Source organism: Streptomyces sp. NPDC048461, assembly GCF_055587105.1.
This window is the reverse complement of the sequence record NZ_JBVJGW010000004.1, coordinates 109786-334400: the sequence shown is the minus strand read 5'-3', so window position 1 is coordinate 334400 and position 224615 is coordinate 109786. Positions and strand designations below refer to the sequence as shown.

Annotated in this window: 204 protein-coding genes, 3 tRNA genes and 1 pseudogene (2 of these 208 only partly in view); 112 read left to right on the top strand and 96 right to left on the bottom strand. The window is 72.5% G+C overall.

Going from position 1 to position 224615, the window contains the following annotated elements; translation table 11 throughout:
• A protein-coding gene (locus tag ACZ6S8_RS09705; protein WP_469454072.1) for a LysR family transcriptional regulator crosses the window boundary here: on the top strand, positions 1 to 823 show its 3' portion. Its footprint begins 83 nt before the window's first position; 823 of the gene's 906 nt are visible here — the last part of the coding sequence; its start codon lies beyond the left edge, outside the window; its stop codon occupies positions 821 to 823.
• A 60-nt stretch (positions 824 to 883) separates the two neighbouring features.
• A complete protein-coding gene (locus ACZ6S8_RS09700) occupies positions 884 to 1363 on the top strand; it encodes an NUDIX domain-containing protein (RefSeq protein WP_469454070.1) in 480 nt (159 codons plus the stop codon).
• A gap of 80 nt (positions 1364 to 1443) precedes the next feature.
• On the opposite strand, the gene ACZ6S8_RS09695 is transcribed toward ACZ6S8_RS09700, so the two are convergent.
• Together ACZ6S8_RS09695 and ACZ6S8_RS09690 are read right to left on the bottom strand one after the other, a co-directional pair.
• A complete protein-coding gene (locus tag ACZ6S8_RS09695; RefSeq protein WP_469454068.1) occupies positions 1444 to 2646 on the bottom strand; it encodes a globin domain-containing protein in 1203 nt (400 codons plus the stop codon).
• Between the two features lie 121 nt (positions 2647 to 2767).
• Positions 2768 to 3418 (bottom strand): HAD family hydrolase, encoded by a 651-nt coding sequence (locus ACZ6S8_RS09690; protein ID WP_469454066.1) that lies wholly within the window; start codon positions 3416 to 3418, stop codon positions 2768 to 2770.
• Between the two features lie 157 nt (positions 3419 to 3575).
• Here ACZ6S8_RS09690 and ACZ6S8_RS09685 point away from each other — a divergent pair, with 157 nt between their 5' ends.
• The 3 genes from ACZ6S8_RS09685 to ACZ6S8_RS09675 are packed head-to-tail and all read left to right on the top strand — an operon-like array spanning position 3576 to position 6175.
• Positions 3576 to 4463 (top strand): GNAT family N-acetyltransferase, encoded by an 888-nt coding sequence (locus tag ACZ6S8_RS09685; RefSeq protein ID WP_469454064.1) that lies wholly within the window; start codon positions 3576 to 3578, stop codon positions 4461 to 4463.
• A gap of 17 nt (positions 4464 to 4480) precedes the next feature.
• Positions 4481 to 4942, top strand: coding sequence for a GNAT family N-acetyltransferase (locus ACZ6S8_RS09680; RefSeq protein ID WP_469454062.1), 462 nt, complete (start codon positions 4481 to 4483; stop codon positions 4940 to 4942).
• Positions 4943 to 4999: 57 nt separating this feature from the next.
• The gene (locus ACZ6S8_RS09675) at positions 5000 to 6175 is read left to right on the top strand and encodes a winged helix DNA-binding domain-containing protein (protein ID WP_469454060.1); all 1176 of its coding nucleotides are present in this window, start codon (positions 5000 to 5002) and stop codon (positions 6173 to 6175) included.
• A 24-nt stretch (positions 6176 to 6199) separates the two neighbouring features.
• Here the strand turns inward: ACZ6S8_RS09675 and ACZ6S8_RS09670 are convergent, their stop codons facing one another.
• Both ACZ6S8_RS09670 and dnaB read right to left on the bottom strand, forming a co-directional pair.
• On the bottom strand, positions 6200 to 7585 hold the full coding sequence (locus tag ACZ6S8_RS09670; protein ID WP_469454058.1) for a serine hydrolase domain-containing protein: 1386 nt from the start codon (positions 7583 to 7585) through the stop codon (positions 6200 to 6202).
• Positions 7586 to 7594: 9 nt separating this feature from the next.
• Positions 7595 to 9091, bottom strand: coding sequence for a replicative DNA helicase (dnaB, locus tag ACZ6S8_RS09665; protein ID WP_469454056.1), 1497 nt, complete (start codon positions 9089 to 9091; stop codon positions 7595 to 7597).
• A 440-nt stretch (positions 9092 to 9531) separates the two neighbouring features.
• Between dnaB and ACZ6S8_RS09660 the strand changes: the two genes are divergently transcribed.
• A complete protein-coding gene (locus tag ACZ6S8_RS09660; RefSeq protein ID WP_469454054.1) occupies positions 9532 to 10869 on the top strand; it encodes an MATE family efflux transporter in 1338 nt (445 codons plus the stop codon).
• Between the two features lie 121 nt (positions 10870 to 10990).
• Here ACZ6S8_RS09660 and rplI read toward each other — a convergent pair whose 3' ends face one another.
• The 4 genes from rplI to rpsF all read right to left on the bottom strand — a co-directional run bounded on the left by rplI (position 10991) and on the right by rpsF (position 12707).
• Positions 10991 to 11437 (bottom strand): 50S ribosomal protein L9, encoded by a 447-nt coding sequence (rplI, locus tag ACZ6S8_RS09655; protein ID WP_383915913.1) that lies wholly within the window; start codon positions 11435 to 11437, stop codon positions 10991 to 10993.
• 18 nt (positions 11438 to 11455) lie between these two features.
• Positions 11456 to 11692 (bottom strand): 30S ribosomal protein S18, encoded by a 237-nt coding sequence (gene rpsR, locus ACZ6S8_RS09650; protein WP_005315025.1) that lies wholly within the window; start codon positions 11690 to 11692, stop codon positions 11456 to 11458.
• 43 nt (positions 11693 to 11735) lie between these two features.
• Positions 11736 to 12344, bottom strand: coding sequence for a single-stranded DNA-binding protein (locus tag ACZ6S8_RS09645; protein ID WP_469454052.1), 609 nt, complete (start codon positions 12342 to 12344; stop codon positions 11736 to 11738).
• 72 nt (positions 12345 to 12416) lie between these two features.
• Positions 12417 to 12707: a 30S ribosomal protein S6 gene (gene rpsF / locus ACZ6S8_RS09640; RefSeq protein WP_004950685.1), complete on the bottom strand. Its 291-nt coding sequence runs from the start codon at positions 12705 to 12707 to the stop codon at positions 12417 to 12419.
• A gap of 251 nt (positions 12708 to 12958) precedes the next feature.
• Between rpsF and ACZ6S8_RS09635 the strand changes: the two genes are divergently transcribed.
• From ACZ6S8_RS09635 to ACZ6S8_RS09625, 3 genes are all read left to right on the top strand, one after another.
• A complete protein-coding gene (locus ACZ6S8_RS09635; RefSeq protein WP_469454050.1) occupies positions 12959 to 13273 on the top strand; it encodes a hypothetical protein in 315 nt (104 codons plus the stop codon).
• Between the two features lie 132 nt (positions 13274 to 13405).
• A complete protein-coding gene (locus tag ACZ6S8_RS09630; RefSeq protein WP_351270862.1) occupies positions 13406 to 14524 on the top strand; it encodes a lipid II:glycine glycyltransferase FemX in 1119 nt (372 codons plus the stop codon).
• A gap of 70 nt (positions 14525 to 14594) precedes the next feature.
• Entirely contained in the window at positions 14595 to 15626 is a 1032-nt protein-coding gene (locus ACZ6S8_RS09625) for an alanine racemase (protein WP_469454047.1), read from the top strand.
• Between the two features lie 10 nt (positions 15627 to 15636).
• On the opposite strand, the gene ACZ6S8_RS09620 is transcribed toward ACZ6S8_RS09625, so the two are convergent.
• Both ACZ6S8_RS09620 and ACZ6S8_RS09615 read right to left on the bottom strand, forming a co-directional pair.
• Positions 15637 to 17097 (bottom strand): glycosyltransferase family 87 protein, encoded by a 1461-nt coding sequence (locus tag ACZ6S8_RS09620; RefSeq protein ID WP_469454045.1) that lies wholly within the window; start codon positions 17095 to 17097, stop codon positions 15637 to 15639.
• Positions 17098 to 17184: 87 nt separating this feature from the next.
• Complete coding sequence (locus ACZ6S8_RS09615) at positions 17185 to 19845, bottom strand: transglycosylase domain-containing protein (RefSeq protein WP_469454043.1); 2661 nt, start codon at positions 19843 to 19845, stop codon at positions 17185 to 17187.
• A gap of 275 nt (positions 19846 to 20120) precedes the next feature.
• Here ACZ6S8_RS09615 and ACZ6S8_RS09610 point away from each other — a divergent pair, with 275 nt between their 5' ends.
• The 3 genes from ACZ6S8_RS09610 (at position 20121) to ACZ6S8_RS09600 (ending at position 23228) form a co-directional block, all read left to right on the top strand.
• Entirely contained in the window at positions 20121 to 20723 is a 603-nt protein-coding gene (locus tag ACZ6S8_RS09610) for a PadR family transcriptional regulator (protein ID WP_469454042.1), read from the top strand.
• A 49-nt stretch (positions 20724 to 20772) separates the two neighbouring features.
• A complete protein-coding gene (locus ACZ6S8_RS09605) occupies positions 20773 to 21855 on the top strand; it encodes an inositol-3-phosphate synthase (RefSeq protein ID WP_469454040.1) in 1083 nt (360 codons plus the stop codon).
• A 104-nt stretch (positions 21856 to 21959) separates the two neighbouring features.
• The gene (locus tag ACZ6S8_RS09600; RefSeq protein ID WP_469454038.1) at positions 21960 to 23228 is read left to right on the top strand and encodes an MFS transporter; all 1269 of its coding nucleotides are present in this window, start codon (positions 21960 to 21962) and stop codon (positions 23226 to 23228) included.
• Positions 23229 to 23296: 68 nt separating this feature from the next.
• On the opposite strand, the gene ACZ6S8_RS09595 is transcribed toward ACZ6S8_RS09600, so the two are convergent.
• Positions 23297 to 24739, bottom strand: a complete 1443-nt coding sequence (locus ACZ6S8_RS09595; RefSeq protein ID WP_469454036.1) for a CCA tRNA nucleotidyltransferase — start codon at positions 24737 to 24739, stop codon at positions 23297 to 23299.
• Positions 24740 to 24925: 186 nt separating this feature from the next.
• On the opposite strand from ACZ6S8_RS09595, the gene ACZ6S8_RS09590 reads away from it, so the two are divergent.
• The 7 genes from ACZ6S8_RS09590 to trxA all read left to right on the top strand — a co-directional run bounded on the left by ACZ6S8_RS09590 (position 24926) and on the right by trxA (position 34761).
• Entirely contained in the window at positions 24926 to 27181 is a 2256-nt protein-coding gene (locus ACZ6S8_RS09590; RefSeq protein ID WP_469454034.1) for a DUF6049 family protein, read from the top strand.
• A gap of 46 nt (positions 27182 to 27227) precedes the next feature.
• Entirely contained in the window at positions 27228 to 29402 is a 2175-nt protein-coding gene (gene murJ, locus ACZ6S8_RS09585) for a murein biosynthesis integral membrane protein MurJ (RefSeq protein ID WP_469454032.1), read from the top strand.
• Between the two features lie 117 nt (positions 29403 to 29519).
• A complete protein-coding gene (locus ACZ6S8_RS09580; protein ID WP_469454030.1) occupies positions 29520 to 31253 on the top strand; it encodes a protein kinase family protein in 1734 nt (577 codons plus the stop codon).
• A gap of 395 nt (positions 31254 to 31648) precedes the next feature.
• The gene (gene sigM / locus ACZ6S8_RS09575; RefSeq protein ID WP_469454029.1) at positions 31649 to 32350 is read left to right on the top strand and encodes an RNA polymerase sigma factor SigM; all 702 of its coding nucleotides are present in this window, start codon (positions 31649 to 31651) and stop codon (positions 32348 to 32350) included.
• The gene (locus tag ACZ6S8_RS09570) at positions 32347 to 33285 is read left to right on the top strand and encodes an anti-sigma factor family protein (protein WP_469454027.1); all 939 of its coding nucleotides are present in this window, start codon (positions 32347 to 32349) and stop codon (positions 33283 to 33285) included. The genes sigM and ACZ6S8_RS09570 overlap by 4 nt, the downstream gene beginning before the upstream one ends.
• A 122-nt stretch (positions 33286 to 33407) precedes the next feature.
• Complete coding sequence (trxB, locus tag ACZ6S8_RS09565; RefSeq protein ID WP_469454025.1) at positions 33408 to 34367, top strand: thioredoxin-disulfide reductase; 960 nt, start codon at positions 33408 to 33410, stop codon at positions 34365 to 34367.
• Between the two features lie 52 nt (positions 34368 to 34419).
• Entirely contained in the window at positions 34420 to 34761 is a 342-nt protein-coding gene (gene trxA, locus ACZ6S8_RS09560) for a thioredoxin (RefSeq protein ID WP_383915942.1), read from the top strand.
• Between the two features lie 79 nt (positions 34762 to 34840).
• On the opposite strand, the gene ACZ6S8_RS09555 is transcribed toward trxA, so the two are convergent.
• From ACZ6S8_RS09555 to rpmH, 9 genes are all read right to left on the bottom strand, one after another.
• Positions 34841 to 35458, bottom strand: coding sequence for a GNAT family N-acetyltransferase (locus tag ACZ6S8_RS09555; RefSeq protein WP_469454023.1), 618 nt, complete (start codon positions 35456 to 35458; stop codon positions 34841 to 34843).
• A 118-nt stretch (positions 35459 to 35576) separates the two neighbouring features.
• Positions 35577 to 36665, bottom strand: coding sequence for a ParB/RepB/Spo0J family partition protein (locus ACZ6S8_RS09550; protein ID WP_469454021.1), 1089 nt, complete (start codon positions 36663 to 36665; stop codon positions 35577 to 35579).
• A complete protein-coding gene (locus ACZ6S8_RS09545; protein WP_469454019.1) occupies positions 36662 to 37750 on the bottom strand; it encodes a ParA family protein in 1089 nt (362 codons plus the stop codon). The genes ACZ6S8_RS09550 and ACZ6S8_RS09545 overlap by 4 nt, the downstream gene beginning before the upstream one ends.
• Before the next feature lie 267 nt (positions 37751 to 38017).
• Positions 38018 to 38758 carry a 16S rRNA (guanine(527)-N(7))-methyltransferase RsmG gene (rsmG, locus tag ACZ6S8_RS09540; RefSeq protein ID WP_267721668.1) on the bottom strand — a complete coding sequence of 247 codons (741 nt, stop codon included), beginning with the start codon at positions 38756 to 38758 and terminating at the stop codon, positions 38018 to 38020.
• A gap of 105 nt (positions 38759 to 38863) precedes the next feature.
• Entirely contained in the window at positions 38864 to 39376 is a 513-nt protein-coding gene (locus tag ACZ6S8_RS09535) for a Jag family protein (protein ID WP_469454017.1), read from the bottom strand.
• A 15-nt stretch (positions 39377 to 39391) separates the two neighbouring features.
• On the bottom strand, positions 39392 to 40495 hold the full coding sequence (gene yidC / locus ACZ6S8_RS09530; RefSeq protein ID WP_469454015.1) for a membrane protein insertase YidC: 1104 nt from the start codon (positions 40493 to 40495) through the stop codon (positions 39392 to 39394).
• A gap of 3 nt (positions 40496 to 40498) precedes the next feature.
• Positions 40499 to 40780 (bottom strand): membrane protein insertion efficiency factor YidD, encoded by a 282-nt coding sequence (gene yidD / locus ACZ6S8_RS09525; RefSeq protein WP_469454014.1) that lies wholly within the window; start codon positions 40778 to 40780, stop codon positions 40499 to 40501.
• The gene (gene rnpA, locus ACZ6S8_RS09520) at positions 40777 to 41151 is read right to left on the bottom strand and encodes a ribonuclease P protein component (RefSeq protein ID WP_469454011.1); all 375 of its coding nucleotides are present in this window, start codon (positions 41149 to 41151) and stop codon (positions 40777 to 40779) included. The genes yidD and rnpA overlap by 4 nt, the downstream gene beginning before the upstream one ends.
• Positions 41152 to 41175: 24 nt before the next feature.
• Complete coding sequence (rpmH, locus tag ACZ6S8_RS09515) at positions 41176 to 41313, bottom strand: 50S ribosomal protein L34 (protein ID WP_008741645.1); 138 nt, start codon at positions 41311 to 41313, stop codon at positions 41176 to 41178.
• Positions 41314 to 41670: 357 nt separating this feature from the next.
• Here rpmH and dnaA point away from each other — a divergent pair, with 357 nt between their 5' ends.
• The 11 genes from dnaA to ACZ6S8_RS09460 all read left to right on the top strand — a co-directional run bounded on the left by dnaA (position 41671) and on the right by ACZ6S8_RS09460 (position 55972).
• On the top strand, positions 41671 to 43434 hold the full coding sequence (gene dnaA / locus ACZ6S8_RS09510) for a chromosomal replication initiator protein DnaA (protein ID WP_469454009.1): 1764 nt from the start codon (positions 41671 to 41673) through the stop codon (positions 43432 to 43434).
• Between the two features lie 864 nt (positions 43435 to 44298).
• Positions 44299 to 45429: a DNA polymerase III subunit beta gene (dnaN, locus tag ACZ6S8_RS09505; protein WP_383915958.1), complete on the top strand. Its 1131-nt coding sequence runs from the start codon at positions 44299 to 44301 to the stop codon at positions 45427 to 45429.
• Between the two features lie 177 nt (positions 45430 to 45606).
• Positions 45607 to 46482 carry a phosphogluconate dehydrogenase (NAD(+)-dependent, decarboxylating) gene (gnd, locus tag ACZ6S8_RS09500; RefSeq protein ID WP_383915960.1) on the top strand — a complete coding sequence of 292 codons (876 nt, stop codon included), beginning with the start codon at positions 45607 to 45609 and terminating at the stop codon, positions 46480 to 46482.
• 67 nt (positions 46483 to 46549) lie between these two features.
• Positions 46550 to 47692 carry a DNA replication/repair protein RecF gene (recF, locus tag ACZ6S8_RS09495; RefSeq protein ID WP_469454007.1) on the top strand — a complete coding sequence of 381 codons (1143 nt, stop codon included), beginning with the start codon at positions 46550 to 46552 and terminating at the stop codon, positions 47690 to 47692.
• Complete coding sequence (locus ACZ6S8_RS09490) at positions 47689 to 48240, top strand: DciA family protein (RefSeq protein WP_469454005.1); 552 nt, start codon at positions 47689 to 47691, stop codon at positions 48238 to 48240. The genes recF and ACZ6S8_RS09490 overlap by 4 nt, the downstream gene beginning before the upstream one ends.
• A gap of 440 nt (positions 48241 to 48680) precedes the next feature.
• Positions 48681 to 50750, top strand: a complete 2070-nt coding sequence (gene gyrB, locus ACZ6S8_RS09485; protein ID WP_469454003.1) for a DNA topoisomerase (ATP-hydrolyzing) subunit B — start codon at positions 48681 to 48683, stop codon at positions 50748 to 50750.
• Positions 50751 to 50790: 40 nt separating this feature from the next.
• Complete coding sequence (gyrA, locus tag ACZ6S8_RS09480) at positions 50791 to 53400, top strand: DNA gyrase subunit A (protein ID WP_469454001.1); 2610 nt, start codon at positions 50791 to 50793, stop codon at positions 53398 to 53400.
• 87 nt (positions 53401 to 53487) lie between these two features.
• Complete coding sequence (locus ACZ6S8_RS09475; protein WP_469453999.1) at positions 53488 to 54057, top strand: DUF3566 domain-containing protein; 570 nt, start codon at positions 53488 to 53490, stop codon at positions 54055 to 54057.
• Between the two features lie 83 nt (positions 54058 to 54140).
• Positions 54141 to 54214: transfer RNA gene (locus ACZ6S8_RS09470), tRNA-Ile, on the top strand.
• 145 nt (positions 54215 to 54359) lie between these two features.
• Positions 54360 to 54494, top strand: a complete 135-nt coding sequence (locus ACZ6S8_RS09465) for a DLW-39 family protein (RefSeq protein ID WP_208809277.1) — start codon at positions 54360 to 54362, stop codon at positions 54492 to 54494.
• Positions 54495 to 54616: 122 nt separating this feature from the next.
• Complete coding sequence (locus tag ACZ6S8_RS09460) at positions 54617 to 55972, top strand: hypothetical protein (protein WP_469453996.1); 1356 nt, start codon at positions 54617 to 54619, stop codon at positions 55970 to 55972.
• Here ACZ6S8_RS09460 and ACZ6S8_RS09455 read toward each other — a convergent pair.
• Together ACZ6S8_RS09455 and ACZ6S8_RS09450 are read right to left on the bottom strand one after the other, a co-directional pair.
• Entirely contained in the window at positions 55959 to 57314 is a 1356-nt protein-coding gene (locus ACZ6S8_RS09455) for a serine/threonine-protein kinase (RefSeq protein WP_469453994.1), read from the bottom strand. The genes ACZ6S8_RS09460 and ACZ6S8_RS09455 overlap by 14 nt on opposite strands.
• Positions 57315 to 57357: 43 nt before the next feature.
• Entirely contained in the window at positions 57358 to 57906 is a 549-nt protein-coding gene (locus ACZ6S8_RS09450; protein WP_469453993.1) for a helix-turn-helix domain-containing protein, read from the bottom strand.
• Positions 57907 to 58068: 162 nt separating this feature from the next.
• Between ACZ6S8_RS09450 and ACZ6S8_RS09445 the strand changes: the two genes are divergently transcribed.
• A tRNA-Ala gene (locus ACZ6S8_RS09445) sits at positions 58069 to 58141 on the top strand.
• A 255-nt stretch (positions 58142 to 58396) separates the two neighbouring features.
• Positions 58397 to 58975, top strand: coding sequence for a LysM peptidoglycan-binding domain-containing protein (locus ACZ6S8_RS09440; protein WP_469453992.1), 579 nt, complete (start codon positions 58397 to 58399; stop codon positions 58973 to 58975).
• Positions 58976 to 59048: 73 nt separating this feature from the next.
• Here ACZ6S8_RS09440 and ACZ6S8_RS09435 read toward each other — a convergent pair whose 3' ends face one another.
• On the bottom strand, positions 59049 to 59747 hold the full coding sequence (locus tag ACZ6S8_RS09435; protein ID WP_469453991.1) for a DUF5324 family protein: 699 nt from the start codon (positions 59745 to 59747) through the stop codon (positions 59049 to 59051).
• A gap of 176 nt (positions 59748 to 59923) precedes the next feature.
• Between ACZ6S8_RS09435 and ACZ6S8_RS09430 the strand changes: the two genes are divergently transcribed.
• Together ACZ6S8_RS09430 and ACZ6S8_RS09425 are read left to right on the top strand one after the other, a co-directional pair.
• A complete protein-coding gene (locus ACZ6S8_RS09430) occupies positions 59924 to 60451 on the top strand; it encodes a peptidylprolyl isomerase (protein WP_469453989.1) in 528 nt (175 codons plus the stop codon).
• Positions 60452 to 60584: 133 nt separating this feature from the next.
• Complete coding sequence (locus ACZ6S8_RS09425; protein WP_469453988.1) at positions 60585 to 61457, top strand: rhomboid family intramembrane serine protease; 873 nt, start codon at positions 60585 to 60587, stop codon at positions 61455 to 61457.
• Positions 61458 to 61572: 115 nt separating this feature from the next.
• Here the strand turns inward: ACZ6S8_RS09425 and crgA are convergent, their stop codons facing one another.
• Positions 61573 to 61827: a cell division protein CrgA gene (gene crgA, locus ACZ6S8_RS09420; protein ID WP_469453986.1), complete on the bottom strand. Its 255-nt coding sequence runs from the start codon at positions 61825 to 61827 to the stop codon at positions 61573 to 61575.
• Positions 61828 to 61918: 91 nt separating this feature from the next.
• Here crgA and ACZ6S8_RS09415 point away from each other — a divergent pair, with 91 nt between their 5' ends.
• The 6 genes and pseudogenes from ACZ6S8_RS09415 to ACZ6S8_RS09390 all read left to right on the top strand — a co-directional run bounded on the left by ACZ6S8_RS09415 (position 61919) and on the right by ACZ6S8_RS09390 (position 66009).
• Positions 61919 to 62692 carry a DUF881 domain-containing protein gene (locus ACZ6S8_RS09415; RefSeq protein ID WP_469453985.1) on the top strand — a complete coding sequence of 258 codons (774 nt, stop codon included), beginning with the start codon at positions 61919 to 61921 and terminating at the stop codon, positions 62690 to 62692.
• Positions 62664 to 63446, top strand: a complete 783-nt coding sequence (locus ACZ6S8_RS09410; RefSeq protein WP_469453983.1) for a class E sortase — start codon at positions 62664 to 62666, stop codon at positions 63444 to 63446. The genes ACZ6S8_RS09415 and ACZ6S8_RS09410 overlap by 29 nt, the downstream gene beginning before the upstream one ends.
• A gap of 95 nt (positions 63447 to 63541) precedes the next feature.
• Complete coding sequence (locus tag ACZ6S8_RS09405; protein ID WP_469454360.1) at positions 63542 to 63742, top strand: hypothetical protein; 201 nt, start codon at positions 63542 to 63544, stop codon at positions 63740 to 63742.
• On the top strand, positions 63739 to 64377 hold the full coding sequence (locus ACZ6S8_RS09400; protein WP_383915993.1) for an aminodeoxychorismate/anthranilate synthase component II: 639 nt from the start codon (positions 63739 to 63741) through the stop codon (positions 64375 to 64377). Before ACZ6S8_RS09405 ends, ACZ6S8_RS09400 begins: the two co-directional genes overlap by 4 nt.
• A pseudogene (locus ACZ6S8_RS09395) lies at positions 64344 to 65198 on the top strand (class E sortase); the annotation flags it as partial. The gene ACZ6S8_RS09400 and the pseudogene ACZ6S8_RS09395, both read left to right, overlap by 34 nt.
• 22 nt (positions 65199 to 65220) lie before the next feature.
• The gene (locus ACZ6S8_RS09390) at positions 65221 to 66009 is read left to right on the top strand and encodes a class E sortase (RefSeq protein ID WP_469453982.1); all 789 of its coding nucleotides are present in this window, start codon (positions 65221 to 65223) and stop codon (positions 66007 to 66009) included.
• 267 nt (positions 66010 to 66276) lie between these two features.
• On the opposite strand, the gene pknB is transcribed toward ACZ6S8_RS09390, so the two are convergent.
• The 6 genes from pknB to ACZ6S8_RS09360 form a co-directional block, all read right to left on the bottom strand.
• The gene (gene pknB, locus ACZ6S8_RS09385; protein WP_469453981.1) at positions 66277 to 68322 is read right to left on the bottom strand and encodes a Stk1 family PASTA domain-containing Ser/Thr kinase; all 2046 of its coding nucleotides are present in this window, start codon (positions 68320 to 68322) and stop codon (positions 66277 to 66279) included.
• A 215-nt stretch (positions 68323 to 68537) separates the two neighbouring features.
• Positions 68538 to 70001 carry a peptidoglycan D,D-transpeptidase FtsI family protein gene (locus ACZ6S8_RS09380; protein WP_469453979.1) on the bottom strand — a complete coding sequence of 488 codons (1464 nt, stop codon included), beginning with the start codon at positions 69999 to 70001 and terminating at the stop codon, positions 68538 to 68540.
• Positions 69998 to 71422 (bottom strand): FtsW/RodA/SpoVE family cell cycle protein, encoded by a 1425-nt coding sequence (locus ACZ6S8_RS09375; protein ID WP_469453978.1) that lies wholly within the window; start codon positions 71420 to 71422, stop codon positions 69998 to 70000. Before ACZ6S8_RS09375 ends, ACZ6S8_RS09380 begins: the two co-directional genes overlap by 4 nt.
• A gap of 31 nt (positions 71423 to 71453) precedes the next feature.
• Complete coding sequence (locus ACZ6S8_RS09370) at positions 71454 to 72911, bottom strand: Stp1/IreP family PP2C-type Ser/Thr phosphatase (RefSeq protein WP_469453976.1); 1458 nt, start codon at positions 72909 to 72911, stop codon at positions 71454 to 71456.
• Positions 72912 to 73055: 144 nt separating this feature from the next.
• Positions 73056 to 73559, bottom strand: coding sequence for an FHA domain-containing protein FhaB/FipA (locus ACZ6S8_RS09365; protein WP_469453974.1), 504 nt, complete (start codon positions 73557 to 73559; stop codon positions 73056 to 73058).
• A 10-nt stretch (positions 73560 to 73569) separates the two neighbouring features.
• The gene (locus tag ACZ6S8_RS09360; protein WP_469453972.1) at positions 73570 to 74403 is read right to left on the bottom strand and encodes an FhaA domain-containing protein; all 834 of its coding nucleotides are present in this window, start codon (positions 74401 to 74403) and stop codon (positions 73570 to 73572) included.
• A gap of 293 nt (positions 74404 to 74696) precedes the next feature.
• On the opposite strand from ACZ6S8_RS09360, the gene ACZ6S8_RS09355 reads away from it, so the two are divergent.
• The 6 genes from ACZ6S8_RS09355 to ACZ6S8_RS09330 all read left to right on the top strand — a co-directional run bounded on the left by ACZ6S8_RS09355 (position 74697) and on the right by ACZ6S8_RS09330 (position 80351).
• Positions 74697 to 74779 (top strand) — tRNA-Leu (locus ACZ6S8_RS09355).
• Positions 74780 to 74943: 164 nt separating this feature from the next.
• Complete coding sequence (locus ACZ6S8_RS09350) at positions 74944 to 76617, top strand: sensor histidine kinase (protein WP_469453971.1); 1674 nt, start codon at positions 74944 to 74946, stop codon at positions 76615 to 76617.
• Positions 76618 to 76625: 8 nt separating this feature from the next.
• A complete protein-coding gene (locus ACZ6S8_RS09345) occupies positions 76626 to 77285 on the top strand; it encodes a response regulator (RefSeq protein WP_469453970.1) in 660 nt (219 codons plus the stop codon).
• Positions 77286 to 77402: 117 nt separating this feature from the next.
• Positions 77403 to 78803, top strand: coding sequence for a DUF2252 domain-containing protein (locus ACZ6S8_RS09340; protein WP_469453969.1), 1401 nt, complete (start codon positions 77403 to 77405; stop codon positions 78801 to 78803).
• Positions 78804 to 78980: 177 nt separating this feature from the next.
• Positions 78981 to 79865, top strand: a complete 885-nt coding sequence (locus ACZ6S8_RS09335) for a J domain-containing protein (protein ID WP_469453967.1) — start codon at positions 78981 to 78983, stop codon at positions 79863 to 79865.
• A gap of 141 nt (positions 79866 to 80006) precedes the next feature.
• A complete protein-coding gene (locus ACZ6S8_RS09330; protein WP_469453966.1) occupies positions 80007 to 80351 on the top strand; it encodes a rhodanese-like domain-containing protein in 345 nt (114 codons plus the stop codon).
• Positions 80352 to 80440: 89 nt separating this feature from the next.
• Here the strand turns inward: ACZ6S8_RS09330 and ACZ6S8_RS09325 are convergent, their stop codons facing one another.
• The 6 genes from ACZ6S8_RS09325 to paaA form a co-directional block, all read right to left on the bottom strand.
• Positions 80441 to 81583: an acyl-CoA dehydrogenase family protein gene (locus ACZ6S8_RS09325; RefSeq protein ID WP_469454340.1), complete on the bottom strand. Its 1143-nt coding sequence runs from the start codon at positions 81581 to 81583 to the stop codon at positions 80441 to 80443.
• Positions 81584 to 81718: 135 nt separating this feature from the next.
• Entirely contained in the window at positions 81719 to 82834 is a 1116-nt protein-coding gene (locus ACZ6S8_RS09320) for a 2Fe-2S iron-sulfur cluster-binding protein (protein WP_469453964.1), read from the bottom strand.
• Positions 82835 to 83347: a 1,2-phenylacetyl-CoA epoxidase subunit PaaD gene (gene paaD, locus ACZ6S8_RS09315; RefSeq protein ID WP_469453963.1), complete on the bottom strand. Its 513-nt coding sequence runs from the start codon at positions 83345 to 83347 to the stop codon at positions 82835 to 82837. It lies immediately after the preceding gene.
• Positions 83341 to 84033 carry a 1,2-phenylacetyl-CoA epoxidase subunit PaaC gene (gene paaC / locus ACZ6S8_RS09310; protein WP_469454339.1) on the bottom strand — a complete coding sequence of 231 codons (693 nt, stop codon included), beginning with the start codon at positions 84031 to 84033 and terminating at the stop codon, positions 83341 to 83343. The genes paaD and paaC overlap by 7 nt, the downstream gene beginning before the upstream one ends.
• 77 nt (positions 84034 to 84110) lie before the next feature.
• On the bottom strand, positions 84111 to 84395 hold the full coding sequence (gene paaB, locus ACZ6S8_RS09305; RefSeq protein WP_386525619.1) for a 1,2-phenylacetyl-CoA epoxidase subunit PaaB: 285 nt from the start codon (positions 84393 to 84395) through the stop codon (positions 84111 to 84113).
• Entirely contained in the window at positions 84392 to 85399 is a 1008-nt protein-coding gene (paaA, locus tag ACZ6S8_RS09300) for a 1,2-phenylacetyl-CoA epoxidase subunit PaaA (RefSeq protein ID WP_469453961.1), read from the bottom strand. Before paaA ends, paaB begins: the two co-directional genes overlap by 4 nt.
• Before the next feature lie 135 nt (positions 85400 to 85534).
• Between paaA and ACZ6S8_RS09295 the strand changes: the two genes are divergently transcribed.
• The 3 genes from ACZ6S8_RS09295 to ACZ6S8_RS09285 all read left to right on the top strand — a co-directional run bounded on the left by ACZ6S8_RS09295 (position 85535) and on the right by ACZ6S8_RS09285 (position 88456).
• Positions 85535 to 86221: a DUF5819 family protein gene (locus tag ACZ6S8_RS09295; RefSeq protein WP_469453960.1), complete on the top strand. Its 687-nt coding sequence runs from the start codon at positions 85535 to 85537 to the stop codon at positions 86219 to 86221.
• Between the two features lie 47 nt (positions 86222 to 86268).
• The gene (locus tag ACZ6S8_RS09290) at positions 86269 to 87519 is read left to right on the top strand and encodes an HTTM domain-containing protein (protein ID WP_469453959.1); all 1251 of its coding nucleotides are present in this window, start codon (positions 86269 to 86271) and stop codon (positions 87517 to 87519) included.
• 181 nt (positions 87520 to 87700) lie between these two features.
• The gene (locus tag ACZ6S8_RS09285) at positions 87701 to 88456 is read left to right on the top strand and encodes a TrmH family RNA methyltransferase (RefSeq protein WP_469453958.1); all 756 of its coding nucleotides are present in this window, start codon (positions 87701 to 87703) and stop codon (positions 88454 to 88456) included.
• 19 nt (positions 88457 to 88475) lie between these two features.
• Here ACZ6S8_RS09285 and paaN read toward each other — a convergent pair whose 3' ends face one another.
• Positions 88476 to 90158, bottom strand: a complete 1683-nt coding sequence (gene paaN / locus ACZ6S8_RS09280) for a phenylacetic acid degradation protein PaaN (protein ID WP_469453956.1) — start codon at positions 90156 to 90158, stop codon at positions 88476 to 88478.
• Positions 90159 to 90282: 124 nt separating this feature from the next.
• On the opposite strand from paaN, the gene ACZ6S8_RS09275 reads away from it, so the two are divergent.
• Together ACZ6S8_RS09275 and ACZ6S8_RS09270 are read left to right on the top strand one after the other, a co-directional pair.
• Positions 90283 to 91803, top strand: a complete 1521-nt coding sequence (locus tag ACZ6S8_RS09275; protein ID WP_469453955.1) for a 3-hydroxyacyl-CoA dehydrogenase — start codon at positions 90283 to 90285, stop codon at positions 91801 to 91803.
• On the top strand, positions 91800 to 92390 hold the full coding sequence (locus ACZ6S8_RS09270) for a TetR/AcrR family transcriptional regulator (protein WP_267725097.1): 591 nt from the start codon (positions 91800 to 91802) through the stop codon (positions 92388 to 92390). The genes ACZ6S8_RS09275 and ACZ6S8_RS09270 overlap by 4 nt, the downstream gene beginning before the upstream one ends.
• Before the next feature lie 56 nt (positions 92391 to 92446).
• Here the strand turns inward: ACZ6S8_RS09270 and ACZ6S8_RS09265 are convergent, their stop codons facing one another.
• The gene (locus tag ACZ6S8_RS09265) at positions 92447 to 93007 is read right to left on the bottom strand and encodes an Lrp/AsnC family transcriptional regulator (protein WP_469453953.1); all 561 of its coding nucleotides are present in this window, start codon (positions 93005 to 93007) and stop codon (positions 92447 to 92449) included.
• A 177-nt stretch (positions 93008 to 93184) separates the two neighbouring features.
• Between ACZ6S8_RS09265 and pdhA (ACZ6S8_RS09260) the strand changes: the two genes are divergently transcribed.
• From pdhA (ACZ6S8_RS09260) to ACZ6S8_RS09250, 3 genes are read left to right on the top strand one after another with little or no spacing between them, the layout of a single operon-like run.
• Positions 93185 to 94318 (top strand): pyruvate dehydrogenase (acetyl-transferring) E1 component subunit alpha, encoded by a 1134-nt coding sequence (gene pdhA / locus ACZ6S8_RS09260; protein WP_469454337.1) that lies wholly within the window; start codon positions 93185 to 93187, stop codon positions 94316 to 94318.
• Positions 94318 to 95334 carry an alpha-ketoacid dehydrogenase subunit beta gene (locus tag ACZ6S8_RS09255; RefSeq protein WP_383916037.1) on the top strand — a complete coding sequence of 339 codons (1017 nt, stop codon included), beginning with the start codon at positions 94318 to 94320 and terminating at the stop codon, positions 95332 to 95334. The genes pdhA (ACZ6S8_RS09260) and ACZ6S8_RS09255 overlap by 1 nt, the downstream gene beginning before the upstream one ends.
• Positions 95334 to 96668: a dihydrolipoamide acetyltransferase family protein gene (locus ACZ6S8_RS09250; RefSeq protein WP_469453950.1), complete on the top strand. Its 1335-nt coding sequence runs from the start codon at positions 95334 to 95336 to the stop codon at positions 96666 to 96668. The genes ACZ6S8_RS09255 and ACZ6S8_RS09250 overlap by 1 nt, the downstream gene beginning before the upstream one ends.
• Positions 96669 to 97063: 395 nt before the next feature.
• On the opposite strand, the gene ACZ6S8_RS09245 is transcribed toward ACZ6S8_RS09250, so the two are convergent.
• The 10 genes from ACZ6S8_RS09245 to ACZ6S8_RS09200 all read right to left on the bottom strand — a co-directional run bounded on the left by ACZ6S8_RS09245 (position 97064) and on the right by ACZ6S8_RS09200 (position 109146).
• Positions 97064 to 98041, bottom strand: a complete 978-nt coding sequence (locus tag ACZ6S8_RS09245; protein WP_469453948.1) for an NAD(P)H-quinone oxidoreductase — start codon at positions 98039 to 98041, stop codon at positions 97064 to 97066.
• Between the two features lie 66 nt (positions 98042 to 98107).
• On the bottom strand, positions 98108 to 99208 hold the full coding sequence (locus tag ACZ6S8_RS09240; protein ID WP_469453946.1) for a potassium channel family protein: 1101 nt from the start codon (positions 99206 to 99208) through the stop codon (positions 98108 to 98110).
• A complete protein-coding gene (locus ACZ6S8_RS09235; RefSeq protein ID WP_469453944.1) occupies positions 99196 to 100560 on the bottom strand; it encodes a molybdopterin molybdotransferase MoeA in 1365 nt (454 codons plus the stop codon). Before ACZ6S8_RS09235 ends, ACZ6S8_RS09240 begins: the two co-directional genes overlap by 13 nt.
• On the bottom strand, positions 100557 to 101513 hold the full coding sequence (locus ACZ6S8_RS09230; protein ID WP_469453942.1) for an NTP transferase domain-containing protein: 957 nt from the start codon (positions 101511 to 101513) through the stop codon (positions 100557 to 100559). The genes ACZ6S8_RS09235 and ACZ6S8_RS09230 overlap by 4 nt, the downstream gene beginning before the upstream one ends.
• Before the next feature lie 219 nt (positions 101514 to 101732).
• On the bottom strand, positions 101733 to 102272 hold the full coding sequence (locus ACZ6S8_RS09225) for a bacterial proteasome activator family protein (protein WP_383916049.1): 540 nt from the start codon (positions 102270 to 102272) through the stop codon (positions 101733 to 101735).
• Between the two features lie 95 nt (positions 102273 to 102367).
• Entirely contained in the window at positions 102368 to 105226 is a 2859-nt protein-coding gene (locus tag ACZ6S8_RS09220) for an FtsX-like permease family protein (protein WP_469453940.1), read from the bottom strand.
• The gene (locus ACZ6S8_RS09215) at positions 105223 to 105969 is read right to left on the bottom strand and encodes an ABC transporter ATP-binding protein (protein ID WP_469453938.1); all 747 of its coding nucleotides are present in this window, start codon (positions 105967 to 105969) and stop codon (positions 105223 to 105225) included. The genes ACZ6S8_RS09220 and ACZ6S8_RS09215 overlap by 4 nt, the downstream gene beginning before the upstream one ends.
• A 25-nt stretch (positions 105970 to 105994) precedes the next feature.
• Positions 105995 to 106687 (bottom strand): PadR family transcriptional regulator, encoded by a 693-nt coding sequence (locus tag ACZ6S8_RS09210; protein WP_469453936.1) that lies wholly within the window; start codon positions 106685 to 106687, stop codon positions 105995 to 105997.
• A 108-nt stretch (positions 106688 to 106795) separates the two neighbouring features.
• Complete coding sequence (locus tag ACZ6S8_RS09205) at positions 106796 to 107344, bottom strand: hypothetical protein (RefSeq protein ID WP_469453934.1); 549 nt, start codon at positions 107342 to 107344, stop codon at positions 106796 to 106798.
• Between the two features lie 152 nt (positions 107345 to 107496).
• Positions 107497 to 109146: a Stk1 family PASTA domain-containing Ser/Thr kinase gene (locus ACZ6S8_RS09200; RefSeq protein WP_469453932.1), complete on the bottom strand. Its 1650-nt coding sequence runs from the start codon at positions 109144 to 109146 to the stop codon at positions 107497 to 107499.
• A gap of 230 nt (positions 109147 to 109376) precedes the next feature.
• On the opposite strand from ACZ6S8_RS09200, the gene ACZ6S8_RS09195 reads away from it, so the two are divergent.
• Complete coding sequence (locus ACZ6S8_RS09195) at positions 109377 to 110966, top strand: protein kinase domain-containing protein (protein WP_469453930.1); 1590 nt, start codon at positions 109377 to 109379, stop codon at positions 110964 to 110966.
• Positions 110967 to 111065: 99 nt separating this feature from the next.
• Here ACZ6S8_RS09195 and ACZ6S8_RS09190 read toward each other — a convergent pair whose 3' ends face one another.
• Entirely contained in the window at positions 111066 to 111482 is a 417-nt protein-coding gene (locus tag ACZ6S8_RS09190; RefSeq protein ID WP_469453928.1) for a pyridoxamine 5'-phosphate oxidase family protein, read from the bottom strand.
• Between the two features lie 119 nt (positions 111483 to 111601).
• Positions 111602 to 112264, bottom strand: a complete 663-nt coding sequence (locus ACZ6S8_RS09185) for a response regulator (protein ID WP_469453926.1) — start codon at positions 112262 to 112264, stop codon at positions 111602 to 111604.
• Between the two features lie 325 nt (positions 112265 to 112589).
• Between ACZ6S8_RS09185 and pdhA (ACZ6S8_RS09180) the strand changes: the two genes are divergently transcribed.
• The 6 genes from pdhA (ACZ6S8_RS09180) (at position 112590) to ACZ6S8_RS09155 (ending at position 121088) form a co-directional block, all read left to right on the top strand.
• The gene (pdhA, locus tag ACZ6S8_RS09180) at positions 112590 to 113798 is read left to right on the top strand and encodes a pyruvate dehydrogenase (acetyl-transferring) E1 component subunit alpha (RefSeq protein ID WP_469453924.1); all 1209 of its coding nucleotides are present in this window, start codon (positions 112590 to 112592) and stop codon (positions 113796 to 113798) included.
• A gap of 5 nt (positions 113799 to 113803) precedes the next feature.
• Complete coding sequence (locus ACZ6S8_RS09175; protein ID WP_351274039.1) at positions 113804 to 114784, top strand: alpha-ketoacid dehydrogenase subunit beta; 981 nt, start codon at positions 113804 to 113806, stop codon at positions 114782 to 114784.
• Positions 114785 to 114815: 31 nt separating this feature from the next.
• The gene (locus ACZ6S8_RS09170; RefSeq protein ID WP_469454335.1) at positions 114816 to 116252 is read left to right on the top strand and encodes a dihydrolipoamide acetyltransferase family protein; all 1437 of its coding nucleotides are present in this window, start codon (positions 114816 to 114818) and stop codon (positions 116250 to 116252) included.
• A 167-nt stretch (positions 116253 to 116419) separates the two neighbouring features.
• On the top strand, positions 116420 to 117355 hold the full coding sequence (locus ACZ6S8_RS09165) for a GNAT family N-acetyltransferase (protein WP_469453922.1): 936 nt from the start codon (positions 116420 to 116422) through the stop codon (positions 117353 to 117355).
• A gap of 45 nt (positions 117356 to 117400) precedes the next feature.
• Positions 117401 to 118165 carry a hypothetical protein gene (locus ACZ6S8_RS09160; protein WP_469453920.1) on the top strand — a complete coding sequence of 255 codons (765 nt, stop codon included), beginning with the start codon at positions 117401 to 117403 and terminating at the stop codon, positions 118163 to 118165.
• A gap of 163 nt (positions 118166 to 118328) precedes the next feature.
• Positions 118329 to 121088 (top strand): PKD domain-containing protein, encoded by a 2760-nt coding sequence (locus tag ACZ6S8_RS09155; RefSeq protein WP_469453919.1) that lies wholly within the window; start codon positions 118329 to 118331, stop codon positions 121086 to 121088.
• A 131-nt stretch (positions 121089 to 121219) separates the two neighbouring features.
• Here the strand turns inward: ACZ6S8_RS09155 and ACZ6S8_RS09150 are convergent, their stop codons facing one another.
• The 3 genes from ACZ6S8_RS09150 to ACZ6S8_RS09140 all read right to left on the bottom strand — a co-directional run bounded on the left by ACZ6S8_RS09150 (position 121220) and on the right by ACZ6S8_RS09140 (position 125189).
• The gene (locus ACZ6S8_RS09150) at positions 121220 to 122185 is read right to left on the bottom strand and encodes a GNAT family N-acetyltransferase (protein WP_469453917.1); all 966 of its coding nucleotides are present in this window, start codon (positions 122183 to 122185) and stop codon (positions 121220 to 121222) included.
• The gene (locus ACZ6S8_RS09145) at positions 122182 to 124302 is read right to left on the bottom strand and encodes an ATP-binding protein (RefSeq protein WP_469453915.1); all 2121 of its coding nucleotides are present in this window, start codon (positions 124300 to 124302) and stop codon (positions 122182 to 122184) included. The genes ACZ6S8_RS09150 and ACZ6S8_RS09145 overlap by 4 nt, the downstream gene beginning before the upstream one ends.
• Positions 124303 to 124580: 278 nt before the next feature.
• Positions 124581 to 125189: a DUF6879 family protein gene (locus tag ACZ6S8_RS09140; protein WP_469453913.1), complete on the bottom strand. Its 609-nt coding sequence runs from the start codon at positions 125187 to 125189 to the stop codon at positions 124581 to 124583.
• Positions 125190 to 125621: 432 nt separating this feature from the next.
• Between ACZ6S8_RS09140 and ACZ6S8_RS09135 the strand changes: the two genes are divergently transcribed.
• The 5 genes from ACZ6S8_RS09135 to ACZ6S8_RS09115 all read left to right on the top strand — a co-directional run bounded on the left by ACZ6S8_RS09135 (position 125622) and on the right by ACZ6S8_RS09115 (position 129764).
• A complete protein-coding gene (locus tag ACZ6S8_RS09135; RefSeq protein ID WP_469453912.1) occupies positions 125622 to 126269 on the top strand; it encodes a hypothetical protein in 648 nt (215 codons plus the stop codon).
• A 123-nt stretch (positions 126270 to 126392) separates the two neighbouring features.
• On the top strand, positions 126393 to 126635 hold the full coding sequence (locus tag ACZ6S8_RS09130; RefSeq protein ID WP_469453911.1) for a mycoredoxin: 243 nt from the start codon (positions 126393 to 126395) through the stop codon (positions 126633 to 126635).
• Positions 126592 to 127293 (top strand): TIGR04222 domain-containing membrane protein, encoded by a 702-nt coding sequence (locus ACZ6S8_RS09125; RefSeq protein ID WP_469454333.1) that lies wholly within the window; start codon positions 126592 to 126594, stop codon positions 127291 to 127293. Before ACZ6S8_RS09130 ends, ACZ6S8_RS09125 begins: the two co-directional genes overlap by 44 nt.
• 181 nt (positions 127294 to 127474) lie before the next feature.
• A complete protein-coding gene (locus ACZ6S8_RS09120) occupies positions 127475 to 129358 on the top strand; it encodes a C1 family peptidase (RefSeq protein WP_469453909.1) in 1884 nt (627 codons plus the stop codon).
• A gap of 25 nt (positions 129359 to 129383) precedes the next feature.
• A complete protein-coding gene (locus ACZ6S8_RS09115) occupies positions 129384 to 129764 on the top strand; it encodes a hypothetical protein (protein ID WP_469453907.1) in 381 nt (126 codons plus the stop codon).
• Here ACZ6S8_RS09115 and ACZ6S8_RS09110 read toward each other — a convergent pair.
• Positions 129748 to 130941 (bottom strand): DUF418 domain-containing protein, encoded by a 1194-nt coding sequence (locus ACZ6S8_RS09110; protein WP_469453905.1) that lies wholly within the window; start codon positions 130939 to 130941, stop codon positions 129748 to 129750. The genes ACZ6S8_RS09115 and ACZ6S8_RS09110 overlap by 17 nt on opposite strands.
• 163 nt (positions 130942 to 131104) lie before the next feature.
• Here ACZ6S8_RS09110 and ACZ6S8_RS09105 point away from each other — a divergent pair, with 163 nt between their 5' ends.
• Both ACZ6S8_RS09105 and ACZ6S8_RS09100 read left to right on the top strand, forming a co-directional pair.
• On the top strand, positions 131105 to 131755 hold the full coding sequence (locus ACZ6S8_RS09105) for a GntR family transcriptional regulator (RefSeq protein WP_469453904.1): 651 nt from the start codon (positions 131105 to 131107) through the stop codon (positions 131753 to 131755).
• Complete coding sequence (locus ACZ6S8_RS09100; RefSeq protein ID WP_469453902.1) at positions 131752 to 133122, top strand: MFS transporter; 1371 nt, start codon at positions 131752 to 131754, stop codon at positions 133120 to 133122. The genes ACZ6S8_RS09105 and ACZ6S8_RS09100 overlap by 4 nt, the downstream gene beginning before the upstream one ends.
• Positions 133123 to 133184: 62 nt before the next feature.
• Here the strand turns inward: ACZ6S8_RS09100 and ACZ6S8_RS09095 are convergent, their stop codons facing one another.
• Positions 133185 to 134009, bottom strand: a complete 825-nt coding sequence (locus ACZ6S8_RS09095; protein ID WP_469453900.1) for a maleylpyruvate isomerase family mycothiol-dependent enzyme — start codon at positions 134007 to 134009, stop codon at positions 133185 to 133187.
• Between the two features lie 150 nt (positions 134010 to 134159).
• On the opposite strand from ACZ6S8_RS09095, the gene ACZ6S8_RS09090 reads away from it, so the two are divergent.
• Entirely contained in the window at positions 134160 to 134939 is a 780-nt protein-coding gene (locus ACZ6S8_RS09090; RefSeq protein ID WP_469453898.1) for a carbon-nitrogen family hydrolase, read from the top strand.
• A 111-nt stretch (positions 134940 to 135050) separates the two neighbouring features.
• Here ACZ6S8_RS09090 and ACZ6S8_RS09085 read toward each other — a convergent pair whose 3' ends face one another.
• Positions 135051 to 135548, bottom strand: coding sequence for an LURP-one-related/scramblase family protein (locus ACZ6S8_RS09085; RefSeq protein ID WP_469453896.1), 498 nt, complete (start codon positions 135546 to 135548; stop codon positions 135051 to 135053).
• Positions 135549 to 135580: 32 nt separating this feature from the next.
• Between ACZ6S8_RS09085 and ACZ6S8_RS09080 the strand changes: the two genes are divergently transcribed.
• From ACZ6S8_RS09080 to ACZ6S8_RS09070, 3 genes are all read left to right on the top strand, one after another.
• Positions 135581 to 136381, top strand: a complete 801-nt coding sequence (locus tag ACZ6S8_RS09080; RefSeq protein ID WP_469453894.1) for an ATP-grasp domain-containing protein — start codon at positions 135581 to 135583, stop codon at positions 136379 to 136381.
• A gap of 156 nt (positions 136382 to 136537) precedes the next feature.
• Positions 136538 to 137059, top strand: coding sequence for a DUF4240 domain-containing protein (locus ACZ6S8_RS09075; RefSeq protein WP_469453892.1), 522 nt, complete (start codon positions 136538 to 136540; stop codon positions 137057 to 137059).
• Between the two features lie 160 nt (positions 137060 to 137219).
• Positions 137220 to 138770, top strand: a complete 1551-nt coding sequence (locus ACZ6S8_RS09070) for a recombinase family protein (protein WP_469453889.1) — start codon at positions 137220 to 137222, stop codon at positions 138768 to 138770.
• A gap of 172 nt (positions 138771 to 138942) precedes the next feature.
• Here ACZ6S8_RS09070 and ACZ6S8_RS09065 read toward each other — a convergent pair whose 3' ends face one another.
• A complete protein-coding gene (locus ACZ6S8_RS09065) occupies positions 138943 to 139431 on the bottom strand; it encodes a hypothetical protein (RefSeq protein WP_469453888.1) in 489 nt (162 codons plus the stop codon).
• A gap of 293 nt (positions 139432 to 139724) precedes the next feature.
• Here ACZ6S8_RS09065 and ACZ6S8_RS09060 point away from each other — a divergent pair, with 293 nt between their 5' ends.
• Positions 139725 to 141584 (top strand): NHL domain-containing thioredoxin family protein, encoded by a 1860-nt coding sequence (locus ACZ6S8_RS09060; protein ID WP_469453886.1) that lies wholly within the window; start codon positions 139725 to 139727, stop codon positions 141582 to 141584.
• 108 nt (positions 141585 to 141692) lie between these two features.
• Here ACZ6S8_RS09060 and ACZ6S8_RS09055 read toward each other — a convergent pair whose 3' ends face one another.
• The 5 genes from ACZ6S8_RS09055 to ACZ6S8_RS09035 all read right to left on the bottom strand — a co-directional run bounded on the left by ACZ6S8_RS09055 (position 141693) and on the right by ACZ6S8_RS09035 (position 146698).
• Positions 141693 to 142985, bottom strand: coding sequence for a M18 family aminopeptidase (locus ACZ6S8_RS09055; RefSeq protein WP_469453885.1), 1293 nt, complete (start codon positions 142983 to 142985; stop codon positions 141693 to 141695).
• Between the two features lie 102 nt (positions 142986 to 143087).
• Positions 143088 to 143825, bottom strand: coding sequence for a hypothetical protein (locus tag ACZ6S8_RS09050; protein WP_469453883.1), 738 nt, complete (start codon positions 143823 to 143825; stop codon positions 143088 to 143090).
• A 170-nt stretch (positions 143826 to 143995) separates the two neighbouring features.
• Positions 143996 to 145822: an acyl-CoA dehydrogenase gene (locus ACZ6S8_RS09045; RefSeq protein ID WP_469453881.1), complete on the bottom strand. Its 1827-nt coding sequence runs from the start codon at positions 145820 to 145822 to the stop codon at positions 143996 to 143998.
• A gap of 295 nt (positions 145823 to 146117) precedes the next feature.
• Positions 146118 to 146486: an ATP-binding protein gene (locus ACZ6S8_RS09040; protein WP_469453879.1), complete on the bottom strand. Its 369-nt coding sequence runs from the start codon at positions 146484 to 146486 to the stop codon at positions 146118 to 146120.
• Positions 146483 to 146698 (bottom strand): hypothetical protein, encoded by a 216-nt coding sequence (locus ACZ6S8_RS09035; protein ID WP_469453877.1) that lies wholly within the window; start codon positions 146696 to 146698, stop codon positions 146483 to 146485. Before ACZ6S8_RS09035 ends, ACZ6S8_RS09040 begins: the two co-directional genes overlap by 4 nt.
• A 119-nt stretch (positions 146699 to 146817) precedes the next feature.
• Here ACZ6S8_RS09035 and ACZ6S8_RS09030 point away from each other — a divergent pair, with 119 nt between their 5' ends.
• From ACZ6S8_RS09030 to ACZ6S8_RS09010, 5 genes are all read left to right on the top strand, one after another.
• Entirely contained in the window at positions 146818 to 147669 is an 852-nt protein-coding gene (locus tag ACZ6S8_RS09030; protein WP_469453875.1) for a helix-turn-helix domain-containing protein, read from the top strand.
• Complete coding sequence (locus tag ACZ6S8_RS09025; RefSeq protein WP_469453873.1) at positions 147650 to 147943, top strand: DUF397 domain-containing protein; 294 nt, start codon at positions 147650 to 147652, stop codon at positions 147941 to 147943. The genes ACZ6S8_RS09030 and ACZ6S8_RS09025 overlap by 20 nt, the downstream gene beginning before the upstream one ends.
• Positions 147944 to 148010: 67 nt before the next feature.
• The gene (locus tag ACZ6S8_RS09020) at positions 148011 to 148472 is read left to right on the top strand and encodes an SseB family protein (RefSeq protein WP_351273972.1); all 462 of its coding nucleotides are present in this window, start codon (positions 148011 to 148013) and stop codon (positions 148470 to 148472) included.
• A gap of 53 nt (positions 148473 to 148525) precedes the next feature.
• On the top strand, positions 148526 to 149485 hold the full coding sequence (locus tag ACZ6S8_RS09015) for an ArsR/SmtB family transcription factor (protein WP_469453871.1): 960 nt from the start codon (positions 148526 to 148528) through the stop codon (positions 149483 to 149485).
• 131 nt (positions 149486 to 149616) lie between these two features.
• Positions 149617 to 149994, top strand: coding sequence for a hypothetical protein (locus tag ACZ6S8_RS09010; protein ID WP_469453869.1), 378 nt, complete (start codon positions 149617 to 149619; stop codon positions 149992 to 149994).
• Between the two features lie 61 nt (positions 149995 to 150055).
• Here ACZ6S8_RS09010 and ACZ6S8_RS09005 read toward each other — a convergent pair whose 3' ends face one another.
• Positions 150056 to 150547, bottom strand: coding sequence for a hypothetical protein (locus ACZ6S8_RS09005; protein WP_469453867.1), 492 nt, complete (start codon positions 150545 to 150547; stop codon positions 150056 to 150058).
• 155 nt (positions 150548 to 150702) lie between these two features.
• On the opposite strand from ACZ6S8_RS09005, the gene ACZ6S8_RS09000 reads away from it, so the two are divergent.
• Entirely contained in the window at positions 150703 to 151662 is a 960-nt protein-coding gene (locus ACZ6S8_RS09000; RefSeq protein ID WP_386525738.1) for a pirin family protein, read from the top strand.
• Between the two features lie 156 nt (positions 151663 to 151818).
• Here ACZ6S8_RS09000 and ACZ6S8_RS08995 read toward each other — a convergent pair whose 3' ends face one another.
• Complete coding sequence (locus tag ACZ6S8_RS08995) at positions 151819 to 154029, bottom strand: ATP-binding SpoIIE family protein phosphatase (RefSeq protein ID WP_469454331.1); 2211 nt, start codon at positions 154027 to 154029, stop codon at positions 151819 to 151821.
• 137 nt (positions 154030 to 154166) lie between these two features.
• Here ACZ6S8_RS08995 and aspS point away from each other — a divergent pair, with 137 nt between their 5' ends.
• Complete coding sequence (aspS, locus tag ACZ6S8_RS08990; RefSeq protein WP_469453866.1) at positions 154167 to 155993, top strand: aspartate--tRNA ligase; 1827 nt, start codon at positions 154167 to 154169, stop codon at positions 155991 to 155993.
• A 362-nt stretch (positions 155994 to 156355) separates the two neighbouring features.
• Here aspS and ACZ6S8_RS08985 read toward each other — a convergent pair whose 3' ends face one another.
• The 5 genes from ACZ6S8_RS08985 to ACZ6S8_RS08965 all read right to left on the bottom strand — a co-directional run bounded on the left by ACZ6S8_RS08985 (position 156356) and on the right by ACZ6S8_RS08965 (position 163839).
• The gene (locus ACZ6S8_RS08985) at positions 156356 to 157516 is read right to left on the bottom strand and encodes an acyl-CoA dehydrogenase family protein (protein WP_469453864.1); all 1161 of its coding nucleotides are present in this window, start codon (positions 157514 to 157516) and stop codon (positions 156356 to 156358) included.
• Positions 157513 to 159438, bottom strand: a complete 1926-nt coding sequence (locus ACZ6S8_RS08980; protein ID WP_469454329.1) for an ATP-binding protein — start codon at positions 159436 to 159438, stop codon at positions 157513 to 157515. The genes ACZ6S8_RS08985 and ACZ6S8_RS08980 overlap by 4 nt, the downstream gene beginning before the upstream one ends.
• A 23-nt stretch (positions 159439 to 159461) precedes the next feature.
• Positions 159462 to 161060, bottom strand: coding sequence for an acyl-CoA carboxylase subunit beta (locus tag ACZ6S8_RS08975; protein ID WP_469453863.1), 1599 nt, complete (start codon positions 161058 to 161060; stop codon positions 159462 to 159464).
• Positions 161057 to 162970: an acyclic terpene utilization AtuA family protein gene (locus ACZ6S8_RS08970; RefSeq protein WP_469454327.1), complete on the bottom strand. Its 1914-nt coding sequence runs from the start codon at positions 162968 to 162970 to the stop codon at positions 161057 to 161059. Before ACZ6S8_RS08970 ends, ACZ6S8_RS08975 begins: the two co-directional genes overlap by 4 nt.
• A gap of 68 nt (positions 162971 to 163038) precedes the next feature.
• Positions 163039 to 163839 (bottom strand): TIGR03084 family metal-binding protein, encoded by an 801-nt coding sequence (locus tag ACZ6S8_RS08965; protein WP_469453862.1) that lies wholly within the window; start codon positions 163837 to 163839, stop codon positions 163039 to 163041.
• Between the two features lie 334 nt (positions 163840 to 164173).
• Between ACZ6S8_RS08965 and ACZ6S8_RS08960 the strand changes: the two genes are divergently transcribed.
• Positions 164174 to 165823: a CocE/NonD family hydrolase gene (locus tag ACZ6S8_RS08960; protein ID WP_469453860.1), complete on the top strand. Its 1650-nt coding sequence runs from the start codon at positions 164174 to 164176 to the stop codon at positions 165821 to 165823.
• Between the two features lie 130 nt (positions 165824 to 165953).
• Here ACZ6S8_RS08960 and ACZ6S8_RS08955 read toward each other — a convergent pair whose 3' ends face one another.
• The gene (locus ACZ6S8_RS08955) at positions 165954 to 166409 is read right to left on the bottom strand and encodes a hypothetical protein (protein WP_469453858.1); all 456 of its coding nucleotides are present in this window, start codon (positions 166407 to 166409) and stop codon (positions 165954 to 165956) included.
• A gap of 90 nt (positions 166410 to 166499) precedes the next feature.
• Here ACZ6S8_RS08955 and ACZ6S8_RS08950 point away from each other — a divergent pair, with 90 nt between their 5' ends.
• Positions 166500 to 167540 carry a helix-turn-helix transcriptional regulator gene (locus ACZ6S8_RS08950; RefSeq protein WP_469453856.1) on the top strand — a complete coding sequence of 347 codons (1041 nt, stop codon included), beginning with the start codon at positions 166500 to 166502 and terminating at the stop codon, positions 167538 to 167540.
• Positions 167541 to 167597: 57 nt separating this feature from the next.
• Here the strand turns inward: ACZ6S8_RS08950 and ACZ6S8_RS08945 are convergent, their stop codons facing one another.
• The 3 genes from ACZ6S8_RS08945 to ACZ6S8_RS08935 all read right to left on the bottom strand — a co-directional run bounded on the left by ACZ6S8_RS08945 (position 167598) and on the right by ACZ6S8_RS08935 (position 171977).
• Positions 167598 to 167963, bottom strand: a complete 366-nt coding sequence (locus tag ACZ6S8_RS08945; RefSeq protein ID WP_469453854.1) for a DUF1801 domain-containing protein — start codon at positions 167961 to 167963, stop codon at positions 167598 to 167600.
• Positions 167963 to 168925 carry an EamA family transporter gene (locus ACZ6S8_RS08940; RefSeq protein WP_469453852.1) on the bottom strand — a complete coding sequence of 321 codons (963 nt, stop codon included), beginning with the start codon at positions 168923 to 168925 and terminating at the stop codon, positions 167963 to 167965. The genes ACZ6S8_RS08945 and ACZ6S8_RS08940 overlap by 1 nt, the downstream gene beginning before the upstream one ends.
• A gap of 85 nt (positions 168926 to 169010) precedes the next feature.
• On the bottom strand, positions 169011 to 171977 hold the full coding sequence (locus ACZ6S8_RS08935) for an FAD-binding and (Fe-S)-binding domain-containing protein (RefSeq protein WP_469453850.1): 2967 nt from the start codon (positions 171975 to 171977) through the stop codon (positions 169011 to 169013).
• Between ACZ6S8_RS08935 and serC the strand changes: the two genes are divergently transcribed.
• The 4 genes from serC to ACZ6S8_RS08915 all read left to right on the top strand — a co-directional run bounded on the left by serC (position 171949) and on the right by ACZ6S8_RS08915 (position 178042).
• Positions 171949 to 173067 (top strand): phosphoserine transaminase, encoded by a 1119-nt coding sequence (serC, locus tag ACZ6S8_RS08930; RefSeq protein WP_469453848.1) that lies wholly within the window; start codon positions 171949 to 171951, stop codon positions 173065 to 173067. The genes ACZ6S8_RS08935 and serC overlap by 29 nt on opposite strands.
• A 327-nt stretch (positions 173068 to 173394) precedes the next feature.
• Positions 173395 to 174195 (top strand): hypothetical protein, encoded by an 801-nt coding sequence (locus ACZ6S8_RS08925; protein ID WP_469453846.1) that lies wholly within the window; start codon positions 173395 to 173397, stop codon positions 174193 to 174195.
• Positions 174188 to 174829 (top strand): class F sortase, encoded by a 642-nt coding sequence (locus tag ACZ6S8_RS08920; RefSeq protein ID WP_469453845.1) that lies wholly within the window; start codon positions 174188 to 174190, stop codon positions 174827 to 174829. Before ACZ6S8_RS08925 ends, ACZ6S8_RS08920 begins: the two co-directional genes overlap by 8 nt.
• 69 nt (positions 174830 to 174898) lie before the next feature.
• Positions 174899 to 178042: a sacsin N-terminal ATP-binding-like domain-containing protein gene (locus ACZ6S8_RS08915; RefSeq protein WP_469454325.1), complete on the top strand. Its 3144-nt coding sequence runs from the start codon at positions 174899 to 174901 to the stop codon at positions 178040 to 178042.
• 52 nt (positions 178043 to 178094) lie between these two features.
• Here the strand turns inward: ACZ6S8_RS08915 and ACZ6S8_RS08910 are convergent, their stop codons facing one another.
• On the bottom strand, positions 178095 to 180560 hold the full coding sequence (locus ACZ6S8_RS08910; RefSeq protein WP_469453843.1) for a cation-translocating P-type ATPase: 2466 nt from the start codon (positions 180558 to 180560) through the stop codon (positions 178095 to 178097).
• A gap of 116 nt (positions 180561 to 180676) precedes the next feature.
• Complete coding sequence (locus tag ACZ6S8_RS08905; RefSeq protein WP_469453841.1) at positions 180677 to 180994, bottom strand: DUF2530 domain-containing protein; 318 nt, start codon at positions 180992 to 180994, stop codon at positions 180677 to 180679.
• Between the two features lie 128 nt (positions 180995 to 181122).
• Here ACZ6S8_RS08905 and ACZ6S8_RS08900 point away from each other — a divergent pair, with 128 nt between their 5' ends.
• On the top strand, positions 181123 to 182574 hold the full coding sequence (locus tag ACZ6S8_RS08900; RefSeq protein WP_469453839.1) for an NCS2 family permease: 1452 nt from the start codon (positions 181123 to 181125) through the stop codon (positions 182572 to 182574).
• A 33-nt stretch (positions 182575 to 182607) separates the two neighbouring features.
• Here ACZ6S8_RS08900 and ACZ6S8_RS08895 read toward each other — a convergent pair whose 3' ends face one another.
• Positions 182608 to 182790, bottom strand: a complete 183-nt coding sequence (locus ACZ6S8_RS08895) for a hypothetical protein (protein WP_030156886.1) — start codon at positions 182788 to 182790, stop codon at positions 182608 to 182610.
• A gap of 119 nt (positions 182791 to 182909) precedes the next feature.
• On the opposite strand from ACZ6S8_RS08895, the gene ACZ6S8_RS08890 reads away from it, so the two are divergent.
• From ACZ6S8_RS08890 to ACZ6S8_RS08875, 4 genes are all read left to right on the top strand, one after another.
• On the top strand, positions 182910 to 183347 hold the full coding sequence (locus ACZ6S8_RS08890) for a MarR family winged helix-turn-helix transcriptional regulator (RefSeq protein ID WP_351272818.1): 438 nt from the start codon (positions 182910 to 182912) through the stop codon (positions 183345 to 183347).
• A gap of 223 nt (positions 183348 to 183570) precedes the next feature.
• The gene (locus tag ACZ6S8_RS08885) at positions 183571 to 184833 is read left to right on the top strand and encodes an MFS transporter (protein WP_469454324.1); all 1263 of its coding nucleotides are present in this window, start codon (positions 183571 to 183573) and stop codon (positions 184831 to 184833) included.
• Between the two features lie 41 nt (positions 184834 to 184874).
• Complete coding sequence (thpR, locus tag ACZ6S8_RS08880; protein ID WP_469453836.1) at positions 184875 to 185432, top strand: RNA 2',3'-cyclic phosphodiesterase; 558 nt, start codon at positions 184875 to 184877, stop codon at positions 185430 to 185432.
• Between the two features lie 334 nt (positions 185433 to 185766).
• Positions 185767 to 186756: an aldo/keto reductase gene (locus ACZ6S8_RS08875; protein ID WP_469453834.1), complete on the top strand. Its 990-nt coding sequence runs from the start codon at positions 185767 to 185769 to the stop codon at positions 186754 to 186756.
• 94 nt (positions 186757 to 186850) lie between these two features.
• Here ACZ6S8_RS08875 and ACZ6S8_RS08870 read toward each other — a convergent pair whose 3' ends face one another.
• Complete coding sequence (locus ACZ6S8_RS08870; RefSeq protein WP_469453832.1) at positions 186851 to 187573, bottom strand: GDSL-type esterase/lipase family protein; 723 nt, start codon at positions 187571 to 187573, stop codon at positions 186851 to 186853.
• 76 nt (positions 187574 to 187649) lie between these two features.
• Between ACZ6S8_RS08870 and ACZ6S8_RS08865 the strand changes: the two genes are divergently transcribed.
• Entirely contained in the window at positions 187650 to 188690 is a 1041-nt protein-coding gene (locus ACZ6S8_RS08865) for a WD40 repeat domain-containing protein (protein ID WP_469453830.1), read from the top strand.
• A 92-nt stretch (positions 188691 to 188782) separates the two neighbouring features.
• On the opposite strand, the gene ACZ6S8_RS08860 is transcribed toward ACZ6S8_RS08865, so the two are convergent.
• Positions 188783 to 189700, bottom strand: a complete 918-nt coding sequence (locus tag ACZ6S8_RS08860) for a DUF3027 domain-containing protein (RefSeq protein ID WP_469453828.1) — start codon at positions 189698 to 189700, stop codon at positions 188783 to 188785.
• A gap of 334 nt (positions 189701 to 190034) precedes the next feature.
• Here ACZ6S8_RS08860 and ACZ6S8_RS08855 point away from each other — a divergent pair, with 334 nt between their 5' ends.
• The 4 genes from ACZ6S8_RS08855 to ACZ6S8_RS08840 all read left to right on the top strand — a co-directional run bounded on the left by ACZ6S8_RS08855 (position 190035) and on the right by ACZ6S8_RS08840 (position 193587).
• Positions 190035 to 191408, top strand: coding sequence for an MFS transporter (locus ACZ6S8_RS08855; RefSeq protein ID WP_469453826.1), 1374 nt, complete (start codon positions 190035 to 190037; stop codon positions 191406 to 191408).
• A gap of 113 nt (positions 191409 to 191521) precedes the next feature.
• Positions 191522 to 192007: a DUF2771 domain-containing protein gene (locus tag ACZ6S8_RS08850; RefSeq protein ID WP_469453823.1), complete on the top strand. Its 486-nt coding sequence runs from the start codon at positions 191522 to 191524 to the stop codon at positions 192005 to 192007.
• Positions 192008 to 192020: 13 nt separating this feature from the next.
• Entirely contained in the window at positions 192021 to 192746 is a 726-nt protein-coding gene (locus ACZ6S8_RS08845) for a futalosine hydrolase (protein ID WP_469453821.1), read from the top strand.
• Entirely contained in the window at positions 192733 to 193587 is an 855-nt protein-coding gene (locus ACZ6S8_RS08840; protein ID WP_469453819.1) for a 1,4-dihydroxy-6-naphthoate synthase, read from the top strand. The genes ACZ6S8_RS08845 and ACZ6S8_RS08840 overlap by 14 nt, the downstream gene beginning before the upstream one ends.
• 81 nt (positions 193588 to 193668) lie before the next feature.
• Here the strand turns inward: ACZ6S8_RS08840 and ACZ6S8_RS08835 are convergent, their stop codons facing one another.
• The gene (locus ACZ6S8_RS08835) at positions 193669 to 194052 is read right to left on the bottom strand and encodes a cold-shock protein (protein WP_351272846.1); all 384 of its coding nucleotides are present in this window, start codon (positions 194050 to 194052) and stop codon (positions 193669 to 193671) included.
• 178 nt (positions 194053 to 194230) lie between these two features.
• On the opposite strand from ACZ6S8_RS08835, the gene ACZ6S8_RS08830 reads away from it, so the two are divergent.
• Entirely contained in the window at positions 194231 to 194485 is a 255-nt protein-coding gene (locus ACZ6S8_RS08830) for a hypothetical protein (RefSeq protein ID WP_469453817.1), read from the top strand.
• 72 nt (positions 194486 to 194557) lie between these two features.
• Here the strand turns inward: ACZ6S8_RS08830 and ACZ6S8_RS08825 are convergent, their stop codons facing one another.
• Both ACZ6S8_RS08825 and ACZ6S8_RS08820 read right to left on the bottom strand, forming a co-directional pair.
• The gene (locus tag ACZ6S8_RS08825) at positions 194558 to 195175 is read right to left on the bottom strand and encodes an HAD family hydrolase (RefSeq protein ID WP_469453815.1); all 618 of its coding nucleotides are present in this window, start codon (positions 195173 to 195175) and stop codon (positions 194558 to 194560) included.
• Between the two features lie 106 nt (positions 195176 to 195281).
• The gene (locus ACZ6S8_RS08820) at positions 195282 to 196358 is read right to left on the bottom strand and encodes a hypothetical protein (RefSeq protein WP_469453814.1); all 1077 of its coding nucleotides are present in this window, start codon (positions 196356 to 196358) and stop codon (positions 195282 to 195284) included.
• An 86-nt stretch (positions 196359 to 196444) separates the two neighbouring features.
• On the opposite strand from ACZ6S8_RS08820, the gene ACZ6S8_RS08815 reads away from it, so the two are divergent.
• Together ACZ6S8_RS08815 and ACZ6S8_RS08810 are read left to right on the top strand one after the other, a co-directional pair.
• Positions 196445 to 198952: a helicase-associated domain-containing protein gene (locus ACZ6S8_RS08815; RefSeq protein WP_469453812.1), complete on the top strand. Its 2508-nt coding sequence runs from the start codon at positions 196445 to 196447 to the stop codon at positions 198950 to 198952.
• A gap of 124 nt (positions 198953 to 199076) precedes the next feature.
• The gene (locus ACZ6S8_RS08810; protein ID WP_469453810.1) at positions 199077 to 199676 is read left to right on the top strand and encodes a DUF4291 domain-containing protein; all 600 of its coding nucleotides are present in this window, start codon (positions 199077 to 199079) and stop codon (positions 199674 to 199676) included.
• Positions 199677 to 199747: 71 nt separating this feature from the next.
• On the opposite strand, the gene ACZ6S8_RS08805 is transcribed toward ACZ6S8_RS08810, so the two are convergent.
• Positions 199748 to 200290 (bottom strand): DoxX family membrane protein, encoded by a 543-nt coding sequence (locus ACZ6S8_RS08805; RefSeq protein WP_469453808.1) that lies wholly within the window; start codon positions 200288 to 200290, stop codon positions 199748 to 199750.
• A gap of 246 nt (positions 200291 to 200536) precedes the next feature.
• Between ACZ6S8_RS08805 and ACZ6S8_RS08800 the strand changes: the two genes are divergently transcribed.
• Positions 200537 to 202180: a DNA repair helicase XPB gene (locus ACZ6S8_RS08800; RefSeq protein ID WP_469453806.1), complete on the top strand. Its 1644-nt coding sequence runs from the start codon at positions 200537 to 200539 to the stop codon at positions 202178 to 202180.
• Here ACZ6S8_RS08800 and ACZ6S8_RS08795 read toward each other — a convergent pair.
• Positions 202146 to 202988, bottom strand: a complete 843-nt coding sequence (locus ACZ6S8_RS08795) for a glycosyltransferase family 87 protein (RefSeq protein WP_469453804.1) — start codon at positions 202986 to 202988, stop codon at positions 202146 to 202148. The genes ACZ6S8_RS08800 and ACZ6S8_RS08795 overlap by 35 nt on opposite strands.
• Positions 202989 to 203127: 139 nt before the next feature.
• Positions 203128 to 203313 carry a hypothetical protein gene (locus ACZ6S8_RS08790; protein ID WP_469453803.1) on the bottom strand — a complete coding sequence of 62 codons (186 nt, stop codon included), beginning with the start codon at positions 203311 to 203313 and terminating at the stop codon, positions 203128 to 203130.
• A gap of 456 nt (positions 203314 to 203769) precedes the next feature.
• On the opposite strand from ACZ6S8_RS08790, the gene ACZ6S8_RS08785 reads away from it, so the two are divergent.
• Positions 203770 to 205743, top strand: coding sequence for a HelD family protein (locus ACZ6S8_RS08785; protein WP_469454322.1), 1974 nt, complete (start codon positions 203770 to 203772; stop codon positions 205741 to 205743).
• Between the two features lie 305 nt (positions 205744 to 206048).
• Here the strand turns inward: ACZ6S8_RS08785 and ACZ6S8_RS08780 are convergent, their stop codons facing one another.
• Positions 206049 to 206741, bottom strand: coding sequence for a copper homeostasis protein CutC (locus ACZ6S8_RS08780; protein WP_469453801.1), 693 nt, complete (start codon positions 206739 to 206741; stop codon positions 206049 to 206051).
• Positions 206742 to 206891: 150 nt separating this feature from the next.
• On the opposite strand from ACZ6S8_RS08780, the gene ACZ6S8_RS08775 reads away from it, so the two are divergent.
• Positions 206892 to 207551 (top strand): HD domain-containing protein, encoded by a 660-nt coding sequence (locus tag ACZ6S8_RS08775; protein ID WP_469453799.1) that lies wholly within the window; start codon positions 206892 to 206894, stop codon positions 207549 to 207551.
• A gap of 140 nt (positions 207552 to 207691) precedes the next feature.
• Positions 207692 to 208906: a Cmx/CmrA family chloramphenicol efflux MFS transporter gene (locus ACZ6S8_RS08770; protein ID WP_469454320.1), complete on the top strand. Its 1215-nt coding sequence runs from the start codon at positions 207692 to 207694 to the stop codon at positions 208904 to 208906.
• A gap of 147 nt (positions 208907 to 209053) precedes the next feature.
• On the opposite strand, the gene ACZ6S8_RS08765 is transcribed toward ACZ6S8_RS08770, so the two are convergent.
• The gene (locus tag ACZ6S8_RS08765) at positions 209054 to 209935 is read right to left on the bottom strand and encodes a helix-turn-helix domain-containing protein (RefSeq protein ID WP_469453798.1); all 882 of its coding nucleotides are present in this window, start codon (positions 209933 to 209935) and stop codon (positions 209054 to 209056) included.
• A gap of 290 nt (positions 209936 to 210225) precedes the next feature.
• A complete protein-coding gene (locus tag ACZ6S8_RS08760; protein ID WP_469453796.1) occupies positions 210226 to 210564 on the bottom strand; it encodes an ATP-binding protein in 339 nt (112 codons plus the stop codon).
• A gap of 146 nt (positions 210565 to 210710) precedes the next feature.
• On the opposite strand from ACZ6S8_RS08760, the gene ACZ6S8_RS08755 reads away from it, so the two are divergent.
• Entirely contained in the window at positions 210711 to 211592 is an 882-nt protein-coding gene (locus tag ACZ6S8_RS08755) for a helix-turn-helix domain-containing protein (RefSeq protein WP_469453794.1), read from the top strand.
• A complete protein-coding gene (locus ACZ6S8_RS08750; protein ID WP_469453792.1) occupies positions 211589 to 211798 on the top strand; it encodes a DUF397 domain-containing protein in 210 nt (69 codons plus the stop codon). The genes ACZ6S8_RS08755 and ACZ6S8_RS08750 overlap by 4 nt, the downstream gene beginning before the upstream one ends.
• Positions 211799 to 211888: 90 nt before the next feature.
• Here the strand turns inward: ACZ6S8_RS08750 and ACZ6S8_RS08745 are convergent, their stop codons facing one another.
• Both ACZ6S8_RS08745 and ACZ6S8_RS08740 read right to left on the bottom strand, forming a co-directional pair.
• Positions 211889 to 212155 carry a DUF4031 domain-containing protein gene (locus ACZ6S8_RS08745; RefSeq protein WP_383916984.1) on the bottom strand — a complete coding sequence of 89 codons (267 nt, stop codon included), beginning with the start codon at positions 212153 to 212155 and terminating at the stop codon, positions 211889 to 211891.
• A gap of 7 nt (positions 212156 to 212162) precedes the next feature.
• The gene (locus ACZ6S8_RS08740; protein ID WP_469453790.1) at positions 212163 to 212540 is read right to left on the bottom strand and encodes a hypothetical protein; all 378 of its coding nucleotides are present in this window, start codon (positions 212538 to 212540) and stop codon (positions 212163 to 212165) included.
• Positions 212541 to 212642: 102 nt separating this feature from the next.
• On the opposite strand from ACZ6S8_RS08740, the gene ACZ6S8_RS08735 reads away from it, so the two are divergent.
• The 4 genes from ACZ6S8_RS08735 to ACZ6S8_RS08720 all read left to right on the top strand — a co-directional run bounded on the left by ACZ6S8_RS08735 (position 212643) and on the right by ACZ6S8_RS08720 (position 216930).
• Positions 212643 to 213683 carry a MurR/RpiR family transcriptional regulator gene (locus tag ACZ6S8_RS08735; protein ID WP_469453788.1) on the top strand — a complete coding sequence of 347 codons (1041 nt, stop codon included), beginning with the start codon at positions 212643 to 212645 and terminating at the stop codon, positions 213681 to 213683.
• Positions 213684 to 213693: 10 nt separating this feature from the next.
• The gene (murQ, locus tag ACZ6S8_RS08730) at positions 213694 to 214617 is read left to right on the top strand and encodes an N-acetylmuramic acid 6-phosphate etherase (RefSeq protein WP_469453786.1); all 924 of its coding nucleotides are present in this window, start codon (positions 213694 to 213696) and stop codon (positions 214615 to 214617) included.
• A gap of 59 nt (positions 214618 to 214676) precedes the next feature.
• Positions 214677 to 216200, top strand: coding sequence for a PTS transporter subunit EIIC (locus ACZ6S8_RS08725; RefSeq protein ID WP_469453784.1), 1524 nt, complete (start codon positions 214677 to 214679; stop codon positions 216198 to 216200).
• Positions 216201 to 216342: 142 nt separating this feature from the next.
• Positions 216343 to 216930: a GNAT family N-acetyltransferase gene (locus ACZ6S8_RS08720; protein WP_469453782.1), complete on the top strand. Its 588-nt coding sequence runs from the start codon at positions 216343 to 216345 to the stop codon at positions 216928 to 216930.
• A 3-nt stretch (positions 216931 to 216933) separates the two neighbouring features.
• On the opposite strand, the gene ACZ6S8_RS08715 is transcribed toward ACZ6S8_RS08720, so the two are convergent.
• Entirely contained in the window at positions 216934 to 218127 is a 1194-nt protein-coding gene (locus ACZ6S8_RS08715; RefSeq protein WP_469453779.1) for a S8 family peptidase, read from the bottom strand.
• Positions 218128 to 218492: 365 nt separating this feature from the next.
• Here ACZ6S8_RS08715 and ACZ6S8_RS08710 point away from each other — a divergent pair, with 365 nt between their 5' ends.
• The gene (locus ACZ6S8_RS08710; RefSeq protein WP_469453777.1) at positions 218493 to 218852 is read left to right on the top strand and encodes a protease inhibitor I9 family protein; all 360 of its coding nucleotides are present in this window, start codon (positions 218493 to 218495) and stop codon (positions 218850 to 218852) included.
• Positions 218853 to 218913: 61 nt separating this feature from the next.
• Here the strand turns inward: ACZ6S8_RS08710 and ACZ6S8_RS08705 are convergent, their stop codons facing one another.
• The 3 genes from ACZ6S8_RS08705 to ACZ6S8_RS08695 form a co-directional block, all read right to left on the bottom strand.
• The gene (locus tag ACZ6S8_RS08705) at positions 218914 to 219516 is read right to left on the bottom strand and encodes a Uma2 family endonuclease (RefSeq protein WP_469453775.1); all 603 of its coding nucleotides are present in this window, start codon (positions 219514 to 219516) and stop codon (positions 218914 to 218916) included.
• A 151-nt stretch (positions 219517 to 219667) separates the two neighbouring features.
• Positions 219668 to 220336 carry a LamG domain-containing protein gene (locus tag ACZ6S8_RS08700; protein ID WP_469453773.1) on the bottom strand — a complete coding sequence of 223 codons (669 nt, stop codon included), beginning with the start codon at positions 220334 to 220336 and terminating at the stop codon, positions 219668 to 219670.
• Between the two features lie 138 nt (positions 220337 to 220474).
• Positions 220475 to 221092, bottom strand: coding sequence for a phosphoribosylanthranilate isomerase (locus tag ACZ6S8_RS08695; RefSeq protein ID WP_469453772.1), 618 nt, complete (start codon positions 221090 to 221092; stop codon positions 220475 to 220477).
• Between the two features lie 106 nt (positions 221093 to 221198).
• On the opposite strand from ACZ6S8_RS08695, the gene ACZ6S8_RS08690 reads away from it, so the two are divergent.
• Positions 221199 to 221333 carry a hypothetical protein gene (locus ACZ6S8_RS08690; RefSeq protein WP_469453770.1) on the top strand — a complete coding sequence of 45 codons (135 nt, stop codon included), beginning with the start codon at positions 221199 to 221201 and terminating at the stop codon, positions 221331 to 221333.
• A 61-nt stretch (positions 221334 to 221394) separates the two neighbouring features.
• On the top strand, positions 221395 to 221820 hold the full coding sequence (locus ACZ6S8_RS08685) for a GNAT family N-acetyltransferase (protein WP_469453768.1): 426 nt from the start codon (positions 221395 to 221397) through the stop codon (positions 221818 to 221820).
• A gap of 103 nt (positions 221821 to 221923) precedes the next feature.
• Here ACZ6S8_RS08685 and groL read toward each other — a convergent pair whose 3' ends face one another.
• The 3 genes from groL to ACZ6S8_RS08670 all read right to left on the bottom strand — a co-directional run.
• A complete protein-coding gene (gene groL, locus ACZ6S8_RS08680; RefSeq protein WP_351272909.1) occupies positions 221924 to 223546 on the bottom strand; it encodes a chaperonin GroEL in 1623 nt (540 codons plus the stop codon).
• Positions 223547 to 223923: 377 nt separating this feature from the next.
• Positions 223924 to 224133 (bottom strand): cold-shock protein, encoded by a 210-nt coding sequence (locus ACZ6S8_RS08675; RefSeq protein WP_030232479.1) that lies wholly within the window; start codon positions 224131 to 224133, stop codon positions 223924 to 223926.
• 397 nt (positions 224134 to 224530) lie between these two features.
• A protein-coding gene (locus ACZ6S8_RS08670; RefSeq protein ID WP_469453765.1) for a MoaD/ThiS family protein crosses the window boundary here: on the bottom strand, positions 224531 to 224615 show its 3' portion. It continues 194 nt past the right edge of the window; 85 of the gene's 279 nt are visible here — the last part of the coding sequence; the start codon falls outside the window, past its right edge; it ends in the stop codon at positions 224531 to 224533.

Genomic DNA, 224615 nt, shown 5'->3' with positions numbered 1-224615 from the left:
GCAACCCGCCGTCACCTCCCAGATCCGCACCCTCGAACGGCAGCTCGGACGACCCCTGTTCCACCGTCGCGCACGCGGCGTCACGCCCACCGCGATCGGCGACGAGCTCGCCCACAAGGCCGCTCCCCACCTCGACGCCCTGCTGAGGATCACCGAGGCCGAACAGGACGCCGCGGGCGAGCTGCGCACCCTCCACCTCGCCGGACCGCCCGAGTTCCTGAGCCTGCGCGTACTCCCGGCCCTCGCGCCCCTCGTCGGCCGGGGCCACTCCCTGCGGACCACCTTCCGGACCGGGGCCGAGGAGACCCTCGACGGGCTGGCCGCCGGCCACCACGACCTCGTCGTCACCACCGCCCAGCCCCGCGGGGAGCTGTTCAGCGCCACCGCCCTGTGCGACGAGGAGCACGTCCTGGTCGCCGCCCCCTACTGGGCGGCCTTCGTCGATCCGGAACGGCTGCGCGCCGAAGGCCCGGCGGCGCTCGACGGCATCCCCCTGGTCGAGGTTCACGAGTCCCTGCCGCTCGTGACCCGCTACTGGGCCGCCGTGTTCGACACCGTGCCCGACGCCAGGCTCCCCGCCGCCACCGTGGTCGTGCCCGACCTGCGCGCCGTGCTCGAATGCGTCCGGGCCGGCGCGGGGCTCGCGGTCCTTCCGCGGTACCTGTGCCAGGAGGCCCTCGGCTCCGGAAGGATCGTGGCCCTGCCCGAGCCCGCGGTCCCTCCGTTGCGCACCTGGTTCCTGGTCGTACGGGCCGGCAGTCTCGCCCTCGCGCACCTCGCGAGGGCGCACGACAGCCTCCTGCACGCCGCCGTGCGCTGGTGAGCCCGCATTGATCCGGCCGTGGCGCGTTTCAGAAGCGGAGCCGTGGGCCACTCTTCTCCCATGACCGAACGTCCCGTGGTCAAACGCACCGCCCGCGCGATCCTGCTCGACGGTGACGACCTGATCCTCATCAAGCGCACCAAGCCAGGCGTCGATCCGTACTGGGTCACCCCCGGCGGGGGAGTCGAATCCTCGGACGCCACCGTCGTCGACGCCCTCCACCGAGAGGTCCACGAAGAACTCGGCGCGAAGATCACCGATGTGGTGCCCTGCTTCGTCGACACGGTCGAGCACATCGCCGAGCACGGCGTGACCGGCGTGAAGGTGCAGCACTTCTTCGTCTGCCACCTCGAATCGATGGACCCCGGTCAACGGCACGGACCCGAGATCGACGAGCCCGAGGGCGAGTACGAGATCGTCCGCGTGCCCTTCAGCCGGGTCGGCATCGCAGCCGTCCATCTCGTCCCGTTGTCCCTGCGGCACTACCTCGACGGCAACATCGAGGGTGTGCGCGCCATGCACGCCGCCGACCTGGGCTGACCCCGTCCCGCCGGCGGAGGCCTCGCGTCACCGCCGGCCCTTCACGTCACCGGCCGAGACCGGCGGACTTCCCGCCGCTCTCAGCCGGCGACACCGGCCAGCTCCTCCACCTCGTCGTGGCGGATCCGCTCGTCGGGGATCCCGATCCGCTTGAGCTCGTCGACACCGCTGCGGATCATCGCGGGCGGACCCGACACGAAGGCGTCGTACGAACTCCACGGCCCGTGGGGACCCACCGCCTGCGGCAGCTGCCCGGCCAGACCGTCGCCGACCACCGGGCGCACCGACAGCCACGGGTGGGAGCGCTGGAGCCCCAGCAGGGTGTCCTTGTCGTACAGGTCGTTGTCGCTGCGGGCGCCGAAGAACACCTCCATCGGCCGCCGCTCGCCGTGCTCGGCCACGTCCTCGATCAGCGCCTTGATCGGCGCGATGCCGGTCCCGCCGCCCAGGCAGAGCATCCCGTTGTCCGTGGTGTGGTCCACCACCATCGACCCGGTCGGCGGGCCGAGGCGCAGCACGTCTCCCGGGCGGGCGTGGCGCACCAGCGCGTTGGAGACCCAGCCCGCGGGAACGGCCTTGACGTGGAAGGAGAGCAACCCGTCGGAGCGCGGCGCCGAGGCGAAGGAGTAGTGCCGCCACACCCGGGGCCACCACGGGGTCTCCAGGCTCGTGTACTGGCCGGCCACGAAAGCGTACGGCTGGTCGGGGCGGACCGTCAGCACCGCGATGTCCGGGGTGCGCAGATCGTGGGAGACCACCTCCGCGTGCCACCAGGCCGGGGCCGCGTCCTCCGCCGCCGCGTCGATCATGATCTGGGAGATCGCGGTGTACGCCCGGACCCAGGCGGCCTCCGTCTCCGGTCCCCACGCGGCCTCGGCGTACCGGGCCAGCGCCCCGACGAGGGCCTCGCCCACGGCCGGGTAGTGGCCGGGCAGGGTGCCGTACTTGCGGTGGCCGGTACCCAGCCTGCGCAGGTACGGGACGAGCACGTCCGGGTTGTCGATGTGCTCGGCGGCCGTCAGCAGCGCCTTCAGCAGCCGGTCGCGCTGTACGTCCATGGCGGCCGGGAACAGGCTCCGCAGCTCCGGATGCCCGATGAACGCCAGGGCGTAGAAGTACGAGGTCACCTTGTCGGCGACGGGTCCGATCTCCGCGAGGGTCCGGCGGATGAGCACGGCATCCGGTGAGGGCTCGGCCGTACCGGCCCCGGAGGGTATCGGGGCCGTCTCCCGTCTTGCCGATCTGGTGGGCGGAGCGTCCATGCGGTGCCTCGCTTCGAGCATCTCGGTCGGTCTGCACACGCCACGGGCTGTGCATCCGTGGTTCCGGGTTCCACAGCGTGCCAGCCGACCTTGAGCCCTGCGGGGAAACGGGGAAAATCTGCGTTTCGAGCCCCCTATCCCCTTAAGATGCCTCAACTCCCGGGCGTGCCACCCCCACGAGCTGGTATGCCTCCCGCAGATCCCGGCCCTCGTAGACATGGGTCGCGCGTTCCGCCAGATAGGGGCGTGCATTGACCGCCACCGATACCGGCACCACCTCGAAGAGCACGGAATCGGTAATCGAGTCCCCGTACGCGACGCAGTCGCCCCGGGTCACTCCGAACTGCGTGCACAGCCGGTCCGCCACGGTGACCTTGGCCTCGGGTGTGAGGATGCCGGCCACCTCCACGGGCCGGGTGAACGGCACCTCGGGGAAGACCGAGCCGTGTGCGGCGTGCGCGCCCCACTCCAGCAGGAGCTCCACGAAGAAGGAGGGTGACAGCGAGATGACGGCGCAGTAGTCCCCGCGTTCGCGGATCTCGCGCCACACGTCCCGGATGCCGGCCAGCCAGGGGGATCCGTCGAAGGCCGCCCGGACGTGCGCGGGTGTCAGCCCGGCCCACAGCGCGTGGACGGCCACCGAGAACTCGTGGGGGGCCATCCGGCGCGCGCCGAAAGCCCGTTCCAGCTCCGCGATCTCGGCGCTCACGCCGAGCTGGCGGGAAATCTCGACCGGTGCCGCGGAGCCGTACATCAGGGTTCCGTCGAGGTCGAAGAGGTGCAGGGTGGTCATAACCGTCGAGATTAGTGCCTCTGTTTCTTGCGAAACAGCGTGTTTCACGTGAAACAAGCGATCGGTTTCACGTGAAACATTCGGGTCGTGTTTCACGTGAAACACCCGCCTCATCAACCCTCTGGACGGTCGGCGGCTGATGATCCAGTCTGAGTCGGTGACACCACCACATCTCACCGATCTACCGATCCGAGCACTGGCCGCGGACGACCTCCGCCGGTGCGCCGACCTGTCCGAGGATCGCGGCTGGCCCCGCGAGGACCACAAGTGGGGACTGCTGCTCGCCGCCGGGAACGGCTACGGCGTGGATGCCCCCGACGGGCAGGGGCTCGCGGCCGCCTGCGTCGTCACCGGGTACGGCCTGGCCAACGGCCAACCGGAGCTCGCCGCCGTCGGCATGGTCCTCGTCGCCGGCCGCTATGCCCGCCAGGGTCTGGGCCGTCGCCTGATGAGGCACGTGTGCGACGACGTACTCAAGGGCGTCCCCCTCACCCTGCACGCCACCCCCTTCGGCCGCCCCCTCTACGAGGAGCTCGGCTTCGACACCACGGGCCGCGCCGAGATGGTCCGAGGGACCTTCCGGCACGAGGACGCCCCCGGTCCGTCCGGTGCCCCCGCGGTACGGCCGGCGCACGCAGAGGACCTCTCACGCATCCTGCGTCTCGACGCCGAGGTGTTCGGCACCGACCGCACGCACATGATCGTCCGGCTGCCGGCCTTCGCGGACCGCCTGGTCGTCGCCGAGGACGCCGACGGTACGCTCACCGGCTACGCCGCGGCCTGGCCCAACATGGAGACCCAGGTGATCGGCCCGCTGATCGCGCGGGACACCGCGACCGCCAAGGCCCTGGTCACCGCGCTGGCCCTGGGGACCGACCGACCGTTGCGCACCGATGTCGACGTCCGCCACGAGGAGCTCCTCGGCTGGCTGAAGGAGCGCGGCCTGGATTCCGTGGCCTTCAACGCCGTCATGACCCGCGGCATCCCCGGCCTGCCCGGTGACTGGACCCGCCGCTGGGCCCCCCTCACCGTCGCCGCGGGCTGAGAGAGGAACACACCACGATGACCGATGCCTCCGAGTTGACCATCCGACCCGCCACCGAGGCGGATCTCCCCGCTGTCGTCGCCATGCTCGCCGACGACCCCCTGGGCGCCACACGCGAGTCACCCGAGGACCTCACCCCGTACCGGACGGCCCTCAAGCACCTTTCCGAGGACCCGAACCAGCACGTGGTCGTCGCGGTCCGCGCGGACCGCGTCGTGGGCACCCTCCAGCTGACGATCGTCCGGGGCCTCTCCCGCAAGGGAGCCACCCGCTCGATCATCGAAGGGGTCCGGGTGCACGCCGACGAACGCGGCAGCGGCCTCGGCACCCTGTTCATCGAATGGGCGGTCGAGCAGTCCCGGACCGAGGGGTGCAGCCTCGTGCAGCTGACCTCGGACGCGACGCGCACCGACGCGCACCGCTTCTACGAGCGGCTCGGCTTCACCGCTTCCCACGTCGGGTTCAAGCTGGCCCTCTGAGCCGCAACGCCAACGAGCCGGGCCACCGTGTCGGTGGCCCGGCCTAGGATCCGGAGGATGAGCGCACGCCTTCCCCTCATCAGCACCACCGAGCGGCGGCGCCGGCTCGGCCGGCGTCACCGGTTGGCTCCTTCGTTCCGGGGCGCGACGGTGGTCCAGGCGGCGGACGCGGTGGTGGCCCTGCACGCCACGGACGCGGCGACGGTCTTCCTCTCCGCACGCGCCCGCCTGGCCGACGGCGGCCCCGACGCCGTCGAGCAGGCGCTCTACGAGGACGTCGGCCTGGTGCGGCTGCTGAGCATGCGCAACACGCTGTTCGCGGTCTCCACCACCCTGGCGCCGTACGTCGACGCCTCCACCGCCCGCGGTATCGCGGCCAAGGAGCGGCGCTCCCTCCTCAAGCACCTCGCCGAGGACGGACAGGGTCTCGACGCCGAGTGGCTCGCCGGGGCGGAGGCAGCCGCCCTCGACGCCCTCGACGCCCGTGGCCCCTCCACGGGAAGCCAGCTGTCGGCTGCCGTGCCCCTCCTCCGCCAGAAGATCACCATCGAACGCGGCAAGAAGTACGAGGCGCAGACCGGGGTGGCCACCCGGGTCATCCGCCTGCTGGCCGCCGACGGCAGGATCCGGCGCGACCGGCCGCGCGGGTCGTGGACCTCCAGCCAGTTCCGGTGGGTCCACACGGAGCCCTGGCCCGCCCTGCCCGCGGCGGAGGCCCGCGCCGAGATCGCGCGGCGCTGGCTCCGGGCGTACGGTCCGGCCACCGAAGCCGACCTGAAGTGGTGGACGGGCTGGAGCCTCACCGACGTCCGTAGGGCCCTGGCCGCCACCGGCACGGAACAGGTCCGCCTCGACGACGGCACCACGGCGCTGGTGAGCCCCGGCGACACCGGCGCCGAGCCGGCCCCGGAGCCCTGGGCCGCCCTCCTGCCGGCCCTCGATCCCAGCAGCATGGGCTGGGCGGACCGGAGCTTCCACCTCGATCCGGCGCACCGGCCCGCCCTCTTCGACTACGCCGGCAACATCGGCCCCACCGTCTGGTGGAACGGCGAGATCGTCGGCGGCTGGGCTCAGCGGTCCGACGGCCGGATCGTCTGGCGCCTCCTGGGCAGTCCGGGCCGCGCCGCCGAGAACGCGATCACCGCGGAGGCCTCCCGCCTGGGCGCGTGGGTGGGCGACGCCCGCGTCACCCCGCGCATGCGCACGCCGCTGGAACGCGAACTCGCGTCCTGACGCGCGCCGCCCCGCGCGGGAACGTCAGCCGATGCCGCGCCAGCCCTGCGGGTCGACCCCGCCGGGCACCGGGGCCTGCGCGTCGTACGGCTCCCGCGTGAACACGAACGACGCGAGGTCGAGGTGGCCGACCGAGCCGTCCTCGCGCCGCACCGCCCGCAGCGTCTCCCCCGCGTAGTAGCCGGACAGCCCCGTCCAGGTGCCGTCCGGTTGCGCCCGGAAGCGCGCCGCCCGCCCGGTGGCGCCGACCGGTCCCAGCTCCAGGGACCCGTCCGCGGCCAACCGCACCACCTGCGCCGACGTACCCCAGTACCAGGGCCCGCACAGCTCCAACGCCACCGGATCGGCCTCGCGGAACGGCCGCCACGGCTCCGGGAACCGCGGTTCCGCGTCGGCCACGATCGCCACCAGGTCGGCGGCCACCGCCGCGGGCGGCAGGCCCGACGTGCAGTTCGCCAGGACCACCGCCGCCACGTCGTCCGCCTCGCTCACCCACAGCGCCGCGAGGAACCCCGGCAGCGAGCCGCTGTGCCCCGCGAGCCTGCGGCCGCCGTCGGACGTGAGCTGCAGGCCCAGCCCGTAACCGGCCTCTGCGATGCCCGCCTCCGGGGGCGAGGCCGGCGTACGCATCTCCCGTACGGTCCGTTCGCTCAGCACCCGATCGTCGCCGCGCACGAGGAATCCGGCGAACCGCGCCAAGTCTCCCGTGGTCGACCACAGTTGACCGGCCGAGGCCATCAGCCCCAGGTCCTCCAGGGGTTCCGGCATCATCACGTCCGCCCAGGGATGCACGGCCCAGCCCCCGGCGTGAGGAGCCTGGGGCGCCGCGCTCGTACGGTCCAGCCCGAGCGGCTCCAGCACCTCCGACCGCAGCGCCTCCTCCCACGGCCTTCCGCGCAGTGCCTCGATGACCGAACCAAGCAGCGTGTAGCCCGGGTTGGAGTAGTGGAACCTGCTCCCCGGCACATTCCGGAAGGGCTCCTCGCCCAGGACGTCGGCCAGCTCCGGCCGCGTCGATCCGGGGGTGCGCTCCCACCACTCACCGGGCGTCTCCGCGCCCAAACCCCCGGTGTGGGACAGCAGCTGGGCGATCGTCACCTCGCCGACGCGGGTGCCGGGCAGGTGCTTCTCCAGGGGGTCGGCGAGGTCCAGCAGCCCCTCGTCCCGCAGCCGCATCACGAGCACGGCCGTGAACGTCTTGCTGATGGAGCCGATCCGGTACTGGACGTTCCCGTCCGGGCCGTGCCCGGTGACGGACGTCCGCGAGCCCTCCCAGACGACCGCCCCGCCCCGCGCGACGGCGGCCACCACGGAGGGGGCGCGGCCCTCTCTCTGCGCCACGGCGATCCGATGGCTCAACGCGCGGCGGGTGGCGGGAAGCAGGGCCAGGTCCTCAGAGAGCTCGTCCATGATCGGATGCTACGTGTTGGCCATGTCCACGAACCTCGAATAGTGGCCCTGGAAAGCCACCGTGATCGTCGCCGTCGGGCCGTTTCGGTGCTTCGCCACGATCAGGTCCGCCTCTCCGGCGCGGGGAGACTCCTTCTCGTACGCGTCCTCACGGTGCAGCAGGATCACCATGTCTGCGTCCTGCTCGATCGAGCCGGATTCACGCAGGTCGGAGACCATCGGCTTCTTGTCGGTGCGCTGTTCCGGTCCACGGTTCAGCTGCGAGAGCGCGATCACGGGGACCTCGAGCTCCTTCGCCAGCAGCTTGAGGTTTCGGGACATGTCCGAGACCTCCTGCTGGCGGCTCTCGGGACGGCGCGAGCCGCCCGACTGCATCAGCTGGAGGTAGTCGATGACGACGAGCGAGAGGTCGCTGCGCTGCTTGAGCCGACGGCACTTCGCCCGGATCTCCATCATCGACAGGTTGGGGGAGTCGTCGATGTACAGCGGGGCGGCGGAGACGTCCGGCATCCGGCGGGCCAGCCGGGTCCAGTCGTCGTCCGTCATCGTTCCCGAGCGCATGTGGTGGAGCGCCACGCGGGCCTCCGCCGAGAGCAGGCGCATCGCGATCTCGTTGCGCCCCATTTCCAGGGAGAAGATCACGCTCGGCAGGTTGCTCTTGATCGAGCAGGCCCGCGCGAAGTCGAGGGCGAGCGTGGACTTGCCCATCGCGGGACGGGCGGCGATGACGATCATCTGACCCGGGTGCAGGCCGTTGGTCAGCGAGTCCAGGTCGGTGAAGCCGGTCGGGACGCCGGACATCTGACCGCTGCGGGACCCGATCGCCTCGATCTCGTCGAGAGCGCCCTCCATGATGTCGCCGAGCGGCATGTAGTCCTCGGACGTCCGCTGCTCGGTGACGGCGTAGATCTCGGCCTGGGCGCTGTTGACGATCTCGTCGACGTCGCCGTCGGCCGCGTACCCCATCTGCGTGATCTTCGTGCCGGCCGCCACCAGGCGGCGCAGGACCGCCCGCTCGTGGACGATCTCGGCGTAGTACTCGGCGTTGGCCGCCGTGGGAACGGACTGCACCAGCGTGTGCAGGTACGAGGCCCCGCCGACCTTGCTGATCTCGCCGCGCCTGGTCAGTTCGGCGCCGACGGTGATCGGGTCGGCCGGCTCGCCCTTGGCATACAGGTCGAGGATGGCCTGGTAGATCGTCTCGTGCGAGGGCCGGTAGAAGTCGTGGCCCTTGATGACCTCCACGACGTCGGCGATCGCGTCCTTGGAGAGCAGCATGCCGCCGAGTACCGACTGCTCGGCGTCGAGGTCCTGCGGAGGGACGCGCTCGAAGCCGCCACCGCCGCCTCCGCCACCCCCACCGTCGTCGTCCCAGGAGCCGTCCTCGCGGCCCCGGTCACGCCGACCGTCCTCGCGGCCGCGACCCTCGCTGTTGCGGCGCGAACGGGCGGGCAGACGGTCACCCGGACCGCTGTCGGCCCAAGGGTCGTCCGTGGGCTCGGGCATGCTCACCGGGCCACCTCCTCCCGTCCGCAACGCGGACCTCGCCGTGTCACTCTTTCTACGACACGGCTCTGACATTTGGGGCACCCGGATCGGCTCTCGGCGAGTCGGGCAACGCACCACGGTAGGGCCGGGAGCGGCATCAGCCAATCTTGTTATCCACAGGCTGTGTGGATGAGATGTGGACGACGGCGCCAATGCTGTGGGTAACTCCCCGGAAGCTGTGCACGGACCGGGGGACGACGCTGTGGACAAAATCACCCGCCCTCCCCCGTTACCCATGCTGACCTGGCATTTCTTCATCAAGAGCCTGAGCGCCGGAAAAAAATTCGCCACTGTCTCAAGATCGCCTCCAACGGGGTGGAAAGAACGCCCAAGTCAGCGCATTGGTAAGGATCCCAAGACCCTTGCATCCATTACCTGTGGAAGATTAGATTGACCGCATGACACAGGCCCCCGCCGCGCCGAAGGCTGCGCCGAGACGACACGACCGGGAGATCTTCGCTCTCGCCGTACCCGCCTTCGGCGCGCTCGTCGCCGAACCCCTCTTCCTGATGGCCGACAGCGCCATCGTGGGGCACCTCGGCACCCCCCAGCTGGCCGGCCTCGGCATCGCCGCCGCGCTGCTCACCACCGCCGTGAGCATCTTCGTCTTCCTCGCCTACGCCACCACGGCAGCCGTCTCCCGCCGGGTGGGGGCCGGAGACCTGAGGGCGGCGATCCGGCAGGGCATGGACGGCATCTGGCTCGCCCTCCTGCTCGGCGCAGCCGTCATCGTGGTCGTCCTGCCCGCCGCACCCTGGCTCGTGTCCGTCTTCGGCGCCTCGGACACCGTCGCCCCGTATGCCGTCACCTACCTGAGGATCTCCACGCTCGGCATCCCGGCCATGCTCATGGTCCTGGCCGCCACCGGTGTCCTCCGCGGCCTCCAGGACACCCGTACGCCGCTCTACGTGGCCATCGGGGGCTTCGCCCTCAACGGAGCCCTGAACGTCGCCCTCGTCTACGGTGCGGACCTCGGCATCGCCGGCTCGGCGTGGGGCACCGTCATCGCGCAGTGCGCCATGGCCGCGGCCTACCTCGTCGTCGTCGTGCGCGGAGCCCGGCGCCACGGCGCCTCGCTACGACCCGACACCGACGGGATCCGGGCCTGCGCCAAGGCCGGAGCGCCACTGCTGGTCCGCACCCTCTCCCTGCGGGCAGTCCTGCTGATCGCGACCGCCGTGGCCGCGCGCCTCGGCGACGCCGACATCGCGGCGCACCAGATCCTGCTCTCCTTGTGGAGCCTGCTCGCCTTCGCCCTGGACGCCATCGCCATCGCCGGGCAGGCCATCATCGGCCGCTACCTCGGTGCGGGCGACACCGCGGGCGCCAAGGCCGTTTGCCGCCGCATGGTCCAGTGGGGGGTCGTCTCGGGCATCGTCTTCGGCCTGCTCGTGGTCCTGGCCCGCCCGGTGTTCGTTCCCCTGTTCACGAGCGATCCGGCGGTGGAGGACGCCCTGCTGCCCGCCCTGCTGGTGGTGGCCGTCTCCCAGCCGGTCTCCGGCATCGTCTTCGTTCTCGACGGGGTACTGATGGGCGCAGGAGACGGCCGCTACCTGGCCTGGGCCATGTTGCTGACGCTGGCGGTCTTCACCCCCGCCGCACTGCTCGTCCCGGCCCTGGGGGGCGGCCTGACGACCCTCTGGTGGGCCATGACGCTGATGATGCTGGTCCGCATGGTCACCCTCCAGCTGCGAGCCCGCTCGGGCCGATGGCTGGTCGCGGGAGCCACCCGCTAGCGCTGTTTCACGTGAAACAGCGCTCGGCCATCGTGTTTCACGTGAAACAGCGCGGGCCCAACCGCTCCGGACATGACGAAGGGCCGCACCCCAGAGGGGTGCGGCCCTTCGTGTGCAGCCCTTAGGCGGCGACGACCTCGATGCCCACGTTCGCGGCCACGTCGGCGTGCAGACGCACGGAGACCTGGTACGAACCGAGGGTCTTGATCGGGGCGCCCAGCTCCACGCGGCGCTTGTCGACCTTCGGACCGCCCGAGGACTCGATCGCCGTGGCGATGTCGGCCGGGGTAACGGAACCGAAGAGACGACCGGCGTCACCCGCGCGGGTGGCCAGACGGACCTTCACGCCCTCGAGCTTGGCCTTGAACTCGTTGGCCTGCTCGATGGTCGCGATCTCGTGGATCTTGCGGGCGCGGCGGATCTGCGCCACGTCCTTCTCGCCACCCTTGGTCCAGCGGATCGCGAAACCACGCGGGACCAGGTAGTTGCGAGCGTAGCCGTCCTTGACGTCGACGACATCGCCGGCGGCACCGAGGCCAGAGACCTCGTGGGTAAGGATGATCTTCATTGGTCGGTCACCCTTTCCTTATCGCGCGGTGGACGTGTAGGGCAGCAGTGCCATCTCACGGCTGTTCTTCACAGCCGTGGCGACGTCACGCTGGTGCTGCGTGCAGTTGCCGGTGACGCGGCGGGCACGGATCTTGCCGCGGTCGGAAATGAACTTCCGCAGCATGTTCGTGTCCTTGTAGTCCACGTACGCGGTCTTGTCCTTGCAGAACGCGCAGACCTTCTTCTTAGGCTTGCGCACAGGCGGCTTCGCCATTGTGTCTCTCCTGTGTGATCAAGAAGTGGGGGTGAGAGCTGCCCTAGAAGGGCGGCTCTTCCGAGTAGCCACCGCCGGAGCCGCCGGAACCGCCGGAGCTTCCGCCCCAACCGCCCCCGCCGCCGCCCTGCGACTGCTGGCCGCCGGCCGGCGCGCTGGACGCCCACGGGTCGTCGGAGGAACCTCCGCCGCCCTGCGGGGCGCCGCCACCGGGGGCTCCGCCCCAGTTGCCGCCGCCGCCACCCTGCTGCTGACCGCCGCCGCCGTATCCACCCTGGCCACCGCGACCGGTGGTCTTGGTGACCTTGGCCGTGGCGCTCTTCAGAGCCGGGCCGACTTCCTCGACGTCCAGCTCGTAGACCGTGCGCTTGACACCCTCACGGTCCTCGTACGACCGCTGCTTCAGCCGGCCCTGCACGATGACGCGCATGCCCCGCTGAAGGGACTCGGCGACGTTCTCCGCCGCCTGACGCCAGACCGAGCAGGTGAGGAACAGGCCTTCGCCGTCCTTCCACTCATTGGTCTGCTTGTCGAAGATGCGGGGAGTGGACGCGACACGGAACTTCGCGACCGCCGCACCCGAGGGGGTGAAGCGCAGCTCGGGGTCGTCGACGAGATTGCCGACGACCGTGATGACGGTCTCGCCTGCCATGGATGAACCTCTCGGCGGGGATTGCTGCTGGGCTGCTGTGCTACTCGGTCCCGATTACCGCTGAACCGAAGTTCAGTGGGTCTCGGGGCGAAGGACCTTGGTCCGGAGAACCGACTCGTTCAGGTTCATCTGTCGGTCAAGCTCCTTGACGACCGCAGGCTCGGCCTGAAGGTCGATGACCGAGTAGATGCCCTCGGGCTTCTTCTTGATCTCGTAAGCGAGACGACGGCGACCCCAGGTGTCGACCTTCTCGACCTTTCCGTTGCCCTCACGGACGACGGAGAGGAAGTTCTCGATCAGCGGGGAGACAGCGCGCTCCTCGAGATCGGGGTCGAGGATGACCATCACTTCGTAGTGACGCATGTGGAACCCACCTCCTTTGGACTCAGCGGCCACGGTCGATCCGTGGCAGGAGGGTCGTGATGCGTGATGCACGGCGTCCGTGAACAGACACCGCGCAGACCGTACAGACTACCCCGTCGACTCCTTCCGGTTGAAATCCGGCAGGAGGAGGCCACAATCTGTATCCATCGGGTGTGCTCGGTGCTATGCCCCCGGCCGGTCCGGAGGCAGCCCCGCTGCACCGCTCTGCTTCAGCCAGGAGGTGCCTTCCGATGGCACAGGCAATGCGACGCCAGTCCTCCATCTCGCTCTTCGCGACCGACGGCAAGCCCCACCCGCTGCAGGACACCCTGATGGCGGTCACCCTGGTCCTCGGCACCGTGGCGTTCGTCACGGCCTTCTTCGACCAGCTGCACCTGATCAGCTCCTGGGCGGGCCTGATCGGCATCCTGACGGGTGCGTACGGACAGTTCATCTCCGTCACGACACGCGAGCGCTTCGCGCTGATCATCGGCCTTGGCGCGTCTGCCTTCGGCTTCTACATGGGGATGGCCCACGGCGGCCTCTTCGGCGGCTGGCTGGGCTGACGGGACGCCTCCGCGACAGGGCGCCGGCCGCGAGTCGGCCCGGGCCCCGGGCCCGTCCCCCAGATGGGTGGCGCCCCTGTCGCAGTAGGCTTCGCGCCATAGCCAGCGAAGCCGCCGGAGGAGACGCCCCGCATGAGCCTGTCCCTGAGGACCATCAGCCGAGAGCAGCATCTGGGTTACCTCCAGAGCCTGCCCTCGGCGAGCCACTGCCAGGTCCCGGCGTGGGCCGACGTGAAGAACGAGTGGCGTTCGGAGAACCTCGGTTGGTTCGACGGCTCCGGCGAACTCGTCGGCGCCGCGCTCGTCTTGTACCGGCAGCTGCCCAAGGTGAAGCGGTACCTCGCGTACCTTCCCGAGGGACCGGTCATCAACTGGTACGCCCCCAACCTGGAGGAGTGGCTCCAGCCGATGCTGGCGCACCTCAAGCAGCAGGGCGCCTTCACGGTGAAGATGGGCCCGCCCGTCGTCATCCGCCGGTGGAACTCGACCGCCATCAAGGCCGGCATCCAGGACCCCGACGTCAAGCGCCTGCGCGACGTGGAGGCCTCGGTCATCGAACCCCGCGCGTTCGAGGTCTCGGACAAGCTGCGCCGCATGGGCTGGCAGCAGGCCGAGGACGGCGGCGCCGGCTTCGGCGACGTCCAGCCGCGCTACGTCTTCCAGGTGCCCCTGGCCAACCGCTCGCTGGACGACGTCCTCAAGGGCTTCAACCAGCTGTGGCGCCGCAACATCAAGAAGGCCGAGAAGGCCGGTGTCGAGGTCGTCCAGGGCGGCTACGAGGACCTGCCGACCTGGCAGCACCTGTACGAGATCACGGCCGAGCGCGACAAGTTCCGCCCGCGCCCGCTCAGCTACTTCCAGCGTCAGTGGACGGCCCTCAACTCCGAGGACCCCAATCGGATGCGGCTCTACATCGCCACGCACGAGGGGGAGCCCCTCGCCGCCGCCACGATGCTCACCGTCGGCCAGCACGTCTGGTACTCGTACGGCGCGTCCGCGAACCACAAGCGCGAGGTGCGGCCGTCGAACGCGATGCAGTGGCGCATGCTGCGCGATTCCTACGCGCTCGGCGCCAGCGTCTACGACCTTCGCGGCATCTCTGACACGCTGGACGAGAACGACCACCTGTTCGGCCTCATCCAGTTCAAGGTCGGCACGGGCGGCGAGGCCGTCGAGTACGTCGGCGAGTGGGACTTCCCGCTCAACAAGGTGCTGCACAAGGCCCTCGACATCTACATGTCGCGGCGCTGACCGCACCTCATCCCACCCACACCCCACACCGCTGCACCACGCAGCTCCACAGGAGAGGTTCCGGACGGGCATGGCGCTCACGCTCTACGTCGACACCGCGCGCTGGCGTGCGCACCAGAAGCAGATCCAGGACCAGTTCCCCGGGATGATCCCGGTCTGCAAGGGCAACGGCTACGGCTTCGGCCACGAAAGGCTGTGCGAGGAGGCGACCCGCATGGGCGCCGACGTCCTGGCCGTCGGGACGACGTACGAGGCCGCCAGCATCAAGGACTGGTTCGGCGGCGACCTGCTCGTCCTCACCCCGTTCCGGCGGGGCGAGGACCCGGTTCCGCTGCCGGACCGGGTCATCCGCTCGGTGTCCTCGCTGGACGGGGTCCGCGGTCTCGTGGGCGCCCGGGTGGTCATCGAGTGCATGAGCTCGATGCGCCGGCACGGCATCTCCGAGCAGGACCTCGGCCAGCTGCACAGCGCGATCGAGGACGTCCGGCTGGAGGGCTTCGCCCTGCACCTGCCGCTGGACCGCCCGGACGGCTCCGACGCCGTCGAGGAGGTCATCGGCTGGATGGACCGGCTTCGCGCGGCCCGGCTGCCGCTGCACACCATGTTCGTCAGTCACCTGCGGGCCCAGGAGCTGGCGCGGCTCCAGCAGCAGTTCCCGCAGACCCGCTTCCGGGCCCGGATCGGCACCCGGCTGTGGCTGGGGGACCACGAGGCGACCGAGTACCGCGGCGCGGTCCTTGACGTCACGCGCGTCTCCAAGGGCGACCGGTTCGGCTACCGCCAGCAGAAGGCCGCGTCCGACGGCTGGCTGGTCGTGGTCGCCGGAGGCACCTCGCACGGGGTGGGCCTGGAGGCTCCCAAGGCCCTGCACGGCGTGATGCCGCGGGCCAAGGGCGTCGCCCGGGCGGGCCTGGCCACCGTCAACCGGAACCTGTCGCCGTTCGTGTGGGCCGGCAAGCAGCGCTGGTTCGCGGAGCCGCCGCACATGCAGGTGTCGATCCTCTTCGTGCCCTCGGACGCCACCGAGCCGAAGGTCGGCGACGAGCTGGTGGCGCACCTGCGCCACACCACCACGCAGTTCGACCGGGTGCTCGACGCCTGAGCCCTTACGGTCACTTCCCGGGGTGCACGCCCCAGTCGACCTGCTGTCCCTCCGAGGGCGCCGCGTACCGCGGCGCCCTCGCTGCGTCCGACAGCACGAACACGTCCGTGGCACCGTCCAGGACGCCGCCCGAGGGGTCGTCCGAGCCGTCCCGGCGCACGACGTCCCGCTCGGGCATCAGGATGTCCCGCACGACGACCCCGCACAGGTACAGCGTGGCCAGCAGGTGGGCCGCGATGGCCAGCTGGTACCCCTCCACGGGCAGGCCCTGGTGCTTGTCGCCGCTGCTCGTGTAGGCGAGGTAGAACCAGATCCCGAAGAAGTAGACGATCTCTCCGGCCTGCCAGATCAGGAAGTCCCGCCAGCGCGGCCGGGCCAGCGCGGCGAGCGGGATCAGCCACAGCACGTACTGCGGCGAGTAGACCTTGTTGGCCAGGATGAACGCGGCGACGACCAGGAAGGCCAGCTGGGCGAAACGGGGCCGCCGCGGGGCGTACAGCGTGAGCAGCCCGATGGCGGCGCACAGCAGGAGCGTCAGCGCGGTGGCGTACGTGTTGGCACCGTCGAGGGGGTTCCCCGAGCGCTGGGAGATCAGCAGCCACACGGAGCCGAAGTCGATGGGGCGTTCCTGGCTGAAGGTGTAGAACTTCGACCAGCCGTCCCGGGCGAACAGCATCACCGGCAGGTTCACCACGAGCCAGGCCACGGCCGCGCCCAGCGCCGCGCCGCCGAAGGCGCGCCACTTCCCGGCCCGCCAGCAGAGGACGAACAGCACCCCGAGCAGCAGGACGGGGTAGAGCTTGGCCGCGGTGGCGAGGCCGATGAGGACGCCGAAGAGCACCGACCGGCCGCGGGACCACGCGAGCATCCCGGCGGCGGTGAGGGCGATGGCCAACAGGTCCCAGTTGATCGTCGCCGTGAGCGCGAAGGCGGGCGCGAGGGCGAAGAGCAGGGCGTCCCAGGGGCGGCGGCGGTGGGTGCGGGCGACGCACACGGCGATCACCGCGGCGCAGGCCATCAGCATGCCCGCGTTGACCATCCAGTACATCTGCTCGCGGTGCTGCATGGAGCCGGTGCCCGGGGTCAGCCAGGAGGCGATCTCCATGAAGAGCCCGGTGAGGACCGGGTACTCCAGGTACTCCATGTCGCCGGGGAGCCGGTCGAAGTAGGGCGTCAGGTTGTCGGCGAAGCCCCGTACGGCGTACAGGTGCGGGATGTCCGAGTAGCAGGCGTGCGTGTACTGCGAGCCCGCCCCCCGGAACCACGCCCAGTTGTAACAGGGCAGCTTCTGCACCATGCCGAGCGCGAACACGCCGATGGCGAGGAGGGCCACGACGCGGACCGGCCCCAGCCAGTGCCCGCCCAGCCGGGCGTAGCGGCCGAGCGGGCCGCCGATGAGCTCGCTACCGGCCGCGGCGACCTCGTCCTGCTGGGTGGGCAGTACGGGGCGGTCCTCTTGCACCTTCGTCATGCGCTCATCCTGCCGTACGGGGCCGGACACGGGGGAAGGCCGTCGCACGGGGTGCGACGGCCTTCCCGTCCGGCTCGGGCGGCCGGCTCAGCCGTCCGGGTTGCCGGTGGTCCACCCTCCGGTGACGCCCCCCGGGCGGCCCGGCCGGCCGGTGTTCGTCGGGGACGGCCCGCCGGTGGCGCCACCGTCGGCGCCGCCGATGAGGCCTCCGCTGTCCGCGCCCCCGTTGGTGGCACCGCCGTTGGACGCGCCGCCGTTGTTCGCGCCTCCGTTGTTGGCACCGCCGTTGGACGCGCCGGCCGCCGTGTTCGGGTCGCAGTACAGCTCCCACGGCTTGCAGGAGGGCTTACCGCTCTTCGACGGTGTCGGGGACGGCGTCGGCGAGGGGCTGGAGGGGGTCGGCTTCGGCGACGCGGACGGGGTGGGCACCGGCGACGGCGTCGGGGACGGCGCACCGGAGGAGTCCGCCTTGACGCCGATGGGCTCGGCCTCGGGGAAGTCCTTCACCGGCGCGTCCTTGAGGGCTTCGCGCATGTACTCGGTCCAGATGACGGCGGGGATGTCACCACCGTGGATGGAGTCGGTACCGCCCACGCCGTTCATGGACATCAGCTTCTTGTCCGCGGAGTTCGGGTCCGTGCGGAAGAGCGCCACGGAGGTGGACAGCTCCGGGGTGTAGCCGACGAACCACGCCGACTTGTTCTGGTCGGTGGTGCCGGTCTTGCCCGCGGCGGGCCGGCCCAGCTTCTTGACCTTGGTGCCGGTGCCGTTCTTGACCACGTTCTCCAGAACCTCGGTGACGTTGTCGGCGACGGCGCTGTCCATGGCCCGCTGTTCCTTGGGGGCCTCGAATCCGGACAGCGGCTGCCCGTCCTTCGTGACCTCGCTCACCGAGTACGGCTCGCGGTGCTTGCCGGAGGCCGCGAAGGTGGCGTAGGAGTCGGCCATGCGGATGGCGCTCGGCGTGGAGGTGCCGAGTGCGAAGGACGCGTTGTTGTTCTTGTCCATCGAGTCCTCGAGGATGCCCGTGGACTTGGCCATCTCGCGGACCTTGGTGTGTCCGACGTCGAAGACGAGCTGGGCGAACGGCACGTTGATGGACTTCTCCATCGCCTCGTTGAGGGTGACGTAGCCGAAGGGGGTCGGGCTCTCGTTCTTCTGCCGGAACGGCTTGCCGTCCGCGGCGAGCAGCGGCTTGCCCTGGCGGTTGTTGATCACCGTCAGGTCGTCGGCCATGTACTTGCTGTCGACCGAGATGCCCTCGCCGTTCGAGTTCTGGGTGCCGTGCTCCATCGCCGCGGCCAGGACGTACGGCTTCCAGGTCGAGCCGACCGGGACGCCGATGGTGTTGGCGTTGTTGCTGAAGTACTTCTGGTCCCAGCCCGGACCGCCGTACAGGGCCACGATCGCGCCGGTCTTCACGTCGACGGAGGCCGCGCCGAACTGCACGAAGGTGTCCAGTTCGGGGCGCTTCTTCTCGTCGAGGAAGTCGTTGCGGGTGTCTTCCACGGCCTTGACCAGGGCGTCCACCTTCGGCTTCTGGAAGGTGGTCTTGATCCGGTATCCGCCCAGGGCCATCTTCTCGGCGCTGATGTCCTTGGTCTTCATCACGTACTGCTTGGCCGTCTCGACCAGGTAGCCGATCTGGCCGGACATGCCGCGCGCCTGCGCCGACTCGACGAGGGCGGGGAAGTTCTCGGGCTTGTACTTCGCCCGCTCCTCCTTGGACATCCTGCCGACCTGGACCTGGCGGTCGAGCACCCACGTCCAGCGCTGCTTCGCCCGCGCGGTGTTGGCCTCGGGCGTCGCCGCGGCGCCGATGCCGCCGTCCGGGTTGTACAGGTTCGGGCCCTTGAGGACCGAGGCCAGGAAGGCGGACTCGGAGGGGTTCAGGTCCTGGGAGTCCTTGCCGAAGTAGGCACGGGCCGCGGCCTGGATGCCGTAGGCGTCCCGGCCGTAGTACGCGGTGTTGAGGTAGCCCGCGAGGACCGTGTCCTTCTCCTCGGTGACGCCGAGCCGGATCGAGATGAAGAGCTCGGTGACCTTCCTCTTGAGCGTCTGCTCGGAGTCAAGGAAGTTGTTCTTCACGTACTGCTGGGTGATGGTCGAGCCGCCCTGGGTGGAACCGCCCTTGGCCATGTTCCACACGGCGCGGACGATGCCCATGGGGTCGACGCCCTTGTCCGTCTCGAAGGACTCGTTCTCCGCGGCGATCACGGCGTTCTGCATCGACAGGGGGATCTTGTCGATGCCGACGATCTGCCGGTTCATCGACCCGCCGGTGGCCACCATCTGGGTGTTGTCGGCCCAGAGGAAGACGTTGTTCTGGGCTTCGGCCGCCTTGTTGGGGTCGGGCGTGTTCACCATGGCGATGCCGATGCCGGCTCCGGCCACGATGACCGCGAAGAAGCCCAGCACGGTCCCGCTGACGAGCTTCCAGGACGGTACGAAGCGCTTCCAGCCCGCCCGGTCGGACCGCGGGTAGTTGACGAGGCGCTTGTCCGAGCGGCCGGCGCCGCGTCCCTGCTGCGCCGGCCGCCCGCGGCCCGCGGAGCCCCTCTGGGCGGCCCGGCGGGCCTCGGCACGGCTGCCCTGGGAGGGCCGTTCTGCGTACGGGCCGCTGGGCGACGCGGTGGGCACGCCACGTCCGGCCTCGGCGCCCCGGACGGGGCGTTGCGGGGCAGCCCGGCGGGACGAGGCGCGTCCACCGCCCTGGGGCTGCGGCGGTTTGCGGCGATGCTCGCTCATCGAACGACTACTCCTCGGGCAGGCGAGTGGCCTGGAAGCGGCGGGTGAATTCCGGTTCCCCCGGTGTCATGGCCCACAGACTACGCAGGCTCAAAACCCGAACAGTGCCGAAGTTCACCCCAAATCAGGCAACTTGCCTCGCACGAATTCGTGATGTGACGCCGGTCACCATGTCGCCCCTTGTCGTAAGAGGCTGCTCGATCTATCGTCTGGATGTATCGAGTCGATACATCAGCTCGACATAAAGACCTCAGAGTCGGAGGAGGGGCAGGCGGATGAGCAGGCGCTCAGGCATCCTGGAATTCGCCGTCCTCGGCCTGCTTCGCGAATCCCCCATGCACGGCTACGAGCTGCGCAAGCGGCTCAACACCTCACTGGGGGTGTTCCGGGCGTTCAGCTACGGAACGCTCTATCCCTGCCTCAAGACGCTGGTCACGAACGGCTGGTTGATCGAGGAACCGGGTCACGCTCCGGAAGACGCTCTCGCCGCTTCACTCGCAGGGCGCCGCGCCAAGATCGTCTACCGGTTGACGGCCGCGGGCAAGGAGCACTTCGAGGAGCTGCTCTCCCATACGGGGCCCGACACCTGGGAGGACGAGTCCTTCGCCGCCCGATTCGCCTTCTTCGGCCAGACCGAGCGAGAAGTGCGCATGCGGGTACTGGAGGGCCGCCGCAGTCGGCTTGAGGAGCGTCTGGAGAAGATGCGCGCCTCACTCGCCCGCACACGGGAGCGCCTCGACGACTACACGCTGGAGCTGCAGCGGCACGGCATGGAGTCGGTGGAGCGCGAAGTGCGCTGGCTGAACGAGCTCATCGAGAGCGAGCGGGCGGGACGGGATCGGAGACGACCCGGTCCGACCGACGAAACTGCAAAATGAGGCCTGCATCTCGCAGGCCTCGTCCGAGAACAAACAGGGAGCAACCGGAATGGGTTCGGTTCGCGTAGCCATCGTCGGCGTAGGCAACTGCGCCGCCTCGCTGGTGCAGGGCGTCGAGTACTACAAGGACGCCGACCCGGCGGCCAAGGTCCCCGGTCTGATGCACGTCCAGTTCGGCGACTACCACGTGCGTGACATCGAGTTCGTCGCCGCGTTCGATGTCGACGCGAAGAAGGTCGGCCTCGACCTTTCGGACGCCATCGGCGCCAGCGAGAACAACACCATCAAGATCTGCGACGTCCCGAACGCCGGTGTGACCGTTCAGCGCGGCCACACGCTGGACGGCCTGGGCAAGTACTACCGCCTGACGATCGAGGAGTCCGCCGAGGCTCCGGTCGACGTGGTCCAGATCCTCAAGGACCGCCAGGTCGACGTCCTGATCTGCTACCTGCCCGTCGGCTCCGAGAACGCGGCGAAGTTCTACGCGCAGTGCGCCATCGACGCCAAGGTCGCCTTCGTCAACGCCCTCCCGGTCTTCATCGCCGGCACCAAGGAGTGGGCTGACAAGTTCACCGAGGCCGGTGTCCCGATCGTCGGCGACGACATCAAGTCCCAGGTCGGCGCGACCATCACGCACCGCGTGATGGCGAAGCTGTTCGAGGACCGCGGTGTCCGTCTTGAGCGCACCATGCAGCTCAACGTCGGCGGCAACATGGACTTCAAGAACATGCTCGAGCGCGACCGCCTCGAGTCGAAGAAGATCTCCAAGACGCAGGCCGTCACCTCGCAGATCCCGGACCGAGACCTCGGCGAGAACAACGTCCACATCGGCCCGTCCGACTACGTCGCGTGGCTCGACGACCGCAAGTGGGCCTACGTCCGCCTCGAGGGTCGCGCCTTCGGCGACGTCCCGCTGAACCTCGAGTACAAGCTCGAGGTGTGGGACTCCCCGAACTCGGCCGGTGTCATCATCGACGCCCTGCGCGCCGCGAAGATCGCGAAGGACCGCGGTATCGGTGGCCCGATCCTGTCGGCCTCCAGCTACTTCATGAAGTCCCCGCCGGTGCAGTACTTCGACGACGAGGCCTACGCCAGCGTCGAGAAGTTCATCAAGGGCGAGGTCGAGCGCTAGTCGAGCCCAAGGGTCCTCCGGACACCTGGACTTAGGCTGTTCTTCCGCGGAGGGTCCCCGGGCAATGTGCCCGGGGACCCTCCGCGTGTGTGACCCTTGCCCTCATGCCTGTCGTACGTGATCTGCGCGTACTCCTGCGCCTGAGGGACTTCCGCAACCTGCTCGCCGTACGGCTGTTCTCCCAGTCGGCCGACGGCGTCTACCAGGTAGCTCTCGCGGCCTACGTGGTCTTCTCACCGGAGAAGCAGACCTCGCCGGCCGCCATCGCCTCGGCCATGGCGGTGCTGCTGCTTCCCTACTCGGTCATCGGCCCCTTCGCCGGAGTCCTCCTCGACCGCTGGCGCCGCCGACAGGTCTTCCTCTACGGCAACCTGCTGCGCGCCTTTCTGGCCTGCGTCACCGGCATGCTGATCGTCGCCCACGTGCCCGACTGGCTGTTCTACGCCTCGGCCCTGTCCGTGACGGCCGTCAACCGCTTCGTGCTGGCCGGTCTGGCGGCCTCCCTGCCCCACGTCGTCGGTTCCGAGCAGCTCGTCACGGCCAACGCCCTCTCGCCCACCGCCGGAACGCTGGCCGCGGTCGCGGGCGGAGGGCTGGCCTTCCTCGTCCGGGTGCTGGCGGCCGACTCCGACGCACTCGTCGTACTCCTCGGAGCCGGGCTCTACCTGTGTGCGGCCCTGGTCTCCCTGCGCCTCGCCGTCGGCCTCCTGGGGCCCGACCACCCTCCCGGCCGGCTCCGCCCTTCGGTCGCCGAGGGGGTCGCCCTCACCGTGCGGGGCATGGTCGAAGGGCTGCGGCACCTGGCCGCTCGCCGGGAAGCCGCCCAGGCGCTCACCGCCATGACCCTGATGCGGTTCTGCTACGGGGCCCTGTTCGTCATGCTGCTGATGCTGTGCCGCTATTCCTGGTCGGACAACGAGTCCGACGGCCTGGCCCTGCTGGGCGTCGCGATCGGCGTCTCGGGGGCCGGATTCTTCACAGCCGCCCTCATCACCCCCTGGCTGGTGGGCCGGCTCGGTACCCGCGGCGCCATCACCGTCTGCGCCGCGGGCGCCGCGGTGCTGGTCCCCGTCCTCGGGCTGTTCTTCGCCCCCGGCCCGATGCTGGCCGCCGCGTTCGTCCTTGGGCTCGCCACCCAGGGCGCCAAGATCTCGACCGACACGGTCGTGCAGTCCCAGGTGGACGACGCCTACCGAGGCCGCGTCTTCGCCGTCTACGACGTGCTGTTCAACATCGCGTTCGTCGGAGCGGCGGCGGTCGCCGCCCTGATGCTCCCCGTCGACGGACGCTCCGTGCCGCTGATCCTCGGCGTGGCCGCCCTGTACGCCGCGACCGCAGCTCTGCTGGCACGCAGGGGGCGTTGTTTCACGTGAAACAACACCCCCTCCGATCCGTCCCGTGTCGATGTTTCACGTGAAACATCGACACGGTCCCTCCTGCCTCAGGCCTGGGAGGCCCACCACTCCTTGAGCGCGGCGACGGCGGCCTCCCGCTCCATCGGGCCGTGCTCCAGGCGCAGCTCCAGCAGGAACGCGTACGCCTGGCCGATGACCGGGCCGGGCCCGACGTCCAGGACCCGCATGATCTCGTTGCCGTCCAGGTCCGGGCGGATCGAGTCCAGCTCTTCCTGCTCCTGAAGCTGCGCGATGCGCTCCTCCAGCCCGTCGTAGGTCCGGGAGAGGGCGTTGGCCTTGCGCTTGTTCCGCGTGGTGCAGTCGGACCGGGTCAGCTTGTGGAGGCGCTCCAGCAGCGGACCGGCGTCACGGACGTAGCGCCGCACCGCCGAGTCGGTCCACTCCCCGTCCCCGTAGCCGTGGAAGCGCAGGTGCAGCTCCACCAGCCGGGAGACGTCCTTGATCATGTCGTTGGAGTACTTCAGCGCGGTCAGGCGCTTCTTGGTCATCTTCGCGCCCACCACCTCGTGGTGGTGGAAGGAGACCCGGCCGTCGCTCTCGAAGCGGCGGGTGCGCGGCTTGCCGATGTCGTGCAGCAGGGCCGCGAGCCGCAGCACCAGGTCGGGGCCGTCCTCCTCCAGCGCGATCGCCTGCTCCAGCACGATCAGCGAGTGGTCGTAGACGTCCTTGTGCCGGTGGTGTTCGTCACTCTCCAGCCGCAGTGCGGGCAGCTCGGGAAGCACCCGGTCCGCCAGCCCGGTGTCCACGAGCAGGCCCAGACCCTTGCGCGGATGGGTGGAGAGGATGAGTTTGTTCAGCTCTCCCTGCACCCGTTCCGCCGAGACGATCTCGATCCGGTCGGACATGGCCTTCATCGCCGCCACGACCTCCGGGGCGACCTCGAAGTCCAGCTGCGCCGCGAACCGGGCCGCCCGCAGCATGCGCAGCGGGTCGTCGGAGAAGGAGTCCTCCGGCGTGCCGGGCGTGCGGAGAATTCCCGCGGCCAGGTCCTCCAGGCCGCCGTGCGGGTCGATGAACTCCTGTTCCGGCAGGGCCAGGGCCATGGCGTTGACCGTGAAGTCGCGCCTGACCAGGTCTTCCTCGATGGAGTCGCCGTAGGAGACCTCCGGCTTGCGGGACGTGCGGTCGTACGCCTCCGATCGGTAGGTGGTCACCTCGATCTGGAAACCGTCCTTCTGCGATCCGACGGTGCCGAAGGCGATGCCGACGTCCCACACGGAATCGGCCCAGGGCCGGACGATCTTGAGCACGTCCTCGGGGCGGGCGTCGGTGGTGAAGTCGAGATCGTTGCCGAGACGCTCCAGCAGCGCGTCGCGGACGGACCCGCCGACCAGGGCGAGGCGGAAGCCCGCCTGCTGGAAACGGCGGCCGAGCTCGTCGGCGACAGGGGCGATCCGCAGCAGTTCGCTCACTGCGCGGCGCTGCACCTGACTCAGGGCACTGGGGCTGTCTTCGTTGGCTTTCGGCACAACAGAAAAGGGTACGTGGCCTGCCCGGCCCGGGCTTCCCCGTTTTGTTGCCACCCCGGTACACAACCGCCCCGGGGTGGAGCCGATCATGTGGAGCAAGACGCGGCACTCGCGCACAGCGGGTCTCGTTACCATCAGTGGACGCACAGACGACGACCACAGACACTTCGAGGAACGGGCTAGCGCGTGGCCGAGGCGGCAGAGATCCAGGGGGCGTCCCCCGCCCCTGTCCGGCGCCGGTGGATGCGACGGGCGGTGGTCCTGCTCGCGGGAACGCCCGTGCTGGCCGCTCTGATCTACTCTCCCGCCCCCGAGGCCCAGGCAGCTCCCGGACCCTCGGTCGACGTCCAGCTGACGTCCATGGCTCCCGCGGCTCCGGTCAAGGGCGACACCCTCACCATCTCCGGCACCGTGGTCAACAACGGCTCCGACACGATCACCGACGCCCACGTCGGTCTGCGGGTCGGGCCCGCCCTGGCGGACCGGGCCTCCATCGACGACGTGGCGGACCGCACCGGTTTCCGGGCCGGCACGGACCCGGGCGAGATCGATCCGGCCTACGCCGTGAAGATCCCCTCGCTCCCCTCGAAGGCCGGCCAGGACTTCACCCTCTCGGTTCCGGTGAACAAACTGGAGCTGGACGAGGACGGCGTCTACCAGCTCGGCGTCTCGCTCTCCGGGGCGACCGACCGGCGACCCTCCGAACAGGTCCTCGGCATCAAGCGGACCTTCCTCCCCTGGCAGCCGGATGCCGCCGCCAAGCGCTCCAACCTCACCTTCGCGTGGCCGCTGATCGCCCACACCCGGGTGACCGCGGAGACCGGTTCCGACGAGCTGCAGACCCCGGTCTTCCTCGACGACTCGCTCGCCCAGGAGCTGGAGCCCAGCGGCCGTCTGGGCCAGATGGTCGCCCTCGGCAAGGACCTCCCCGTCACCTGGGTGATCGACCCCGACCTGCTCTTCACGGTCGACGCGATGACCAAGGGCTACCGGGTCCGCGGTCCCGACGGGAAGACCGTCCAGGGCAAGAAGAAGGCCGTCGCCGAGCAGTGGCTCAGCTCGCTGGAAGCCGCGGTCCAGGGAAAGAAGGTCGTCGCGCTTCCCTTCGCCGATCCCGACCTCGCCTCCCTCGCGCACCAGGGCAAGGACGTCTCGGGGACCCTGGGCCAGCTCCGGCCCGCCACCGACAAGGGGAGGGACGCGGTCGAGACCGTCCTGCACGTCCCGGCCTCCACCGATTTCTCCTGGCCCGTGAACGGCGCCATCGACCCCTCGATCGTCAACGTCGCCACCTCGGCCGGCGCCCACAACGTCCTCACCCGCAGCGACAGCCTCACGGAGACCGGGGCCCTCGGCTACACCCCCTCGGCCGCCCGCCCCATCGGCGCGGGCACCACGGCCGTCGTGGCGGACGAGGAACTCTCCACCGCCTTCGAGGGCGACATGCTGCGCGCCGAGAACTCCACGCTGGCCGTGCAGCGGTTCCTCGCCCAGAGCCTCGCCCTCAACCTGCAGAAGACCGACGAGCAGCGCAGCTTCGTCGTCGCACCGCAGCGCATGCCGTCCGCCAGCCAGGCCAACTCGATGGCCACCGCCCTGCGCAGCCTCCAGGCGGGTCGCTGGACCCAGCCCGGCGACCTCGAGTCCGCGGCCGCGGCCAAGCCCGACCCCGGCGCCGCCACCCAGGTCCCCGGCGCGGGGGAGTACCCCGAGGCGCTGCGCAAGCAGGAACTGCCGGTGGCGGCGTTCGAGAAGATCCGCACCACGCAGAACACCCTCGACCACTTCAAGGTCATCCTCGCCGCGCCCGACCGCGTGGAGATCCCGTTCGGCAACGCCACCAACCGGGAGATGTCCACCTCCTGGCGCGGACGCCCGGAGGAGGCCAAGCTCTACCGGGAACAGGTACAGGACTACCTGATCGGCCTGACGGAGAAGGTCAAGGTCATCCCCAAGTCCGACGCCACCCTGTCCGGCCACAGCGCCACCATCCCGGTCAGCGTCCAGAACAGCCTCGTCCAGGACGTCCACAACCTCGTCCTGCGGGTGAAGTCGGCGAACCCGACCCGCCTGATGTTCAGTGACAACGAGCAGGAGGTCACGGTCACGGGCGGGCACAGCCAGACCGTAAAGTTCACCGCAAACGCCACGGCGAGCGGCCCGGTCGAGGTCACCGCACAGCTCTTCACCGAAGACGGCGTCCCCTACGGCAAGGCACGCACCTTCACCGTCGAGGCCACCGAAATCACCCCCACCGTCATGCTCGTCATCGCCGGCGGTGTGCTCCTCCTCGTCCTGGCCGGCATCAAGATGTACGCCAGCCGCAAGCGCGTCGCGGCACGCGCCGCCGCCGAGGAGAGCACGCAGCCGAGTGACGAGTCCACGGACACCGGACCGCAAAGCACCGACGGGTCCGGCACGGGTGAGACAGTGGACCGTTGAGCGATGCCGTGGCCGGTCGGCCTGGGGACGATGAGGTGGGGTTTCGATGAACGCGCCGTACGACGGTGACCGCGCGCAGGGCACTGGTGGGCCCGCGCCCAGCCAGGGCACTGCCCCGGGCACCCCGGTGCCCGGGCAGGTTCCCGCGCCCGCGCCCGCACCGGACCACGACCCGTATGTCCAGGGCGCCTACGAGTACGACCCGTACCGGTCGCAGGACCTGTCGGCCCAGGACCCCGTCGCCGAGGTCCTCTACGACCGGGCCTCGCACCCTCCGCCGCCCCCCGGCACCTACCAGGAGCCCGGCCCGCTCTACGCGGCTCCCTCCGCACCCTCGTACTCTCCCGACCCGCGCGTCTGGGCCCAGACCCCGCCGCCCGAACCGGACGGCCCGTCGAGACACCTGCCGTACGGGGACCACGCCACCACCACCCAGTTCGTCGGCGTGGACTCGCTCGTGACCAAGGCCTCGGACGAGCAGCCCGAACCGGACGCCTTCGCGCACCTCTACCGGGACCAGGAGGCGGCGCCCCGCACACCCGCGGAGGACGCCCCGGTGGCGGCCCCGGCGCCGGCCAAGCCGGCCGGGCGGGCATCGAGCCTGCTCAAGTCCAGCGCGCTGATGGCCGCCGGCACGATCGTCTCCCGCATCACCGGCTTCCTGCGGACCCTGGTCATCGCCGGTGCCATCGGCGTCGGCACCTTCAACGACACGTACCAGATCGCCAACACGCTGCCCACGATGATCTACGTGCTGGTCGGCGGCGGCGCGCTCAACGCCGTGTTCATCCCCCAGCTCGTCCGGGCCATGAAGAACGACAGCGACGGCGGAGAGGCGTACGCCAACCGGCTGCTGACGCTCGTCGTGGTCCTGCTCGCCGCGATCACCACCGTCTGCGTGCTGGCCGCCCCGGTGTTCATCACGATGATGTCGCCGAAGATCGCCTCCGACCCCCAGCAGATGGACGTCGCGGTCGCCTTCGCCCGGTACTGCCTGCCGACCATGTTCTTCATGGGCGTCCACGTGGTCCTCGGTCAGATCCTGAACGCGCGGGGCCGGTTCGGCGCGATGATGTGGACCCCGGTCCTCAACAACATCGTCGTCATCGCCACCTTCGGTGCCTTCATCTGGGCGTTCGGCGGCTTCACCACCTCCGGCGTCAACGCCGCCACCGTCACCGCGGACGGCGTCCGCCTGCTGGGCCTGGGCACCCTGCTGGGCCTGACCGTCCAGGCCCTCGCGATGCTCCCCTACCTGCGCGACGCCGGCTTCACCCCGCGCCTGCGCTTCGACTGGAAGGGCCACGGCCTGGGCAAGGCCGCCCGCCTGGCCAAGTGGACGTTCTTCTTCGTCCTCGCCAACCAGGTCGGCCTCGTCGTCGTCACCCAGCTCGCCACCTGGGCCGGTTCGGTCGCCGAGAAGCAGGGCCACCCCGGCACCGGCATCACCGCCTACAACTACGCGCTGCTGCTCTGGCAGATGCCGCAGGCCATCATCACCGTCTCCGTCATGACGGCCGTCCTCCCCCGCATCTCCCGCTCGGCCCACGACGGGGACGCCGCGGCCGTCCGTGACGACATCTCGTACGGGCTGCGTACCTCCGCCGTCGCGATCGTGCCCTGCGCCTTCGCGTTCCTCGCGCTCGGCGTCCCGATGGCGACCCTGCTCTACGCCGGATCCGGCTCCGGCGCCCAGAACATCGGCTACGTCCTGATGGCCTTCGGTCTCGGACTGATCCCGTACTCCGTCCAGTACGTCGTCCTGCGCGGCTTCTACGCCTACGAGGACACCCGGACGCCCTTCTACAACACGGTCATCGTGGCCGCCGTCAACGCGGTGGGCTCCGCGGCCTCCTTCTTCCTCCTGCCCGCGCGCTGGGCCGTCGTCGGCATGGCCGCCGCCTACGGCCTCGGCTACGCCGTCGGCGTCGGCGTCGCCTGGCGCCGGCTGCGCAACCGGCTGGGCGGCGACCTCGACGGCGCCCACGTGATGCGCACCTACGCCCGCCTGACGGGCGCGTGCGTCCCCGCCGCCGCGGTGGCGGGAGCGGCCGCGTACGGGGTCACCCAGTGGCTCGGCAGCGGGGTGACCGGCTCGGCCGCCTCCCTCGTCGCCGGCGGGATCGCCCTGGCGGCCGTGTTCCTCATCGCTGCCAAGCGGATGAGGATCGAAGAACTCAACGCGATGGTCGGAATGGTCCGCGGACGTTTGGGGCGCTGATGCGCACAACCGTCGGGCCCCATCGCGTGTCGTGCATAGCGTCGGACTGTGGGCACAATTGGCATGGCTTCGCAGACTGGCCTACAGCGCGCAACGGATGGGGAGGCGGAACCGACGGTGGCGGAACGTAGCACGGCTGCCGTCGACGTGGCCGACAACAGCGGCGAAGAGCCGCTGGCCGCAGATGCGGCCAAGGCCACGGCCGACGGGGTGGACACCCAGAACGGACGAGCCGCGGACGGACCTGTGCCCGAAAAGGACGGCGAACGGATCGGCGCGGCCCCCGCGGCCGCCCCCGAACTCCACAGCGGCCACAAGCTCGCCAGACGCTACCGCCTCGAGGAATGCGTCACCCGTGTGGACGGATTCAGCAGCTGGCGTGCGATGGACGAGAAGCTGCGCCGGGCCGTGGGCGTCCACCTGCTGCCCGCCGACCACCCGCGGGCCCGCTCCGTGCTGGCGGCGGCCCGTTCCTCGGCCCTCCTCGGCGACCCACGGTTCGTCCAGGTCCTCGACGCCGTGGAGGAGAACGACCTCGTCTACGTCATCCACGAGTGGTTGCCCGACTCCACCGAGCTCACCGCGCTCCTGGCCGCCGGCCCGCTGGAGGCCCACGAGGCCTACCAGCTCGTCAGCCAGATCTCCCAGGCGATGACCGCCGCGCACCGCGAGGGCCTCGCCCACCTGCGGCTGACGCCCAGCGCGATACTGCGCACCTCCTCGGGCCAGTACCGCATCCGCGGCCTCGCCGTGAACGCCGCCCTGCGGGGCATCATCAGCGAAACCCCGCAGCGCGCCGACACCGAGGCCATCGGCGCCCTCCTGTACGCCGCCCTGACCCAGCGCTGGCCGTACGAGAACGACGCCTACGGCCTCACCGGCCTGCCCAAGGGCGTGGGCCTGATCGCGCCCGACCAGGTACGCGCCGGGGTGCACCGCAGCCTGGGCGAGCTCGCCATGCGCGCGCTCGCCAACGACGGGGCGACCGCCTCGCGTCAGGAGCCCGCCTTCACCACCCCGGAGGAGCTGGCCAAGGCCGTCGCCGCGATGCCGCGCATCAGGCCGCCTGAGCCCACCTTCACCGCCCCGCCCGAGTACCAGCACACGACCTATCAACAGGGCAGCTACGGTCGTCCCACGCCTCCCGGTGCCTCCTCGGCCCCGTCGGTCGTGGTCGTCCCGCCGCCCCCGCTGCAGAGCCGTACCGGACGGGCGCTCAAGTGGGGCGTCGCCGCCCTGCTGATCGCCGCACTGGGCCTGGGCAGCTGGCAGCTCGCCGACAAGCTCCTGGACTACAGGGGCCAGAGCGACGGCGGTACCACGCAGGACGAGCCCGCCAAGACCGGTGACGACCCGAAGCCGGAGCCGGTCAAGGTCCCCATCAAGGGCGCCGCCGAATACTTCCCGGACGGAACGGCGCAGAACCCCGAGGACGTCGCGAACAGCTACGACAACGATCCCGCGTCGTACTGGCGGACCAAGGTGTACAACGACGGTCCCGACATGGACCCCTCCTTCAAGGCGGGCGTCGGCATCGTCTACGACCTGGGCTCCGAGCAGCAGGTCAACGCCGCGTCGATAGCGTTCAAGTACGGCGGCGACCACACCACCGCCACCCTGTACGCGACCAACAGCCTGTCGTCGGGAACGCCGGTCGGCTCCATGCAGAAGATCGTCACGGGCAAGACCTCCGCCAAACAGCTCGACCTCGCCACGGAGAAGCCCGTCACCACGCGCTACGTGGTCCTGTGGATCACCGCCATGCCGATGTCCGACGCCTTTGAATTCAGCAGGGCCGGCCACAAGCAGGCCATCACGAACGTCTCGTTCTCGCACAATCCCCAGCGGTAGAAAGATCCGGAAACGAAAACCGGGGCTGTGGCAGCGCTCATTTCCACCACCCCGGAATGCGGCGAGTTCCCGGGAATACGCGCACGGTTCCTTGGCCGAGGAGACGCGCGGTCTCCACGGGGCGGGGCATGGCGGCAACGCGCCGGACCTGGCCGGACAGCGCGGTCGGTCGGGTGACGGGCTGCGGACACCGGGAGGCAGGGAGACGGCCCGGCAATTCACCGGAAGCACCGTGCGACGCGGCGGTGCCGCCACGGTGCACGGGAATGCATTTCCTCTCGGTCGGAGACCGCAGAAGCACCGGCCAGGGTGGCTGAAATGCCCGATTTTCGACGTTTACTTTCTGCGGCAAACCCGATTCAATACCTGCACGGATCCGACCAGGGAGGGGAATCATGAGGCCCGCGGCTGAAGACCCCCGCTCGGGCACCGATCAGGAGCTGCTCGCCCGGCACGTGGCCGGTGACCCCGAAGCCTTCGGCGAGCTCGTACGACGCCACCGCGACCGCCTGTGGGCCGTCGCCCTGCGCACCCTCGGCGACCGCGAGGAGGCCGCCGACGCGGTACAGGACGCCCTCGTCTCCGCCTACCGGGCCGCCCACACCTTCCGGGGGGAATCGGCCGTCACCACCTGGCTGCACCGCATCACCGTGAACGCCTGCCTCGACCGTGCGCGCAAGGCCGCCTCCCGCAAGACCGCGCCCCTGGACGACACGGACCGCCTGGAGCGGCTCCTGGAGCCCCACGAGTCCGCCGAGGCCCCCGCGGAGCGGCAGGACCTCCACCGGCAGCTCCTGGCCGCCCTGGGCACCCTGCCGGCCGAACAGCGGGCCGCGCTGGTCCTCGTCGACATGCAGGGATACCCCGTCGCCGAGGCCGCCGAAGTCCTCGACGTACCCACCGGGACGGTGAAGAGCCGGTGCGCGCGGGGGCGGGCCAAGCTGGCCCCGCTCCTCACTCATCTGCGCGCGAACGCCGCGGATAACACCGTCTCCGAGCGGGGAAGGAACCGGACGCCGGGCCCATCCGTCACACCGTCGGCAGAACCCAGGCATCCAGACCCAGACGCTGTGAAGGGCGGAGGTGGACGACCGTGAGCCCCACGAGCGGCACGATCAGGCACCCGGACGTCTCGGAGATCTCCGACCTGGCCGAAGGGCTCCTCTCGCCCGCCCGCACCACCGAGGTCCGCCGCCATCTCGGCGACTGCGCCCTGTGCGCGGACGTCCGGGCCTCCCTGGACGAGATCCGCGGCCTGCTGGGAACCCTCCCGGGGCCCGTCCGCATGCCCGCGGACATCGCCGGGCGGATCGACGCGGCCCTCGCCGCCGAGGCGCTCCTCGGCGCCGCGCAGCCCCCGGAGCCCTCGCCGGCCACGCCCCGGACCGACACGGCGCCGGTTGTTTCACGTGGAACACCGTCCGGCACCACCACCGGAACCGACGTCCGCCGGCCCGCCGGTCACCCGGTCGGCCCAAGCGGCCCCGGCCGCCGCCGCGCCCGTCGCAGGATCGCCGTCCTCACGGGTCTGGCCGGAGCCGCCGCCTGCGCCCTCGGGATCTTCTTCTTCACCGACCTCTCGGGCGCGCCCGCGCAGGACTCCACCGCCCGCGGCGACGCCGCGTCCTCCCCGGCCCGGCCCCCCGCGGGCGACGGGACCTACACCGCCCAGGGGCTCCGCGACGACGTGCGCGAGCTGCTGGCCTCCGGGCCCGGCGCCAAGACCGCCCCGCAGGAGCAGAACAACACCTTCGGGATGGAGAACACCTCTCCGGCTCCCGGAGTCGCCGGGGGCGGCGACCGCGCGGCCTCCGCCGTCCCCTCGTGCGTCCGGAACGGGACCGGCCGCCCCGACACCCCGCTCGGCGCCGAACGCGGCACCTACCAGGGCACCTCGGTCTACCTGGTGGTCCTTCCCCACCCCGGCGATGCCACCCGGGTGGATGCCTACCTCGTGGAATCCGCCTGCGAATCCACCGGCGCGGACGCCCCCGGGAAGCTCCTGCTGTCGAGCACCTACCCCCGAAGCTGACACCGCGCGATCGCAGCGGGCGGACGGGGAATGCATGCGCCGTAGGATCCGTTGGGTGGGGTGAGAGTCCGCACCGGCCCCCGGTAGGCAAGAAGCAGTCCGCAGAGACGAGGAAGAAACCCGTGAGCGACGTTCGAAACGTGATCATCATCGGCTCCGGGCCGGCCGGTTACACGGCCGCCCTGTACACCGCACGCGCTTCGCTCAAGCCCCTGGTCTTCGAAGGCGCGGTCACCGCGGGTGGCGCCCTGATGAACACCACCGAGGTGGAGAACTTCCCCGGATTCCAGGACGGCATCATGGGCCCGGACCTGATGGACAACATGCGCGGCCAGGCCGAGCGGTTCGGTGCCGAGCTGGTCCCGGACGACATCGTGTCCGTGGACCTCACCGGTGAGATCAAGACCGTCACCGACACCGCCGGCACCGTGCACCGCGCCAAGGCCGTCATCGTCACCACCGGCTCGCAGCACCGCAAGCTCGGCCTGCCCAACGAGGACGCCCTGTCCGGCCGCGGCGTGTCCTGGTGCGCCACGTGTGACGGGTTCTTCTTCAAGGACCACGACATCGCCGTCGTCGGCGGCGGCGACACCGCGATCGAGGAAGCGACCTTCCTCTCCCGGTTCGCCAAGTCCGTCACCATCGTGCACCGCCGCGACAGCCTGCGCGCCTCCAAGGCCATGCAGGACCGTGCCTTCGCGGACCCGAAGATCACGTTCGCCTGGGACAGCGAGGTCGCCGAGATCCACGGTGAGCAGAAGCTCTCCGGCCTCACCCTGCGCAACACCAAGACCGGTGAGACCTCCGAGCTGCCCGTGACCGGCCTCTTCATCGCCGTCGGCCACGACCCGCGCACCGAGCTGTTCAAGGACCAGCTGGAGCTCGACGACGAGGGTTACCTCAAGGTCGCCGCCCCGTCCACGCGGACGAACGTCACCGGCGTCTTCGGCGCGGGCGACGTCGTGGACCACACGTACCGTCAGGCCATCACCGCCGCGGGAACCGGCTGCTCCGCCGCTCTCGACGCCGAGCGCTTCCTCGCCGTCCTCGCGGACGCCGAGAAGGCGCACGCAACGGTCTGACACTCTTACCAGCCCCCACCCCACACCCCGCAGGAAGAAGAAGGAGGCCGCTGTGGCCGGCACCCTCAAGAACGTGACCGACGCTGACTTCGACGCCGAGGTCCTCAAGAGCGACAAGCCCGTGCTGGTGGACTTCTGGGCCGCCTGGTGCGGACCGTGCCGCCAGATCGCGCCGTCCCTCGAGGCGATCGCCGCCGAGTACGGCGACCAGATCGAGATCGTCAAGCTGAACATCGACGAGAACCCGGCCACGGCTGCCAAGTACGGCGTCATGTCCATCCCCACGCTGAACGTCTACCAGGGTGGCGAGGTCGCCAAGACCATCGTCGGCGCCAAGCCGAAGGCCGCCATCCTGCGTGACCTCGCCGACTTCGTCGAGGTCAAGACCGTCTGAGTCGAGACCGTTCGACGGCAACGGTGTTTCACGTGAAACGGGGTCGCCCCCAGAGGCGGCCCCGTTCCGCTTTCCCGGATCACAGCGGGCGCAGGACCGGCTCCTTGCGTGCCCCGCCCAGCAAGCGGTCCAGCGCCATCTCCACGTCTTCCTTCCACGACAGCGTGGAGCGCAGCTCCAACCGCAACCGCGGGTGCACCGGGTGGGGCCGTACGGTCTTGAAGCCCACCGCGAGCAGATGGTCCGCCGGCAGCAGACAGGCAGGGCCGTCCCAGCGGGCGTCACCGAAGGCCTCGATCGCCCGGAACCCCCGGCGCAGCAGATCCTTCGCCACCGTCTGGACCATCACGCGCCCCAGGCCCTGGCCCTGATAGCCCGGCATGATCCACGAGGTGATCAGCTGTACGGCGTCGGGTGAGACCGGGCTGGTCGGGAAGGCGGTGGCCCGGGCCACGTACGCGGGGGGCGCGTACAGCACGAACCCCACCGGGACGTCGTCCACGTAGACCACTCGGCCGCACGACCCCCACTCCAGAAGGACGGCCGAGATCCACGCCTCCTTCTCCGAGTCCGCGGTGCCCGCCTTCACGGCGGCTTCCCCACTGACCGGATCCAGCTCCCAGAACACACAGGACCGGCAACGCCGGGGCAGGTCCGGGAGGTTGTCCAGCGTGAGCGGTACCAGCCGACGACCCATGAACGCATCGTATCCACAGCCCCCTCCTTCTTCGACGGGTCAACGCCCCGGCCGGACACGGCGAAGGGGCGGACCGCGCCGGTTGTCACCAGCGCGATCCGCCCCTACGGGCCGAGGCCTACTCCCCGGACGGCCCCTGTTCCAGTACCCGGCCCTCACCGGGCGCCAGCGTGCCGAGGATCCGCTCCAGATCCTCCATCGAGGCGAACTCGACGGTGATCTTGCCCTTCTTCTGACCCAGGTCCACCTTCACCCGCGTCTCGAACCGGTCCGACAGTCGCGTCGCCAGCTCGTTGAGCGCCGGCGCCACCCGGGCACCGGCCCGCGGCCCCTTCGACTTGACCGAGCTCGACGGCTCCGACGCCATCAGCGTCACGATCTCCTCGACCGCCCGCACCGAAAGGCCCTCGGCCACGATCCGGTGTGCCAGCCGGTCCTGCACTTCGGAGTCGTCCACCGACAGCAGGGCCCGCGCGTGACCCGCCGACAGCACGCCCGCCGCCACGCGGCGCTGCACCGACGGCGACAGCCTCAACAGCCGCAGGGTGTTCGACACCTGCGGGCGGGACCGGCCGATCCGGTCGGCCAGCTGGTCGTGCGTGCAGTTGAAGTCCCGCAGCAGCTGGTCGTAGGCCGCGGCCTCTTCCAGCGGGTTCAGCTGCGCCCGGTGCAGGTTCTCCAGCAAGGCGTCCAGCAGCAGCTTCTCGTCGTCCGTGGCACGGATGATCGCCGGAATGCTCTCCAGCCCGGCCTCGCGGCACGCCCGCCAGCGGCGCTCACCCATGATCAGCTCATAGCGGCCGGGAGCCGCCTGCCTCACGACCACCGGCTGGAGCAGACCCACCTCCTGGATGGAGGTGACCAGCTCGGCCAAGGCGTCCTCGTCGAACACGTCGCGCGGCTGACGGGGATTGGGCGTGATGGCGTCCATCGGAAGTTCCGCGAACGTCGCCCCCGCCACCACGTTGGCCTCGGCCGCCACCGGGTCCGGCTCTGCCGGGACGACGGCGAGCGATGTTTCACGTGAAACATCCGCCTGCGCCAGGGCGGCGAGCTTCGCCGCCGCGACCCCGCGCTCCGAGGTCAGCACCGGAACCGCCGACGGAGACGTCGACCCGGCACCGATCACCGGCGGTGTCTTCTCTTGCGGAGCCGCGGGGATCAGTGCACCGAGTCCCCGTCCCAGACCCCTACGTCGCTCACTCACTGGATCCCCTCCGCCACACTCTGCGTGCTGTTCATGCCCGCGCCCAGATGGGCGTGCTGGGCGTCGTAGTGCATTCCGACCCCGCGATACGCGATCTCGCGTGCCGCCTCCAGGTAGGAAAGGGAACCGCTGGAACCCGGGTCGTACGTGAGAACCGTCTGTCCGTAGCTCGGCGCCTCGGAGATGCGCACCGACCGCGGGATGCTGGTGCGCAGCACCTCCTTGCCGAAGTGCGTGCGCACCTCCTCCGCCACCTGCGAGGCCAGCCGGGTCCTGCCGTCGTACATCGTGAGCAGGATGGTCGACACGTGCAGCGTCGGGTTCAGGTGGGCACGCACCAGGTCGACGTTGCGAAGCAGCTGGCCGAGCCCCTCCAGCGCGTAGTACTCGCACTGGATCGGGATCAGTACCTCCGCGCCCGCCACCAGTGCGTTCACGGTGAGTAGACCCAGCGAGGGCGGGCAGTCGATCAGGATGTAGTCGAGCGGCTGCTCGTACGCCTGGATCGCCCGCTGGAGCCGGCTTTCGCGGGCCACGAGCGATACCAGCTCGATCTCGGCGCCCGCCAGATCGATCGTGGCCGGGGCACAGAACAGGCCCTCCACGTCCGCCACCGGCTGGACCACTTCGAGCAGCGGCCGACTGTCGACGAGTACGTCGTAGATCGACGGGACATCGGCGTGGTGATCGATGCCGAGCGCCGTGGACGCGTTGCCCTGCGGGTCGAGGTCGACCACCAGGACGCGTGCGCCGTGCAGGGCCAGCGAAGCCGCCAGGTTCACGGTCGTGGTGGTCTTGCCCACCCCGCCCTTCTGGTTGGCGACCACGATGATCCGGGTCTGGTCCGGACGGGGGAGCCCGTCACCGGCCCGCCCCAGTGCCTCGACCGCCAGCTGGGCGGCTCGGCCGATGGGGGTGTCGTTGTCTACAAGGGGCGGGGACGATGTTTCACGTGAAACATCCTCCCCCGCCGATTCAGAGCGGGGACCGGGGACCGGATCGGCCATCGGCCCCGCGAGGTTGGCGTCGGACCGCACGGTGTCACTCTCCTCGACATCAGGCTCGCGATGCACAGAGCCTGCCATGTCACCCGGGTCGCGAACCAGCGGGGCCCGTACTCCTGTGGATGAATCCACCGTTGTGGACAACTCCGTCCCCCTCGCGTCCTTGCGGGGGCGAGGGGCCGCAGCCGCCCGACCGCGGCTGATGATTCCGTGCAGCAGAGAGCGACGTTTCACGTGAAACACGATGCCCGGACGGAGTCTTCAGGCCGCTACGACACTCCGAAATCCATACCTATAGGGCTCAACACAGACGAAATCTCCCGCGCGGACGCCGCTGGAGCAGCATGATCAACGGCGGCGGCGAACGCGTCCCACCCGCGCCGCCTTAGCCCGCTTGGCCGCGAACCTCACTCCACCGGGGCTCTCTCCGACCTCGACGCGCACCACCGTGGACAGCGGATCCACGACGCCCTCGCCCACCTGGAGTACCGAGGTCTTCACCACACCGAGCTTCGCCAGGGCGACCTTCGCCGCCACCAGCTCCTCGTCTGCGGTGTCGCCCTTGAGCGCCAGCATCTCCCCGTAGGGGCGGAGCAGGGGTACGCCCCAGCCGGCCAGCCGGTCCAGCGGGGCGACCGCGCGCGCCGTCACCACGTGCACCGGCTGCAGCTTGCCGAGGACCTCCTCGGCCCGCCCGCGCACCACGGTGACGTGGTCGAGGCCGAGCAGCTCCACGGCCTCCTGGAGGAAGGTCGTCCGGCGCAGCAGCGGCTCGAGCAGCGTGATCTTGAGATCACGCCGCACCAGGGCCAGGGGGATGCCGGGAAGCCCGGCGCCCGAGCCCACGTCGCACACGGTGACGTTCTGCGGCACCACTTCCGAGAGCACAGCGCAGTTCAACAGGTGCCGCTCCCAGAGCCGCGGCACCTCGCGGGGCCCGATCAGACCCCGCTTGACTCCCGCATCGGCCAGCAGCTCCGCGTAGCGCACAGCTTCCGGGAAAAACTCACCGAACACCGCGCGCGCCTCTTCAGGCGCCGGGGGAAGCTCAGCTGCCTCCGTCACGGGGACCGTCCTTCCGTACCGCATGGTTCTGAAGACCACGTCTTCACGATGGTGCGTTGTTCACATGCCAGGCTGACAAACATCGGCCCCGCCTGCTACACAGACGGGGCCGAACACTCGCGCTACAGGTCAGGCGGGGAGTACCACGACGAAGCGCTGCGGCTCCTCGCCCTCGGACTCGCTGCGCAGGCCCGCGGCCGCCACCGCGTCGTGGACGACCTTTCGCTCGAACGGGGTCATGGGTGCCAGCTTCAGGGGCTCGCCGGACGCCTTCACGTCCGCCGCGGCCTGAGCGCCCGCCGCCGTCAGCTCCTCGCGCTTCTTCGCGCGGAACCCGTCGATGTCCAGCATCAGCCGGCTGCGGTCCCCGGTCTCCCGGTGCACGGCAAGGCGCGTGAGCTCCTGCAGGGCCTCCAGGACCTCGCCCTCGCGGCCCACGAGCTTGTGCAGGTCGCCGGCGGCCGAGTCACTGACGATCGACACCGCGGCCCGGTCGGCCTCGACGTCCATGTCGATGTCCCCGTCGAGGTCGGCGATGTCCAGCAGACCCTCGAGGTAGTCGGCCGCGATCTCGCCCTCCTGCTCGAGGCGGGTCAGGGTGTCGCCACCCTCAGCGGCGGCGGTGGTGGTGCCTTCCGTCACGGGAGGGACTCCTTCTTACTTCTTGGGAGAGGGCTTGGTGGGCGTCTGGCGCTGCGACTTCGACTGGCGCTTCGGCTGCTGCCGCTTCGCGGCACCACCACTCGCCGCGTCGGAGTCCGTCGTGGCCTCGACACTCTTGGACACGGAACCGTCGGCCTGGGCGGCCAGACCCTGCTTCGTCAGCGCGTTGATGAACTTGCGCTCGTTGTCGTTGCGGTCCGGGCCCTTGGCCACGATCCCCGCGACGATCTTCTTCTTGCTCCGGCCCTTGACGTCACCGTTCGTGCTGATGTGCTTCAGCAGACGGGTCAGGTACTGGTCCTGCGCCATGCTGCCCGGCGTCGGGTTCTGGTTGATCACGTACATCTGCTGACCCATGGTCCAGACGTTCGTGGTGAGCCAGTAGACGAGGACACCGACGGGGAAGTTGATGCCCATGACCGCGAAGATCAGCGGGAAGATGTACATCAGCATCTTCTGCTGCTGCATGAACGGCGTCTTGACCGACAGGTCGACGTTCTTCTGCATCAGCTGGCGCTGCGTGTAGAACTGCGACAGCGACATCAGGACGATCATGACGGCGGTCACGATGCGCACGTTGGTGATCGACGCGTCCAGGCCCGCGACCTTCTCGGCGCTGTCCGTGAACTTGGCGGCCAGCGGGGCGCCGAAGATGTGCGCCTGACGGGCACTCTCCAGCAGCGACTGGTTGATGACGCCGATCGTCTCGCCGTTGGCGATGCTGGCGAGCACGTGGTAGAGCGCGAAGAAGAACGGGGACTGCGCCAGGATGGGAAGGCACGAGGAGAGCGGGTTGGTACCCGTCTCCTTGTACAGCTTCATCATCTCTTCGGACTGACGCTGCTTGTCGTTCTTGTAGCGCTCCTGGATCGCCTTCATCTTCGGCTGGAGCGCCTGCATGCCACGCGTCGCCTTGATCTGCTTCACGAAGAGCGGGATCAGGCAGATACGGATCAGGATCACCAAGGACACGATGGACAGGCCCCAGGCCCACCCACTGTCCGGCCCGAAGACCGCGCCATAGACGCTGTGGAACTGGACGATGATCCACGAGACGGGTGTGGTGATAAAGCTGAACAGACCGGCAATCGTGTCCACTAATCAGGCTCCTTGAGCATTGCGAGATCTACGCAACGCACTGCGCAGCTGCTCGTGCCAACGCGGGCGTTTACGGGGTGGGACGTGGTCCACGCCGCCCGGGGACCACGGATTGCACCGCAGGATCCGCCAGGCGGCCAGGACCGTCCCCTTGACCGCACCATGCCGGTCGATGGCCGCGTACCCGTAGTGCGAACACGAGGGGTAGTACCGGCACACCGGGCCGAGCAGCGGACTGATCGTCCACTGGTACAGCTTGATCAAAGCGAGCAGCGGGTACTTCATCGAGCGACGCCTCCCAGGAGCCGCGTCAGCGCGGCATCCAGGTCCCGGGCCAGTTCGTCGGGGCCGGCGTCGCCCGATCCGGGCAGCGCACGTACCACCACCAGGCTACCGGTGGGCAGCTGGGAGAGCCGCTCACGGACGAGATGGCGCAAGCGGCGCTTGACCCGGTTACGGACGACGGCGTTGCCCACGGCCTTGCTGACGACGAAACCCGCACGCGTCGAGGGATCGATCTCCCCCGGCTCGTGCGGGTCCGTTGCACCGCTTGTACGTAGGTGGACGACGAGGAGCGGGCGACCGGCCCGGCGTCCTCGACGTACCGCGCTCGCGAAGTCCTCGCGCCGCCTCAGCCGATTTTCGGGAGACAGCACGACGTCACGACCTGCGTCTGTTGGTTACGCGGAAAGGGCGGCGCGGCCCTTGCCACGGCGGTTCGCCAGGATCGCGCGACCGGCACGGGTACGCATCCGGAGACGGAAGCCGTGGGTCTTGGCACGACGGCGGTTGTTCGGCTGGAAGGTGCGCTTGCTCACTCGGGGGCTCCAGAGAATGAATCGTTGTGGCGGGACATCGCCTGGCTGTCACCGTGCGCCCACGAGGAAACAACTCGCGTGTTCGCCCGAGTGGCACCGCAAACGATCACGTTCGGTGATCTTCGCCCATCGGTAGGCAGGCGGCAGCAGCCATCGACAACTCGACCTCGTTACGGTACGCGCGGCTACGCCATCCGGTCAAACCGAGCCGACGGTGCCCCACACTGTGCACAGGCTGTGGACAACGACTTGAACCGTACCCGTCGCCCTGACTACCGTTGACTGACCCCGGATTTTTTGCCCCGACCGTCCCAAAGAACCACACATTCGTGGGACCCCCGTGAGAGAGCGTGCTCTGTGGCTGACGTACCTGCCGATCTTGCCGCAGTGTGGCCAAGGGTGCTCGAAAAGCTCCTCGGGGAGGGACAGCCGGGGATCGAGCCCAAGGACAAGCAGTGGGTCGAGCGCTGTCAGCCCCTGGCCCTCGTCGCCGACACCGCACTGCTCGCCGTCCCCAACGAGTGGGGCAAGCGCGTCCTCGAAGGCCGGCTCGCCCCGCTCATCAGCGACGCGCTGAGCCGGGAGTGCGGCCGGCCCATCCGGATCGCCATCACCGTGGACGACTCCGCGGGCGAGCCCGCTCCGCCGGCCCAGTCCGTCCAGCAGCGCGACGGGTACGAGCCGTACGGCGGCCAGCGCTCCGGCGGCGGCCCCTCGGACGACCAGCTCCCGAGCGGACGTCCCGCCTACCCGGACTACCAGCAGCCCCGCCCCGAGCCCGGGTCCTGGCCCCGCGGCGGGCAGCAGGACGACTACGGCTGGCAGCAGCCGCGCCTCGGCGGTTTCCCCGAGCGCGACCCGTACGCCTCCCCGCAGCCGGGCTACCTCCAGCAGTCCGAGCCCTCCGGCTACGACCAGGGCTCGTACGAGCAGCAGAAGTACGAACAGCAGCAGTACGAGCCCCAGCAGTCGCGGCAGTCCCATCAATACGAGCAGCAGCAGTACGAGCAGCCGGCGCCGCGCCAGCCCCAGGGCCGGCCCTCGGCGCCGGGCCCGTCCGGCGGCTCGACCTCGGGTCCGCTGGAGCCGACCGCCCGGCTGAACCCCAAGTACCTGTTCGACACCTTCGTCATCGGCGCCTCCAACCGCTTCGCGCACGCCGCCGCGGTGGCCGTCGCCGAGGCGCCCGCCAAGGCGTACAACCCCCTCTTCATCTACGGGGAGTCGGGCCTCGGCAAGACGCACCTGCTGCACGCCATCGGGCACTACGCGCGGAGCCTGTACCCGGGGACCCGCGTGCGGTACGTGAGCTCCGAGGAGTTCACCAACGAGTTCATCAACTCCATCCGCGACGGCAAGGGCGACGCCTTCCGCAAGCGGTACCGGGAGATGGACATCCTGCTGGTCGACGACATCCAGTTCCTCGCGAGCAAGGAGTCGACGCAGGAGGAGTTCTTCCACACCTTCAACACGCTCCACAACGCCAACAAGCAGATCGTGCTGTCCTCCGACCGGCCGCCCAAGCAGCTCGTCACCCTGGAGGACCGGCTCCGCAACCGCTTCGAGTGGGGCCTGATCACCGACGTCCAGCCGCCCGAGCTGGAGACCCGTATCGCGATCCTGCGCAAGAAGGCCGTCCAGGAGCAGCTCAACGCCCCTCCGGAGGTACTGGAGTTCATCGCCTCACGCATCTCGCGCAACATCCGCGAGCTGGAGGGGGCGCTGATCCGGGTCACGGCCTTCGCGAGCCTGAACCGGCAGCCGGTCGACCTCGGCCTCACCGAGGACGTCCTCAAGAACCTGATCCCGGGCGGCGAGGACAGCGCGCCCGAGATCACCGCCTCGGACATCATGGCCGCCACCGCGGACTACTTCGGGCTGACGGTGGACGACCTCTGCGGGTCGTCCCGCAGCCGGGTCCTGGTGACCGCCCGGCAGATCGCGATGTACCTGTGCCGGGAGCTCACCGACCTCTCCCTGCCCAAGATCGGGGCGCAGTTCGGCGGCCGCGACCACACCACCGTCATGCACGCGGACCGCAAGATCCGGGCCCTGATGGCCGAGCGGCGCTCCATCTACAACCAGGTCACGGAGCTCACCAACCGCATCAAGAACGCCTGAGACGGCCCGCAGGAGCGGTGCCAGGGCCCCTTCACACGCACGCAGAGGGCGCTTCCGGACCACAACGGGGGCGCCCTTCTTCGTCCGTGCGCCCCTGGGCTGTTCGAATACGCCCCCGAGGGAGCAAGTCATCCACAGATTCCCGGACTTTCTTCCGTCCACAGCCTGGGGACGGGATCCGTCACCCACAATCTGTCCACAGGGCTGCGGGGTGAGTCCCCATCAGGGCAGGTCAGACCCCTGTGGAATTGTGCGCAAGCGTCATCCACAGGCTGTGGACAAATATTTCGTCCACAGGGCTGTCCACGCCTCTGTCCACCGGCGGCCCACAGCTTCGCCGACCCTGTGCACAGGATCCGAGGACTTCTCCACACCGTTGTCCACTGTTCGGCAACGCGCCACCCCCTCTCACCGCCCCGAGTGAAAGCGGTCACACGGAAGTAGACGTTTGGGTTGTGGAGTACCGGGGGAAAGCTGGGGACACACCTGTGGAGTAGTAGGGCTCTCCTGGGGACGGCCTGTGCAGAAGTTTTCGTTCTCCACAGGAACACCGTGTTGTCCACCGGTGCCGCCCACAGGCCCGGTGGATAAAAAAGCCGCTCTGACCTGCGGAAACGGTGTTATCCACTGTATCCACAGCCCCTACTACTACCCCCATAGAGAGTTAGCTCGGATTCGGTTTTCAAGCAGGACCTGTGCACAACTCGGTGGGCGGGCTCGCCGCCGCCTCGTCCCCGACTTGACCGCCGACCGCACCGACTGTCGGCGCCGTACGTCAGACTGGTCCCCGGCATCGGTCGAGGCATCGACGAGCCGACGACGAAGGCCGGCAAGACGAGCGAGCAACAGCAGGAGGCGGTTCCGGTGAAGATCCGGGTGGAGCGCGACGTACTCGCGGAGGCGGTGGCCTGGACGGCCCGCAGCCTCCCGGCCCGGCCGCCGGTCCCCGTTCTCGCGGGCCTTCTGCTGAAGGCCGAGGACGGCAAGCTGAGCCTCTCCGGCTTCGACTACGAGGTCTCGGCCCGGGTCTCGGTCGACGCGGACGTCGAGGAGGACGGCACAGTCCTGGTGTCCGGCCGGCTCCTCGCCGACATCTGCCGCGCCCTCCCCAACCGGCCGGTGGAGATTTCCACAGACGGTGTACGGGCGACCGTGGTCTGCGGTTCCTCGCGGTTCACACTCCACACCCTGCCTGTGGAGGAGTACCCGGCACTGCCGCAGATGCCGACCGCGACCGGCACCGTGCCCGGTGAGGTCTTCGCCTCCGCCGCCGCCCAGGTCGCCATCGCCGCGGGCCGCGACGACACGCTGCCCGTGCTCACCGGTGTCCGCATCGAGATCGAGGGCGACCGCGTCACCCTGGCCTCCACCGACCGCTACCGCTTCGCGGTCCGCGAGTTCCTGTGGAAGCCGGAGGACCCGGAGGCCTCCGCCGTGGCGCTGGTCCCCGCGAAGACCCTCCTGGACACCGCGAAGTCCCTGACCAGCGGTGACACCGTCACCCTGGCGCTCTCCGGCTCCGGTCAGGGCGAGGGTCTGATCGGCTTCGAGGGCGCCGGCCGCCGCACCACCACCCGGCTGCTCGAAGGAGACCTGCCGAAGTACCGGACGCTCTTCCCGACCGAGTTCAACTCCGTCGCCGTGATCGAGACCGCCCCGTTCGTCGAGGCCGTCAAGCGCGTCGCCCTGGTCGCCGAGCGCAACACCCCCGTCCGACTGAGCTTCGAGCAGGGCGTGCTCATCCTGGAAGCCGGTTCCAGCGACGACGCACAGGCTGTGGAGCGCGTCGACGCCAAGCTCGAGGGCGACGACATCTCGATCGCCTTCAACCCGACTTTCCTGCTGGACGGCCTGAGCGCGATCGACTCGCCCGCCGCCCAGCTCAGCTTCACCACGTCCACCAAGCCGGCCCTGCTCAGCGGCCGTCCCGCGGTCGACGCCGAAGCAGACGAGGCGTACAAGTACCTGATCATGCCGGTGCGCCTCTCCGGTTGATGCTTCGCAGGTCAGGCCCGGTTTCGCAGTCTGCGGGACCGGGCCTGACCGCGTCACGGTCCCCGTGCGCCCCGTGAAGCCGTCAGGCCCGCCCCGGCGTAGGCTCGGGGCCGGGGGTGTCTCCGGGAAGCAGGGGACCCCCGGTACAGACGGCCACAACGCTTAAGGAACCACCTGATGGAGCTTGGTCTCGTCGGTCTCGGCAAGATGGGCGGCAACATGCGCGAGCGCATTCGCCGCGCAGGCCACACCGTCATCGGATACGACCGCAGCCCGGACCTCGCCGATGTCCACAGCCTGCGGGAACTCGTGGACAGCCTGCAGGCCCCCCGCGTGGTGTGGGTCATGGTCCCGGCAGGCGCGGCGACCCAGTCCACCGTCGACGAGCTCGCCGAGCTGCTCTCCCCCGGCGACGTCGTCGTCGACGGCGGCAACTCGCGCTGGACGGACGACGAGAAGCACGCGGCGGAGCTCGCCGCCAAGGGCATCGGCTTCGTCGACTGCGGAGTCTCCGGCGGCGTCTGGGGCCTCGAGAACGGCTACGCCCTCATGTACGGCGGCTCCGCGGACGACGTCGCCCGCGTCCAGCCGGTCTTCGACGCCCTCAAGCCCGAGGGCGACTTCGGCTCCGTACACGCCGGCAAGGTCGGCGCGGGCCACTTCGCGAAGATGGTTCACAACGGCATCGAGTACGCCATGATGCAGGCCTACGCCGAGGGCTGGGAGCTCCTGGAGAAGGTGGACTCGGTCACCGACGTCCGCGAGGTCTTCCGCTCCTGGCAGGAAGGCACCGTCATCCGCTCCTGGCTGCTGGACCTGGCCGTGAACGCCCTCGACGAGGACGAGCACCTGGACCAGCTGCGCGGCTTCGCCCAGGACTCGGGCGAGGGCCGCTGGACCGTGGAGGCGGCGATCGACAACGCCGTTCCGCTGCCGGCGATCACCGCGTCGCTGTTCGCGCGGTTCGCCTCGCGCCAGGACGACTCCCCGCAGATGAAGATGATCGCCGCGCTGCGCAACCAGTTCGGCGGCCACGCGGTCGAGAAGGCCTAGCACCACCACAGCACCACAGCACCACAGCACCACAGAGCAGCAGGAAGCCGGGGGAGGTCGGCGCCGTATGCATGTTTCGCATCTCTCGTTGGCCGACTTCCGCTCGTACGCCCGGGCCGAGGTACCCCTCGACCCGGGCGTCACCGCGTTCGTGGGTCCCAACGGCCAGGGCAAGACGAACCTCGTCGAGGCCGTCGGCTACCTGGCCACGCTCGGCAGCCACCGCGTCTCCTCGGACGCCCCGCTCGTGCGGATGGGCGCGGAGCGTGCGGTCATCCGCGCCGCCCTCACCCAGGGCGAGCGCCGGCAGCTGGTGGAGCTGGAGCTCAACCCGGGGCGGGCGAACCGGGCGCGGATCAACCGCTCCTCGCAGGTGCGGCCGCGGGACGTGCTGGGGATCGTCCGCACGGTGCTGTTCGCGCCGGAGGACCTGGCCCTGGTCAAGGGCGACCCGGGAGAGCGGCGGCGGTTCCTGGACGAGCTCGTCACCGCGCGCTCGCCGCGGATGGCCGCGGTCCGGTCCGACTACGAGCGGGTCCTCAAGCAGCGCAACACCCTGCTGAAGTCCGCGGCGATGGCCCGCCGGCACGGCGGTCGCTCGATGGACCTGTCCACCCTCGACGTGTGGGACCAGCACCTGGCGCGCACGGGCGCGGAGCTGCTGGCGCACCGCCTCGACCTGATCGCGACGCTGCTGCCGCTGGCGGACAAGGCGTACGAGCAGCTCGCACCCGGCGGCGGCCCGCTGGACCTGGCGTACAAGTCCTCGGCGGGCGGGGTGGCCGAGGCGGTGGACGGCGCCGTGCGGACCCGCGAGACGCTGTTCGAGGCCCTGCTGGCGGCCTTGGCCGACGTGCGCAAGCAGGAGATCGAGCGGGGGGTGACCCTGGTCGGCCCGCACCGCGACGACGTGCTGCTGCGGCTGGGCGAGCTGCCCGCGAAGGGGTACGCCAGCCACGGGGAGTCGTGGTCGTACGCGCTGGCACTGCGCCTGGCCTCGTACGAGCTGCTGCGCTCGGAGGGCAGCGAGCCCGTGCTGATCCTGGACGACGTCTTCGCCGAGCTGGACGCGCGGCGCAGGGAGCGGCTGGCGGAGCTGGTGGCGCCGGGCGAGCAGGTCCTGGTGACGGCGGCTGTGGACGATGACGTTCCGGGTGTGCTGGCGGGAGCGCGGTTCGGAGTGTCCGGCGGTGAGGTGACACGGCTGTGAACGAGCAGGGAGACGGCCCCCGGGCCGGACAGGAGCCGGCGCGCAGGGTTCCGGAGGCCTCCGGGGTGGACCTGGCCCGCCAGGCCCTCGCGGCGGCCCGGGAGCAGGCGCGGGCCCGGGGCAACGCGGCCGGCGGCGGTCGCAAGCGGCAGCACCAGCAGGGGCTGCGCTCGGGCGCCCGGGCGGATGGCCGTGACCCGATGCCGCTGATGGCGGCGCTGGACCGGCTGCGCACCGAGCGCGGCTGGGAGATGCCGATGGCGGTGGCGGGCGTGATGGAACGCTGGCCGGAGATCGTCGGCCCGGACATCGCCGCGCACTGTGAACCGGAACGCTACGAGGACCGTGAACTGGTCGTGCGGTGCGATTCCTCGGCGTGGGCGGCGCAGCTGAAGCTGCTGGCCCCGCAGCTGGTCGCGCGGCTCAACGCGGACCTGGGGCAGGGCACGGTACGGCTGATCAAGGTGCACGGTCCGGGCGGGCGTCCCAAGGGGTACGGGCCGTGGCGGGCGCCCGGGAGCAAGGGCCCGGGGGACACCTACGGCTGAGCCGGCCCCTCGCCGGCGGCGGCCCCGGCGGGCCCCGGCCCCGGTGTCCGCGGTCGGGCGGTGCACGGCTGCCGTCGCCCCCGGCGCCCGGACCGGAACGGGCCGGCGGCGCCTGCCCCGGCCTGCCCGGCCCGCGGTCCGGCGGCGGTTCGCGCGTGGCGTCCCTCACGGTAGCGGGAGGTTGACAGGCCGAAGCGCTGGGTGCCCGTGTGAGCCTCTTTGGGCCCCTCCCCGTATATGGGGAGTCGGAGAGAGGAGGTTCAGGGCGGCACATGTGGACTCAGGTACCGGCAAACCCCCATTCATGTCGGCGGTACCGGTAGACTGGAGCCAATCCCGCCCGATCGCGGGATCCCGTCGACTTACGCCGACTACACGCTGACAACGCAGATCGACGCAGCCGCTCCCGCTCGCATGCCTGCTGGCCCGGAGTACGGCCTGTGCTGTGCCAGAAAGGGCGCTTCGTGGCCGATTCCGGCAACCCCAACGACAAGAACGAGTCCACCGCCGGCGGCGAGGCCGCCGAGGCAGGTGGATCTTCGTATACCGGAAGCAACATCCAGGTCCTGGAGGGCCTGGACGCGGTCCGCAAGCGGCCCGGCATGTACATCGGATCGACGGGTGAGCGCGGTCTGCACCACCTCGTCTACGAGGTCGTCGACAACTCGGTCGACGAGGCGCTGGCCGGGCACGCGGACACCATCGACGTCACGATCCTCGCCGACGGCGGGGTCAGGGTCATCGACAACGGCCGTGGCATCCCGGTCGACATCGTGCCCTCCGAGGGCAAGCCGGCCGTCGAGGTCGTGCTGACCGTCCTGCACGCGGGCGGCAAGTTCGGCGGCGGCGGCTACGCCGTCTCCGGCGGTCTGCACGGTGTGGGCGTCTCCGTCGTGAACGCGCTGTCCAAGCGGGTCGCGGTCGAGGTCCGGCGTGACGGCTACCGCTGGACCCAGGACTACAAGCTCGGTACCCCGACCGCGGAACTCGCGAAGAACGAGGAGACCGACGAGACCGGCACCTCGGTGACGTTCTGGGCCGACGCCGACATCTTCGAGACGACCGAGTACTCCTTCGAGACGCTGTCGCGGCGCTTCCAGGAGATGGCCTTCCTCAACAAGGGCCTGACCCTGTCGCTGACGGACGAGCGGGAGTCCGCGAAGGCGACCGTCGGCGCGGACGACCCGGACGCGGACGCGGTCGAGCCCCCGGCGCGCACCGTGAAGTACTACTACGAGGGCGGCATCGTCGACTTCGTGAAGTACCTCAACTCGCGCAAGGGCGAGATGATCCACCCGACCGTCATCGACGTCGAGGCCGAGGACAAGGAGCGCATGCTCTCGGTCGAGATCGCGATGCAGTGGAACTCGCAGTACACGGAGGGGGTCTACTCCTTCGCGAACACGATCCACACGCACGAGGGCGGCACGCACGAGGAAGGCTTCCGCGCGGCGCTGACCGGCCTGGTCAACCGCTACGCGCGCGAGAAGAAGTTCCTGCGCGAGAAGGACGACAACCTCGCCGGCGAGGACATCCGCGAGGGTCTGACGGCGATCATCTCGGTGAAGCTGGGCGAGCCCCAGTTCGAGGGCCAGACGAAGACCAAGCTGGGCAACACGGAGGCCAAGACCTTCGTGCAGAAGGTCGTCCACGAGCACCTCAACGACTGGTTCGACCGGAACCCGAACGAGGCCGCGGACATCATCCGCAAGTCGATCCAGGCGGCCACGGCGCGCGTCGCGGCCCGCAAGGCCCGCGACCTCACCCGCCGCAAGGGCCTGCTGGAGAGCGCCTCGCTGCCGGGCAAGCTGTCCGACTGCCAGTCGAACGACCCGACCAAGTGCGAGATCTTCATCGTCGAGGGCGACTCGGCCGGCGGCTCCGCGAAGTCCGGCCGCAACCCGATGTACCAGGCCATCCTGCCCATCCGCGGCAAGATCCTGAACGTCGAGAAGGCCCGCATCGACAAGATCCTCCAGAACACCGAGGTCCAGGCGCTCATCAGTGCCTTCGGCACCGGCGTCCACGAGGACTTCGACATCGAGAAGCTGCGCTATCACAAGATCATCCTGATGGCGGACGCCGACGTCGACGGCCAGCACATCAACACCCTCCTCCTGACCTTCCTCTTCCGCTTCATGCGGCCGCTGGTCGAGGCCGGGCACGTGTACCTCTCCCGCCCTCCGCTGTACAAGATCAAGTGGGGCCGGGACGACTTCGAGTACGCGTACTCCGACCGCGAGCGCGACGCCCTGGTGGAGCTCGGCAAGCAGAACGGCAAGCGGATCAAGGAAGACTCGATCCAGCGCTTCAAGGGTCTGGGCGAGATGAACGCCGAGGAACTGCGCATCACCACCATGGACGTGGACCACCGCGTGCTCGGCCAGGTGACCCTGGACGACGCGGCACAGGCCGACGACCTGTTCTCGGTGCTGATGGGTGAGGACGTCGAAGCCCGGCGCTCCTTCATCCAGCGCAACGCCAAGGACGTCCGCTTCCTCGACATCTGAGTCGGCTCAGCTGACTGCCTGAAAGGACCTCTGACCAGCAATGGCCGACGAAACCACCCCCACTGCGGAGAACTCCGCGGAGGAGCCCGTCATGCGTATCGAGCCCGTCGGGCTCGAGACGGAGATGCAGCGCTCCTACCTCGACTACGCGATGTCCGTGATCGTCTCGCGCGCCCTGCCGGACGTGCGGGACGGCCTCAAGCCGGTCCACCGCCGCGTGCTGTACGCGATGTACGACGGCGGCTACCGGCCCGAGAAGGGCTTCTACAAGTGCGCCCGCGTCGTCGGCGACGTCATGGGCACCTACCACCCGCACGGCGACTCCTCGATCTACGACGCGCTGGTCCGCCTGGCCCAGCCGTGGTCGCTGCGCATGCCGCTGGTGGACAGCAACGGCAACTTCGGCTCCCCGGGCAACGACCCGGCGGCCGCGATGCGCTACACCGAGTGCAAGCTGATGCCGCTGGCCATGGAGATGCTCCGGGACATCGACGAGGAGACCGTCGACTTCACGGACAACTACGACGGCCGCAACCAGGAGCCCACGGTCCTGCCGGCGCGCTTCCCGAACCTGCTGGTCAACGGCAGCGCCGGCATCGCGGTCGGCATGGCCACCAACATCCCGCCGCACAACCTCCGCGAGGTCGCGTCCGGCGCCCAGTGGGCCCTGGAGCACCCGGAGGCCTCGCACGAGGAGCTGCAGGACGCGCTCATCGAGCGGATCAAGGGCCCCGACTTCCCGTCGGGCGCCCTGGTCGTCGGCCGCAAGGGCATCGAGGAGGCGTACCGGACCGGGCGCGGCTCCATCACGATGCGCGCGGTGGTGGAGGTCGAGGAGATCCAGAACCGCCAGTGCCTGGTGGTCACGGAGCTCCCGTACCAGACCAACCCCGACAACCTCGCGCAGAAGATCGCGGACCTCGTCAAGGACGGCAAGGTCGGCGGCATCGCCGACGTCCGCGACGAGACGTCCTCGCGGACCGGCCAGCGCCTGGTGATCGTCCTCAAGCGCGACGCCGTCGCCAAGGTCGTGCTGAACAACCTGTACAAGCACACCGACCTGCAGACGAACTTCGGCGCGAACATGCTGGCGCTGGTGGACGGCGTGCCGCGCACGCTGTCGATCGACGCGTTCATCCGCCACTGGGTGACGCACCAGATCGAGGTCATCGTCCGGCGCACGAAGTTCCGCCTGCGCAAGGCGGAGGAGCGGGCGCACATCCTGCGCGGCCTGCTCAAGGCACTGGACGCGATCGACGAGGTCATCGCGCTGATCCGGCGCAGCAACACCGTCGAGATCGCGCGCGAGGGCCTGATGGGCCTGCTGTCGATCGACGAGATCCAGGCGAACGCGATCCTGGAGATGCAGCTCCGCCGCCTGGCGGCCCTGGAGCGGCAGAAGATCGTCGCCGAGCACGACGAGCTCCAGGCCAAGATCAACGAGTACAACGCGATCCTGGCCTCGGAGTCCCGCCAGCGCACCATCGTCAGCGAGGAACTGGCCGCGATCGTCGAGAAGTTCGGCGACGACCGGCGCTCCAAGCTGGTCCCCTTCGACGGCGACATGTCCATGGAGGACCTGATCGCCGAAGAGGACATCGTCGTCACGATCACGCACGGCGGCTACGTCAAGCGGACCAAGACCGAGGACTACCGCTCGCAGAAGCGCGGCGGCAAGGGCGTCCGCGGGACGAAGCTGAAGCAGGACGACCTGGTCGACCACTTCTTCGTCTCCACCACGCACCACTGGCTGCTGTTCTTCACGAACAAGGGCCGCGTCTACCGCTCCAAGGCGTACGAGCTGCCGGACGCCGGCCGTGACGCCCGCGGCCAGCACGTGGCGAACCTGCTGGCCTTCCAGCCGGACGAGAAGATCGCCCAGATCCTCGCGGTCCGCGACTACGAGGCGGCGCCCTACCTGATCCTGGCCACCAAGGGCGGCCTGGTGAAGAAGACGGCGCTGAAGGACTACGACTCGCCCCGCTCGGGCGGCGTCATCGCGATCAACCTCCGGGAGACGGAGGACGGCAGCGACGACGAGCTGATCGGCGCGGAGCTGGTGTCCGCCGACGACGACCTGCTGCTCATCAGCCGCAAGGCGCAGTCGATCCGGTTCACCGCGACCGACGACTCGCTGCGCCCGATGGGCCGCGCGACCTCGGGCGTCAAGGGCATGAGTTTCCGCGGCGCGGACGAGCTGCTCTCGATGAGCGTGGTCCGGCCGGGTACGTTCGTGTTCACCGCGACCGACGGGGGCTACGCCAAGCGCACGCCGGTCGACGAGTACCGGGTCCAGGGCCGTGGCGGCCTGGGCATCAAGGCCGCGAAGATCGTGGAGGACCGCGGGTCGCTCGTTGGGGCGCTCGTTGTGGACGAAACGGACGAGATTCTTGCCATCACGCTCAGCGGTGGTGTGATTCGTACGCGCGTCAACGAAGTCAGGGAGACCGGCCGTGACACCATGGGTGTCCAGCTGATCAACCTGGGCAAGCGCGATGCCGTGGTGGGCATCGCTCGTAACGCCGAGGCCGGTCAGGAAGCTGACGAGGTCGACGAGATCGAGACAGAGATCGAGACCGAGGCAGCCGACGGACAGGCCGCCGAGGCCGCCGGGGGCACGCAGCCTCCGGCCGGGGAGCACGAGGAGTAAGTCGTGAGTGGAGCCACGGGCGCCGGACCGGCCAAGACTGGAGCGAACGGTGCCCGTGGCCCCGCCGCGGACTCCCAGGGGGGAACCGTGACGGACACCCGAGGACCGCAGGCCACGGGCGGGGCGGGCACCGGTACGAGTACCGGTGCCGGCGCCGGCCAGGAGCGGCCCGCGCAGCCGTACCAGCCGCCCCAGGCCTACGCCGCGCCTCCCGGCCAGGGCGCGCAGCGGGCCGGCGGTGCGGCCGCACAGCGCGCACCGCGCACGGGGACGCGTACGGCGCCCCGGACGCGCAAGGCCCGGCTGCGGGTGGCCAAGGCCGACCCGTGGTCGGTGATGAAGGTCAGCTTCCTGCTGTCGATCGCGCTGGGCGTCTGCACGATCGTCGCCGCGGTGGTGCTGTGGATGGTCATGGACGCGATGGGCGTCTTCTCGACCGTCGGCGGCACGATCAGCGAGGCGACCGGCTCGAACGAGAGCAACGGCTTCGACCTCCAGTCGTTCCTGTCGCTGCCGCGCGTGCTGGTCTTCACGTCGGTGATCGCGGTCATCAACGTGGTGCTGGCGACCGCGCTGGCGACGCTCGGCTCCTTCATCTACAACCTGTCCGCGGGCTTCGTCGGCGGTGTCGAGCTGACGCTCGCCGAGGACGAGTGACCTGCGCAGACGCGCGGTCAGAACCGGTTTTGGAGCTACCGCGTCTGTGCGCTAATCTTCAGGAGTCAGCGCGCAGCGCGGATGGGGCTATAGCTCAGTTGGTTAGAGCGCATCCCTGATAAGGATGAGGCCACAGGTTCAAATCCTGTTAGCCCCACAGTGTCGAAGACCCCCAGGCCCTAGGCCCGGGGGTCTTCGTCGTTGGGCCAGTTGGTGGGTTGCCAGGTCACCGATCGGTATCGGTCGGTGTGTATTGTTGGGCGCCAGAAGTCCCCTACGTCAACGAAAGACGAGGTCGCGCGGTGAAGAAGCTGCTCCTGGTCGCACTGGCCGCCATCGGCGGGCTCCTCGTGTACCGCCAGATCCAGGCGGACCGCGCCGAGCAGGACCTGTGGACGGAGGCAACTGACTCCGTGCCCTCTGGTTCCGGTGTGTGAGACCCACGGTTGATCCCATGAAGCCCCGGCTGCCGCTGCTGCCGGGGCTTTGTGCTGTTCTGTGACGAAAAATTGCGATATGCAAAGAATTGCCTTGCGCTAGCAAACTCGGGGTGGGCGTGATGGGTCGGGTACGTCGGACAGGTCGGGCACGGGTACGCCGGGCCCCGCTGGTACGCAGGACCGCGCTGCTGGGAGCGGTGGTCCTGGGCCTCGCGGCGGGGGCGCCGGCGGCGGCGCACGCCGAGGGGGCGGCTCCGCAGCCCGCGCCGACGTACCGGGCCGCCGAGGGCGCCAGGGCCGTGGAGGGGAAGCCCTCCACCGCGGACGCCCCGCTGCTGGAGGCGGGCCGGACCTACGCGGACACCCTGGCCCCCGGGGAGCGGGTCTACCGCCTCGTCCTGGAGCAGGACCGGTCCGACGTGTACGTCTCCGCGGTGGCCCGGCCGGGGGCCGGCGCCAAGGTCGGCTACAGCGACGGCATCGAGGTGGAGGTCATGACCACTGCCGGGCGGACCTGCCCGGGCGGTTCCGGCCGGGCCTCCTTCGGCTACGACCCGGTCCCCATCAGCGCCGCGGGCGTCCGGCGGGGCGCGGAGGACCACGACTGCGCGCCGGGAGGCGTCTACTACGCGAAGGTCACCCGGACCGCCGCGAAGGGTTCCGACCAGAGCCCCTGGCCGCTGGAGCTCCGGGTCCAGCGCGAGCCCGGCACCGGCGCGGGCGGCCCCACCGCGGCGCCGAGCACCTGGCCCTCGGGGACGCCCGCGCTGCCCGGCAGCGAGCCGGTGCCCCGGACCGGCGGCACCGGCTTCAATGACGCCCGGGCCCTGACGGCCGGGGTGTGGCGCGACGAGCTGCTGCCCGGGCAGACCCGGTACTACCGGGTCCCGCTGGACTGGGGGCAGCAGCTGGGCGTCGGCGCCGAACTGGCCGCGGCCCGGATGACGAAGCAGTACGGCTCGGCGTCGAACGGGCTCACCGTCGCGCTGTACAGCCCCTACCGGGCCCCGGTCTCGGCCGGGAACGCCTCGTACGACGGCAAGCAGGCCGGCATCACGCTGGAGAAGACGCCGCCCGTCGCGTACGAGAACCGCTTCTCCGGTGACGCCGACGTCCGCGCGGTGGGGGTCGCCGGCTGGTACTACATCGGCGTCACCATGGGCGGAAAGGTCGCCGAGTTCACGCAGGACGCCGTTCCGGTGCCGCTGACCCTGCGGACCGACGTCATCGGCAGTCCGGGCAAGGCACCCGCCTACCTGGAGGACCCCGCCCCGGGCGGGTTCGGCGTCGGGACCGCGGACCGGGCGGCGGCCCGTGACGGGCTGACCGCGCCGGAGGCGAGCGAGGACGCCGCGAACCGTTCCTCGATGCGGCTGGTGGCCGGAGCGGGCTTCGGCACCGGCACGCTGCTGCTGCTCGTCCTGGGCGGCTGGGTGCTGCTGGCCCGGCGGGGCCGGGGCGCTACTGCTGGATGACGGCCCACACGCCGACCGCGAAGCAGAGCAGCGCCGCGAGGAGGATGCCGGCCGTGACCCGGGCGGGTGGCGGGGCGATGCCGCCGGTACGGGCCGGCGGGGCGGCCGATGCCGCGGACGCGGCGGGTGCCGCCGGTGTCGGGTGCGGGGCGGCGGGGGCCGGTGGCGGCAGGTGGAAGCTCCCGGTCGCCGAGGGGCCCGACGCCTGGGCGGGAACGGCGGAGCGGGGCGGAGCCGGGTGGGGCGCGGCCGGGTGCGGGGCGGCGGTGGTCCCGCTGTGGGGCGCCGCGGGCGAGGCCGGAGCCGGTGCCCCGGCCACCGTCCGGGCCGTTCCCCGCGGATCGGCGGGGGCGGACTCCGGCGCGGTCCCGGAGGACGTGGGAGAGGGGCCGGGAACGGGCGTGTGACCGCCCGGCGGGACGGTGGCGACCGTGGGCGCCCCGGGAGTCACGGCGGACGTGCTGAGCGGCCCCTGGGGGCCGAAACCGGCGGGGATCGGGCCGAGTTGGTCGAACACCTCCACCGGATCCTCGCCGGGGGCGGGCGGGGGGAGGAGCTCGACGGCCTCGGCGAGCGCCTTGCGGGCGCCCGTGGCCGTGCGGAACCGGCTGTGGGGGTCCGGCTGGAGGAGGGAGGAGAGCACGTCCCAGAGCGGCGCGGGGACGCCTTCGGGAGCGCCGGGGGTGCCGTGGGCGAGGAAGTGTTCCACGAGGCCCTGGGAGTCGGGCTTGCGCCCCTGCAGCAGGTACAGGGCCACCAGCCCGGTGGCGAAGAGGTCGGCCGAGAAGTCGGGCTCGGCGCCCAGCAGTTGCTCGGGGGCGAAGTATCCGGGCGTACCGACGACGTAGTTGGTCTCGGTCAGCCTGGGCTCGCCCTTGCGCATGGAGATGCCGAAGTCGGACAGCCGCAGGTGCGGCCGCCCGGTTCCGGTGGCCTCCATCAGGATGTTGGCCGGTTTGATGTCGCGGTGCACGACGCCTTCCGCGTGCACCGCGGCCAGCCCGGACAGGAGCTGGTCCAGCAGCGTGCAGACGAAGCGGGGAGGGAGCGGTCCGTAGTCGCCGATCACATGGGCGAGGGAACCGCCGCCGACCAGGTCCATCGTGAACAGGACCTTGTCGTCGTCGGCCGCCCAGCTGGCCGGCGCCAGCACGTGGGGGTGGTCGATCCGCAGAGCCTGTTCCCGCACGAAGCGCAGCAGGGTGTGGGCGTCGCTCTGCAGGAGGACCTTCGCGGCGACGTACCGTCGACGCCTGTGGTCCCAGGCCCGCCACACGGCGCCCGCACCACCGCGCCCGATCGGATCGATCAGCTCGTACCGACCGGCGAAGATCTCACCCACGCTGTGCCCGTCCCCCCGTCACCGTTGTCCGCCGCCGTGCGTGTCAGTTCTGATGGGCCTCGTAGTGGGCCACCGCGTCCGCGGTGCGGCCCGCGCCGTACACCCGGAGGAACTCTGCCAGTTCCGGGTGGCTGGGGGCGAGGGTGTCGGCGGCGTCGATGATGTCGCCGGCCGCGGAGACCGAGCGCAGCAGCGACTGGATCTCCCGGACGACCCGCTTGACGGTGGGGGCGCCGGAATGGGTTGCGGTCTGGCCGCTGTTGCTGAGGACGGAGCCTCCCTGGGTCTTCCTGATCTCGTCCATCCGGTCGGCGGCCTCCCCGGCGCTGACGCTCCCGTCGGACACCTGTCCGGCGAGGTCCTGGAGGGCCTGGACGCGCTGCACCACGGCAGGGTTGCCGATCTTGGCGCGCTGGCCGCTCATCAGCTGGGACAGCATGGGCGCCGACAGTCCGAGGACGGCAGCGAGGCGGGCCTGGTTCAAGCCGAGGTCATCTATGAGTCGGCGGAAGAGCGCGCCGAGCGGCTCCCCGTACCAACTGCGCTGAAGTTCTCTGGCTCTGGCCGTGGCCTCTTGTTGTACTGCGTCCACTCTTACTACTCCCCTTCGCTGGTGCGAACCTCGCGAGCATCTTACGGAGCGTGGTCGCGGGGCGGGAGTCCCTATCATTTTGCGAGATGAGGGGGTACACCCGGTACTCTGTTCTGCGGAACGACCCCTCCTCGTACGGGGGACGGGTGCGTCCGCATGCTCGGGGCCTTAGCTCAGTTGGTAGAGCGCTGCCTTTGCAAGGCAGATGTCAGGAGTTCGAATCTCCTAGGCTCCACAACACAACAGCCCCCCTGACCTGTGTAAATGCAGGTCAGGGGGGTTTTCGTATGCGTGCCTCCGGGGTGTACCGGCTGACTGCGGGGCGTTGTTTCACGTGAAACAACGCCCCGCCGGGCCCGGTGGTGAGCGGGTGCCCGGCCCCGCGCATCCCCCGGACGGACCCGTCGCGGGGCCGTCCGGGGCCCGGTGTCCGACAGTGGGAGAAGGCGTACCGTCCAGGGGGGCACCCTCACGCCGGAGGCGTACAGACATGGGACTCTTCGACTTCCTGAAGTCCGACAAGCAGAAGCAGGACGAGGCCGCCGAGAAGGTGAAGGAGCAGGTCCAGCAGCAGGCTTCGCCGCGCGCCGCGCCTCCCGCGAGCTCCGCCGCCGACGCCGCCGCGGCCACCCGGGCCGCCGCCGACCGGATGGCGGCCGCCGCGCCGCCCAAGGACGCGCCGGCCCGCCCTGCGGCGGCCGGTCCCACCTCGCCCGGATCCACCGCGCCCAGGCCCGCGGCGCCCACCCCCGCGTCGGCCGCGCACAAGGCCGTCCCCGTGGCCCCCAAGCCCGCCGTCGTACCGCCGAAGCCCGTGGCGCCGGCCAGGGGGCCCGGGGCGCCGCACGCCCCGTCGCCCGCGTCGGCCGCGCACAAGGCGGTCCCGGTGGCGCCCGCCGCGAAGAAGCGCACGTACACCGTCCGGCCCGGCGACTCGCTCTCCCTGATCGCCCGTCGCGAGCTCGGCAACGAGGGCCGCTGGCGCGAGCTCTACGCCGTGAACAAGGCCGTCGTCGGCTCCAACCCCGACCTCGTCCGCCCGGGCATGGTCCTCGTCCTCCCCAACTGACGCCGCCCGGCACGCCGGAGGGGCCCGCATCCTGTCGGATGCGGGCCCCTCCGGCGTACGGGTGATCCGCGGTTCAGGGCCGCCCGCCCTCGACGGCCGGTCCCTCGTCCGCGTCGCGCTCCTTCTCCGCCAGCTCGTCGTCGAAGCTCGCCGGGCCGGCGTCGCGCGCCGACAGCTCGGTGGCCGCCGGCGGCTCGACGAGCCAGTCCGGGTTCGACTGCTGGTCCCACCACTTCCACGCCGCGTAGGCACCGCCGGCCAGCAGGCCGACCAGGGCCACGCCGCGCAGCACGCGGCCGGTGCGCGCCCGGCGCTCGTGTCGCCGCACCAGCCGCTGCACCTCCTTCGCCGACACCTGGCCGCGCAGCGCGGCGAAGGCGGCGGTCGACCGCGAGGCGGCCTCCTCGGCGACCGGGGTGGCCGCCGCGATCGCGCTCTCGAACTTCGGCTGCGTGTAGTCGGCCGCCTGACGCGCGGCACGGCGCGTCTGCTTCACCGCACGCGTCGCCGCCCGGTCCACGTTCGTCGGCACGTGGGAGCGCGCCGACTTGAGCCGGGGGTGAAGATGGTTGTCATACGTCGTACGTGCCTGCTTCGCGGCCTCGTTGGCCGCGTACGACACCTTGGGCGCCAGCCGCTCGTTCGCCTCATGCGCGTAGTGCACCGCGGCATCCTTGGCGGTTTCTGCGTACGGCGCCACCACTTCCGACGCGTGCCGCACAGTCTCCCTGGCGCTCTCGGCGGCCAGGCGCACGCTGTCCTTGCGGGTCACGGGGTTCCTCCTCCTCGGTGGCGGACACAGTTCACCTTTCCACCCTTTGTCGGATCATGCCTGCCATCACGTCGACGGGCATGCGTGACAGGGCATACGGGTGGACGATTTTCTGTGCGGCGCAGCGCTCCGTGCGACTATCTGGACCGACAGTGATGACTAAGGAAGGCAGATCCGTGGCCGAGAAGCTCTACGCCACCCTGAAGACGACCCACGGCGACATCGAGATCGAGCTCCTGCCGAACTTCGCTCCGAAGACCGTCCGGAACTTCGTCGAGCTCGCCACGGGCGCCCGCGAGTGGACCCGGCCGACCGACGGTCAGAAGACCACGGACCCGCTCTACGACGGCACCGTCTTCCACCGCGTCATCAGCGGCTTCATGATCCAGGGCGGCGACCCCCTCGGCAACGGCACCGGCGGTCCGGGCTACCAGTTCGCCGACGAGTTCCACCCCGACCTGGCCTTCACCAAGCCCTACCTGCTCGCCATGGCGAACGCCGGTCCGGCCACCAACGGCTCGCAGTTCTTCGTCACCGTCGCCCCCACCGCGTGGCTGACGCGGAAGCACACCATCTTCGGCGAGATCACGGACAAGGCCTCCCGGCAGGTCGTGGACGCCATCGCCGGCCTGGCCACCAACCCGCGCACCGAGCGCCCCCTCGACGACGTGATCATCCGGTCCGTGGTCATCGAGAAGCGCTGATCCGTCGCCATGGACCCGCGCTGACCGAGCGGGGCCGCCACCCGCGGGGAACCTTTCCGCCCCGCCCGTCCGTCCTGGATACACGTACCGGATCGTCGGGGCCCCCGCGCCCCGACGCCGACCGAGGGGACCGATGGACACGGACCGCCTGCCGGGCTGCTACCGCCACCCGGACCGCGACACGGGGATCAGCTGCACCCGCTGCGAGCGCCCCATCTGCCCCGAGTGCATGATCAGTGCCTCGGTCGGCTTCCAGTGCCCGGAGTGCGTGCGCGAGGGTTCCGGCACCGGACACCGGCCCTCCGCCAACGCGCCGCGCACCATCGCCGGCGGGGTGGTCGCCGCCGACCCCCAGCTGGTCACGAAGGTCCTGATCGGCCTCAACGCCGCGGTGTTCCTCTTCTGTCTGGTCGTGCCGGCCGCCGCCCGCCCGCTGGAACTGCTCGGCCGGTACGCCGACTACTACGGGGCGCCGGCCCAGGGCGTCTCCAGCGGCGAGTACTACCGCCTGATGACCTCGGTGTTCCTGCACGCCGAGTGGTGGCACATCATCGGCAACATGGTCGGCCTGTGGGTGATCGGCGGCCCGCTGGAGGCGGCGCTGGGCCGCGCCCGCTATCTCGCCGTCTACCTGCTGTCCGGCCTGGGCGGCAGCGCCCTCGTCTACCTGCTGACCGCGCCGAACGTACCGACCATCGGCGCGTCCGGGGCCGTCTTCGGCCTGCTCGGCGCGACCGTCGTCCTGGCCCGGCGGCTGCGGTACGAGATGCGGCCGGTGCTCGTGATGGTCGGGCTGATGCTGCTGCTGAGCTTCGTGTCGTTCGGCAGCCTGCGCGTGTCCTGGCAGGCCCACGTGGGCGGCCTGGTCACCGGGGCGCTGGTGGCCCTGGGGATGCTCCTGCCCGCCGCGGGCAGGAGCCGCACCCTCATCCAGTGGGGTACCTGCGTGGTGGTGTTCCTGCTGGCCGCGGCCGTCGTCATGGTCCGGACGGCCGCACTCACCTGATCACACCGGCGTCAACTCTCCACAGAGTTATCCACAGATCTTCTGTCTTTTCCTCAGGTGTGGATGACGCTGTGGATAACTCATGGGGAGAGCTTCCCTCAGCGGTCGAGAGGTGCTACTTCCACTGCGTGGAAACGCCGAATCCCGCCGCGATGAATCCGAAACCGACCACGATGTTCCAATTGCCCAGCGCCTCGATGGGAAGCTGGGTCTCGGTCACGTAGAAGACGACGATCCACGCGAGTCCGATCAGGAAGAGGGCCAGCATGACCGGGGCGACCCAGCTGCGGTTCGTCAGCCTGATGGCCTGCGGCTGCCGCGCCGGCGGCGGCGTGTAGTCGTCCTTCTTGCGGATACGTGACTTCGGCACGAGGGGCTCTCCTGTCGATGGGCTGGGGACCTTGCCTGCCCCGGGCGTCCGTTAGCGTAGTGGACCTGTGGCGTTGAAGGAGAAGGGTACGTTGAGCAATTCCGACGACTCCTCCGCGGGTCCCCGTCGCCGGGCCAGGCCGGTCCGGCTGCTGACGGCCGCGGTCTTCGCCCTGGCCGGTCTGATCTTCGTCACCAGCTTCAACACTTCCAAGGGTACGAACATCCGGACCGATGCCTCCCTCCTGAAGCTGTCGGACCTGATCCAGGAGCGCAGCCAGAACAACGCGGCGCTGGAACAGAGCACCGGAGCCGTCCGGAGCCGGGTGGACACCCTCGCCGAGCGCGACGACGGCAGGACCCGGGCGGAGGACGCCAGGATGGCCGCCCTGCGCAAGGCCTCCGGCACCGAGGAGCTCTCCGGCAGGGGCCTGACCGTCACGCTGAACGACGCCCCGCCGGGCGCCACCGCCCGCATCCCCAACGTGCCCGAGCCGCAGCCCAACGACCTGGTGATCCACCAGCAGGACCTGCAGGCCGTGGTGAACGCCCTGTGGCAGGGCGGCGCCCAGGGCATCCAGGTCATGGACCAGCGGCTCATCTCCACCAGCGCGGTCCGCTGCGTGGGCAACACCCTGATCCTCCAGGGCCGCGTGTACTCGCCCCCGTACAAGATCTCGGCGGTCGGCGACCCGGGCGTGCTGCGCCGGGCCCTCGCGGCCTCCCCCGCCCTGCAGAACTACCAGCTGTACGTGAACGCGTACGGGCTGGGCTGGAAAGTGGACGAGCACAAGGCCCTGACACTTCCCGGCTACTCCGGCACAGTGGACCTCCACTATGCGAAGCCGGTGGAACCGACGCCCTGAGCGGGTCAGCGCCGATGTCGTCCTGCGCCTGGTGGTCCGGACGCTGAGCGAGCTGTGCCTGACGGCGGGCACGCTGATCGTGCTGTTCGTCGCCTACGTCCTGCTCTGGACCGGGGTCAAGGCCGACCGGGCCATGGACGGCGAGATGGCCCGGCTGCGCGGCGGCTGGGAGCGGGCCGGAGCCCCCGGGGCGGCGCCCCCGTCCCCACGGCCCGGCCCGTCCGGGAAGCCCGCGCCGCAGCCCGGCACCACCCCCCAGCCCGGCACCGCGCAGCCGCCCGGCACCACCCCGCAGCCCAGGTCCGCCGCGTACCCCGCCGGACGGCCCTTCGCCGAGATGACCGTCCCGCGCTTCGGGCCGGGCTGGAAGAAGCCCGTCCTGGAGGGCACCGGCGCCGAGCTCCTCAAGAAGGGCCTCGGCCACTACGCCCGCACGGCCCGCCTCGGCGAGACCGGCAACTTCTCGGTCGCGGGGCACCGGCGCACGTACGGCGACCCCTTCAAGGACTTCCCCGCCCTGCGCCCCGGGGACGCCGTGATCCTGAAGGACGCGACGACGACGTACACCTACACGATCCGCGGCGGGCCCGTACGGACCCTGCCGACCGACGTCGCCGTGGTCGACCCGGTGCCGCGGAAGTCGCCCTTCACCGTCCCCGGCCGGTACCTGACGCTGACCACCTGCGACCCCGAATGGGGCCACAGCCACCGGCTGGTCGTGTGGGCGGAACTGACCGGCACCCGGACGTCCTGACGGGTCGGGTCCGGGGGATTGCCGAGCTGACCCACCCCGCCGGGCCGCTGCCTTTAGGCTGTTCGCGTACCGCCCCCGCGGTGCGTGGAACGATCGTGGACGAAAAGGAATCAGACGGCATGTACGGCTGGATCTGGCGGCAGCTGCCGGGAAACGCGTGGGTGCGCGCGCTGATCTCGCTCGTACTGGTCCTCGCGGTGGTGTTCGTGCTGTTCCAGTACGTCTTCCCGTGGGCCGAGCCGCTCCTTCCGTTCAACGACGTGACGGTGGACGAGGGATCGGGAGCGACTCCGTGAGCGCGCGCATTCTTGTTGTCGACAACTACGACAGCTTTGTCTTCAACCTGGTCCAGTACCTCTACCAGCTCGGCGCCGAATGCGAGGTGCTGCGCAACGACGAGGTCGCGCTGTCGCACGCGCAGGACGGGTTCGACGGCGTCCTGCTGTCCCCCGGCCCCGGGACCCCCGAGGAGGCCGGGATCTGCATCGACATGGTCCGGCACTGCGCGGACACCGGCGTACCGGTCTTCGGCGTCTGCCTCGGGATGCAGTCGATGGCGGTCGCGTACGGCGGCGTCGTCGACCGGGCCCCGGAACTGCTGCACGGCAAGACCTCGCCGGTGGTCCACGAGGGCCTCGGGGTGTTCGAGGGGCTGCCCTCGCCGTTCACCGCGACCCGCTACCACTCGCTGGCCGCCGAGCCGCTGGCCCTCCCCGGCACGCTGGAGGTCACGGCGCGCACGGAGGACGGGATCATCATGGGCCTGCGCCACCGGGAGCACGACGTGGAGGGCGTGCAGTTCCACCCCGAGTCGGTGCTCACCGAGTGGGGGCACCGGATGCTCGCGAACTGGCTGGTGCGCTGCGGCGACGCCGGTGCCGTGGAGCGGTCGGTGGGGCTGGCCCCGGTGGTGGGCAAGGCCGTCGCGTGACCACGCTCGCGCCGTCCGCGCCCACGGAGGGCCGGGCCGCGCGACGCAGGGCCGCGCAGGAGGCGGCGAAGCGGGCCGCGAAGCAGACGCGGCGGCGCGGCGGCCGGCGGCGCAGGCGGCCGGCGTCGGGCGGACCGCTGGTCGTCGCGAGCCGGCTGGGCGGCGAGCTGTTCATCACGCTGGGCCTGGTGATGCTGCTGTTCGTCGCCTACCAGCTCTGGTACACGAACCTCCTCGCGGAGCGGACCGCGAACGGCGCGGCGGGCTCGCTCCGGCAGACCTGGGAACGGGCGCCGGAGGCCGGGGCCGGTGCCCCGCCGGTGGCTGCGTTCGAACCGGGGCAGGGCTTCGCCATCCTGCACATCCCGAAGCTGGACGTGAAGGTCCCGGTGGCGGAGGGGATCAGCAAGCCGAAGGTGCTGGACCGCGGAATGGTCGGGCACTACGGCGAGGGATCGCTCAAGACGGCGATGCCCTCGGACCCGCAGGGCAACTTCGCGGTGGCGGGCCACCGGAACACGCACGGCGAGCCGTTCCGCTACGTCAACCGGCTGGTACCGGGCGATCCCGTCGTGGTCGAGACCCGGGACGCCTACTACACGTACGAGATGACCTCCGCGCTGGCGCAGACCCCGCCCACGAACGTCGCGGTGCTGAAGCCGGTGCCCGAGGGCTCGGGGTTCACTTCTCCGGGCCGCTACATCACGCTGACCACCTGCACCCCGGAGTTCACCAGCACCTACCGGATGATCGTATGGGGCAGGATGACCGGAGAACGCCCCCGCAGCGAGGGTCCGCCACCCGCGCTGACCAGCTCGTAGCCGCCCGAAGGACGAATCAGCAGTGTCACCTTCCAGCCACCGCCGCCGTCCTGCCGACGCCGCCTCCGCCCCGCACGACGGCTCCTCCTCCGATGGCCGGCCGCCCGTGCGGCGCAGCGTCCTCGCCGGGTTCCTGAGCCTGCTGGGCGAGCTCCTGATCACGGTGGGCCTGGTGCTGGGCCTGTTCGTCGCGTACTCCCTGTGGTGGACGAACGTGCTCGCGGACCGGCAGGCCTCGGCGCGCGGCGACGCGGTCCGCCAGCAGTGGCTCGCCCCCTCCCCGTCCGCCTCGGAGCCCGCGAAGCCCGCGGAGCCGGGAGCGCTGGACACCGAGGGCGGGGTCGGCTTCCTGCACGTGCCGGCGATGAAGAACGGCGAGGTGCTGGTCAAGCGCGGCACCGCGCCGGACGTGCTGAACGACGGCGTCGCCGGGTACTACACCGAGCCGGTGAAGTCGGCGCTGCCGTGGGACGCGTCCGGGAACTTCTCGCTCGCCGCGCACCGGGACGGCCACGGGGCGAAGTTCCACAACATCGACAAGGTGCGCAACGGCGACGCGATCGTCTTCGAGACGCGCGACACCTGGTACGTCTACAAGGTCTTCGCGGAGCTGCGGCAGACCTCCAAGTACAACGTGGACGTGATCAGTCCGGTGCCGAAGGAGTCGGGTCGTACGGCCCCCGGCCGGTACATCACGCTGACGACCTGCACGCCGGTGTACACCTCGAAGTACCGGTACGTCGTGTGGGGCGAGCTGGTCCGGACGGAGCAGGTGAACGCCGACCGCAGCCTCCCGGCGGAGCTGCGCTGAAGCCCCGGGCGGCGCCCTCGGTGCCCGACCGCAGCGGAAGCCCCCGCCCCGGGCCGTCCGGGCGCCCCTGGAGCCCCACGAGCCCCCGCGGGCACCCCCGGGGCCCTGCGGCCCCCGCGCAGCCGCCACGGCGGCGCCACGGCCCGTGCCGGGGCCGTGCGGCGAAGCCCCCGTACGACGAAGGTCCGGCCCCTCCCTGAGGAGGGGCCGGACCCTTTTCGCATCCGGGTGTGCGCGCTACGGACCCGCTACGGCCCGCGGCCGGTGCTAGCGGCCGCCCAGCCCGCCGATGAAGCCGCCGCCGCCGTTGTTGCCGTTGTTCCCGCCGTTGTTGTTCCCGCCGTCCTGCTGGCCCGGGACGGTCCGGACGTTGACGGGCGTACCGCTGGGGAGCGTGGTGTTCGCCGGCGGGTCGGTGATGATCACCGTCGCCTTGTCGTCCGTCGGGCCCGACAGGATCGAACCGAAGGTCAGGTTGGCCCGCTTGAGCTCGTCCTTGGCCTGGTTGACCGTCTTGCCGGCCAGGCTGGGCACCTGCGCCGTCGTCGCGGCCTTGGCGACGGTGATGTTGACCGTCTTGCCGATGTCGATCGGCTCGCCCGCCGCGAACTGCTGCGCGATGACCGTCTTCGGGGTGGCGCCGGGGGACTCGGTCTCCGTCGTGCTGCCGAGCTTGAGCTTGGCGGTGGTGAGGAGCTTGACCGCCTCTTCCCGCGTCTTGCCCAGCAGGTCCGGGACCGTGGTCTTGGACTGCTCCTTGGCCACCGTCAGCGTGATGACGTCGTTCTTCTGCGCCTGGGCGCCGGCCTTGGGGTTCTGGTCGAGGACGATGCCGGGGGTGCTCTCGGACTCCTGGTTCTTGCGCTCGACCTGGAAGCCCTTGGCCTTGAGCGCCGTCTCCGCCTCCTCGAACGGGACGCGGAGCACGTCGGGCACCGCCACCGGGGGCGCGCCCGAGGAGATCTTCACCTTGACCGGGAAGTCCTTGTCGACCTTGGTGCCGGGCTCGGGGTTCTGCGTGCAGACGTTGCCCTTGGCCTGCGTCTCGCAGGCCACCTCGCCCTCCTTCTCGACCTTGACCCCGGCGTTGACGCCGCTCTTCTGCGCCTGCTCCAGCGTCTGGCCGACGAGCTTGGGCACCGCGGGGCGGTTGTCGGCGCCGTCGCCCCACAGGGAGCGGCCGATGAGGATCGCGCCGACGAGGACGAGGATGCCGGCCGCCACGAGGAGGATCGTGGACGCCTTGCTCTTCTTCTGGCGGCGGTGCGGGCCCTGGTCGTAGCCGCCCTGGTCGCCGTACCCGTACCCGCCGTCGCCCCCGCCGGGGGGCATGGGCGACATCATCGCCGTGTGCCCGTTGTCGGCGGAGCGCAGCGCGGTGGTGGGCTGGTCGTAGCCCTGGTGGCCGTAGCCGTGGCCCTGGTCGGGGTAGCCGTAGCCTGCCGCGCCCATGGAGGCGGTGGCGGCGACGGGCTGGCCGTCGAGGCAGGCCTCGATGTCCGCGCGCATCTCGTCGGCGGACTGGTAGCGGTAGTCGGGGTCCTTGACCAGCGCCTTCAACACGATCGCGTCCATCTCGGGCGTGATCTCGGAGTCGAAGTTGGACGGCGGCTGGGGCTCTTCCCGTACGTGCTGGTAGGCGACGGCCACGGGGGAGTCGCCGACGAACGGGGGCCGGACGCTGAGGAGTTCGTAGAGCAGGCAGCCGGCCGAGTACAGGTCGGAGCGGGCGTCGACCTGCTCGCCCTTGGCCTGCTCGGGCGAGAGGTACTGGGCCGTGCCGATGACCGCCGCGGTCTGCGTCATCGTCATGCCGGAGTCGCCCATGGCGCGCGCGATGCCGAAGTCCATGACCTTGACCTGGCCGGTGCGGGTCAGCATCACGTTGGCGGGCTTGATGTCGCGGTGCACGATGCCGGCGCGGTGCGAGTACTCCAGCGCCTGGAGGATGCCGATGCACATCTCCAGGGTGCGCTCGGGCAGCAGCTTGCGGCCGGAGTGCAGGAGCTCGCGCAGGGTGGACCCGTCGACGTACTCCATCACGATGTACGGGATGGAGATGTTGTCGACGTAGTCTTCGCCGGTGTCGTAGACGGCGACGATCGCCGGGTGGTTCAGGGACGCGGCCGACTGGGCCTCGCGCCGGAACCGGGCCTGGAAGGACGGGTCGCGGGCGAGGTCGGCACGCAGGGTCTTGACGGCGACGGTACGGCCGAGCCGGGTGTCGTGGGCGAGGTAGACCTCGGCCATCCCACCACGGCCGAGCACGTGGCTCAGCTCGTACCGGCCGCCGAGGCGCCGCGGCTCTTCCATAACGTTCCAGCCCTCTCCGTCAGTCCCGACCGCACCTGTGTGTGGTCCGGCGGTGTGCTGTTCGCGCAAAGGCTACCGGCCGATCGTCGGTGATCGGTTCGTGGCCACAGGCTGATACCGGACCGGTACCGTACGCTCGTATCCGTCCGGAACCAGTGACGCGGATCACCCTGCGGGCCCCCGCCGTTCGCACCGCGCGCCCTGCTCGCACCGGCTCATCCCTGGCCCTTCAGCACGGCTTCCATCACGGCCTTCGCGACCGGGGCGGCGAGTCCGCCGCCGCTGATGTCCTCGCGGTCCGCGCCGCTGTCCTCGATGACGACCGCGACGGCGACGGGCGAGCTCTGGTCCGGGTTCTCGGCGTACGAGATGAACCAGGCGTACGGGCGCTTCTTGTTGCCCTCGCCGTGCTGGGCGGTACCGGTCTTGCCGCCGACCTTGATGTTCTTGATCTTGGCCGGGGTGCCGGTGCCGCTCTCGACGACGTTGACCATCATCTCCTGCAGCTTCTGCGCGTTGGCGGCGGAGAGGGGCCGGCTCATCTCCTGCGGCTCGTGCTTCTCGATGAGGTCGAGGTTGGGCGCGGTCAGCTGGTCCACCATGTACGGCTTCATCAGCTTGCCGTCGTTGGCGATGGCGGCGGTGACCATGGCCATCTGGAGCGGGGTGGCGGCGGTGTTGAACTGGCCGATGGAGCTGAGGGCGTTGCCGTCCCGGCTCATCTTCTTGTCGTAGACGCTGGCGAAGGCGCGGACCGGGATGTCGATCTTGTCGTTGTTGAAGCCGAACTTCTCCGCGGTCTCCACCATCTTGTCGCGCGTGACCTTGTCGCCGAGGTTCGCGAACACGGAGTTGCAGGAGACGCGCAGGGCCTCGTTGAGCGGGGCCTTCTCGCAGCCGCTCGCGTGGTTGACCATCGGCGTCTTGGTGCCGGGCAGGATGTACGGCTCCGGGGTGTCCGTCGGCGCGTTGATGTCGGTGACGACACCGTGCTCCAGGGCGGCGGCGGCCGTGACGACCTTGAAGGTCGAGCCCGGCGGGTAGGTCTCGCGCAGGGCGCGGTTGACGAGGTTCTTGTCCTCGGCGTCCTTCAGCGAGACCCAGGCCTTCTCGTCGTCCTTGGAGTTGCCGGCGAAGCTCGACGGGTCGTACGACGGGGTGGAGACCAGGGCCAGGATGGCGCCGGTGCGCGGGTCGATCGCGGCGACCGCGCCCTTGTTCTTGCCCAGCTTGGCGAAGGCGGCCCGCTGGGCGTCGGGGTTGAGCGTCGTGATGACGTTGCCGCCCTGCTTCTTCTCCCCGGTGAACATGCCGACCGTGCGGTCGAAGAAGAGCCGGTCGTCGTTGCCGGTGAGGATGCCGTCCTCGAGCGATTCGAGCTGGGTGGCGCCGAAGGCCTGCGAGGCGTAGCCCGTCACGGGGGCCCACAGGGGGCCTTCCTCGTAGGTCCGCTTGAACTCGAAGTCGCTGCCGTTCGTGGCGACCGAGCCGGTGATCGGCTTGCCCTTCACGATGATGTTGCCGCGCTCCGTCGCGTACTGGGCGATCTGGACCCGGCGGTTCTCCTTGCGCGTGCTGAGTTCCTCGGCCTGCACGTACTGCAGCCAGTTGGTCCGGATCAGCAGCGCGAGGACGAGCAGCCCGCAGAACAGCGAGATGCGGCGCAGGGGCTTGTTCATGACGGGCGGACCACCTGGGTCATCTCGGAGTCGGGGGACGGAGCGGGAGCCGGGGCGGGTCGGCGTGCGGTGTCGCTGATCCGGATGAGGATCCCGATGAGTGCCCAGTTGGCGAGGACGGAGGAGCCGCCTGAGGCGAGGAAGGGCATCGTCATGCCGGTGAGGGGGATGAGGCCCATGACTCCGCCGGCGACGACGAAGATCTGGATGGCGAAGGCGCCCGACAGCCCGATGGCGAAGAGCTTGCCGAAGGGGTCGCGGGCGGCGAGGGCGGTGCGGACGCCGCGCTCGATGATGAGCCCGTAGATCAGCAGGAAGGCCATCACGCCGGCGAGCCCGAGCTCTTCACCGACGGTGGAGAAGATGAAGTCGGAGTTCGCGGCGAAGAGGATCAGGTCCGAGTGGCCCTGGCCGAGGCCGGTGCCGAGGACGCCGCCGGAGCCGAAGCTCATCAGGGACTGGCCGACCTGCTCGCAGGCGCCCGAAGTGGCGTAGCAGGCGAAGGGGTCGAGCCAGGCGGTGACGCGGGCCTGGACGTGGCTGGCGAAGGAGGCGACGACGACGGCGCCGCCCACCGACATCAGCAGGCCGATGACGATCCAGCTGGTGCGCTCGGTGGCCACGTACAGCATGATCACGAACATGCCGAAGAAGAGGAGCGAGGTGCCGAGGTCGTTCTCGAAGATCAGGACGAGCAGGCTCATCGCCCAGATCATCAGGATCGGTCCGAGGTCGCGGCCGCGCGGCAGGTAGAGGCCCATGAAGCGGCGGCTGGCCAGGGCCAGGGCGTCGCGCTTCACCATCAGGTAGCCGGCGAAGAAGATCGCGATGACGATCTTCGCGAACTCGCCGGGCTGGATGGAGAACCCGCCGACGCTGATCCAGATCTTCGCGCCGAAGACGTCCGCGCCCAGACCCGGGATGACGGGCAGGATCAGCAGGACCAGGGCGCCGGCCATCGAGATGTACGTGAACCGCTGCAGGACGCGGTGGTCCTTGAGCAGCAGCAGGACGGCGGCGAACAGGGCGATGCCGACGGCCGTGTAGAGCATCTGGTTGGGCGCGGAGGGAGAGAAGCCGCCGAAGGAGCGCTTCGCGAGGTTCTGCAGCCGCTCGGACTGGTCCAGGCGCCAGATGAAGACGAGGCCGAGTCCGTTGAGCAGGGTGGCCAGCGGCAGCAGCAGCGGGTCGGCGTACTTCGCGTAGCGGCGCACGACGAGGTGCGCGACCCCGGCGAGCGCGCCGAGGCCGAGGCCGTAGGCGAACATGCCGGGCGGCAGCGAGCCGTTGATCGCGAGACCCACGTTGGCGTAGGCGAACATCGGGATGACCACGGCGAACCCGAGCAGCATCAGCTCGGTGTTCCGCCGGCTCGGCAGCTCGATGGCGCCGATGGTGGTCGTATTGGTGACAACGCTCATGGTGTGGCAGGCCCCCTGCGCCCGCGTGTGTCTACTGCTTTCCGCACAGGCCGACCAGCTGCTGCTCCGCGGGAGTCAGGCCGGCGGGTGTCTGGTTCTGCGCCTCGGCGTTGCGGCGCTCTTCGTCCTTCTTGCAGGCGGACACCTGGAGACCGAGGTCGTCGATCTTCTCGCGTGCGCCGTCCAGGCTGCTTTCGCTGATGGTGGCCTGTACGAGCTTCAGCTTGAAGGGCGGGAGGTACTTCAGTTCGATGTCGGGTCGGTCGGTCTCCACCTCGGAGAGCTTCACCGGCCCGAGCTTCTGGCTGATGCCCTTGAAGAGCGCGACGTGGTCGCCCTTGACGCCGATGTAGTACTGGGTCTGCGTCCAGCGCCAGCCGGCGTAGAGGCCGCCGCCGATGACTCCGGCGACGAGCAGCAGCATCAGCGTACGGGTGGTCCACTTGCGCCCTTTGCTGCGGCGCCTGCGGGGCTTGTCGTACGTGTCCTCGTACCCGGAGTCGGAGTCGTAGCCGTCGGCCTCGCCGAAGCTGCCGTACCCGCCGCCGCCCTGGCCGGACTCCGCGTACCCGTAGCCGGGGGCGTCGCCGCTTCCGGGCGGGCCGAAGGAGCCGGCGGGCGGGGAGGCCTGGCGGCCGAGCCCCGAGGCGCGGCCGGCCGGGGTGTGCATGGCGTTGCCGCCGTCGAAGAGCTGGTGCTGGTTCTCGGCGACCGCGCCGACGACGACCGGGGTGTCGCTCACCTGGGCGGCGAGCGTGTCGCCGCTGTCGGTGTCGAGGACGTCGGCGACGATGCAGGTGATGTTGTCCGGACCGCCGCCGCGCAGCGCGAGCTGGATCAGGGACTGCACGGTCTCGCGGGGGCCGTGGTAGTCGGCGAGGGTCTCTTCCAGGGTCTGGTGGGAGACCACGCCGGACAGCCCGTCGGAGCAGATCAGGTAGCGGTCGCCGGCCCGGACCTCACGGATGGAGAGGTCGGGTTCGACGATGTCGCCGCTGCCGAGCGCGCGCATCAGGAGGGAGCGCTGCGGGTGCGTCGTCGCCTCCTCCTCGGTGATGCGGCCCTCGTCGACGAGGCGCTGCACCCAGGTGTGGTCCTGGGTGATCTGCGTGAGGACGCCGTCGCGCAGCAGGTAGGCCCGGGAGTCGCCGACGTGGACGAGCCCGAGGCGCTGGCCGGTCCACAGGAGGGCGGTCAGGGTGGTCCCCATGCCCTCGAGCTGCGGGTCCTCCTCGACCATCGCGCGCAGCTGGTCGTTGGCCCGCTGCACGGCGGTGGAGAGCGAGGTGATGATGTCGGAGCCCGGGACGTCGTCGTCGAGCTGCACGAGGGTCGAGATCACCTCGGAGCTGGCGACCTCGCCGGCGGCCTGGCCGCCCATGCCGTCGGCGATCGCGAGGAGACGGGGCCCGGCGTAGCCGGAGTCCTCGTTCCCCTCGCGGATCATGCCCTTGTGCGATCCGGCGGCGAACCGCAGGGACAGACTCATGCGCACCTGCCCTGTCGACGCTGCCTCCGGGTACAACCGGTCTCGAGCCACACTGCCCACCCTCCGGTCGGGAGCGCGCGCGGGTCCGTTTCCACAGTGGGACGGATCTCCGCGGCTCGCTCGCTCCGCTCGCTCATTCTCGTACTACTTCCGCAGCTCGATGACGGTCTTGCCGATGCGGATCGGGGCACCCGGCGGAATGGGCGTCGGGGTGGTCAGCCGGTTCCGGTCGAGATACGTGCCGTTGGTGGAGCCGAGGTCCTCGACGATCCACTGCCCGTCACGGTCCGGGTAGATCCTGGCATGACGGCTGGACGCGTAGTCGTCGTCCAGCACGATGGTCGAGTCGTGGGCGCGGCCCAGCGTGATCGTCTGGCCCGCGAGGGCCACCGTGGTGCCCGTGAGGGTGCCCTCGGAGACGACGAGTTTGGTCGGCGCACCGCGGCGCTGGCGCTGCTGGGGCGGGGCCGTCTGGCGGCCCCCCGCCTGCTGCTGGGCACCGGCAGCCGCGCCGCCGCGGCGAGAGCCGCGTTGCGTCACCCTCGTACCGAAGAGGTCGCTGCGGATGACCTGGACGGCCACGATGACGAACAGCCACAGAACGGCTAGGAAACCCAACCGCATGACCGTCAGGGTCAGCTCTGACATTGCCCCCGCTTCACCCTTCGGCTTGCCGGTAAATGATGGTGGTGCTGCCCACGACGATCCGCGAGCCGTCGCGGAGCGTAGCGCGGGTGGTGTGCTGCCCGTCCACCACGATGCCGTTGGTGGACCCTAGATCCTGGATCGTCGAGGGCGTTCCGGTCCGGATCTCACAGTGCCGGCGCGAGACGCCGGGGTCGTCGATCCGCACGTCGGCTTCCGTGCTTCGGCCGAGTACGAGCGTGGCGCGCGAGATCTGGTGGCGGGTGCCGTTGATCTCGATCCAGTGCCGTCGCGGAGCGCCCGGGGAGGACGCGGGCGCGGCTCCGCCGGGGGCGGGCCGACGCCCTGCGGCGCCGCCGGGAGGCGGGCCCGCGGGCATGGGCGGGGCGGCGACCGGGGGGTACCCGTAGCCGCCCTGCTGCTGGTTCTGGGACGCTGCCTGGCCGCCCTGGGGGGCCTGCGGCTGCGAGGTGCTGGAGGCGAGGGTGCGACTGCGGACCCGGTAGAGCCCGGTGTCGAGGTCGTCGGCCTTCTCCAGCTGGACCTTGATGGGGCCCATGAAGCTGTAGCGCTGCTGCTTGGCGTAGTCGCGGACCAGGCCCGCGAGCTCGTCGCCGAGCTGTCCCGAGTAGGGGCTCAGGCGGTCGTAGTCGCCGGCGCTGAGCTCCACGATGAAGTCGTTGGGGACGACGGTCCGCTCACGGTTCCAGATGGTGGCGTTGTTGTCGCACTCCCGCTGGAGGGCGCCGGCGATCTCGACCGGCTGGACCTCGGACTTGAAGACTTTGGCGAAGGTGCCGTTCACCAGACCTTCGAGTCGCTGCTCGAACCGCTTCAGGACTCCCATGGGGCACCTCCTCCGTCGTTGTCGCCCTGTACTGCTTACTGATCGTATCCACGCGTGGCGGATTCGGCTGGTTCCCCATCGGTCCTGTGTGGAGGAGTGTTGGTCCTCACAAGCGATCGTAGGGGCGTGCCAGGGACAGTGTCCCGCACCGGGGGCGGAGTGCGGGAGGGGCCGTCCCCGGCGGGGTGCGGGGGGCCGGGGAAAGGGATGTGAATCCACCCCGTTCCACGTGCTAATCTTTCGACGTCGCCAGGGGAACGGCCCGAAAGGGAAGATCCACTGGAGTGCTGCTCGGGCGAGTGGCGGAACGGCAGACGCGCTGGCTTCAGGTGCCAGTGTCCTTCGGGACGTGGGGGTTCAAATCCCCCCTCGCCCACATCGACGAAACGGTCGTCATCGCGAAAGCGGTGGCGGCCGTTTCGTGTTGTGCGTCTCGTGCGGGTCTTCGATCCCCGGGGACCAGACTTTCGTCGCGGGAGGCGCGACGAAAGAGGGCGGCGGGCGTCGGACGCGGGTGTCTAGGGTCGTCGGGTGGATGTCATGGCGAAGACGCGTGCGGGCTGGGACCGGCTGAGGGGGCCCGAGCCCTGGACCCGGCGGATGCTGGCCGGTGACCTGGCCCTGGCCGGTGTGCTGGCCGTGCTGGGGCTGGGCGTCGAGGAGCTCGACAACGGCTCCGGGCGCCGGATGCTGGTGAGCGCCCTGGCCGTCGTGGCGCTGACGCTCCTGCGCAGGAGGTTCCCCGGGAGCGCCCTCGTGGTCGGATCGGCGGCGAGCAGCGTGCTGCCCGGGGTGTTCCTGGTCACGATTCCGCTGGGCTGGTCCGCGGGGCGCCGGATCGTCGGGGTGGGCCGGGCCCTGGCCGCCTTCACCCTCGCCTTCCTCGCCGCGACCGGATTCAGCCTGCTGTCCCAGTGGGACCAGATGCGGCCGCTGCTCGTGATCGTGTTCACGACGCTGATGTTCCTCGTGGCGACGGTGGTGCCGGGTCTGGCCAGCCGGTACTGGTCGCAGCGCCGGACGCTGCTGCGTGCGCTCCAGGAGCGCAACGGGCAGCTGCTGCGGGAGCGCGCGATGGTCGCGGGCCAGGCGCGGCTGCGGGAACGGCAGCGGATCGCGCAGGACATGCACGACAGCCTGGGCCACCAGCTGGCGCTGATCTCGGTGCACACCGGTGCGCTGGAGGTCGATCCGAAGCTGACCGACCGCCAGCGCGAGGCGGTGGGGGTGCTGCGGCAGGCCTCGGTGGCGGCGATGCACGAGCTGCGCGAGGTCGTCGGCATCATGCGCGACGGGGTGGAGGCCCCGGTGCCGGTGGAGGAGGCCCAGTCCCCGGCGCGCGGCGTGGCCGGGATCGCGGGGGTCGTGGAGGCGGCGCGGGGCACGGGGACGGACGTACGGCTGACGACGACGGGGCAGCCGCGGGAGCTCGTCGCGGCCTGCGACCACGCGGCCTACCGGATCGTGCAGGAGGCGCTGACGAACGCGTACAAGCACGCTCCGGGGGCGTCGATCGCGGTGGAGCTGCGGTACGAGGACGACTCGCTGGTGGTGGAGATCGCCAACGGCCCCGCGACCGGTCCGGGAGCCGGGGAGGTCGTGTCGGGCGGTCAGGGGCTGACGGGGCTGCGCGAACGGGCCCGGCTGGTCGGCGGGATGGTGCACGCGGGCGCGGTCGAGGGCGGCGGATTCCGGGTCGCGGGGGTGCTCCCGTACGGCGCCGGGCCGGCCGGGGTTGCGGAGGTGGCCGACGACTTCGGGCAGGGGGCCGTGGTCGGGGACCCGAAGGGCGACTCCCCGATGGACTGGGCCGCGGTGGACCGGGAGCTGGCCGTGCGGGCCCGCAGCCGGTCCGGCGGCATAGCGATGGGGTGCGGGATCGCGTCCGCGGCCGTGGTGGTGCTGCTGGTCGCCCTGGTGGCCGGAGTGGTGATGCTCGTCGGGTCGGTGAACAACGCGATGATCGACCGGGGCGAGTACGACGCCGTGCGGCTGGGCGAGTCGGAGCAGGCGGTCCGCGACCGGCTGCCGGACGGGGACAGCATCTTCACCGGTGGCATGGACCGGAAGGGGCCGCCGCGGCCGGAGGGGTCGAGCTGTCTGGTGCTGTTGTCGACGGAGGATTCGCCGGATCTGACCACCGACGTCGCGTTCCGGTTCTGCTTCAAGGACGGCACGCTCGTCGACAAGCGGTCCTACCAGGTCAAGCAGTAGGAGTTCGGGTGACAGCCGAAGTGATCCGCGTGGTGATCGCGGACGACGAGCCGTTGATCCGGGCCGGGATCAGGATGATCCTGACCTCGGCTCCGGACATCGAGGTGGTGGCGGAGGCCGCGAACGGGCGCGAGGCCGTGGACCTGGCCCGCGCGCACGGGCCGGACGTGGTGCTGCTGGACATCCAGATGCCGGTGATGGACGGGCTGACCGCGCTCGGGGAGCTGAAGCGGGCGGTTCCGTCGGTGCGGGCGCTGATCCTGACCACCTTCGGGGAGAAGGAGAACGTGCTGCGGGCCCTGGGCCAGGGCGGCGCGGGGTTCCTGCTGAAGGACTCGGCGCCGGGCGAGCTGATCGGGGCGGTGCGGGCGGCCGCGGCCGGCGACGCGTACCTCTCGCCGGGTGCGACGCGGCACGTGGTGGACCAGCTGTCCTCCGGGCGGGCGGCGGTGCGCGGGGAGCAGGCGCGCCGGCAGGTGGCGGAGCTGAGCGAGCGGGAGCGCGGGGTGCTGGCGCTGCTCGGGGAGGGCCTGTCGAACGCGGACGCGGGCCGGCGGCTGCACATGAGTGAGGCCACGGTGAAGACGTACGTGAGCCGGATCCTGGCGAAGCTGGGCTGTGAGAACCGGGTGCAGGCGGCGCTGCTGGCCAGGGACGCGGGCCTGTAGCCGCCCGGCGGGAGGCGCGGGCCGGGGGCGCCGGCGCGGAGGTGCTGGCCAGGGGTGCCGGGCTGTCGGTACGGTCAGCCCGTTCTGGCGATCGAACGGACTGGTGGGGCGGCGCACATGACGGCGGCAGCGGGGCAGCGGATACCGCAGGTGGAGGGGTTCGCGCCGAGAGTGGCGGACGGATCGCCGAAGGAGCACGGCAAGGCCCTGCGCGGACGGGTGCCGCGCTCGGCGCACGCCGCCTTCGAGGCGCCGGCCGACCGCCCGGACGCCGTCCGGGCGGTGGAGGAGTCCAACGTCGGCCGGGTCGCCGAGCTGGCTCCGATACGGGTGGGGCGGATGGCGGCGAACCCGTTCGCCTTCCTGCGCGGGGCGGCCGGGCTGATGGCGCACGACCTGTCCGGCGGCCCGGTCACCGGGGTCGGCGCGCAGATCTGCGGGGACGCGCACGCGGCGAACTTCGGGCTGTACGGGGACGTGCACGGCCGTCTCGTCATCGACCTCAACGACTTCGACGAGACCGTCTTCGGTCCGTGGGAGTGGGACGTGAAGCGGCTGGCCACCTCGCTGGTACTGGCCGGGCGGGTGGCCGGAGCCGACGAGGACACCTGCCGGGCGGCGGCCCGGGACACGGTGGGCGCCTACCGGCGGACCGTGCGCCTGCTGGCGAAGCTGCCCGCGATGGACGCCTGGAACGCCATCGCGGACGAGGAACTCGTCTCGCACGCCGACGCCCGGGACCTGCTGGGGACGCTGGAGCGGGTGTCGCAGAAGGCCCGCAACAACACCTCCGCCCGGTTCGCGGCGAAGTCGACCGAGGCCGCGGCGGACGGCAGCTGCCGCTTCGTGGACGCGCTGCCCGTGCTGCGCCGGGTCGGGGACGCGGAGGCGGCCGCGGTGGCGGCCTCGCTGGGCCCGTACCTGGAGACCCTGACGGGCGACCGGCTGCCGCTGCTGGCCCGGTACGCGATCCACGACGTGGCCTTCCGGGTCGTGGGCACCGGGAGCGTCGGCACCCGCTCGTACGTGGTGCTGCTCATGGACCACCGGGGCCAGCCGCTGGTGCTCCAGGTGAAGGAGGCGCGGCCCTCGGTCCTGCTGCCGCACCTGCCGGCCCTGGGCTTCCCCGCACCGCCGCAGGAGCACGAGGGACGCCGCGTGGTGGCCGGGCAGAAGCGGATGCAGGTGGTGTCGGACATCATGCTCGGCTGGACCACGGTGGAGGGGCGGCCCTTCCAGGTACGGCAGTTCCGCAACCGCAAGGGGAGCGTGGATCCGGCGGCGCTGACCGCGGAGGAGTTCGACGACTACGGGCGGATGACCGGGGCGCTCCTGGCGCGGGCGCACGCGCACAGCGTCGACCCCCGGCTGCTGGCCGGGTACTGCGGGAAGAACGAGGAGCTGGACGAGGCGGTGGCCGCGTTCGCGGTGGCCTACGCCGACCGGACCGAGGCGGACCACGCGGACCTGGTGACGGCGGTACGGGCGGGACGGATCGCGGCGGAGGCCGGGGTCTGACGGTGGGGGCGGCGCGTGGCGGGCGGCGGGTGGCGGGGTGGCGGGGTGCGCGGACGATCCGGTTCGGGCGGTCCGGCGCCCGGCGGGTCCGGGCCGGTGCCGCGGGCGGGTGGCTCGTGCGGCGGGCGGTGTTTCACGTGAAACACCGCCCGGCCGGGCGGGCCGTAGGCTGGCCGCGTGAGCGAGCAGACCGAACAGACCGAGCAGCCTGAGCAGCCCGCACAGTCGGCCCCCGTCGGCCCCGGTGATTCCGGCGGTCCCGGCGACTCGGGTGATTCCGGCGCGGACCGTCCCGAGGCGCGGCTGGAGCGGGCCGTGCGCGCCGCCGAGCAGGCGCTGATCGAGTTCGAGATCGCGGTGGAGACCTTCCGCGTGGAGGTGGAGAACTTCTCCCGCCTGCACCACCAGAAGCTCGGGCCGATGTACTCGCGGCTCGACGAACTGGACGCGCTCATCGCCGAGGCCAAGGCGGCCCGCAGCGGAGATCCGGACGACCTGCGGCGGGCCAAGGAGGCGCGCGCGCTGGTGATGCCGATGCCGGGCGTGGACGAGCTGTTCCACGACTGGATGGACTCCGACGGGATCTCCGACGACGCCGGCGCGATGCTCACCGACCGTCCGGTGCGGCCGCCGCAGCGGGTGCGGCCCTCGGAGGAGGTACGGCGCCTCTACCGCGAGCTGGTCCGCCAGGCCCACCCGGACCTCGCCCAGGACGAGGTCGAGCGGGAGCGCCGGGACGCCTTCATCGCCCGGGTGAACGCCGCGTACGGGCGGGGCGAGGAGCAGCAGCTGCGCGAGCTCGCCGAGGAGTGGGCGGCCGGTCCGGCGCCCGAGCGGGCGGTTCCGGGCGAGAGCGAGGAGCTGTACGCCCGCCTGGAGTGGCTGTCGCGCCGCAAGGAGCTGCTGTCGCTGGTCGCCAAGGACCTGGAGGACAGCGCGATCGGGTCGATGCTCCGGATGGCCCCGGAGGACCCGGACCGGCTGCTGGAGGAGATCGCGGAGCAGCTGCTGGCGCAGGTGTCCGAACGCGAGACGGAACTCGCCGCTCTCGCCGCTCCCTGAGCGCTGCGGCCTTTCCCGCCGGGCGCCGGCGGGGTTCCCGGCCCGGCCGCGGCGGGTCCGGCGGGTTCCCGGCGCAGGCAGGCCCCAGGGGCGGGGTCCGATAGGTTGGCCTCCCCCATCTGCGATGAGAGAAGGCCACGCATGAACTTCGGACCGCTTCCCTCGGTGGACGCCGCCGCGGTGCCCTCCGAAGGCTTTGTCCTGGACGTCCGGGAGGACGACGAATGGGCGGCCGGCCACGTCGAGGGCGCTCTGCACATCCCGATGAGCGACTTCGTGAACCGCTTCGGCGAGCTCACGGAGGCCGCTCCGGACGGCGCCCGCGTGCACGTGATGTGCCGCGTGGGCGGGCGGTCCGCGCAGGTCACCCAGTACCTCGTCCGTCAGGGCATCGACGCCGTCAACATCGACGGCGGCATGCAGGCCTGGGACGGGTCCGGCCGTCCGATGGTGACGGACAGCGGGAACCCGCCCTTCGTGCTCTAGGGCACCGGGGAGCCCGGGCTCCCGGGTTCGGGCCCCGAATACCGCGGGCCCGGGTTCCGAGGGCTGCGGGCTGCGGGCCCGGCCCGGTGTCAGGCGAGGGGGTGGGCGGCCAGCAGGTCGCCCAGGGCCTCCTCGTGCGCGGCGGCCGGGCCGAGCTGGAGCTCCAGCTGCTTGGCCCAGGCGTGGTAGCGGTGCAGCGGGTAGTCGGTGTCGGCGCCGAACCCGCCGTGCAGGTGCTGTGCGGTCTGCACGACCCGGCGCACCCCCTCCGAGGCCCAGATCTTGGCGACCGCCACGTCACCGGAGCTCGGCAGCGGACCGCCGGCTCCGCCGGTCGCGGCGTCGAGGCGCCAGGCGGCCTGCCAGAGGGTGACCTCCATGGCGCGCAGGTCGATGTAGCGGTCGGCGGCCTGGACGGCGACGGCCTGGAACGTGGCGACGGGGAAGCCGAACTGCTCGCGCTTCGCGGTGTACTGGCTGGTCATGGCGAGCACCCGCTCGCCGAGGCCGAGCGCGAGGGCGCAGGTCCCGGTGGTGAGGAGCTGGCGCAGGCGCTCCCAGGCGCCGGGGGCTTCGATGAGGTGCGGGGCGGGCACCCGTACGCCGTCCAGGGTCAGTTCGGCGAGGCGCTCCCCGCTGGTGGAGGCCTGCTCGGCGAGGGTCAGACCCTCGGCGGTGCGGGGGACGAGCGCGAGGACGGCCTCTCCCCCGCCGGTGTGGGCCGGTACGGCGATCCAGTCGGCGTTCTGGGCCCAGGGGACGGAGGTCTGGACCCCCTCCAGGGTCCACTCGGCGCCGTCCCGGCGGGCGGTGACGGCCAGTTCGGCCGGGTCGTGGCCGGAGCGGCCGTGCGCGGCGGCGGTGAGGACGAGCGCGCCGTTGCCGGCGCCGGGCAGCAGCGCGGCCGTCAGCTCGGGCCCCCCGTGGGCCTGGACGGCCATGGCGGTGGCGCAGTGCTCCAACAGCGGTACGCGGGCCAGTACCCCGGCGGCCTCGCGCAGCACCAGGCACAGGGCGATGGTGTCGAGGCCGGCGCCGCCGTGCTCCTCGGCCAGGACCAGGCTGAGCAGGTCGGACGAGGCGAGCTTGGCCCACAGCGGCCGGTCGAAGTCCTGGGCGACCGCCCCGGGGGTGAGCGCGGGGCTCGGCACGCTGTCGGGCGCGACATCCGCGAACACGGCCTTCGCCGCCTCGACGGCGGCCTGTTGTTCCTCGGTGAAGGTGAAGTCCACTGCCTGTCCTCCCGCGCGCACCCGGTCCATCCTGTCCTGACGGTGCGTCAAGATAGAACAAGTTCTTGAAAATGCACAGCCTGGTGCCGGACCTGGGCGGAAGGGCGCGGGGAGGACGGCCGGGTGGACGCCGGGTCAGCGGTCGAAGTCGATCTCCACTTCCTCCGTCACGGCGTGCGACTGGCAGGCCAGGACGAAGCCGGCCTCGGTCTCCTCCTCTTCGAGGGCGAAGTTCCGCTCCATCCGCACCTCCCCCGTCACGAGGAAGGCCCGGCAGGTGCCGCACACGCCGCCCTTGCAGGCGTACGGGGCGTCGGCGCGGTTGCGCAGTACCGCGTCCAGCAGGGACTCGCCCTCGCGGACCGGCCAGGTTCCCGAGCGGCCGTCGAGCCGTGCGGTGACCCGCCCGTGGGCGGGCGCGGTGGCCGCGGCCGCGCGGGTCGGCGCCGCCGTGTCCTCGACGTGGAAGATCTCCTCGTGGACCCGGCTCCGGGCGACGCCGAGCGCGCCGAGCGCCCGCTCGGCCCCCTGCACCAGGCCGTACGGCCCGCACAGGAACCAGCCCGTCACCTCGGCGACCGGCAGCAGGGCGGGCAGCAGCGCCGCCAGCCGCTCCTCGTCGAGGCGGCCGGAGGGCAGACCGGCCTCCTGTTCCTCGCGGGAGAGGACGGTCACCAGCTGGAAGCGGGCCGGGTAGCGGTCCTTGAGGTCGGCGACCTCGTCCAGGAACATCGTCGACGCGGCGCTGCGGTCGCTGCGCACGAGGCAGAACCGGGCGTCGGGCCGGGCGGCCAGCAGGGTCGCGGCGATGGACAGCACGGGGGTGATCCCGCTGCCGCCGACGACGGCGGCGTAGTGTCCGCCGGCGGGTGCCGCGGCCGGGTCCAGGACGAACCGTCCGGCCGGGACCATCACGTCGAGCACGTCCCCGGCGGCGATCTCCTTGTGCGCGAACGTGGAGAACTCGCCGCCCTCCACGAGCCGCACCCCGACGCGGAGCAGCTCGGGGCCCGGGCCGTCCGGGGCCGGGGCGACCGAGCAGATCGAGTACGTGCGGCGGATCTCGACCCCCTCGGGGGTGGTCCGGCGCAGGGTCAGGTGCTGGCCGGGGGCGTGCCGGTACTCGGTGCGCAGGCCGGCGGGGACCTGGAGGGCCAGGGCCACCGCGTCCTCGGTGAGGCGCTCGACCGAGGCCACCGTGAGCGGGTGGAACGCGCCGTGCCGGGTGGCCGGCCGGAGTGCCTCGGCCATCTACAGCTCCTTGAAGTGGTCGAACGGTTCGCGGCAGGAGACGCAGCGGCGCAGGGCCTTGCACGCGGTGGAGGAGAAGCGGCTGAGCAGCTCGGTGTCGGTGGATCCGCAGTTCGGGCAGCGCACCGAGAGGGTCAGCGGGACGGGACCCCCGGCCGCGTGCGGCCGGGGCGGGGCGATGCCGAACTCGGCCAGCTTGCGGCGTCCTTCGGCGGAGATGTCATCGGTGGACCAGGCGGGGGCCAGGACGGTGGTCACCCGCACGTCGGGCATGCCGCGGTCGTTCAGGACCCGCTCGATGTCGGCGGACATCGCCTCGATGGCCGGGCAGCCGGTGTAGGTGGGGGTGAGGGTGACCTCGACGTGGCCGTCCTCGCACATCCGCACTCCGCGCATCACGCCGAGCTCGGAGAGCGTGAGGACGGGCAGCTCGGGGTCGGGCACGGAGCCCGCGAGCTCGGCCAGTTCGGCTTCGAGCCGGGTCGTCGCGGCCGTCCCGGCGCCGGTCACCACGACGCCCCCGGGTGGCTGCGGTGCAGGTGCTGCATCTCTGCGAGGAGCTTGCCGAACGGCTCGGTGTGCAGGCCCTGCCGGCCGGCCCCGGCAGCCCAGGCGCCGGTGCGCGGCCCCTCGGGCAGCGCCAGTCCGGCCCGCTCCAGCACGGCGGTGACCGCGGCGAGCCAGCGGGCCTCCAGAGCGGCCCAGTCCAGGTCGCCGAGGCCCTCCACGGGCTGGAACATCTCGCCCGTGTACCTCCACAGCGCGTCGAGGGCGGCCCGCATGCGGGCGCGGCTCTCCGGGGTGCCGTCGCCGAGCCGCAGGGTCCACTGCTCGGCGTGGTCGCGGTGGTAGGCGGTCTCCTTGACGGCCTTGGCCGCGAGCGGGGCGAACGGGCCGTCGCCCCGCGCCAGGTCCCCGTAGAGCTCGTGCTGGTAGAGGGAGAAGAACAGCTGGCGGGCGATGGTGTGGGCGAAGTCGCCGTTCGGCTGCTCGACCAGCTGGAGGTTGCGGAAGGACCGCTCCTCGCGCAGGAACGCGAGCTCGTCCTCGTCACCGACCAGGGACAGCAGGACGCGGGCCTGGCCGAGGAGGTCGAGGGCGATGTTGGCCAGCGCGACCTCCTCCTCCAGGACGGGGGCGTGGCCCGCCCACTCGCCGAGGCGGTGGGAGAGGATCAGCGCGTCGTCCCCGAGGGCCAGGGCGGCCGCCGCGGAGCTGTCGCCGAGGGTCTCGGAGCCGGCCTCGCGGGCGGATTCGCGGGCGGTGTCGGTGCCGGTCACAGGTGGCTCAGCCCCTCCGGGACGTCGTAGAAGGTGGGGTGACGGTAGGGCTTGTCGGCGGACGGGGCGAAGAACGGGTCCCGCTCGTCCGGCGACGAGGCGGTGATCTCGGTGGAGGGCACCACCCAGATCGAGATGCCCTCGCCGCGCCGGGTGTAGAGATCGCGGGCGTTGCGCAGGGCCATCTCCGCGTCGGGGGCGTGCAGGCTGCCCGCGTGCGTGTGCGACAGGCCGCGCCGCGAGCGCACGAACACCTCCCACAGGGGCCAGTTCTGCGTCATACCCGTGCCTCCTCGGTCTGTCCGTCGTTCTTCGCGGCGGCCTGCTTGTCCGCATAGGCCGCCGCCGCCTCGCGCACCCAGGCGCCTTCCTCGTGTGCCGCGCGCCGGCGGCCGATCCGCTCCGCGTTGCACGGGCCGTTGCCCTTGAGCACGTCCCAGAACTCGGTCCAGTCGATCGCGCCGAAGTCGTGGTGCCCGCGCTCCTCGTTCCACTTGAGGTCCGGGTCGGGCAGGGTCAGGCCCAGCGACTCGGCCTGCGGGACGGCGATGTCCACGAAGCGCTGGCGCAGCTCGTCGTTGGAGTGGCGCTTGATGCGCCAGGCCATCGACTGCGCCGAGTGCGACGACGCGTCGTCCGGCGGACCGAACATCATCAGGGACGGCCACCACCAGCGGTCGACCGCGTCCTGCGCCATCGCGTGCTGGGCCTCGGTGCCCTGCGAGAGGGCCATGAGGAGCTCGAACCCCTGGCGCTGGTGGAAGGACTCCTCCTTGCAGATCCGGACCATGGCCCGGGCGTAGGGCCCGTAGGAGCAGCGGCAGATCGGCACCTGGTTGGTGATCGCGGCGCCGTCGACGAGCCAGCCGATCGCGCCGACGTCCGCCCAGGTCAGGGTGGGGTAGTTGAAGATCGAGGAGTACTTCTGCTTGCCCGCGTGGAGCTTGTCGAGCAGCTCGTCGCGGCTGGTGCCCAGCGTTTCGGCGGCGCTGTACAGGTACAGCCCGTGGCCCGCCTCGTCCTGGACCTTGGCCATCAGGATCGCCTTGCGGCGCAGCGAGGGCGCGCGGGTGATCCAGTTCGCCTCGGGCTGCATGCCGATGATCTCGGAGTGGGCGTGCTGGGCCATCTGGCGGACCAGGGTCGCGCGGTACTCCTCGGGCATCCAGTCACGCGGCTCGACGCGCTCGTCCGCCGCCACGGCGGCGTCGAATGCGGCTGCGAGCCGCACGAGGTCCGTGTCGTGCTCCGTGCCGTGTCCCGTGTCCGGGGTCACTGCCGTCATCCCGGCTCCCTGTCTGAGTCTGCCGTCCGCCCGACCGACCGATCGTTCGGTTCATCCTCTTCAATGGTGAGACGGCGGCCCGTAGGGTGTCAACCTCTGTGGTGAACCCTGTGGACGGCCGATGATCGGGGCGGGATGGATTCGAACGAGCGAAAGCCCGCCGAGGGCACTGCTCAGCCCCCGCCTCCGACCCCGCTCCCGCCTCCTTCGAGAGCACCCGGAATCGCCGGTCTGAGCACCCCTTACCGGGTCGTCACGGCCCTGGCCCTCGGGGCGGTCGCCGTGGCCGCCTGCTCCCACCTGGCGCTCGTCTTCCTGCACGTGGCGCCCGCGAACACGATCGGCCGGGAGCACGCGCGGACGGTCGACGGATGGATCTACCCCGAGTTCGAACAGAACTGGAAGCTCTTCGCGCCCAACCCGCTCCAGCAGAACATCGCGGTCGAGGTGCGGGCCCAGGTGCGGACCGGTGGCGGCGACCTGGTGACCACCGGCTGGCGCGACCTGTCCGCCGAGGACGGCGCGGCGATCCGCCACAGCCTGCTGCCGAGCCACACCGAGCAGAACGAGCTGCGGCGGGCCTGGGACTTCTTCACGGGCTCCCACGACGCGGACAACAAGCCGAGCGGTGAGCGCGGGGAGCTGTCCGAGGAGTACCTGCGGCGGATCGCGGTCGACCGGATCGGGCCGGACCACCGGGACGGGCGCGTGCTGCGGATCCAGCTGCGCTCGGCGACGGCGGCGGTGCCCGCGCCCGAGTGGAGCACCGAGACGACCGACACCCAGACGTACTACCGGGAGCTGCCGTGGTGGACGGTGTGAAGCCGGGGGCCCCGGCGGGGCCGGGGGCCCCGGCGGGGCCGAGGGCCGTGGCGCGCAGGCTCCGGGCGTCGGCCGGGCGGGGGCTCGCGAAGGTCTCCGGGCAGGCCCTGGGCCCGTACCAGAGCGCCGTCATCCGGATCGGCTTCAGCGGGACCTGGCTCTTCTTCCTGCTCCGGGAGATCCCGAACCGGGCCGAGCTGTACGGGCCGGACGGGCCGTGGAGCTTCGGGCTGGCGGAGCGGCTGATCGCCTCGAACGGGGCCTTCACCGTGCTGATGTGGTCCGACTCCACGCTGTGGTTCGAGCTCGTCTACGCGGTGTCCGTGCTGGCGAGCGTGGCGCTGATGCTGGGCTGGCGGACCCGCGGGACGTCCGTGGTGTTCATGGTCGGGGTGCTGTCGCTGCAGAACCGCAGCGTCTTCATGGGGGACGGCGGGGACAACGTCATCCACCTGATGGCGATCTACCTGGTGCTGACGCGGTGCGCGCAGGTGTGGTCGCTGGACGCCCGCAGGGCCCGCCGGCACGGCTCGGCGACGGCCGGCGCCGGCGGGCCGGTGCTGTGGGCGGTCCTGGGCGCGGTGTTCGCGTACGGCGCGGCGACCGGGCGGTTCGGCTACGGCTGGCTGGCGGCCTTCGCGACGCTGTGGGTCGCCACCGCGCTGTGGTGGATGGCCGACCGGTACGAGGCCGAGGGGGAGGGGCGGGCGACGCTGGACGTCCTGGCGAACCTGCTGCACAACGCGGGCATGCTGGTGATCATGGCGGAGGTCTGCCTGATCTACGCGACCGCGGGGTGGTACAAGATCCAGGGCTCGCGGTGGCAGGACGGAACCGCGCTGTACTACCCGCTGGGACTGGACTACTTCACTCCGTGGCCGGGGCTGTCGGCGCTGGTCGCGAGCAGCGGGACGCTGGTGATGCTGCTGTCGTACGGGACGGTGGCGGTGCAGGTGGCGTTCCCGTTCACGCTGTTCAACCGGCGGATCAAGAACGTGCTGCTGGCGGTGATGATGCTGGAGCACGCCGGGATCGCGGTGCTGCTGGGCCTGCCGTTCTTCTCGCTGGCGATGATCGCCGCTGACGCGGTGTTCCTGCCGACCGGGTTCCTGGTGTGGCTCGGGGCCAGGGCCGGGCGTCTGCGGCCGGGGGGCGGGGGGCCTTCGCCGGGCTCGGGCTCGGCCGCGGGTTCGGGCTCGGCGCCCGTGGCTGGAGCCGGGATGCTTCCGGCGCCTGCCGAGGGGGAGTCCGTGGTCGTCCCGTCGCCCTCGGCGGCGACGAGTCCGAGCGGGCGCTGACCCCGACCTGCAGCGCCGTTCCCGGGGGCTCCGCCCCCGGACCCCCGCGCCTCAAACGCCGGCGGGGCTGGATGGTGCGCCTCGGTCGTGCACGGGGGCGGGTGTGCCTCGTGCCGTGGCGCGGGCGGGTGGGGGCCTGGGCAGGTGGGGGCGGTGGCCGGGTGGGTCGTAGGGTCGGGGGATGAGTGACGTTGCGGGAGTCGGGGAGAGTGCGCGGGTGTGGCGCGAGGCCGCCGGGCGGGGGGATCTCGTCCTGCTGGACGGGTTCCACGCGCTGAAGCACGCCCTGCGGTTCGGGGCGCGGGTCGAGGTGGTCGTCGCCGACGATCCCGACGCCGTACGGGCCCTCGCGGCCGAGCTCGCCCCGGACGTCGGGCCCGACGTGGACCGGCTCGTGCGCCGGGCGGAGCTGAAGGGCCTGCTGGCCCGCGTGCACCCCACGGGGGTGGCCGCGCTCGCCGTGCGGCCCGACCGGGAGGCCGGCCGCGCCGCGCTCGGGCGGCTGCCGCGTCCCGCGCCGGTGGTCGTGCTCGACAACCCCCGCAACCTCGGCAACGTCGGAGCCGTCGTCCGCCTGGCCGCCGGATTCGGCGCGACCGGCGTGGTCACCCGCGGCGACCTCGACCCCTGGCACCCGAACGTGGTCCGGGCCGGGGCCGGGCTGCACTACGCCACCACCGTGGACCGGGTCGAACTGGAGGAGCTGCCCCCGGGGCCGCTGTACGCGCTCGACCCGGAGGGCGAGGACATCCGCTCCCTCACCCTCCCGGACGACGCCCTGCTCGCCTTCGGCTCCGAGCGCCACGGGATCTCGCCCGAGCTGCGCGCCCGGGCCGACCACCTGGTCTCCCTGCCGATGCGGCCGCAGGTCTCCAGCTACAACCTGGCGACCAGCGTGGCCATGACCCTCTTCCACTGGGGCGGCCCGAAGGACTGACCGGCCGCCCCGACACCCCCTAGGCCTGGCGGCGGACCTCCACCACGCGGAACCGGTTCGCGACGAACGCGCCGTCGCAGAGGGCCGCGTTGGCCGCCGGGTTGCCGCCGGAGCCGTGGAAGTCGGAGAACGCGGCGGTCTGGTTGACATACACCCCGCCGGTCAGGTTCAGCGAGAGCTGCGCCGACTCCTCCAGGCAGACCTCCTCGATGGCCCGCTCGGTGTCCGCCGACGTCGTGTACGCGCCGACCGTCATGGCGCCCTTCTCGCGCACCGTGCGGCGGAGCAGGTCCAGCGCGTCCGCCGTGGAGTCGACCGCCACCGCGAAGGAGACCGGGCCGAAGCACTCGGAGAGGTAGGCCGCGTCCGGGTCCGGCTTGGCGGCGTCGAGCTTGACCACGACCGGGGTGCGGACCACCGCGTCGGGGAAGTCGGGGTTCACCACCTCGCGGGAGGCCAGGGCGACCTCGCCGAGGGAGGCGGCCGCCTCCAGCCGGGCCTTGACGTCCGGGTTGACCAGGGCGCCCAGCAGCGCGTTGGCCCGGGCGTCGTCGCCCAGCAGGCCGCCGACCGAGGCCGCGAGGTCGGCGACGACCTCGTCGTACGTCTTGTGCCCGGCGTCCGTGGCGATGCCCTCGCGGGGGATCAGCAGGTTCTGCGGGGTGGTGCACATCTGGCCGCTGTACAGGGACAGCGAGAAGGCCAGGTTGGACAGCATGCCCTTGTAGTCGCCGGTGGAGTCCAGGACGACGGTGTTGACGCCCGCCTTCTCCGTGTAGACCTGCGCCTGGCGGGCGTTGGCCTCCAGCCAGTCGCCGAACTCCGTGGAGCCCGTGTAGTCGATCAGCTTGATCTCGGGGCGCACGGCCAGGGTCTTCGCGATGCCCTCGCCGGGCCGCTCCACCGCCAGCGCGACCAGGTTCGGGTCGAAGCCGGCCTCGGCGAGCACCTCGCGGGCGACCCGGACGGTCAGGGCCAGCGGGAGGACGGCGCGCGGGTGCGGCTTGACCAGCACGGCGTTGCCCGTGGCCAGGGAGGCGAACAGGCCCGGGTAGCCGTTCCAGGTGGGGAAGGTGTTGCAGCCGATCATCAGGGCGATGCCGCGGGGGACCGCAGTGAAGCTCTTGCCGATCTCCAGCGGGTCGCGCTTGCCCTGCGGCTTGGACCAGTCGGCGCTCTCGGGAACGCGGGTCTGCTCCTCGTACGCGTAGGCCACGGCCTCCAGGCCGCGGTCCTGGGCGTGGGGGCCGCCCGCCTGGAACGCCATCATGAAGGCCTGGCCGCTGGTGTGCATCACCGCGTGCGCGAACTCGTGGGTGCGGGCGGAGATGCGCGACAGGATCTCGATACAGACCAGGGCGCGGGTCTCGGGGCCCGCGTCGCGCCAGGCGCTCATGCCGGCCCGCATGGCGGGCAGCAGGACCTCCGGATCGGCGTGCGGGTACTCGACGCCCAGCTCCGGGCCGTACGGCGACACCTCGCCGCCGACCCAGCCGTCCGTACCGGGCTGGTCCAGGTCCAGCCGGGTGCCGCGCAGGGCCTCGAAGGCGGCGAGCCCGTCGGCCGGCGCGGTCTCCCCGTACGCCTTGGGGTGTTCGGGGTGCGGGGACCAGTAGGCACGGCTGCGGATCGCCGACAGGGCCTGGTCCAGGGTGGGCCGGTGCTGGGCGGACAGCTGGGGGACGGTGAGTTCGGCGGCCATCAGGGACCAACTCCTCGTTGAGCCGGGCGAAGGAGAGCAGACTGGAGTTAGAGTAACCGAACGATCGGTCGGGACAAGTGGGCCCGGCGGACCTGTGGATAAGTCGGTGCGGGAGGATCGGGTCATGACAGCAATCGAGCGGTCCCGGACTGTGGCGGTCGTCGGCGCGGGCACCATGGGCCAGGGCATCGCCCAGGTCGCCCTCCTCGCAGGTCACCGCGTGCTGATCTACGACATCAACGCCGCGCTCGCCGCGGACGGCGCCGGCATCGTTCAGGACCGCGTCGAGCGCATGGCGGCCAAGGGCCGCATCGACCAGGCCGAGGCCGAGGACGCCATCTCCCGGATCGCGCCGGCCACCGGCCTCGCGGACCTCGCCGCGGCCGCCCTCGTCGTCGAGGCGGTCGTCGAGGACGCCGGGGTCAAGCGCGCCCTCTTCAGGGCCCTCGAAGAGGTGGTCGCCCCCGACGCGCTGCTGGCCACGAACACCTCCTCCCTCTCCGTCACCGAGCTCGCCGCCGGGCTCGCGCACCCCGGCCGTTTCCTCGGCCTGCACTTCTTCAACCCGGCCCCGCTGCTCCCGCTCGTCGAGGTGGTCACCGGCTTCGCGACCGACCCGGCCGCCGCCGAGAGCGCGTACGCCACCGTCCTCGGCTGGGGCAAGACGCCGGTCCGCTGCGCCGACACCCCCGGCTTCATCGTCAACCGGATCGCCCGCCCCTTCTACGCCGAGGCCTTCGCGGTGTACGAGGAGCAGGGGGCCGACCCGGCCACCATCGACGCCGTGCTCCGCGAGAGCGGCGGCTTCAGGATGGGCCCGTTCGCGCTGACCGACCTGATCGGCCAGGACGTCAACGAGGCCGTGACCCGCTCGGTGTGGGAGTCCTTCTTCCGCAGCCCCAAGTTCACCCCGTCCCTCGCGCAGCGCCGCCTGGTCCAGTCGGGCCGCCTCGGCCGCAAGTCGGGGCACGGCTGGTTCCCGTACGGCCCGGACGCCGTCCTGCCGGAGCCGCACACGGCCGGGCCCGAGGAGGCGCCCGCCAAGGTCACCGTGGTCGGCGACCTGGGTCCGGCGTCCGAGCTGGCCGACCTGCTGGAGGAGGCCGGGATCGCGGTCACGGCCACCGAGCACGGAGGCCCGTACATCCAGCTGCCCGGGGAGGGCCAGCTGGTCCTCGCGGACGGCAAGACCTCCGTCGAGTTCGCCGACGTCGTCTACTTCGACCTCGCGCTCGACTACCGCGGCTGCACCCGCGTCGCGCTCTCCGCGAGCGCGGACACCGGCGAGCGGACCCTCGCCGAGGCGGTCGGCCTCTTCCAGAAGCTCGGCAAGAAGGTCTCCGTCATCGGGGACGTCCCCGGCATGATCGTCGCGCGGACGGTGGCGATGCTGATCGACCTCACCGCCGACGCCGTCGCCCGCGGGGCGGCCAGTGCCGAGGACGTCGACACCGCGATGCGGCTCGGCGTGAACTACCCGCTCGGCCCCGCCGAATGGCACGACCGGCTCGGCCGGGACTGGGCGTACGACCTCCTCCACCACCTCGACGAGCGCTGTCCCGGCGGCCGGTACGCGCCCTCGCTGGCGCTGTTCAAGCTGGGCTACGCGGCGGGCGACGAGGACGAGTCGGGGGACACGGAGTGACGACGGCCAAACGGGACACCTACACCCCCGAGACGCTCCTGTCCGTGGCCGTGCAGGTCTTCAACGAGCGCGGCTACGACGGCACGTCGATGGAGCACCTGTCCAAGGCCGCCGGCATCTCCAAGTCGTCGATCTACCACCACGTCGCGGGCAAGGAGGAGCTGCTGCGCCGGGCCGTCAGCCGCGCCCTCGACGGGCTGTTCGCCGTCCTGGAGGAGCCGGCCGCGGTGCGCGGGCGTGCCGTCGAGCGCGTCGAGTACGTCACCCGCCGCACGGTGGAGGTGCTGGTCTCCGAGCTGCCGTACGTGACGCTGCTGCTGCGCGTACGGGGCAACACCCGGACCGAGCGCTGGGCCCTGGAGCGGCGCCGCGAGTTCGACCACCAGGTCGCGGAGCTCCTCAAGGCCGCCGCGGCCGAGGGCGATCTGCGCGCGGACGTGGACATCCGCCTCGCGACCCGCCTGCTCTTCGGCATGGTGAACTCGCTGGTCGAGTGGTACCGGCCGCACCCGGGCACGAGCCAGGACCAGCTCGCCGACGCGGTGGTCAGCATGGCGCTGGACGGCCTGCGGACCGTCCGGGACTGACCCGGGGGCGCGGCCCGGGTCCGTCTCGTACGGCCCCCGTGCCGCCCCCGTACGGCCTAGTCCTCCGTGATCGTCGGTCCGGAGGGCTGGCCCGGCCCCGGGGCCAGCAGGTCCGTCTCCTCGAACACCAGCAGCGTGCGGGTGGAGAGCACCTCCGGGATGGACTGGAGGCGGGTCAGCACCAGCTCGCGCAGGGTGCGGTTGTCCGGGGTGTGCACCAGGAGCAGCACGTCGAAGTCCCCGCTGACCAGCGCGATGTGCGCGGCGCCCGGGAGCTCGCGGAGCTGTTCGCGGACGGTGCGCCAGGAGTTCTGGACGATCTTCAGGGTGATGTAGGCGGAGGCGCCCTGACCTGCCCGTTCGTGGTTCACGCGGGCGGTGAACCCGCGGATCACCCCGTCGTCGATGAGCCGGTTGATGCGGGCGTACGCGTTCGCGCGCGAGACGTGCACCTGCTCCGCCACCGACCGTATCGACGCGCGGCCGTCCGCCTGCAGCAGCCGCATGATCGACCGGTCGATCGGGTCGAGGGGGCGGGGCGGCACCGGAGGGACCCCGGAGGAGCCCCCCGGCGGGACCGGCGCGGAACCCGCTCCGGCCATTTGTTCATCCGGCATTGCCCGATGCCTCCCTCTCCTGGACGTCCTGCACCCATCCCAGGGCCCCGGCGCCAGTTTGTCCACAGCCTGGAGCCGCCTGTAGCCAAATTGCGCGGACAACCGAACAATCGGTAGGTGAGGCGCCTCACACCCGAGGCGTCCATGCCCGCTTCCCACGAGGAGGTGTACGCCGCCATGACGGTCCAAGAGCTGCCCGGTGCCGGTGCGTCCCACCGGTCCACCCCGCCGCACGCCTGGAGGCCCCGTACGGACGCCGCTCCGCTGCTTCCGGACCCCGAGCCCTACCGGGTGCTGGGCACCGAGGCGGCGGACCGGCTCGACCCCGTGCTGATGCGGCGCTGCTACGCCGAACTGGTGCGCGGCCGCCGCTACAACGCGCAGGCCACCGCGCTCACCCGGCAGGGCCGCCTCGCCGTGTACCCCTCCACCGTCGGACAGGAGGCCTGCGAGATCGCGGCCGCCCTGGTCCTGGAGGAGCAGGACTGGCTCTTCCCGAGCTACCGCGACACCCTGGCGGCCGTCGCCCGCGGACTGGACCCCGTCCAGGCGCTCACGCTGCTGCGCGGCGACTGGCACACCGGCTACGACCCGCGCGAGCTGCGGATAGCCCCGCTGAGCACGCCGCTCGCCACCCAGCTGCCGCACGCCGTCGGCCTGGCCCACGCGGCCCGGCTGCGCGGGGACGACGTGGTCGCCCTCGCCATGGTCGGCGACGGCGGCACCAGCGAGGGCGACTTCCACGAGGCGATGAACTTCGCGGCGGTCTGGCAGGCACCGGTGGTCTTCCTGGTGCAGAACAACGGCTTCGCGATATCCGTCCCGCTCGCCAAGCAGAGCGCCGCCCCGACCCTGGCCCACAAGGCCGTCGGGTACGGGATGCCCGGCCGGCTGGTCGACGGCAACGACGTCGCCGCCATGCACGAGGTGCTCTCCGAGGCCGTCCGGCGCGCCCGGGCCGGCGGCGGACCGACCATGATCGAGGCGGTCACGTACCGCATCGAGGCCCACACCAACGCCGACGACGCGACCCGCTACCGCGGGGACGCGGAGGTCGAGGCGTGGAAGGCGCACGACCCGGTCCTGCTGCTGGAGCGCGAGCTGACCGCCCGCGGCATCCTCGACGAGGAGGGCATCCGGGTGGAGCGCGAGGCGGCCGAGGAGATGGCGGCGGCGCTGCGCGAGGGGATGAACGCCGATCCCGTGCTGGACCCGATGGACCTCTTCGCGCACGTCTACGCGGAGCAGACCGGCCGGCTGCGCGAGCAGGCGGCCATGCTCCGCGCGGAGCTGGAAGCGGAGGACGAGTGATGACGACGGCCACGGCGAAGGCGAAGGCTCCGGCCAAGCCGGCCACGATGGCGCAGGCCCTCACCCGGGCGATGCGCGACGCGATGGCGGAGGACCCGACCGTCCACGTCATGGGCGAGGACGTCGGCACGCTCGGCGGTGTCTTCCGGATCACGGACGGACTGGCGAAGGAGTTCGGCGAGGAACGCTGCACGGACACCCCGCTCGCGGAGGCCGGCATCCTCGGCGCCGCGGTGGGCATGGCGATGTACGGGCTGCGGCCCGTCGTCGAGATGCAGTTCGACGCGTTCGCGTACCCGGCCTTCGAGCAGCTGATCTCGCACGTGGCGAAGATGCGCAACCGCACCCGGGGCGCGATGCCGCTGCCGATCACCATCCGCGTGCCGTACGGCGGCGGGATCGGCGGGGTGGAGCACCACAGCGACTCCTCCGAGGCGTACTACGTGGCGACGCCCGGACTGACCGTGGTGACCCCGGCGACGGTCGAGGACGCGTACGGGCTGCTGCGCGCCTCGATCGCCAGCGACGACCCGGTGATCTTCCTGGAGCCGAAGCGGCTGTACTGGTCGAAGGCCGACTGGTCGCCGCAGGCGCCGGCGCGGGTCCCGGGCATCGGCAAGGCGCTGGTCCGGCGCAGCGGCACGAGCGCGACCCTGATCACCTACGGGCCGTCGCTGCCGGTGTGCCTGGAGGCGGCCGAGGCGGCCCGCGAGGAGGGCTGGGACCTGGAGGTCGTGGACCTGCGCTCGCTGGTCCCCTTCGACGAGGACACCGTCGTGGAGTCCGTACGCCGGACCGGGCGCGCGGTGGTCGTGCACGAGGCGGGCGGCTTCGGCGGACCGGGCGCGGAGATCGCGGCCCGGGTCACCGAGCGCTGCTTCCACCACCTGGAGGCGCCGGTGCTGCGGGTGACGGGCTTCGACATCCCGTACCCGCCGCCGATGCTGGAGAAGTACCACCTGCCGGGCGTGGACCGGATCCTGGACACCGTGGGCCGCCTGCAGTGGGAGAACTGATGCCGCAGGTGATGGAGTTCAAGCTGCCGGATCTCGGCGAGGGCCTGACGGAGGCCGAGATCGTGCGCTGGCTGGTGGCGGTCGGCGATGTCGTCGCCATCGACCAGCCGGTCGTCGAGGTCGAGACGGCCAAGGCGATGGTGGAGGTGCCGTGTCCCTACGGGGGCGTGGTCACCGCCCGGTTCGGTGAGGAGGGGCAGGAGCTTCCGGTGGGCGCCCCGCTGATCACCGTGGCGGTGGGTGCGGCCGCGGGGACCGGGCCGGAGGACTCCGGTACGGAGTCCGGCGAACCGGAGTCCTCGGGGTCGGGGAACGTGCTGGTGGGCTACGGCACGGACCACTCCCGCCCGGCGCGACGGCGGCGGGTGCGACCCGCCACCGCCGAGGCCGCGGCTCCCGCTCCGGTCCGTGCCCCCGCTCCGGCGGCCGCGGCGCCGGTCGCCGCTCCGGTGGCGGTGTCCACCGGGCCGGTGGCCGTCATCTCGCCGATCGTGCGCAAGCTGGCCCGGGACCACGGGGTCGACCTGCGGGCGCTGCGCGGGTCGGGCCGCGAGGGCCTGATCCTGCGCGCGGACGTCGAGGCGGCGCTGTCGGCGCCGCCGGCCGCCGCGGCCGCGTCCGCCCCGGTGGTGGCGCCGGAGGCGCGGGGCGAGCGGGTCCCGCTGAAGGGCCTGCGCGGGGTCGTCGCGGAGAAGCTCTCGCGCAGCCGCCGGGAGATCCCGGACGCCACCTGCTGGGTGGACGCCGATGCCACCGAGCTGATGGCCGCCCGTACCGCGATGAACGCCGCGGGCGGGCCGAAGATCTCGGTGCTGGCCCTGCTGGCGCGGATCTGCACGGCCGCCCTCGCCAGGTACCCGGAGCTCAACTCCACGGTGGACCTGGCCGCGGGCGAGATCGTCCGGCTCCCGGCCGTGAACCTGGGCTTCGCCGCGCAGACCGATCGGGGCCTGATGGTCCCGGTGGTCCGCGACGCGCAGGGCCGCAGCGCGGAGGCCCTGTCGGCGGAGTTCGCCCGCCTGACCGAGCTCGCGCGGGCGGGGAAGCTGGCACCGTCCGACCTGACGGGCGGCACCTTCACCCTGAACAACTACGGGGTGTTCGGGGTCGACGGCTCCACGCCGATCATCAACCACCCGGAGGCGGCCATGCTCGGCGTCGGCCGGATCATCCCCAAGCCGTGGGTGCACGGCGGGGAGCTGGCGGTGCGCCAGGTCGTCCAGCTGTCGCTGACGTTCGACCACCGGGTGTGCGACGGGGGGACGGCGGGGGGCTTCCTCCGCTACGTCGCGGACTGCGTCGAGTCGCCGGCGGTGCTGTTGCGCGGCCTCTAGCCAGGCGGCGGTGGCGGTCCGGAGGGCCTCCCCGCCGCGCCCGCCGCTCCCCGCCGCGCCCGCCGCTCCCCCGCCGTGCCGGCTTGCGCCCCGCCGTGCCGGTGGGGTGCGGCCGGGGGGCTGGTGCCGCTGCGCGGAGCGGGTCCCCGACCCGCCCTTCCACCGTTCCCCGGGCGTTGCCCGGACCCCGCCGGGGCTCCGCCCCGGACCCCGCCGGGGCTCCGCCCCGGACCCCGCGCCTCACACGCCGGCGAGGCTGGAAGGGCGTACCGGCCACCGGGGGGCGGGCGGAGCCCTGCTGGGCGACCGCGCGGGCCCACCGGCCTCGGGGGCGACCGGGTGGTGCGGGGCGTGGAAAGCTGCCCCGGCGGGGCCGGAGGGGGGTTCCGCCGGGGTCAGGTCGTCAGCAGCAGTTTGCCCACGTGGCTGCTGGTCTCCAGGACCCGGTGCGCGTCCGCGGCCCGGGCCATCGGGAATGTCTCGTGCACCACCGGCCGCACCCGCCCGGCCGTGATCAGGGGCCACACGTGCTCGCGCACGGCCGCGATGATGGCGGCCTTCTCCTCCAGCGGCCGGGCCCGCAGCGACGTGGCGGTGATCGCCGCCCGCTTGGCCAGCAGCGCGCCCAGGTTCAGTTCGGCCTTCGCCCCGCCCTGGAGGCCGATGACCGCCAGGCGGCCGTTGACGGCGAGGGCGTCCAGGTTCCGCGCGAGGTACTTCGCCCCCATGATGTCCAGGATCACGTCCGCCCCGGCGCCGTCCGTCGCGGTCCGCAGTTCCGCCACGAAGTCCTGCTCGCGGTAGTCGATCAGGACGTCCGCGCCCAGTTCCGCGCAGCGCGCCAGCTTCTCGGGGCCGCCCGCCGTCACCGCGACCGTGGCACCCACGGCCTTCGCCAGCTGGATCGCCATCGTTCCGATGCCGCTGGATCCGCCGTGCACGAGCAGGGTCTCGCCGGGACGCAGCCCGGCCACCATGAAGACGTTGGACCACACCGTCGCGACGACCTCGGGCAGCGCCGCGGCCGTCACCAGGTCCACGCCCGCCGGGACGGGCAGGAGCTGCCCGGCCGGAACGGCCACCTTCTGCGCGTACCCGCCGCCGGCCAGCAGCGCGCAGACCTCGTCCCCCACCGACCAGCCGGACACCCCGGGCCCGACCGACGCGATCCGGCCGGAGCACTCCAGGCCGGGGAAGCGGGAGCTGCCGGGCGGAGGATCGTAGAACCCCTGGCGCTGGAGGACGTCGGCGCGGTTCACGGCGCTCGCCGCGACCTCGACGAGGACCTCGCCCTCGCCCGCCACCGGATCGGGGACGTCGGTCCAGACGAGGGCCTCGGGGCCGCCGGGCTGCTCGATGGTGATCGCATGCATGGCCCGGAGGCTACGCGAACGACCCCCCGCGGCGCAGCATCCGCAGGGCCGGCTGCGCCGGGGCTCCTACTCGGCCGGTCCCAGTATCACCGGCGGCGAACTCGGCGGCGCCGCCCGCACGATGGTGATGAGGCGGTCCGTCAGCTGCAGGGGACTCGCGTGCGAGTCGTCGTACGCCAGCAGCCGGTGCCCGCGCAGCACGCTGACCACCAGGTCGTGCGTCTCCCGCACCGACTTGCCGACCTCGGCCTTGGTGACGGGCCGTTCGATGAGGTCGAGGCCGCTGCCCTGCTGGATCAGGTCCTCCATCACCGTGCCCGCGCTGGGGCTGAGGACCGACAGGCCCAGCAGTCGCCCGGCCGCGCTCGCGCTGGTGATGACCGCGTCCGCGCCGGACTGGCGCAGCAGCGGGGCGTTCTCCTCCTCGCGCACCGCGGCGACGATCTTCGCGCCGCGGTTGAGCTGGCGGGCGGTCAGCGTCACCAGGACGGCCGTGTCGTCCCGCTGGGTGGCGATGACGATCTGACGGGCCTTCTGGAGCTCGGCCCGCAGCAGGACTTCGGAGCGGGTGGCGTCGCCGACGACACCGGTGAAGCCCTCCGCGTTCGCCATGTCGATCACCTTGGCGCTCGGGTCGACGATGACGACCTGCTCCTTGGAGAGGCCGGTGGCCAGCAGCGTCTGCAGGGCGGAGCGGCCCTTGGTGCCGAAGCCGACGACGACCGTGTGCTCACGCAAGTTCTTCCTCCAGCGGTTCAGCCGCCACTCTTCTCGGGTCCGCTCGGTCAGCACTTCCAGGGTCGTGCCGACCAGGATGATCAGGAACAGCACCCGCAGCGGGGTGATGAGCAGGACGTTCACCAGCCGCGCGCTGGCGGTGTACGGGACGATGTCGCCGTACCCGGTCGTCGACAGGGTGACGGTGGCGTAGTAGAGGCAGTCGAGGAGGTCGACCTCCTCGTTGGCGTTGTCGTGGTATCCGGCGCGGTCGAGCCACACGATGAGGACCGTCAGGAAGAGCACGAACAGGGCCATCACCAGGCGTTTGGTGACCTGGGCGAGTGGCCTTTCGACGATGCGTCTGGGCAGCTTGATGCGCCGGGAGACGAGCTTCTCGTCCGCCCCCCGGGCCATGGCGTCCTGGCCGTGGAGTTTCACGTGAAACATCCTCCCGAAGCCCAGGGCAGATCGAGAATCTCCAGCTCCTGTCCCGACCGCGCTCCGTGCGGCGGTACGACGGCCAGCGCATCGGCGGCCGCCACACCGCGCAGCATCGCCGGTCCGTTGTAGCGAAGGGGTACGGCGTGTTCGTCGGTCAGCAGGACCGGCACCAGCCGGGTGTCGTGCGGGTGCCCCGGGACGTCGCCCTGAACCGCCGCCGCGTAGCTCGGGCGCCGGCGGCGGCCCGCGAGGGCGCGCAGCAGGGGTTCGGCGAGGGTGAGCAGCCCGGAGACGGCGGCGAGCGGGTTCCCGGGCAGCCCGACCACGTACCGCGCGTCCGCCCGGTCGCCGACGCGCGCCAGCAGCATCGGGTGTCCGGGTCGTACGGCGACCCCGTCGACGAGCAGTTCGGCGCCCGCCCGGCGCAGGACCGGGTGGACGTGGTCGACGGGTCCGGAAGCGGTGCCGCCGGTGGTGACGATCACGTCGGCGGTGGAGGTGGTGACGGCCTTCAGCAGGGCCTCGGCCCCGGCGGGGTCGTCGCCGAGGCGGCGGGTCGAGGTGACCTCGGCGCCGAGGCGGGTGAGCCAGGGGGCGAGCAGGGGGCCGAGGGCGTCCCGGATCAGGCCGTCGTGCGGGAGGCCGGAGGTGAGCAGCTCGTCGCCGAGCACCAGGATCTCCACGCGGGGCCGGGGCCGGGTGGTCAGCTCGTCGTACCCGGCGGCCGCGGCGAGGCCGATCACGGCCGGGGTGACCAGGGAGCCCGCGGGCAGCAGGAGGTCGCCGGAGCGGCACTCCTGGCCGCGCGGGCGGATGTCCTGGCCGGTGAGGACGCGCCGGTCGGCGAAGAGCTGGGCGCCGTGCTCGCGGCAGTGTTCGCTGCGGATCACGGCGGTGGTCTCGGCGGGGATCCGGGCTCCGGTGGCGATCCGTACGGCCTCTCCGTCCGCGAGCGGCCCGGGGCGGTCGGAACCGGCGAGGGCGTCGTCCCCGGTGCGCACGGTCCAGGGACCGGGGCCGGCGACGGCCCAGCCGTCCATGGCGGAGGTGTCGAAGGACGGCAGGTCGGTCAGTGCATCCAGGGGTGCGGCCAGCACCTCGCCGAGGGCGTCGGCGAGCGGAACCCGGTGGGTGCGGGCCCGCGCGGCGGTTCCGGCGTGGACGGCGGTGTCCCGGGCCCGCTGCCAGGCGGCGGCGCGGTGGCCCCCGGTACCCGCGGCCGGGCCCGACCCCGGGGTGCGGCTGACGAGGGCCAGGGCCTCTTCGAGGTCCCGCTCGGTGGAGCCGGCGGCTCCGGCGGACCCGGACGTCTTCGCCGGGGCTCCGTCCAGGGCGTGGCCGGCGTCGGTGGGGGTCATCCGGAGCCGTTCTGTCGGGGGTCGGCGGCGGTGTCGGTCTCGGTGGCGGTCCCGGTTTCGGCGGCCGCTCCGGCCTCGGCCTCCGCGGCCCAGCGCAGGGCCAGGTCGGCGGCCTTGCGGGTGGCTCCGGCGACGGCTTCGACGGGGTCGGCGCCGGAGGCTTCGGCCCGGGCCGCCGCGTAGCCGACCAGGAAGGTGGTCAGCGGGGCGGCGGGCCGGGCGACGCCGTGGGCGGCGTCACGGGCGAGGTCGAGCAGGGCTGCGGTGTCGACGCTCAGGTCGATGCCCAGCTCGTTCTTGACGGCGGTGATCCATTGCTCCAGCACGGTTCCATGCTCCCTGATCCGGGCGCGGGCGGCGGCGAGATCGTCCCAGGTGTCGCAGTCGAAGGAGGCGAGTGGCCCCGCGTCGACCCGGGCGAGGTCCAGTGCGGCGGTGAGCGAGCGCAGCGGGAGCCCGGCGAGGCCGTCCCGCCCGGCGGCGAGGCGGGCCAGCTCCCGGCGGAGCGGGGCCGTCCGGTAGACGGCGACGAGGGGCTGGTCCCGGCCGTCGGGGTCGCGCAGCAGCGCGCCGTCCCGCGGGGCGCCGCCGCCGGGGCCGGCCTGCCCGTCGGGGCCGGCCTGCCCGTCGGGGGCCGCCAGCAGGGTGCGTACGGTCGTCCGGTCCAGGAACGGCAGGTCCGCGGAGAGCACGAGCACCCGCTCGGCGGTGGTCTGGCGCAGTCCGGCGTCCAGCGCGGCCACCGGGCCGCCACCGGCCGGCTCCTCGCGGGCCCAGCGCACGGGGCGGGCGGTGGGCCGCCGGCCGCCGACCACGACGGTGGTGGCGGCGTCGGGGCAGGCGTCGAGGACGCGGTCGAGGAGGGTGCGGCCGCCGACGCTCAGCGCGGGCTTGTCGGCCCCGCCGAGTCGCCGTGCGGCGCCGCCCGCCAGGACGATCGCGTCGTAGCTCATGCCCCGGAGTATGCGCGGCCCATGTCCCCGGCGGGGACCCGCCCTTACCCGCGCCCTGCCCCACCCCTCCGGGCTCAGCCCGGACCCGCGGCTCAAGCGCGGGCGGGGCCCCAGGGGCTGAAGGCCGCGGCCGGGATGCCCGGCGGGGCCCGGTGCCGGGGTGCGGCGCCGGGCCCCGGAGGGCGGTCGGCCGGCGGAGGGGTCCGGCGGCCGCCGGGGTTACAGGTAGGGGCCGGAGCGGACGGCCCCGTGGCCGCCGTCCTCGTCGTCCTCGTGGGAGGCACCGGGCGGGAGCGCGCGGCGCATCTGTTCCAGCTGGGCCCGCGCCGCCATCTGCTGCGCGAACAGGGCCGTCTGGATGCCGTGGAAGAGCCCTTCGAGCCAGCCCACGAGCTGGGCCTGCGCGATGCGCAGTTCCGCCTCGGAGGGGATGGCCTCCTCGGTGAACGGGAGTGACAGGCGCTCCAGTTCCTCCACGAGCTCGGGGGCCAGGCCGTCCTCCAGCTCCTTCACCGACGCGGCGTGGATGTCCTTGAGCCGGACCCGGCTCGCCTCGTCGAGAGGCGCGGCACGTACCTCTTCCAGGAGTTGCTTGATCATGCTTCCGATCCGCATGACCTTGGCGGGCTGTTCGACCATCTCCGTCACCGGGACCTCGCGCGACTCGTCATCGGCGCCGCCGACCGCCATCCCGTCCTGTCCCACGATCAGGACGTTCGGGGGGCTTTCCTGCGACCGTTCACTCCTCGGCATCTCCATGCCGTCATTGTCTCGCACACCTTCGTACTCACACGGTGTGCCCCCGTACGGGCGTGATCCACCCTGCACGGGGGCACCTGCATCACTCCGTGTGGCTATCCGGCCGCTCGCCGTGCCAGTGCCCCGTTCGACCGGGTGACCAGCGCCGCCAGCAGCGCCGCGCCCAGCGGGACCACGATGAGCAGTCCGCCGAGGGTTTCCCACGGCACGGCGACCGGCACGTAGGGCGCGGCCTCGGTGACCGAGTCGCCCATGTCGCGGGCCTTGGCGTAGAGCGCCTCCATCTCGCGCCGCTGGGCGAAGCGCAGCCCGATCGCGGGCAGCAGCCCGGCCGCCGAGCCCAGGACGACGCCCATCAGGGCGACCACCCCGCACTGGAAACCGCTGAGCGTGCGCCGTACCCGCGGGGCGGCGCCGACCGCCGCCAGGGTCTTCAGGTCGGCCTCCGCGTCGGCCTGGGCGAGGCCGGTGGCGATGCCGGCGGCGCCGATGGTGACCAGTCCGGCGAACACGGTGAGGATGAGGAGGCCCATGTCGCCCCGGCTCTGGTAGCCGGCCTCGATGGAGACGCGCGCGTCCGCCCCCATCCGGTCGATGTCCCCGTCCAGCGCCTGCCGCTGCTTGCCGGTGGCCGTCCCGTCGAGGGTGAAGTAGCTGCCGGACGGGGCGGTGGACAGGCCCGCGGCCCTGGCCGCGGAGGGCGGAAGGATCAGACGGCTGCCCCAGGAGTTGACGGTGGCGGGGGCCTGGTGGACGGTCAGGACCTTGTCCTGGCCGGGCGGGTCCTCCCGCCGCATGGAGGCGCCTTCGGCGGCCGTCATGTCGGTGACGACCCGGATGGTCACCTTGCCGTCCTTGACGATGCGCTTGTCGAAGGCGACGGGCCGGCCCGCCGCGAGGGCGGAGACGGTGCCGGGGTCGGTGACCGCGAGCACGCGCAGCAGCGCCTCGTCGGCGACGACCGTGCCGTACGGGCTGGACGGGCCGCCGATCCGCGCCACGTCCGCGCAGCGCCAGTCCGCGCGCAGCTTCTTGGCTTCCTCGGCGCTGAACGAGGCGGGTCCGTTCTCGGCCTCGTAGAGCGGGCAGCGCTGGTCCTTGGGCGTGATGATCTCGGCCCGGCCGCACGCCGGGTCGGACGAGTACTCCCCGCAGCCCGGCTTGCCGACGACGATCCGGTCCACGTCCGCCCGGGTGGCCACGGGGAGTTGCCGGGACAGGGCCTCGCGCAGGGCCGGCATCTCCTTGTGGGCGCTGGCGTCGGCGTTGAGGACCCCGGCGCCGTGCGGGAGGCTGGCCACGTACTCGTGCCGCATCTGCAGGTCGCGGCTGTGCTCGTACGTCGCCACCGCGACGGTGCCGGCGACGGCGGCCAGGACGGCGGCCACGGCCGGTGCCGTGCGGCCGCGGTTGCGGACGGCGTCGCGCAGCGCGAGCCGCGGCGACAGCGGGAGCCAGCGGCCGAGCCGCCCGAACAGGCCGACCAGGGTGGGGGTGAGGGCGACGATGCCGAGCTCGGCGAGGGCGCTGCCGCCCGCGACGACGGTGGAGCCCATCTCGGAGGCGCTGCCGTACAGGGCGATCGCGGCGCCGCCGGCGACGGCGATCAGGCCGATGACGGGCAGGACGCGGTTGGCCTTGCGGACCCCGCGGCGGCCGGTCAGCGAGGCCAGGACGGTCTGCCGCGAGGCGGTGACGGCCGGGACGATCGCGGCGAGCAGGCCGGTCACCACGGCGAGCAGGGCGATGCCGGCCAGTTCCAGCGGGCGGACGTCGAAGCCGCCGAAGCGGACGCCGAGCTGGTCCTCCAGGAGCGGCCGCAGCACGATGGTGAGCGCCACTCCGACGCCGGTGCCGATGACGGCGGCGGCGGCGCCGATGACCAGGCCGCCCGAGAGCACGATGGCGCGGATGTGGCGGCGGTCGCCGCCGTTGGAGCCGACCAGGCCGAGCTGGCGGCGCGAGCGCCGGGCGCCCACGGCGAAGGCGGGTCCGGCGAGCAGGCAGATCTCCAGCATGGCGAGGCCGACGACGGTCGCGAGCACGGCCATCTCGGCGGGGTCCGTGCCGTCGAGCCCGTACGGGTCCTTCGACTGCTGCTGGTAGAGCGGTACGTCGGAGTCGGCGGGCGGGTTCAGGATGACGGCGCGGGAGACGGCGATCGCGCCGTGCGCGTTGGCCGCCTTGACCATGTTCCACGTGAAACCGGCGCCGCCGACCGTGACCAGGTAGCTGTCCTCCGCCCGGACGCCCGAGCTTCCGGCGGCCTGCAGGGCCTCGTCGAGCGGGGCGAACAGGGTCCCGGGCGGGGCGGTGATCTGGGGCTTCTTCAGCTCGGAGGGCAGCTCGTACGCGCCGACGATCCGGTACGCGGACTTCGCGCCGCGCGGCAGGACCGAGGAGCCGACGAAGAGGCCCGACTCCTCCAGGAACGCGGTGGTGGCGATGACCTCGCCCGCGGCCTGCGGGAGCCGGCCGCGGTCGAGCGTGAACAGGCCGGCCGTCAGCGGGCTCTGCGTGTCGAGTTCGCGCACCTCGGTGTCGAGGAGGCCGTGCCGGGTGCGCACCTTGGCGTGGCCGGTGCTCTCCTTGACGGCCTGGGCTCCGGCCGGGAGCGCGGCGAGCACCGGGTCCTGCGCGCCCTCCTGCGGCGCGGACCGCGACGGGTCGTAGCTGTCGTAGCCGCCGACGGGCGCGGAGGCGTCTCCCTGGGGGTTCTGGTAGACGGGGCCGAAGTGGGCGTCCGACAGCCGGGCGTCGGCGGCGCCGATCTTCCGGGACAGGGACTGCTCGGCGGAGAGGTCGGCGCTGCGGAGCGTGAGGTCGGCGGCGCTCACGCCGACGATGGGGAGCGCGATCATGGCGAGGACGAGGGCGCTGCGGCCCTTGGCGCGCCAGGCGTCGCGGCGGGCGATCCGGATCGCGGCGATCCAGGAGTGGTACCAGGAGATCACTGGCCGGCCGCCCGCCCCGAGAGCAGGGAGTCGGCGTGGCTGCGCAGGGTCTCGTCGACCACGCTGCCGTCGCGCAGGAAGACGACGCGGTCGGCCCAGGCGGCGAACCGCGGTTCGTGGGTGACGAGGACCCCGGCCGCTCCCGCGTCGCAGCGGGAGCGCAGCAGGGCGAGGACGGACTCGCCGGTCTCGGAGTCGAGGGCGCCGGTGGGCTCGTCGGCGAGGACGAGGCGGCGGTCGCCGACCAGGGCGCGGGCGATGGCCACGCGCTGCTGCTGACCGCCGGACATCTCGTCCGGGAAGCGGTCGGCGAGCTGGCGCAGGCCCATCTCCTCCAGCGCGGCGAGCGCGGAGACGCGGGCCTTGCGGGCGGAGACGCCGTCGAGCTCCCGGGGCAGCGCGACGTTCTCGGCCGCGGTGAGGGCCGGTATGAGGTTGTAGTCCTGGAAGACGTATCCGATGCTGCGGCGGCGCAGGGCCGCGAGCTGCTTGCGGCCGGCGGTGGTGATGTCGGTTCCCTCGACGATCACCCGCCCGCTGGTCGGGGTGTCGAGGCCGCCGGCCAGGGTGAGCAGCGTGGACTTGCCGGAGCCCGACGGGCCCATGACGGCGACGAGTTCGCCGGGGAAGACGGAGAGGTCGATGCCGCGCAGGGCGTGGACCTCGGTGGCGCCGCTGCCGTGGGTGCGGACCAGTTGGTCCAACTGCAGCACGGGCGACTGGGACGGGCGCTGGTCAGGCATGAGGGGTTCCCCCTGGGACGGTGGATCAGCCCCGCCGCGTGCGGGCGGCGCGGGGCGGGGTGGTGGTCGGGTCGGTACGGGAGGAGCCCGCGGCGGTGGCGGTCGCGGCCGCCGGCGGGTCCGGGGGCTCGGCGGCCTGGGGCGGTCGGGGTGCGTCGGCTCTCCGGTCGGCCGGCAGGGAGAGCCGTACGAGCCGGGCCTCGCAGTGGTCGAGCCAGCGGGCCTCCGCCTCGGTCTGGAAGATCAGCTGTTCCAGGACGAGCAGCCAGGCCACGTCGTCGCGTTCGCGGGTCTCCCCGTTCTCGACGGCGGCGAGCGCCCGGGCCTTGAGCCGGGTGTAGTCCTGCATCGCCCGGATGGTGGCGTGCCGCTGGGACTGGATGACGGCGCGGATGTCCACGCCGGGCGAGCCGACGGCCATGGCGAGCTTGATGGACAGTTCGTCACGGGGCGGGTTCGCCCGGTCGACCGGGCGCTCGTACCACTGGCGCAGTTCGGCGCTTCCGGTGTCGGTGATGGCGTAGAGGGTGTGCCCGGCGGCGTCCTCTCCGCCGGGCGCGACGAGACCGTCGCGCTCCAGGCGGGCGAGGGTGGTGTACACCTGCCCGACGTTCAGTGGCCAGGTGGAGCCGGTGCGGGATTCGAACTCGGTACGCAGCTGTGAGCCGTACCGGGGACCCCGTTCCAGCAGGGCGAGAAGGCCGTGGCGGATCGACATACCGAGTATGTATACCCAGTATGTTCACGCTGGGCAACCATCCTCCGGCGTACGTCCTGAGGGGGAGGCGGCCGCGGCCCGGGCCCGCCGTGGTCCGAAAGGACCGGCCTAGATCCCCCGGCGCAGCCGCGCCCCGAGGTAGCCGAGGCCCACTCCCATCAGGGCGCATCCGGTGCCCAGCGGCAGCAGGTGCGCGGCGAGGTCGGCGGCCCGCTCGTTCGGCGCGGTGCCGAGCACGGTGGTGGCCGTGGGGGTGGGGGTCGGCTCGGGCTTCGGCGGGGCGGCGGGCCGGGTGCGCGGCCGGACGGCCAGCGGGCGGGTGGCGACCATGGCCTCCCGGTTGACCGGGTCGGTCACCGGCCGGCCCGGCCGCTCCCGGCCGGCGCCGGGGGCGCTGCCGGCCAGGTCCCCGTACGCGGGGTCCGGGCGTTCGGGCGGCGGTTCGTCCCCGGACGGCCCGCCGACGGGCAGCCGGCGGTGCGCGGGCGCGGCGGGGACGGCCGCGGCGGCGGTGGCCGCAGCGGCGGCGCCGGGAGCGGTGAGCGCGTGGGCGGCCGGAGCGGCCGTCGCCAGTGCGGCGGCCGCCAGCGCGGCGCAGGCCAGCAGGCGCGTCGGACGGATCCGGGTGCGGCGCCGGGGGTGGAAGCCTTTGAACACGGGGAGCCCCTCCCGTCCCGAGCGACCGAGGTGTCTCGCTCAGATTTACATAGTGGGGCAAAAGCGGCATCCCGGGCGCCCCATCGGGGTGCCCGGGATGCCGGTGTGTCAGATTCCGCGGCGCCGCGGGGGCGTGGAGCCCGCGCGGCGTCCTACTCCGGGTAGCCGGTGGACACGGTCAGCGTGTACTCCGTGCCCTCCTTCTCGATCTTCTCGCCGGCGTTCGGGGACTGGGAGAGCACCGTGTCCTTGCCGAACACCGCCTCGTCCTTCTCGACGATCTTGTACTTGCCGCCCGAGGCCTGGATGCACGCCTTCACCGACAGCAGGTTCTTGTACTTCAGGTCCGGCGCGATGTACTTCCCCGCCTCGCTGTAGTGCTTCGTCGGCTCCTTGCACTTGGACGCGTCGATCGTGCGCGAGAGGTCCGCGTCCTTGAACCCCGGCTTGGCCGAGGCCGGAGCCGACGCCGAGCTGCCCGGGGAGGCGTTGTCGTCGGGGTCCTTGTCGCCGCCGCTCATCGCGATCGCCGTGATCAGGCCGCCGACGGCCAGCAGCGCCACCGCGACCGCGCCCACGACCACGGGCGTGTTCCGCTTCCCGCCCCCCGCCGAGCCCCCCTGGCCCGGCGCGCCCGCCGACGGCGAGATCGTGTAGGGCGGCGGGGTGTGCGGCGCGTACTGCTGCGGGGCGGGCGTGTGCGGGTAGGCGTAGCCGCCCTGCGCGTGCGCCTGCGGGGCCTGCGCCGGGTTCGGCGCGTACGGGGACGGCGCCGGGGTGTGCTGCGGCGGGTACGGCTGCTGCAGGGAGTGTTGCGGCGGTGCCTGGAAGCCGGACTCGACCGGCGGGAACACGGCCGAGGAGACGCCCGCGCCACTGCCGCCGGCCGGCGCGCCCTGGACGATCACCGGCGCGCCGGTCTGCCCGGAGCCCAGCACCCGCGCGACCTCGTCGCCCATGGCGGCGGCGGTGGGGAAGCGCTCGTTCGGGTTCTTCTTCAGGGCCCGCGCCACCAGCGCGTCCATCGCCGGGGTCACCGAGCGGTTGATGGAGGACGGGGCGACCGGCTCCTCCTGCACGTGCGCGTACGCGATGGCCAGCGGCGAGTCCGCGTCGAAGGGGAGCCGACCGGTCAGCAGCTGGAACAGCAAGATGCCGACGGAGTAGAGGTCGGAGCGGGCGTCGACGCCGCGGCCCAGCGCCTGCTCGGGAGAGAGGTATTGGGGGGTGCCGACGACCATGCCGGTCTGCGTCATCGAGGTGACCCCGGACTGCATGGCGCGCGCGATGCCGAAGTCCATCACCTTGACCACGCCGCGCTTGTTCACCATGACGTTGCCGGGCTTGATGTCGCGGTGGACCAGGCCCATCTCGTGGCTGGTGTCCAGGGCGGCCAGCACGTCGGCCGTCACCTTCAGCGCCTTGTCCGCCGGCATCGCCCCGTACCGGCGGACGTCCTCGTCGAGCACCGAGCCGAGCGGCCGGCCCTCCACGTACTCCATGACGATGTACGGCATCACCGCGCCGCCCAGCTCGCCCTCGCCGGTATCGAATACCGAGACGATGTTCGTGTGCGACAGTTTGGCTACAGCCTGGGCCTCGCGGCGGAAGCGCTCCCGGAAGGACTGCTCGCGGCCGAGATCGCTGTGCAGGGTCTTGACGGCGACCTGCCGGTCGAGCGCCGAGTCGTAGGCCAGGTACACGGAGGCCATGCCGCCTTCGCCCAGCAAGTCCCTTAGCTGGTAACGGCCACCGGCCAGAGAGCCGCCCGCGTACTGGCCCTGAGTGCCGTCCTGGCTCATGACTGTTGCTTCCCCTCGGGATGTGTCCCCGCGCGTCTGGCTGAGCGCAGGTCGGGCCCAGTCTGCCGGAGGGCAAGCACACGTCAAGCCGGGTTCCCGATCCGTGACCACACGGGCACAGGGTGGCTTTGTCCGAACGGCGAGCGGTTCGGAGGCTGTAGCGTTCACCGGAACAGCAAAGAAGAGGACAACCGCTGAGCGGCGGCCGAGAGAGACGACGGCGAGGACTGATGGCACCCGAACCCGAGGGAAACGGCGCCGGGATGGCCGACGGTCCTGAGTACTGGGGCGCCGGCGGCCTGGTGGGCGACGGCCGTTACCGGCTGACCCACCGCCTGGGCCGCGGCGGCATGGCCGAGGTCTTCGCCGCCGAGGACGTGCGCCTGGGCCGCACCGTCGCGGTGAAGCTGCTGCGCGCGGACCTCGCGGAGGACCCGGTCTCCAAGGCCCGCTTCACGCGCGAGGCACAGTCCGTCGCCGGCCTCAACCACCACGCCGTCGTCGCCGTGTACGACTCGGGCGAGGACCGGGTCGGCCCGAACACCGTCCCGTACATCGTGATGGAGCTGGTCGAGGGCCGCACCATCCGCGAGCTGCTGCTCAGCGCCGAGGCCCCGGGGCCCGAGCAGGCGCTGATCATCGTCTCCGGGGTCCTCGAAGCCCTCGCGTACTCGCACCAGCACGGCATCGTGCACCGTGACATCAAGCCGGCGAACGTCATCATCACCGACGCCGGCGCGGTGAAGGTCATGGACTTCGGCATCGCCCGCGCCCTGCACGGCGTGCAGTCGACGATGACCCAGACCGGCATGGTCATGGGCACCCCGCAGTACCTGTCGCCCGAGCAGGCCCTCGGCAAGGCCGTGGACCACCGCTCCGACCTGTACGCGACCGGCTGCCTGCTGTACGAACTCCTCGCGCTGCGGCCCCCGTTCACCGGCGAGACCCCGCTGTCGGTGGTCTACCAGCACGTCCAGGACGCGCCGATCCCGCCCTCGCACCTGCCCGAGGGCGGGTCGATCCCGCAGGAGCTCGACGGGCTCGTCATGCGCTCCCTCGCCAAGGACCCGGACGACCGGTTCCAGAGCGCCGAGGAGATGCGCGGGCTGACCCAGTACGCCCTCCAGATGCTCCACGAGCAGGGGGCGAACACCGGCACCTGGAACACCGGCCCGGTGACCATGGCGCTGCCGCACGGCCGGGGTCCGGCCGCGACGACGGCGATGTCCATGGGCGGCTCCGGCGGTCACCAGCAGTACCCGTCGCACGCCACGACCTCGCAGTTCCAGCAGCCGATGGTGCCCCCGATCAACCCGGACGACGGCTCGGCCTTCCCCGGCGGCCGCGGCGGCCAGGGCGGCTACGACGGGTACGACGACCGCGGCAACGGCGGCGGCCGCTGGAAGATGTGGCTGTTCGCGGTGCTCGCGATCATCGCGGTCGCGGGCGGCGTGGCGTACGCCGTCAGCACCATGAGCGGCGGCGGCAAGAAGGAGGAGCCGGGCAAGCCCCAGACGTCCCAGAGCACGCCCGGCACCCAGCCGAGCCAGCCCGGGACCGAGGAGAACCCGTCGCCGAGCGACGCGAGGCCCGAGACCGGCAACCCCACGTACAACCAGTCGTCGCCGACGCCGACCCGCCAGCGGACGCAGAGCGCGAGCCCGAGCCCGTCCGCTTCGGTGAGCCCGTCCGCGACGCCGTCGACGACGCCCTCCTCGAAGCCGTCGGCGACTCCGTCGACCTCGCCGACCCCGTCGAAGTCGGTGCCTCCGGTGTCGACGAAGCCCTCGGAACCGGCGGATCCCCAGGGCGGGGAGTGACGGCCCGGAAGTGACCGTGTGGAAGGGCCCGGCGGAATTGCTTCCGCCGGGCCCTTCTCCGTACGCGGCCGTACGCGGCCATAAGCGGCCGTACGTGATTCAGAGCGCGTGCTGGTACGCGCGTTCGGGATTGCCCGCCAGCGAGTGCACGGTGACGAACTGGGGTTCGATCCGCATGTAGACGGGGTCGAAGAGCGAGCCGTCCACGAAATGCGGCCCCGGGCCGAATAGTTCCAGTTCAGCGTTGGTCGGTTCGACGACCCGGGCGGTGCCGGTGAACTGGACCGACCACAGACGCGGGTCCCGGGAATTGAAGTTGTCGGCGCCATAGGCCACCACGCTGCCGTTGCAGGCCTGGTGGTAGCCGAAGCCGGAGTGCATTCTCAGCACGACCTTGCCGTCCACCACGATGTGCCGGGCGAGCGCGAGGAAGGGCAGCGCGCGCATGCTCGTGGCCACCCGGCCGTACGGCACCCGGCGCAGCAGTTCGACGGCGTGGAGTTCCTCTGGGGACATGCCGTCCACTGTCCGGTACCGGCAGGGCGCCGGGAAAGAGGAGCCCGCCCCCATGATCGGGGACGTTGGTCCCGAATGAAACCGTTTCCCCGCGGGCGGGCGCCGAGGGCGCCCCGGTGTCAGCGGCGCTTCTCCGCCTGCAGGCGGGCGACGTACGCGGCGGCCTGGGAGCGACGCTCCATGCCGAGCTTCGACAGCAGGCTGGAGACGTAGTTCTTGATCGTCTTCTCGGCCAGGTGCAGCCGCTCGCCGATGACGCGGTTCGTCAGGCCCTCGCCGATCAGATCGAGGATCTTGCGCTCCTGATCGGTGAGGTTGGAGAGGCGGTCGTCGCCCTTCCCGTTCTTGCCGTCGCGCAGCCGCTCCAGCACCCGGGCGGTCGCCACCGGGTCGAGCAGGGACTTGCCGGCCGCGACGTCACGCACGGCGCTGAGCAGCTCGTTCCCCCGGATCGCCTTGAGGACGTAGCCCGAGGCGCCTGCCATGATCGCGTCGAACAGCGCCTCGTCGTCGGCGAACGAGGTCAGCATCAGGCACTTGATGTCCTCGTTCTGCGAGCGCACCTCGCGGCACACCTCCACACCGCTGCCGTCCGGCAGGCGGACGTCGAGGACGGCCACGTCGGGGCGGGTGGCGGGGATGCGGACCAGGGCGTCGGCGGCCGTACCGGCCTCACCGACGATCTCGATGTCCTCTTCGACCGACAACAGCTCATGAACACCCCGACGCACCACTTCGTGGTCGTCCAGGAGGAATACCTTGATTTTTCCGTCTTCGCGCACGAAGTCAGTTTCACACACTCACCCCTTCCCTGCCGGAGTTACCCGGGATAACGTGCCGTTGTTCCGGCCCCCTGCAAGGCTGTGACCAGTACGTGTTCCCGGTTCGGCGTATTTACTTGGAAATCCAAGCAAAAACGCAGGTCAAACGGGGTTTCGCAGTTATGCGGCGTACTGGGTAACGTGCATTGCGCAGGGCACTCGCCGGGGCACCTGTCACGCCTGAATCCCGTACCGGACGCGCACCCACCCCGTGCGCGGGCAGGGACGCAGGTGAGCCGCACTGGACCCCGGAGAACCCGGGTGCCGGACCGACGGAGGAGCACACGTGACCGTGGAGAGCACTGCCGCGCGCAAGCCGCGACGCAGCAGTGGCACCAAGCGGGCGGCAGGCGCGGCAAGCGCCCGCGAGACCGCCGCTGCCACCGCACAGACGCAGGACGCCGTACCTCAGCTCGTACAGCTGCTGACGCCCGAAGGGGACCGGGTCGACGCCACGAGCAGCGCCGAACTCGCGGAATTCGCGCCCTTCGTCGCCGACATCACCACCGAGGACCTGCGCGGGCTCTACCGCGACATGGTCCTCACCCGTCGCTTCGACGGCGAGGCCACCGCGCTGCAGCGCCAGGGCGAGCTGGGCCTGTGGGCCTCGCTCCTCGGCCAGGAAGCCGCCCAGATCGGCTCCGCGCGGGCGCTGAACGACGACGACTACGTCTTCCCGACCTACCGGGAACACGGCGTGGCCTGGTGCCGCGGGGTCGACCCGACCAACCTGCTCGGCATGTTCCGCGGTGTGAACCACGGCGGCTGGGACCCGACGATCAACAACTTCCACCTGTACACGATCGTCATCGGTTCGCAGACGCTGCACGCGACCGGCTACGCGATGGGCGTGGCCAAGGACGGCGCCGACTCGGCGGTCATCGCCTACTTCGGCGACGGCGCGTCCAGCCAGGGCGACGTCGCCGAGGCGTTCACGTTCTCGGCCGTCTACAACTCCCCCGTGGTGTTCTTCTGCCAGAACAACCAGTGGGCGATCTCCGAGCCCACCGAGCGCCAGATGCGCGTACCGCTCTACCAGCGCGCCCAGGGCTTCGGCTTCCCGGGCGTCCGCGTCGACGGCAACGACGTGCTGGCCTGTCTGGCCGTGACCCGCTGGGCCCTGGACCGCGCCCGCCGCGGCGAGGGTCCGACCCTGGTCGAGGCGTTCACGTACCGGATGGGCGCGCACACGACCTCCGACGACCCGACGAAGTACCGGCGGGACGAGGAGACGGCGGCCTGGGAGGCGAAGGACCCGATCCTGCGCCTGAAGACCCACCTGCTGGCCTCCGGCGGCGCCGACGAGGCGTTCTTCGCGGAGCTGGAGACCGAGAGCGAGGCGCTGGGCAAGCGCGTGCGCGAGGCCGTGCGCGCCATGCCCGACCCGGACACCATGGCGATCTTCGAGAACGTCTACGCGGACGGGCACGCGCTCGTCGACGAGGAGCGCGCGCAGTTCGCCGCCTACCTCGCGTCCTTCGAGGGTGGGGAGTGACCGCCATGGCCATCGAGAAGATGTCGCTCGCGAAGGCGCTCAACGAGTCGCTGCGCAAGGCCCTGGAGACGGACCCGAAGGTCCTCATCATGGGAGAGGACGTCGGCAAGCTCGGCGGCGTCTTCCGGATCACCGACGGACTGCAGAAGGACTTCGGCGAGGAGCGGGTCATCGACACCCCGCTCGCCGAGTCCGGCATCGTCGGCACGGCGATCGGGCTCGCGCTGCGCGGCTACCGGCCCGTCGTGGAGATCCAGTTCGACGGTTTCGTCTTCCCCGCGTACGACCAGATCGTCACGCAGCTCGCGAAGATGCACGCCCGCGCCCTGGGCAAGATCAAGATGCCGGTCGTCATCCGCATCCCGTACGCGGGCGGCATCGGCGCGGTCGAGCACCACTCGGAGTCCCCGGAGGCGCTGTTCGCGCACGTCCCCGGCCTGAAGGTGGTCTCGCCGAGCAACGCCTCGGACGGCTACTGGATGCTCCAGCAGGCGATCCTCAGCAACGACCCGGTGATCTTCTTCGAGCCGAAGCGGCGCTACTGGGACAAGGGCGAGGTCGACGTCGAGGCCATCCCGGACGCGCTGCACGCCTCCCGGGTGGCGCGCGAGGGCTCCGACATCACCCTGGCGGCCTACGGCCCCATGGTGAAGGTCTGCCTGGAGGCCGCCGCGGCGGCCGCCGAGGAGGGCAAGTCGGTCGAGGTCGTGGACCTGCGGTCGATGTCCCCGGTGGACTTCGACGGCATCCAGGCGTCGGTGGAGAAGACCCGCCGGCTCGTGGTCGTCCACGAGGCGCCGGTCTTCCTCGGCGTGGGCTCGGAGATCGCCGCCCGCATCACGGAGCGGTGCTTCTACCACCTGGAGGCGCCGGTCCTGCGCGTCGGCGGCTTCCACGCGCCGTACCCGCCGGCCCGCCTGGAGGACGAGTACCTGCCCGGCCTGGACAGGGTGCTCGACGCCGTCGACCGCTCGCTGGCGTACTGAGGAGAGCCCTGTGACGATCCGCGAATTCAAGATGCCCGACGTGGGCGAGGGCCTCACCGAGGCCGAGATCCTCAAGTGGTACGTCCAGCCGGGTGACACGGTCACCGACGGCCAGGTCGTCTGCGAGGTGGAGACGGCCAAGGCCGCCGTGGAGCTGCCGATCCCGTTCGACGGGGTCGTGCACGCCCTGCTCTTCGGGGAGGGCACCACGGTCGACGTCGGCCAGGTGATCATCTCCGTGCAAACCGCACCGGGCGCCGCCTCGGAGGCTCCGGTCCAGGAGGCGGCCCCGGCCGCCGCGGCAGCGGCGCCCGCCGCCGCCGAGGAGCCGGCCCCCGCGGCCCGCCAGCCCGTGCTGGTCGGGTACGGGGTCTCCACCGCCTCCACCAAGCGCCGCCCGCGCAAGGCCCCGGCGGGCACGGCCGCGCAGAACGGCACGGCGGCGCCCGCTCCGGCGGCCCCCGCGGCGCCGGTCCCGGCGGCCGTCCCGGCGCAGTCGAGCGCCAACGGCAGCGCCTACGCCGCCGCGGAACGGCCCCTGGCCAAGCCGCCCGTGCGCAAGCTCGCCAAGGACCTCGGCATCGACCTGTCCTTCGTGGTGCCCACCGGGGACGGCGGGGTCGTGACCCGGGAGGACGTCCACGCGGCGGCCGCCGCGGCGATCGTCCCGCAGGCCGTGTCCCCCGCCGTGGCGGCGGCTCCGGCCGTCGCTCCGGCCGCCGCCGGGGCCCCCGCCCCGGCTGCCGCTGCCGCTGTGGCACCGGGTGTGCGGGAGACCCGCATCCCGGTCAAGGGCGTCCGCAAGGTCACCGCCCAGGCCATGGTCGGCTCGGCGTTCACCGCGCCGCACGTCACCGAGTTCATCACCCTCGACGTGACGCGCACGATGAAGCTGGTCCAGGAGCTCAAGGCCGATCCGGACCTGGCGGGGCTGCGCGTCAACCCGCTGCTCCTCATCGCCAAGGCCGTCCTGGTGGCGATCCGCCGCAACCCGGACGTCAACGCGTCCTGGGACGAGGCGGCCCAGGAGATCGTGCTCAAGCACTACGTCAACCTGGGCATCGCGGCGGCCACCCCCCGGGGGCTGATCGTCCCGAACATCAAGGACGCCGAGGCCAAGACCCTCGGCGAGCTGTCGGAGTCCCTGTCCTCGCTGGTCGCCACGGCCCGTGACGGCAAGACCTCCCCGGCGGACATGCAGCAGGGCACCTTCACCATCACCAACGTGGGCGTCTTCGGCGTCGACACCGGTACGCCGATCATCAACCCCGGCGAGTCCGCGATCCTCGCGGTCGGTGCGATCAAGCTCCAGCCGTGGGTCCACAAGGGCAAGGTGAAGCCCCGCCAGGTCACCACCCTGGCGCTGTCGTTCGACCACCGCCTGATCGACGGCGAGCTCGGTTCCCGCTTCCTGGCCGACATCGCGGCCGTCCTGGAACACCCGCGCCGCCTGGTCACCTGGGCGTAGCACCGCAGTCGAACTGCACGGATGGCCGGTCTCCGTTCCCGGAGGCCGGCCATCGGCGCGCCACCGGGCTCCGGGCCGTCGCCCGGGCGACGTGGCGCACCCCCGCAGGACGGCGAGGCCCGCCAAACCCCTGGCCGGAGGGGTATCCCCCGTGTGAGCATCGGCGGATGATCTTCCGCGCTGCCCTCGCAGACCCCGCCGACCTGGACCGCGCCGCCGCCTGGCCGGCCGACGCTCCCGTCCCCGCCCTGCCCGCCGGGAAGGTCCGTGAGGAGTTCGCCGCGCGCCGGATGCGTCCCGAGTGGACCTGGTTCGCCGAGGACGGGGACGGCCGGATCCTCGGGCGCGCCCTGTGGTGGGGCCGCGCCGACAGCGAGCGGCCCGTCGCCCTGGACTGCCTCCAGGTCGGGGCGGACGTCGTCGATCCGGCCGCCGTGGCGGCCGGACTGCTGGAGGCCGGCCACGCCGCGTTCGGCAACCGCCCCGGCTACAACCTCTCCCTGCCCCGCGGCTGGCGCGACGACCCGGCGACCGCCGCGGCGGTGGCCTGGCGCCGGGAGGCCGCGTCCGCCGGCGGGCTGACCCGGGAGATCGAGCGGCTCCGCTACGAGTGGACCCCGGAGGCCGGGACCGCCCCGTCCACCGGCCGGCTCGTCTTCCGCGACGGCACCGACGAGGAGTTCCTGGACGCCTTCACACGGCTCTCCCGGGACAGCCTGGACCTGGCCACCCGCACCGGGCTGCTCGTGAAGGACCCCGTGGAGCTGGCCCGCGAGGACATGGCGTTCTACCTCGACTGCCCGGGCGAGCGGTCCTGGTGGCGCCTGGCGCACCTGCCCGACGGCACCCTCGCGGGTCTGGCCGTCCCGTCCGCGACCCCGTACCACCGCAACGTCGGCTACCTGGGCGTCGTACCGGAACAGCGCGGGCAGGGGCTGATCGACGAGGTGCTCGCCGAGATCACCCGCTTCCACGCGGCCGCCGGAGCCGACCGCGTCACCGCGACCACCGACACCGTCAACGTGCCGATGGCGGCGGCCTTCGACCGGGCCGGGTACGAGGTGACCGAGATCCGCCTCGTCCTGGAGGACCCGGCCGGGTGAGGCGGTGAGCGGAGGGTCCGTACCCCGAGGCGGTACCCTCCCGGCGTGCCGATAGCCGAATTGCAGGTGTACTCCGTCGAGGAGGCCGACGTCACGGGCGGCGTGTGCGTGGTCCGGTGCGTGGGCGGGGTGGCGCGCGCCGGACAGGTGTACGCGGCGGGGGAGCTGCGGCTGGGCCTGCGCCGCATAGAGCGGTACGGGCGGACCGTCGCCTCCTTCGACGCCGGACACGTCGCGCGGGTCCACCTCACGGGCGCCGTGGTGGCCCTGCTCAGCCGGGGCCAGGTGCTGACGGCGGTGCCGCCGGACGGGCACCCCCTGGAGGTCCTGGAGGAGTGGCTGGCCACCGGCCCTCCGCTGGACGACGAACCCCGGCCGCGGTCCCTGCACACCCTGGCCGCGGCACGGATGCGGGACGAGCGGGCGCCGGACGGGGTCCGGCTGCGCTGGGGCGCCGTGGCCCTGGCGGCCGCCGACCGCTGCGCGCGGGCCGAGGGCGCCGACGCGCTGGCCCGGGGAGCCGAGCTGGCCGCCGTACGGGGCTACCTGATCCGGGAGTTCGGCCCGGGGCGCGGCGGTGACCCGGCGGCCCTGTGCCGGGAGCTGCTGGCGCTGATCGACCTGACCCCGCGGGCGGCGGCCGCGGAGGCCCGCGCCTGGCGCGACCTCCCGCGGGCGCGGATCCTGCACCTGCGCCGCATCAAGAACCTGCTCCCCTGGCTGGCGCTCGCCCGACCGCACCTCACGGACGACGACCCGCTGGCCGGCGCCGTGGACGCGTGGTCCGCGGTACGCCCCCGACTGCCGTGAGCGAAAGGGGGGTGACATCGGGTTTCGGTCATTGGATGATGATCGGAGTCTTCACGGGACCGCGTGCGCCCGACTGTCGCTGGGGGAACGGAACGTCTACCAGTCGTGCGGCGCCGCGGTACCCGGTGTGACTCCACGCCTCTTGGACGAAGGAACCCCACTGGTGCGTCCCACTCGCACGGCGGTCCTGCTCACCGCAGGTCTCGTCACCCTTTTCGGCGCGCCCGCCGCCACGGCCGCCGAGCCCCCGAGTCACCTCTACGTCAGCAACCACGACGGATCCGGCTGCTCCGACGCCGGTTCCGGCACGCGGGCCGTCCCGTACTGCACGGTCACGGCCGCGGCCAAGGCCGTGGAGCCGGGCCAGACGGTCCTGATCACCACGGGCAAGCCGTACCCGGAGGGCCTCACCGTCGACCGCTCAGGGAAGCCGGGCAAGCCCATCACCTTCCTGGCCGCCGGGCGCATGGGCGCCGAGGTGGTGGAACTGACCGGCGGCAAGGGCGTGAGCGTCACCGGCGCCTCCCACGTGGTGCTCGGCGGTCTGAAGACCCCCAGGGGCCTGCGGGTCACCGGGTCCACCGATGTCGTGATGGACCGGATGGAGCCCATGTACGGGTTCCTCGACTCCGTCGTGGTGGGCGGGGCGAGCAAGGACGTCCGTCTCAGCCGGAGCAGGCTGAGCACTGTCCGCATCGAGGGCGGTGCTCAGGGCACCGTGCTGAGCCACAACTTCGGGTACGGCGGCCGTCGGCCGGCGGTCGTCGTGGCCGACGCCCCGGGGACGGTCCTCACCAACAACACCCTCCACGGGCACTGCGGCGCGATCGTCGCGGTGGACGGGAGCTCGACGGGCTCCGCCGTCTTCAACAACGTGCTGTTCGCCGAGTCCACGCACGACTCCTGCGAGCCCGCCCCGGGGCACTGGGGACTCGCGGTCGAGGCGGCCGCGGCGGCGGGCACCCGCGTCGGCTACAACGTGATCACCGGGTTGCCGCAGGGCGGACTGACGCCGTACCGCTGGTCCGGTACCGACTACAAGGACCCGGCGGCGTTCCTGGCCGGGACGGGTAGGGGCGCGCGGGACATCCTGACCCCGTCGGGCGACGGCGTCGGCCCGCGGGACGGGTCGCCGACCGTCGACTCCGCCGACGCGACGGCCCCGGGCGTGCTGGCCGGCGACTTCGACGGTTCCCCGACCGCGGACGACCCGCGCGTGCCCAACACCGGCAAGGACGGCGGGTACCTCGACCGCGGCGCCTACGAGACCCAGGACCATCTGAGCCGGGTCCTGATGCACACCGACCAGACCTGGGCGCCGGTCGGGACCGAGGTGGTGGTGCAGACCGCTTCGGACAGCGAATGGCCCTCCGCCATGACCTACCACGTGGACTTCGGGGACGGGACGCCGCCGGTCGTCACCCGGCAGGTGAACGGCGCGTTCGCGATCGCCCGGCACGTCTACGGCACGCCGGGCGACCACGTCGTCAAGGTGACGGCGGTCAACGCCGTCGGGGTGAAGGCCGTCACGGAGCAGCGGGTCAAGGCGTCCCCCGCCGGCCCGCCGGTGGTGTCCTTCACCGCCGAACCGGCGCTCCCGGCCCCCGGCGACACCACGACGCACCTTCCCCCGCTCACCGTGACGTTCGACGCCTCGGCCTCGTCGCTGCCGTGGCCGGTCCAGAGCGTCGAGGTGCTTCCCGGTGACGGGCTCGTGGAGCGCCGCGACGGACTGGGCACGGTCCGGTACACGTACAAGCGGCCCGGCGAGTACCAGGCGACCGTCCACATCCGGGACGTCAAGGGGAACACGGCGACGCAGACCCGGACGGTGCGGGCGGACTACACGGCGTCGGGCTTCGTGGCGACCGAACCGTTCCGGCTGCTGGACAGCCGCGTCAACGGCGGCACGCTCGGCCCCGGCGCGTCCACTCCGGTGCGCATGCCGATCGGGCTGCACGCGTCGGGCTCCGCCTCGGCCGGCATGTCCGCGGCCGTCGTCAACGTGACGCTCACCGGAGCCACGCAGGACGCCTTCCTCAACGTCTCGCCGTACCGGCAGGACGCCCCGACGACCTCGAACCTCAACGTGAAGGCGGGCGGCACCGTCTCCAACACGGTGACCGTACCGGTCGACGATTCGGGCTTCGTGTGGCTCCGGCTCAACGCCGGCCGGGCCGACGTGATCGTGGACTTCGTGGGCTACTACCAGCCCGGCTCGGGCGACCGGTTCAGCCCCGTCGCCCCGACCCGGCTCGTGGACACCCGCGCCACGGGCGGCGCGGTGCCCGGCGGCACGACCCGTACGGTCAAGGTCGCGGGGGTCAACGGGATCCCGGCGGACGCCAGGGCGGTCGCGGTGAACCTGACGAGCACGGACACGACGTCGAACTCCTACGTGCTGGCCTACCCCGACCCGGCGAAGCGGCCCGTGGCGTCGAACCTGAACCCGGAGCCCGGCAAGGACAAGTCCAACCAGGCGATCGTCCCCGTGGGCCCGAACGGCACCATCACCCTCTACAACAACGCCGGTTCCACGCACCTCGTCGTGGACGCGGTGGGCTACTACGGCAAGAACGCCACGGCGCTCTTCACCCCGATGGCGCCCAAGCGGCTGGCCGACACCCGCACCACCGGCAAGCTCGCCCCGGGCGGGACCACGACGGCGGCCGGCCTGCCGTCCACGGCGACCGGCGCGGTCCTGAACGTGACCGCGACCGACACGACCGCGCCCGGCTTCCTCACCGTCTACGGGTACGGCGCCGCCCGCCCGCAGGCGAGCAGCCTCAACACCCTTCCGGGCCTGACCGTGCCCAACCACGTGACGACCCCGGTCGCGGGCGGCAGGGTCAGCGTCTACAACAGCGGGGCCGGTGCCAACCACGTGATCACCGACCTCCTCGGCTACTTCAGCCAGGGCTAGCCCCACCGACAGCACCCCGGAGCCCCGGCCCCCGCAGGACGCGGGGGCCGGGGCTCCCTGTCGTGGGGGCAACGGGTGCGGCCAGTTGCCGTCGGGAATGGAGGAACCGCTTCCGATCCCTGCTCTCAGTGTCATGCCCCGGGTGCTCTTCTCGTCCAGGTGGTCAGCACCGTCCGGTAGCCCTCCCGGGCCCACAGGGGCGCGGCGAACGGGTTGTGCAGGCTGTGGTGGAGGAGAACGCCCTGCGCACCGCGTGCACGAAGAGTCGCGTGCGCCGCTGCGATCAGGGACCGGCCGACGGACCTGCCCCTGGCCTCCGGTTCGACGAACAGCCGGGACAGGTAGCCCGTGGGCTCGGTCGTGACCTGTCGCTCGATCCACGCACCGTGCGGGTACTGCCCGTGCAGGAATCCGACCGGTACGCCGTCGATCAGCGCGGTCAGCACGAAGGACGGCTCCTCCGCCAGAGCGCCGGCCAGTTCCTCCGCCAAGAGGGTCCGGAGGGCAGGCCGCCGCGGCAGTACGCCCAACTGGTTCTCGAACAGGTGCAGCCACTCCGCCTGCTGGGCAAGGCGATCGAGGTCGTCCGGCCGGGCGGGGCGTACGGTCGCACCCCCTGGAGTGTCCGCTCGCTGCCCGAGCCTCTTCAGGACCAGGGAGGTGAGTGGGGCGAAGCCGTGCCGGACGAGCGGAGCAGCGCACACCGTGTCCAGACTGGGCCAGTTGAGCACCACGGACTGGTCGGGGTCCGGCTCGGAACCCGGGCCGGCGCCGGCATCGGCGGCTACTCGGCCGAGCAGGTTGGCCAGTACCTCGTCGACAGCCGCCGCGGGATCCGCTCCGAAGACACGCAGCTGTACCACGTGGCGGCGCAGCGCACCCCAGAGCGCCTCGTACGTGTCCTCGCCGAAGTGGTACTGCTGGATCCGGCCCGCGGCGAAGGCCCCGTTCCTGCTGGAGACTGCCAGGTCCGGGTCGTCGACCAACGCGGGCGCGGATGCCACCCGGGGGTCGATCCGGTGCAGTCTGCGATTGTGGCGTTCCATCAATGTCGGGATGGCGTCGGCCGCCGGACCGGCCGCGAGGCGCTCGCTCACGGGGCCAGCCCCGCGATCCGCTCGCGCTCGGCCGTAGCGCGGGTGTCGTCGAAACCGCTCAGGATGGCTGAGGCCTCCGCGGCACAGTCCGCGGCCTCCTGCTCATCACCGGTACCGGACAGGGCCAGAGCCAGATTGACCAGTGCCCTCGCGAGGGCCCATTGATCCCGCGTATCGCGGTACACGCTGATCGCCATGCGGTGGAAGCCTGCGGCCTCGGTGAGGCGGCCGAGATCCCGGTATGCCTCTCCCGCGCAGTCGTGCGCCGCCGCCTCGCGGTTGCGGTCACCGATCTTCCGCTGGACCACTGCCGATTCCTGACAGGACGCGAGGGCCTCGCCCGGCTTTCCGAGTGCGCGCTGGATCCGGGCGAGTTCCAGGAGCCAGAACGCTCCCCATGCAGTGAGCCGGTCCGTCCGGGCGATGTCGAGTGCTTGCCGCACGGTCGACAGGGCGGCCTCTGGTTCGCCCCGCTCCCGTTGCGCCATGGACAGGTAGAACAGGGCGTTTCCCTCGTTGGCCCTGTCCCCCACCTCCCGGCAGAGCCGTACCGATGCGGCGAGGTCAGCCTCCGCCGCGTCAAGCTGCAGCCCGTCGAACCGGGTCATGCCCAGGTTCGACAGGAGCAGGGCCTCCCATCGCTGGTCGGCCAGTCCGCGGAAGATCTCCCGCCCCTGCTGGAACCGCTCCTCGGCGGCCCTGAGGTTGCGGCGCCGCCAGGCGAGCAGACCCAGGGCGTTGACGGCGATGCCTTCGCCGTAGCGGTCGCCGGTGTCCCGACGCAGCCGTAGCGCCTCACAGTGGTGCGCCTCGGCCTCGTCGAGCCGCTGCGACTGCAAGTACGCCTTGCCCAGGCTGTCACGCAGTTCCGCCTGTCCCCGCCGGTCCCCGATGGCGGTTGCGGATGCCAGCCCGGTTTCGGACACGGCGATCCACTCCCGGAACGGGTTGCGGCTCACGTAGACGCTGCGCAGCAACGCGGCGATCCGCCAGGCGATTTCGTGTCGTCCTCCCGAGGCGGCCGCGTGGACGGCGGCCACGAGGTTGGCCTGCTCCAGCTCGAACCACTGCCAGGCAGCCGCACTGTCGGCGAACTCCGCCAGGACCTCTCCGGAGCGCGGCTCGGTCAGCGGGACGAGCCGGTCCAGAGGGGCGATGCGCGAGACCGCACGAGCCAGCGAGTGGAGGTAGTGGTCCAGGAGCCGGGCCAGCGCACTGGCCCTGGCTCCCTCGTCTTCGTACTGCGCGGCCTGCTGCGCGGCGTAGACCCGCAAGAGGTCGTGGAACTGGAACCTTCCGTGCGCGGCCTGTTCGAGGACGTGCGCTCCCGTGAGGACGTCGAGCGTCTGGCGGGCCGCCGGGACAGAGGTGCCGGCGAGAGTGGCTGCGGCGGACACGCCGAACTCGGGGCCGGGGTGCAGGCCCACGAGCCGGAACATTCGGGCGGCCGCGTCCGAGAGGGCCCGGTAGGACCAGGCGAAGACCGTCCGCACGGCGTCGGACTCGTCGTCCTCCTCCGCGGTCAGCGCTCCCCACAGCGCCGACTCGTCCCGCAGGTCCGCTATCAGCTCGTCGAGGGGCATCAGCGGTCTGCTGGACGCACGTTCGGCGGCGATCCGCAGGGCCAGCGGCAGCCGAGCGCACAAGCGGGCGAGCTCGGACAGCTCCGTGTCGCTGTCGGGGAGTACCCGGTACCCCGCCGTCACGGTGTGGAGCAGCTGCACCGCGTGCAGCTCGGAGAACACGTCCAGCACGAGCCTGTGTGCGCCGTCCCGGGCGACCAGACCGGAAAAGCGGTGCCGACTGGTCACCAGAACGAGGCAGTCCGGGTTTCCCGGGAGCAGCGGCCGGACCTGGCTGACCGTCGACGCGTTGTCCAGGATCACGAGCGCACGCTGATCGGCGAGCAGGGACCGGAAGAGGGCGGAACGGTCCTCCAGGCGTGCCGGTACCGAGGCGGGGGCGATGCCCAGGGCCCGCAGGAAGTGGTCGAGGGCCTGCTCCGCCGTGACGGGGTCGCCGGGATCGTAGCCGCGTAGGTTGACGTACAGCTGGCCACCGGGGAACCGGTCGCGTACCCCGTGCGCCCAGTGCAGGGCCAGCGAGGTCTTGCCCACGCCGGCTGTCCCGGTGATGACGTAGACCCCGGTGGCCCCCGAAGCGCCGCCCCGCTCCCGACCCAGGACCGCCTCGAGCGCCGAGAGCTCATGGTGGCGATTGACGAATCCTCCGACATCCGGAGGAAGCTGCCGAGGAGGATCGGGGCGACTCGGGTGCGTAGCACGATGGAAGTGGACTCCGCCGTGCACGTTTCCGGCCTGCACGACGTCGCGCGCGGATCCGGACAGGTCGGAATGCGATTCGATGTGTGGGGGCTCGTCGGACGACGATGCCATCAATGCTGCTCTCGCGCCGGCAGGATCCCCTCCCGGCTGAGGTACTCCCCGATGCCTTCCCCCTCGCCGTAGAGCCCTTGCACGAACTCCCGGCAGCGGGTCACCAGATCACGCCCGGTGTAGCGGACGGCGCCCTCCTGGAGACCGCTCTCGTCGTACAGCAGGCTGTACACCACCTCATCGCCCAAGGTGATCAACTCGGGCAGCACGCCGTCCTCTTCGTACGGGCGGACCCGCGACGCATCGATCACTCTGGTGTGGCCGCCGAGGTCGTCCCGCATGAGCAGCAGGCGCAGCTCCCAGCGCATGTAGTCGGTGAGAGGCTCCTCCACCACCCTGATGCGCCAGGTCTCGATCCCGTGGGACCGCAGCTTGGCGTAGTGCTGTGTGAGGGCCTCGCGGCGGTTGTCCAGCAGGGCCAGGGCCGCCTGCCAGTCGCCTTTGGAGAAGGCGACCCAGCTGTCGTCCGCGGGCTCCCGGAATTCCTGGAGGCGTTCCAGTTTCCAGAACCCGGGCCGGCCGATCCTCCAGAAGCGCTTCTCGAAATCCGACCAGTAGGCTTCCCCGAGCAGCCTCTCGCCCGATGCGTCCGCCAGTTCCTCAAGCATCCGGGGCTTCGCTCCGTACCGCCCTGGCCATTCCCCGGGGGATCACCACAAGACGCTCGCCCGCGCTGACACTAACCCCGTTCGGAAGACGTCCGGCATAGTTCTCGGTCAGGTCGCGTCCGATCACGACGACGTCCCCGTTGTCCAGCTCCCAGACATCCGGGCAACCCCCCTCGCCACCGCTGCCTGTCTCTCCCGGGTCGCGACCGCTGCCCGGATCCGTCGGCGCGATGCCGAGACGACGGACTAACGATGCCTGCGGGTCGGGACTCCAAACGCCACTCGTCATGGTCACCCTCCATGTCCGATGCAACTCTTGGAGTTACAAGCTAGCGCAACGGAGTTGGCGTTCCCACTGATTCGACACACACGGGCGGCATGGGTGGGAACGGTGGTCCGCCAGCGTCTGACCAGTGGAGAAGAGCTTTCCTCATGTGGTTCAACCTCACCTCCAGGATCTCCGGCATCACCCGGAAGAGAAGCCTCAACCCGCGCGACCGCCCCGACCGCGAGAGGGCGGCAGCCGCATGCGGCGAGCGATCCGCGGCATGCTGCCGCCTCGGAGCGGGGAAGCATCCCCTGTCCGGCGCCCGGCCGGACCGTGCCCCACAGGGGAAGACCATCGTGACCGGCGGAGGCATAGAGATGGAAGCCGAGTTGGCAGCCCTGGCCATGTCCGGGGCAACGGCCCTCATATCGGCGATGGCCACGGAAGGATGGGCCGACATCCGCGCCCGAACTGCCCGGCTCATCGGCCGCGACCGAGCCGAGGCAGAGGCGGTCGAAGGTGAACTGGAGAATTCCCGAACCGAACTCACAGCCGCTCGCGCACGAGGAAACCCCCGGCCCACCGCGGACATGCTGGAGGAGGACTGGCGGGCCCGCATGCGCCGCACCCTGAGCACCAACCCCGAAGCCGCCGCGCAATTGCGCGCACTCCTCGTGGAACTCTCGCCACCACAGGAGACGGAGAGCGGAACGGCCCACAACAGCATCACGGGCACCGTCCGCGGGCACAGCGTCCAAGCCCACACCATCACCGGCGGAATCAGCTTCACCCCGCCATCGCCCCAGGACTGAAGGGTCACCCGTGCCGGGCACGGGCGTCGCGGGTCGGTCAGAGTCCGCATTCGAAGAATCGACCTACGAGGGACAGGCCATGAACGAGGGTGTGCCCGTGACGGTGTGCGGGGTGGTGGGGTGGTGACGGCGGTCACGCTGTACTGGCGGCCCGGGTGTCCGTACTGCATCAGGCTGCGCGCGCGGCTGCGGCTCGCGCGGATCCCTTACCGGAAGGTCGACATCTGGCGGGACCCGGACGCGGCGGCCTTCGTGCGGAGCGTCGCCGACGGGAACGAGACCGTGCCGACCGTGGTCGTCGGCGACGGGCCGGCGATGGTCAATCCCTCGCTCGGACGGATCCGCGAGGCCCTGGCCGCCGCCTGACGGAACCTCAGGTTCACCTCTGAATACGGGTCCCCGCGGTTCGGCCGGGCCGGCCCGCGGACATCAACCCGGCGTGGACATCGTGGACGTGTACGAGGCGGCCCTCCTCGCGGGGGGACCGCGCCGGGTGGCCGAGGCGGCCGTGCTGAGGCTGCGCGACCGGGGGGCCGTCACCCTGACCGGGCCCCGGGTGCGGGCAGCGCGGGAGGCCGCGGACGGCGCGCACCCCGTCGAGCGGGCGGTGCTGCGGCTGTGCCCGCGCGGGAAGGCCCTGGCCGTCGTGCTGGCCGCCGTCGCGGCCGGGCCGGAGGTGGCCGCGGTCCGGCGGGCGCTGGTCGAGGCGGGGCTGCTGGGCCGGCGGCGCCCCACGGCCGCCGGGCGGCGGGCGCTCGCGGCGGCGCGGGCGGACGGGCGGTGGCCGGCGTACGTCTTCGAGGGCCGGCCGGTGCCCCGGGCGCGGCGGCGCTCCACCCCGCACGCCCCGCTGGACACGAGCATGATCGGCCGCGCCCTGGACCGCATCGGCCGCACCCTGGACCGGGGCATGGACCGCGCCGAACGGGCGGACCGGGCCGAAGGCGGTGATCACCCCGGCCACCCCGCCCACCCCGGCCACTCCTGCGGAGGCGGAGGCGGGGGCGGAGGCGGCGGGGACTGAGGCGGCCGCGCGGACGGCCTGGCGCCGCCCCGGCGGAGTCCGGTCGTCCGGCCTCCCCGGCGGAGCCGGAGCGGCACGCCCCCCGTGCCTCCGCGCGACCGTTCGGACCCCCTTGACGTCCCCCTCCGGCCGGGGGACGCTCCCGTGTCTCGCATCAAACGGTTGCAGCTGGGGGGCCGCCATGCCGGAGGAGACCGTACGGACGGTGGGGGAGCTGCGGGCGCGGCTCGCGGCGTACGGGGCGCGGTGGTCGGTCCTGGAGCACCTGGCCGACGCGGAGCCGCTGCCGCGGCCCGCGCTCGGTCTGGAGCCGGGGACGAACCTGACCACCGCCGAGGACGCGGGCACGGTCGATCTCCGCGCGCTCGTCGGACGGGAGAGCGGCAATCCGCACCTCACCCGGCGGCGCGCCGCGCACGGCCTGCTGCCCGGGGCGGCGGCCGCCGCGGCCCGGCCCGCGGCCGTGGACTGGCGCGGCCGCTGGGGGTGGCCCTGGATCACCAAGGTGAAGGACCAGAACCCCTGCGGCTCCTGCTGGGCCTTCGGCGCGGCCGGGCTGGTGGAGTCCATGGCCCGGATCGAGCACTGCGTCTGGGCCGAGCGCTCCGAGGGGGACGTGCACGACGGGCTCAAGTGCCCCTGCGGGCAGGGCGGCAACCCCGAGACGGCCCTGGACTGGGTCAAGGCGAACGGCGGCCTCGCCGACCCGGACTGCTGGCCGTACAGCACCCCGCCCCCGGGCCTGCCCGCCGCCCGCCGCGACGCCTGGCGGGCCGAGTACACGCCGAGCTGGGACCGGTCGGGGAGGACCGTACGGATCACCGACTACGTCCGGCTCGGCGACGTCGAGCAGCAGAAGGTCTGGCTGGACACGGTGGGCCCGCTGACGGCCTGCTTCGACGTGTACGACGACTTCTTCGCCCTCGGTTCCGGCGTCTACCACCGCACCGCCGGACAACTCGCGGGCGGACACTGCGTGTTGATCGTCGGGTACGACGACGCGGCCGGCTGCTGGCTGTTCAAGAACTCCTGGGGCACGGGCTACCACGTCGGCGGCTACGGCCGGATCGCCTACGGCGAGGTCAACATCGACCACTGGGCCAAGTGCGGCCTGCGCGGCACCAACATCGACCCGTGGAGCAAGCGCCGCCTGCACGCCGGCAACGTCTACGAGAGCGGCAACGGCCGCGCCCACCGCAACTTCGAGCTCCTCGCCACCACCACCGGCGGCCGCCTCCAGCACTGGTGGCGCGAGGGCGACGCGCCGTTCGCCTGGACCCGCGCCGAGGCCTTCGCGCACGACGCCTCCGGGCAGCCCGCCTTCACCGGCAGCACCTACAACCGCAACATGGAGTCCCTGCACGTGACCACGGGCGGCCGGCTGCGCCACTGGTTCTTCGAGCAGTCCGCCCGCGTCTGGCGCGACGGCGGCGCCTTCGGACCGGGGGACGCGGCGCCCGGCGCCACCCCCGCGTTCATCCAGAGCGACTACGGCAAGCCGGGCAACTTCGAGGCCGTGGTCCGCACCGCCGACGGGCGGCTGAACCACTGGTGGCGGATCAACGGCGCCCCCTGGTCGTGGCACGACGGCGGCCGCTTCGGCTCCGGCATCGCCCATCACGGCCCCGCCCTGGTCCAGACCCGGTCCCGGCGCCTCGACCTGGTCGCCGCCCTGACCGACGGCCGGATGCAGCTGTGGTGGCGGGACGACGCGAACGGCTTCGCCTGGCGGCCCGGGGAGGTCTTCGGCGCCGGGGCCGTGTCGGCGCCCTGCCTGATCGAGGGCCAGTACGGGGCCGCCGACGAGGACACCGCCGGGAACTACGAGCTGTGCGTGGCCGTCGCCGGCGGGCGCGTGGAGCACTGGTGGCGCGGCAACGCCTCCGGCTCGGCCTGGACCCGCAGCGCGGTCTTCGGGCACGACGTGCTCGCGGTCACCGGGATGCTCCAGGGCAGTTTCGGGTTCAACCTGGAAGTCGTCGCCCTGCGCACGGACCGCCTGCTCCAGCACTACTGGCGGGACGGCGCCGGCTGGCACGAGGGGGCCGTCATCGGCCCCGTCTGAGGGGCGAGGCGCGGGAAGGAGCCCGGTGGAGGTACGGAGCATCGTGCTGGACCCCGGGGAGGCGTACGAGCTGCGGCTCACCGGGCGCGGGGCGCGCGGGTACGTGTGGACCTGGCAGGTCACGGGCGACGCCGACGCGGTGGCGGTCGCGGAGGGCGCCCCCGCCCCCGCCCCGCCCGCCCCCGCCCCCGCCCCGCCCGCCCCCGCCCCGCCGGCGACCGCCCCGCCCGCCCCGGGCGCCGCCCCGCCCGTACCCGGCGCCGCGGTGGAGCGGTCGTACGTCGTACGGGGCCGCCCGCCCGGCGGCCGGGCCCGCATCCGCTTCGCGCAGGTGCGGCCGGCCTACCCGCAGGAGGCCCCGTACGACGAGTTCGTGCTGGACGTGGAGGTCAGCGCCGGGGCCTGAGCACCCGGTGCTGCACCGCTTCGAGGGGGCCCCGCTCGAACCGGCGCAGCCACAGCCACGACCCGGCGGCCAGGGCCAGGCCCACGGCCGCCCACAGGCCCATCACCCACCAGGGGCCGTGCCCGGCGTACCGCTCGGCGAGGCCCAGCCCGATCCCGTAGCAGAGCAGGACGCAGAGCACGTTCTGCGCGACGTAGCAGGACAGTGCGGTGCGGCCGATGCCGGAGAGGGCGCCGACCAGCGGGCGGGGGATCCACAGCCGGTCGAGGGCGGTGCCGATCAGGCCGATGTAGCCGACGGCGACCAGCGGGGCGACGGCGTAGCGGCCCAGGAGGAAGAAGCCCTCACCGCCGAGGGTGGTCGCGGCGGTCAGCGGCAGCCCGAGCCCGAGTCCCCAGGCGGCCGCCCGGACCCGGATGCGGCGGCCGGCGGCGGTGTCGGCGAAGGCGCCGGCGCGGTACAGCCGTACGCCGAGGAGGAAGAGGAAGACCAGCAGCCCGAAGGTGACGACGGGCTCGATGCGCAGGACCCCGGCGTGCTGCGCGCGGAAGGCGATCTGCTCGCCCCAGCTTCCTTCCGCGTACAGGGCGACGGCGTCCGGGTCCGGCCCGCCGGGGCCTTCCCCGGACCCGTCTGCCGCCAGGGCGAGGGTGAGCAGGGCGATCAGGGTCAGGTGCATCCCGCCGGCCGCCCACATGACCCGGCGGCGGACCTTCTCGGAGCGGGCCAGGAGCCGGGCGACGAGGAGCGCGGTGACCGCGTACCCCATCAGCACGTCCCAGGCGAAGACGAGCAGGAAGTGGACGGTGCCCTCGGCGAAGAGGAAGGCGGCCCGTCGCCGGTACCGGCCGGGCCAGGGCTGTCCGCGGCGGGCCGCGGAGTCGTACTGGACGGCCAGGCCCACGCCGAACAGGACCGTCAGCAGGGCCAGGAACCTGCCGTCCGCGATCGCCCGGAAGACGGTCTCGGCGATGCGGGCGGCGGAGGGGTCGGCGAGCGGGTCGCCCGCGCCGAGGCCGCCCTGGAGAACGGCCAGCTCCGAGCCGGGCGAGGCGAAGATCCACACGTTGGTCATGAGCGTGCCGAGGATGGCGGCGCCGCGCAGCACGTCGAGGAGGGGCAGGCGGCGGCTCGCCTTCGCGTCCGCGGCGGCGGGGGTGAGCAGGATGTCGGCCATGGCTCCAGCGTCCCGGCGGGCGCGGCCCCGCACGTCGTGCGGGCGGACGAAACCGCACTACATCCTTCGGTGCAGCGGGACCCGTCCGGGTCGGCCCCCTCCGCCCGGTCCACATCCTGGACCGGGCGCCGGCTTGCACCCCTGTTGTATCTATGCTGTGCGCATGCCAGCCGCCAGCAGTACCGTGACCGCCGCCGACCGGGTCTACCGGCACGTCAAGGAAGGCGTGCTCGACCGGCGCTACGAAGGCGGCACCCTCCTCACCGAGGGCGAACTCGCCGACGCCGTGGGGGTGTCCCGCACGCCGGTCCGCGAGGCGCTGCTGCGCCTGGAGACCGAGGGGCTGCTGAAGCTCTACCCGAAGAAGGGCGCCCTGGTCCTGCCGGTCTCCGTGCAGGAGATCACCGACGTCCTCGAAACCCGGCTGCTGGTCGAGGAGTTCACCGTACGCCGGGCCGTGCCCGCGCCCCCCGGGCTGCTGGACCGGCTCGCGGCGCTGCTGGAGGAGCACCGCCGGCACGCCGCCTCGGGAGACCTGCCCGCGCTGATGGCGGCCGACCGGGGCTTCCACGCCGAGATCGTGCGCAGCGCCGGCAACCAGATCCTGTGCCGCCTCTACGACCAGCTCCGCGACCGGCAGCTGCGGATGGGCGTGGCCCTGCTGCACGCCCATCCGGACCGGGTGGAGCGCACGCTGGCCGAGCACGCCGAGATCCTCGACGCGCTGCGGTCCGGGGACGCGGAGACGGCCGCCGCGGCGGTCCGCGGCCACATCGGCCGGGTCGAGGCACTGGTCCGGGGGCCGGGCCGATGAGCACCCGTTCGACGAGCCCCGGGCCGGTCGTGAAGGACCCCCCGGGCGGGCGCAGGGCCGTCGCCGTCTGGTCCATCGGCGTCGCCGTGTACTTCGTCGCGGTGATCTTCCGCACCAGCCTGGGCGTGGCCGGCCTCGACGCCGCCGACCGCTTCCACGTCAACGCCTCGGCGCTGTCCGCCTTCTCCCTCCTCCAGCTGCTGGTCTACGCGGGCATGCAGATACCCGTCGGCCTGATGGTGGACCGGCTCGGCACCAAGAAGGTGCTGACGCTCGGCGCCGTCCTGTTCACCGCCGGACAGCTCGGCTTCGCGCTGTCCCCGTCGTACGGGATGGCCCTCGCCGCCCGCGCCCTGCTGGGCTGCGGCGACGCCATGACCTTCATCTCCGTACTGCGGCTGGGCACCCGGTGGTTCCCGGCCCGGCGGGCGCCGCTGATGGCGCAGCTCGCCGGGCTCGTCGGCATGGCGGGCAACCTGGTCTCCACGCTGGTGCTGGCGCCCGTACTGCACGGCGTCGGCTGGGTCGCGGCGTTCGCGGGCAGCGCGGTGGCGGGGCTGGTCGTCCTGGTCCCGCTGGTGCTGTTCCTGCGGGACCACCCGGAGGGGTACGGACCGCCGCCGCGGGAGCGCGAACGGGAACGGGAACGGGAGCCGGGGAAGGGCGCGGGGGCCGGCGGGGGGTTCGTGCGCCGCCAGATCACCGCGTCCTGGCGGGAGCCCGGCACCCGGCTCGGCCTGTGGGTGCACTTCACCACGCAGTTCCCGGCCATGGTGTTCCTGCTGCTGTGGGGCATGCCGTTCCTCGTGGAGGCGCAGGGGCTGTCGCGCACCACCGCGGGCGGGCTGCTGACGCTCGTCGTCGCCTCGAACATGGCGCTGGGGCTGATCTACGGGCAGCTCGTCGGCCGCCGCCAGTCCGCGCGGCTCCCGCTCGCCCTCGGCACGGTCGGGCTGACCGCCTCGCTGTGGGCCGCCGTCCTCGTCTACCCCGGCGACCGGGCCCCGATGTGGCTGCTCGTCACGCTCTGCCTGGTGCTCGGCACCTGCGGGCCGGCCTCGATGATCGGCTTCGACTTCGCCCGTCCGGCCAACCCGGCGGAACGCCAGGGCACCGCCTCCGGCATCACGAACATGGGCGGCTTCCTCGCGACGATGACCACCCTGCTGGCGGTGGGCGTGCTGCTGGACGCCACCGGCGACAACTACCGCATCGCCTTCTCCACCGTGTTCGTCCTGGAGGCCGTGGGCGTCAGCCGGATCCTCGGGCTCCGCGGCCGTGCGCTGGCCCGCGAACGGGAGCTGCGCGCACCGGTGCCGGCTCCGACCGGCCCCGCCGCGGCGGCTCCGGAACCCGCGCCGGCCTGACGGCCACGCCATCAGGGGCCACGGCGTCAGGGGCTACGGTCCGACGGCTCCGCGGTCGGGGGCTACGGGGTGACGGCGAACTGCGTCAGGATCGCGTCCGCCAGCTCGGCGTCGCCCTCCACCTTCACCCGGTCGGCGACCGCGTGCGGCCGCACACGGCCCGCCGCCAGCCGTACGTACGTCTCCCAGTCCATGGCCAGCGTCACGGCCGGGCCCAGCGAGGGCGCCTTGTCGAGCGTGCCCCGGCCCTGCGCGTCGACCCGTACCGTCCGCATGAACTCCAGCTGCCCGTGCACGTCGAGCACCACGGCCGAGTTCGCGGGCGCGCCGGCCTTCTTCGCGACGACCTTCGGCAGCCCGGACAGCAGCATGTCCTGCGCGACGTGCGCGCCCGGCGCGTCCCAGTTCCCGGGCCGGCCCAGCGCCTGGCGGAGGTCCTGCTCGTGCACCCACACGTCGAAGGCGCGCATCCGCAGCGCCTGCTCCAGCGACACCTGGTCCCCGAGCGGCCCCCGCACCATCGTGGCCGGATCCCGCTTCTCGTTGCGCAGCTGCCGCATGCGCCGGATGACGGTGTACTCCAGCTCCGAGGTCATCTCCGGCGCGGTGTGGTGGCGCCGTACGTCGACCTGCACCTCCATGTACCGGGTGAACTCGTCGACCACGTGCCGCAGGTCCCGCGCCACGGTGTGGATCGGCCGCGGGTCCCCGAGCTGCTCGCACTCGATGCCGATGATGTGTGACACCACGTCACGGACCGACCAGCCGGGGCACGGGGTCGCCCGGTTCCACTCGCCCTCCGGCAGCGGGAGGACCAGCTCGGATATCGCCTCGATGGAATGCGTCCACGCGTCGGCATAGGGCTGAAGGCTGGGATGGACGGTCAACGGGACCCCTCGCGGTGCTGTTCAGTGGCGCGTTTTCGGAAGCTGCGGGCTTGGTTTCCAAAACTACGCTGCCGGTGAGCACCCCGGCAGTGCTTTCGTGTGACGATCGTAGGCCCGAGTTGACGGCTTGAAAGCCAGGACGGTGGTAGTGTGCGCGCCTCGCTGATCCAAATCGCGGTGAACGACGGTGAGTCGGTGACGGCCCGGCGGTCCCGGGCGGCCGACCTCGTACGGGAACAGGCGGGTTCCGACCTCGTCGTGCTGCCCGAACTGTGGACCGTGGGGGCCTTCGCCTACGAACAGTTCGAGACGGAGGCCGAGCCGCTGGACGGCCCGACCTTCGAGGCCATGTCCAAGGCGGCGAGCGACGCCGGAGCGTGGCTGCACGCCGGCTCGATCGTGGAGCGGGCGGGCGACGGCTCGCTCTACAACACCGCCCTCGTGATCTCCCCGGCGGGCGAGCTGGCCGCCACGTACCGCAAGATCCACCGGTTCGGCTTCGACCAGGGCGAGGCCGTGCTCATGTCGCCGGGCGACTCCCTGACGACGGTGGCCCTGCCGGAGCAGACCCTCGGCATCGCCACCTGCTACGACCTGCGCTTCCCGGAGCTGTTCCGCGGCCTGGTCGACGCCGGGGCGACGACGCTGGTCGTCGCGGCGGGCTGGCCGGCGCGCCGCCGCTCGCACTGGACCCTGCTCAGCCGGGCCCGGGCCGTGGAGGACCAGGCGTACGTCCTGGCCTGCGGCCTCGCCGGCACCCACGCGGGGGTCGAGCAGGCCGGGCACAGCCTGGTGGTGGACCCCTGGGGCGAGGTCCTGGCGGAGGCGGGGCCGGGCGAGGACGTGCTGACCGTGGACCTGGACCCGGCGAAGGTCACGGAGACCCGCGCCCAGTTCCCCGCCCTGAAGGACCGCCGCCTCCCCCACTGACCCGCCGGCCGTGGTGCCGGGCGCCCGGGGGACGGCCTCCGGGCGCCGGTCACCGGGCCGCCCGGTCACCCGGCCGCCCGGTGCCGCCGGCCCGGGGCGCCGGTGGTCCGGTCAGGCGTCGTCGTCGCGTTCCTTCTCCGCCATGCGGATCACGCACACCGCCACCGCGATCAGCAGCGCCGCGTCCGCGTCCTCCCGGATCACGTCGACCGCGTAGGTCTCGCGCACCCGGTACCACTGCCGCGAGATCAGCGCGAGCAGCTCCCCCTCGTACTCGACCTTGAACTCGCGGTCCAGGATCCGCCCGCTGACGTCCAGCTCCGTGCCCTCGACCAGGGTTACGCGGAAGTGGTTGCGCAGCAGCGAGAACCGCTTCCGGCGGATCACCGCGAGCCGTTCCTCGTCCCGCTCCAGGGTCATCGCGTCGCGGAAGGAGAACAGCTTCTCCCGCAGGGTGATCAGGATCTGCCCGTCGGGGTCCTTCAGCTCCAGCTTGTCCTTGACCCGCAGCGCCTTCCCGTCGACGAGGAAGGCGTGGCGGCCGTTCTCGTCCTCGATCCAGTAGTCGTCGCCGAGGGCCAGCATTTTGTCCCGTACGAGGTATTTCATGCGCTGATCCGTGCCCGCGATAGGTTGCTGTCATGCCTCTGCTCTACGTGACCGACCTGGCGTACCCGGCGCGCGGCCGCCGCTACTGCGACGAGGACATATTCCTCACCTCCCGGCTTCGGGCCCACTTCGACGTGGCCCTGTGCCATCCGGGGGACGCCCGCGCCCTGATGTCCGGCTTCGACGCGGTCGTCGTCCGCAACAGCGGGCCGGTCCTGCACTACCAGGAGGCCTACGACGCCTTCCGGTCCGCCGCGCTCGCCGCCGGAACGCCCGTCTACAACCCGCTCACCGGCCGCGGCGACATGGCCGGCAAGCAGTACCTGATCGACCTCACGGCCGCCGGCTACCCCGTCATCCCGACGGTCGACGACCCCGCCCGCGTCGGCGAGCTGCCGCAGGTGGCCGAGTACGCGGTGAAGCCGAAGCAGGGCGCCGACTCCATCGGCCTCACCTTCACCGCGACCCCGCAGGGCACGGCGGGGGAGATCCTCGTCCAGCCGCGCATCGACTTCGCGTACGAGGTGTCCTTCTACTTCGTCGACGACGCCTTCCAGTACGCCCTGTACGCCCCCGACCCGGCCCGCCGCTGGGAGCTGACGCCCTACGAACCGACCGCGGCGGACCTCGACTTCGCCCGTGCGTTCATCGCCTGGAACACCCTCGACCACGGCATCCAGCGGGTGGACGCCTGCCGGGCGCCGTCGGGCGAGCTGCTGCTGGTGGAGCTGGAGGACCTCAACCCGTACCTCTCGCTCGACCTGCTCCCCGAACCGGTCCGGGACTCCTTCGTCGAGGCCTTCGCCCGCTCCCTCCACGCCTTCGGCGCCTGACCCCCGGCCTGACCCCCGGCCTGACCCCCGGCCTGACCCCCGGCCTGACGCCCGGCCTGACGCCCGGCCTGACGCCCGGCCTGACGCCCGGCCTGACGCCCGGCCTGACGCCCTGCGGCGGGTCGTGATGTCAGACCCGGCTGCGAGGCTCCCCCCATGGACAAGCAGACGCTCTGGAAGCTGATCGGCACGGCCCGCGCGGAGGCCGGTCCGGACGAGGTCGCGGCGCGCACGGCGCAGCTCCTGGCGGCCCTCCCGGAGGGGGAGATCGCGGCCGCCCAGCAGGTGCTGTGGGACCTCCTGGCGGACTCCTACCGCAGTCCGCTCCGGGCCGCGGCGTACGTGATCAACGGCGGCTGCTCGGACGACGGCTTCGACCGCTTCCGCGGCTGGCTCCTCACGCAGGGCGAGGCCGTCTTCACCGCGGCCCTGGCGGACCCGGACTCCCTGGCCGAGCTCCCGGCGGTCCGCGAGGCGGCCCGCGAGGGCTTCGGCCTGGAGGACGAGCGGGCCCTCACGATCGCCTGGACCGCGTACGAGTGCGCGACGGGCCGCGCCTTCCCGGCGGACTCGTTCACGATCGCCTACCCGCCGCCGGACCCGGCCTGGGACTTCGACTTCGGCGACAGCCCGCAGACCGCAGCCCGCCTCCCCCGCCTGAGCGCCCTCTTCCACTGACCCGCGGCGCGCGCTCAGAGCCCGCTGGTGTCCAGCTCGATCCCGAACGGCTCGGGCAGCCGACACGCTTCATACCCTTGCCGGCCTGCGAGGAGGAGGTGCCGTTCTCGATTTTTCGGAGTCGGCAACAGGCCACCGAATGTGTAGTCACACTGAGCGTGTGCATCAAGACACGATCTGTGACCTGTATCTCCGCCTGTCCCTTGACCGGGACGGCAAGACCGCAATCGAACGGCAGGAAGCCGACTGCCGTGCCTGGGCCGAAGGCAGTGGACTGACCGTCCGCAAGGTGCACGTAGACAGAGGGCGCTCCGGGTACAGGACCGTTCAGCGCAAGGGCTTCGATGCCGCGCTGGCGGCAGTCACGGCGGGTGTCGTCGGCACGCTGATCGTCTGGAAGCTGGACCGGCTTTCGCGCAAGGGCATCGGGCAGGTGGGCAGGGTGCTCGACGACATCGAGAAGGCCGGCGCCCGTCTCGTCTCGGTTCTGGACGGTCTCGACACCTCGAACGACTCGGCGCGCATGGCCGTCGCGATGCTCGCCGAGCTCGCCCGGTCCGAATCGAAGAATCTCGGTACGCGCGTCGGCCACGCCAAGCGCTACCTCCGCAGCAGGGGCCAGTGGATCGGCGGACAGGCTCCCTACGGGCTGCTCATCGACGAGAAGACCAAGAAGCTCGTCCACGACCGGGAGCATGCCGTCTACGCCCGCCTGATCGCGGACGAAGCGCTTGCCGGAACATCGTTGGTCAAGATTGCCCGACTCCTCAACGAGTACGAGATCCTGTCGCCCAGGGGCGGCCAGTGGAACGCGGCCAGCATCATGCAGCTCCTGCGTTCTCCGGCCTTCGCCGGTCTGATGCCGGAATCCGAGACGGTCGAGACGGGCGACGGCGAGCGGAAGTACACGGGCAGGGTCTTTCCGTACCGGGATCCCCAGACGCTCGACACGGTTGGGAGCGGCGAGGGGATCATCACGGTCGGAGAGCGTGAACTGATCATCCGAACGCTGGAATCCAGAACGTTCGTCCATGCGGGAAGGCGGCGCCCGAAGCCCGGGGGAACAGCGCTGCTCACAGGGCTTGTCTACTGTGCGGTTCCTGGCTGCGGTCGCCGGATGCACCGTGTGGGCGGCAGTTATCAGTGCATGGCGCGTCGCGCGGGCAACCAGTGTGTCGGAGCGTCGGCGCTGGCTGAGGCGGTTGACCAGTACGTGACCGAACAGTTCCTCACCAAGCTTCCGGCGCTCGAACCGGACGATCCGCTGCTCGCCGCGATCGCGGATCGCTGGATGCACCGTGTGGACCCGGAGGCCTTCGCGAAACGCGATGCGCTCACTGCGGAGATCCAGGACGAGGAAGCCCGCCTGGCTGATCTGGAGGAAGCACGCTACGTGCGTGGTGAGTTCAGCGGTGCGGCAGCCGCGGAACGCTACAACCGGCTTTCAGAGCGCCTGAAGGGACGTATCGACGGCCTCCGCGGTGATCTCCACAGGCTCCCCTTGCCGTGCGTCGACGTGTCTCCCATGCGCGATGGCGTCATCCTGCGCGGGGCATGGACGGACGCGACGAACGAAGACCGGCGCGAACGACTGTCGCTTGCCATGGACCGCGTTGAGGTGAGCAAGGGGATACGCGGGCAGAGGATCATCCCCGAGCAGCGCATTCGGATTCATTGGGCGGAGCTGACCATTACTGACACCGCTGTGTGAGCGTCACCGAGCACCCCGCCGCCGGTCTCCGATTGGCATGACGAAGTGCGCAGCGCCGGGAGGACCGCCTCTGGGGCGACGAATCCACGGTCAGCGCCTGCATTGTGGAACCCGGGAACCACATATATCCCGGGACGTCGGCTTCACCGTGGGGCGGTACTGCGGTACGTGATCAGTCGCGGACCTGGTGCTCCACACGGTGGCGGATGTACTCGTCCGGATGGGACCGGCCTATCGACACCGCCGTGTCCACCAGGTCGTGCAGCTCCGGCGAGTACGCCTCCTTTCGGAGCGACAGGCCCGGCAGGATGCAGCGCCGGACGTCCAGGTGCTCATTGCCGACGAACTCCCGCAGGGCAGCCTCGTTCCACTCGACCCGTACGGCCGAGCCGGCTTCGGACTGCGCCCGGCCGGTGGCGGCGGCTCCCTCGGCCCGTACGAGGGGCATCCGCAGTGGCAGGGCTGACCAGTACCAGGCCCGCGCGGCGCCCGCGCGCTCAAGGTCCGTGCCGGTCCGCAGGTACCCGAGCAGCGCGGATTGGACGCGGCTGTGTCCGAACCCGTTCAGAGCCGGCTCGATGAAGCCACGGTTGGAACTGGGGTTGGGGTCGTGGACGGCCGCCTGGACGAGTGCGTCGAGCGCTCCCTCGGACAGGTCCATGCCTTGGCGGCAAGCCTCACGCAGCGCCGCCCGAGCGCGGTGCTCCCTGGTCAGGGGTCCACCCGGCTGAGGCTCGGGAGCGATGGCGAGCCCGAGGATCCGAACGACCTCCTCCAGAGACGTGGCGAATGGCTCCCGCTCGTCCTCGGTGCGGTTCGGCAGCGCCATGAAACTCTGTTCCGTCCGCGCCGTCTCACCGGCAGTCGTCTCGTTCCCGTCCGCATTCATTCGTCGCTCTCCCCCGGCCGTACGCGTGTGATCCGGTGTTTACACCCGGATGGCAAGCTTGAAGCATGAACGATGCCGTCCCGGCGCCCACCCCCGCGCCCGCACCCCGCCGTGCCCGTGTCCGTGCCCCCGAGCTGATCGGCAAGGGCGGCTGGCTCAATACTGGGGGCGAAGAGCTCACCCTCGCCGACCTGCGAGGTAAGTGCGTTGTTGTTGATTTTTGGACCTTTTGCTGCATCAACTGCCTCCACGTCCTCGACGAGCTCCGTGAGCTGGAGGAGAAGCACCGCGACACCGTCGTGATCATCGGCGTGCACTCGCCGAAGTTCGTGCACGAGGCCGAGCACGCCGCCGTCGTCGATGCCGTCGAGCGGTACGAGGTGCACCACCCCGTGCTCGACGACCCCGAGCTCGCCACCTGGAAGCAGTACGCCGTACGGGCCTGGCCCACGCTCGTCGTGATCGACCCCGAGGGGTACGTCGTCGCCCAGCACGCCGGCGAGGGGCACGCGCACGCCATCGCGCGGCTCGTCGAGGAGCTGGAGGCCGAGCACGAGGCCAAGGGGACGCTGCGGCGCGGGGACGGGCCGTACGTGGCGCCCGAGCCGGTGGCGAGCGACCTGCGGTTCCCCGGGAAGGCGCTGCTGCTGCCCTCGGGGAACTTCCTGGTGTCCGACTCGACGCGGCACCAGCTGGTCGAGCTGGACGCCGACGGGGAGCGCGTCGTGCGCCGCATCGGCAGCGGCGAGCGCGGGTTCGGCCCGGATGCCTTCAGCGAGCCGCAGGGGCTGGCGCTGCTGCCCGACGGGACGGTCGTCGTCGCCGACACCGTCAACCACGCGCTGCGCCGCTTCGACCCCGCCACGGGGACCGTGGAGACCGTCGCCGGCACCGGGCGCCAGTGGTGGCAGGGCTCGCCGACCTCCGGGCCGGCCCTGGAGGTCGACCTGTCCTCGCCGTGGGACGTCGCCTGGTGGCGGGGCCGGGTGTGGATCGCCATGGCCGGCGTCCACCAGCTGTGGACCTGGGACCCGGAGACCGGGACGGTCGGGGTCGCGGCCGGCACGACCAACGAGGGGCTGCACGACGGGCCCGCAGCCGAGGCCTGGTTCGCGCAGCCGTCCGGGCTCGCGGCCGCCGGGGACCGGCTGTGGGTCGCCGACCCCGAGACCAGCGCCCTGCGTTACGTCCACCCCGCCGATGGTGACGCCGACGGCGGCGGGTACGCCGTCACCACCGCCGTCGGCACCGGACTGTTCGACTTCGGGCACCGGGACGGCGACGCCGCCCAGGCGCTGCTCCAGCACCCGCTCGGGGTGACCGCCCTGCCCGACGGCTCGGTCGCGGTCTGCGACACGTACAACCACGCGCTGCGCCGCTACGACCCCGCCACCGGCGAGGTCACCACCCTGGCGACCGATCTGCGCGAGCCGAGCGACGCCGTCCTCGTCGGCGGGGACATCGTCGTCGTCGAGTCGGCCCGGCACCGGCTGACCCGGCTGCGGCTGCCCGAGGAGGCCGTACGGGTCGACGCCGTCGCGCACCGCACGCAGCGGGCGGCGACCGAGGTGGCGCCCGGCACGCTCCGCCTCGACGTGGTCTTCCGGGCGCCGGCCGGGCAGAAGCTGGACACCCGCTACGGGCCGTCCACCCGCCTGCTGGTCTCCTCGACCCCGCCGGAGCTGCTGGCGGGCGGCGACGGGGCCGGTACGGACCTGTTCCGGGAGCTGGAGCTGAACCCGGAGGTCACCGAGGGCGTCCTGCACGTCTCCGCGATGGCCGCGTCCTGCGACGACGACCCGGCCAACGAGTACCCGGCCTGCCACGTCCACCAGCAGGACTGGGGCGTGCCGGTGACCGTCACGGCCGGCGGGGCGACCCGGCTCCCCCTCGTCCTCGCCGGCATGGACGACGACGAGGCGTAGGCGGACCACGGGCCCGTACGACGCGACCCCGCCCCGTACGACGCGACCCCGCCCCGGACACCGAGTCCGGGGCGGGGTCGCGTCCTTGCGCGAGGGGGGCGTCGGGCGTCAGCCCTCCAGGAAGGCCACCAGGGCGTTCGCCAGGAGGAACGGGTCGTCCGCGCCGCACAGTTCGCGGGCGCTGTGCATCGACAGGATCGCGACGCCGATGTCCACCGTCTGGATGCCGTGGCGGGCGGCCGTGATCGGGCCGATCGTCGTGCCGCACGGCATGGAGTTGTTGGAGACGAACGCCTGCCACGGCACGCCGGCCCGCTCGCAGGCGCTCGCGAACACCGCGCGCCCGCTGCCGTCCGTCGCGTACCGCTGGTTGACGTTGACCTTGAGGATGGGGCCGCCGTTGGCACGCGGGTGGTGCGACGGGTCGTGCCGCTCCGCGTAGTTGGGGTGCACGGCGTGCCCGGTGTCCGAGGAGAGGCAGATGGTGCCGGCGAAGGCCCGCGCGCGGTCCTCGTAGGAGCCTCCGCGGGAGAAGACTGAACGTTCCAGCACGTTCCCCAGCAGCGGGCCGTCGGCGCCCGTGTCCGACTGCGAGCCGTTCTCCTCGTGGTCGAAGGCGGCCAGCACCGGGATGTGGTCGAGCGCCTCGGACGTGGAGACGGCGGCGAGCGCGGCGACGCCCGCGTGCACGGACAGCAGGTTGTCCATGCGCGGCCCGGCCAGCAGTTCGCGGTCGCGGCCGAGGTAGGAGGGCGGCTCGATCGAGTGGACCATCAGGTCCCAGCCGGCCACCGAGCCCTGCGGCAGGCCCTCTTCCTCCTCCAGGAAGGCGATGAGGTCGCCCTCCTGGACCTCGCCCAGACCCCAGATCGGCTGCATGTGACGCTGCTTGTCCAGCTTCAGGCCGTCGGTGTTCACCGACCGGTCCAGGTGCACGGCGAGTTGGGGGACGCGCAGCAGCGCTCTGTCCACGTTCACCAGGCGCTCGGTGCCGTCCCGCAGGGTCAGCCGGCCGGCCAGGCCGAGGTCCCGGTCCAGCCAGGTGTTGAGCAGCGTGCCGCCGTAGATCTCCACGGCGATCTGCCGCCAGCCCTGCGAGCCGGTGTCGGGCAGCGGCTTGACCCGCAGGTTGGGGGAGTCGGTGTGCGCGCCGATGATCCGGAACGGGGTGTGCGCGGACGCGCCCTCCGGGACGTACCAGGCGATGAGCGCGCCGCCGCGGAGCACGAACTTGCCCCCGGTGCTCGCGTCCCAGGCGTCCGTTTCCGACAACTGCCTGAAGCCTGCCTTTTCCAGCCGCTCGGCCGCATTGGCCACGGCGTGGTACGGCGACGGACTGGCCGTCAAAAAGGTCATCAGATCGTCGGTGTGGCCGCGGTCGAAGCGGGCGGGAGAGCTCATGTGGTTCACCTTAACGACGGTCGTGTTCGCCATGGCCGGACTGCGGCTGATAGCCGAGAGGTCGGGGTCCGCGGGGTGTGTGATCTGCGGTCCCTTCGGTTCTCAGCCCGGCGGGCGCTCGAATCTGCGCTGCAGCTGCCTGCGCTCGCCCCGGCGGATGCGCGGGAGCATCTCCGGGGTCTGCGCGGAGCGCTGCGCGCGTCTCTTGCGTCCGGCGCAGAAGATACAGGCCTCGCCGGGCGGTGCGTCGGGGTCGATGGGGGCCCCGGGGTGCTCGGAGCAGCCCGAGGCGTTGCGGGGGCGGGACAGTTCGCGCGCGACGATGAAGGCGCGGTGCAGGTCGTCGGCGATGCGGACGAAGTCCTCGGCCGGTGAGGACAGGCCGAGGTGGAAGCGCTGGTCCTCGACGGTGCGCAGGCAGGTGCGCAGCGCCGTGAGGGTGTACGGGGGCTCCGGCACGGGATAGCCCAGGCGCCGCTGTTCCCCGGCGGGCGGGGTGGCGGCTCCGGGGCCGCCGCCGCGGCCGCGGAGTCCGAGGCGGCGCCGGTCGTTGCAGATGAGGCAGCGGCCCCAGCCGTCGGGGGCCTCGGGGTCGAGGGCGCCGTTGGGGTGCTCGGAGCAGCCGGTGTAGCTCTTGGCGGGGGCCAGCCCGGCGGCGGTCTGGAAGGCCACGTACAGGGCGTCGGCGATGCCGTCGTACTCGGCGGGGTGCGCGCCGTCGTACAGGTCGCGGAGGTGGTCGCCGAGGCTGCCCAGGCTCGCCTGCAGCTCCTTGAGGGCGTACGGCCGCCCGGTGGGGACGGAGTACCCCCTGCTGCCGTGCTGATCCTGTGGACTCATGTCTACGAGCGTCCCATGAACGACCGACAACGGGGAAAGCCGGTGCCCCGGAAGCCGTTCCCGCGCGGGTCGGGGGCCTGCGGGCCGGTGTCCGGGAGTACACCAGCGGCCGGGCCCCCGGTGGGGGGACCCGGCCGCTGTGCGTACACCGCGTACGTGTGTGGGGCTGCCTAGAAGGCGGCCTCGTCGAGCTCCATGAGGGAGTTGTCGACGACCTCGGCCAGCTGGCGCTGGACCGAGACGCCCGGCAGGACCTGCGCGGCGAAGAACTTCGCGGCGGCGATCTTGCCGGTGTAGAACGGCACGTCCTTGGCGGAGGCCGTGGGGAGCTTCTCGGCGGCCACGGCCGCGCCCTTGAGCAGCAGGTATCCGACGACGACGTCGCCGGAGGCCATCAGCAGGCGGGTGGTGTTCTGCCCGACCTTGTAGATGTTCTTGACGTCCTCGCCGGTGGCGGTGAGGTCGACGATCATCGCGCCGACGATGGCCTCCAGGTCGACGGCGGCCTTGGCGAGCGCGTCGCGGGCGCCGGCCAGCTCCTCGCCGCCGACGGCCTCGGCCAGGAACTTCTTGATCGTCTCGGAGAGGACGTTCAGCGAGGCGCCCTGGTCGCGGACGATCTTCCGGAAGAAGAAGTCCTGGCCCTGGATGGCCGTGGTGCCCTCGTAGAGGGTGTCGATCTTGGCGTCGCGGATGTACTGCTCGATCGGGTACTCCTGCAGGTAGCCGGAGCCGCCGAAGGTCTGCAGGGACTGGGCGAGCTGCTCGTAGGACTTCTCCGAGCCGTAGCCCTTGACGATCGGCAGGAGCAGGTCGTTGAGGCCGATCTCGGCGGAGGCGTCCTCGCCGTTCGCCTGCTTGAGCTGGATCTCGTCCTGGACGGAGGCGGTGTAGAGCACGAGGGCGCGCATGCCCTCGGCGTACGCCTTCTGCGTCATGAGCGAGCGCCGCACGTCGGGGTGGTGCGTGATGGTGACCTTGGGCGCGGTCTTGTCCATGAAGTTGGCCAGGTCCGGGCCCTGCACGCGCTCCTTGGCGTACTCCAGCGCGTTGAGGTAGCCGGTGGAGAGGGTGGCGATGGCCTTCGTGCCGACCATCATCCGGGCGAACTCGATGATCATGAACATCTGGCGGATGCCGTCGTGCTTGTCACCGATCAGCCAGCCCTTGGCGGGGTGCTGGTCGCCGAAGGTCATCTCGCACGTGTTGGAGGCCTTGAGGCCCATCTTGTGCTCGACGTTCGTGGCGTAGACGCCGTTGCGCTCGCCCAGCTCGCCGGTCTCCCAGTCGAAGTGGAACTTCGGGACGAGGAAGAGGGACAGGCCCTTGGTGCCGGGGCCGTGGCCCTCGGGGCGCGCGAGGACGTAGTGGAGGATGTTCTCCTCCATGTCGTGCTCGCCGGACGTGATGAAGCGCTTGACGCCCTCGATGTGCCAGGAGCCGTCCGCCTGCTCGACGGCCTTGGTGCGGCCGGCGCCGACGTCCGAGCCGGCGTCCGGCTCGGTGAGGACCATGGTGGATCCCCAGCGCTTCTCGACGGCGATCTCGGCGACCTTCTTCTGCGCCTCGTTGCCCTCTTCGTAGAGGATGCCGGCGAAGGCCGGGCCGGAGGAGTACATCCAGACGGCCGGGTTCGCGCCCAGGATCGTTTCTGCGAAGGCCCAGATCAGGGAGCGGGGCGAGGTGGTGCCGCCGATCTCCTCGGGCAGGCCCAGGCGCCAGTACTCGGAGTCCATGAAGGCCTTGTAGCTCTTCTTGAAGGACGCCGGGACGGGCGCGGTGTTCGTGGCCGGGTCGAAGACCGGCGGGGTGCGGTCGGCGTCCTCGAAGGAGGCGGCCAGCTCGTTCTCGGAGAGCTTGGTCATCTCGCTGAGGATGGTCTTGGCGGTCTCGGTGTCCATCTCGCCGAACGGGCCGGTGCCGTACAGCTTGTCGCGGCCGAGCACCTCGAAGAGGTTGAACTCGATGTCGCGGAGATTCGACTTGTAGTGCCCCATGGCGACGGCTCCGTTAAGGCTCGGTGAGACAGATTCCTCGTACATACCAATCGGTAACCTCATCATGCTACCCACCGGTAATAAGAACAACCCTTACCTGGCGACTGTGACCAGCATCAAGCCAGGAGAACCGCGGCGCCGCCGGAAGTCCAGGCCCGGGACGGGTCCGTCACACGAACTTCGAACGGCCCGGGGGCCGGGCCCCGGCCGTGCCGGGGGCTCCGGGGGCGTCTGCCCGTCCGTACCGGGGTCTCTGCCCCTCCGGCCCCGCGTCTCTGCCCGTCCGTTCCGTGGCCTACGGGTGGTGCAGCTCGGCCCACACGGTCTTGCCGGCCGGCGCGGGCCGCACGCCCCAGCGGGCGGCGACGGCGTCGACCACGGCCAGGCCGCGGCCGCCCTCGTCGCCGTCCAGGGCCCGGCGCAGGACGGGCCACAGCCGGGGGTCGGGGTCGCCGACCTCCAGGCGGGTGCGGCCCTCGGCCGTACGGGTGACGGCGAGGGTCACGGGTGTGCCTTCGCCGACGTGCAGGACGACGTTGCCGACCAGCTCGCTCACGCACAGCTGGAGGTCGTCGCAGGGCCCGCCGACGTGGGCCCGCACGGCCCGCCGCAGCCCGGCCAGCTCCTGCGGCAGCGCGAGCGCGGAGGTGTGGAACGGCCTCACCGCCCGGGCGCCCGGTTCAGCACGGCGGCGAGGGCCCGGGCGGTCCCGGGGTTGCAGCTGCCGAGCGCGATCAGCGGCGGGGTGGGGTGGCTCCCGGCGTAGGACGGCAGGTGCAGGTCGAGGGAGGGCAGGGTGATCCCGTGCGCGGCGAGCGCGCCGCGCAGCTCGGTGAGCGCCGCGATCGCTACGCGGTCGCCGGAGGGGTTGCTCATGGGGCGCTTCCGTTCCTGTGGCGGAGTGTGACGAACTGCTCACAGGGTGGGGTCGCGGTGCGTACCGTGGGAAGGGTTCCCAGTTGCGCTGGACAAGTGGCAAATGACGGTGGTGGGTTGTGCCCGCTCGTAAGGACCCTGACGCGTCGGCGAACGTTCCGTCGTTCTACGGTGCGGAGCTGCGCTACAAACGGGAGGCCGCCGGTCTCACGCTGGAACAGCTGGCGGACGAGAGCTTTCGGGGCGTTCCGTTCCTGAGCCAGATTGAGCGCGGCGAGCGCCGTATGCCGCTGGACCTGGCCCGGCACGTGGACGCGAAGCTGGGGACGGACGGGTTTTTCGAGCGGCGCTGTGAAGACGCGCGCAAGGCGAAGCAGTCCGACCATGCCGAATACTTCGCGGACGTCGCGGAGATGGAGCCGTTCGCGGAGACGATCGAGGAATGGGCGCCGATGCTCGTACCCGGTCTCTTGCAGACGCCCGACTACGCAGGGGCGATCGTGCGGGCCGCGATGCCTCGCGCGGCCGATGCGACGGTCGAGCGCCTGGTTGACGCACGGATGGGGCGGGCGAAGCTGTTCGACGGGGAACATCCACCGGAGTTCTGGGCGATCCTCGACGAGTCCGTGATCCGCCGGTCCGTGGTTCCACCGGTACAGATGGCCGAACTGTTGGAGCACATCCTCTCCACGGTCCGCCGGACTCGCGCCATTTTGCAGATCGTCCCGCACAACGCCGCTTCCCATTCCCTGATGATGGGGATGGCCAAGGTCATGACCTTCCTGGAGGCACCACCGGTGGTGTACGTGGAGAGTCTGCACAGCGGGCAGCTCATCGACTTTCCGGCCCTCGTGAAGGAGTACCGCAGGTCTTACGATCTGCTGAGGGCCGCCGCCATGCCGCCGGAGGCGTCTCTCACTCTTCTCGATGCTGCGGCAGAGGACTACCGAAATGGCAAGCACCGGCATTGACTTGACGTCCGCCTGCTGGCGCAAGAGCAGTTACAGCAACGGGACCGGTGGCGACTGCGTCGAGGTGGCTGAAGGGTTCTCAGGCGCCGCAGTCTGGCGCAAGAGCAGTTACAGCAACGGCAGCGGCGGCGAGTGCGTCGAGGTGGCCCACGGCTTCGGCGGGTTCGTGCCCGTCCGGGACTCCGCGCGGCCGCACGGGCCCGCCGTGGTCGTGTCCGCCGCCGCCTGGGTCCCCTTCGTACGGGCGGTGAAGGCGGGGGCTCCCTCCCGCTGAGCCCCGGCGGGACAAGGGTGGCCGGTACCGGCCGGTATGGCCGTGGGGGCTCGGTAGGGTGGGCCGCATGTACGGCTACGACCAGACTCCGGGCGCCCAGCAGCAGGGCTACGCGCAGCCCCCGCCCCAGCAGGGCTACGCGCAGCAGCCGCCGCTGTACCCCGAGCCCTCGCCGCCGTCGATCGCCGACGCGGTGCGCGCCTTCACGACCGGGCAGCTCGCCGCCGAGGACTTCCAGCAGATCTTCGCGACCTCGAAGGTCTACTGCCCGCGCGGTGACACCCCCGGCTTCCTGGCGCTGCACAACACGCAGCAGCCGGTCATCCCGATGTTCACCACGCTCAAGGAGCTGCGCCGGTACGCCGGCAAGGAGTCCAAGTACTTCGTGATCACCGGCGCCGAAGTGATCGACCTGTTGCCGACCGGCTACGGCTTCGTCCTCGACATGGAGGGCGACCACCGCATGGTCTTCGACGCGAAGGCCGTGGAGCAGATGGTCGACTTCGCGATGCGCCGCATGTACGGCTAGACACGGCCTGGGGACGGCGTAGCGGGCGGGGACGATCCGGCGGGGGGCGGACGATGCTCAGGGTGCACTTCACGGCCGAGGACCTGTTCAACGTCACCTTCGCGAGCGAACCGCTGCCGCTGGTGGAGCTTGCCATGGCCGTGGTCGCCGCGCAGCGCACGGACGAGTCCGCCGTCTTCGGGCGCTGGCGCAGCCGGGTCGGCCGCGACCTTCCCGGGCGGGCCGAGCCGTTGCTGGACCTGTTGCGGCCGGACGGCCAGAACCCGCAGTTCGTCGAGCCGTTCGCGCGCACCCTGGAGGAGGGGCTGGCCGCCGTACGGGAGGCGGGCCCGCTGCTCACCGTCGACGGCCTGGACCGCGCCGCCGCCCGCGCCCCCGGCAGCGCCTCCTGGCTGCGCGCGCTGTGGGGCCAGGACCGCGAGGCGTGGCGGGCGCTCGACACGGCGATCACGGCCGCGTACGAGACGGTCGTCGCCCCGCACTGGACGCGCATCCGGCAGTCCTTCCGCGCGGACGTGGCCTGGCGGACGCGCCTGCTGGCGGCGCACGGCATCAAGGCGTGCCTGGCGAGCACGCATCCGGAGGCCCGCTGGTCGGGCACCGTCTTCGAGGTCGGCGTACCGCCGGGGTACGAGGTCCACCTCGACGGCCGCGGCCTGCTGCTGATGCCCTCGCCGTTCTGGACGGGCCGGCCGCTGCTCGCCGAGGGTCCGGGCGGCCGCCCGCTGCTGATGTACGCGGCGCTGACGCCCCTGCCGCTGGTCGGGCCGGGCGCCGCCGAGGGGGCGCTGGACGCGCTGCTGGGGCGGACCCGGGCGGCCGTCCTCCAGCTGCTGGTCGAGCAGCGCACGACGAGCGAACTGGCCCGGGACCTCGACATCAGCCTGCCGTCGGTCTCGGAGCACACCCGCACCCTGCGGGCCGCCGGGCTGATCACGACGGAGCGGGACGGCAAGGCGGTCCTGCACTCGGCGACGGGCCTGGGCGTGGACCTCCTGCACAGCGGCGGCTGAGGCCCCGGGCCGGGGGGCCGCGGGCAGCTTTCGGGCACCGCCGAAAGGATCGCGGCGGCGGCCGCGGCCGCCGAACATCGGTGCTGCGGGGGACATCACGGGGCCCCGCGGCATCGAGCAGGGAGCAGGCAATGACGCGTAGGTCGTTCCGCACGAAGTTCGCCGCACTGGCCGCCACGGGGGTGATGGCGCTGGGTACGGGGGTCCTGGCGGCGTCCCCCGCCCAGGCGGACAGTTCGTTCGGATGCCCGTCGGGCGCCGTGTGCATCTACCTGGGGACGGACTGGTACCAGGCCGTTCCGACGTACCAGATGTTCTGGACCGCGAAGGTGCACAAGATCTACGGCCAGGAGGGACAGCACATCGTCTACAACAACCAGACCCACGGATGGACGGTCCGGCTCTGTTACGACGGGGCCGGCACCAACTGCGGACCGAAGATGCAACCCGGTGACGGCTGGCCGGTGAACCTGTCGCCGATCAACTCGATCAAGATCGAGAGGCCGTAGCCGACAGGCAGCGGTGTCACCGAAGCGGGCCGGGGATCTTCCCCGGCCCGCTTCGGCGCGTTCAGGAGGCGCGGCGGCGGCGCCACAGGGCCGCCGCGACCGCGGCGAGGGCCAGGGCCGCGGCGCCGTACGCGTACAGCGGCCCGAGGTCGGGGCGGTGCAGCAGGGAGAGGCGGATGCCCGCGAAGACGGGCAGGGCGATCAGCTGGCCGCCGCCCTCGAAGTCGGTGCCGGCGGTCGCCCAGCGCAGCAGCAGGTACGCGGCGAAGCAGAAGGCGCCCCACGCGCCGAGGTAGGGCCACGGCGAGCCGGGCAGCGGCCTCAGCGGCATGCTCGCCCCCCAGCGCGAGGCGGCGTACCCGGCGCCCACCGCGACGGCGGTGACGACGCAGGCCCAGCCGAGGACGCGCAGCGCCGCCGGCGGACTCCACCGGGCCGGGCCGGGAGCGGCGGAGTCGGCAGCGGCGGGGTGGGAGGCGGCCGGGTCGGATGGGGCGGGGTCGGATGGGGCGGGGGTGGCGGCGGCGCCGGTGGGGGGCGTGTGGATCTCCATGCCGGGACAGACGCTCCGGTGCGCGGCGCGGTTGTCATGCACCGTTCGGTGGCTCCGGAATCGGCCGGGAATGAACCACGCGGGGGCGCGGTTCAGTCGGGTGTGGCAGAAAGTTCGAGTTTCAACTAAACTCGACGCAGAAGGAGGTCCTGACCATGCCCGCAGTGACTGTTGAGAACCCGTTGACCCTTCCGCGAGTGGCCGAGCCCCAGGCCGCCGTTCCGCGCAAGGTGCTGGCCGTGACCACGGCCCCGGGCGGGTTCGAGGGTGAGGGATTCCCGGTGCGCCGCGCGTTCGCCGGGATCAACTACCAGTACCTCGACCCGTTCATCATGATGGACCAGATGGGCGAGGTGGAGTACGCGCCGGGCGAGCCGAAGGGCACCCCCTGGCACCCGCACCGCGGCTTCGAGACCGTCACGTACCTGATCGACGGAACCTTCGTCCACCAGGACAGCAACGGCGGCGGCGGAGTCATCAACGGCGGCGACACGCAGTGGATGACCGCCGGGTCGGGCCTCCTGCACATCGAGGCCCCGCCGGAGTCCCTCGTCGTGTCCGGCGGGCTCTTCCACGGCCTCCAGCTGTGGGTGAACCTCCCGGCCTCCGACAAGATGATGCCCCCGCGCTACCAGGACATCGGCGGCGGCCAGGTCCAGCTCCTGTCCACTCCGGACGGCGGCTCCCTGCTCCGCGTGATCGCCGGTGAGCTGGACGGTCACGAGGGTCCCGGCATCACCCACACCCCGATCACGATGATCCACGCGACCGTCACGCCGGGTGCGCAGATCACCCTGCCGTGGCGCGAGGACTTCAACGCGCTGGCCTACGTCATGGCCGGGCGCGGATCGGTGGGCGAGGACCGCAGGCCGATCAAGATCGGGCAGACCGCGGTCTTCGGCGAGGGCGGCTCCCTCACGGTGCGGGCGGACGAGTCCCAGGACTCCAACGCCCCGGACCTGGAGGTCGTCATCCTCGGCGGGCGCCCGATCCGGGAGCCGATGGCGCACTACGGGCCGTTCGTCATGAACAGCAAGCACGAGCTCCAGCAGGCCTTCGACGACTTCCAGGCCGGCCGGCTGGGCACCGTTCCGACCACGGAGCGCACGCGCTAGCCGTTCCCGGCCCCCCGGCAGTTCCACAGTTCCGCAGTCCGCACGACGGGTCCGGACGCCCCACCGGCGTACCGGGCCCGTCGGCGTACGCGGGCTCCGGCGCGCGGTGCGCGGTGCGCGGTGCGCGGTGCGCGGTGCGGGCGGCGGCGGCGAGGGTCAGTCCAGCGCGTCGGGAGCGGGCTTGGAGCGCTCGTACAGCTCGAACCAGATCGACTTGCCCTCGCCCCGCGGGTCCACGCCCCAGGTGTCGGCGAGCATCTCCATCAGCAGCACCCCGCGGCCGCTGGAGGCCATCTCGCCCGGCCGCCGCTTGTGCGGCAGCTCGTCGCTGGCGTCCGCGACCTCGACGCGCAGCCGCCGCACGCCCAGCTCGCCCACCGCCTCCGCCACGAGCAGCGCGTCGCCGTCCGTGTGCACGAGCACGTTCGTCACCATCTCGGAGACCATCAGCACCGCCGAGTCCACCTGGTCGGCGTCCGCCCAGTCGTGCAGCAGCTCCCGGACCTGGCGGCGGGCGCCCGAGATCCGCTCCGGCTCGGCCTGGGCCACGGTCAGCATCGTGCGGCGGGACGGCCGGACCGGGTGCGCCGCCGTGCCGCAGCCGCAGTTCTCGCTCTCGCGGCACAGCAGCACCACGGCTATGTCGTCCTCGCGGCGGTCCGCGAGCGGGCCCGTCGTGTGGTGCGAGGACGGGCCGTGCACGGCCTGGACCAGCAGGTCGGCGAGCTTCTCCAGGTGCCCGGCGTCGGGGCCGGCCGACTCCCCGTCCGCGCCGCCCGGGCCCGTGGACGGCCACGGGTCGGACTCCAGGACCGCCCGCAGCCGCGCCCAGCCCGTGTCGAGGTCGTGCCCGCCGGTCTCGATGAGCCCGTCGGTGCAGAGCATCATCGTCTCGCCGGGCTCCAGGGCGAACCGGGTGGTGGGGTAGTCCGTATCGGGCACGATCCCGAGCGGCAGCCCGCCCGCCGTGGGGCGCATCAGGACGGTGCCGTCGGCCATCCGGACCGCCGGGTCGGGGTGACCGGCGCGGGCCACCTCCAGCATGCCGGTCTTCGGGTCGCACTCCACGTACAGGCAGGTGGCGAAGCGGGGACTGTGGAAGTCGGCGTCGTCGTAGGGCTCCGCGCCGGAGTCGGGCCCCTGGGAGGAGCCCAGCCCGGCGAGGAAGCGGGAGGCCCGGGAGAGCACCGCGTCGGGCCGGTGGCCCTCGGAGGCGTACGCCCGCACCGCGATCCGCAGCTGGCCCATCAGGCCGGCGGCGCGGACGTCGTGGCCCTGGACGTCCCCGATGACCAGCGCGAACCGTCCCGAGGGCAGCGGGATCATGTCGTACCAGTCGCCGCCGACCTGGAGCCCGCCGCCGGTGGGGACGTACCGGGCGGCGATGGTCATGCCCGGGATCTCCGGCCCGAGCTGCGGCATCATCGACCGCTGGAGGCCCGTGGTGAGCTCCCGCTCGGATTCGGCCACCCCGGCGCGCTGGAGGGCCTGGGCCAGCATCCGGGCCACGGTCGTCAGGACCGAGCGCTCGTCGGGGGAGAAGGACACCGGGTGCTTGAAGGCGGCCATCCAGGCGCCCATGGTCCGCCCTGCCACGATCAGCGGCAGGAAGGCCCAGGAGGTGCGGTCGAAGCGCTGGGCGAGCGGCCAGGTGACCGGGAAGCGCCGTTTGTAGTCCTCCGGCGTGGGGAGGTAGATCGCCCGGCCGGTACGGACGACCTCCGCGGCCGGGTAGTCCGTGTCCATCCGCATCTCCGTGAACGGGCCCTCGTCGCCGGGACCGTGCCCGTGGTGCCCGATCACCGACAGCCGCTCGCCGTCCACGCCGAAGACGGCCAGTCCGTCCGGACTGAAGCCCGGCATCGACAGCGAGGCCGCGACCCGCAGCACCTCGGCCGTCGACCGCGCTTCCGCGAGCGCCCGCCCCGCGTCCAGCAGGAAGGCCTCGCGGGAGCGCCGCCAGTCCCCGGTGATCGGGGTGTGGGCCGCCGTCGTGCCCGGCTGGGGCTCGGCGATCTCCTGGATCGTGCCGATCAGCTCGTAGTCGACGCGGCCGCCCTCGGCCCGGCTCTCCAGCGCCTTGGAGCGGCTGCGGACCGTCCGCAGGACCCGGCCGTCCTCGTCCATGATCCGCAGGCGGGCCTCGGCGAGGGTGTTCTCGGCGACGGCCAGGCTCACGATGCCGTTGATCTCGTTCCAGTCCACCGGGTGGAACCGGGACCGTACGGCGACCTCCGGCAGGACGACGGGCTCGGCGGGCAGCCCGAGGAGCCGGGCGGCCTCGGCGTCGAGCGTGACCGTCCCGGAGGCGTTGTCCCATCTCCACAGGCCGGTCGCGATGGCGGCCAGGACGTCCTCGGTGCGCACCCGGTCATCTTTACAGGTCATCCCCCCGACGTGCCTGTTCGCCCACCCCCTGCGGGCGGGCCCGCGCGGGGTCCCGCCCGGACGGTAACCTTGGGACGGTTGAATCCACCCTGGTATCCCGTAGAACTGGATGACTGATGCATCGGTACAGGTCCCACACGTGCGGCGAGCTCCGTGCCTCCGACGTCGCCTCCGACGTCCGGCTGAGCGGCTGGCTCCACAATCGTCGAGACCTGGGCGGCATCCTCTTCATCGATCTGCGTGACCACTACGGCATCACGCAGCTCGTCGCCCGCCCCGGCACCGCGGCCAACGAGGCGCTGAGCAGCGTCTCCAAGGAGACGGTCGTCCGCATCGACGGCAAGGTCGTCTCGCGCGGCGCGGACAACGTCAACCCCGAGCTGCCCACCGGCGACATCGAGATCGAGGTCTCCGACGTCGAGGTGCTCGGCGCGTCCGCCCCGCTGCCCTTCACGATCAACACCGACGACGGGGTGAACGAGGAGCGGCGCCTGGAATACCGCTTCCTCGACCTGCGGCGCGAGCGCATGCACCGCAACATCATGCTGCGCTCGGCCGTCATCGCGTCGATCCGCTCGAAGATGGTGGCCCTCGGCTTCAACGAGATGGCGACCCCGATCCTCACCGCGACCTCCCCCGAGGGCGCCCGTGACTTCGTCGTGCCGTCCCGCCTGAACCCGGGCAAGTTCTATGCGCTGCCGCAGGCCCCGCAGCAGTTCAAGCAGCTGCTGATGATCTCCGGCTTCGACCGGTACTTCCAGATCGCGCCCTGCTTCCGCGACGAGGACGCCCGCGCCGACCGCTCGCCGGGCGAGTTCTACCAGCTCGACGTCGAGATGTCCTTCGTCGAGCAGGAGGACGTCTTCCAGCCGATCGAGCGCCTGATGACCGAGATCTTCACGGAGTTCGGCAAGGGCCGCGAGGTCACCTCCCCGTTCCCGCGGATCCCGTTCCGCGAGTCGATGCTGAAGTACGGCAACGACAAGCCCGACCTGCGCGCCAAGCTGGAGCTCGTCGACATCACCGACGTGTTCGCGGGCTCGGAGTTCAAGGCGTTCGCCGGCAAGCACGTGCGCGCGCTGGCCGTCCCGGACACCGCCGGACAGCCGCGCAAGTTCTTCGACGGCCTCGGCGAGTACGCGATCTCGCTGGGCGCCAAGGGCCTGGCCTGGGTCCGCGTGGGCGAGGACGGCGCGCTGACCGGCCCCATCGCCAAGTTCCTCACCGAGGAGAACGTCAAGGTCCTCACCGACCGGCTGGGCCTGGCGGCCGGCCACGCGGTGTTCTTCGGCGCCGGCGAGTTCGACGAGGTCTCCAAGATCATGTCGGGCGTCCGCGTCGAGGCGGCCAAGCGCGCGGGCCAGTTCGAGGAGAACGTCTTCCGGTTCTGCTGGATCGTCGACTTCCCGATGTACGAGAAGGACGAGGAGACCGGCAAGATCGACTTCTCCCACAACCCCTTCTCCATGCCGCAGGGCGGCATGAAGGACCTGGAGGAGAAGGACCCGCTCGACATCCTGGCGTGGCAGTACGACATCGTCTGCAACGGCATCGAGCTGTCCTCCGGCGCGATCCGCAACCACGAGCCCGAGGTCATGCTGAAGGCCTTCGAGATCGCCGGCTACGAGGCGGAGACCGTCGAGCGCGAGTTCGCCGGCATGCTGCGCGCGTTCCGCCTCGGCGCCCCGCCGCACGGCGGCATCGCCCCGGGCGTGGACCGCATCGTGATGCTGCTGGCCGACGAGCCGAACATCCGCGAGACCATCGCCTTCCCGCTCAACGGCAACGCCCAGGACCTGATGATGGGCGCGCCGACGGTGCTGGAGGAGGCCCGCCTGCGCGAGCTGAACATCGCGCTGCGCAAGCCGGTCGAGACGAAGGCCGCCGCCGAGCGGCCGGTTTCCGACGCCGTGACCCCGGACGCCGGGTCGCCGCGCGGCTGATCCGTCGGCCCGGCCGGTCCGTACGGGGCCGGCCGGGGGGGGGGGGGGGGGGGGGGGGGGGGGGGGGGGGGGGGGGGGGGGGGGGGGGGCGGGGGGGGGCGGGGGGGGGCGGGGGGGGGCGGGGGGGGCCGCCCGGGGGCCCGGGGGGGGGGGGCGGGCCGGCCCCCCCGGGGGGGCCCCGCGGGGGGGGGGGGCCCCCGGCCGGGACTGCATGATTTATGGCGTCCGACCCCGCCCGGCCTGTACGAGCCCCCGTGTACGCCACAAATCACGTTTTACGTCCCGGCCAACCCCCCACCCCGTCCCCGCCCTTGGCCCGCCCGTCCGGTGTGCCGGCGCCCGTTCTGTGGCCGTACAGGGGGTCAGTAGGACTTGGGGAGGCCCAGGGTCTGGTGGGAGATGAAGTTGAGGATCATCTCCCGGCTGACCGGGGCGATGCGGGCCACGCGGGAGGCGGTGATCAGGGACGCGAGGCCGTATTCGCGGGTGAGGCCGTTGCCGCCGAGGGTGTGGACGGACTGGTCCACCGCCCGGACGCAGGCCTCCGCGGCCGCGTACTTGGCCATGTTCGCGGCCTCGCCCGCGCCCATGTCGTCGCCCGCGTCGTACAGCGCCGCGGCCTTCTGCATCATCAGCCGGGCGAGTTCCAGCTCGATGTGGGACGCCGCGAGGGGGTGGGCGATGGCCTGGTGGGCGCCGATGGGGTCCTTCCAGACCTGGCGGGTCCCGGCGTAGTCGACGGCCTTGGCGAGCGCGTAGCGGCCCATGCCGATCGCGAACGCGGCGGTCATGATGCGCTCGGGGTTGAGGCCGGCGAAGAGCTGGAGGAGGCCGGCGTCCTCGTCGCCGACCAGGGCGTCCGCGGGCAGGCGGACGTCGTCCAGGGTGAGTTCCCACTGCTTCTCGGCGGCCTGGAGCTCCATGTCGATGAGGGAACGGGAGAAGCCGGGGGCGTCCCGCGGGACGATGAACAGGCAGGGCTTGAGGCGGCCGCTGCGCGCGTCCTCGGTGCGGCCGACGATGAGCGTGGCGTCCGCGATGTCCACGCCGGAGATGAAGACCTTGCGGCCGGTGAGGACCCACGCGTCGCCGTCGCGGCGGGCCGTGGTGGTGATGCGGTGGGAGTTGGAGCCGGCGTCCGGTTCGGTGATGCCGAAGGCCATGGTGCGGCTTCCGTCGGCGAGGCCGGGGAGCCAGGTCCGCTTCTGGGCCTCGGTTCCGAAGCGGGAGATGACCGTGCCGCAGATGGCGGGCGAGACCACCATCATCAGGAGCGGACAGCCCGCCGCTCCGAGTTCCTCCAGCACGATGGAGAGTTCGGCGATGCCGCCGCCTCCGCCGCCGTACTCCTCGGGGAGGCTGACCCCGAGGTAGCCGAGGGCGGCGGCGTCCGCCCACAGCTCGTCCGGGTGGCCGCCCTCGCGGGCGACGCGGGCGAGGTAGTCACGGCCGTACTTGCGGCCGAGCGCGGCGACCGCGGTGCGCAGGTCCCGGTGTTCCTGGGTCTCGATGACGGAGCTCATGCTTGCGGTTCCTCCTGGACGACGGCGAGCAGGGCGCCGAACTCGACCTGTTGGCCGGTGGCGGCGTGGAGCGCGGTGAGCGTGCCGGAGGCGGGCGCGAGGATGCGGTGTTCCATCTTCATCGCCTCCAGCCAGAGCAGGGGCTGCCCGGCCGTGACGGGGCTGCCGGGGGCGAGGCCCTCGGCGACGCGGACGACGGTGCCGGGCATGGGGGCGAGCAGGGAGCCCGGTTCGGTGCGGTCCTGGGGGTCCGCGAACCGGGGCACGGGGGTGAGGGTGTGGGAGCCGAGGGCGGAGTCGACGTAGACCTCGTTCGATTTTTGTTTCACGTGGAACAGGCGCCGGATCCCCTCGACTTCGAGGGTGACGAGCTCCGGTGTGGCCGCCAGGACCCGGACGCCCGGGTGGTTCACCGGCTGGTACTGGACCTCGTACTCGGTGCCGGACGCGGTGTAGCGGCGGGTCTGGGGCTGCGAGCGGACGTTGCGCCAGCCGCCGAGGCGACGGGCGAGCGGCGCTCCCGGGAGGGGGGCGGCGGCCGCCAGGGCAGCGGCCAGGGCGGCCAGGGCGGCGTCCGGTTCCTCCGCGGTGAGGGCGGCGAGGTGGCGCTCGTAGAAGCCGGTGTCGAGCCGGCCCGCGGCGAACTCCGGGTGGCGCAGGGACCGTACGAGGAGCTCGCGGTTGGTGGTGAGCCCGTGGATCCGGGCGCCGGCGAGGGCGTGCGCCAGGGTCCGGACGGCCTCGGCGCGGGTGGGGGCGTGGGCGACGACCTTGGCGAGCATCGGGTCGTAGTGGACGGAGACGGTGTCGCCGTCGCCGAAGCCGGTGTCCACGCGGACGCTGCCGGGGACGGCGAGGGTGTGCAGGACTCCGGTCTGCGGCCGCCAGTCCCGGGCGGGGTCCTCCGCGTACAGGCGGGCCTCGACGGCGTGCCCGTCGGGCTCGGGCGGGGTCAGGGGCAGGGCGGAGCCCTCGGCGATCCGCAGCTGGAGGGCGACGAGGTCGAGGCCGAACACGGCTTCGGTGACGGGGTGCTCGACCTGGAGGCGGGTGTTCATCTCCAGGAAGTACGGCCGTCCGTCGGCGGTGACGAGGAACTCGACGGTCCCCGCGCCCTCGTAGGAGACGGCCCGGGCCGCGGCCACGGCGGCCTCGTGGAGGGCGGTGCGCAGCGGCTCGGGCAGGCCGGGTGCGGGCGCCTCCTCGATGACCTTCTGGTGGCGGCGCTGGAGGGAGCAGTCGCGGGTGCCGAGCGCCCAGACGTTGCCGTGCGCGTCGGCGAGGACCTGCACCTCGACGTGGCGGCCCCGCTCGACGTACGGCTCGGCGAAGACCTCCGCGTCGCCGAAGGCGGAGGCGGCTTCGGCACGGGCCCCCGCGAGGGCTTCCGGCAGCTCGTCCAGCGCGCGGACCACGCGCATGCCGCGGCCTCCGCCGCCGGCCGCGGCCTTGAGCAGGAGGGGCAGGTCGGCGGGGGTGGCGGTGGCCGGGTCGACGGGTTCCAGGAGGGGGACGCCGGCGGCGCGCATCAGTTCCTTGGCCCGGGTCTTGGACGCCATGGCCTCGATGGCGGCGGGCGGCGGGCCGACCCAGGTCAGACCGGCGGCCTGCACCTCGCGGGCGAAGCCGGCGTTCTCGGAGAGGAAGCCGTACCCGGGGTGGACGGCGTCCGCCCCGGCGGCGAGGGCCGCCTTGATGACGAGGTCGCCGCGCAGGTAGGTGTCCGCGGGAGCGGCACCCGGCAGCCGGACGGCCGCGTCGGCCTCGCGGACGTGCAGGGCCTGCTCGTCGGGGTCGGAGTGGACCGCGACGGTGGCGAGGCCGAGGGCGCGCGCGGTGCGGAACACGCGGACGGCGATCTCGCCGCGGTTGGCGACGAGGAGCGAGGTGAGGGGCTTGCCCGGCACGGGCTGGTCGGTCATGGGCTGGTCGGTCATGGGGGCGCTCACATCCGGAAGATGCCGAAGCCGCCGCGGGCGCCCTCGACGGGGGCGTTGTGGACGGCCGACAGGCACAGGCCGAGGATGGTGCGGGTGTCGCGGGGGTCGATGACCCCGTCGTCGTACAGCCGCCCGGACAGGAACATCGGCAGGGACTCGGACTCGATCTGCGCCTCCACGAAGGCGCGCATCCCGGCGTCGGCCTCCTCGTCGTACGGCTGCCCCTTGGCGGCGGCCGACTGCCGGGACACGATGGAGAGCACCCCGGCGAGCTGCTGGGGGCCCATGACGGCGGACTTGGCGCTGGGCCAGGCGAACAGGAACCGGGGCTCGTAGGCGCGGCCGCACATGCCGTAGTGGCCGGCGCCGTAGCTCGCGCCGATCAGGACGGAGAGGTGCGGGACGCGGGAGTTGGAGACCGCGTTGATCATCATGGATCCGTGCTTGATGATGCCGCCCTGCTCGTACTCCTTGCCGACCATGTAGCCGGTGGTGTTGTGGAGGAAGAGGAGGGGGATGTCGCGCTGGTTCGCGAGCTGGATGAACTGTGCGGCCTTCTGCGACTCCGCGCTGAACAGCACGCCCTGGGCGTTGGCGAGGATGCCGACCGGGTAGCCGTGGAGGGTGGCCCAGCCGGTGACCAGGCTGGTCCCGTAGAGGGGCTTGAACTCGTCGAAGTCGGAGGCGTCGACGATCCGCGCGATGACCTCGCGGGGGTCGAACGGGGTCTTCAGGTCGGGCGGGACGATGCCGAGGAGTTCCTCGGGGTCGTACAGCGGGTCCTGGGCGCGGGGCGGATCCGTGTGCGGCTTGCGGTGGCCCAGCCGGGCCACCACGCGGCGGGCCTGGCGGATGGCGTCGTGCTCGTCGAGGGCGTAGTAGTCGGCGAGTCCGGAGGTCCGGGCGTGCATGTCGGCTCCGCCGAGGGACTCGTCGTCGCTCTCCTCGCCGGTGGCCATCTTGACCAGCGGCGGACCGCCGAGGAACACCTTGGAACGGTCCTTGATCATGATGGTGTGGTCGGACATGCCGGGGATGTACGCGCCCCCGGCGGTGGAGTTGCCGAAGACGACGGCGACGGTGGGGATGCCGGCGGCGGAGAGCCGGGTGATGTCGCGGAAGATCGCCCCGCCCGGGATGAAGATCTCCTTCTGGGAGGGGAGGTCGGCGCCGCCGGACTCCACGAGGCTGATGCAGGGCAGCCGGTTCTGCCGGGCGATCTCGTTGGCCCGCAGGGCCTTCTTCAGGGTCCAGGGGTTGCTGGCGCCGCCGCGGACGGTCGGGTCGTTGGCCGTGACCAGGCACTCGACGCCCTCGACGGTGCCGATGCCGGTGACCATCGAGGCACCGACCGGGTAGTCGCTGCCCCAGGCGGCCAGCGGGGACAGTTCCAGGAACGGGGTGTCCGGGTCGAGGAGCAGCTCGACGCGCTCGCGGGCGAGGAGCTTGCCGCGGGTCTTGTGGCGGGCGGTGTACTTCTCGCCGCCGCCCTGGAGGGCCTTGGCGTGCTCGGCGTCGAGCGCGCCGAGGCGTTCGAGGGCGGCGGTACGGGCCTGCGCGTGCTCGGGGGCGTGCGGGTCGACGGTGGTGCCGAGGCGGGTCATGTTCCGACCTCCGGGTCGGGGGCGGGGCCCTGGGCGGGGCCCTGGGCGGGCTGCGGGGGCGGGGGCTCGGCCGGGGGCGCGGGGGCCGCCGGGGGCGCGGGCTGTGCGGCCTGTGCGGGGTGCGCCGCGGTTCCGGTCGCGGCCGGGAGCAGGTGGGTCGGGATGTCGAGGTGGCGGGCGCGGAGCCATTCGCCGAGGGCCTTGGCCTGGGGATCGAAGCGGTGGCCGGAGGCGACGCCGGCGCCGAGGATGCCGGTGACGGTGAAGTTCAGGGCGCGCAGGTGCGGCAGTTCGTGCCGGGCGACGGGGAGGTCCCGGGTCTCGGGGAGCAACTGGCGGAAGGCGTCCACCGTCAGGGTGCCGAGCAGCCAGTCCCAGGCGGGGGCCGACTCGACCCATACGCCGACGTTCGCGTCGCCGCCCTTGTCGCCGCTGCGGGCCCCGGCCAGTGCCCCCAGGGGGGCGCGGGTGGTCCGCCCGTCCCGGGCCCGGTCGTGCCCCTGGTCTTGGTCCCGGTCCAGGTCCTGGTGCCGCTCCCGGTCCGGGTCTTGGCCTTGGCCTTGGCCTTGGTCCGGGTGCCGGTGGGGCCCTGCGGGGCTTTCCCCCACCCCGCCCCTTCCCGGAACCGGGGCTCCGCCCCGGACCCCTTCGGGGGCTCCGCCCCCCGGCCCCCGCGCCTCAAACGCCGGCGGGGCTGGAAGTGGCGCCGGGATCGGGAGGCGGGTGCCGTCGGGGAGGACCGCGGTGTGGGGGACGGTGTCGGCCGGGACGTGGGCCGAGCTGAAGACCCCGTACGGCTGGGCGGGGCCCGGCGGGGCCGTCACGTGGAAGCCGGGGTAGCTGGCGAGGGCCAGCTCGATCGCCGCCGAGGTCAGGGCGCGGCCGACCCGGTCCGGGGACGGGTCGCGGACGACCAGGCGCAGCAGGGCGCTGGCGGTCTCCTCCGTCGGGGCGTCCTCGTGGTCCGTGCGGGACAGGGTCCACTGCGCCGACGCCACCCCGGCCAGGGACCCGGCGAGCTGGGACCGGACCAGGGCCGCCTTCTCCTCGACGTCGAGCCCGGTCAGGACGAAGACCACCTCGTTGCGCCAGCCGCCGATCCGGGTCACGCCCACCTTGAGGGTGTCCGGCGGCGGCTCGCCGAGGACGCCCGAGACGCGGACCCGGTCGGGGCCGTCCGCGGCCAGCCGGACCGTGTCGAGCCGCGCGGTGACGTCGGGTCCCAGGTAGCGGACGCCCTGCGTCTCGTAGAGGAGCTGGGCCGTGACCGTGCCGGTGGTGACGGCCCCGCCGGTGCCCGGGTGTTTGGTGATGACCGCGGAGCCGTCCTCGGCGACCTCCGCCAGCGGGAACCCGGGGTGGCGGACGTCGTGCCGCGCGAAGAAGGAGTAGTTCCCGCCGGTGGCCTGGGTGCCGCACTCCAGGACGTGGCCCGCGACCACCGCCCCCGCCAGCCGGTCGTACGCGTCGGGCGCCCAGTCGAACCACCACGCCGCCGAGCCGCTGACCAGGGCCGCGTCCGTGACCCGGCCGGTGACGACCACGTCGGCCCCGGCCCGCAGGCAGGCCGTGATCCCGGCGCCGCCGAGGTAGGCGTTCGCCGTCAGCGCGCCCTCCTGGTACGGCATCAGGTCGTCGCCCTCGACGTGCGCGACGGAGACCGGCACCCCGGCCTCGGCCGCGAGTTTGCGTACGGCGTCGGCGAGGCCGGCCGGGTTGAGGCCGCCCGCGTTCGCGACGATCCGCACCCCGCGCTCCCGGGCGAGCCCGAGGCCCTCCTCCAGCTGGCGCAGGAAGGTCTTGGCGTAGCCGAGGTCCGGGTTCTTCAGCCGGTCGCGGCCCAGGATCAGCATCGTCAGCTCGGCGAGGTAGTCCCCGGTCAGCACGTCCAGCGGGCCGCCGGTCAGCATCTCGCGCACGGCGCCGGCGCGGTCCCCGTAGAACCCGGAGGCGTTGCCGATCCGCAGCGGGCGGCGCGTCACCGGGCGTCCCGCGGGGCGCGTCCGGAGCCCGCCGGGCCGGCGAAGGCCTGCGCGATGTCCAGCCAGCGGTCCGCGTCGGGGCCGGTGGCCGTCAGGGCCAGGTCGGCGCGGTGGGCGCGCTGGGTGACGAGCAGGCAGAAGTCGAGGGCCGGGCCGGTGATCCGCTGCGGGGCGTCGGCCGGGCCGTACGCCCACACGCCCTCCGCGCCCGGCGCCGTCAGCTCCACCCGGAACTCCCCGGCCGGCGCCGGCAGTCCGCGCACCGCGTAGGCGTAGTCGCGGGCCCGTACGCCGATCCGGGCGACGTGCCGCAGCCGGCCGGTCGGGGTCCGGCGCACCCCGAGGGCGTCGGCCACGTCCTGGCCGTGCGCCCAGGTCTCCATCAGCCGGGCGCTCGCCATCGAGGCGGCCTTCATCGGCGGCCCGTACCAGGGGAAGCGGGCGTCGGGCGAGGCCCCGGCCAGCGCTGCGTCGAGGGCGGTGCGCCCGGCCCGCCAGCGGGCGAGCAGCTCGGCGGGCGGCAGCGCCGCGCCCTCCTCGGCGCCCTCGTCGACGAAGGAGTCGGGGGCCTTCAGGGCCGCCTCGACCATGGCGGCGAAACCGTCGGCGTCGGTGAGCGCGAGCAGCGACGCACGGTCGGTCCAGTGCAGGTGGGCGATCTGGTGGGCGACGCTCCAGCCGGGTGCGGGGGTCGGCCGGGCCCAGTCGGCCTCGGGCAACTCCCCGACCAGGGCATCGAGTTCGCCACTCTCCTCGGAGAGATCGGTGAAGACGGCGACGGCGGACGGATCGGGCACGGTGCGCTCCCCTCTCGGCGTGAGGGGAAGACTGGCAGCCTCCGTTAAAACAATCAAGCACGCTTGCATGATTTTATGGAGAGGTGGCACGTTCCCGCCACGACCCCCAACCCGGCCGCTCTCCAACGGACTTGGCGTGTCGCGCGGCGCCCGCAGGTCCGGGGGCGCGCCGTCCGGCGAGGGCGCGGGGCAATTCAGGCCGTAAGCCGGAAACTCGCGATACGTCACCGGATGTCCCGTCGATACTGGACGTTCCGCTCCGGGCCCGGGCGAGCACACCACGTTCATGTCACTCGACGAACTCGACGAAACTCGACGAAGAGGATGAACCGACGTGACTCCAGCCGCCTCCTCCCGCCCCGCCTCCTCCGACGCTCCCGCCCCGTCCTCCCTCTATCCCGAACTCGACGCGACCGCCCTCGGCGCCTTCGTCACCGCCCTGGAGAGCGGCGACCTCACCGGCCTCGCCCCGGCCCGCGCGGCCGAAGTCGCCGAGGCCCGCTCCGTGGCCGTCTTCACCCGCGGCAAGGTGACCGGCGCCGACGGGGACCGGCTCGACGCCGCGCTCTGGCGCCACACCGGATCCGGACCCCGGCCCGTGATCGTGATGCCGTCGCCTTGGACCGACCTGGGCTGGCTCACGTACGCCGTCCAGGCCACCCTCTTCGCGGCCCGCGGCTACGACGTCCTCGCCTACACCACCCGCGGCTTCGCCGCCTCCGAGGGCCAGGTCGACGTGGCGGGCCCGCTCGACGTCGCCGACGGCAGCCGGGCCTTGGACCACCTCATCGAGCGGTCCTCCGGCCCGGTGACGAAGATCGGCTTCCTCGGGGACTCGTACGGCTCCGGCATCAGCCAGCTCGTCGCCGCGCACGACACCCGGGTCGACGCCGTGGTCGCGCTCAGCAGCTGGGGCGACCTCGGCGAGGCGTTCTACGAGAACTCCACCCGCCACGTCGCGGCCGTACGCGCCCTGCTCGGCGCGGCGGCGAAGGCGCGGCTGAGCCCGCAGACCCGCAGCGTCTTCGACAACGTCCTCGGCAACCGCGACATCCAGGGCACCCTGCAGTGGGCCGAGACCCGCTCGCCGTTCAGCCACATCAAGGAGCTCAACCGCCGCCAGGTGCCCGTCTACTTCGCGCACGCCTGGCACGAGACCCTCTTCCCCGCCAACCAGACGCTGAAGATGTTCAACGAGCTGACCGGCCCCAAGCGCCTCGCCCTGTCCATCGGGGACCACTCCGGCCCCGAGATGACGGGCATGCTCGGCCTGCCCAACCGGATCTGGACGGACGCCCACCGGTGGTTCGACCACCACCTCCGGGGCATCGACAACGGCATCGCCGACGAGGGCCAGGTGATCAGCGAGGTCATGTGGAGCAAGGCCCTCGAACGGCGCCCCACCTGGCACTCCCTCACCGAGCGGGTACACCGGCTGCACCTGGCGGGCGGCGGGGAACTCGTCGGGGAGCCGGAGGCCGGCTGGACCGCCGGCGTGCTGTGCGGGGTCGACACCCCGGCCACCGTCGCCGACGCCGTCGTCACCTCCGGGTACGCGGAGATCGCCGGCGATCCGAAGGTCTACCCGACGGGCGACATCGACCGCACCGTCGCCGCGGTGTGGGCGTCGGCCCCGGTCGAGGAGACCACCCGGCTGCGCGGCACGCCGAGGCTGCGCGTCACCTACCGCTCGGCGAACCCCAGTTCCACCTTCGTCGCGTACCTGCTCGACCTGGCGCCCGACGACACGGCCCACCTCGTCACCCACGCCCCGTACACCGACCTGGACTCGGCTCCCGACAGCCTGATCAGCGCCGACGTCGACCTCCAGGCGACGGCGTACGACGTCCCGCCGGGCCACCGGCTGATGCTGGTGATCGACGCCCGCGACCCCTTCTACGGCGACGCCAACCTGCCGCGCGCGACCCTGTCGTTCACCTCCCCGGAGGCGACGCCGTCGTACGTGGACCTGCCGCTGGGCTAGCCGTCCAGCCGTCGCGGCCGCGGGCCGGTGGCCGAGTCGTCCCGGCCACCGGTCATCGCGCCCGCCCGCCCCTCCGGACCCCCGTGCCGGCGGGGCGGGCGGGCCGCTGCGGGCCGCGCCGGGGAACCCGCTACGGGCGGCGGGCGAAGTCCATCGTCCAGTTGTCCAGCCAGGTCGCCCCGCCGTCGAGCGAGAAGGCCTGCTCCCAGCGCGGTGCGGCCCCGGGCGTCCTCCCGGACCACACGTACCGCACGCGGACGTCCTTCCCGTCGTGCGCGTCCTCCCCCTCGAAGACCCCCCGGTCACCGTCGAACCGGCCGACGACGGGCGGGAAGAGGGTGCCGGTGCGCCCGCTCGCCCAGTACAGCGACCACTCCTCCCGCTCGCGGTCGAAGAGCCGCAGCGTCAGCCCGCCGGATCCCTTCGTCGGGAAGTCGATCTCGTCGAAGCTCGCGCCGCCGCCGAAGTGCCGGGAGATGTGCGACACCGCCGGGAACTCCTCCCACGGGCTGTCCGCGTCGAGGAAATCGGTGCGCCGCCGGTTGGCGACGTCCCAGCTGCCGACGAGGAAGTCGAAGTCGTTCATGCGGTGCGCTCCCTTGGATCCGTTGCGATACGGGGGAACCGTAGGAGCGCTCCCCTGACATCCTGTGTCAGTGAAGTCCCGAGCGTCCCGATGAAGGCCGACCGGCTGCTGTCGATCCTGCTGCTGCTCCAGACCCGCGGCCGGATGACCGCCGCCGAGCTCGCGCGCGAGCTGGAGGTGTCCGTACGCACCGTCTACCGCGACGCGGAGGCCCTGAGCGCGGCAGGCGTACCGCTGTACGGGGACGCCGGCCACAGCGGCGGCTACCAGCTGCTCGCCGGCTACCGCACCCGGCTGACCGGCCTCAGCACGGGCGAGGCGGAGGCCCTGTTCCTGACCGGGATGCCGGGACCGGCGGCGGAGCTGGGCCTCGGCCGGGCCGTGTCGGCGGCCCAGCTGAAGCTGCGGGCGGCCCTGCCGCCGGAGCTGCGCGCCCAGGCGGACCGGATGCGACTGCGGTTCCACCTGGACGCGCCCGGGTGGTACGCGGAGCACGGGGAGACCCCGTACCTGGCCCGGGTCGCCGACGCGGTGTGGCGGGGCCGGGTCATCGAGATCGGGTACCGGCGCTGGCAGGCCCCGCAGGAGGTGGAGCGCCGGCTGGCCCCGTACGGGCTGGTCCTCAAGGCGGGCCGCTGGTATTTGGTGGCGGCGCCCGCGGCGACGCGCGGCCGGCCCGGAGCGGGCGAGCCGGCCGGGGAGCCGGAGCCCGCCGCGACGCGGGAGCCCGCCGCGACGCCGGAGCCGCGGACGTACCGGGTGGACCAGATCCTGCGGGTCGCCGAGACGGGCGAGGGGGCGGAGCCTCCGGACGGCTTCGACCTGGCCGCGCACTGGCAGCGCACCCAGGCCGACTTCCACGCGCGGCTCCACCCGGAGGAGGCGGTCGTACGCCTCTCCGCGCCCGCCGCCGCCCGGCTGACGGGGGCCCAGGCCCGCGCGCTGGCGGCCACGGGCGAGCCCGATCCGGAGCTCCCCGGCTGGACGCGCGCGACCCTGCCGATCGAGTCCGCGGCGCAGGCCGAGGGGCAGTTCCTGGCGCTGGGCGCGCAAGCGGAGGTCCTCCTCCCCACGGCCCTGCGGGACCGCGTCCGGTCCACGCTGGCGGCGATGGCGGCCCGGTACGCGTGAGCGCGGCGGGCTTCCGCCGGTGTCGGCAGACCGGTCCCCCGGGCGCGGGCCCGCCGCTCAGGCGCAGACCGGTCCCCCGGGCGCCCCGGCCGTGGCCCGCAGGAGGTCCCGTACGAGGTCGAAGTCGACCGTGGCGGGGTTGCGGAAGCGCAGGCAGGCCTTGCCCATGTCGTGGCCGGCCAGCCGGTCCGCGAAGGCGTCGCGGACGTCGGTGCGCATCAGGTAGAAGGAGATGTACTGCTTCTGGTTCGCCCAGGCGATCTCCCCCGCCTCCGCGCCCGGCCGGACGTACACCGGCATCCCGTACGCGATCTGCTCCTCGAAACCCGTCAGCTCGGCCGCGCACAGCGCGCGCAGCCGGGTCAGGGCCGCCCGGCGGGGCTCCGGGGCCGCGGCGAGGTAGGCGTCGACGCGGGGGTCCATCAGCGGGCCCGCTTGCGGGTCTGGGACCGGACCGCGCCCATGCTGGCCGCGATCACGAGGGCGATGGCCAGGGCGTCCACGGCGGACAGCGCCTGGTGCAGCACCAGGAAGCCGGCGGTGGCGGCGATCGCCGGTTCCAGGCTCATCAGGATCGCGAAGGTGGGGGCCGGGAGCCGCCGCAGGGCGAGCAGTTCCAGGGTGTACGGGAGGACGGAGGACAGCACGGCCACCCCGAGGCCCAGGGCCAGGGTGCTCGGCACCAGCAGGGCCGAACCCGACTCGAACACGCCGAGCGGCAACGACAGCAGCGCGGCCACGGCCATCGCGAGGGCCAGGCCGTCGGCCTGTGGGAAGCGGCGGCCGGTGCGCGCGCTGAAGACGATGTACGCGGCCCACATCACGCCCGCGCCGAGCGCGAAGGCGGCGCCCGCCGGGTCGAGCGAGCCGAAGCCGAGGCCCCCGCCGCCGTGGCCGGACAGCAGGACCACGCCGCCGAGGGCGAGTCCCGCCCACAGCAGGTTCACCAGGCGCCGGGAGACGATCACCGAGAGGGCGAGCGGGCCGAGGACCTCCAGCGTGACGGCCGGACCGAGCGGGATGCGGTCCACGGCCTGGTAGAAGAGGCCGTTCATGCCGGCCATGGTGACGCCGAAGGCGAGCACCGTGCCCCAGTCGGCGCGCGAGTAGCCCCGCACCTTGGGCCGGCACAGGATCAGCAGCACGAGGGCGGCGGCCGCGAGGCGCAGGGTGACCACGCCCGCCGCGCCGGCCCTCGGCATGATCGTGACCGCGAGGGCGGCGCCGAACTGCACCGAGACCCCCGCCGCGACCACCAGGGAGACCGGTCCGAACCGGGCCGCCGCGGAATCCTGCGGGGCCGCGGTGGCGTCCTTCGCAGCGGCGGCGGATGCGGGGAGGGCGGGGGCCGCGGCGGGGGCGGCCGGTTCGGAGGGGGCGGTCATCTCTCCAGGGTAAGGGGTTCGGTAAGGAGTGTCTCCATGGGTTTTTCCTTACCGCACGGGGCCGGAGGCGCCGTGGAGGGACGCCTCACAGCGCCTCGTCCAGGAGCTCCGCCAGGTGGCCGGCCCGGACTCCGCCGAGCTGGCCGATCTGGGTGCGGCAGGAGAACCCGTCCGCCTGGACCAGCGCGCCCTCCGGCGCCCCGCGCAGGGACGGCAGCAGCTGCTCCTCGGCGCACGCGACGGACACCTCGTGGTGGCCGGGCTCGAAGCCGAAGTTCCCCGCCAGGCCGCAGCAGCCGCCGCTGAGCTCGCCGGTGAGGCCGGCCCGCTCGCGCAGCCGGCGGTCGGCGGCGTCGCCGAGCACGGCGTGCTGGTGGCAGTGGGTCTGGCCGGCCACCGGCCGGTCGATCCGGGGCGGCCGCCAGTCCGGGGCGTACTGCTCCAGGGTCTCGGCGAAGGTGCGGACGGCTGCGGCGAGGCGGTGGGCGCGGGGGTCGTCGGGGAGGAGGGCGGGGAGGTCGGCGCGCAGGGCCGCGGCGCAGCTGGGCTCCAGGACGAGGACGGGTTGGCCGGAGGCGGCCCCGCCGGGGGCGTCGAGGGTGTCCAGGGTGCGGCGCAGGACCGTGCGGGCGCGGTCGAGGCGGCCGGTGGAGACGTACGTGAGGCCGCAGCAGACCGGGCCCCGGGGGACGGTGACGGCGAACCCGGCCGCCTCCAGGACGCGGACGGCCGCGCGCCCGGTCTCGGGGGCGAGGTGCTCCGTGAAGGTGTCGGGCCACAGCACGACGGGCGTCGCGGTGCCGGTACCTGGGCCGGTGGCTCGGGTGGCGGGGCCGGTGGCCGGGATACCGGTGCCCTGCGGGCGGCCGTCGGGCTCCGCCCGGATCCGCGCCTCACGCGCCGGCGAGGCTGAATCGCGGGGCGGGGCCGGGGTTCGGCGGGTGTGCCACCAGCGGGTGAAGGGGGTGGCGGCGACCGGGGGGAGGGGGCGGGCGCGGGTGAGGCCCGGGACGGGGAGGCGGCGGGCGGCCGCGTTGACGACGGCCGCGAGCCGCAGCCGGGCGATCAGGCGGAGCCAGCCGGGGAGGCCGCCCAGGACGTAGTGGGCGAGCGGGCGGATCCGGCCCGCCCAGTGCCGGTGCAGGAACTCCGCCTTGTACGCGGCCATGTCCACGCCCACCGGACAGTCGCTCAGGCACCCCTTGCAGCCGAGGCACAGGTCCAGCGCCCCGGCGACCTCCGCCGAGCGCCAGCCGCCGGTCACGACCTCCCCGGCCAGCATCTCGTGCAGCAGCCGCGCCCGGCCCCGCGTGGAGTGCCGCTCCTCCCCCGTGGCCCGGTACGACGGGCACATCACCGCCGTCCCGCCGGTCTCCGTCGAGCGGCACTTCGCGACGCCCACGCACCGGGCGACCTCCCGCGCGAAGGGGGTGTCCGGCAGCACCGCGAAGCGGAGGTCCTCGTCCAGCCGGGCCGGCCGGACCAGCATCCCCGGGTTCATGCCGCCCGCCGGGTCCCACACGTCCTTGTAGGCGCCGAAGAGGGCGATGACCTCCGGCCCGTACATCCTCGGCAGGAGCTCCGCCCGCGCCTGGCCGTCCCCGTGCTCCCCCGACAGCGAACCGCCGTGGGCCACGACCAGGTCGGCCAGCTCCTCCGAGAAGGTCCGGAAGCGCGCCACGCCCTCCCGGCTCACCAGGTCGAAGTCGATCCGTACGTGCACGCAGCCCTCGCCGAAGTGCCCGTACGGGGACCCGTGCAGCCCGTGCGCGGCCAGCAGGGCGCGGAACTCCCGCAGGTACGCGCCCAGCCGGGCCGGCGGCACCGCGCAGTCCTCCCAGCCCGGCCAGGCCATCGCGCCCCCGGGCAGCCGCGTCGCGGTGCCCGCCGCGTCCTCGCGGATCCGCCACAGCGCCCGCTGTCCGGCCGGGTCCGTCACCACCCGCGCGTCCACGGCGTCGGCGCCGCGCAGCAGCCCCCGCGCCGCGCCCTCGTCCGGCAGTTCCGCGAACAGCCAGGCGCCGCCCCGCGGGAGGGCCGCCGCGGCGGCCCCGACGAGGTCGTGCGCCATGCCCTCCAGGGTCAGCGGACCGTACGGGGGCAGGCCCGCGGCGGCCTCGGCGGCCGCGCTCTCGTCGGCGTACCCGAGGACGGCCAGGACGGGCGCGGCCGGGGGTTCGACCAGGCGCACCACCGCCTCCGTGACCACCCCGAGCGTGCCCTCGCTGCCGCAGAAGGCGCGGGCGAGCCCGGTGCCGCGCTCGGGGAGGAGGGCGTCGAGGCCGCCGTAGCCGGAGATCCGCCGCGCGAAGTCGCCGTGGGGGCCGTACAGGCCGGTGCGGAGCACGGCGAGGTTCCCCGCGACCAGCTCGCGCAGTCCGGCGGGGGCGCCGGCCCAGCCGGTGCCGAGGCGGTGGGAGGCGCCGCCGTACGCGGTCACGGCGAGCTCCGCGACGTTGTCGGCGGTGGTCCCCCAGGCCACGGAGTGGGCGCCGCACGCGTTGTTGCCGATCATGCCGCCGAGGGTGCAGCGGGAGTGGGTGGAGGGGTCCGGCCCGAAGGTCAGTCCGTACGGGCGGACCGCGTCCCGCAGCCGGTCGAGCACGAGTCCGGGCTGGACGACGGCGGTCCGGGCGGCCGGGTCCACCGACACCAGCGCGTTCATGTGGCGGGTCAGGTCGAGCACGACGCCCGTGCCGGTGGCCTGGCCGGCGATGGAGGTCGCGCCGCCGCGCGGGACGACGGGGACCCCGGCCGCGGCGCACACGCCCAGGGCGGCGGCCACGTCGTCGGCGTCGTACGGGGCGACCACACCGACCGGGACGCGGCGGTAGTTGGAGGCGTCCATGGTCGCCAGGGCCCGCGCGGCGGCGCCGAAGTCCACCTCCCCGCGGAGGTTCGCCCGCAATGTCCGTTCGAGTTCCCCGGGAGACGTCACGGCGACCAGCCTGCCACCGTCCCGGCGCGTCTCACCGGGTGGACGCGCCTCCGAGGGGTGGACCGGTACCCGATACGCTCCGCTCGTGGCCGAGATCCAGATTCCCGCTGACATCAAGCCCGCCGACGGACGCTTCGGCGCGGGCCCCTCCAAGGTGCGGACCGAGGCGCTGGACGCCCTCGCCGCCACCGGTACCTCCCTGCTCGGAACCTCTCACCGCCAGGCCCCGGTCAAGAACCTGGTCGGCTCGGTGCGTCAGGGGATCCGGGACCTCTTCTCCCTCCCCGAGGGGTACGAGGTGATCCTGGGCAACGGCGGCTCCACCGCCTTCTGGGACATCGCGACCGCCGGGCTGATCGAGCAGAAGTCGCAGCACCTCACCTTCGGTGAGTTCTCCTCGAAGTTCGCCAAGGCCGCGAAGCTCGCGCCGTGGCTGGACGCGCCGTCCGTGATCTCCTCGGAGCCGGGCACCCACCCGGAGCCGGTGGCCGAGGCGGGCGTGGACGTGTACGCGTACACGCACAACGAGACCTCCACGGGTGTCGCGGCGCCGATCAAGCGCGTCGCGGGCGCCGACGCCGGGTCACTCGTCCTGGTGGACGCGACCTCGGGCGCCGGCGGTCTGCCGGTGGACATCACCGAGACCGACGTCTACTACTTCGCCCCGCAGAAGTCCTTCGCCTCGGACGGCGGCCTGTGGCTGGCGGCGTTCTCCCCGGCGGCCCTGGAGCGCGCGGCCCGCGTGCACGCCTCGGGCCGGCACATCCCGGAGTTCTTCTCCCTGCCGACGGCGATCGACAACTCGCTGAAGAACCAGACGTACAACACCCCGGCGCTGTCCACCCTCTTCCTGCTGAACCAGCAGCTCGAGTGGCTGAACGGCCAGGGCGGCCTGGAGTTCGCGACCGGCCGCACCGCGGCCAGCGCGCGCAACCTGTACGGCTGGGCGGAGTCGTCGAAGTACGCGAGCCCGTTCGTCGTGGACGCCGACAAGCGGTCCGCCGTCATCGGCACCATCGACTTCGCGGACGACGTCGACGCGGCGGCCGTCGCCAAGGTGCTGCGCGCCAACGGCGTCGTGGACACCGAGCCGTACCGCAAGCTCGGGCGCAACCAGCTGCGCGTCGCGATGTTCCCGGCGATCGACCCGGCGGACGTGCAGGCGCTGACCGCGTGCGTGGACTACGTGATCGAGAAGCTGTAACCGCAGCCGATCGAGAAGCCGTAACCGCAGCCGCAACCGCGGTCGTGGCTGCGGCCGTACCGCTCCAGGAGCCCCCGGTGACGTCCCGTCGCCGGGGGCTCCTGCGTGCCCGCCGCGCGCCGTCCGCCAGGACTTTGGTCCCAAAAATCGGGGCAAACTCCCCGTAAACGGCACTACCGCAGGCGCCCTGCGACCTGCGGATTCCGGTCCCGGGACCTTCGGCAGAGCCCTCCCCCACCCCTCCGGCGGGCCGCAACCAAAGCGCCCAGGATGTCCCTCATGTCTGGTGTGCCGGGAAAAACCCCGGCCCGTTCAGGAGGAAACCCCATGCGCAAGGCACTCACCCTCTCGGCGATCGTCCTCGCCTCGTCGATGGCCCTCGGCGGCGCCGCCACCGCGTTCGCGGCCGACACCCCGGCTCCCGCCGGCAGTTCCAGCCCCACCGCCGACGGCCACGGCCACGCCGCAGCCGCGGGCCTCACGCTGTCGGCCTCCAGCGCCAAGCCGGGCGCCTCCGTCAGCTTCCAGATGGACGTCCCCGACGGCTCGACGCACCTCTCCGTCTCCTCCAAGGCCCTGGCCGACGTGAAGATGACCGACGGCCGCGGCGGCACCGCCACGGTCTCCGACGTCAAGGCGGGCGACTACGGCGTCTCCCTGACCGGCACGGGCCCCGACGGCGCCAAGCTCCAGGCCACCGCGCAGCTGCGCGTCACCGCGGACGCCCCGGCCCCCAAGCCCACCCCGCAGCCCTCCGCCCTGAACCTGTCGACCGACTTCGGCCGCCCCGGCGACAAGGTCGTCGTCACCGTCAAGACCTCCGAGAAGAACGCCTTCGTGAAGTCCGACGCCTTCGGCGGCCAGGTCAACCTGAAGAGCGACGGCAAGGGCACCTTCACCGGCACCGCCACCGTCGCCAAGGACGTCAAGTCCGGCTACTACGGCGTGCACGCCTTCGCCGGCGGCAAGGAGTTCGACGTCGTGAAGTTCTCCACCGAGGCCTCGGCCCACCCGGCCCCGCGCCACGACGTGAAGCCGCTGGACCCGAGCCTGCACAAGACCCCCAAGGGCTCCGTGAACACCGGCCAGGCCCCCGCCGGTCTCCTCCCCGAGACCAGCAATGCCTGAGCCCACCCCCTTCCGCCAGGGCGGCCGCTCCGGCCGCGCACGCCGTACGGCCGCCCTGGCGGGGGCCTCGGCCCTCGCCGCGGTCCTCGCCACCGGCTGCGGCGCGGGCAGCGCCGGAGCCGCCGACGGCGCCGGCCGCGCCCCGGCCGGCGCGAGCTCCGCGGCCCCGCTCCCGCCGTCCGTCCCGGACCGGGTGAGGATCCCCGACGTGTCGGTGGACGCCCCGCTCGACACCGTCGGCCTGGACGCCCGGGGCGTCATGCAGGAACCGGACTTCGCCAAGCCGCAGGACGCCGCCTGGTACAAGGAGGGACCCACCCCCGGGGAGGCGGGCGCGGCCGCCGTCGTCGGCCACATGGACACCCCGCAGACCCCCGAGGCCGTCTTCTACCGACTCAAGCAGCTGAAGAAGGACCAGAAGATCGAGATCCACCGCACCGACGGCACCACCGCCGTGTTCGCCGTCGACGCCGTCGACACCTTCAAGAAGGACGCCTTCCCCACCGACAAGGTCTACGGGGACACCCACGGGAAGGCCGAACTGCGCCTCATCACCTGCGGCGGCGACCTCACCGCGGACCGCCACTGGGACGCCAACGTCGTGGTGTTCGCGCACCTCACGGGCAAGGCCTGACCCGGTACGCGATACCTTCAGGGCTCGGCATTCCCGAATGCAGTACGGCTTGGAGGCAGCGGCGTGAACGTGCGAGTGACGGCGGCCCGGAACGGTGTGGACCCCTTCGGCACGGCCCGGCTGCGGCGCGGGGTGCTCGACGCCTGGGGCGCCGGCCCCGCCCGCTTCCGGGAGGACGCCAACGCCGAGGAGGACCTGGCGCTCGGCGGCTACCGCGACCGGCTCGTCGTCGAGCTGGCGCAGAACGCCGCCGACGCCGCGGCCCGCGCCGGCGTGCCCGGCCGGCTGCGGCTCACCCTGCACGCCGGCGAGGACGGCCACGGCGTCCTCGCCGTCGCCAACACCGGCGCCCCGCTGGACGCCACGGGCGTGGAGTCGCTGAGCACCCTGCGCGCCTCCGCCAAGCGGGAGTCCACCGGCTCGGGCGACACCGTCGGCCGGTTCGGCGTCGGCTTCGCGGCCGTCCTCGCCGTCTCCGACGAGCCCGCCGTCCTCGGCCGCCACGGCGGGGTCCGCTGGTCGCTGGCCGAGGCCCGCGAGCTCGCCAAGGGAGCCGCCGTCGGCAGCCCCGGCCTCGGCGACGAGCTCCGCCGCCGCGACGGCCACGTCCCGCTGCTGCGGCTGCCGTTGCCCGCCGAGGGCACCGCGCCCGACGGCTACGACACCGTCGTGGTGCTCCCGCTGCGCGACGCCGCCGCCGAAGACCTCGTGGAGCGGCTGCTCGGCGCCGTGGACGACGCGCTGCTGCTCACCCTGCCCGGGCTGCGCGAGGTCGTCGTCGACACCCCCTCCGGCGGCGCCCGCACCCTGTACCGCCGCGACGAGGGCCCGTACGCCGTCATCGAGGACTCCGCGGCGGGCACCAGCCGCTGGCGCACCGTCCGCCACGGCGGCCCGCTCGACCGCGCCCTGCTGGCCGACCGCCCGGTGGAGGAGCGGCTGCGGCCCACCTGGGCGGTGTCCTGGTCCGTGCCCGTCGACGCCGACGGCGCCCCCGTACGCCCCGCCACCGCCCCCGTCGTGCACGCCCCGACCCCCACCGACGAGCCGCTGGGCATCCCCGCGCTGCTCATCGCGACCCTGCCCCTGGACACCACCCGGCGGCACCCGGCGCCCGGACCCCTGACCGACTTCCTCGTGGAGCGCGCGGCCGACGCCTACGCCGAACTCCTGGGCGCCTGGGAGCCGGTGACGACCGCCCTCGTCGACCTCGTCCCCGGCCCGCTCGGCAAGGGCGAGCTCGACGGCGCCCTGCGCGCCGCCGTCCTGCGCCGCCTTCCCCGTACGGCCTTCCTCGCCCCCGCCGTGCCGCCCGGCCCCGACGAGGACCGGGAGGAGGGGGCCGACGCGCGGGCCGCGCTGCGCCCCTTCGAAGCCGAAGTGGTGGAGGGAGCGGGCGCCGACACCGTACGCGTCCTCGCCGAGGTCCTGCCGACCCTGCTCCCGGCGGGCCTGGAGCGGCGCGCCGAGCTGCGCACCCTGGGCGTGGGACGGCTCCCCCTCGGCGACGCGATCGAGCGGATCGCCGGGATCGAGCGCACCCCCGACTGGTGGCACCGGCTGTACGACAGCCTCGCCGGGGTGGACCCCGACCGGCTGTCCGGACTGCCCGTCCCGCTGGCCGACGGCCGCACCGCGATCGGCCCCCGGCACATCCTGCTGCCCGGCCCGGACACCCCCGAGAGCCTGGCCCGCCTCGGCCTGAAGGTGGCCCACCCGGACGCGGCGCACCCGCTGCTGGAGAAGCTCGGCGCCCTCCCGGCCACCCCGCGCGCGGTCCTGACGACCCCGCAGGTGCGGGCGGCCGTCGCCGCCTCGCTGGACGCCGGGGACATCTGGGACGAGGACGCCGACGCCCTGGACGCCGACGAGCTGGCCGAGGTGGTCCTGGGCCTGGTCCGCGACGCCGACCTGGCCGCGGGCGACGAGCCCTGGCTCGGCGCGCTCGCCCTGCCCGACGAGGACGGCGAACCGACCCCGGCGGGCGAACTGCTGCTGCCCGGCTCGCCGCTGGCCTCGGTGATCCGCGAGGACGAGGTCCCGTACGTCGACGCGGACCTGGTGGACCGGTGGGGCGCGGGCCCGCTCACCGCCTGCGGGGTGCTGGCCGAGTTCCAGCTGGTGCGCGCCACCGACGTGGTCCTGGACCCCGACGAACTGGAGCCCCGCGACGGCGACTTCGCCGAGCCCGACGACGCCGGCCTGCTGGACGCCGTGGACGTGTGGTGCGAGGACGTGCTGGACCAGCTGCCGGACACCCCGGTGCCGCCGGTGGCCACCGAACTGGTCGCCGTGCGCGACCTGGACCTCGTCGACGACGACTGCTGGCCGCAGGCCCTCGCGATGCTCGCGCGGCCGCCGCTGCGCGACGCGCTGACCCAGCCCGTACGGATCCTGCTCCCGGACGGCACCACGCAGTCGGTGCGCCCGTACACCGCCTGGTGGCTGCGCGACCACCCGGTGCTCGACGGCCGCCGTCCCGCGGGCCTGCGCTCGGCGGGCGGCGACCCGCTGCTCGCGGGGCTCTACACCCCGGCGGACGCCACCGGCTTCGAGGACGAGCAGGTGCTGCGGGCCCTCGGCGTACGCACGACCGTGCCCGCCCTGCTGGAGGAGCCCGGCGGCGCGGCCGAGCTCCTGGCCCGCCTGGCCGACCCGGACCGCGAGGTGACCGACCGGCAGCTGCACGGTCTGTACGGGGCGCTGGCGGACCTGGACCCCGAGCAGGTCACCCTGCCGGACGAGCTGCGCGCGGTGGTGGACGGCGAGGTCCGGGTGGTGGACGCGGCGGACGCCGTCATCGCCGACGCCCCCGACCTGCTGCCGCTGACGGCGGGCCTGCCGCTGCTGCCGGTCGCCCCGGCCCGGGCGGCGGACCTGGCGGAGCTGCTCCAGGTGCGCCGGCTGTCGGAGACGGTTCCGGCGGAGGTGAGCACGCCGGGCGAGGAGCACGACGTACCGGAGTCGGTACGGGTCCTGCTCGGCCCGGCCACCCCCGCGGGCTACCTGGAGCACGAGGAGCTGATCGCGGGCGGCACCGGACTCGACTGGCGGCGCACCCCCGACGGCACCGTGCACGCGGCCACGCTGGAGGGCGTGGCGGCGGGCCTGGCCTGGGCGGCGGGCCAGTGGCCCCGCCGCTTCGAGGTGGCGGCCCTGCTGGAGGACGAGTCCCGCACGGCGGAACTGGCCCGCGACCGCTGGTTCGACTGACCCGGCCCGCCGCCTCCACGGGCAACCCCGGAGGCGGCGGGCCGGCCCCGGCCTAAGCCGGGAACCTGCGGTCGACCCAGCGGAAGGTGAACTCGATCAGGGTGGCCGCGGCGGCCGCGATGGCGACCGCGATCCACGGCATGGTGGCGCCCTCCAGCTTCAGCTGGAAGAACTCCTGGAGCCACGGCACGACGAGGACGATCAGGAACGCCAGGCCCATCGCGCCGACCAGGCCGACCCGCCACCACGTGTACGGGCGGGCGATGATCGCCAGGACCCACATCGAGGTCAGGAACAGGGCCAGCGTCGCCGCGCTGGTCTCCGCCTTGAGGGCGTCCGGGCCGCTGTAGTACGAGCGGGCGACCAGGTACGTCACGAACGTGGCCGTCCCCGCGATGGCGCCGCCCGGGATCGCGTAGCGCATCACCCGTTTCACGAAGTGCGGCTTGGCCCGCTCCTTGTTCGGCGCGAGGGCGAGGAAGAAGGCCGGGATGCCGATCGTGAGGGTGGACAGCAGGGTCAGGTGGCGCGGCAGGAAGGGGTACTCGACCTGCGAGCAGACCACGAGGACCGCCAGCAGCACCGAGTAGACCGTCTTCGTGAGGAAGAGCGTCGCCACGCGGGTGATGTTGCCGATGACCCTGCGGCCCTCGGCGACCACCGAGGGGAGGGTCGAGAAGCTGTTGTTCAGCAGCACGATCTGCGCGACCGCGCGGGTGGCCTCCGAACCCGATCCCATCGAGACGCCGATGTCGGCGTCCTTGAGGGCGAGCACGTCGTTGACGCCGTCGCCCGTCATGGCGACCGTGTGGCCCCGGGACTGGAGGGCGGCGACCATGTCCCGCTTCTGCTGCGGGGTGACGCGGCCGAAGACGGCGTTCTCGTCGAGGGCCTTCGCCATCTCCTCACGGTCGGTGGGGAGCGTGCGGGCGTCGACCGTGTTCTCCGCGCCCGGCAGCCCCAGCTTGCCCGCGACCGCGCCGACCGAGACGGCGTTGTCGCCGGAGATCACCTTCGCCTTGACGCCCTGGTCCTCGAAGTAGCGCAGCGTGTCGGCGGCGTCCGGCCGCAGCCGCTGCTCCAGGACGACCAGGGCGGTGGGCCGCACGCCGGTGGCGACGGCCGCGTCGTCGAGCTCGCGGCCGGAACGGGCGAGGAGCAGGACGCGCAGGCCCTGCTCGTTGAGGCCGTCGATCTCGGCGAGGGCCGGATCGCCCGCCGGGAGGAGCACGTCGGGGGCGCCCAGCAGCCAGGTGTTGTTCTCGCCGTCGCCCTCGCTGAAGCTGGCACCGCTGTACTTGCGGGCGGAGGAGAACGGCAGGGACTCGGTGCAGCGCCACTCGGCGCTGTCGGGATAGGCGTCGATGATGGCCTGGAGGCTGGCGTTGGGCCGGGGGTCGGACTCCCCGAGGGCGCCGAGGACCTTCTTGACGTACGCCGGGTCCGCGCCGCCGAGCGGGCGGAGCTCGGTGACGTCCATGCCGCCCTCGGTGAGGGTGCCGGTCTTGTCGAGGCAGACGACGTCCACCCGGGCGAGGCCCTCGATGGCGGGCAGCTCCTGCACCAGGCACTGCTTGCGGCCGAGCCGGATGACCCCGATCGCGAAGGCGACGGAGGTGAGGAGCACGAGCCCCTCGGGGATCATCGGGACGATGCCGCCGACGGTCCGGGCGATGGAGTCCTTGAGGTTGTTGTCCTTGACGATCAGCTGGCTGATGATCAGGCCGATCGAGGTCGGGATCATCATCCAGGTGACGTACTTGAGGATGGTGGAGATGCCGGAGCGCAGCTCGGAGTGGACGAGCGTGAAGCGGGAGGCCTCTTCGGCCAACTGGGCGGCGTAGGCCTCGCGGCCGACCTTCGTGGCGGTGAACGCGCCGCCGCCCGCGACGACGAAGGACCCGGACATGACCGGGTCGCCGGGCTTCTTCAGGACCGGGTCGGCCTCGCCGGTGAGCAGGGACTCGTCGATCTCCAGCCCGTCGGCCTCCCCGACGGATCCGTCGACGACGACCTTGTCCCCCGGGCCGAGTTCGATGACGTCGCCGAGGACGATCTCGGAGGTGGGGATCTCGGCGGTCCGGCCGTCGCGGCGGACGCTGGGCCTGGTCTCGCCGATGACGGCGAGGCCGTCGAGGGTCTTCTTGGCGCGGAGCTCCTGGATGATGCCGATGCCGGTGTTCGCGATGATCACGAAGCCGAAGAGGCTGTCCTGGATGGGCGCGACGAAGAGCATGACCACCCACAGCACGCCGATGATCGCGTTGAAGCGGGTGAAGACGTTGGCGCGGACGATCTCGGTGGTGGAGCGCGAGGAGCGGACCGGGACGTCGTTGACGTCGCCGCTCGCGACCCGTTCGGCGACTTCGGCGGTGCTCAGTCCGCCCGGCTTGAATCTCGGGGCGGGCGGCCGCATCGGGTGTACGGGATCCAGCTCGGCCCCTGCGTCGATGGCGGTCCCGGCGGCCGGGCCGCCCGGCTCCGGTCCGTCGGATTCGATCCTCGCCCGCTGCGTCATGTTCTCGACGGTAAGGGGCGTTCGAACGCTTCACCCGCCGAGCGGACCGAAGATCCGACTTGGGGATGACCCGAATCGTCCCCTGGTCGCCCCGGCCGGCCCTCAGCCGTCCGCCGTCAGCCCGCGGCGGCCGGCCCGCCCGGCGCGGCGCCCCCGGCGGACGCGTCCCGTGCGGCCGCCTCGGCGGCGGCCGCCGCGTGGCGCTTCAGGGCCGCGTCGCGGCCGCGGCAGTACCAGATGCCGATCAGGCCGAGGAGGCCGCCGGCCGCACAGGTCCACACCCACCACAGCTGGCCGCGGTCGGCGAACCACCCGTAGAAGGGGAGCTGGACGAGGAAGAGGGCGAACCAGATGATCGTGCCGCCGGTGACGGTGGCGACGACCGGCCCCTCCAGGGGCTCGGGCGCCTCGTGCCGCGCTGTCCATTTCGCCATGCGGCAAGTCTAGGCCGGTTGGCGCTGGATCTACGCGCGGAGATAGACGCCCCTTCGTTCATGTGTTCATACTGAAACGATGTGGGCGTGGCCCATTTTCTTCGTATGAACCACCCAATGAGGACCGTATGAGCACCCCGGCCCCCGCCCCCACGCCCACCGCCCCGGAACCGCCCTCCCGGGAGACCGGCCTGGACCGCTACTTCAAGATCTCCGCGCGCGGGTCCACCGTGGCCCGCGAGATCCGCGGCGGTCTCGCGACCTTCTTCGCGATGGCCTACATCATCGTGCTGAACCCGATCATCCTGGGCAGCGCGAAGGACATGTACGGCAACCAGCTCGACGGCGGCCAGCTCGTCACCGCCACCGTCCTGACGGCCGCCTTCTCCACCCTCCTCATGGGTGTCATCGGCAACGTCCCGATCGCGCTCGCCGCCGGCCTCGGCGTGAACACCGTGGTCGCCCTCCAGCTCGCCCCTCGCATGAGCTGGCCCGACGCCATGGGCATGGTGGTCCTGGCCGGCTTCGTGGTGATGCTGCTCGTCGCCACCGGCCTGCGCGAGCGGGTGATGAACGCCGTCCCGCTCGGCCTGCGCAAGGGCATCGCCATCGGCATCGGCCTGTTCATCCTGCTGATCGGCCTCGTCGACTCGGGCTTCGTCTCCCGCATCCCGGACGCCGCGCACACCACGGTCCCGCTCCAGCTCGGCAGCGACGGCCACCTGCACGGCTGGCCGGTCCTGATCTTCGTGATCGGAACGCTGCTGACCCTGGCACTGATCATCCGCAAGGTCCCGGGCGCGATCCTGATCTCCATCGTCGCCATGACCGTCGCCGCGGTGGCCGTCCAGCTGGTCACCGATCTGCCGGCCGAGGCCTGGGGCCTGACCGTTCCCGAGTGGCCGGGCAACCCGGTGGCCGCGCCCGACTTCGGGCTCGTCGGCCAGGTCAGCCTGTTCGGCGGCTTCGGGAAGGTCGGGATGCTGACCGGCATCCTGTTCGTCTTCACCGTGCTGCTGTCCTGCTTCTTCGACGCGATGGGCACGATCCTCGGCGTCGGCGACGAGGCGAAGCTGATCGACAAGGACGGCAACTTCCCCGGCATCAACCGGGTCCTGCTGGTCGACGGCCTGGCCGTCGCCTCGGGCGGCGCGACCTCGTCCTCCGCGACGACCTGCTTCGTGGAGTCCACGGCCGGTGTCGGCGAGGGCGCCCGTACGGGCCTGGCGAACGTCGTGACGGGCGGCCTCTTCGCCGTGGCGCTGTTCCTCACGCCGCTGGCCACCATGGTCCCGTCGCAGGCCGCGACCCCCGCGCTGCTGGCGGTGGGCTTCCTGATCATGGCGGGCTCGGTCAGGGACATCGACTGGAGCGACTTCACCATCGCCGTCCCGGCCTTCCTGGCCATGGTGATGATGCCCTTCACCTACTCGATCACCAACGGCATCGGCATCGGCTTCGTGAGCTTCTGCGCGCTGCGCCTGGCGACCGGCCGGGGCCGCGGCGTCCCGGTGGCCATGTACGTCGTGGCCGCGGTGTTCGTCTTCTACTACGCGATGCCGGCCCTCGGCCTCACGTGACCGGCGCCGTGCCGGCCGCCGCGTCCCACCTGATCAGGTGAGCCCGTAGAACTTCTCCGTCTCGTCGACGGCCGCCTTGAAGCGCTCGTCGAAGTCGTCGCGAATGAGCGTCCGGACCACATAGTCCTGGACGCTCATTCCGCGTTTGGCGGCATGAGTCCGGAGCCTGTCGAGGAGCTCCCCGTCTATGCGCATGCTGAGCACATGTGTCCCCATGCCGAAAGAGTCGGGGCAGAGGACGTGGACGCGTGTCACTTTCCGCCGCCCACTCACCCGTACGAGTGACGAAAAACAACGGGTGTTCTTTAGCGAGAGTAATGAGTTACTCTAAGGACATGCACGACCTCTCCCATGGCGACGACGCTGCCGCCGTGAACGATCTCCGCTCCGCCGTCATGCGACTGGGCCGGCGCCTGAAGCACCAGCGCGTCGACGAGTCGCTGAGCCCGACCGAGATGTCGGTGCTCGGCACCCTCGCCCGCTGCGGCCAGGCCACCCCTGGCGAGCTGGCCCGGCGGGAGCACGTCCAGCCGCCGTCGATGACACGCATCGTCGCGCTCCTGGAGGCCAAGGGACTGGTCACGCTGGAGCCGCACCCCGACGACCGCCGCCAGAAGGTGGTCCGCCAGACCGAGGAAGCCGAGGCGATGCTCGAAGAGAGCCGCCGCAAGCGCAACGCCTTCCTGGCCGGGCTCGCGGCCGAGCTGACCGAGGAGGAGTGGGCCAAGCTGCGCGAGGCCGCACCCGTCCTGGAGAAGCTCGCCCACCTGTAGGAACGACGCCAGGAGGCGAACGCTTTTGAGTACGGGAACCGGAGCAGACTCCGCACCCGGCCACATATCCACCCCTGCCACCACCGGCGGCGCCACCGCCGGGGTACGCGCAGAACCCGTCACACCCGCGGAGCCCTCGGACCCCGTGGAACCCGCGGCGGCCGCCGCACCCGCAGAACCTGCCGCACCCGCCGCACCCGCCGCACCCGCGGTCAAGAACTCCATGTTCAGCTCGCTGAAGATCCGCAACTACCGGCTCTTCGCGACCGGCCAGGTGGTCTCCAACACGGGCACCTGGATGCAGCGCATCGCCCAGGACTGGCTGGTCCTGTCCCTGACCGGATCGGCCTCCGCGGTCGGCGTCACCATCGCCCTGCAGTTCCTGCCGATGCTGATGTTCGGCCTCTACGGCGGCGTCCTCGCCGACCGGCTGCCGAAGCGCCCCCTGCTGCTCGCCACCCAGAGCGCCATGGGCCTCACCGGTGTCGCGCTCGCCGTGCTCACCCTCGCGGGACAGGTCCAGGTCTGGCACGTCTACCTGGCCGCCTTCCTGCTCGGCCTGGTGACCGTCGTCGACAACCCGGCCCGCCAGACCTTCGTCCCCGAGATGGTCGGCAAGGACCAGGTCGCCAACGCGGTCAGCCTGAACTCGGCCAACTTCCAGTCCGCGCGGCTGGTCGGCCCGGCGATCGCCGGTGTGCTGATCACCGCCGTCGGCTCCGGCTGGGCCTTCCTGCTGAACGGGCTGTCCTTCGCCGCGCCGATCGCCGGACTGCTGCTGATGCGCACCGCCGAACTGCACCCGGTCGAGCCCCGGCCCCGCGCCAAGGGGCAGCTGCGCGAGGGACTGCGGTACGTCGCCGGGCGCCCGGAGCTGGTCTGGCCGATCGTGCTGGTCGGCTTCATCGGCACGTTCGGGTTCAACTTCCCGATCTGGCTGTCGGCGTTCGTCAGCGAGGTCTTCCACGGCGACGCGGGCACGTACGGGCTGTTCAACACCCTGATCGCCGCCGGCTCCCTCGCGGGGGCGCTGCTCGCGGCCCGGCGCGGACACTCCCGGCTCCGGCTCCTGGTGGCCGCGGCCGTGCTGTTCGCCGCGCTGCTGACCGTGACGGCCTTCGCACCCGGCTTCTGGCTCTTCGCCGCGCTGCTGGTGCCGATCGGCATCTTCGGTCTGACGGTCAACGTCACCGCCAACTCCAGCGTGCAGATGGCCACCGATCCCGAGATGCGGGGCCGGGTCATGGCCCTGTTCATGATGGTCTTCACCGGCGGAACCCCGCTGGGCGCCCCGCTGCTGGGCTGGATCACGGACACGTACGGCGCCCGGATCGGGATGGCGGCGGGCGGTGTGATCTCGCTGATCGCCTCCGTGGCGATCGCCGTGGTGCTGGCCCGCGTCGGCAACCTCCGGCTGCGGGTCGACCGGCACGGCGTGGCCTTCGTCCCCTCGCCGCGCCGCCGCGAACTGGTCACGGCCGCCTGACGGTCCCGGGGCGCGGGCGGCGGCGCCGGTAGGGTCGGAGGATGAGACTGTTCGCCGCCGTACTGCCACCGCCGGCGGCCGTCGCCGAGCTGGCGCGGGCCGTACGGCCGCTGCGCGACGACCGGCTGACCTGGACCGCCGAGGCCGGCTGGCACCTCACGCTCGCCTTCATGGGCGAGGTGCGCGACGAGGTGCTCCCGGACCTGCACGCCCGGCTGGAGCGCGCCGCCCACCGCACCGCACCCTTCACCCTGCGGCTGCACGGCGCCGGGCACTTCGGCGACCGGGCCCTGTGGGCCGGGGCCGCCGGGGGGCTGGACGCGCTGCGGCTGCTCGCCGAACGGGCCGACGCCGCCGCCCGGCGGGCCGGCGTACCGATGGAGCAGCACCACCGCTACACCCCGCACCTGACCCTGGCCCGCAGCCGCCACGCCTCCACGCCCCTGGAGCCGTACCTCGACGCGCTCGCCGGCTTCGAGGGCGCCCCCTGGCCGGCCGGCACCCTCAGCCTGGTGCGCAGCAACCTCCCGGTCGGCGGGGTGCCGGGCGAGCAGCCCCGCTACGAGACCGTCGGGGCCTGGCCGCTGACCGGCGGCTGACCGGCGGCGGTCGGGCGCCGTGCGAACCGGTCCCCGCGCCGCCCGCCGCCCGGGGGCCGTGCGGGACGGTCCCGCGGGCCGGGTTACGCTCGACGGGTGGATCCCAAGACCAGAAACCGCGTCATGGCGGGTGTGCTCGTGCTGATGTTCGTCGTCGTGGCCGTGGCGGCGGCCGTCGGCCAGTAAGCCCGGCCGCACCCCACCGCGCCCCACCGCACCCCCTCCGAGCCCTCCCGCGTCCCGGCCCGGGCCCCGCCCTGCCCGCAGCGCGGGAGCCGCGGGTTCGCGAGGGGCCCTTGCCTGGAGTGGACTCGAAGCAGTTGGCTTGTGTCCCATGAAGTACACGCAGCTCGGACGCACGGGACTCAAGGTCAGCCGACTCGTTCTCGGCACGATGAACTTCGGTCCCCAGACAGACGAACCCACCAGCCACGGCATCCTCGACGCCGCGCTCGACGCGGGCCTGAACTTCGTGGACACCGCCAACGTCTACGGCTGGGGTGAGAACAAGGGCCGTACCGAGGAGATCATCGGCACCTGGTTCGCCCAGGGCGGCGGCCGCCGGGACAAGACGGTCCTGGCCACGAAGGTGTACGGGAACATGGCCGGCGACGGGGACCCGTGGCCCAACCACGACCGGCTGTCGGCCCTGAACATCCGGCGGGCCGTCGAGGCCAGCCTCAAGCGGCTCCAGACCGACTACATCGACCTCTACCAGTTCCACCACATCGACCGCCGGACCCCCTTCGAGGAGATCTGGCAGGCGGTCGAGGTCCTGATCCAGCAGGGCAAGGTGCTGTACGCGGGATCGTCGAACTTCCCCGGGTACAAGATCGCCCAGGCGAACGAGACCGCCGCGCGCCGCGGCGGCGTCGGCCTGGTCAGCGAGCAGTGCCTGTACAACCTGGCCGAGCGCCGGGCCGAGATGGAGGTCGTTCCCGCGGCCCGGGAGTACGGCCTCGGGGTCATCCCGTGGTCCCCGCTGCACGGCGGACTGCTCGGCGGTGTGATCAAGAAGGAGGTCCAGGGCGGCCGCCGCGCCTCCGGGCGCTCCGCCGACGCGCTGGCCAACACGTCCGTACGGGCGCAGGTGCAGGCGTACGAGGACCTGCTCGACAAGCACGGCCTGGAGCCCGGCGAGACGGCCCTGGCCTGGCTGCTGACGCGGCCCGGGGTCACCGGCCCGATCGTCGGCCCCCGCACGGCCGAGCAGCTGGAGAGCGCCCTGCGCGCGCTGGAACTGGAGCTGACCGACGAGGTGCTGGCGGCCCTGGACGAGATCTTCCCCGGTCCGGGCGCCTCCCCGGAGGCCTTCGCCTGGTAGGCGCGTCCCCGCGCCGTGCCGCGGCCGCCGCCGTCCCGCCCCGGGCGGCGGCGGCCGCGCGGTCTCCGGGCAAGTCGGCCCCGGTACGGGCCCGTTACGGCTGCGGGGCGGGGCGGTAGGGGCCGCCGATGCCCCAGGCCTGGTGGAGGACGGCCGCGAACTCGCCGGCGATGCGGTGCTCCCCGGAGGCGTTGGGATGCGTGCCGTCGTAGGTGTCGTGGTCGATGTCGTAGGAGGCCGGGCGCGCGGCCAGCAGGATCGGCGAGGCGTCGGTGCTCAGGTCGGCCACGGCCTTCGCCAGCAGCTCGTTGAAACGGGCCACCTCGACGGCGAACGGAGCGTCCTGCCGGGCCCGGACGTTCGGTATGACCGGCAGCAGCACCATCCGCACGGCCGGGCGGGCCCCGCGCGCCGCGGCGACGAACCGGCGCACGTTCTCGGCAGTCTGGTCGGCCCGGGTGTAGAAGCCGAGGTCGATCAGGCCGAGGGAGACCAGCAGGACGTCCGCACCGGCGGCGCCGGCCGCGGGGCCGATCAGGGGCGCCATGTGCTGCCAGCCCTCGCCCCAGCCGGCCAGGTGGCGGCGGGCCTCTCCGGGGAAGTCCGGCCCGGCGTACGCCTGGCAGCCGGCCGGGCCGGCGGCGGGCGTCCCGGCGGCGTCGCCGTACGGCGCGTCGTCGTACAGCGCGGTGCGCGGGCCGACGATCTCGAAGGGCCCGCCGAAGGCGGCGCCCAGGTGCTGCCACATCCGGTAGCGCCAGGTGTAGTCGCCGGCGCGTCCGATGGTCATGGAATCGCCGACGAACATGAAACGCATCCGGTCATCATCGCGGATCACGTGCCGGGCGCCCCTGTGATGCCGGACACGCCGTCCGGGCTGGCACGCTTGGGTCATGCGCATGCTGCCGTCGACCGCCGTCCCCGCCGCCGCCCTGGCCGGCTGCCTCGCCCTGCTGCCGGGCGCCGCCGTCGCGGCGCAGTCGCCCGGGGCGGCCGGGGCGGCCGGGTTCACCATCTCCGACCCGCGGATCAAGGAGTCCAGCGGGCTCGCGGCCAGCCGGCTGCACCCGGGGGTGTACTGGACGCACAACGACAGCGACGACGGCCCGTACGTGTACGCCGTGGACTCGGCGACGGGCCGGACGGTCGCCCGGGTGGCGCTGACGGGGATCGGCAAGCCCCGTGACGTCGAGGCGATTTCGCTGGGCCCGGACGGACGGCTGTACGTCGGGGACGTCGGGGACAACCTGGGCGGGACCTGGGACCACGTGTGGATCTACCGGTTCCCGGAGCCGAAGGAACTGCGCGACGCCACCGTCAAGGCCGAGCAGTTCACGGTCACTTACGCCGACGGGCCGCGCAACGCCGAGTCCCTGATGGTCCATCCGGTGACGGGCCGGGTGTACATCGCGAGCAAGGACGAGCAGAAGGGCGGCCTGTACGAGGGCCCGGAGCGGCTCGTGCCCGGCGACGCCCGGAACGTGTTCCGGCGGGTCGCCGACGTCCCCTGGGTGACGGACGGGGCGTTCTCGCCCGACGGCACCCGGCTGACGCTGCGCGGGTACTTCACGGCCCGGACGTACGGGTGGAAGGACGGCCGTCCCGAGGGCGCGGGCGAGCGGGTGGACGCCCCCTGGCAGGGGCAGGCCGAATCGGTGACGTACACGGCGGACGGCCGCACGCTGATGTTCGGCGCCGAGGGCGCGGGCAGCCGGGTGGTGGCGGTACCGGTGGCCGCGGCCCCGCAGCCGGAGCCGGGGAAGGCCTCGGGAGGGACCCCGGGAGCGGCGTCCCCGGAGCCCGGTGCCCCGGCGGCGGACGGTCCGGCGGCGGAGGGGGAGGGCGACTTCACGAAGGGCGCCCTGATCCTGGCGGTCGGCACCGTCCTGGTGCTCGCGGCGAAGCGGCTGCTGCGCCGCCGCGCCCCGAAGTAGCCCGGCCCGGAGTAGCCCGGCCCGGAGGCAGCACGGCCCGGAGGCGGCCCGGCCCCGGGGGGCGTGGGTGCCCCGGAGCCGCGCCGGACGGGTTACGAGTGGCCGAGGTCCGCGGCCGGGAGGTCCGCGACCGGAACCGAGCCCGTGTCGGAGGCCGGCCGCAGCGGGAACTCGTCCGAGGCCACCGAGTCCAGCACGTGCGGCGCCGGCCGCAGCGGCTTCGGCATGACGGCGGCCTCCGAATGGCCCCCGCAGCCGTACGAGAGGGACACCAGACGGCCGTCGGCCGGCCCGAACTCGTTCGCGCAGACGCCGAAGGCCTGGCCGAGCGAGCCGCCGATCGCGACGAGGAACCCGCACGACACGCACGACGCGGGCGCCGCCTGCGCCATCGGGGTCTTCGCGCCGAAGGACTCGTCCCAGCGGTCGGCCGCGCTGTGCAGCCCGTACCGCGAGAGGACCCGGGCGCGCCGCATGCCGAGTTCCTCGGCGACGGACGTGATGGAGCCGCGCACCGGAACGACGGCGCGGTCGGTGACGTCCGCGTCCTCCGCCTCGACCAGTTCGGCCATCTCGGTGGAGACCACCGAGTTCGGCGGCGGGGCGTCCTCGCCCGACCAGCCCGGTTCCAGACGCAGGTCCTCGGCGTCGGTGGGCAGCAGGTCGCCGGGGCCCATGTCGCCGGGGCGCAGCCGCTCGCTCCACGGCACCCATTCGGGGGCGAGCAGCGCGTCGTCGCCGGGGAGCAGCACCGTCTCGTCGAGGGTGACGTTCTTCGCGCGGGAGGCGCGGGTCACGGTGACGGCCCAGCGCCAGCCGCGGTAGCCCGGTTCCTTGCACTCGAAGAAGTGGGTGACGACCCGGTCGCCCTCCGCCACCGCGGTCACATGCGCGCCCACCACGCCGGGGAAGGCGGCCTCCTCGGCCGCCGAACGGGCGAGTTCCACCGCCTCGACGCACAGGCGGTCGGGGGTACGCGGGGTACGGCTTCGCGTCGTCGCAGCACTCACTGGTCTCGTTCTCTCCTACGCCGTCTCACGAGTGCGCCGTCCGTACTGTCGTCCACAACGACCCGTCGGTCTGTCCGTACGTGGCGCGGGCGGAGCGGACCAGAGGGCCGCGTCGACGTCCGCACCCGATCGGCCTCGGGCGCACCTAACTGCGATCCATTCTGCGGGATCGCGAAGAGGCGCGCGGCCAAGAGCAACCGCCGGTGGCGCGCTACGCACGCTACCTCCTCCGGCGCCCCGGGCCCACATGCAAGGTCCGATTCGCGGACAAGCCACCGCCCGGCGGCACTCCGCGACGCGCCGGGAGGCGTTCGAAGGGGCCAAGTGGGGCAGTATGGGCCGGGTGGCACCCGTACGGTCGTCCGATGACGGCTCGGGACCGGCCAAGAGGGCCGGCCGGGCTCTGGGGCGTGCCCTGCACCTGCCCTTCACGGGTACGGCGCGCGGCATCCGGCGGGCCACCCACGCGCACGGGGCGGGCGAATCGGGCCTCGGCAAGCTGATCGAACTGCACGCGATCAACGGCGCCGGCGATGTGATGATCACCGTGGCGCTGGCTTCGACGGTGTTCTTCTCCGTTCCCACGGACGAGGCCCGGGGCCGGGTGGCCCTGTACCTGGCGATCACGATGGCCCCCTTCACCCTGCTGGCCCCGGTGATCGGGCCGCTGCTGGACCGGCTGCCGCACGGGCGGCGGGCCGCGATGGCGGCCGCGATGCTCACGCGGGCCCTGCTGGCCGTGATGATGTCGGGCGCGGTGGCCACGGGCGGGCTGGAGCTGTATCCGGCCGCGCTGGGCGTCCTGGTGGCGTCCAAGGCGTACGGGGTGGTGCGCAGCGCCGTCGTGCCGCGCCTCCTCCCGCCGAAGTTCTCCCTCGTGAAGGCCAACTCGCGGGTCACGCTGGCCGGTCTGCTGGCCACGGGCGCCGCCGCGCCGGTGGCGGCGGGGCTGCACGCGATCGGCCCGCCGTGGCCGCTGTACGGGGCCTGCGCCATCTTCATCTGGGGGACCTTCGCCGCGTTCACGCTGCCGCACAAGGTGGACGAGGCGAAGGGCGAGCGCCGGGCCCGGCTGTCCACGCACGAGGCCCACTCCCCCAAGCCGGGGCTGCGCACGGTGGGCCCGTCGGTGCTGTGCGGCCTCCTCGCCAACGCGTCGATGCGCGGGCTGTCCGGGTTCCTGATCTTCTTCCTCGCGTTCCTGCTGCGCGAGCACCCGCTCGCGGGGCAGAGCGCCGCGGTGTCCCTGGGGATCGTGGGCGTGTCGGCGGGCCTGGGCAACGCGTGCGGCACCGCGGTGGGCTCCTGGCTGCGGGCCCGCGCCCCGGAGGCGATCATCGCGGCCGTGCTGTGCCTGACGCTCGGGGTGGCGGTGCTCGCGACCGTCTTCTTCAGCGGGCTGTTCGTGGCGGTCCTCGGTGCCACGGCCGGCTTCTGCCAGGCGCTGGCGAAGCTCTCCCTGGACGCGATGATCCAGCGGGACGTGCCGGAGGCCGTCCGCACGTCGGCGTTCGCCCGTTCGGAGACGCTGCTCCAGGTGGCCTGGGTGCTGGGCGGCGCGATCGGCATCGCGCTGCCGCTGAACGGCGCGCTGGGCATGGCCGTCGCGGCGGTGGTGGTGGCGCTGGGCACCACGATGGCCCTGCGCGGCCTGCGCTCCGCTCCGCGCCACCACCAGCACGGCTCCTCGCGCCCGAGGGTGGCGTGACGCCGGCCGGCAGGGTCCGCGCCGCTCCGGCGGAGCGCGGTCCGCGCCGCGCCGCAGGCCACGGCGGGACCCCGTGCGGCGGCTCGGCCCACCGGCCCGATAGCCTTCGGCTCATGACCGCACCGCTTTTCTCGGGTAGGGCCCGCCGCAGCGTCGCGGCCCTCGGAGCCGTTTCCGCCGGCCTCCTCCTCCTCTCCGCCTGCGACAAGCCGACACCGCTGGCGACCGTGACGGTCGGCACCACCACGGTGTCCGCCGAAGCCGCCTGCAACGACGGCAAGGAGCTCTCCATGGACAAGGTCCAGGAGTGCCTCACCAACCTGAAGGACGCCAAGGCCGTCGAGTACGCCCGCGGCGACACCCTGCGCCTGGGCGTCGAGCCCGAGGTCGTCGAGGACGGCAAGAAGTGGCAGGCGGTCCTGGACGGGCAGCCGATCACCGAGCCCTCCTCGAACACCTACCGCAGCTTCCCGGGCGCCGACGTCTTCGCGACCGGTGGCCAGGGCGAGGCCCCGACCTCGAAGAAGCTGGCCTTCGTCCAGGTCGGCGAGGACGGCAAGCCGCTGTCCGTCTGGTCGTTCAACCTGAAGCTGAAGTAGCCGGGCGGCCCCGGTGCGCGCGCTCGTCGTGACCGCGGTGGCGGCGGAGGCAGACTCCGTCGTCACCGGCCTGACCCCTCATCCGGACACGCCCGGCCCCGAGCCCCGCACCCTTCCCGGTGGTTACCCCCTCACCCGCCGGGACCTCCCGGGCATCGCCCTCGACGTGCTCGTCGGGGGCGTCGGACCGGCGGCCGCCGCCGCCGGGACCGCCACCGCCCTGGCCCTCACCGACTACGGCCTCGTCATCTCCGCCGGCATCGGCGGCGGGTTCGCGCCCGCCGCCCCGCCCGGCTCCCTCGTGGTCGCGGACGCGATCGTCGCCGCCGACCTGGGGGCCGAGACCCCCGAGGGCTTCACCGACGTGGCCGCCCTGGGCTTCGGGCGGGCCGTGCACCTGCCGCCCGCCGAGCTCGCCGCCCTGGCCGCCGAGGCCACCGGCGGGCTCCTCGCGCCCGTCCTGACCGTCTCCACCGTCACCGGCAGCGCCGCCCGCGCCGCCGAGCTCGCCGCCCGGCACCCGCAGGCCGGGGCCGAGGCCATGGAGGGCTTCGGGGTGGCGGAGGCCGCCGCCGCGCACGGGCTGCCCGTCCTGGAGATCCGCGCCGTGTCCAACGCGGTGGGCCCCCGCGACCGCGACGCCTGGCGGATCGGGGACGCCCTCGCCGCCCTCTCGGACGGCTTCCGCGCGCTGGGACCCGTACTCGTCCACTGGGGAGAACGCCATGAGCACCGGTGACGGCCCGCTGCGGATCGCGTATTCGCCGTGCCCGAACGACACCTTCGTCTTCGACGCGTGGGCGCACGGCCGGGTGCCGGGCGCGCCCGGCCTCGACGTCACCTTCGCCGACATCGACCTGACCAACGGCATGGCCGAGCGCGGTGAGCTGGACGTGCTGAAGGTGTCGTACGCGGTCCTGCCGTGGGTGCTGGAGGAGTACGCGCTGCTGCCCTGCGGCGGGGCGCTGGGCCGCGGCTGCGGCCCGCTGGTCCTGACCCGCGAGCCGGGCGCGGACCTGACCGGCAGGACGGTGGCCGTGCCGAGCGAACGATCCACCGCCTACCTGCTGTTCCGGCTGTGGGCGGCGGACGTGCTGCCGGACGGGGTCGGCGAGGTCGTCGTGCTGCCGTTCCACGAGATCATGCCGGCGGTGCGCGACGGCCGGGTGGACGCCGGACTGGTCATCCACGAGGCCCGGTTCACCTACCGGGACTACGGCTTGCACTGCCTGGCCGACATGGGCGAGCACTGGGAGTCGACGACCGGCCTGCCGATCCCGCTCGGCGCGATCATCGCCAAGCGCTCGCTGGGCGCGGAGCGGCTGCGCGCGCTCGCCGAGTCGGCCCGTACGTCGGTCCGGATGGCCTGGGACGACCCGGAGGCCTCCCGCCCGTACGTCCGCGCGCACGCCCAGGAGCTGGACCCGGCCGTCGCCGACCAGCACATCGGGCTGTACGTCAACGAGTTCACCGCGGACCTCGGCGAAGCCGGGTACGCGGCGGTGCGCGGGCTGCTGACCCGGGCGGCCGCCGAGGGGCTGGTACCGGCCATCCCGTCCGGCGCGCTGGACTTCCCGTAGCCGTCGCGGCCGTTCGCACCGCCCGGGCACGACGGTGCCCCGCCGCTCTTCCGAGGGACGGGGCACGGGTCGTACGGGCGCTCAGACGTCGAGCTGGTCGGCCACCGCGCGCAGCAGTCCGGCGATCTTCGTGCCGTGCGCCCTGTCGGGGTAGCGGCCGCGCTCCAGCATCGGAGTGATGTTCTCCAGGAGGGTCGTGAGGTCCTGCACGATGGAGGCGAGCTCGTCGGGCCCCCGCCGCTGTGCGGCCGCGACGGACGGCGCCGGATCCAGCACCGTCACGGAAAGCGCCTGGTCACCGCGCTGGCCGGCCACCACTCCGAACTCGACGCGCTGGCCGGGCTTGAGCGCGTCGACCCCGGCAGGGAGCACCGACGAGTGGACGAAGACGTCGCCGCCGTCGTCGCGGGAGAGAAAGCCGAAGCCCTTCTCACTGTTGAACCACTTGACCTTGCCGGTAGGCACGTCCGTCCTCTGTCCTTGTGCTCGTCGGGATCCGGGGTGCCGCGCAACGGCTCCGGACAACAGCGCGGCGGGCCATGGATGACCCGCCACCTCAAGGCTAATGGCCGGGGTCCGGGTGACAAGTCGTTCCCCGGACCTTCGCCGTCGGCTGCTTCGGCCAGGGAACTACCCTGGTGAGGTGACTGTTACTCCTCATTCCGACGAAGCGCGGCCCGGCGACGGACTCGTCAAGGCCGGCGGCATCGTGTTCATCGCCGGCGCCGTGGCCACGCTGGCCACGATGGCCCCGCTGTTCCTGGACGTCGACCCGTTCCCCCCGTACGCCTGGGCCGTCTGCATGCTGATGGGCGTCGGCTTCGCGATCTCCGCGGCGGGCGTGCTCCGCTCTGCCGCGGCCCAGCGGAGGGCGGCGCGGGCCTCGCAGGCCGCCTGAGCCACGGGGGCGCCGGGAGCCACCGGCCCTCCCGACCGACTGGCCGCCTGGCCGCCTGGCCGCCGGCCGTGTCTAGGCCGGGCGGCCGGCCACGTATGCCGCGAGCCACGCCGGCAGCGCGGTGAGGTCGGGGAGGACCACGTCCGCGCCCGCCGCCCGCAGTTCGGCCTCCGGGCACGGGCCGGTCGGCACGGCCACCGACAGCGCTCCGGCCGTCCGGGCGCCGCGTACGTCGCCGACGTGGTCGCCGACGTACACCTGCGCCCCGTACTCGCGCAGCGCGCCCGCCTTGGCCTCCGCCCACAGCCAGCCGATGACCGCGTCCGGCTCGATGCCCAGGTGCTTCAGGTGCAGCCGGGCGTTGGGCTCGTGCTTGGCGGTGACGACGATCGCCCGCCCGCCGAGCGCCCGGACCGCGTCGACCGCCTCGCGGGCGCCCGGCATGGCCGGCGTCGGGCCGATGGCGTGTGTGGGATAGATCTCCCGGTAGCGGTCGGCCACGGCCGGTATCCCGTCCGCCGGGAACCAGTGCGCGAGCTCCTCCTCCAGCGGCGGCCCGAGCCGCGTGACGGCCGCGTCGGCGTCGATGAACGTGCCCGTCTCCGCCGACAGGGCCTGGTAGGCGGCCCTGATGCCGGGGCGCGAATCGATCAGGGTCATGTCGAGGTCGAAACCGACGGTGAGGTTCATACCGGCCATTGTGCCGAGCCCGGCGGGCGCCGTGTCCCGGACCCCGCCGGCGGCGCACCGGACCGCCGCCGGCCGGCCCCCGCCCGGCGCCGGCCGCGGCCGGGGGTCAGCGGCGCCGCGCCCGCCACACCAGGTACAGCGCGGAGGCCACGCCCGCCGCCCGCAGCAGCCACGGCCACATCCCGTGCAGGGTCCCGCTCAGCTGGTCCTCGGCGAGGGTCTCGCCCCACTTCCCGTTCATCCGGCCCCACAGCCACACCCCCGCCCCCGCCAGCACCGCGCCGGGCGGCCCGAAGACGGCCCACTTGTGCTCGCCGGGCCGCAGGACGCGCGAGGCGTACGGCAGCAGCCAGCCGACCACCAGCAGCAGCCAGTAGCCGCTGACCACGCCGACGAGGAGCACGGCCGCCGCCAGCAGCAGGAAGGCGTTCGGCTTCGGGCGGGCCGGGGCGGCGGCGACCTCGGCCACCACCGGGGCGGCCCCCTTCGCCGCCCGCTTGGCGCTCCGCCGCTCGCGCAGCAGCCGTACGGCGGCAGCGGCACGGGCCCGCGCCGCTCCGGACGGCGTACCGGACTCCTCGGCGGCCCCGGTCCCGCCCTTCCCGCCCTTCCCGCCCTTGGCCTTCGCCGGGTGCTCGTCCCCCTCCTCGTCCTCGTCGTCCGGCCCCTCCTTGAACAGGTCCGGGATCTCGATGCCGCCCGCGAAGCCGTCCACCTGCGGGCCCGCCCCGTACGAACCCGGGGTGACGCGCCACCAGTCGGGCTCCGCGCCGTCGGACGGGCCCAGTTCGTCGAGCCCCGCCAGGTGCGGCGGCACGTTCTCCGGCTCCGCCGCCGGGCGCGGCGGCGGCACGGGTCCCCGGCGCAGCCGGCCCGGACCCCGCTGGGTGGGCACCGCCGGACCGGGGTCGAAGACGGACGGGGCGGCGGCCCGGTCGGCGGGCTTCGGGCCGGACAGGGTGCCGAGGGTGTCCAGGACCTCCTCCGGCGTGCCGATCCGCTCCAGGATGCGGCGCACGGCGGCCGGGGTCTCCGGGTCGTACTTGGCGCGCCGACGGTCGATCTCGTCCCGCAGCCCCGCCACGAGCCGCATCCGGTCCCCGGAGTCCAGCTGCCTGCGCTGCGCCAAGTCCCCGACGCGGCTCAGATATTCGTAGACCAGATGGTCGCTTTCGATCCCCATGCCCCGGCTCCTCCCGTACCACCTGTGCCGAAGGTAGCGCGTGCGCCCGTGGAGCTGTCGCGGGCGCAGCGGATACCGTTGGCCGGATGGGGACCGGCCGACTGACCGGCCGACGCGACCAGGAGGCGACTGTGCCCGAGGCAAGCACCGCAGCGGGAGACGCTGCCGGCAGCTCCGCAGGGAGCGCCGGGGCGGGCGCCCCGCGCTCGCTCGCCGAGGCGCTGCGCTCCCGCGACGACGGCGCGCTCGCCGCCCTGCTGCGCGCGCGCCCCGACCTGCTCGGCCCGGTACCGGGCGACGTGACCCAGCTGGCCACCCGCGCCGGCACCCGGGCCTCGGTGGTACGGGCGCTGGAGCGCCTCGACCGGTTCGCGCTGCAGACGGCCGAAGCCCTGGCCGTGGCCCCGGACCCGTGCCCGTACCCGGTGCTGGAGTCGCTGCTCACCGGCGAGACCGGCACCACCGGGGAGGACAACGGGGCCCGCGCCGCGCTCCCCGGCGCCTTGGCCACCCTGCGCGACCAGGCCCTGGTGTGGGGCGACGAGGAGCGGGTGCGACTGGTGCGCACCGCCCGCGAGTTGCTGGCCCCCTCGGCGCAGCGGCCCTCCCCGACCGGCCTCGGGCCGACCGTCGCGGAGGCCACGTCCGGGATGTCGCCGACCCGCGTGCAGGAGATCGTGTCCGCGGCCGGACTGCCCGCCACCCACGACCCGGTGTCCGCGGTCTCCGCGCTGACCGGGCTGTTCACCGACCCGGAGCGGATGTCCGCGCTGCTGGACGAGGCCCCGGCCGAGGCCCACCAGGTGCTGGGGCGCCTCGTGTGGGGCCCGCCGTACGGGGAGGTGACCCCGAATCCGACGGCTCCGGTGCGCTGGCTGCGCGACCGGGGGCTGCTGCTGCCGGCCTCGGCGCGGACCGTCGTCCTGCCCCGCGAGGTGGCACTGCACCTGCGGGGCGGACTCGCGCACCGCGACACCGCCCCGGTCGCGCCGGTGGTGCCCGCGCACCGCGAGCACCGTCCACAGCTTGTGGACGCGAACGCCGCCGGGCAGGCGATGGCCGCGCTGTCGACCGTCGAGGAGCTGGTGAAGTCCTGGGAGCACGCCGGTCCGGCCGTGCTGCGGGCCGGCGGGCTGTCGGTACGGGACCTCAAGCGGGCCGCGGCCTCCCTGGACGCCACCGAGGCGGCGGCGGCGTTCTGGGCCGAGCTGGCGTACGCGGCCGGGCTGCTGGCCGGCGACGGCGAGGCGGACGAGCGCTACGCCCCCACCCCCGCCTTCGACACCTGGTGCGAACTCCCGCCCGCCGAACGGTGGTCGGCGCTCGCGGCGGCCTGGCTGCCCGCCACCCGCACCGCCGGGCTGGTCGGCGAACAGGACGCCAAGGGGCGCACCCTGTCGGCGCTCGGCCCCGAACTCGACCGCTCGGCGGCCCCCGAGGTGCGCCGCCGGGTCCTCGAACTCCTCGCCGGACTCCCCGAAGGCGGCTCCGCCGAGCCCGGGGCGCTGCTGGCCCGGCTCGCGTGGGAGCGCCCCGTGCGCGGGACCAGCGACCTGCGGGCCCGCCTCGCGCGCTGGGCGCTGGACGAGGCGGAGGTCCTCGGCGTCACCGGCCGGGGCGCGCTGTCCGGGCCCGGCCGGGCCCTGCTGGAACACCGCGACCCGGCGCCGCTGATGGCTCCGCTGCTGCCCGAGCCGGTGGACCACGTCCTGCTCCAGGCCGACCTGACGGCGGTGGCCCCCGGCCCGCTGCGTCGGCCGCTCGGCGACACCCTGGCGGTCCTCGCGGACGTGGAGTCCAAGGGCGGGGCGACGGTGTACCGGTTCACTCCCGGTTCGGTGCGGCGCGCCCTGGACGCCGGGCACACCGCCGTCGACCTGCACGCCTTCCTCAAGGAGCACAGCCGCACCCCCGTCCCGCAGCCGCTGGCGTACCTGATCGACGACGTGGCCCGGCGGCACGGGCACCTGCGGGTCGGGGCGGCCTCCTCGTACGTGCGGTGCGACGACGACGCGATGCTGGGCGAGATCCTCGCCGACAAGCGCTCGGCCGGGCTGGGCCTGCGCCGCCTCGCCCCGACCGTGCTGGCCGCGCAGTCCGAACCGGGCGCCCTGCTCGACGGGTTGCGGGCGATGGGATACGCCCCGGCCGCGGAATCCCGTACCGGGGACGTCCTGGTCGGCCGGGCCGACGCCCGCCGCAGTCCGGCGCGTTCGGCGCCCGTCCCGGTGCCGGAGGGGCCGCCGGTGCCGGACGCGACGCTGCTGGGGGCGGCCGTACGGGCCATCCGGGCGGGCGACCTGGCGGCGACGGCGGTCCGCAGGGAGCCGGCCCCGTCGGCCGGGGTGCCGGGCGCACTCCCGCGCACGAGCGCGGCGGAGACCCTGGCGACGGTGCAGGCGGCGGCGATGACGGGCTCGGCGGTGTGGATCGGCTACGTGAACGCGGACGGGGCGGCGAGCCAGCGGGTCCTCGCCCCGGTCCGGGTGGAGGGCGGCTTCGTGACGGGCTACGACCACACGGCGGACGAGGTCCGCACGTACGCGCTCCACCGGATCACGGGCGTGGCGGAACTGGAGGAGGACCACCTCTGACCGGGGCGGGGGGCGCGGCCGCTGCGGCGGGGGCGCCGGGGCGGGGGCGCCGGGGCGGGGGCGGGGGAACGGGGCGCGGGGAAAACCGGTGGCCCCGCCGGGAGGCGCACCGCAGGGTGGGGGGATGCACGACCTCCAGGACCCTCCCGCGCGCCAGATCCGCGCGGTCCACACCGCCACCACGGTCACCGTCTACCAGGCGTACTCCCCCGCGCTCGGCCTGCCCGCCGCCCGCGACGGCCGCTTCCCGCCCGCCTGGAAGCGGGAGCGGATGACGTGGGTGAAGCCGTCGTTCCTGTGGATGATGTACCGCTGCGGCTGGGCCGCCAAGGACGGCCAGGAGACGGTCCTCGCCGTCGAGATCACCCGCGACGGCTTCGACCGGGCGCTGGCCGGCGCCTGCCTGTCCCACTACGCCCGCGGCGTCCACGCCGACCGCGCGGCCTGGCAGCGGGCCCTGCGGGAGTCGTCGGCCCGGGTCCAGTGGGACCCGGAGCGGGACGTGCACCTCAACCCGCTCCCGTACCGCTCGCTGCAACTCGGGCTGTCCGGGCCCTCCTCCCGCGCCTACGCCGACGCGTGGACGGTGTCCATCCGCGACGTGACGCCCCTGGCCCGGGAGGTCCACGGCCTGCTGCGGTCCGGGGACGGGGCGGCCGCGCGGGCCCTGCTGCCCGCGGAGACCCCGTACCCATCGGGGCCGCTGGAGCACCTGGGGGCGTAGGGGCCGGCCGGCCGGCCGTGGAGGAAGCGCGGGGGGCGCGGCAGGCCGAGAAGGCGCAGCAGGCGCAGCCGTCAGTCCCGGACGATCAGGACGACGCACCCCGCGACGACGCCCACCAGCAGGGCGAGCAGGGCGTAGCGGGGCCGGGACTCGCGCAGCACCGGGAGGTGGTGGTCGACGGCGAAGCGGCCCGGCCCGGTGAGGGTGAGGGCCACGACCGCGGCGAACAGCACCACTTCGAGTTCCACGCCCTTGGGCGGGAAGTAGGCGCCGAGGCCCCGGAGGTCGAGGATGTTGATGAAGATGCCGGTCAGGGCCGCTCCGGCGAGCGGGGTGAGCAGACCGAGGGCGAGGCCGAGGCCGCCCAGGGTCTCGGAGAGGCCGGCGATGACGGCCATGGCGTCCCCGGCGGGATAGCCCGCCATCGTGAAGCCCTTGCCGGTCGCGGTGAGGCCTGGGCCGCCGTACCAGCCGAAGAGCTTCATCGCGCCGTGGCCGGCCATGCTGAGGCCGACGACGAGCCGGAGCAGGAGCAGGCCGGTGTCGTGGGTGAGGGTGGTGGCGGGAGCCGTGGAGGTGCTGAAGAGCGTGCGGTCCCAGCTTGTCTGCGTCATGAGGGTCCGTTCCGAGATCGCCTGGCAGCGACGGCCACCGTACGACGCGCCCGCCGCGCCGACCCCGCCGCGACATCGGTGTCCGCCCCCTCGGCCACCGCCGTCTACCCGTTCGGCCGCAGAACACCCGCCTGCTCCGGGGCCCCCGCCGGTCGCCGCCCCTCGCCCCGCCGAAGCGCCGTGTTCCCAGCCTCCGCGCCGTACGGCACACTGGAGGTTTGGCCTGAATGAAACGGGGCGCTGCGCGTGAATGGTCCACTGATCGTCCAGAGCGACAAAACACTCCTCCTCGAGGTCGACCACGAGCTCGCCGGCGCCGCGCGCCGGGCCATCGCGCCCTTCGCCGAGCTGGAGCGGGCTCCCGAGCACATCCACACCTACCGGATCACCCCCCTCGGCCTGTGGAACGCCCGGGCCGCCGGGCACGACGCCGAGCAGGTCGTCGACGCGCTCGTCGAGTTCTCCCGCTACCCGGTCCCGCACGCGCTGCTCGTCGACGTCGCCGAGACCATGGCGCGCTACGGCCGCCTCACCCTCTCCAAGCACCCCGTGCACGGGCTGGTCCTGACCAGCACCGACCGGCCCGTGCTGGAGGAGATCCTGCGGTCCAAGAAGGTCGCCCCGCTCGTCGGGGCCCGGCTCGACGCCGACACCGTGGCCGTGCACCCCTCCGAGCGCGGGCAGATCAAGCAGACGCTGCTCAAGCTGGGCTGGCCCGCCGAGGACCTCGCCGGGTACGTGGACGGCGAGGCGCACCCGATCGAGCTGGCCGAGGACGGCTGGGCCCTGCGCCCGTACCAGCAGCAGGCCGTCGAGGGGTTCTGGCACGGCGGCTCGGGCGTGGTCGTGCTGCCCTGCGGCGCCGGCAAGACGCTGGTCGGCGCCGGCGCCATGGCGATGGCCAAGGCGACCACGCTGATCCTGGTCACCAACACCGTCTCGGCCCGCCAGTGGAAGCACGAGCTGGTCAAGCGGACGTCGCTGACGGAGGACGAGATCGGCGAGTACTCCGGTACCCGCAAGGAGATCCGCCCCGTCACGATCGCTACGTACCAGGTCCTCACGACGAAGCGGAAGGGCGTCTACCCGCACCTGGAGCTCTTCGACTCCCGGGACTGGGGCCTGATCGTCTACGACGAGGTGCACCTGCTGCCCGCGCCGGTCTTCAAGTTCACCGCCGACCTCCAGGCGCGGCGCCGGCTCGGCCTGACCGCCACGCTCGTGCGCGAGGACGGCCGCGAGTCGGACGTCTTCTCGCTCATCGGCCCGAAGCGGTTCGACGCGCCGTGGAAGGAGATCGAGGCGCAGGGCTACATCGCGCCCGCCGACTGCGTCGAGGTGCGGGTGAACCTGACGGAGGCGGAGCGGCTCGCGTACGCGACCGCCGAGACCGAGGAGAAGTACCGCTTCTGCGCGACGACCGCGACGAAGCGGAAGGTCACCGAGGCGCTGGTGCGCAAGCACAAGGGCGAGCAGACCCTCGTCATCGGCCAGTACATCGACCAGCTCGACGAGCTCGGCGAGCACCTGGACGCGCCCGTCATCAAGGGCGAGACCTCGAACGCGCAGCGCGAGAAGCTGTTCAACGCCTTCCGCGAGGGCGAGATCAGCGTGCTGGTCGTCTCGAAGGTCGCGAACTTCTCCATCGACCTGCCCGAGGCGACCGTCGCCATCCAGGTGTCGGGCACCTTCGGCTCGCGCCAGGAGGAGGCCCAGCGCCTCGGCCGGGTGCTGCGCCCGAAGGCGGACGGCCACGAGGCCCGGTTCTACTCGGTCGTCGCGCGCGACACCGTCGACCAGGACTTCGCGGCGCACCGCCAGCGCTTCCTCGCGGAGCAGGGCTACGCCTACCGGATCATGGACGCCGACGAGATCCTGGCGAGCGACTGACGGTGCCGCCCGCCGGGCGCGGCGCGGGCCGCCCGGGCGCCGGTACGGACGTACGGAACCGGTCGGCCGGGGCGGGTCCCCCGGTACGGGCGGCCCCGCCCCGGGCGGCGGCGACCAGGGCGGTCAGCAGCGGTACGCACCACACCCACAGCTGGGCCCGGACCGGCACCGACAGCAGGGCCCGGCCCGCCGTCGGCAGGTGACGGGTCCAGAACGCGCCGGAGGCCTCCGGGAGGACCAGCAGGCCGAGCAGGGCGGTGCCGGCCAGGGCGGCCGCCGCCGTCAGACCCTCCCGGGTGCGCCGGGTCAGCAGCAGGTACGGGACGAGCGCCGCCGCGGTGAGGGTGATCCCGGCGCCGATGCCCAGCGCGAAGCCCTTGCCGAGCGCGGCGCCGGGGCGCCCGAGGTCCCACAGGACGAGGCAGGCGGCGGCGAGGCCGACCTGGCCGGGCAGCGCGGCCCCGGTCAGGGTGTCCAGCCACAGCCCGGCGACGGTGGCGGCCAGGACGGGCCCGCGCCGGGCCCGCAGTCCGGCCAGGCGGCACGAGAGCAGGATCAGCAGGGCGAGCAGGCCGGCGTGGCCGAGGACGACGACGGCCTTCAGGACGCCGGCCGGCAGCCAGGCGGCGGGCGTGAACAGGATCGCCGCGAACGGCGGGTACGCGGCGGGAGGGCGCCAGTCGGCGGGGACGGGGGCCGCGGGGACGCGCAGGGCGACGCAGAGCACGCCCAGCGCGAGCAGCGATCCGGTGACCAGCAGGCCGGGGAACGACGGCGGCAAGCGGCTGGGAACGGTGCTCCGGGTCACGCGCGTGACCCTAGTGGATCAACCGCACCCCCCGGCCGGACCACGGCCACGCCGCGGCGGCGCAAGCGCCGGGGCAGCCCGGGGCGACACGGCGCGGGGCCGCGTTTCGCGGCCCGGGCGGGCCGGGGCGGGCCCGGGGTCAGCGGCGTATGACGCCCGCGTCCTCGGCGTACTCGCCCAGGACGACGACGCTCACGGCGGTCGCCGCGAAGACCTTCGCGGCGCGCAGCACGCCGCCCAGGCTGTGCCGGGGACGGAACTCGGAGGTGGCGGTGGCGCCGCTCGGGCGGCCGCCCTGGATCGGGGTGAAGGTTGCGGTGCTCATGTATCCATGGTGCGTTTCCCGCGCGGATTCCACATCGCCCTCCGGACGGAATCCCGGGGCCCCCGGCATCCTCCTCCCGGCCCATGCCACCCCCTAGTGGCTCTGCCCCGGGTATGACACTCCCGGGTACGACACCCGTACGGAGGTCCCGCCCCGAAGGGACGTCCGGCCCCCTAATCCGTTCGCACCGGACCGCGCCCCTCGCTAGAATCTCCGCTCTTGCCGCCTCCCGCCGCCCCACCGGGGAGAGCCGCCCGCCGCACGGAAACCGGCGGGCTCCTTGTTCGCACCCGCGGCTCGCACCCGCAGCTCGCACCCGCGGCCCGCACCGCGCGTGTTCGCACCGCGCACCCAGCACCTGGAGGCAGTCCCGTGCCCGCGCACGCCCCCGCACCATCGGACCCGCTCGCCCGCGAACGGTCCCACCTCGCCGCGTCCCGCTCCGCGCTCCGCGCCATGCGCGAGGACGCCGAGGCCCTCGACATCCGCGACGTCACCGCGAACTGGGTCAACGCGATCGTCCTGCAGGCCCAGATCGACGACCGCATCAAGTCCCTCGCCGACCTCTCCCACACCCCCCTCTTCTTCGGGCGGCTGAACTACCTGCACGCCCCGGGCGCGACCCTCGCCGAGGGCGCCGAGGGCGAGCAGTTCTACATCGGCCGCCGCCATGTCCACGACGCGGGCGGCGATCCGATGGTCATCGACTGGCGGGCGCCCGTCTCCCAGCCGTTCTACCGGGCCTCCAGGAAGGACCCCCAGGACGTCTCGCTGCGCCGCCGCTTCGGCTACACCGGCGGCGAGCTCACGGCGTACGAGGACGAGCACCTCTCCGACCCCGGTGAGGCGGCCGGCGTCAGCAAGCTGCTCCAGCAGGAGATCGAGCGGCCCCGCGTCGGCCCCATGCGGGACATCGTGGCGACGATCCAGCCCGAGCAGGACGAGATCGTCCGCTCCGGCCTCTCCGGTTCCGTCTGCGTCCAGGGCGGTCCCGGCACCGGGAAGACGGCCGTCGGCCTGCACCGCGTCGCGTACCTCCTCTACGCGCACCGCGACCGCCTCGCCCGTACGGGCACGCTGGTCATCGGGCCGAACCGTTCCTTCCTGCACTACATCGAGCAGGTCCTCCCGGCCCTCGGCGAGCTGGAGGTCAAGCAGGCCACCGTCGACGACCTGGTCGCCCGCGACGGCCTGGAGGTGCGCGCGGCGGACGCCGCCGAAACCGCCGTCGTCAAGGGCGACGCCCGGATGGCGCAGGTGCTGCGCCGCGCGCTCGGCTCGCACGTCACCCCGCCCGCCGAGCCGCTGATGGTGGTCCGCGGCTCGCGCCGCTGGCGGGTCCCGGCGTACGAGCTCGCCGAGATGGTCGAGGAGCTCCAGAACCGCGACATCCGCTACGGCGCCGCCCGTGACGCGCTGCCGCAGCGGATCGCGCACGCGGTGCTCGTACGGATGGAGCAGGCGGGCGAGGCGCCCGACGACCGCGTCCAGGACGCGGTGGCGCGCAACGCGGCCGTCAAGGCGGCGGTGAAGGAGGCCTGGCCGCCGGTCGAACCGGCGAAGCTGGTCCTGCGGCTCCTCTCCGACCCGGAGTTCCTGGCCGCCCACGCGGAGGGGGTACTCACCGCGGACGAGCAGAAGCTCCTCCTGTGGCCCAAGCCCTTCCGGAGCGTGAAGGCGGCGAAGTGGTCGGCCGCCGACCTGGTCCTGATCGACGAGGCCGCCGACCTGGTGGAGCGGACGCACTCGCTGGGCCACGTCGTCCTCGACGAGGCCCAGGACCTGTCGCCGATGCAGTACCGGGCCGTGGGGCGGCGGTGCACGACGGGCTCCGCGACGGTCCTCGGCGACCTCGCGCAGGGCACGACCCCGTGGGCCACGCGCAGCTGGGACGAGGCCCTGACCCACCTCGGGAAGCCGCAGGCCCTGGTGGAGGAGCTGACGGCGGGCTTCCGCGTACCGCGCGAGGTGATCGCGTACGCGTCCCGGCTGCTGCCGTCGATCTCCCCGGGCCTGGCCCCGGTCTCCTCGGTCCGCGAGACCCCCGGCTCCCTGCGGATCACGGAGGTCGCCGATCCGACGGCGGCGGCGCTCGCGGCCTGCCGGGACGCGCTGGCGCACGAGGGCTCGACCGGCCTGATCGCGGCGGACGCCCGGATCCCGGCGCTCGCGGAGGCCCTGCTGGCGGCGGGGCTGCCGTACCTGTCGCCGGGCGAGGAGACGACGGCGCAGTCGCGGCTGACGCTGGTGCCGGCGTCGCTGGCGAAGGGCCTGGAGTACGACTACGTGGTCCTGGACGAGCCCGCGGCGATCGTGGACGGCGAGCCCGACGAGCGGACGGGGCTGCGGCGGCTGTACGTCTGCCTCACGCGCGCCGTATCGGGCCTGGCCCTGCTGCACGCCGCGCCGCTGCCCGCCGCCCTGGCCTGACCGGCCCCGGAACGGGGCGGGTCGGGGCGGGCGGAGGCCGGGGGGGGGGGGGGGGGGGGGGGGGGGGGGGGCCCCCCCCCCCCCCCCCCCCCCCCCCCCCGCCCCCCCCCCCCCCCCCCCCCCCGCCCCGCCCCCGCCGGGGGGGGGGGGGGGGGGGGGGGCCGGGGGGGGGGGGGGGGGCCCCCCCCCCCCCCCCCCCCCCCCCCCCCCGGCGCCACCCCGGTGCCACCCCGCCCCCTCCCGCCCGGCGCTCCCCGGCCTGCCGTTCCCGGGGCGCCTCCGCCCGCCCCGGTGCGTTCCCGGCGTCAGTCCAGGGCCGAGCGCCACCGCGCGACCGCGGCCGCCGACACCGGGCGGGCCCACCCGTCGGGACGCGCGGCCCCGCCGATGTGGAACGCGTCCACGCCGGCCTCGCGCAGCACCGGCAGGTGCGACAGCGCCAGGCCGCCGCCGACCAGGATGCGCGCCTCGTACCCGGGCTCGCCCCGGCGCGCCGCCTCCGCCAGCAGCACCGGCAGGCCCTCGTCCACGCCGGCCGCGGAGCCCGCCGTCAGGTAGGTGTCCGGTCCGGCGGGCACCGGCTCGGCGAGGGCCTTGCGCAGCTGGTCCCGGTCCGCCGCCCGGTCGATCGCCCGGTGGAAGGTCCAGCGGCAGCCGTCCAGCTCCGCCACCACGGCTTCGACCGCCGCGAGGTCGGGGGTCCCGTCGGGGTTCAGGAAGCCGAGGACGAACTCGGTCGCCCCTTCCGCCCGCAGCTCCCGCGCGGCCGTCAGCAGGAGCTCGGCGTCGCCCGCCGCGAACCCGTCCGTCGTGCGCAGCATGACGCGCAGCGGGATGTCGACCGCGGCCCTGATCGCCGCGAAGGTCTCGCGCGGCGGGGTGAGCCCGTCGGCGGCCATGTCGGTGACCAGTTCGAGTCGGTCCGCCCCACCGGCCTGGGCCGCGACCGCGTCCTCCGCGTCGAGGGCGATCACCTCCAGGAGCGCACGGTTGCTCATTCGATCCCATCCTTCGGAAATGCTCGGGTGACCCGACGGCCCGATCGGGGCACATGTGGTCAGAGTGGAAAATAGGTCTAGTCCAATATTGAGGGTACGGGCCCACCCCTGGCACCACCAGCACAATCACGCCACCCCCACAATGTGCGCATGGACACAGGCACCCCGCACACCGACACGGCCGCCCTCCGCGCCCGATGGCGGGCGACCACCGCCGCCGCCGGAGCCCCCGCGGACCGCGACCCGGACCCGTACGCCGACCGGCTCCTCGCCGCCTGGGCGGAGCCGCAGCGCAAGTACCACACCACCGCGCACCTGGCGGACGTCCTCGCGCGGATCGACGTACTGGCGCCGCACGCCGCCGACCCGGCCGCCGTCGAGCTCGCCGCCTGGTTCCACGACGCCGTCTACCGGCCCGACCGCTCCGAGAACGAGGAGCGCAGCGCCGCCATGGCCGAGCGCGCCCTCCCCGAGCTGGGCGTGGACCCGGCGCGCACCGCGGAGACGGCCCGGCTGGTCCGCCTCACCGTCACCCACGACCCCGCCCCCGGGGACACCAACGGCGAGGCGCTGTGCGACGCCGACCTGGCCGTCCTGGCGGGCGACGGGCCGGCGTACGCCGCCTACGCGGCCGCCGTCCGCGCCGAGTACGGGTTCGTCCCCGACGACGCCTTCCGCGACGGCCGCGCGGCCGTCCTGCGCCAGCTCCTGGACCTGCCCCGGCTCTTCCGCACCCCGTACGGGGCCGCGCACTGGGAGGCCCCGGCCCGCGCCAACCTCGCCGCGGAGCTCGCCGCGCTGACGGCCTGAGGGGGCCGGGGCCCGGGCCGGGGCCGGGGCCGGGGCCGGGGCCGGGGCCCGGTGTCACGCTCCCGACACACGGACGGGGAATGCACGGGCGTTCGCGGCCGTTGGTGATGGGCATGCCCGCAGCAGCCGCACGCCCCCGCATGCCCGTCGCCGTCTACGTCCTCGGCCTGTCCGTCTTCGCACTCGGCACCAGTGAATTCATGCTCTCCGGGCTGCTGCCACCGATCGCCGAGGACATGGGCGTGACCATCCCGCAGGCGGGCCTGCTGATATCCGCCTTCGCGATCGGCATGGTCATCGGGGCACCGCTGCTGGCCGTGGCCACCCTGCGGCTCCCCCGCCGCACCACCCTCGTCTCCCTCATCAGCCTCTTCGGGCTCGGGCAGGTCGCGGGTGCGCTGGCCCCGTCGTACGAGCTCCTCTTCGCCTCGCGCGTCGTGTCGGCCCTCGCCTGCGCGGGCTTCTGGGCGGTCGGCGCGGCCGTCGCCATCGCCATGGTCGACAAGGACCAGCGGGCCCGCGCCATGGCCGTCATGATCGGCGGCCTGTCCATCGCCAACGTGCTGGGCGTCCCCGCCGGCGCCTTCCTCGGCGAGCACCTCGGCTGGCGCTCCGCGTTCTGGTCGGTGGGCGCCGCCTCCGCGATCGCCCTGGCCGGCATCCTGGTGCTGATCCCGAAGATCCCGCTGCCCGCCGAGAAGCCGCGCCTCGGGCGCGAGCTGGGCGTCTACCGCGACCGCCAGGTGTGGCTGGCCATCGGCATCACGGCCCTGGCCGCGGGCGGCGTCTTCTGCGCGTTCAGCTACCTGTCGCCGCTGCTGACGGACGTGGCCGGGCTGGACTCGCAGTGGGTGCCGTGGATCCTCGGGCTCTTCGGCCTGGGCGCCCTCGTCGGCACCACCATCGGCGGCCGGGTCGCCGACGCGCACCTGTTCGGCGTGATGCTCTGGGGCATCACCGCCTCGACCGTCTTCCTGGCTGCGCTCGCCCTGCTGGCCGGAACCGCGGCCGCGGCGATCGCGCTCTCGTTCCTGCTCGGCTTCTCGGCCTTCTTCACCGCTCCGGCGCTCAACGCCCGCATGTTCAACGTGGCCGGCGCCGCCCCGACCCTGGCCGGCGCCACCACGACCGCGGCCTTCAACCTCGGCAACACCGGCGGCCCCTGGCTCGGCGGCACCGTGATCGACGCGGACCTCGGCTTCTCCGCCACCGCCTGGGCGGGCGCCGCCATGACGGTCACCGCCATCGCCCTCACCGTCATCGCCCTGCGCCTGGACCGCCGTACGCCGCCCCGCGCGACCCGCGTGGTCGCCTCCTCCGAGTCCGCTCCCACCACGGCGCCTGTCAGCGCCTAGCAGGGGGACCGGCAGGCAACGGATCTGCGGTGCGCTGTTCCGCAGCGGTCCGGGCCACCACCCTGCTCTCCCGGGCGCTTGCCCGAGCCGTTGCGGTAGACGCGGTACGTCAGCTTGCTGTCGTCCGCGTCTACCAGTCCCGCTCCGTCATCTCCGCCCCGCCGACGCGCACGCCTGGCAGGTGCCCGGTGCCGGGCCGCGGAAGGCGTGGTCGCACGTCTCGCAGTTGTGGAGCGGGTACCGGACGAGGTCCGCGGGTGCTTTCCGGACACTGAACGGCGGCACGGGCGGGAGCTGGGCGGCGAGCCGGTGGGCCACGAGGGCGGCCGGGCGGTGCAGGGGCTCCCACGGCAGGTCGGCGGTCAGGGCGTGGTGGACGGCGCTCGGAGGCAGATCGCGCTCCAGCCAGGCCGCCACTCCGGGAGCGAGGTGCTCGACCTCCCTGGCGGACAGCAGGAGGCGGGGATCTCCGCGGCGAAGGCCGACGAGGACCTCGACGGCGGACCCGAGGAGGTCGAGGGCCGGGTACGCGGGCTGCGGTACGGCGGGGAGGGCGCGGCGCGGCGGCTCACCGTCCCGGCGGGCCGGGCGCTGGGGCTTCGGTTTCGACCTCGGCTCGTCCGCGGCGCGGGTCCGGCCCGGCTGGTTGCACGAGACGGTGCGGGTGACGACGCGGCCGCTGCCGGTGCGCTCGCAGGTGCGGCGCAGATAGCCGTGGGTCTCCAGCTCGCGCAGGGCGGCGGCGATCCGGGTCTTCCCCTCGGGGAAGCGGGCGGCGAGGGTCCTGATGTCGATGGGCGCGCCGCCGGGGAGGGACTGGATGTGGACGCCCAGGCCGATGGCCAGCAGCGACAGCCCGGCGTGCTGGGCGAGGTGGTTGCCGATCACGGTGAAGCGGGCGGTGTGGCGGGTGTTGTCGTGGATGACACCGCCGGAAGAAGGGTGTGCACGGGTACGCCGGGACGGGTGGTTTTCCCCGTCGTTACGGGGCTGGGCGTGCGGGCGCACGCTAATGTGCTGGGTATCCATCGGGAAGCCTTTTCTTCCTCGGTGGTCAGGCCCTCGCTTGGGATTCGCAGTCCCGGCGGGGGCCGACTCATGTCAGCTGTGATGTGGTTGGTCGAGCTGAGCGTAGAGCAGGCAACCCGTCTCGAAGCCAGCCGAGTTGGCGCTTTTCACTCAAGCGAGTGAGCGTGGGCCACGGGCGGGAGGGGTGGGGTTTGGTGTGGTCCTTTCCCTCTCGTGTCTTGACTCCCGGGATCGTCCCCGCCACCGGAGTCCCACCGCGTGGACTCCGGTGCGCGATTGATTTCCGCAGGTCAGAGTCGTGACAGATCGAGTTCGACCCATACGGTCTTCCGGGGGGACGGGACCGACCCCGACGCCCCGCCGGTCGTCACCCCGATGCGGAGCGCGTCGGTGCCGGCGACGAGCGCGAGGCGGACGCCCCGGCCGGACACCTGGCCGTGGGTCGTGACGTTCCCGGCGAGCTCGGCGACGATCTGCTCGGCGTCCCGGGTCACGCGGTACGGCAGACCGAGCGTGCGCAGCCAGTCGACGGCGAGCGACCGGGCAAGCCGGGCGCCGCGCGGCGTAGGGCACAGCAGGACATCGAAACAGGGGGCGGGCGAGGGGAGTTCGAAGATCTTCTGGTTCACGTCACCGAGCGTGGCGGCCCGAGCCTCCCCGTGAAAAGTGACGCAGCCGATGCGTACGGTGACTGTCCACTGCTGTCCGGGCTGTCGGAACCCGTCTCACGGGTACGGGCGTTGCGGCACGGAAGCACGGACAGAGGGGTGCGGGCATGACGGTGGACGGCGAGACCGGGGTACGACGGCTCAAGAGCGAGGCGGACGAACCGGGCTGGGAGGTGGACCCGGACGACGACTGGGGCGTGGCCGTCGTCGCCACCGTGGGACGGCAGTTGAGGCTGCGGAGGGAGGCGGCGGGGATGCGGGCCGCCGACTTCGCCGTTGCGGTCGGGTACGGCGAGGACATGGTCTACAAGATCGAGGGCGGGAAGCGGATCCCGCGCCAGGAGTACCTGGACAAGGCCGACGAAGTGCTGGGGGCCAGTGGACTCGTCGCGGCGGCGTGGGAGGACGTCAAGAAGGTCCGGTATCCGAAGAAGGTTCGGGAGCTGGGGAAACTGGAGGCTCGGGCCGTCGAGATCGGTGTGTACGAGTGCAACATCATCGCCGGTCTCTTGCAGACGCCAGAGCATGCCAGGGCTGCGATCGAAGCGGCGCAGCCTCCGTACTCGCAGGACGATGTGGAGCGCATGGTGGCAGCTCGGGTGGCCCGGCAGTCCGTCTTCGATCGGGACCCCACACCCGCGCTCAGTTTCGTCCTGGAAGAAGCTCCGCTGAGGCGCCCCCTCGGGGGCACAATGGTGTGGCGACGGCAGGTAGAACGCCTGCTGGAAGTGGGCCGGTTGCGTCACGTCACGCTCCAGGTGATGCCGATGCACTGCGAAGTCCACTCCGGCCTGGACGGCAGGATCGAGCTTCTGAAGTTCGCGGACGGCACAGCAGTGGGGCGCTCCGACGGAGCGTTCGGCGGCCGACCTGTCTCTGATCTGAGGCAGCTCCGCATCCTGGAGCTGCGGTATGGCACCATCCGGGCGCAGGCGCTCCCTCCGCGGGAGTCACTGGCCCTCATCGAGCGACTGCTGGGAGAAACATGATCCGCAAGGCCTCCGCCGGGGACGCCTCCGAACTGGCGTGGTGCAAGAGCAGCTACAGCGGTGGAAACGACGGCGAGTCCTGCATCGAGGTCGCCACCGCCCCCGGCGCCGTCCACGTCCGCGACTCGAAGTGCCTCGACGGCCCACAGCTCGCGCTCACCCCGCGCGCGTGGGCGGGCTTCGTTTCGTACGCGGTGGGCTGCTGACCCGTCCGCCGGAGACTCGGGAGCCCGCCAGCGCCCGGCCGCGCGCCCGGGCCGGGGTCCCGGGGTCCCGGGGGCCGGCCCCCGGGGCGGCTACAGCGGGCGGCCCTTCGGGCGGCGCAGGCCCGCGTCCGTGAGGCGGCGGACCAGTTCCTTGCTGCCGATCTCCACCGCGCCCGCACCGACCGCGTCCGCGTAGCGGTACGACGGCACGTCGTAGTGGTCGCGCTCGAAGGCCCGCGGCGGGCAGCCTATGGACGCCGCGAAGGCGTGCAGTTCCTCGTACGAGACGTCGCTGACCAGGTGCGACCACATGCGGCCGTGGCCCGGCCAGGTGGGCGGGTCGATGTACACCGTCACCGGCGCCTCACCGGCCCGGCCGCAGGACCGGGCCGAGGGCGCCCACCGGGGCGACCCTGACGCCCGCCTCCGAGCACACCCAGTGCGGGTCCGGGCCCAGCTCGGGGTCCACGTCCAGCGCGTGCGGGTCGCCGTGTCCGCAGACCGGGCACAGCGGCCAGCGGCCGTACTTCTCCAGCAGCGCGTCCTGGACGTCCTGGGCGACGAGTCCGGGAAGGAAGTCGGCCCCCTCCGGCCACTGCTCCACCCACCACCGGCGGTGCGTGACCGAGTCCTCGACGAGGGAGACGACGTCGGCGTCGGCGACCTCGGCCGCGGCGAGGTCGGCGAGAACGAGGGCGCGGGCGACGTGCAGTGCCTGCTCCAGCGGGGGTGCGTGTTCCATGGCCCCATTGTGAACCCGCGCGGAGCGTGTGGCGAAGGTCCTTTCCTTCCGGTGACGAACGGCGTCTTGACGTCCGGGCTCCGCTGAAAATAGGTTTCAGACGTGAGCGAGAACGCGAAAGAAACTTTCAGACCGGACGCGCCCCCCACGCCGGCCGCCCCCACGGCCCCTTCGGTCCCGTCAGCCCCCACGGCCCCGGCCGTCCCGGCTCCCCCCACCGCACCCTCCGCACCCTCCACCCCCGCACCCTCCGCCCTCCGGGCCCGGGTCCGCAGCCTCGGCCCCTCCATGACCCGCTCCATGCAGGCCGTCGCCGAGGCCGTCGCCTCCGACCCGGCCGGCTGCGCGCAGCTCACCGTCTCCGCCCTCGCCGAACACACCGGCACCAGCGAGGCCACCGTCGTCCGCACCGCCCGCCTCCTCGGCTACCCCGGCTACCGCGACCTGCGCCTCGCGCTGGCCGCGCTCGCCGCGCAGCAGGAGTCCGGCGCCGCACCCGCCGTCACCGTCGACATAGCCGTCGACGACCCCCTCGCGGACGTCGTCGCCAAGCTGGCCCACGAGGAGGCGCAGACCCTCGCCGACACCGCCGCCGGGCTCGACCTGACCCAGCTGGCCGGCGCCGTCACCGCCCTCGCGACCGCCCGGCGCATCGACATCTACGGCGTCGGCGCCTCCGCCCTCGTCGGCCAGGACCTCGCCCAGAAGCTGCTCCGCATCGGCCTGATCGCCCACGCCCACCAGGACACCCACCTCGCCGTCACCAACGCCGTCCTGCTGCGCCCCGGCGACGTCGCCGTCGCCGTCACCCACTCCGGCTCCACGGGCGACGTCATCGAGCCCCTCCGTACGGCCTTCGAGCGCGGCGCCACCACCATTGCGCTGACCGGCCGCCCGAACGCCCCCGTCGCCCACTACGCCGACCACGTCCTGGCCACGTCCGCCGCCCGCGAGACCCAGCTGCGCCCGGCCGCCATGTCCAGCCGGACCAGCCAGCTCCTCGTCGTCGACTGCCTGTTCGTCGGCGTGGCCCAGCGGACGTACGAGACCGCCGCACCCGCCCTCGCCGCCTCGTACGAGGCGCTCGCCCCCCGCCACCAGACCTCCGTACCGACCAGCAAGCGCAGCAGCACCGCCCGCTAGGAGCCCGACCATGACCGCGTACGCCGCCCTCCGCGCCCAGCTGGAGACCCTGACCACCGAGGCCTTCCGCCCCGAACTGGCCGAGGTCGACCGGCTGTCCACCCTTGAGATCGCCCGCCTGATGAACGCCGAGGACGCCACCGTCCCGGCCGCCGTCGCCGGAGCGCTGCCGGAGATCGCCGCCGCGGTCGACGCGATCGCCGAGCGGATGGCGCGCGGCGGCCGGCTCGTCTACGCGGGCGCCGGCACCGCGGGCCGGATGGGCGTGCTGGACGCCAGCGAGTGCCCGCCCACCTTCAACACCGACCCGGCGGAGGTCGTCGGCCTGATCGCGGGCGGCCCCTCCGCCATGGTCAAGGCCGTCGAGGGCGCCGAGGACTCCAAGGAGCTGGCCGCCGAGGACCTCGCCGCGCTGGACCTCGGCCCGGACGACACCGTGGTCGGCATCTCCGCCTCCGGGCGCACCCCGTACGCGATCGGCGCCGTCGAGTTCGCCCGTACGCGCGGCGCGCTCACCCTCGGGCTGTCCTGCAACGCCGGCTCGGCGCTCGCCGCGGCCGCCGAGCACGGCATCGAGGTGGTCGTGGGGCCCGAACTGCTCACCGGGTCGACCCGGTTGAAGGCCGGTACCGCGCAGAAGCTCGTCCTCAACCTGATCTCGACGGTGACGATGATCCGGCTCGGGAAGACGTACGGGAACCTGATGGTCGACATGCGCTCCTCCAACGAGAAGCTGCGCGCCCGCGCCCGGCGCATCGTGGCCCTGGCCACCGGCGCGCCCGACGAGGAGATCGAGGCCGCGCTGACGGCCACCGGCGGCGAGGTGAAGAACGCCATCCTCGTCGTCCTCGGCGGCGTCGACGGCCCGAAGGCCGCGGAACTGCTCGCGTCCTCCCGGGGCCACCTGCGCGCCGCGCTCGCCGCGGCCTCCTGAGCCGCGGCCCGCCGAAACGCCCCCCACCCCCGCCCCCCCGACGCAAGGCGACCCCCAGCATGTCCACTGACAAGAACCGCGCCACAGCCGCCGCGATCCTTCCTCTGGTCGGCGGCCCGGACAACATCACCTCGATCGCGCACTGCATGACCCGCCTGCGCATCGGTCTGCGCGACCGGAGCCTGGTCCAGGAGGAGGCCCTCAAGGCCGTCCCCGCCGTCATGGGCGTCGTCGAGGACGACACCTACCAGATCGTGCTGGGGCCGGGCACCGTCGCCCGGGTCACCCCGGAGTTCGAGGCGCTCGTCGCGGAGGGCCGCTCGGCCGCGCCGGCCGCCGCGCCGGCCGCGTCCGCCCCCGCGCCCGCCGGCGGCCACCCCGTCACGGCCGGCGAACTGGCCTCGCAGGGCGCGGCGCTGAAGGAGGCCCGCAAGGCCAGGAACGCCACCCCCTTCAAACTGTTCCTGCGGCGCATCGCGAACATCTTCGTCCCGCTGATCCCCGCCCTGATCGGCTGCGGCGTCATCGCGGGCCTCAACGGCCTGCTGACGAACCTGGGCTGGCTGCCCGCCCTGGTCCCGGCCCTCGCCGCGATCGCCTCCGGCTTCATGTCGCTCATCGCCGTGTTCGTCGGCTACAACACGGCCAAGGAGTTCGGCGGCACGCCGATCCTGGGCGGCGCCGTCGCCGCGATCATCGTCTTCCCCGGCGTCGCGAAGGTCGCCGCCTTCGGGCTGGAGCTCAAGCCGGGCCAGGGCGGCGTCCTCGGCGCGCTCGCCGCGGCCCTGCTCGCCGTGTACGTCGAGAAGTGGTGCCGCAGGTGGGTCCCCGAGGCGCTGGACGTCCTGGTCACGCCGACCCTCACGGTCCTGATCTCGGGCCTGGTCACCCTCTTCGGCCTGATGTTCCTCGCCGGTGAGGCCTCCACCGCCATCGGCACCTTCGCCGACTGGCTCCTCGCCACCGGCGGCGCCTTCGCCGGACTCGTCCTCGGCGGGCTGTTCCTCCCGCTGGTGATGCTGGGCCTGCACCAGGCCCTGATCCCCATCCACACCACGCTGATCGAGCAGTCCGGGTACACCGTCCTGCTGCCCATCCTCGCCATGGCGGGCGCGGGCCAGGTCGGCGCGGCCATCGCCGTCTACTACAAGCTGCCGCACAACGGCTCGCTGCGCGCCACCATCAAGTCCGCGCTCCCCGCCGGGTTCCTGGGCGTCGGCGAACCGCTGATCTACGGCGTCTCGCTGCCGCTGGGCCGCCCGTTCGTCACCGCCTGCGTCGGCGGCGCGGCCGGCGGAGCCTTCGTCGGCCTCTTCAACCAGCTGGGCGTGGGCTTCGGCTCGACCGCCATCGGCCCCTCGGGCTGGGCCCTGTTCCCCCTGCTGGACGGCACGTCGGGCCTGGGCGCCACCCTCGCGATCTACGCGGGCGGCCTGGCGGTCGGCTACCTGGTGGGCTTCGCCGCCACGTACTTCTTCGGCTTCACCCAGCAGATGCTGACCGAGCTCAACACCGCCCCGGACCCCGCCCCGCCCGCCCCGTCCGCGGGCCAGGACCCCGACAAGCAGCCGGCCCTCGCCTGACCCCGCGCGCCGCCCTGGTCCCCGCACCCGACGGGGGCCAGGGCGCCGCGGACGGCCCGTCCGCGGCGCCCTTCGGCCACCCCGGCCGACAGCCGCCCCGCTCGATTCCCGCCCGGCCCCGCGGGTCCGGCAGGATGCGCTCATGAGCGACGCGATACCCCCTGTGGTCCCCGCCGGCCGACTGGCCGCCCTGCCCCAGCCGGAGTTCTACCTCCCCGGCACCGGCGGACTGCACCTGCGCCCCTGGACCGCGTACGACGCCCCCGCGCTCGTCGAGGCCTGCTACGACCCCGACATCCGGTTCTGGAACCGCCCGAGCCTGCTCGACAAGGCCGGAGCCGTGGCGCGGATCGCCCGCTGGGAAGCCCGCAGGCAGGCCGAGGAGGGCGTCGTCTGGGCCGTGGCCCCCGCCCAGGGCGGCCAGGCCTTCGGCCTGATCGGACTGGGGGACGTCGACCTCGCGGGCGGCAGCGCCGAGTTCCTGTACTGGCTGCTGCCCGCCGGCCGCGGTGTCGGGGTCATGGCCCGGGCCACCGACCTCGTCAGCCGCTGGGCCTTCGAGACCCTCGGCCTGCACCGCCTGCGCCTCACCCACTCCGTGCGCAACCCGGCTTCCTGCGTCGTCGCCCTGCGGGCCGGGTTCCCCCTGGAGGGCGTCATGCGCGGCGCGCTGCTGCACGCGGACGGCTGGCACGACGAACACCTGCACGCCCGCCTGCGCACCGACTGAGCGTCAGAGCCCAGCGGTGAACAGCAGCTCGTTGGGGCTGGACTTGCTCAGGCTGGCCAGCACGTCCTTGGTGGACTCCTCGTTCAGCCAGGCCGCGATGTCCTCGGGCGCCGCCTTCGGGTTCGCCTGCTTGTAGAGCGCGGCAACCCCCGCGACGTGCGGAGACGCCATGGACGTACCGTCCAGGGCCACGCTGCCGCCGCCCAGCTGCGCGGACACGATCTGCTCGCCGGGCGCGTAGAGCGAGACGCACGTGCCGTAGTTCGAGAAGGAGGTCTCCTCGTCCCACTTGTTGGAGGCCGCCACGGTCAGCACCTTCGACGCGGACGCCGGGGAGACCAGGCAGGCGTCCTTCGAGGAGTTGCCGGCCGCGACGACCGGCAGGACGCCCGCCGCCGTGACCGCGTCGGCGGCGGCGTTCAGGGCGTCGGACCGGTCACCGCCGAGGGACGCGTTCAGCACGGCGGGCTGAACGGCGTTCTTCGCCACCCAGTCCAGTCCGGCGACGATCCCCGAGTACGTGCCCTGACCGTCGCACCCCAGCACCCGCACGCTCACGAGGTTCGCCTTCTTCGCGACCCCGTACGTGCTGCCGCCGACCGTGCCCGCCACGTGCGTGCCGTGACCGTTGCAGTCCGCGCCGTCCCGGCCGTCGCCGACGGCATCGAAGCCGAAGGCGGCGCGCCCCGCGAACTCCTCGTGCCCGTACTCGATGCCCGTGTCGAGGATGTACGCGGTCACCCCGGAGCCGTTGCCCTGGGTGGTGAACTGGCCGTCGCCCCGCCCGTTCGCCTTGTCCCACGCCCGCTGGTCGATCCGGTCGAGCCCCCACGACGCGGCCGGCGCCCGCGTCGCCCCGGTCCGGCTCGGCTTCGGCACGGACCGCACCTTCGCGTCCTCCTCGACCGCCTTCACGCCCAGGCTGTTGCGGACGATCGTCAGCTGGAGCGGGGTCAGCGGGACGGCGAAGCCGTTGAGCGCCGAGGTGTAGAGGAACGCCGGCTTCAGGCCCAGTCTCTTCGCCGCCCCCGCCGCGTCCACCCCCTTCTCCAGGGTCACGATGTACCGACCGGGCACCGGGTCGGCGGCGGTCTTCAGCGGTACCGGGGTCGGCTCCGGCGCGGCGGAGGCGGCGCCCGCCGCGACCGGGGTGACGGTGAGCAGCGCGGCGGCGGCCAGAGGTGCGAACAGGCGCATGGCGGGGACTCCCTGACGGGGTGGAGGGTCGGCGTGGAGGAGCCGCCCCCGCGGCAACGCGTGCTCCTGCGGGGGCGGCCCTTGTCTCCCATCGGTGCCACTCCGCGGCGGTTTGAAGCGCGGTCCGCCCGGTTGCGTGGCGTACGGCCGCGTCCGCGCCGCCCGGCGGCCGCCGCTGCAGAAAGGGTTCACCCCATGCCCCGCGCGGCCGCTCGCCGGCCGCCCGGGGTGCGGCGGTGCCCGGCAAGATCACCCGTACGGCCTTCCGCCACCCCAGGGGGCGCGCGGCGGGTGCGCTCCCCGTGCCCCCGCCGCACCCCGGGCGGTCGTTGACCGGCCCCTCCCCGCGTGATGGCCTCGGCCCCATGCGCACCCCCCTGAACCGAGCCGGCCTCCCCCTGGCCGCCGTCGTCCTGGCGGCCGTGGCCGCCGCCGCCCTGCCCGCGTCCGCGTCCGCGGTCGCCGCCGAGCCCGTACCCGGGTCCCGCGTCACGGCCCCCGCCGGCGACCACCCCACGTACATCGTCACCGTCCACCCGGGCCTCGACCCGGGCACCGTGGCCGACGCGTACGGGATCACCCCGACCCACGTCTACCGCGACGCCCTGAACGGCTTCGCCGCCCGCCTCTCCCCCGAGCAGGTGGAAGACCTCCGGGCGACCTCCGCCCTCGTACGCTCCGTCGAGGCGGACGGCACCGCGTCCGCGTCCGGCCCCGGCATCTGAGAACGGGCCCGGCCGCTCCCCGCCGGCGCGGCCCCGGGCGGGAACGGGGCCCGTCGGCGGGTCAGTGGGGGAAGTGCTCCGTCTCCACCGTCACCGAGAACGGCTCGGGGAGCTTCAGCGCTTCACCGAAGGCCACCCGTTCGGTGTGCCGGTAGGCACCGTTCTCGGGCCCGGTGAACAGCGTGGCCGTGGGCCCGTGCTCGTCGAAGCGGTCGATCAGCAGATAGACCGGTACCGGGGCATGGGCGTAGGCCCAGAGCTTCTTCTTGCGGTCGTCTTCGGCATTGCCCTTGGAGGTGATCTCCACGACGAGCAGCGCATCGGCCGCGTCCAGCGGATCACTGACGTCCGCGTCGACCCCTTCCACAAGTCCCGACGGCGCGACCACCAGGTCAGGCACGTACAGCTTCCCCAGCGCGGCGATGTGGACGCCGAGGGTCTGGTAGACGCCCTCTTCCGGCGACAACGCGGCGTAGAGGGCGCGTTGCACCCGTTCGGCGATCCCGTTGTGATGTCGGTGGGGCGGCGGTACCAAGGTGATCCGTCCCCCGTCGATCTCGGCGCGCCAGCCCTCCGGCACGTCCAGCTCACGCCAGCTCTGCAGCAGGTACTCCCACGCGCGGCCACCGGCGCTCCGGCCGGGTTCGACCATGGCTGCGGTCATCGCGGGTCCCCTCTCCTGTGGCCCATGTGCGTGAGCGTAGACAGACGGATCAGCGGCCCGGAGGCCGCTCCGTCCAGCGTCCCACGATCGGGGGGCGCCCGCAGCCGTCTCCGCGCCGCCCCCGTCCGCCGTGCGTTGCGGAGGAACCGGACTAGCGGCGGTACACGCGCAGTTCCGACACCTCGTACGACATCTCCGTGGCCCCCGGGTCCGGCGCCGGGTGGTAGCGGCCGGCGCAGACCGAGAGGTTGACGATGAGGTACGCGCGCCAGTTCCGGCCGACGCCCCGGCCGTCGCTGAAGACGCGGGCGCCGTTCACCCACCAGACGACCGAGTTCCTCCCGAACTCGACCTTCAGGTCGACCCACCCGCCGGGCCGCACCGACGGGTCGCGGTGGTAGCGGTGCCCCTCGCGGACGTGGTTGGACAGCTCCAGCAGGTCCGGGTTGTCGGGGTGGTACTCGAAGACGTCGATCTCCTGCCCCCCGTCCCGCCAGGTCCAGATCGCCGGCCACGCCCCGCGCTCGACGGGAAGCCGCACCCGGGCCTCCAGCACGTCGCCGGTGCGGGCCATGAACCCGCCGTCGCTGCCCTCGGTGGTGAGCAGGCCGGCGTCCCAGTTGCCGTCGGGGCGCAGGGTCGCCCGGAACACCCCGCCGCGGCTGTAGGCGGGGTCGGCGACGAGGTGGTCCAGCTTGTTGTCGTTCGGGTTGACCGGACCGCCGCCGGGATACGCCCACGAGCGGCCGGCGACCCACTGGGAGGTGGAGGCGAAGTCGGCGGTGAAGACGGGAGTGCGGCGCGGCGCGAGCACGGGCACGCCTCCACCGCCCTCAGGAACGAGGCGGCTTGTCAGGCGCCGCAGCCATCCGAGCGTGTCCGAGAGCATGACTGTGCTGTGCCCGCCGGAAACCGGCCGAACCTCCGGTTCTCGCTGAGAGTAATCGCACGAACGCGTTCAGCGAGCAGAGGCGTGCGCCGCGCGCACGAAGGCCCGGATGAGCGCCGGGGACTTCACTCCGCGCTCCTCCTCGACCCCGCTGGACACGTCCACGCCCCACGCGCCCGTGGTCTCCAGGGCCTCCCGGACGTTGCCGGGCGTCAGCCCGCCCGCCAGGAGCCAGCGGCCCTCCGGCGCCGTGAACTCCTCGGAACCCCAGTTCCAGGGCTTGCCGGAGCCCGGGTCCGGCGCGTCGATCAGCAGCAGGTCCTCGCCGTACTCGCCGCACCGCCGGACGTGCTCCGCGGTGGCCCGCAGCAGGGTCCGGCCCGCCGCCCGCAGCGCCGCGAAGTCCTCGGGGCCCTCCTCGCCGTGCAGCTGGACGGCCCGTACGCCGCTCTCCTCGGTGAACCGGGCGACCTCCGCCACCGGCTGCCCCCGGAACACCCCGACGGTGAGCACCCCCGGCGGCACCTCCGCCGCGAGGGCGCGCGCGGTCGCGGCGTCGACCGTACGCGGGCTGCCCGGGGCGAACACGAACCCGACGGCCCCCGCCCCCGCGGCCACGGCCGCCTCGACGTCGCGCGCGTTCTTGAGGCCGCAGATCTTGACGAAGGGTGCGCTGCTCTCGCTCATCCCCCGAGTCAACCAAACCCGCCCGCCCCCCGGCACTCCGTCCCGAGGACCGGGCACGGCCCGCGCCCCGGCGCTGGCCTGATCGAGACACGGGCCCCGGCCCGACATGCAGGGCTCGGAGATCACCTGCTTCTCGGATCCCTCTCCGCACGGCTACCGCTCCCGCACCACGGTGTCCTTCGGCGAGCCCCTGCCCGTACCGGAACCGTTCGGCTGCGTCATCGACTCGTCCGGGTTCTGACCGGCCCGGGGGCACCGGAAACCGTTCGTGGCGGTGCCGGGGCGGACCGCAGAATGGGCCCATGGACGACAACGGGGCGGGGATCACCACCGGCGGCGCGGACGCCGGGCTCGACGCGCGGCTGAGCGAGGAGCTCGACGCCTTCAACCGGGCGGCGACGCCGGGACACGAACAGTCCGAGTTCACCGTCCGGGTCACGGACGCGGACGGCGCGCTCGTCGCCGGGCTCAGCGGCTGGAGCTGGGGCGACCGGGCGGGCATCGGCATGACGTGGGTGCGCGAGGACAGCCGGGGCGACGGCTGGGGCGGCAGGCTGCTGGCCGCCGCCGAGGACGAGGCCCGCCGGCGCGGCTGCGCGACCGTCCTCGTCTCGTCGTTCACCTTCCAGGCCCCGGCCTTCTACGCCCGCCACGGCTACGTGGAGACGGCCCGCGTCCCCGGCTTCCCGGGCGGCCACGAGGACGTGTACTTCCTCAAGCAGCTCTGAGCGGGCCGCGACGGTCCCGGCCCCGGCCGGGAAACGCCCGAGGGCGGCACCCCCCGCGGGGGGTGCCGCCCTCGTTCGAGAACAGCCGATCAGCCGGGGCCGATCAGAAGTCCATGTCACCACCCGGCATGCCGCCGCCCGCGGGGGCACCGGCCTTCTCGGGCTTGTCGGCGATGACGGCCTCGGTCGTCAGGAACAGCGCGGCGATCGACGCGGCGTTCTGCAGCGCGGAGCGCGTGACCTTCGCCGGGTCGATGATGCCCTCGGCGATGAGGTCGACGTACTCGCCGGTGGCCGCGTTCAGACCCCAGCCGGGGGTCAGGTTGCGGACCTTCTCCACGACGACGCCACCCTCGAGGCCGGCGTTGACGGCGATCTGCTTCAGCGGGGCCTCGAGGGCGAGCTTGACGGCGGCAGCGCCGGTCGCCTCGTCACCCGTGAGCTCCAGCTTCTCGAAGACCGCGGAGGCCTGCAGCAGGGCCACGCCGCCACCGGCGACGATGCCCTCCTCGACGGCCGCCTTCGCGTTGCGAACGGCGTCCTCGATGCGGTGCTTGCGCTCCTTGAGCTCGACCTCGGTCGCGGCGCCGGCCTTGATGACGGCCACGCCGCCGGCCAGCTTCGCGAGGCGCTCCTGGAGCTTCTCGCGGTCGTAGTCCGAGTCGGAGTTCTCGATCTCGGCGCGGATCTGGTTGACGCGACCGGCAACCTGGTCGCTGTCGCCGGCACCGTCGACGATGGTGGTCTCGTCCTTGGTGATGACGACCTTGCGGGCGCGGCCCAGCAGGTCGAGACCGGCGTTCTCCAGCTTGAGGCCGACCTCCTCGGAGATGACCGTGCCGCCCGTGAGGATGGCGATGTCACCGAGCATGGCCTTGCGGCGGTCGCCGAAGCCCGGGGCCTTGACGGCGACGGACTTGAAGGTGCCGCGGATCTTGTTGACGACCAGGGTCGACAGGGCCTCGCCCTCGACGTCCTCGGCGATGATCAGCAGCGGCTTGCCGGACTGCATGACCTTCTCCAGGAGCGGCAGCAGGTCCTTGACCGAGCCGATCTTGGAGTTGACGATCAGGATGTACGGGTCGTCGAGGGACGACTCCATGCGCTCCATGTCGGTGGCGAAGTACGCCGAGATGTAGCCCTTGTCGAAGCGCATGCCCTCGGTGAGCTCGAGCTCCAGACCGAAGGTCTGCGACTCCTCGACCGTGATGACGCCTTCCTTGCCGACCTTGTCCATCGCCTCGGCGATGAGCTCGCCGATCTGGGTGTCGGCGGCGGAGATGGAAGCCGTGGAGGCGATCTGCTCCTTGGTCTCGACGTCCTTGGCCTGGGCCAGCAGGGCGGCGGAGACGGCCTCGACGGCCTTCTCGATTCCACGCTTGAGGGCCATCGGGTTGGCGCCGGCGGCCACGTTGCGCAGACCCTCGCGGACGAGGGCCTGGGCCAGCACGGTGGCGGTGGTCGTACCGTCGCCGGCGACGTCGTCCGTCTTCTTGGCGACTTCCTTGACCAGCTCGGCGCCGATCTTCTCGTACGGGTCCTCGAGCTCGATCTCCTTGGCGATGGAGACACCGTCGTTGGTGATCGTGGGGGCGCCCCACTTCTTCTCAAGGACGACGTTGCGACCCTTGGGGCCAAGGGTGACCTTGACGGCGTCGGCGAGCTGGTTCATCCCACGCTCGAGACCGCGCCGGGCCTCCTCGTTGAACGCAATGATCTTGGCCATCTGAAGTGGTCCTCCCGGACAGCGGTGGATTGCTCCGGACCGCGCCCGCGCCCGCGACGGACGGCCTGCGCGACCGGCGGTTCCTTCCCGCCGGACGCTGCGGGCCTCACCGACCCGGTCCTCGTTTCAGTAGCACTCTCACTGGGAGAGTGCTAACGCCAATGATTAGCACTCGGCCCCCTCGAGTGCAAGCGGCTTCGGCCAACACCCCCGGAAGAGGCAGGCGCCGCACGGGCCGTGCGGGCCGGACGCACGAGGGGCCCACACCCCTTGTCCAGGATGTGGGCCCCTCGTAGTGCCTCGTACGTCACTGCCCGTCGTACGCCGGTACGACCGTGCACGCCGTACGCATGCGTCGGTGGTCGATCGCGTGGGGACTAGCCGGCGGCCGCGAGCTTGACCATGTCCGCCTGCGGCCCCTTCTGGCCCTGCGAGATCTCGAACTCGACCCGCTGACCCTCTTCAAGGGTGCGGTAACCGTCCATCTGGATGGCGCTGTAGTGGACGAACACATCCGCGCCACCGTCGACCGCGATGAAGCCGTAGCCCTTCTCCGCGTTGAACCACTTGACGGTGCCCTGAGCCATGCCTAACTCCCCTATTACTGGCCCTTGCGCAGGAACGCACTTCGCGATCCCGGGTCAGAACTTGCGTCGGAACGCGTCGACCGAGGCTGAATGTATCCGCGCCGATGCTGTCTGCAACAGGTCAATCCGACGAGAATTCCGGCCACCCGGAAAGATTGAAAAAGAGTGAAAATTTGGCATATTCCAGGGCAACTCGGGCCCGGCATCTCTCGCCAAAGCCCCATAGCGCACTTGCACATTGACTCGATGTCGACCCTCACGCGACCCGTTCATATGCGGCGGGCAAGAACAGCGGAGGGGACTTCCCCAACCCTACCGCGCCCAATCAAGCAGAATTGCCCCCTCCGCTTATTAGCGGAAGGGGCAATTTCGGTTTTAGCGTGTCACCGCACGGCGGTCAGCAGCCGCCCGCGACGGCCGGGATGATCGAGACGCCGGCGCCGTCCGGGGTGACGGCCTCCAGGCCGCCCTCGAAGCGCACG

What these genes read in the sequence shown, in the direction of transcription:
- ACZ6S8_RS09700 (WP_469454070.1), top strand. Translation starts at nt 884, where the DNA reads ATGACCGAACGTCCCGTGGTCAAACGCACCGCCCGCGCGATCCTGCTC.
- ACZ6S8_RS09695 (WP_469454068.1), bottom strand. Translation starts at nt 2,646, where the DNA reads ATGCTCGAAGCGAGGCACCGCATGGACGCTCCGCCCACCAGATCGGCA.
- ACZ6S8_RS09690 (WP_469454066.1), bottom strand. Translation starts at nt 3,418, where the DNA reads ATGACCACCCTGCACCTCTTCGACCTCGACGGAACCCTGATGTACGGC.
- ACZ6S8_RS09680 (WP_469454062.1), top strand. Translation starts at nt 4,481, where the DNA reads ATGACCGATGCCTCCGAGTTGACCATCCGACCCGCCACCGAGGCGGAT.
- ACZ6S8_RS09675 (WP_469454060.1), top strand. Translation starts at nt 5,000, where the DNA reads ATGAGCGCACGCCTTCCCCTCATCAGCACCACCGAGCGGCGGCGCCGG.
- ACZ6S8_RS09670 (WP_469454058.1), bottom strand. Translation starts at nt 7,585, where the DNA reads ATGGACGAGCTCTCTGAGGACCTGGCCCTGCTTCCCGCCACCCGCCGC.
- dnaB (WP_469454056.1), bottom strand. Translation starts at nt 9,091, where the DNA reads ATGCCCGAGCCCACGGACGACCCTTGGGCCGACAGCGGTCCGGGTGAC.
- ACZ6S8_RS09660 (WP_469454054.1), top strand. Translation starts at nt 9,532, where the DNA reads ATGACACAGGCCCCCGCCGCGCCGAAGGCTGCGCCGAGACGACACGAC.
- rplI (WP_383915913.1), bottom strand. Translation starts at nt 11,437, where the DNA reads ATGAAGATCATCCTTACCCACGAGGTCTCTGGCCTCGGTGCCGCCGGC.
- rpsR (WP_005315025.1), bottom strand. Translation starts at nt 11,692, where the DNA reads ATGGCGAAGCCGCCTGTGCGCAAGCCTAAGAAGAAGGTCTGCGCGTTC.
- ACZ6S8_RS09645 (WP_469454052.1), bottom strand. Translation starts at nt 12,344, where the DNA reads ATGGCAGGCGAGACCGTCATCACGGTCGTCGGCAATCTCGTCGACGAC.
- rpsF (WP_004950685.1), bottom strand. Translation starts at nt 12,707, where the DNA reads ATGCGTCACTACGAAGTGATGGTCATCCTCGACCCCGATCTCGAGGAG.
- ACZ6S8_RS09635 (WP_469454050.1), top strand. Translation starts at nt 12,959, where the DNA reads ATGGCACAGGCAATGCGACGCCAGTCCTCCATCTCGCTCTTCGCGACC.
- ACZ6S8_RS09630 (WP_351270862.1), top strand. Translation starts at nt 13,406, where the DNA reads ATGAGCCTGTCCCTGAGGACCATCAGCCGAGAGCAGCATCTGGGTTAC.
- ACZ6S8_RS09625 (WP_469454047.1), top strand. Translation starts at nt 14,595, where the DNA reads ATGGCGCTCACGCTCTACGTCGACACCGCGCGCTGGCGTGCGCACCAG.
- ACZ6S8_RS09620 (WP_469454045.1), bottom strand. Translation starts at nt 17,097, where the DNA reads ATGACGAAGGTGCAAGAGGACCGCCCCGTACTGCCCACCCAGCAGGAC.
- ACZ6S8_RS09615 (WP_469454043.1), bottom strand. Translation starts at nt 19,845, where the DNA reads ATGAGCGAGCATCGCCGCAAACCGCCGCAGCCCCAGGGCGGTGGACGC.
- ACZ6S8_RS09610 (WP_469454042.1), top strand. Translation starts at nt 20,121, where the DNA reads ATGAGCAGGCGCTCAGGCATCCTGGAATTCGCCGTCCTCGGCCTGCTT.
- ACZ6S8_RS09605 (WP_469454040.1), top strand. Translation starts at nt 20,773, where the DNA reads ATGGGTTCGGTTCGCGTAGCCATCGTCGGCGTAGGCAACTGCGCCGCC.
- ACZ6S8_RS09600 (WP_469454038.1), top strand. Translation starts at nt 21,960, where the DNA reads ATGCCTGTCGTACGTGATCTGCGCGTACTCCTGCGCCTGAGGGACTTC.
- murJ (WP_469454032.1), top strand. Translation starts at nt 27,228, where the DNA reads ATGAACGCGCCGTACGACGGTGACCGCGCGCAGGGCACTGGTGGGCCC.
- sigM (WP_469454029.1), top strand. Translation starts at nt 31,649, where the DNA reads ATGAGGCCCGCGGCTGAAGACCCCCGCTCGGGCACCGATCAGGAGCTG.
- ACZ6S8_RS09555 (WP_469454023.1), bottom strand. Translation starts at nt 35,458, where the DNA reads ATGGGTCGTCGGCTGGTACCGCTCACGCTGGACAACCTCCCGGACCTG.
- ACZ6S8_RS09545 (WP_469454019.1), bottom strand. Translation starts at nt 37,750, where the DNA reads ATGGCAGGCTCTGTGCATCGCGAGCCTGATGTCGAGGAGAGTGACACC.
- rsmG (WP_267721668.1), bottom strand. Translation starts at nt 38,758, where the DNA reads ATGCGGTACGGAAGGACGGTCCCCGTGACGGAGGCAGCTGAGCTTCCC.
- yidD (WP_469454014.1), bottom strand. Translation starts at nt 40,780, where the DNA reads ATGAAGTACCCGCTGCTCGCTTTGATCAAGCTGTACCAGTGGACGATC.
- gnd (WP_383915960.1), top strand. Translation starts at nt 45,607, where the DNA reads ATGGAGCTTGGTCTCGTCGGTCTCGGCAAGATGGGCGGCAACATGCGC.
- recF (WP_469454007.1), top strand. Translation starts at nt 46,550, where the DNA reads ATGCATGTTTCGCATCTCTCGTTGGCCGACTTCCGCTCGTACGCCCGG.
- gyrA (WP_469454001.1), top strand. Translation starts at nt 50,791, where the DNA reads ATGGCCGACGAAACCACCCCCACTGCGGAGAACTCCGCGGAGGAGCCC.
- ACZ6S8_RS09460 (WP_469453996.1), top strand. Translation starts at nt 54,617, where the DNA reads ATGGGTCGGGTACGTCGGACAGGTCGGGCACGGGTACGCCGGGCCCCG.
- ACZ6S8_RS09440 (WP_469453992.1), top strand. Translation starts at nt 58,397, where the DNA reads ATGGGACTCTTCGACTTCCTGAAGTCCGACAAGCAGAAGCAGGACGAG.
- ACZ6S8_RS09425 (WP_469453988.1), top strand. Translation starts at nt 60,585, where the DNA reads ATGGACACGGACCGCCTGCCGGGCTGCTACCGCCACCCGGACCGCGAC.
- ACZ6S8_RS09410 (WP_469453983.1), top strand. Translation starts at nt 62,664, where the DNA reads ATGCGAAGCCGGTGGAACCGACGCCCTGAGCGGGTCAGCGCCGATGTC.
- pknB (WP_469453981.1), bottom strand. Translation starts at nt 68,322, where the DNA reads ATGGAAGAGCCGCGGCGCCTCGGCGGCCGGTACGAGCTGAGCCACGTG.
- ACZ6S8_RS09380 (WP_469453979.1), bottom strand. Translation starts at nt 70,001, where the DNA reads ATGAACAAGCCCCTGCGCCGCATCTCGCTGTTCTGCGGGCTGCTCGTC.
- ACZ6S8_RS09375 (WP_469453978.1), bottom strand. Translation starts at nt 71,422, where the DNA reads ATGAGCGTTGTCACCAATACGACCACCATCGGCGCCATCGAGCTGCCG.
- ACZ6S8_RS09370 (WP_469453976.1), bottom strand. Translation starts at nt 72,911, where the DNA reads ATGAGTCTGTCCCTGCGGTTCGCCGCCGGATCGCACAAGGGCATGATC.
- ACZ6S8_RS09365 (WP_469453974.1), bottom strand. Translation starts at nt 73,559, where the DNA reads ATGTCAGAGCTGACCCTGACGGTCATGCGGTTGGGTTTCCTAGCCGTT.
- ACZ6S8_RS09360 (WP_469453972.1), bottom strand. Translation starts at nt 74,403, where the DNA reads ATGGGAGTCCTGAAGCGGTTCGAGCAGCGACTCGAAGGTCTGGTGAAC.
- ACZ6S8_RS09350 (WP_469453971.1), top strand. Translation starts at nt 74,944, where the DNA reads ATGGCGAAGACGCGTGCGGGCTGGGACCGGCTGAGGGGGCCCGAGCCC.
- ACZ6S8_RS09340 (WP_469453969.1), top strand. Translation starts at nt 77,403, where the DNA reads ATGACGGCGGCAGCGGGGCAGCGGATACCGCAGGTGGAGGGGTTCGCG.
- ACZ6S8_RS09330 (WP_469453966.1), top strand. Translation starts at nt 80,007, where the DNA reads ATGAACTTCGGACCGCTTCCCTCGGTGGACGCCGCCGCGGTGCCCTCC.
- ACZ6S8_RS09320 (WP_469453964.1), bottom strand. Translation starts at nt 82,834, where the DNA reads ATGGCCGAGGCACTCCGGCCGGCCACCCGGCACGGCGCGTTCCACCCG.
- paaB (WP_386525619.1), bottom strand. Translation starts at nt 84,395, where the DNA reads ATGACGCAGAACTGGCCCCTGTGGGAGGTGTTCGTGCGCTCGCGGCGC.
- paaA (WP_469453961.1), bottom strand. Translation starts at nt 85,399, where the DNA reads ATGACGGCAGTGACCCCGGACACGGGACACGGCACGGAGCACGACACG.
- ACZ6S8_RS09295 (WP_469453960.1), top strand. Translation starts at nt 85,535, where the DNA reads ATGGATTCGAACGAGCGAAAGCCCGCCGAGGGCACTGCTCAGCCCCCG.
- ACZ6S8_RS09285 (WP_469453958.1), top strand. Translation starts at nt 87,701, where the DNA reads ATGAGTGACGTTGCGGGAGTCGGGGAGAGTGCGCGGGTGTGGCGCGAG.
- paaN (WP_469453956.1), bottom strand. Translation starts at nt 90,158, where the DNA reads ATGGCCGCCGAACTCACCGTCCCCCAGCTGTCCGCCCAGCACCGGCCC.
- ACZ6S8_RS09275 (WP_469453955.1), top strand. Translation starts at nt 90,283, where the DNA reads ATGACAGCAATCGAGCGGTCCCGGACTGTGGCGGTCGTCGGCGCGGGC.
- ACZ6S8_RS09265 (WP_469453953.1), bottom strand. Translation starts at nt 93,007, where the DNA reads ATGCCGGATGAACAAATGGCCGGAGCGGGTTCCGCGCCGGTCCCGCCG.
- pdhA (WP_469454337.1), top strand. Translation starts at nt 93,185, where the DNA reads ATGACGGTCCAAGAGCTGCCCGGTGCCGGTGCGTCCCACCGGTCCACC.
- ACZ6S8_RS09255 (WP_383916037.1), top strand. Translation starts at nt 94,318, where the DNA reads ATGACGACGGCCACGGCGAAGGCGAAGGCTCCGGCCAAGCCGGCCACG.
- ACZ6S8_RS09250 (WP_469453950.1), top strand. Translation starts at nt 95,334, where the DNA reads ATGCCGCAGGTGATGGAGTTCAAGCTGCCGGATCTCGGCGAGGGCCTG.
- ACZ6S8_RS09245 (WP_469453948.1), bottom strand. Translation starts at nt 98,041, where the DNA reads ATGCATGCGATCACCATCGAGCAGCCCGGCGGCCCCGAGGCCCTCGTC.
- ACZ6S8_RS09240 (WP_469453946.1), bottom strand. Translation starts at nt 99,208, where the DNA reads ATGTTTCACGTGAAACTCCACGGCCAGGACGCCATGGCCCGGGGGGCG.
- ACZ6S8_RS09235 (WP_469453944.1), bottom strand. Translation starts at nt 100,560, where the DNA reads ATGACCCCCACCGACGCCGGCCACGCCCTGGACGGAGCCCCGGCGAAG.
- ACZ6S8_RS09230 (WP_469453942.1), bottom strand. Translation starts at nt 101,513, where the DNA reads ATGAGCTACGACGCGATCGTCCTGGCGGGCGGCGCCGCACGGCGACTC.
- ACZ6S8_RS09225 (WP_383916049.1), bottom strand. Translation starts at nt 102,272, where the DNA reads ATGGAGATGCCGAGGAGTGAACGGTCGCAGGAAAGCCCCCCGAACGTC.
- ACZ6S8_RS09215 (WP_469453938.1), bottom strand. Translation starts at nt 105,969, where the DNA reads ATGCCTGACCAGCGCCCGTCCCAGTCGCCCGTGCTGCAGTTGGACCAA.
- ACZ6S8_RS09210 (WP_469453936.1), bottom strand. Translation starts at nt 106,687, where the DNA reads ATGTCGATCCGCCACGGCCTTCTCGCCCTGCTGGAACGGGGTCCCCGG.
- ACZ6S8_RS09200 (WP_469453932.1), bottom strand. Translation starts at nt 109,146, where the DNA reads ATGAGCCAGGACGGCACTCAGGGCCAGTACGCGGGCGGCTCTCTGGCC.
- ACZ6S8_RS09195 (WP_469453930.1), top strand. Translation starts at nt 109,377, where the DNA reads ATGGCACCCGAACCCGAGGGAAACGGCGCCGGGATGGCCGACGGTCCT.
- ACZ6S8_RS09190 (WP_469453928.1), bottom strand. Translation starts at nt 111,482, where the DNA reads ATGTCCCCAGAGGAACTCCACGCCGTCGAACTGCTGCGCCGGGTGCCG.
- ACZ6S8_RS09175 (WP_351274039.1), top strand. Translation starts at nt 113,804, where the DNA reads ATGGCCATCGAGAAGATGTCGCTCGCGAAGGCGCTCAACGAGTCGCTG.
- ACZ6S8_RS09170 (WP_469454335.1), top strand. Translation starts at nt 114,816, where the DNA reads ATGCCCGACGTGGGCGAGGGCCTCACCGAGGCCGAGATCCTCAAGTGG.
- ACZ6S8_RS09165 (WP_469453922.1), top strand. Translation starts at nt 116,420, where the DNA reads ATGATCTTCCGCGCTGCCCTCGCAGACCCCGCCGACCTGGACCGCGCC.
- ACZ6S8_RS09140 (WP_469453913.1), bottom strand. Translation starts at nt 125,189, where the DNA reads ATGCTTGAGGAACTGGCGGACGCATCGGGCGAGAGGCTGCTCGGGGAA.
- ACZ6S8_RS09135 (WP_469453912.1), top strand. Translation starts at nt 125,622, where the DNA reads ATGTGGTTCAACCTCACCTCCAGGATCTCCGGCATCACCCGGAAGAGA.
- ACZ6S8_RS09120 (WP_469453909.1), top strand. Translation starts at nt 127,475, where the DNA reads ATGCCGGAGGAGACCGTACGGACGGTGGGGGAGCTGCGGGCGCGGCTC.
- ACZ6S8_RS09110 (WP_469453905.1), bottom strand. Translation starts at nt 130,941, where the DNA reads ATGGCCGACATCCTGCTCACCCCCGCCGCCGCGGACGCGAAGGCGAGC.
- ACZ6S8_RS09105 (WP_469453904.1), top strand. Translation starts at nt 131,105, where the DNA reads ATGCCAGCCGCCAGCAGTACCGTGACCGCCGCCGACCGGGTCTACCGG.
- ACZ6S8_RS09100 (WP_469453902.1), top strand. Translation starts at nt 131,752, where the DNA reads ATGAGCACCCGTTCGACGAGCCCCGGGCCGGTCGTGAAGGACCCCCCG.
- ACZ6S8_RS09085 (WP_469453896.1), bottom strand. Translation starts at nt 135,548, where the DNA reads ATGAAATACCTCGTACGGGACAAAATGCTGGCCCTCGGCGACGACTAC.
- ACZ6S8_RS09080 (WP_469453894.1), top strand. Translation starts at nt 135,581, where the DNA reads ATGCCTCTGCTCTACGTGACCGACCTGGCGTACCCGGCGCGCGGCCGC.
- ACZ6S8_RS09075 (WP_469453892.1), top strand. Translation starts at nt 136,538, where the DNA reads ATGGACAAGCAGACGCTCTGGAAGCTGATCGGCACGGCCCGCGCGGAG.
- ACZ6S8_RS09065 (WP_469453888.1), bottom strand. Translation starts at nt 139,431, where the DNA reads ATGGACCTGTCCGAGGGAGCGCTCGACGCACTCGTCCAGGCGGCCGTC.
- ACZ6S8_RS09060 (WP_469453886.1), top strand. Translation starts at nt 139,725, where the DNA reads ATGAACGATGCCGTCCCGGCGCCCACCCCCGCGCCCGCACCCCGCCGT.
- ACZ6S8_RS09055 (WP_469453885.1), bottom strand. Translation starts at nt 142,985, where the DNA reads ATGAGCTCTCCCGCCCGCTTCGACCGCGGCCACACCGACGATCTGATG.
- ACZ6S8_RS09050 (WP_469453883.1), bottom strand. Translation starts at nt 143,825, where the DNA reads ATGAGTCCACAGGATCAGCACGGCAGCAGGGGGTACTCCGTCCCCACC.
- ACZ6S8_RS09045 (WP_469453881.1), bottom strand. Translation starts at nt 145,822, where the DNA reads ATGGGGCACTACAAGTCGAATCTCCGCGACATCGAGTTCAACCTCTTC.
- ACZ6S8_RS09035 (WP_469453877.1), bottom strand. Translation starts at nt 146,698, where the DNA reads ATGAGCAACCCCTCCGGCGACCGCGTAGCGATCGCGGCGCTCACCGAG.
- ACZ6S8_RS09025 (WP_469453873.1), top strand. Translation starts at nt 147,650, where the DNA reads ATGGCAAGCACCGGCATTGACTTGACGTCCGCCTGCTGGCGCAAGAGC.
- ACZ6S8_RS09020 (WP_351273972.1), top strand. Translation starts at nt 148,011, where the DNA reads ATGTACGGCTACGACCAGACTCCGGGCGCCCAGCAGCAGGGCTACGCG.
- ACZ6S8_RS09015 (WP_469453871.1), top strand. Translation starts at nt 148,526, where the DNA reads ATGCTCAGGGTGCACTTCACGGCCGAGGACCTGTTCAACGTCACCTTC.
- ACZ6S8_RS09010 (WP_469453869.1), top strand. Translation starts at nt 149,617, where the DNA reads ATGACGCGTAGGTCGTTCCGCACGAAGTTCGCCGCACTGGCCGCCACG.
- ACZ6S8_RS09005 (WP_469453867.1), bottom strand. Translation starts at nt 150,547, where the DNA reads ATGGAGATCCACACGCCCCCCACCGGCGCCGCCGCCACCCCCGCCCCA.
- ACZ6S8_RS09000 (WP_386525738.1), top strand. Translation starts at nt 150,703, where the DNA reads ATGCCCGCAGTGACTGTTGAGAACCCGTTGACCCTTCCGCGAGTGGCC.
- aspS (WP_469453866.1), top strand. Translation starts at nt 154,167, where the DNA reads ATGCATCGGTACAGGTCCCACACGTGCGGCGAGCTCCGTGCCTCCGAC.
- ACZ6S8_RS08985 (WP_469453864.1), bottom strand. Translation starts at nt 157,516, where the DNA reads ATGAGCTCCGTCATCGAGACCCAGGAACACCGGGACCTGCGCACCGCG.
- ACZ6S8_RS08980 (WP_469454329.1), bottom strand. Translation starts at nt 159,438, where the DNA reads ATGACCGACCAGCCCGTGCCGGGCAAGCCCCTCACCTCGCTCCTCGTC.
- ACZ6S8_RS08975 (WP_469453863.1), bottom strand. Translation starts at nt 161,060, where the DNA reads ATGACCCGCCTCGGCACCACCGTCGACCCGCACGCCCCCGAGCACGCG.
- ACZ6S8_RS08970 (WP_469454327.1), bottom strand. Translation starts at nt 162,970, where the DNA reads ATGCTGACCGGCGGCCCGCTGGACGTGCTGACCGGGGACTACCTCGCC.
- ACZ6S8_RS08955 (WP_469453858.1), bottom strand. Translation starts at nt 166,409, where the DNA reads ATGAACGACTTCGACTTCCTCGTCGGCAGCTGGGACGTCGCCAACCGG.
- ACZ6S8_RS08950 (WP_469453856.1), top strand. Translation starts at nt 166,500, where the DNA reads ATGAAGGCCGACCGGCTGCTGTCGATCCTGCTGCTGCTCCAGACCCGC.
- ACZ6S8_RS08945 (WP_469453854.1), bottom strand. Translation starts at nt 167,963, where the DNA reads ATGGACCCCCGCGTCGACGCCTACCTCGCCGCGGCCCCGGAGCCCCGC.
- ACZ6S8_RS08940 (WP_469453852.1), bottom strand. Translation starts at nt 168,925, where the DNA reads ATGACCGCCCCCTCCGAACCGGCCGCCCCCGCCGCGGCCCCCGCCCTC.
- ACZ6S8_RS08935 (WP_469453850.1), bottom strand. Translation starts at nt 171,977, where the DNA reads ATGTCAGCGGGAATCTGGATCTCGGCCACGAGCGGAGCGTATCGGGTA.
- ACZ6S8_RS08925 (WP_469453846.1), top strand. Translation starts at nt 173,395, where the DNA reads ATGCGCAAGGCACTCACCCTCTCGGCGATCGTCCTCGCCTCGTCGATG.
- ACZ6S8_RS08920 (WP_469453845.1), top strand. Translation starts at nt 174,188, where the DNA reads ATGCCTGAGCCCACCCCCTTCCGCCAGGGCGGCCGCTCCGGCCGCGCA.
- ACZ6S8_RS08910 (WP_469453843.1), bottom strand. Translation starts at nt 180,560, where the DNA reads ATGACGCAGCGGGCGAGGATCGAATCCGACGGACCGGAGCCGGGCGGC.
- ACZ6S8_RS08905 (WP_469453841.1), bottom strand. Translation starts at nt 180,994, where the DNA reads ATGGCGAAATGGACAGCGCGGCACGAGGCGCCCGAGCCCCTGGAGGGG.
- ACZ6S8_RS08900 (WP_469453839.1), top strand. Translation starts at nt 181,123, where the DNA reads ATGAGCACCCCGGCCCCCGCCCCCACGCCCACCGCCCCGGAACCGCCC.
- ACZ6S8_RS08895 (WP_030156886.1), bottom strand. Translation starts at nt 182,790, where the DNA reads ATGGGGACACATGTGCTCAGCATGCGCATAGACGGGGAGCTCCTCGAC.
- ACZ6S8_RS08890 (WP_351272818.1), top strand. Translation starts at nt 182,910, where the DNA reads ATGCACGACCTCTCCCATGGCGACGACGCTGCCGCCGTGAACGATCTC.
- ACZ6S8_RS08885 (WP_469454324.1), top strand. Translation starts at nt 183,571, where the DNA reads ATGTTCAGCTCGCTGAAGATCCGCAACTACCGGCTCTTCGCGACCGGC.
- thpR (WP_469453836.1), top strand. Translation starts at nt 184,875, where the DNA reads ATGAGACTGTTCGCCGCCGTACTGCCACCGCCGGCGGCCGTCGCCGAG.
- ACZ6S8_RS08875 (WP_469453834.1), top strand. Translation starts at nt 185,767, where the DNA reads ATGAAGTACACGCAGCTCGGACGCACGGGACTCAAGGTCAGCCGACTC.
- ACZ6S8_RS08870 (WP_469453832.1), bottom strand. Translation starts at nt 187,573, where the DNA reads ATGCGTTTCATGTTCGTCGGCGATTCCATGACCATCGGACGCGCCGGC.
- ACZ6S8_RS08865 (WP_469453830.1), top strand. Translation starts at nt 187,650, where the DNA reads ATGCGCATGCTGCCGTCGACCGCCGTCCCCGCCGCCGCCCTGGCCGGC.
- ACZ6S8_RS08855 (WP_469453826.1), top strand. Translation starts at nt 190,035, where the DNA reads ATGGGCCGGGTGGCACCCGTACGGTCGTCCGATGACGGCTCGGGACCG.
- ACZ6S8_RS08850 (WP_469453823.1), top strand. Translation starts at nt 191,522, where the DNA reads ATGACCGCACCGCTTTTCTCGGGTAGGGCCCGCCGCAGCGTCGCGGCC.
- ACZ6S8_RS08840 (WP_469453819.1), top strand. Translation starts at nt 192,733, where the DNA reads ATGAGCACCGGTGACGGCCCGCTGCGGATCGCGTATTCGCCGTGCCCG.
- ACZ6S8_RS08825 (WP_469453815.1), bottom strand. Translation starts at nt 195,175, where the DNA reads ATGAACCTCACCGTCGGTTTCGACCTCGACATGACCCTGATCGATTCG.
- ACZ6S8_RS08820 (WP_469453814.1), bottom strand. Translation starts at nt 196,358, where the DNA reads ATGGGGATCGAAAGCGACCATCTGGTCTACGAATATCTGAGCCGCGTC.
- ACZ6S8_RS08815 (WP_469453812.1), top strand. Translation starts at nt 196,445, where the DNA reads ATGGGGACCGGCCGACTGACCGGCCGACGCGACCAGGAGGCGACTGTG.
- ACZ6S8_RS08810 (WP_469453810.1), top strand. Translation starts at nt 199,077, where the DNA reads ATGCACGACCTCCAGGACCCTCCCGCGCGCCAGATCCGCGCGGTCCAC.
- ACZ6S8_RS08805 (WP_469453808.1), bottom strand. Translation starts at nt 200,290, where the DNA reads ATGACGCAGACAAGCTGGGACCGCACGCTCTTCAGCACCTCCACGGCT.
- ACZ6S8_RS08790 (WP_469453803.1), bottom strand. Translation starts at nt 203,313, where the DNA reads ATGAGCACCGCAACCTTCACCCCGATCCAGGGCGGCCGCCCGAGCGGC.
- ACZ6S8_RS08785 (WP_469454322.1), top strand. Translation starts at nt 203,770, where the DNA reads ATGCGCGAGGACGCCGAGGCCCTCGACATCCGCGACGTCACCGCGAAC.
- ACZ6S8_RS08780 (WP_469453801.1), bottom strand. Translation starts at nt 206,741, where the DNA reads ATGAGCAACCGTGCGCTCCTGGAGGTGATCGCCCTCGACGCGGAGGAC.
- ACZ6S8_RS08775 (WP_469453799.1), top strand. Translation starts at nt 206,892, where the DNA reads ATGGACACAGGCACCCCGCACACCGACACGGCCGCCCTCCGCGCCCGA.
- ACZ6S8_RS08770 (WP_469454320.1), top strand. Translation starts at nt 207,692, where the DNA reads ATGCCCGTCGCCGTCTACGTCCTCGGCCTGTCCGTCTTCGCACTCGGC.
- ACZ6S8_RS08765 (WP_469453798.1), bottom strand. Translation starts at nt 209,935, where the DNA reads ATGGATACCCAGCACATTAGCGTGCGCCCGCACGCCCAGCCCCGTAAC.
- ACZ6S8_RS08755 (WP_469453794.1), top strand. Translation starts at nt 210,711, where the DNA reads ATGACGGTGGACGGCGAGACCGGGGTACGACGGCTCAAGAGCGAGGCG.
- ACZ6S8_RS08750 (WP_469453792.1), top strand. Translation starts at nt 211,589, where the DNA reads ATGATCCGCAAGGCCTCCGCCGGGGACGCCTCCGAACTGGCGTGGTGC.
- ACZ6S8_RS08740 (WP_469453790.1), bottom strand. Translation starts at nt 212,540, where the DNA reads ATGGAACACGCACCCCCGCTGGAGCAGGCACTGCACGTCGCCCGCGCC.
- murQ (WP_469453786.1), top strand. Translation starts at nt 213,694, where the DNA reads ATGACCGCGTACGCCGCCCTCCGCGCCCAGCTGGAGACCCTGACCACC.
- ACZ6S8_RS08725 (WP_469453784.1), top strand. Translation starts at nt 214,677, where the DNA reads ATGTCCACTGACAAGAACCGCGCCACAGCCGCCGCGATCCTTCCTCTG.
- ACZ6S8_RS08720 (WP_469453782.1), top strand. Translation starts at nt 216,343, where the DNA reads ATGAGCGACGCGATACCCCCTGTGGTCCCCGCCGGCCGACTGGCCGCC.
- ACZ6S8_RS08715 (WP_469453779.1), bottom strand. Translation starts at nt 218,127, where the DNA reads ATGCGCCTGTTCGCACCTCTGGCCGCCGCCGCGCTGCTCACCGTCACC.
- ACZ6S8_RS08710 (WP_469453777.1), top strand. Translation starts at nt 218,493, where the DNA reads ATGCGCACCCCCCTGAACCGAGCCGGCCTCCCCCTGGCCGCCGTCGTC.
- ACZ6S8_RS08705 (WP_469453775.1), bottom strand. Translation starts at nt 219,516, where the DNA reads ATGACCGCAGCCATGGTCGAACCCGGCCGGAGCGCCGGTGGCCGCGCG.
- ACZ6S8_RS08695 (WP_469453772.1), bottom strand. Translation starts at nt 221,092, where the DNA reads ATGAGCGAGAGCAGCGCACCCTTCGTCAAGATCTGCGGCCTCAAGAAC.
- ACZ6S8_RS08690 (WP_469453770.1), top strand. Translation starts at nt 221,199, where the DNA reads ATGCAGGGCTCGGAGATCACCTGCTTCTCGGATCCCTCTCCGCACGGC.
- ACZ6S8_RS08685 (WP_469453768.1), top strand. Translation starts at nt 221,395, where the DNA reads ATGGACGACAACGGGGCGGGGATCACCACCGGCGGCGCGGACGCCGGG.
- groL (WP_351272909.1), bottom strand. Translation starts at nt 223,546, where the DNA reads ATGGCCAAGATCATTGCGTTCAACGAGGAGGCCCGGCGCGGTCTCGAG.
- ACZ6S8_RS08675 (WP_030232479.1), bottom strand. Translation starts at nt 224,133, where the DNA reads ATGGCTCAGGGCACCGTCAAGTGGTTCAACGCGGAGAAGGGCTACGGC.